Origin of the sequence: Psychroflexus tropicus DSM 15496 (assembly GCF_000378765.1) — a bacterium.
Classification (GTDB): domain Bacteria; phylum Bacteroidota; class Bacteroidia; order Flavobacteriales; family Flavobacteriaceae; genus Psychroflexus; species Psychroflexus tropicus.
In genome coordinates, this window is record NZ_KB905343.1 from 771,904 (window position 1) to 990,053 (window position 218,150).

Consider the following 218,150-nt stretch of genomic DNA (forward strand, 5'->3'; position numbering starts at 1 on the left):
TTTGGAAAAATGAACGCTACCAAGGGACATTAATGAGTCCACAGCAAATCATTCAGGAAATGTATGATCATTCTGATGGTGATACTCATCAGAAAGGACTGGTTGGGTTCTTAAACTCAAAGTTTTCAAACTTGACTCAGGAAGAGCGTAGAGCTAAAGTTTCGGAGTATTTAAAAACACTTTTTGGAAGTCAGGCTTCAGCTTTTTCTTATGCCGATGTAGATTGGAGACAGGAGAATTATACTATAGATCAACAGGCTAAGAGTTTAGTTCCTCATCAAAACAACGGTCATGCAAAATTAAGAGCACCTCTATTCGAAGGCCGTCTGTTCTTTTCAGCTTCAGAGACTGCAGCTCAAACTCCTGGTTATATGGATGGTGCTGTCCACAGAGGTGCAGAAGTGGCAGACCAACTCTTAGATTTTTTATCCTAGTGATTTTTTAGTTATCCTGGATATTTCTTCAAGCAGAAATAAGTAATCTTCTCTATTTTCAACAAAGTCGAGGTCAGAGATGTCAATAATTTTGACATCGATCTTATTTTGAGAGTTGAAAAAATTTAAATAACCGTCGTGTATGCTTTTTAAATAATCCGGCTCGATGTTTTGTTCGTATTCTCTGCCTCTTTTTTTGATATTGCTTAATAAACGATCAATATTTTGATAAAGGTACACGTAAACGTCGGGTTGAGGAACTTCACTATACATGATCTTAAAGATCTTTTTGTACAAGGCATATTCGTCTTCCTGTAAGGTAACTTTCGAAAAAATCAATGACTTGTTAGGATTGTAATCTGAGATTGCAAAATCTGAGAATAAATCCAACTGAGAAATATCATCCATTAACTGCTGGTGTCTATCGGCCAAAAAGGACATCTCCAGTGGAAAGGCGAATCGTGCCTGATCTTCATAAAACTTAGGAAGAAATGGATTGTCTTTAAAACGTTCAAGAATCAATTTCCCATTAAAATCTTCAGCTATCATTTGGGCGAGGCTTGTCTTGCCAGAGCCTATATTTCCCTCTATAGTTAAATAATTAACTTGTCTAAACGATGCCACTTTTGGGCTAAGCTGTTCTAAAACAGACTCGATGGAAGAATCGTTAAAATCAGTTTTTAAATCTTGAATTTTTTTACCCAGGCTTGAGTGTAGTAAATCTGGAGCGATATCTGATAAAGGAAAAAGAACAAAATTTCGTTTTGAAAGTTCAGGATGGGGAATCGTAAGACGTTCTGTTGAAATCGTTTCCTCTCCATAAAATAAAATATCTAGATCAATCGGTCTGGCTTCATAGCCTAATTTTTTCTTTCTGATTCTGCCTAATTCCAACTCGATGTTGAGTAATTTTTTTAAGGTGGTTTCTGCTGAAAATCGTGTCTCTACCTGAATTGCAGCATTCAAAAAATCATCACCTTCAAAACCCCAGGCCGGTGTGCTGTAAATTTTTGATACTTTAGTAACATCGCCAATGGCCTTATAAATTTCATCGATAGCATCCTGTAAATATTTAATTCTGTTGCCTTGATTGCTACCAAGAGCTATATAAGTAGTAGTTTTACTATTCAATTGTTAACAAAGTTTTAATAAATAATGATTTATAATCTGTTGCAAAATCAGAGGAATCCTGACTTTTCAAACTTAAATTTGCGACAAAGGTAAATATCAAATCCAAATATATTTGACAGCATTACAAAAACTTTCATCAGAGCGCATTTATCTTATTCTTGCGGCTTTATTTATTACGTCTTTAGTTGTTTCTAACTTGATTTTTCAAAAATTCTTCTATTGGGATTTTTTTGGTCTTTACACTTTTGAAATCTCTGTAGGTGTATTGCCCTATCCCGTTACTTTTTTAATAACGGATTCAATCAGTGAAATTTATGGGAAGAAGAAAGCCAATCAGGTCGTTACTATTGGTATTTTTGCTTCTATATTTTCTTTACTCATTATTTTAGTGGCAGCTGGTGTTCCTGCTACAAGTTGGTCACCCATAGGCGATGATATTTTCAATGATGTTTTTGGAGCTACTGCCATTGCTGTTGGGGCTTCTATGATAGCTTACCTGCTTGCTCAATATGTAGATATCTACGTCTACCACTTTTGGAAGAAACTAACCAAAGGGAAATACCTATGGCTTAGAAATAACTTTTCAACCTTTTCCTCTCAATTTGTAGACACTTTTGCGGTGGTTTTTCTTTTGAGTGTGTTTGGAGAATTGGAATGGGACCTTTTTGGAGGTCTGTTATTAAGTGGATTTTTGTTTAAGGCCTTAATTGCTTTACTTGATACACCGTTACTTTATCTTATTGTCTACATTTTTAGGAAAAAATTCAATCTAGGCGTTGGTGAAGAACTTCCGAATGATTAGTCTACTCGTTGAACAATTCTAAATTTTAATTCTTTTTTTGGTAATTACGAAAAGTCAATCCGTAATTTTATTCAAAATTTAAATTATGAAAAAGGCTTTTAAAATCATAGGTATAGCAGTGTTAATCTTGATTATTGGATTAATTCTTACACCGATTTTATTTAAAGGAGATATTGAAAAATTAGTAAAGAAAACAGCCAATTCCAACGTGAATGCTAAAGTGGAGTGGTCTTCATTAAGCCTTAGCTTATTTCGAAATTTTCCCAATGCGAGTTTAACTCTGGAAAACCTTAGTGTTGTTAATAATGCCCCTTTCGAAGGTGATACTCTTGTTTACGCGAAAGATTTTAATGTAGCTATGGGAGTGATGCAGTTATTCAAAAACGATGGAATTAGTATAGACCAACTTTATCTAAATGAAGCTTTTGTTAATGTGAAGGTAGATTCACTTGGAAATGCCAATTATGATATTGCAAAGACCGGCGAGGTTGCAACAGATAGTACACCTAAACAGAAATCTAATGAAGCCTTTCAGCTCAATTTAAATCATTACGAAATCAATTCTTCAAGAATCAATTACCTAGACGAAAGCGGTAATATCTTTTTAAAACTTAAGGACTTTAACCATAGCGGAGATGGTGACTTTACTGCATCTGTATTTACCTTAACGACGCACACCGATTCTAAAATATCCTTTGATTTTGATGGTACCAACTACCTTAATAATAACTCAATCCTCTTGGATGCAGATGTAGAAATGGATCTGGAAAATATGAAATTTTCGTTTTTAGAAAATTCAGCCAAGGTCAACCAACTGCCTTTAGAATTTGAAGGCTTTGTTCAGATTTTTGAGGATTATAATGAAATGGATATTCAGTTTTCTACGCCATCCTCCGATTTTAAAAATTTCCTAGCCTTAATACCAGAGGCTTATGCTTCCAGTTTAGATGGAGTTGCCACATCAGGGGATTTTCAGTTAAATGGTAACATATCAGGACGAGTGGATGAGACTTATATTCCTAAGTTAGACATTAGCGCATCGAGTTCTAATGCGTCTTTTCAATATCCAGACTTGCCCAAAAAAGTAGAGGATATTTCACTCGACTTAGCAATTAAAAATGAAACTGGCCTTGTTGAAGATACGTACATCAATTTTGACGATGTTAAATTCAGAATAGATCAGGATCGCTTTGCAGGCAGTGGTTCTGTTAAGAACTTAACCAGCAACATGCTTGTTGATCTTAAGGCAAATGGCAGACTTAATTTATCTAATTTGACCAAAGCCTATCCTTTGGATCTCGACTTGAAACTAAGTGGCATTTTGGATGCTGATGTCTCTACAAAATTTGACATGAATTCTATCGATGCAGGTGCTTATCAAAATGTAGTTGCGAATGGATCATTGCAACTCAGTAAATTTGATTATACTTCACCAGAACTGGCCAAGCCCCTCCATATAGAAGTAGCAACGGTAGATTTTAATACCAATACTGTGAATCTCAATAATTTTGAAATGACTTCTGGTTCTACAGATCTTGAAATGAACGGTGACCTTTCGAATTTACTTGGTTTCGCATTTTCAGACCAAAATTTAAAAGGAAATTTTAAAGCTACTTCCACCAATTTCAATGTGAATGATTTTATGGTAGAAAGTGAGTCTGAACCTGCTTCTGAAACAGAATCAGATATCACTAATGCTGTAGCTGAAGCTTCTTCAGAAGAGATAAAGATCCCCGAGTTTTTAGATATTCAATTAAATTTTAATGCTAATACTGTTCATTATGATAATCTTACACTGAAAAATGCTAAGGGTATTTTGGCACTAAAAAATGAAAGCGCAATTTTAGAAAATGTGAATGCAGATATATTTGGAGGAAATATAAATCTTGATGGTAGAGTATCTACTGCAGGTGCTCCGAGTTTTGATGTCAAATTAGGTCTTAATACCATAAAAATAATTGAAGCTTTTGAACAAATGGAGCTTATAAAAGGTCTTGCCCCAATTGCTCAGGCTTTAAATGGTATAGCAACTACAGAGTTAAGTCTTAGTGGTAATTTAACCAAAGATTTAATGCCTATATATTCCTCTTTAAGCGGTAATGCTCTGGCTAAAGTCTTAAATGCAGAAGTACAGGAAAGCAAAATGCCACTAGTGTCTAATCTAAACAATCAATTTCAATTTTTAAATTTTGATAAATTAAAAGTACAAGACCTGGTTGCCAAATTGAACTTCAGCAACGGAGCCATCAATGCAGAAAACTTTGATTTTAACTTCGACGATGTGAAAGTGGATGTATCTGGAAGCCATTCATTTGATAATACCATGAACTATAACTTGAAATTCAATGTGCCTGCCAAATATTTTGGAGATGAAGTAGGAGGTAAGTTAGCCGAGTTGAGTAATGCGGACCTTAGTAAAATGAGTGTGGATGTCCCTGTTAATCTTTCAGGCAGCTTTACTAGTCCAAAGATACAAGTGAATACTCAAAATGCTATTCAAAGTTTAAGCTCCAAGATTATTGAAGCCCAGAAAAATAAAGTTAAAAACACGATTAAAGACAAGGCAAAAGAACAACTTAATAATCTACTTGGTGGGGGTAATGAAAAAGATAGCGATAGTACAAATAGCAAAGAGGATGATGTGAAAGATAAAGTAAAAGATGTATTAGGTGGAATATTTAAAAAGAAAGGGAGTAATTAATAGGTCAATTATTCTTTGTTTAATTTTTCTAACTCTAATTACAACCATGAAAGCTCAGGAAAATCATATATATCCCGATTCTATAAAAAATGAAATCAACGCTGCTTTGGAATTTTTTCCTCAATTAAATGGGGTAAAAATCACTTTTAAATTTAAATCTGATATTAAGAAGTCGACAATGCAGGCTCAGCCTGATTTCAAGTCCTTACTGAGTCCACGTTCAAAAAGGAAATACTATATCTTTATAAGTGAGAAATTCAAAATTTCAGGTAAAGAATTCAAGACTATAAATGTTCCCAAAGATGTAATGATCGGTTGGATTGGACATGAATTAGGCCATATTTTAGATTATGAAAATCGCGGCACATTTAACCTGATATGGTTTGGAATTCGTTACCTCTATGTAGAAAATCACATCGTAGAAGCTGAAAGGGCTGCAGACACTTTTGCAGTTAACCAAGGGATGGAAGATTACATCTTAAAGACTAAAAACTTTATCCTAAATCACGCTGATATAGATAAAGACTATAAAAAAAGAATACAACGGTATTACCTTTCTCCAGAAGAAATAATGGAAATTGTACAAGACCGTTAACTACTGGTTTTGAACAAATGTTTCCCATTCAGAAAACTTATCCTCATTCATAACTCTTTCCATCTTTACTTGCCCCCCTTTCTTTTTATTTCTAGCATTCCAATCGTAAAATACATCTGGTTTTATAAGATTGACTTTAATGCCATTAAGAGCTTTGGTTCTAGCAACTTTATAATTTTTATTGGCAGCCTTTAGCTTATCGTCTAAGGAAGAAGCAATGGTTGATTCATCCAATTGAGTATCTGGTGTACCTAAATACCAGAAATGATAGAATTCGCCATCATCTCCACGTTTTGCACAGATAGTGTATTCTGAAATATCAATATCGAATTCATCTTCAAGCTCCTGCATTGCCGCATCCATTTTATTAACAGACAATTGAGAACCAACTGTATTTAAGAAGAATTTAGTTCTACCTGTGATTTTAATTTCAGCTCTATCAATATTTGTAAATTGAATGGTATCTCCAATCATATATCTCCAGGCTCCACTCACAGAGCTTAGAATCAAGACATAATCCTGCTCGAGTTCAACGTCAGCTATACTCATTGAAGGGGCATCAGCTACAAGTGACCCATCTGGATTGATATATTCTGGCTGAAAGGGAACAAATTCAAAAAAGATTCCGTTATCAGTAAGCAACTGCATAGCGTCTGTTTCCGGGCGAGTCTGTAAAGCGATAAATCCTTCTGAAGCCAAATAGGTGTCTATAACTTCTACATGTTTTCCAGTAAGCCGCTTAAAACTTTTTTCATAGGGGCCAAATGCAACACCGCCAGATGTATAAACCCTGAGGTTTGGCCAGATATCATGAATAGTATTTACGCCATGGTATTCAATGACTTTTTCCATCATCAATTCCATCCAGGAAGGAATTCCACTTAATGCACCAATATCCCATTCTTTAGCATTTTCAGCTATCTTTTGAACTCGCTGGTCCCAATCATCAATCTTGGAAATTTCCTCACCGGGCTTATAAAAGCCTCTAAACCAAAACGGAATTCTACTAGCGCTTATACCACTGATTTCACCTTCTAAATGATCATTGTTTTCCTGTAGTTCTGTTGAACTCCCTAACATCATAATCTCTTTTTCAAAGAAATCTGCAGGTAAGTCAAAGTTTTCAATGGCTAAGATTTGTTTGATTCCTGCATTTTTGATAGCATCTACCATCTCATTTGTGACGGGGATGCGCTTACTGGTTTTCCCAGTAGTACCAGAGCTCAATGCAAAATAATCTGGCTTTCCAGGCCAGGTGACATCTTTACGGCCTTCATGCAGTTTATGCCACCATTCAGAATGCATTTTATCATAATCAAAATAGGGGATATGGTCTTTAAAATTCTGATATGGATGATTTGAGTTCCTTATTTTATGGAAATCATAAGCTTTTCCAAACTCAGTGTTTTCAGCCTTTTCCAGTAAATTGGCTAAGGTCTCCTTTTGATTTTTGACATGATCGGTTTCAGATGAAATAGAGTTTCCCAGCTGGATTACACCTTTAATAATGTTTCCTATAATAGCCATAGATATTTGATTAAAATGCTAAGCTAAGGCTTCAAAAAATCAATATTCTGAATTTAATATTAAAAAAATTAGAAGCTATCGTTTAAGATTTCCAAAATCTGGATGGCAGCATCGCTTATTTTGCTTCCAGGACCAAATACGGCAACGGCTCCGGCATCAAATAAAAATTGATAATCGGCAGAAGGGATTACCCCACCAACAATCACCATTATATCTTCACGGCCTAGATTTTTCAATTCAGCAATCACTTCAGGAACAAGTGTTTTATGCCCAGCAGCGAGCGATGATACACCTAGGATATGTACATCATTTTCTACCGCTTGTTTAGCAGCCTCCTGAGGCGTTTGAAATAGCGGACCTATATCGACATCAAAACCAACATCAGCGTAGCCTGTAGCTACAACTTTAGCTCCTCGGTCATGACCGTCTTGTCCCATCTTGGCGATCATGATTCGTGGGCGACGACCTTCCTTCTCTGCAAACTCATCGGCTAAAGCCTGAGCTTTGCTAAAAGATTTATCTGTTTTCATCTCTTTACTATATACTCCACTGAAGGATTGAATTTTGGCCTGATGTCTGCCGTAAACTTCTTCTAAGGCATCACTTATTTCTCCTAAGGTACACCGTTCTTTAGCAGCAGTGACCGCAGCTTGAAGAAGATTACCATTATCTTCACGAGCTATTCTTGTTAGTTCAGAAAGACTTTTCTTCACCTTTTCATCATTCCGCTCAGCTTTAATTTTTGAAAGTTTTTCCAGCTGCTGCTTTCTCACGGTCTGGTTATCGACTTCTAAAGTGACAATAGGATCTTCCTGCTTCAGGCGATAAGCATTAATGCCAATGATCTTATCGGTTCCACTATCAATTCGAGCTTGCTTTTTGGCTGCAGCCTGTTCTATTCTTAGTTTAGGAATTCCAGCCTCTATTGCTTTGGTCATCCCTCCAAGTTCTTCAACTTCTTCAATATGCTTCCAAGCTTGGTCAGCGATATCTTGGGTAAGTTTTTCAACATAATAGCTTCCTGCCCAAGGATCTACGGTATTGGTAATGCCTGTTTCTTCCTGTAAATAGATTTGAGTATTTCTGGCAATTCTTGCAGAAAAGTCTGTGGGTAACGCAATGGCTTCATCCAAGGCATTGGTGTGCAAACTTTGTGTCCCACCAAAGGCTGCAGCCGTTGCTTCAATACAGGTTCGCGCTACATTATTAAAGGGGTCTTGTTCGGTTAAGGTCCAGCCACTGGTTTGTGAGTGGGTTCTTAAGGCTAGAGACTTTGGATTTTTGGGATTAAATCGCTTTACTAATTTGGCCCAAAGCATACGAGCTGCTCTCATTTTGGCGATTTCCATAAAGTGATTCATACCAATACCCCAAAAGAAGGATAAACGCGGTGCAAACGTATCAATATCCATACCTGCATCCAGTCCCTTCTTGATGTATTCTAATCCATCAGCTAGTGTGTAGGCGAGTTCGATATCTGCTGTGGCCCCGGCTTCCTGCATATGATATCCCGAAATACTAATGCTATTGAACTTAGGCATATTTTGAGATGTAAACTCAAAAATATCAGAAATGATTTTCATGGATGGAGTAGGTGGATATATATAGGTGTTTCTCACCATAAACTCTTTAAGGATATCATTCTGAATGGTTCCAGAGAGTTGTTCTTGTTTTACACCAGTTTCTTCAGCGGCTGCAATATAAAACGCCATAATCGGTAAAACCGCTCCATTCATGGTCATGGAGACAGACATCTTATCCAGTGGGATTTGATCAAACAACACTTTCATATCTTCAATCGTATCGATAGCTACTCCAGCTTTACCAACATCACCAACCACGCGATCATGGTCACTGTCATAACCTCTGTGAGTCGGTAAATCAAAAGCTACAGAAAGCCCTTTTTGTCCTGCAGCTAAATTTCTTCTATAAAATGCATTGCTTTCTTCTGCAGTAGAAAAACCTGCATATTGACGAATCGTCCAAGGTCTTTTAACATACATCGTAGAGTAGGGGCCACGTAAAAAGGGCGCCATGCCAGCTACAAAATCCCGATGCTCAACCTGATCTAAGTCATTTTTAGAATAGGTAGATTTAATTTTAATCTGTTCTGCAGTTTTGAACTTAGACGCTTCCTTTAGTGGTGTAGAAGTCAAAGACTTCAACTTTATGTGCTGTATATCTTTTCTACTCATCTTTATTTGTTGTTTTTGAAGTAGATTTCTCTTGTTCAAGCCTTTCCTTCTCGATAGGTTCTGCTAGTCGTCTCTCTAAAATAGGTTCTATCAAAGTTTTTCTCTGGTTTTGTTTTAAGAAGGGAAATAATTCAAGGTTTTGCGACATTTGGTCTTCAGGATTTTGATATTTATTTAAGCCAACTAACGTAAATTCTCCTGAGTTGACTTTAGCTTGTTCCTTCTCGGCACTTTCTTTAATTTTCTTCTGAATTTTACCCTCAAAAAGCTGCTGTATAAATCCTTTGCCAGCTTCAATTGTTTTAAAAATTTCCAGAGCTTTCTCTGCTAAATCTTTTGTGAGTTTTTCAATGTAATAACTCCCATCAACTGGATTCAGAACCTTATCAAAATAACTTTCTTGTTTTAAAATCAACAATTGGTTTCTGGAGATCCGCTCTCCAAACTCATTGCGTTTATTGAAGATTTCATCATAAGCCAAATTATTCACCCAGTTAGCTCCACCCAATATCGCGCTCATAGACTCTGTAGTGGTTCTTAACATATTCATATTGTAATCATAAATACTATGATTACGCTTAGTTGGCTCCGCTATGATATTCAATTGTATGGATAATGCATATTCATCAGCCAGGTTTTCTATAAGCAGCCTTAGCGCTTTTAGTTTAGCAATTTCAAAGAAGTAATTCGATCCCTGAGCCACCAGAATATTTACTCCTATGGATTTTAAACTGGCATTAGAATTTGAAATATAATTGAGATATTCATTAAGGTGAGCCACGGAGTAGGCGAGTTGTTGAATAATGAGACCACCTGAATTTTGATATAGCCTGGCATCAATATGAAGCTGATTTTGAAATTCACTCCATCCAATCGTTTCACTTAAAGTTTCAAAATCAGTTTTTTGTTTGTTGAACCAATTCCCTTTAGATGCTAATTGATGAACAGGATCGAATCCAAACCAAACGTCTTTATCCTGAGACTTAAAAAGCTTTCGTAAAGATTCAAAAAATTCCAGGTCTTCAAATAAAACTTCAATAAATAAAGGAGTTTTATCATCTTCTAAAGCTTTAAAAAAAGCTAGTTTTTTGTCATCAGCTTCTGGTATAATGATCCAGAGACTTTCGGCACCTCTTTCAATAACGTCCTCGGAATTTTCTAACGTTATATCTACATTCTCCAGATATAGTTTTTCAGTCACAAGCCATTCCGGAGACTTAGGGAGCTGAAAATCATAGTCGTGTTGGTCTGCATGATAAAAGGGTTTGATATCGATTCCTTCATTCGTTGATTTAATGAGGGATTCATTATAATCTGCTCCTTTAAGGTCGACTTGAATTTTTTGTTTCCATGCTTTAGCAGACACAGATTCAAATTCTTCAAATAATTTTTTACTCATCGCTATCTGTTTTTAAGCTGTCTTCATATTCTATGATATAGATTTCCTCATTGGGCCGCTTCATAAAATAGGTTTCTCTGGCAAAGCGCTCAATTTCAATACTATCTTCCAGCTCTAATAATATTTGCTTATCCTTTTCAATTTCTTGCTGGTAATAAGATTTATTAGCTTCAATTTCTTTGATTTCCTGATTGAGTTCTCGATGAATTAACCAGGAATTACTGTCCAAAAACAGCATCCATATAATGAAAACCGTAAGCACCAAGACGTACTTGTTGCTCATGAATCTAAACCAGGATTTCTGCTTAAGGTCTTTATACTTCATTTTATAAAATTACTAAAATTAAAGCAGTCTTTCTTTTATGATTGTCTGTACAATGTCTATGGCCACCGTATTGAATCTATTGTTGGGTATGATGATATCAGCAAACTCTTTAGTTGGTTCTATGAATTGCTGATGCATAGGCTTTAAAGTGGATTTATAGCGGTCAAGAACTTCATCTAAATCTCTACCGCGTTCTGTGATGTCTCTTTTGAGCCGTCGCATCAGTCGTTCGTCACTATCAGCGTGAACGAAAATTTTGATATCGAACATTTCCCGAATGTCTGGATGGGTAAAGATCAAAATACCCTCCACAATCATTACTTTTCTGGGTTTGGTGGTGATGGTTTCTTTAGTTCTGTTGTGTTCTTTAAAAGAATAAACGGGTTGTTCAATAGATTTTCCAGACTTCAATATTTTAAGGTGTTCTACCAACAAGTCAAAATCAATGGATTTTGGATGATCGAAGTTGATTTGTCTTCGTTCCTCCATATTGAGGTGTGACAAATCTTTGTAATAAGAGTCTTGGTAAATCACATCCACTTCATCGTGTTGTAATTCATTTATAATCTGATTCACAACGGTAGTTTTACCACTACCTGTTCCGCCAGCGATGCCAATAATGAGCATAATTCTGTTTAATTAAAATTAATCGTTATGTTGTTCTAACCAGTTCCTGAAGCTCTGGAAATTCTGTGGATTGATACCATGACCCACAGGATATTCTTCGTAGGTCATATCAATAGATAAGTTTTTAAGAAAAGGCTTATTATTTCTAGCCCACTCCACAGGTATTACCTGGTCTACACTTCCGTGAGAATTATAGACATTCAAGTGTGAGAAATCATTTTTTTCATAGCCAGCTTTAAGCATATTTGGATCTATATAGCCAGATAAGCCCACGACATTTTTTATAAGCTCTGGATAAGATAAGGCCAGAGCAAAACTTAAAATTGTTCCTTGACTAAATCCAAGTAAGGTTAAATTTTCTGGATCTACGGGATAAGATTCTAAAGCTTCTCCTATAAAAGTTTTAACTAACTCTCTTGAGTGGATCGCCTGTTCTACATCACTAAATTTTCCCTTTTGTGCGTCAAAATTGATCGCGTACCAGGCGTTTCCCATAGGTTGCAGCGCATTTGGAGCTTTTAATGAAATAATCACGTATTCACTTGGCAATTCTCCAGCAAACGAAAACAGATCATGTTCATCACTCCCGTAGCCGTGCAGCATGAGTATTAGCGGAGCTTTCCCTGATAAGCTTGAAGGTCTTATTAAGTGAGTAAGCGATAAATCTTTTGTTGTCATTAAGTTAATTTTTTAAATACGTTTTGACAAAGGTCACCAATGAGGGGTACTTTATTTTTTTTGTAGGATACAGCCCCAACGAATCCGTAAATCCACAGTATAAAATACGTCAGGTAGAAGGCAGAACCTACCATCAGATTTAAAACTGAACTTAAACTGTCGTAAAGGCCATTGATGATGACACCAAATAAAATAATTAGTAAATTAATTCCCAGGGCTTGTCTTATATGGAAGCTTGAAAATTCATGTTTATTTTCGTCGGAATTCAGGAAAAGGGCTAAAATGCTTCCAAAAATGGTAAAATAGGCGACTATAGCTGCAGTTTTCCCTGGTTTTTCTTTCTTAATTTTCATAAATAGAGTCGTTGTATATGCTACCAATCACTTTACCTTTAAGTGATTCCTCTAAAAATATACTGTTTTTTGATTTAGAAAAAATATGTTCTTTTGAAAAGGTGTAGACTGAATTTGGTTCAAATAGACTTAAATCTGCTCGCTGATCAACTTCTATTTTTGAAGTATTCATTCCAAGATGAGCTTTGGATTTGGATAATAATTCTGAAGCTTTTTCAACACCAAAAAGGGTATTTAAAGCTGGAAAAGCAGACTCTAAACCAATACTCCCATAACTTGCATTTTCAAATTCTTTGACTTTTAATTCTTCGTTAATAGGTTCGTGATCGCAGGTCACCATATCAATAATTCCAGTCTCTACAGCTTTTTTTAAGGCCTTAGAATCCTCTTCAGTTCTTAAAGGCGGTTGTATTTTATACTTACTGTCGAAAGAATTTAATACCTGACTAGTAAAGTAAAGATGTGGTAAAGCAACACTACAAGTAACTTGAAGTCCTTTAGCTTTTGCTTCTTTTATTAGTTGAACTGAAGCTTTTGTCGATATCGTCGGAATATGAAATCTTCCTCCGGTGTACTCCAAGATATAAAGGTCTCTGGCAATTTGTAACTCTTCTGCAAGTTTGGGCATACCTTTAAGCCCTAGATAGGTTGTGAGTTCATCTTCATTGACCTGAGCTTTACCAGCTACTGCTTTATCCTGAGGAAAAGAAAATATCAGTCCATCAAAGCTCTTGACGTATTGAAGCGCAATCTTCAAAAGGTTTGCATCTGTTATGGAAGATTTAAAATCATAAAATCCAAGAGCACCAGCCATTTGCATATCATACAGTTCGGCAAGGTTTTTTCCATCGAAGTCTTTAGTGAGCGATCCTAGGGGCTTTATTTCTATAAGCTGGGGGTCAATCTGCTGCTGCAGGAACTTCACAGCAGAATTGGTGTCGGTAACGGGTTGTAGATTTGGATTTAATAGAAAACTTGTGAACCCAGATTTTCTTGCCGTATTCACTCCGTTGGCCAGAGTTTCTCGCTCTTCAAAACCTGGTTCTCCAAAGGATACAGAACTATCGAAAAAGCCATTGGCAACATGAAGATCTGAAGTCTGAATAATTCGATCTGCCGTTTCAATGGCATCTCCAATTTTGGCAATGATTCCTTTTTCTATTAAAATATCCTTAGTTTGTAAATGAAAGGAACTTTCTGGATCTAAAATTTTGGCAGATTTTAAAAGTATAGAAGACATAGGCGTTATTTTAAAAATCTCAGAATTAGAAGTTCCACAATAAAGAATCCACTTGCAAAAATAAGCATCCAAGTCCAAAGCTCAAGGATTTTCTGATCTTCTGCAAAAGAATTAAAAGCTTCTGCAATGGTGTTGAAACTTTTAACTTCTAAATCACTTGAATTCAGAGGGCTAAAATTGCTTTCTGATCGATTATAATTAAAGCTCAAATGCAGTAAAGTAGAATCCTGTTGATTTAATTGATATACTCCCGATTCCTTAGGCTGATATTTGGTGTTGATTTGAATAAACTTTCCCACTTTGGTCTGTTGAGGGATCATTTGTTTGTTTTCTGAAACCAATTTTAAGATTTCATCTTTCCCCAAGTTTGCTTTAATGTTTAAGAGTTGATCTTCTCCAATTATGCTATAAAGTTGAGGGTTTGGACTACTTTCTAAGGCAATATTATAGAATACTGGAACTATTAGCGGAGAATTTGTAAAGTTGGTGATCTCTGGGTTAAGTGGTGAAGCAAAGCAATACACCCGACCGTTTTCAGCAAAAAACGGCTTTGCATTACTAAACTCCAAAATAGCATTAAAATCATTATTTACCTCAATAAATTGGGAGGTAGACGGATAGTCAAAATTTGAAATTTGTTCAGAAAAAACATTTTTGAAAAGTGGATGTTGAAAATTTATAGTGGTAATATCGTAAGATCCAAAGACCGGCGAATTATACAATTGTAAGCCTAAAATTTCCAAGTAATCTCCAGGTTCGGTGTTTTTTGAAGGAATAATAATCAATTTTCCACCACCATCAATGAATGATTTAACCTGGCTTAAAAGTATAGGATTAATATTTTCGATTTCATTCAGTATCAGAAGGTTGGTATCATTTAGTAATGAATAATCAAAATTTACTATCGCATAAGAATTATAATCAAACCTAATGTCTTGAAAAATTGAATTTAAAAAGGAGGTTTTACTTTCGCTTTCATGAAGATTGGCAATTTTAATTTTCTTATTCTTATTTAAGCTAAAATAAAGTGTATTATCATAACTAACACCGTCCGGTTCTATTTCAACTCTACCTTTGCTGAATTGATCATTTGAGAGCTCAAACTCTACTTGGGCAGACTTTTTACCTTTAAAATTCGCTTTTGTTTTAGAAATTAATGTTTCACTGTCATAGAGTGAAACAGTGAGGTCTTCTTCTTTAGATTCATAACTACTGAGATTTATCTTAAGCATACTTACAGAGTTATTAGTATTTAACTCTGCTGAAGCGATAGCATAATTGCTAAGTGAAGCTGGCTGTTTTAAAATTAAGTCTAAATCAATACCCTCAAATGTATCCAAACGCAGTTCTTCTTTAAAATTCAATGCGTCTGTAATCATAAATAAACGACGATTGGTATTTTTTTTCTTAAAGCTATTTTGAGACTTAAGCAATATGGTTTTATAGGGTAGAGGAGTAGGAGTAAAATCAATAGAAAAGAATTCCTGTTTGATATCTTTTTTAGTGATGTTTTTCCATGTCTTCGTGTTGGTTATAAGTGAAAATTCCTGATCATCTTGGAGGTTTTCCCACAAGTTTTGTTTGGCTTCTTCTAAAAGAGAAAGTTGATTGCCTGGTAATTCCATAGAAAATGAATTATCCAGGTAAATGACAATTTCGTATTCTTGCATTGCTTCATCTGTAGTAGGAATAAAAGGCTTAGAAAAAGCAAGAATTAAAAAAAATAGACTCAAGAGTCTTGTTATAAGAATAAGCCATTTTTTTAACTGAGAACTTTTTCTTGACCTTAGCTGGATTTGATGTAAAAACGCTACGTTAGTAAAGCTTGTCTTTTTAAATTTTCTAAGCTGAAAAAGATGAACTAAAATGGGTATAATAAGTAATAAGAGAAAGTAAAGAACATCTGGCTTTTCAATGAGCATGAAGTCTATTTATTATTACGTTCAATAGTAAACTCAAATGTAGTTTGTTTTCCTTCAATTGATGTAACAGAGATATTTCCGCCTAAATTATGAATCATTTTTCTAACAGTGGATAATCCTATTCCATTACCCTTATGTCCTTTTCTATCATTTTCTGCCACTGTTGAAAATAAATTAAATATTTCTTTTTGCTTGTCTTTTGGAATACCAATTCCATTGTCTTTTACAAAAAAGCGATAGTATTCTTCCTCTTCTTTGAAATCGATATTGATTTCAATTTTAGGTTTATCATTGTATTTTATACTATTACCAATTAAGTTAAGTAGAATTTGCTCCAAAGCAATTCTATTGGTATAAATATCTATACTTTCCTCTGGAAAACGTATATCACAATCATCCCCAATATCCAGCATTTCTACAATGTCCTCAATAAGTGTATGCACATCAAAGGTCTCCAAAGAATTTTCATCGCTTGTGATGGAATCGGTCTCGTAATGGGTAAGTATATTTGAAATGTAGTCGCTCAATTGAAAAGAAGATTTTTTGAGGTTATTAAGGTATTCTAAACCTATTTCATCCAAACTCTCTTTATACTTAGCCTTCAAGACATCAATAGTGACAATCATGTTGGCAAGCGGCATTTTCATATCATGAGATACAACACCTGCGAAATTTTTAAGCTGATTGTTTTTTTCCTGAAGTTGCGTTTGTGTTTTTTTAAGTCCTCGGTTAATTGAATGCAATTCAAACAATTTAGTCACTTGATTAGCTAAAAAATGAAGACCCTCTTTCTGTTTCTCAGAAAGGGTCCTTGGCTGGTGATCTATAACGCATAAGGTTCCCAGTGCATAACCGTTTTTATCCCTTAAGGGGACCCCTGCATAAAAGACAACATTATCATCTCCAAACACTAAAGGATTACCTTCAAAACGTTCATCCTCCCTTGCATCAAAAACCTCCATGATGTCATCATCAGACTGGATTGCAAAATTACAAAATGAGTGATCTTTATCCGTTTCGCAGTGATCTATTCCTACTTTAGATTTAAACCATTGTCGGTCTTCATCTACAAGAGAAATCAGAGCGATTGGTGTATCACAGATGGAAGCCACTAGCTTTGTGATCTGGTCGTACTCCTGCTCCGGCAGGGTGTCTAAGATATCTAAAGATTTTAGTGCTTTTAGTCTTTGTGATTCGGTCTTCGGATTGGTCTTCATGCAAGCTTTTTCATGTCATACAATTTTGCAATATACAAATTTTAGAACTTGATACCTAGCCCTAAAAATCTTCAAATGCACCTAGTCCAAAGAGAGCAAAATCGTATTTAACTGGGTCTGCTGGATCCAATATTCTTAAAGCTTTATCCAACTCAGCTACTGCTTTTGCATCATTTTGCTTTCTGGCTAAAAGACCTAGATCTCTTGCGATTCTACCAGAATGAACGTCTAGTGGACACGATAGTAAAGCAGGGGAGAGGCTTTTCCAAAGCCCAAAATCTACACCCTTAGAATCAGATCTTACCATCCACCTTAGATACATATTGATACGTTTAGCTGCTGAATTCTTCTGCGGATCGCTAACATGTTTCTCGGTTCTTTTCTCATGTTCCAGTTTAAAAAAAAGAGACTTAAACTCATGTATAGCAGGTTGTAAGGAGTTTTTAGTTTTATACTGTCTAAAAACATTTTCCAGCCCGCCGTGTTCCTCATAAATATATTTTAAGGACTTGATAAAGTAGCGAAGGTCAATAGAGTTGAAGGTTCTATGAACAAATCCATCACAACTCTTAAGATCTTTCTCTCTGTGATTAGTTATAAAATCGTAGGGTTCGAACTGTAAAATCTTACAAAGTTTTTCCCCGTTCTTAAGTATACTTTTTCTGTTACCCCAGGCTATAGTTGCAATGAGAAAGCCAATAATTTCTATATCTTCTTTTTTCTGAAATTGATGAGGAATAGAAATGGGGTCTGTAGCAATAAATTTAAACTGATTGTAAAGCTCAACCTTCTCGTCCAGAAATGGCTTGAGTTTTTTAAATTTAGATAAAGTGACCATCTTTCATTTCTAGTTTTCTATCGGCCATATTTGCGAGTTCTTCGTTATGAGTCACTATAACAAAAGTTTGCTCAAACTGGTCTCTCAATTCCAAGAAGAGACGATGAAGTCTATCAGCAGAACTGGTATCCAGGTTTCCAGAAGGTTCATCTGCGAAAATAACTTTAGGTTGGTTAATAAGTGCTCTGGCTACTGCAACACGTTGTTGTTCGCCACCACTCAATTCGTTTGGTTTATGCGTTGCTCTGTGACTTAAGTCTAAAAAGCCCAATAACTCTTTTGCTCTTTTTTCAGCTTCATTTCTAGGCGTTTTATGAATGAATGCAGGAATACAAATATTCTCAAGGGCTGTAAACTCCGGTAGCAATTGATGGAATTGAAAAATAAATCCAATATTATCATTTCTAAATCTTGCTAAAGCTTTCTTTTTGAGTCCTCTGATTTGTTGACCGTTAATCTCCAAACTAGAGTCTTTAAGTTGATCTGGTTGTTCCAGGGTTCCTAGAATCTGCAAAAGGGTTGTTTTACCAACACCAGAAGGTCCTACAATGGATATAATTTCTTTTCGCTCTATCTCTAAATCTATGTTGTCTAAAACCTTTAGGTCTCCGTAATGTTTACTAATATGTTTAGCCTTGATCATAAAATTCTATTGAAAATCCAAAAGTCAGAATAAAATATGAATTAAAAAAAGCTGGTACCCTACTAATATTTCCTTAAAGAACGATATTGTGTTTAATATATAAGTAGTTTTGTTCAACAAATTATAATTTATGTCAGATCAAAATATTCAGTATGCAACCTTTGCTAATGGTTGTTTTTGGTGTACGGAAGCAGTTTTTCAACGTTTAAAAGGGGTTCATGATATTACTTCTGGATTTACAGGAGGCAAAATTAAAAACCCTCCCTATCGCGAAGTGGTTATGGGGAGAACAGGGCATGCAGAAGCCATACAGTTAACTTATGACCCAGAGACAGTAGATTACAAAACATTACTTTATGTCTTTTTTTCAACCCACGACCCAACTACTTTAAATAGACAGGGCTATGATGTAGGGGAACAATATCGAAGTGAAATTTTCTATCATAATGAAGAGCAGAAAAAACTTGCGGAATCAATCATTGAGGAGTTAGAGGCAGATCAGGTTTTTGAAGATAAGATTGTAACAAAAATATCTAAAGCCTCGGTATTTTATAACGCCGAAGACGAACACCAAAATTTTTATAATAATTACACTGAAAACAGATATTGTCAACTAATTATAGAGCCTAAGCTAGCGACATTAAGAAAGAAATTCAGTCATCAGCTCAAATCTTCATAAACCATGTCATTTAAACATTTGAGGAATATTCTCAACCTTACAACGACGAGATCAATTCAAATTAACAATTCATTTTGAGAACGTAGAAAAGGATGACAAAAGAAATGGTATCATAAAAACTCCAGAACGAGCTGCTAATGCGATGCAGCTTCTAGCAAGAGGTATGATATGGTTCCAAAAGAAATCTTACTAAGATATCTTTATTGAGGATTATGATGATAGGGTGCTAATTAAAGATATTAAATTATATTCTTTATGTGAGCATCACATGCTTCCATTCTTTTGTAAAGTACACGTAGCCTATTTCAAATAGAAAAATAGGAGGTCTAAGTAAAATTCTAAGAGTTATAGATGTATTTACCAGACGCTTAAAGGAGCAGGAACGCCTTACTCATTATATTCTTGAATGCATAAATGTAAACCCTTCAACCTAAGGGTGTTGCTATTGTAATTGAAGCTCAGCATATGTGTATGATGATGAGAGGAGTCCAGAAGCAAAATTCTGCGACAACGACTTCAGCATTTAGATGAGCTTTTAAAAATCAAGAAACCAGAAATGAATTTTTAAAGTTGATAACATAAACCCATTAGTTGAGTATACGCTTCAAACAAGATTTTAAATTTTAAAAGTCTCCTTTTTTTAATACCACTTTCTCGTAAATAATTTAAATAAAGTCGAAAGGTCTAAAGAAACGATAAATCGTATTCGTTGGTCATAATCATCTTGTCCTACTTCCCAGCCCTTGCTAGAGTATACAGGTAAATACAATTCAAAATAGTCTTCTACAAAGCTAAGGCGTATCCCAGAATCATAGACAAATTGAGGGTTTGCAAAACTGTTTTTAAAGAAACCAGCATCACCGTAAGCAAATATCCAATTCCATATGGTTGTACTCACATTGGTCGACACAATCCAATCGTCTGCAAAGCGTTCTTCAAATTGTGATTTAAAACCGCCTTCTGCCATGATAAATTGCTGACTAAATAAACCACTCTCTTCACTTCGTCCGTAATAGTTATAATCAAATAAATAATCTGTAGGACGGTCTAAGGCAAAACTAAAAAAGTTGGAATCCTGCGTATCATTGTATAAAAATAAACCACCATAAAACCTTAAATTGATTTGTCTATTATTGTTGAAAAGCTTTCTAAAACTAAAAGTCGATGAAATCTTACTGAACTTTTTAGCAATTTGATAATCAACGTTGGAGGTAAAAAAACGATCTAAGTTTTTATCTGAGAAACTATAGCGTATATTAAATATATTGTAATTAGGCTCTTCTGTTACCACCAATTCATTTTCTTCCTGATCCACATTTACAGATCTTACACTTAGGTTATGTCTTGCATTGTCCCTGAGATTCTGAGGTCTGTAGGTCATCGAAATATAGCCTGAGTATCTATTATAGAATAGGTCTTGATCGTAAGAAAATCTGGAACCAGTGAGGCCATACCTTACACTAAATAAATCATCGTTCTTGAAAAACTGAGTATAATCTATTGAGGCTCCTCCCACAACTGCATTACTGGTTAAACCATATTTTGGATTTATTTTGAAACTTAATTGCTTGGGCAGAAGAGAGGTGTTATACAACTTTGGGCCTAAAGCAAGGCCGTCATAAAGATTATAAGTAAATTCGGGAGTGATAAAAAGTTGATTGTATTTGGGATCATCAATATCTTCCAGTAACCTAAATTGAAAGGGCTTATTAAGTAACTTACCTCGACTTTTAAAATTGTTTCTAGGATTGATTTCGGGAATGACTTCATTATAATTCACAGCCAATTGATCGCTGCCCAAATCCTTTAAGTAAATAATGGTGTCTTTCTGAAAGGCATTAATCCATTCTTTAGAAATGACATTTTTATTTTTTAATTGATAAATAGCTACAGGCATTGGGTTTCTTGTCTTATTCAAGACCTTTACTTTTAAGGAATCTTTTCTTTCTGAAACACTTGCTATTTTAAAATCAATATCTTTAGAACTGCCTAAGTAATTATCTAAAAACCAATCGATATCTTTGGTAGTATATTTAGATAATATATTAAAATAATCTTCTGGTTTAGAGTAGTTTAGTCTATTTATTTTGAAGTATTCATTCAGGCTTTCGTCCACCGCATTTTTCCCTAAGTAATTTTCCAAATACTTAAACCCCAGACCTGCTTTATAGGGATTTGAGAGTTTTTGATTAAACTTTAGTAAACTATCCTGAGGGAAATCTATGGGCTGTCCTAAGTTTTGCCTCGAGGTTGTTTCATGAATAAATTTGTAACGATCATTAAACATTAGATCTGCCGCATGAAACCATTTTATCCCAAAAAAATTTGAAAAGGACCCCAAGAGTTTTACATCAGGATAATAGGCTTCAACGTAATCGATCATCACTTTGATGAGAATGGCATCCAAGAACCACTGATTTTCACGAGTGTTGATTAATAAAGACCGCCTTAAATACTGATCAGTTATGGTTTTTAAAACCTTCATATCATACTGAAAACCATCGGGAAAAGGCCTGATAAAGCTTGGTAATTGATTAAGCCCATACACAGGAGAGATGTTATAGTCCTCTTCCGTAATGAGCATTTTATCGAAACTAAATTCACCAAATTTTTCTTCTAGATAATATACGATTCTATCCAGGATTAATGCTTCAATTTCTGGTCTTAGTTCGCTGTCTTTTAGATTAGTAAGGATCTTAACATGATCGGTTTGTATAGTTTCGAAATTATCAATTCTTTTGACAAACAAGGAGGTACCAACAAAATTCTTACCAACCAGTTTTATATTTTGGTAGCTGGTCAACTTTGACTTTGAATCAGTTTGCTTAAAATTTGACTTGACTATGTATGAATTTGGAATCAACAAATTCAAATCATAATCCAGCTTTTGTAAAGGATAATCATTGATGTCTTTATGACTATAAATAATCCAATCATTTTGATATATCGCAGGGGCAATAAGCCATTGCTTGAGGACTAATTCTCTTTGATTCCATCCAAATCCAGTAAATCTTTGGTCTGGAATAGTTAAGGTATAATTTAAATTGATCGTGATCGATTTTCCAGATTCAAGTGGAGTACCTAATAAAATTTCAATAAGGTCTGCTTGACCTTGAACCCTCTTCCATTCTGAAGGTTGAGATGAAGTAGATAAAGAATGAATTCTTGTCCCACCTCGCTCTTCATCGGAGGCAAAATGAAACCTTCTCACATATTCTTGGGCATACCGCTTTGCTAAAGGGCTTTCTTTATCAGAAAATGCATTGATCCAATCATAAAGGAATATAGAGTTTAAATCAGTTTTAGCTTCATTCACAAAGGTTATTTGCTGAGTTATGCTGAGTGATTTTAAGTCCTCAGACGATAGGATTTCTGCTTGAATCTTATTTTGAGCAATACTCAAAACAGGAAGACCAAAAATTGAAATTAAGATGTAAAGGAATTGATTTTTCAATGGTGCACGTAAAATTTTTCAACATTCTTAACCTGTTCTATAGATAAAAGATACAATCCAGCGGGATAGGAGGAAACATCTATTTCAGTTTTCAAATCTGTGATTACAAAAGAATTTAATTCCTGTCCTAACAGATTATATATTTTACAATTTTTAGATTTTAAGTCTGGTGAAAATTTAAGCTTCAAGTAATTTTTCACCAGATTTCCCTTTAAAAATATAACATTTTTAGTGGATTCAAAATCAGTAGTGGAAAGAACTTCCTCTTGAATGCTTAGTTTCATCACCACGGGAAGGTGATCGCTCATTTGGTAAAGCCAATCTCTGAGCTCCTGATCATAATATCCATCACAGTCTATACTATTGATTCTATTATTGAAGCAATTGGCATTATTACCAAAAGCCTCGTATGATTCATCTACATAACTTATACTATTAGTTGGTGTTGTTAAGGCATCTGAAATTAGCATAAAGTCAAATCTATCATCCAAACCACCTCCAGCTCCAAAATCGTCAAACTCTTCTGTACTTACTCGTGTACTTTGAGTGTGAGTACCTGCAAAATCTGAATTATTATTCCAGTCTCCTGAAGTTTGTATTGGATCTACCAAAGCAAGATTTTCGGTTCCGTTTAGCAAAGTTTGATAGCCAGGTTCATCTGCTGAATACATATTGAAATCTCCAGCTAATAATATGTTTGAGTCCGAGGGGTAATTTTGAATGTATTGAATGAATTGCTGAGCTTCAAATAATCGTTCTTCTTCATTAATTTCACCTCTTGAAGCTTTAAAGTGAGCTACAAACACCTCTAACTTGGGTTTAGATTGAGTATTGATAAAAAAGCTATAATGATTGATACTTCTTACGTTGGTTTCAATTTGATCTGTATAATCTAATATCAATTTATTTGTATCGTAGTAGACGAGTTGATGTATTAATGATGCTCCAGACGTATTGAACAAGAAAGGTGCCTGAGCAATGGGGGCAGTGGAGTAGGAGAAGGACTCATTTAATATATCTATACCATCCTGTTGTGATTCTACTTCACAAACCATCAATAAATCGGGTTCATAGCTATCTAAAATAGAGTTCAATAATTCCAAACGATTGGAAGGAGGTGCGCTAGAAAAATTTAATAAGTTATAGAACATGGTTTTCAATTCGGTCTGGCCATAACATAATTGAGCCAGAAACAAACAACACACCAAGGCTAACTTAGATAAATATTGCATTTGATCAGAAGTTTGGGCTTAAATCATACTGGTTGTAAAATTTATCCAAGATTTCAACAACTTCATCTTCAGTATCTACAAGTTCAATGAGATCTAAATCTTCGATACTAACGGTGTTTAATTTTTCAGCTAGCGTAGTCTTAATCCAATCGATTAGCCCACTCCAAAATTCTTTACCAACAAGAATAATTGGAAATTTATCTATTTTTCCTGTTTGTATAAGGGTTATTGCTTCAAAAAGTTCATCGAGAGTTCCGAAACCACCAGGCATGACCACGAAGCCTTGAGAATATTTTACAAACATCACTTTTCTAACAAAGAAATAATCGAAATCTAAGCTTTTATTCGAGTCTATATAGGGATTGTCATGCTGCTCAAAAGGCAAATCTATGTTTAAACCTACAGAAGTTCCTCCACCTAAATTAGCGCCTTTATTTCCAGCTTCCATAATACCTGGGCCTCCGCCAGTGATAATCCCATAGCCTTGGTCTACAATCTTATTAGCCACTTTAACAGCTAATTCATAGTATTTATCGCCAGGTTTCAATCTTGCAGAACCAAAAATTGAGACACAGGGCCCAATTTCGCTAAGGCGTTCATACCCGTATACAAATTCACTCATGATTTTGAACAGAGCCCAACTATCATTTGTTTTTATCTCATTCCAGTTCTTTGGATGTTTGCTTACCATTTTGATTAATTAAATAAGTTCTTTCTTTAAAAATTGTGCTGTGTAGCTTTTTTTGTTTTTGGCAACTTGCTCTGGAGTTCCTTTTGCTACTAATTTTCCGCCTTTTTTTCCACCTTCATAGCCGATATCAAAAATATAGTCGGCCAGTTTAATCACGTCCATATTATGTTCTATAATCAGAACTGTGTTTCCTTTTTCAACTAATTTTTCTAGCACCTCCATGAGTACACGAATATCCTCAAAGTGAAGTCCGGTTGTTGGTTCATCGAGGATATAAAATGTATTTCCTGTACTTATTTTAGATAATTCTGTTGCAAGTTTAATTCGCTGAGCTTCACCTCCAGATAGGGTAGTACTTTGCTGCCCGAGTGTGATGTAACCAAGACCAACATCTTGAATAGTTTTTAGTTTTCTATGAATTTTTGGAATGGGCTCAAAAAAAGCAGTTGCTTCTTCTATTGTCATTTGTAAAACATCACTGATCGATTTCCCTTTATATCTAATCTCTAGGGTTTCACGATTAAAACGCTTTCCCATACAGGTTTCACATTCAACATAGACATCGGGAAGAAAATTCATTTCGATTACTTTCACACCTGCACCTCCACAAGTTTCACAGCGTCCACCTTTCACATTAAAACTGAATCTTCCAGGTTTATAACCTCGAATTAAGGCTTCTGGAGTTTTAGAAAACAGATTCCGAATCTCACCAAAAACACCTGTATAGGTTGCGGGATTAGATCGAGGAGTTCTACCAATTGGAGATTGATTTATGTCAATTACTTTATCAAGGTGTTTTAGTCCTCGGACACTTTTATGAGGTAAGGCTTCCATTTTTCCGTTAAAAAAATGGTTATTTAACACGGGGTAGAGGGTATCATTAATAAGAGTAGACTTACCACTACCAGAAACTCCTGTGACTAAAACAAGCTTGCCTAAAGGAATTTTAATGGAAACATCTTTTAAATTATTCCCCGTGGCGTTCATGAGGTGTAGATGCTTACCGTTTCCTTTTCTTCGCTTTTTGGGTACTGCTATTTGTCGTTCGCCAGAAAGATAATCTGCAGTGAGGGTGTTATGCTTAAGAATGGTCTTAGGACCTCCTTCACTTATGATCTCCCCTCCATTTTTTCCTGCATGTGGTCCTATGTCAATAACGTGATCTGCTCGCTCTATCATGTCTTTATCATGTTCTACAACGATAATAGAGTTTCCCACATCTCTCAGAGAGACCAAGGAGTTGATTAGTTTTTCGTTATCCCTTTGATGTAATCCTATGCTAGGTTCATCAAGAATATAAAGCACCCCCACTAGCTGAGAACCAATTTGTGTAGCAAGACGAATTCGCTGGGCTTCACCCCCAGAGAGGGTTTTAGAACCTCTGTTTAAATTTAAATAATTCAATCCAACATCTTCTAAAAAAGAAAGCCTGGTCCTTATTTCTTTGACGATTTCCTCTGCAATTTTTTGTTCACTTTTAGAAAATTTGGCTATCAAATCTTTAAAGAAATTCACCAACTCATCGATGTCCATATTAACGAGCTCACCAATGTTTTTACCATCTATTTTGTAATATAACGATTCCTTTTTGAGCCTGCTTCCAGAACAAGATTCACATGGGTTTTTATCCATGTATTTCTTAGCCCAACGTTTTAAGGCAGCTGAGGATTCTTTTTGATGAAAAGTAGTTTTGATAAACTCGGCAACCCCTTCAAAATTATAACTAAAGGTTTTATTCACTTTAGAGGTTTTACTGTATTTTTCAAATCTAGCTTTACCTCCATGTAGAATTACTGAAATGGCTTCTTGAGGAATCTCTTCAATAGGGTCTGTGAGAGAGAAATTATAGTGTTCTGCAATAGAACGTAACTGCTTAAATACCCAATTGTTTTTCTTTTCCTTCCCATGAGGTTCTATCCCACCTTCTTTTATAGACAAGCTTGGGTCTGGTATTATTCTATCCAAATTGATTTCAAAAACCTCTCCAAGTCCGTTGCATTTTGGACAAGCGCCTTTAGGAGAATTAAAAGAAAAGTTATTTGGTTCTGGATTAGGGTAAGATATACCTGTAGAAGGACACATCAAATTACGGCTGAAGAACTTTGGTTCTTCTTTACCATGCTCTAAAATCATCATAACATCATTTCCTTGCTTCATAGCCGTCATGATGCTTTCGCTTAAACGCTTGTTGGTATTGACGTCGTCTTCAATTTTGAGGCGATCGACGACAACTTCAATATCGTGGATTTTATATCTATCCACCTTCATCCCTTTTTCTATATCCTTTATTTCACCATCGATCCTTACTTTCAGAAATCCTTGCTTAGCGATCTGTTCGAACAATTCTCTATAATGTCCTTTTCTTGAGCGTATGACTGGAGCCAGAATATTCACTTTCTTGCCGTTAAAGTCTTCGATAATTTTACTCTGGATCTGTTCGTCGGTAAAACTTACCATTTTTTCACCGGTCTTGTAACTGTAGGCGGTTCCAACCCTTGCAAAAAGTAGTCGCAAAAAGTCATAGATTTCCGTAATGGTACCCACGGTACTCCGTGGACTTTTAGATGTTGTTTTCTGTTCGATAGCGATGACAGGAGAAAGCCCTTCAATTTTATCTACGTCTGGACGTTCCAGCCCCCCTAAGAACTGACGGGCATATGCTGAAAAAGTTTCTATATAACGTCTTTGACCTTCTGCATAGATAGTGTCAAATGCTAAGGACGATTTTCCAGAACCAGACAAGCCTGTAATAACAACCAATTTATTTCTTGGTATATCAACATCAATATCTTTTAGATTGTGGACCCTAGCCCCAAGGACTTCAATGTACTGTTCTTTTTTCTTCATATCAATTTCAACGCGCGAATTTAAGTAAACAAAATGATATTTTTTGATTTAATACCATTTGCTTATCATTTGTTGATAAAGGTTTAAAAGCTAGAGAATAGGGAAGGAGTTGTTTGTTAAATAGTGATTCCTGCCGGAAGTAAATCTTTGTATTTTAGTCTGTTTTTTCTAAAGAATTTGGTAATGTCAGGAGAGGTAGGCATAACCTTAAAGCGAGTGTCCTTAAAACTATCCAGGATTTTTGAAATAAACCTATCTTGAATTTCAGAATTTAAATAGTGATCTGGAATTGTCAGTTTAGTTAAAAAAATCTTTCTGTCATGTTCAGAAAATTCGACAGTTAGAAGTTCTCCATCGATTCTTGTTTCATATTGCCTTTGAAACTCATTTTTGATTACTTCAAAATCTTTTTCCATAGTGAAGAGCGTTCAATTATAGATTTAAACACGTTAACATAAATTATGAAAATATGAATAAAATCAGTAGAGACAAAGGTAAACAATAAATTTAAAACCTATTTTTGCAGGAAATGTGAATTGTAGTAATAGTGATCAACGTTTATATGATGCCAGGAATGGCTGCAAATCCAAGCATATTCGAAAGAATAGAGCTGAATTCGAAAAAGTATAATGTCATTTGGTTATCATGGAAAATTCCTAAAAAAGACGAATCCTTATCATCCTATGCAAATCGTATGCTTGATGAAATTCCAAAAGATATTCCCGTTGTTTTGATTGGCGTTTCATTTGGCGGAGTATTGGTTCAGGAAATGAGTAAATTCATTAAAATTAAGCGCTTAATCATTATTTCCAGCGTGAAGACTAAGCATGAATTACCAATGCGCATGAAGGTAGCAAGAGACACTGGGGTTTATAAAATATTACCTACAGGCTTGCTCGATTATATAAACCAAATTGAAAAATTGCCCTTAGGTAATCTAATTAGAAAAAGACTTAAACTTTATCAGCAATATTTATCTGTAAATGATAAAGAATATTTAGATTGGTCTATTAAAGAAATGTTATGCTGGCAACAAGATCAGCCTATCGATGGTATTGTTCACATTCACGGAGAAGAAGATGCTGTATTTCCACTTAAAAATATTGGGAACTGTATTAAAATTCCTGATGGAACGCATATCATGATCCTCAATAAATACAAATGGTTCAATGAAAATTTACATGACTTAATTTCAGATGGACGTCTTAAAAAATAACGTATGAAACTAGATACTTTTTTAAAAAAATCCTTATTTACCATGGGTATAATCACCGTAACTCTTGGGACTTATACAGCCTTTACCAGTTTTAACACTTCAGAAAAAGCTTCCACTGAGCCTATCAACCCAGATAAAAGCTTTGAAGATGACTACAATGTATTCGCTCTTGATATTCCTGAAACCATAAGTTTTGCAGGAGAACGCACTCCTTTAGAAATCAATGATATAAAGGAAAGATTGGATCGTGAACTTCTGGTAAACACTTACTGGCAATCCAATGCCTTGTTATTAATTAAAAGATCTAATAAGTATTTTCCTGTTATTGAGCCTATTTTAAAAGAATACGGAATACCAGATGATTTTAAATATCTTGCCCTTGCTGAAAGTGGGCTTGAGCATGTCGTCTCTCCTGCTGGAGCGACAGGCTTTTGGCAAATTATGAAATCCACTGCACAAGATTATGGCTTAGAAGTAAACAATAATGTGGATGAACGCTACCACATAGAAAAAGCCACGAGAGCAGCCTGCGAATATTTAAAAAATTCTAAGGAGCGTTTCGGGAGCTGGACATTAGCTGCAGCCGCCTACAATGCAGGAAATTCTGGTATTTCCAGAGAATTGAAAAGACAGGAAGTTGAAGATTATTATGATCTTTTGCTAAATCCTGAAACCTCTAGATATGTATTTAGGATTTTGGCTTTAAAGCATATCTTGTCTAACGCCAAAGCCTTTGGCTTTCATTACGAAGATGAAGATCTTTATAAAATGGTCCCAACAAAAACAGTGGAAGTCGATACTGCAGTCACAGATTTCGTAAAATTTGCTAAAAAATTTGATATGAATTACAAAACGCTAAAAATTCATAATCCCTGGCTTAGAGATAAGCATTTAGTGAACGTTACCAATAAAAAGTATCAAATAAAGGTGACTAAATTAAATTGATTTTCATCAATTAATGATGATAGTGAATCGGTCCTACAAATTATTATATTTCTGTAACAATTGGACATCCTTAGACATAGCTTCATAACAGGCCTTTTTGGCAACTTCTGCATCTACTGAGGGATGTATTTGTAGGTTCTTTCTTACATTGATTATTGTTTTATCCTCATTCACTGCAATGGATACAGGAACTCCCAATTTATGCTTTAGCATTTTGATGGTTTTGGTTTCTGTATTGTAAAGTTCATTGACATACAAAACTTTCATTCCTGTAGGAAATTGCTTCGAAAAAGACATGGCGTCTTCTTTATTATCCCACAGAATGAGAACAAAATCCATCCAGCTAGAATGTTCGTTTATAAGCTGAGCTAAAGCATCTAGTTCTCCATTACTAGGAACACACCAGGAAGAATAACTCATAAGATAAAAAGGCTTATCTAGCTCATAAATGTTATTCATATCCTTTTTAAAGCTAAAAACTTTGAAGTTATCGATGATAGTGCCAATCAATTTTTTTTCAACAAACGAGCTAAAAAATTGTTCTGAAGATTCATAATTTCCAAGATGATAATGGAGGGAAGATTTTTTTTGAAAATCTGAATGATGTACGGCTAAGGCTTCAGAAAAAAGCACACTGTCTTGAAGCCTCTCATTTTGAGAGAACACTGAATAAGAAATTAAAATAAACAGCGTAATTTTTTTCAATAGACAATGAATATTTGTTAATTAATAAAATTAAGTAATTTAATTACGATATCTGTAATCAATCTTTCTGTCTATTAAGCAATTATTGTAAAAGGTTTGTAATATTGTTTTATATTTGTTTAACCAATCGATTAATCAACTATTTATGTCAAATGATGTTCGTGAAAATCAGGAACAGGTTAAAGAAGTCTTAGATCAAACCCTGCATCGATTCAAGAATAATTTGCAGACACAATTAAGCTTGATGAATATTGAGTCTGCTACCCACCGCAAGTATTTCGATGACCGAAAGGTGGTTATGGATAGAATATTTGCACTTACTCATATTTATGATCTTTATTATAAAAGCGATAAGCATGAGTTTTCTGTTGAAAAACCTCTAGTTTCTTTGCAATCTTTTATGCTGCTTTTTATTCAATATTTAAAGGGTTCTACCACCAAAATAGATTATGAACTTTCTGAAGTAGCTAGTGTTGATGTCAAGCTTGACGATCTTCTATTATTGAGCTATATACTAATAGAATTTGAAGACTTTAGGAAAAGCTTAGAGGATTCTATATTTATTCAATTTTCAAAAAAAGAAAAGCGTTTATCATTGACCTTAAATTATTTTAATATTAACGATCATGAGAAATTTTATGACCTTTTTCATGACCAGTACAAACTACTCGATTTGATGGTTATGCAATTAAAAGGTAAATTTGAATACAAAAAGAAATTTATTAGACTTTCATTTCCAATCCTATGATCCTATGAAAACAAAAGTACTTGTTGTTGAAGACGATAAACTGATATCGTTTGAGATAAAATCCATCCTAGAAAAAAATAATTTCGATGTTAATATATGTGACAGTTATGCCTGTTGCATTAAGAACTTAGATACCTTTCAACCTGAGCTCATTCTTTTGGATATTGACCTCAATAAAAAGTTTGAAGGTATTCAAATTGGTTCATATCTTAATTCCAAATCAGATCTGCCTTTTATTTACATTACCGGCTATACCGATGTTGAAACCTTAAAGCGCATTCAAACCACGAAGCCGGTAGGCTATTTATCAAAACCTTTTAGAGAAATTGATATTATCAATAATATTGAACTTGCACTTTACAATAAAAAAGCTGGTCTCGATGATGTAGAAAGTCAAGAAGTCGATGAAGCTTATAGCCAATACTCTAAACCGATAAAAAGAGCGTTAGAGTACATCGATACCAACATTAATCAAGAAATCAAGACTGACGAACTTATAAGGGTTTCAGGATGGAGTAAGTTTCACTTTATTAGAGAATTTGCTAAAGAGGTAGGTGTAACTCCATACCAATATATCTTTGAGCAAAAAATGAAATTAGCATCTTCAAAACTTAAAAACACATACCAATCAGTTAGAGAGATTGCTTTTGACCTTGGTTATACTTCAAATTCAAGCTTTACCAATGCATTCGTAAAGCACTCAGGCTTATCTCCGTCAAATTTTAGAAAAAAATACTGTAGATAATTAGAAGCGTTTCATTTGCTGCTTCATCATTTGGATTTGCTCGTTTAGCATGCCATGCTTATCTAGGGATTTTGCCTCTTTGAGCAATAGTTGTGCTTCACGTTTTCTTCGTTTGGTCATAGCAATACCTGCTAAATTTAGCTTAGCCATAGCTAGATCTTGTTTCATAGACAAGCCTAATTTAATTGCTCTTTTAAAAAATTTCTCAGCTTTAGTCATATTGGTTTGAGAGAGAAGTAAGCCATGAATATAATTGAAGTAGCCCTGTTGTTTTTGGGTAAGGGCGGATTCAGGGTTTTTAATCTTATCCAGCCATTTTTTCGCCCCTTCAAAATCTTGTTTTCTCAATCTTAAAAAGGCGAGCAAGATCATTTCATTCTTAAAATAAAGAAATATAAATATTCCAGAAAATAAGATGAGAGCAATGCCATTTCCTATATTGCTTTCAATAATTTGATAAACGCCAAAACCAATTAGAATTGCAGCTATAACGAGTTTAAAGTTTTTATGAAACATGCTAAATAATTTGGTTGCAAATCTAGCAAAAACAATTGAAAAAAACTTTATATCAACTCTTGTAAAACTAAAAAGGAATCGTATATTTGCACGCAGTTTTCAAAAAGAGATAATACTTATAAAGTCATAACAATGAAAAGAACTTTTCAACCTTCAAATAAAAAGAGAAAGAACAAACACGGATTTAGAGAAAGAATGTCTTCTGTAAATGGTCGTAAAGTTCTAAAGCGTAGAAGAGCCAAAGGAAGAAAAAAATTGAGTGTTTCTTCTGAAATGAGTTTAAGAAAGAGATAAATGATTTATCATTCACACAATATAAAGGTGTTGCTTTTTAGCAACGCCTTTTTTTATATCTTATAGTTTCATTATCATCGTAAATAAATCAAGCTATGCCAAAAAGCAACTCCATCAAAACAATCCTTATTATAGGCTCAGGACCCATTGTAATTGGTCAGGCCTGTGAATTTGATTACTCAGGTTCTCAATCCTTAAGGTCTTTAAGAGAGGAAGGAATTAAAACCATTCTTATCAACAGTAATCCAGCTACGATTATGACCGATCCTTCCATGGCGGATCATGTGTATTTAAAACCCCTTACTACAAAATCAATTATAGATATATTAAAAACTCATCCCGATATTGATGCAGTACTTCCTACCATGGGAGGTCAAACTGCTCTTAACTTATGTATTGAAGCTGATGATAAAGGGATTTGGGAGGATTTTGGAGTTAAAATTATAGGAGTAGATATCGATGCTATCAATATTACGGAAGACAGAGAAAAGTTTAGAAAATTAATGCAAGATATCGGAGTGGGCGTCGCTCCTTCCAAAACTGTGACCTCTTTTTTACAGGGTAAAGAAGTTGCTCAGGAATTTGGATTCCCATTAGTGATTAGAGCTTCCTTTACACTTGGTGGAAGCGGAGCTTCTATTGTATATGCAGAAGACCAATTTGAAGAACTATTAACTAGGGGGCTTGAAGCTTCGCCTATACATGAAGTCATTATTGATAAAGCTCTTTTGGGTTGGAAAGAATATGAATTGGAATTACTGCGAGATAGAAATGATAATGTCACTATTATTTGTAGTATTGAAAATATGGACCCTATGGGGATTCATACTGGAGATTCTATTACTGTAGCGCCTGCAATGACTCTTAGCGACAGGACGTATCAACGTATGAGGGATATGGCTATAAAGATGATGAGAAGCATTGGTGATTTTGCAGGAGGATGTAATGTTCAGTTTGCTGTGAGTCCAGATGAAAATGAAGACATTATCGCCATTGAAATAAACCCTAGAGTATCTAGATCTTCTGCTTTGGCTTCTAAAGCAACTGGATATCCGATTGCAAAAGTTGCTTCAAAACTGGCAATTGGTTATCATCTAGATGAACTTCAAAATCAGATTACACAAACCACTTCAGCTTTCTTTGAGCCTACTTTAGACTATGTCATTGTAAAAATACCGAGATGGAATTTTGATAAATTTGAGGGATCAGACAGAACCTTAGGGCTTCAAATGAAATCTGTTGGAGAAGTAATGGGCATTGGACGCTCGTTTCAGGAAGCTTTGCATAAAGCAACTCAATCTCTTGAAATCAAACGAAATGGTCTTGGAGCCGATGGTAAAAGCTATACCGATTATAATCAGATTTTAAGCAAACTCGAATATGCAAGCTGGGATAGAGTTTTTGTTATTTATGATGCCATACAACTTGGAATTCCATTAAGCAGAATACATGAGATTACAAAAATAGACATGTGGTTTCTAAAGCAATACGAAGAGTTGTTTAGTTTGGAAAAAGAGATTTCGACTTATTCTATAACTGAAATTACGAAAGACTTAATGCTTGAGGCAAAACAAAAAGGGTTTGCAGATCGACAGATCGCTCACATGCTGGGTTGTTTAGAAAGCGAGGTATATGCTAAGCGAGAAGAGCTGGGTGTGAATAGAATTTATAAGCTGGTCGACACCTGTGCAGCAGAGTTTGAAGCACATACCCCATATTATTATTCTACCTTCGAAGCTGACGTAAATGATTCTAAAGGTGGAAAAGTTGAAGCAAATGAAAGTGTAGTTACAGATAAGAAAAAAGTAATTGTACTGGGTTCTGGTCCAAACCGAATAGGACAGGGGATAGAGTTTGATTACTGCTGTGTTCACGGTGTCATGGCAGCTGCAGAATGTGGTTATGAAACCATTATGATCAATTGTAATCCAGAAACAGTCTCTACAGATTTTGATACTGCAGATAAACTCTATTTCGAACCTGTGTTTTGGGAACATATTTATGATATTATAAAACATGAAAACCCTGTAGGAGTTATTGTTCAGCTAGGTGGACAAACTGCTCTCAAGCTTGCCGAAAAACTGAGTCGTTACGGAATTAAAATATTAGGCACTAGTTATGACTCATTAGATCTAGCAGAAGACAGAGGTAGTTTTTCCAGGTTACTTCAAGATAATAACATACCTTATCCAGAATTTGGTGTTGCTGAAACTGCAGATGAAGCCCTTTCTTTAGCTGAGGAACTCGATTTTCCAATTCTAGTAAGACCTTCTTATGTATTAGGTGGACAGGGTATGAAAATCGTCATCAATAAAAAAGAATTAGAGGCTCATGTTGTAGACTTATTGAGAAAAATACCAAATAATAAATTACTGTTGGATCATTATTTAGATGGTGCCATAGAAGCAGAGGCTGATGCAATTTGCGATGGAGAAAATGTATATATCATTGGTATCATGGAACATATTGAGCCTTGTGGAGTGCATTCTGGAGATTCTAATGCCACTTTACCTCCCTTTAATCTAGGAGATCTAATTATCGAACAAATAAGAGACCATACTAAAAAAATTGCACTAGCTCTCAACACAGTAGGTCTTCTTAATGTTCAATTTGCTATAAAAGATGATAATGTCTACATCATTGAAGCTAACCCGAGAGCCTCAAGAACAGTCCCATTTATTGCTAAGGCTTATAAAGAACCCTATGTCAATTATGCTACAAAAGTGATGCTAGGTGAAAATAAACTAAAAGATTTCAATTTTGATCCGCAACTTGAGGGATATGCTATAAAACAGCCAGTGTTTTCTTTTAATAAATTTCATAATGTTAATAAACAACTTGGTCCAGAAATGAAAAGTACTGGTGAAAGCATTTTATTTATAGACAGTCTAAAAGATGATACTTTTTATGAGTTATATGGTAGACGTAAAATGTACTTAAGTAAATAAAATGGCTTTAATTGAAGCTGTTAAAGGCATACTACCTGAGATCCCTTCTAGTTGTTTTCTGACAAAAAATTCAACGATAATTGGTCAAGTGACACTGGGAGAAAACTGCAGTATATGGTATAACGCAGTTGTTCGTGGAGATGTTAATACTATTGTAGTAGGAAGTGAGTGCAATATTCAGGATGGTGCAGTAGTTCATTGCACTTACCAAAAAGCCTCTACTTCGATAGGGAATCGAGTTTCTATAGGACATAAGGCTATAGTTCATGGGTGTACAATTCATGATGATGTATTAATTGGCATGGGAGCCATAATCATGGATCATGCTGTTGTAGAAACTGGCAGTATAGTGGCTGCGGGAGCTATTGTAACAGCTGGCACAAGAGTGGAATCCAATTCGATTTATGCTGGGATCCCTGCCAAAAAAATTACTGATACATCAGATAAACACAGCGAATTAATAAGGCTTACCGCAAAAAACTATACTGAATATAAAACCTGGATTGATTAAAATACAAACCCGCTTTATAGCGGGTTTGTATTTTGTTATTTATTGATTTCTAAAAACTAGCTTTCCGTCAAATTGATCGAGTAATATGATGCTATCAGTTTTAATTTTTTCAGCTAAGATTTCTTTAGATAACGTATTCAAAACTTCTTTTTGAATAGTTCTTTTTACTGGTCTTGCACCATATTGAGGGTCGAAACCAATATTAGCTATATACTCTATGGCTTCTTCGGTAGCATCTATAGTTATACTCTGTTTCATCAACATTCTTTTTAGATTATTAATTTGTAATTCAACAATTTCTTTAATGTTGTCTTTAGATAAGGGTGTAAACATCACAACATCATCAATTCTATTTAAAAACTCAGGTCTTACACTTTGCTTTAAAAGTCCTAGAACTTCAACTTTAGCACTTTCCATAGCTGTATCGATATCTTTACTAGCATCGAATTTTTCTTGGATAATATGACTACCAATATTTGATGTCATGACAATGATAGAATTTTTGAAATCTGCAAGCCTTCCCTTATTATCGGTTAATCGACCTTCATCCAATACCTGAAGTAAGATATTAAACGTATCGGGGTGAGCCTTTTCAATCTCATCCAGTAAAATCACCGAGTAAGGTTTTCTTCTCACAGCTTCGGTGAGTTGACCTCCCTCTTCATAACCAACGTATCCAGGAGGAGCACCTACCAATCTGCTTACAGAGTGTCTTTCCTGATATTCACTCATATCTATTCTAGTCATTGAGCTTTCATCATCAAACATATATTCAGCTAAAGCTTTAGCTAGTTCTGTTTTACCGACACCAGTAGTACCAAGGAATAAAAAGGATCCAATAGGTCTATTTTGGTCTTGAAGTCCAGCCCGACTTCTTCTTACTGCATCAGATACAGCTTGGATAGCTTCTTCCTGGCCTACAACTCGTTTATGTAATTCACCTTCAAGTTTTAGTAATTTTTCCCGATCGGATTGAAGCATTTTAGTAACAGGTATACCTGTCCATTTTGCAACTACCTCTGCAATATCTTCGTAGTCCACTTCCTCTTTAATAAGGGAGCTTTCAGATTTTTGATCTTCAACCTGAAGCTGAAGTTTTTCAAGTTTTTCCTGAGCCTCTTTTACTTTACCATATCTAATTTCGGCTACTTTTCCATAATCACCTTCTCTTTCTGCACGTTCTGCTTCAAGTTTAAACTCTTCTATATTCGTTTTCTCTTTCTGGATTTGATCTACGATGTCTTTTTCATTTTTCCAACGTGCATTTAATGTATTTCGTTGTTCCTTAAGATCAGCCAGATCTGCCCTCAAAGATTTCAGTTTAGTGTCATCTTTTTCACGTTTTATAGCCTCAATCTCAATTTCTAGCTGCATAACTTTCCGATCTAAGACATCGAGTTCCTCTGGCTTGGAATTGATCTCCATTCTTAATTTAGATGCTGCTTCATCCATCAAATCGATAGCCTTATCTGGAAGAAACCTATTGGTGATATATCTTTGAGATAGTTCTACGGCACCAATGATGGCTTCATCTTTTATCCTGACCTTATGATGAGTTTCATATTTTTCTTTAATACCGCGTAAAATTGAGATTGCACTTTCAGTATCAGGCTCATCTACGGTTACTTTTTGAAATCGCCTCTCTAACGCTTTATCTTTTTCAAAATACTTTTGGTACTCGTCTAGAGTAGTAGCTCCTATCGCTCTAAGCTCACCTCTGGCGAGTGCAGGTTTTAAAATATTTGCGGCGTCCATAGCTCCCTGGCCACCTCCGGCTCCTACTAGGGTGTGGATTTCATCGATAAAGAGAACAATGTCTCCAGCACTTGAAGTGACTTCTTTAATAACGGCTTTTAAACGTTCTTCAAATTCACCTTTGTATTTAGCACCAGCGATTAAAGCTCCCATGTCTAGGCTAAATATTTTCTTAGTTTTTAAATTCTCTGGAACATCTCCACCTATGATTCTATGAGCCAAACCTTCTGCAATAGCGGTTTTACCTGTTCCAGGTTCTCCTACAAGCATGGGGTTATTTTTAGTTCTTCTGGATAGTATCTGTAAAATTCGTCGTATTTCTTCGTCTCTACCTATCACAGGATCAAGCTTACCTTCCTCGGCTAATTGATTTAAGTTTTTTGCATATTTATCTAAAGCATTGTAATTCTCTTCTGCACTCTGAGAAGTAACTCTGTCACCTTGCCTTAACTCTTGAATAGCGGCTTCTAAATTTTTTTCGCTTACGCCTTGGTCTTTGAGAACCTGCGCTATTTTACTTTTACTTTTAAAAATGGCCAGTATCAGATGCTCAATTGACACATAATCATCATTCATTTTTTTAGCAATGATATTAGCTTCATTTAAAGTTTTACCAGCCTCCCGAGATAAAACAATATCACCACCTTCGACCTTGGCAAAACTTTCTAAATTTTTATCTAATAATTGATTAAATAAATTGGTGTTGACATTGAGCTTCTTCAATAAGAAGGGAGTTACATTCCTGTCGATTTCCGTGATGGCCTTAAATATATGTTCATTTTCAATTTGTTGATGACCATATTCCTGCGCCAATTGTTGCGCCTTTTGTATAGCTTCTTGAGCTTTTATTGTGAAGTTTTTAAAATCCATATTTAATTGTTTTGATAATCTTAGACAATTAATGTACCTAAAGCTAATAATGCCATTATGTCATTTAATTACTTCTTTTTAACGCCATAATGGCATTAATTTTAAAGTTAAAATCTTGAACAACAGACTGTTTATTAAAAGTTTTAATATATTTGATATAAATCTAAAATATTTTAACATGATGAATAAATATTCTTTAATTTTATTATTAATGGTTTTTTTCTCTCTATCGTCATATTCTCAAGTCACGAATGAAGGAAAACCCATTAGCTGGAAGCTAGAATTAGAAACTCCAAAAACACTTGTAATGCCTGATTTTGATTTGAAATCATTACAAGCTGAAGACAAAATCAATGATGAGTTGAAAGACAGGCCCTACCGATTTGGTTACGAACACCAAGTAAGTTTGGGCTTCAAAGATGGTGAATGGAATCAATTGAAAAATGGTGACAAAATTTGGTTATTGAATGTTCAATCTGAGGGTGCTAAGACTTTAAACTTTTTGTTTGATGAATTTTATATTCCTGAAGGCGCAAAACTTTACTTTTATAATGATGAAGGTACCGATCTTTTAGGTGCTTATACTTCATCTCAAAACAGAGATGACATGCAATTTGGTACGTGGTTGATCGATGGTGATAACGTTTGGATAGAATATTTTGAACCTGCAGATGCCAAATTTGAAGGCCAATTGCATATATCTAAAGTAGTACACGGTTACAGAAGTGTAAATGATATACCAGAATTGAGAAAAGGTTTAAATGATTCTGGTCCCTGCAATCAGGATGTAGACTGTCCTGTAGGTCCAGATTTTGACGGTTTTAAAGAAGAATTGAAGAAATCTGTGGCGATGACTATTGTTGGATCTTCTGGTTTTTGCTCTGGCTCTTTAATCAATAATACTAGAAGCAATGAAAACCAGTATTTTTTAACAGCTAATCACTGTTTGGGAGGATCTGTAGGTAATTGGGCCTTTAGATTTAATTGGAGAAGTCCAACTCCATCTTGTTCCACAACAGCAAATTCCCCTAATGGAGATTTTGATCAAACAGCCAGTGGAGCTACTTTATTAGCAAGTAATTCTAAATCTGATTTCGCTTTGTTAGAAATCGATGCTCCTTTCCCTTCAGACTGGGATTTAGTCTGGGCTGGTTGGGATAGAACTGGTAATACTCCTGATTATACTGTAGGAATTCATCACCCAAGTGGAGACATCATGAAAGTTGCTAGAGATAACGATTCTCCTGTTCAAAACTCCAGACCTTTTAATGGTATAAACGACATGGATAACTGGTTCTTAGATGAATGGGAACTAGGTGTCACTGAGCCTGGTTCTTCAGGATCACCTTTATTTGATCAAAATGGTAGAATCGTAGGGCAACTTGCAGGAGGAGCTGCTGCTTGTAATGGTACCTCCAATAATGGGGCTTTTGATTATTATGGTAGATTTGATGTGTCTTGGGATTTTGGTAGTACTCCAATTACAAGGTTGCAAAATTGGCTTGATCCTGATCAAACTGGTGTTGAAGTCCTAGACCAATACCCGCCATTGGAAGTATTTAGTAATGATGTTGCTTTAACCGTGCAAAATTTGAACGAACCCATATGTGGAGACAATGCAGTACCAACCTTCACTATCATTAATAGAGGAGAGGAAACAGTAACCAGTGCGACCTTAACTTATCAAATTGGTAGTGGACCAGTAGAGACTATTGAATGGAGTGGTAGTATAGCTACTGGAGAAAGTGATGTCGTTGGATCTCCAGTCTTAGATCTTACATTAGGCGTCAATCTAGAGGCTTCCTTAGCCATCGATAATATTCAGGACCAGTTTTTAGACAATAATACTATTGTACGAGAAATAGACAATTATCAGGATGCTACTTATTCTACAGAAACTGTAAAACTAACTTTATTAACTGATGATTTTGCCAGTGAAACATCGTGGGAATTTTTAGATGAAAATGGTAATGTTTTAGAAGAAAGTCCAGCAACATTAGAAGATGATACACTTTACGAAGTCACCTTTGATGTGAATCCAAATGCATGCTATAGTTTTGTAATCCTCGATTCATTTGGAGATGGAATTTGCTGTCAATATGGTCAGGGTAATTATAGCTTAGAGACCGAAACTGGAGATATTATATTTGAAGGAGGCAATTTTGGAGGTTCCGAAACAACAAACTTTAAGGTTTCAGAAAATTTGAGTTCTACAGACTTTGAAGAAAGTTCTATAGCAATATATCCTAATCCTACAAATTCTAAAATCAATATTGAAGTGATTTCAAGTGAAGAATTGAATATTAGCCTATACGACATAACTGGTAAGCAATTATTTACGAATACCATGATAGGTTCATCTCAAATAAATTTAGATGCTTACTCTTCAGGAATTTATTTTGTTAAGCTTAATGACGGTTCTCGTTCAATCACTAAAAAGATTATTAAGCAATAATTAATTTTTCAAGAATTATGATAAAGCTCAAGATTTTAGAATCTTGAGCTTTTTTTATATAAAAGGTTTCTATAGATCCTCGAACATGATTTTTAATTGTAAAATTAAAATTTTAAATATTTAGAGTTCATCTATATGTTAATAAGTTGAGTACTTTTGTCTTCAATAACATTTGTTTTAACTATGAAATATTATTTGCTTATTTTATTTTCTATCGCATTGTTTTCTTGCAATTCAGTCAAAAAAACTGAACAAGCTTTAAATTCTGGTAACTATGTCACTGCTATAAACACCTCAGTCAATAAACTTCAGAAAAATAAATTCAACAAGAAAAGCCCAATTTATGCGGGTCTTTTGAAGAGAGCTTTTGAGCGCTACAGAACATCAACCTTAGATCGCATTGATTTCCTAGAGAGGGAAACTCTAAAAGATAATTCAAAAGAAGTGTATCAGCTCTATGTTCAACTCCAAAGTGTACAAAACTGAATAAAACCACTAATGCCGCTTAAGGATTAAAACAACTCAACAATTCCTTTTGAGTTTTACGATTTTTCAGAAAATATTTTGGTTGGAAAAGAAAACTATGCAAACTACTTGTACACCAAAGCCACTGATTTTTTGAGAACAGATGATAAGATGGATAGTAGACTAGCTTATAACAGTCTAGTTGAATTAGAAAAACTGACTCCTAATTTTAAAAATACTGCAGCCTTGAAAAGAGAAGCTTATATTAAAGGAGTAGATTTTGTTTTAGTTTCTTTATATAATGATACTCAAAAGGTTATTCCAAACCAGGTGGAAGAAAGATTGCTTAACTTCAGTACGTATAATCTTGACGATTTGTGGACTGAATATCATAACAATGCTAGAGAAGAGATAAAATATGATTACTCTATAGAGATTAGTTTTAATAATTTACAGTTTTCTCCAGAGAGATTATTAGAGCGTCAAATCCCTTTAGAACGCGAAGTAGTTGATGGTTGGAGATATAGAACTGATAGGGCCGGCAATTACATCCTAGATGAGAATGGAAATAAAATAAAAGACGATGTTCTGGTTAATGTCTCCGGAACTCTTTTTGAAACAATTCAATCTAAAGAGGTAAAAGCTTCTGCAGTTATCCATTATTTTGACCTTGTTACAGATCAAAAAATCAATTCATATCCCTTGGAAAGCATATTTGTCTTTGAAAATAACTTTGCCAATTTTCAGGGAGATAACAGAGTCCTAAACAAAGACGAAGAGTTTTTATTGAGGAATGGACCAGTTGACTATCCTAGCAACGAAAGAATGATAATCGATGCTTCAGAAGATATAAAAATCAAATTAAAGCAAATATTAACTCAGCATTCAATCAATTAATTATCGATAAATTGTTTGTAGTGATCGTACCTTTTAAAAATTTCTCTTACGTAATTAAAAGGCTCTTCACCTCTTACATACCCATACTTGATAATAGGTTTATTATAATGTTCCGGATAGCTTAAATCTAAAAGTGCAAGTTCTACATTATTATCCCATAATAAAGGGTCTAAGCCTTGTTTCTCTGCTAGCTTCTGAGCGTCTTTAACATGATAAAGACCACAATTATAAGATCCGAGAGCAAATTTAATGCGCTGAATACTATCTTCAATATTTTGATGGCTTTCCATCATTTGTTTGAGATAAGAAGCCCCAGCCCTCAGGCTTTGCTTCGGATCGTAAGGGTTAGTCACCCCTAATTCTTTGGCAGTGGCTGGCATGATTTGCATTAGTCCGCTGGCACCAGCCCATGAATCTCTTCCTGGCTTAAATTGAGATTCCTGATAAGCCACAGAAGCTAAAAGTTTCCAATCCCAATTGATGAGCTCTGCATTTTCTTTTATTATATCATCATAAGGACTTATTTTGTTTTCATTGAGACTATAAAAATCGCTTTTTACCCTTTTCTTATAAAGCCTTTTGTTTTTGAAGTATTTATTATAAATAACATGATAATCGGTTGTTTTTTTAGCTTTTTCTAGCCAGTTGTTAACCGTAGCTAGTAATTGGGTATCCCGTTTTCTAACAGCCCAGCCTATTCGCTGTGAAAGGCTCAAAGATGTATTAATGTCTAAAATAGGGTGGTAGGAAGAATTAATAAATGCAATATTTTCGTCTGCAATTGTATATTTTATTTCACCATCGGCCACCTTTTTAATGATTTTATCTGTAGATAATGTTCCCTCTAAGGTATCTAGAATGATTTCACCACCTAATTCATTAGATAAATTTTCGACTCTTGCTGCATAAGATGAATTGCGTTTAACGGATATGGTATCTCCTATGAGCTCAATTGGATTAGTAACTAAGTAATTTTTGATTTCATGCAATTTCATTTGTCTCCAGCGCTCAGGTTTACGCTGAATCAGAACCTGATGAGAAAGATAAAGCGGATAGGTGAAGTTGATTTTCTTTTTTCTGGATTCTGTAATTGTATATCCATATGCTAACAAATCTCCTTCGCCATCCTGAAGTAATTTAATGAGGTCATTTTCATCTTTTGCGATAACCATTTCTAATTCAACTTCTAAGTCTTCGGCAAGACGTTCGAGTAATTCGTATTCAAAGCCCATGGGGCGTCCCTTGTAAAGAAAGTAGGTAGTTCCCGAATATATAGTAAGAGCTTTAAGCTTACCACTTTTTTTAATTTCATCTAAATCTCGAGAAAACTTTTCAGAATGATCATCAATATCCTTTTTGGGTTTTGACTGGCAACTGAAGATAAGGGCGACTAAAACAACAAATATATATCTCATACTGTTAAAATAACAGTCCTCAATATAAGCATAACTTTACAGCAGGAAGACAATTTATTAAACTTTATGAAACAAAAAAAGCCAGTATTCACTGGCTTTTTTTTCTATTAATCTGAATTACAATCAATTAATCTTCATCTGGTTCTTCAATTTCATTATCATTTTTCATAGGTAAATCAACATAATTCATTTCCATCTCATCGTCATCATAATCCTCTACATCAAATTTAGTCATAGTATCTTCAAGCCTTGTACTGATCTTGACTAGATAAATGGTGTCTTCTGTCTTCACCTCCACTGCTTCTATAGTTTCATTTTTTGAATTTTTGAAAACCAAAACATCTCTGTCATCATAACCATCGGGATACTTTTGAACAAGCATAGAGAGGATTTCAGGAGTAAGTTTCTTATAATCAATAATGATTCGTTTCATACTAGAAGTTGTTTGTTACTAACAAACATAAAATAAAAGTTGGCATTAAAAAACAAAATTATTTTAAATCTAGGACTCTTTTCAAGATGGCAGTAGAATCGCAATTTTCAAAAATAAGTCCAAGTTTTTGGTTGTCCAAATCACCCTCCACTTGATAAATCTTACAGGGTTTAGCCTCTACATTACTTTCTTTGAAGTTGACATCACCTGTTTTTAATAAGAAGGATATGGCTGAAGTGTCTATTTTTCTTTCATTAAAAAAATGAAGAGCCTCTTCCTTTACGATACGCTCTTTATTTCTGATGTTTTTTAGGACCCGAGCATCAAGGCCCCAATCACAAGATGTTTTTTTTCCTCCCAAAAAAAACATTAGCATAATTATACCTACTACAAATCCAGACAAATAATAGCCAAGTCGTTGTATAAATTTCATAAACAGATTTTAAAAAATAAGCAAGTTCGGGTCACGATGGTTTAAGTCAAACCATTCTGATACAGATTTATTGGTAAGTATACCATGATAGAAATAAAGTCCATTTCTCAATCCGGAATCAATCCTGAGTGCAGGTTCTAAGCCTCCTTCTTCACCAATTTGAAGTAAGTAGGGTGTAAAAATATTACTCAAGGATAGTGAAGCTGTTCTAGAGTATCTAGAGGGAATGTTTGGTACGCAATAATGAATAACTCCGTGCTTCTCAAAAATAGGCTCATCGTGCGTGGTAATCGAAGAGGTTTCTATACAGCCTCCCATGTCTATACTTACATCTATCATGACGGCCCCTTTTTTCATTTTTTTCACCATTTCTTCGGTAATTATGATAGGTGACCTATTTTTTCCTCGTATAGCTCCAATAACAACATCGGCTCTCTTTAAGGCTTTAAGTAAAGTTTTTGGTTGTAAAGTAGACGTGTATAAAGGTCTGGCCATATTGCTTTGTAAACATCTGAGTTTAGTAAGCGAACTATCAAACACTTTTACGCTAGCTCCAAGTCCTAAAGCACTCCTAGTGGCAAATTCTCCAACAGTACCAGCGCCTAATATGACTACCTCTACAGGTGGAACTCCACTAATATTCCCTAGCATTAATCCATTACCACCACTCATATTCGACAAATATTCCGCTGCAATCAAAACAGAGGATGTGCCGGCAATTTCACTCAGAGCTCTCACTGCAGGAAATCCACCAAACTGATCTTTAATAAATTCAAAAGCTAGTGCTGTAATTCTTTTTTTTGCTAAAGTCTCACAATAAGATTTGTTTCTAGTTTTAAGCTGTAAAGCAGAAATAAGAGTGGCCTGTGGCTTTATGAGAGCTAATTCTTTTTCTGAAGGTGGAGCTATCTTCAATATCATGGGGCAAGCAAACACCTTGGCCGTATCACGTGTGATTTCACCCCCGGCTTCACTGTAATCTTTATCACTAAAATTTGCTTCCAATCCAGCACCACTTTCTATTAAAACTCGATGACCATTTTGAGTTAATGCATTTACAGCATCAGGTGTTAAGCAAACCCGTTTTTCCTGATAGGAAGTTTCTTTAGGAAGACCTATAAACAATTCACCCTTTGAACGTTGAATTTCAAGCATTTCCTCCTGAGGAAGAAGTTCTGAAGTTGTAAAGGGCGATTTTGAAGAGTGTGGATTCATTAATACAATTAGTTAACAAAATTAGTTAAAATTAATTGGAAATCCGCTTATAATAGCTTAAAACTCTTTCATAATCATTCGTCGTGAATCTATGGAGCTCACTTCAATTTCAATTAAAGTGTAGTGGTTGGGCCAGAGATTAGGTATCTTCTCAGGCCATTCAATAAATACTAAATGATTACTTGAAAGGTAGTCTTCAAAACCCATGTCGTAGGCTTCAGTTTCGTCCTCAATTCTGTAAAAATCAAAATGATAAATTGAAGTCGATTCGCCTTCATATTCATTTACCAGAGAAAATGTAGGACTTGAAACCTTATCATTACTGCCGAGTAAACTCACCATTTCTTTTATTAATGTAGTCTTCCCAGTTCCCATTTCTCCAGAAAACAAAAGGAATCTAGATTTGGCATTTTTAAGTATATTATCTGCTGTTTCAGATATTTCTTCTAAAGTGTAGGTTAAGTTCATTTGTTTACTTTGGATCTAAAACTACGAAAGGTATTATCATTTCCTCAAGAGAAATCCCTCCATGCTGATAAGAATTTCTGTAATAATTAACGTAGTAGTTGTAATTATTAGGATAAGCAAGAAAATAATTTTCTTTAGCGAAAATAAAGGAGCTAGACATATTTATACTTGGTAGATTAATTTTCTTTGGGTCTTTAGCTACAACTACATCTTTCTCATTATAAGTGAGGCTTTTACCAGTTTTGTATCTTAAATTAAGGCTAGTGTTTTTATCACCAATAACCTTGGACGGGTGCTTTACATTTATAGTTCCGTGATCGGTTGTGATTATCAATTTGAAACCTAAGGTTTGAGCTTGTTGAATAATGTCTAGAAGAGGAGAATTTTTAAACCAGCTTTGAGTTAATGATCTATAGGATTTATCGTTGGATGCCAGCTCTTTAATTACCTCTAATTCAGTTTTGGAGTGGGATAACATATCCACAAAATTATAAACTAGTACTGTGAGATCATTGTCTTTTTGACTTCTAAAATTGTCTGCTAATTTTTTTCCTTTGTTGACATTAGTAATTTTATGAAACTGTGTTTTATAATCCTTACCAAGCCTGTTGAGTTGTGCTTCCAGAAATTCTTCTTCGAATTGGTTTTTACCGCCTTCATCGGTATCATTCAGCCAGTATTCAGGATAAATCTTTTCCATATCAACTGGCATAAGGCCAGAAAATAAAGCATTTCTGGCGTACTGTGTTGCAGTAGGAAGTATGCTATAGTAAGGTTCTTCTTTTGTTTTTTTGTAATGTTTGGCTACAGTAGACTCAAAAGATTTCCACTGGTCGTATCTAAGATTGTCTACCACAACTAAAAGCGTAGGCTGTTCTTTGGATAGTTCTGGTAAAATTTTAGACTTAAAAAGAGTGTGTGATAGAGTAGGAGCCTCTGTATTTTTATCGAACCAGCTAGAATAATTCTCATCTATAAATTTACAAAACTCAATATTAGCCTCGTTTTTTTGGGACTCTAATATTTCAAACATTCCAGAATCTTCAACGGTCTCCAATTCCAATTCCCAATAAATCAACTTCATGTATAAATCTACCCATTCTTCATAGGTATTGACATTGGTTAATTCCATGGAGATTTTTCTAAACTCCTGCTGGTAATTCAATGTAGTTTTTTCTGAAATAAGTCTGGAGTGATCAAGATTTTTTTTCAAACTCAATAAAATCTGATTGGGATTGACAGGTTTTATGAGGTAATCTGCTATTTTTGAACCAATAGCTTCCTCCATAATATACTCTTCCTCGCTTTTGGTAATCATAATCACGGGAAGTTCATTTTGAACTGCTTTGATTTCATTCAAAGTCTCTAGACCCGTTAGCCCAGGCATATTTTCATCTAGGAATACAACGTCAAATCTAGTACGGGTAACTTCATCCAAAGCTTCAGATCCACTTTGGCATGTCGTTACTTCGTAACCTTTTTTTTCTAAAAACAGAATATGAGGCTTTAGTAAATCTATCTCGTCATCTACCCACAGTACTTTTATCTTTGACATATATAACTGTATATTTGTTTTAAATTTTATCGTCTTGAATCAAAGGAACAAACTTAAAATAATAAACGATCCTATTTATGGATTTATTACCATTCCAAGTCCATTAATTTTTGATCTTATTGAGCATCCTTACTTCCAGAGATTGAGACGTATTACTCAAATGGGACTTTCTAATTTGGTGTATCCGGGAGCTAATCACACCAGGTTTCATCATGCCCTGGGTTGTCTTCATTTAATGAAAAAATCTCTGGATATATTAAAATCAAAAGGGATTGAAATCACAGATGAAGAAGAGGAAGCCGTTCTTATCGCCATATTATTACACGATATTGGTCATGGCCCATTTTCACATGCTCTCGAGCACTCAATAGTTAGCAATATATCTCATGAGTATCTGTCTCTTGAATTTATGAATAAACTGAATTCTGAATTCGATGGTCAGCTGGATTTAGCAATAGACATATTTAGGGGGTATCATGATAAGAAATTTTTATGTCAGTTAATCTCAAGTCAGTTGGATATAGATCGACTCGATTATTTGAAACGGGATAGTTTTTATACGGGAGTGGCTGAGGGCAATATCAATAGTGAGCGACTCATCAATATGCTCAACGTAGTGGATAATGAATTGGTTGTGGAACAAAAGGGGATTTATTCCATTGAAAAATTCCTAGTTGCAAGAAGGCTGATGTATTGGCAGGTATATCTCCATAAAACAGGCTTATGTGCTGAGCAAATTCTAATCCGCTTACTTAGAAGAGCAGCATACATATTCGAAACTAGCGATGAAAACATTGAAAACTCTACTTTAAATTACTTTTTAAGTCATAAAATCAGTTCTGAAGATTTTGACGAAGTTACTTTAGACTTATTTTCCAAGTTAGACGATAACGATATTATCTCAGCACTCAAAAACTGGCAATATCATAAGGATTTCGTTTTGAGTAAATTGAGTAAGATGCTTTTAAATAGAGACTTATTGAAAATCAAATTAAAAAATGATCCTGTAAAACGGAGTAAGATAAATGAGCAATTAGAAAAGGCACAGAAGCATTTTTCTATTTCTAAGGAAGATGCTGAATATTTCGTATTTGAAGGTTCAACTTCCAATCTGGCTTATCAACCTGACAAAGAACATATTAATATATGGTACAAGAGTGGGAAAATAAAAGACGTGTCATCAGCTTCAGATCAATTGAACTTGAAGGCACTATCCAAAACCGTTATTAAACATTACATATGTCATCCAAAATACAATAATTAACCGTTTTTTTCTATTTTTGCCAGAATGAAATTTACAGCACAACAAATAGCAGATATACTAGATGGTACCATTGAAGGTAATCCAGACGCTGAAGTACATAAGCTTTCAAAAATAGAAGAAGGAAAAAAGGGGTCACTTACCTTCTTATCCAATCCTAAGTATACTTCTTACATATATCAAACAGAGGCCAGTATCTGTATCGTCAATAATAGTTTTGAAAATACTCAGCCTATTGCTACCACTTTAATTAAAGTAGAAGATTCCTACGAGGCCTTTTCCAAGCTATTAGAAGTTTACAACCAAATTAAACTAGACAAGAAGGGTGTAGAAACTCCAAGTTCAATTTCAGAGTCTGCTGTTATTGGTGAAAATATTTATATTGGAGCTTTTGCATTTATTGGAGAAAATGCAACATTGGGTAAAAATGTAAAAATTTACCCAAATGTTTATATAGGTGATAATGTTACAATAGGTGATTATGTTACTATATTTCCAGGAAGTAAAATTTATTCTGAAACTCAAATAGGCAGCCATTGCACGATTCATAGTGGAGCTATAATAGGAGCAGATGGTTTTGGTTTTTCTCCATCAGATAATGGGGAATATTCAAAAATACCTCAAATAGGAAATGTGATTATCGAAGATCATGTTGATATAGGTGCAGGAACAACTATTGATAGAGCAACGCTAGGTTCTACGATTATAAGAAAGGGAGTGAAGTTGGATAATCAAATTCAAATTGCTCATAATGTTGAAATTGGAGAACACACAGCTATAGCTGCTCAAACAGGTATTGCTGGTTCTACTAAAGTGGGAAAAAACTGTCTTATTGGTGGCCAGGTAGGTGTTGCTGGTCACATAAAGATAGGAGATCGTGTGAAGATTCAAGCTCAAACTGGTGTTGGTAGAAACGTAAAAGATGATGAGGCTATACAGGGTTCTCCAGCGTTTGGATATAGTGATTTCAATAAATCTTATGTTCATTTTAGAAATTTCCCCAAAATAGTCAACCGTTTAGATAACATAGAAAAACAACTTCCAAAGGATGAAAACAATTAACCAAACCACAATATCAAAAGAAGTATCGCTTCATGGTGTTGGGCTTCATACTGGCCAGAATGTAACCTTAACATTCAAACCTGCGCCAGTCAACAACGGTTTTGCTTTTAAGCGAGTAGATTTAGAAGGGGAGCCTATAATACCAGCAGATGCAAATTTAGTTACCAATACAGACCGGGGAACTAGCTTAGAAAAAAATGGTGTAGTTATTCAAACATCAGAACACGTACTTGCTGCATGTGTTGGTCTAGGAATTGATAATATTATATTGGAATTAAATGCCTCGGAACCGCCTATAATGGATGGTTCATCTAAGTTTTTTGTTGAAGCCTTGGAAGATGCAGGGTTAGAAGAACAGGATGCTCCCAGAGATGAGTTTATCGTAGAAGATGTCATTTCATTCAAAGATGAAGAAACAGGTTCAGAAATTATTGTAATGCCTTCCAATGAGTACCAGGTGACAACTATGGTAGATTTTGGCACGAAAGTATTAGGTACTCAAAACGCCTACTTGAACACCATGTCTGATTTTAAATCAGAAATTGCTGATTCAAGAACGTTTAGTTTCTTGCATGAATTGGAAGCTATGTTGCAAAACGGGCTGATTAAAGGCGGTGATCTTAATAATGCCATCGTATATGTAGATAAAGAATTGTCTCCAGAGACCATGGAGAGGTTAAAAGAGGCTTTTGGTAAAAATGAAATTTCTGTAAAACCTAATGGAATTTTAGACAACTTAACGCTTCATTATCCTAATGAAGCAGCAAGACATAAGCTTTTGGATGTTATTGGTGACCTTGCCTTAGTTGGAACACACATTAGAGGTAAAGTAATTGCCAATAAACCCGGACATTCTATCAATACTCAATTTGCAAGAAAACTTGCTAAAATCATCAAAACTGAAAAAAGAAATAAAGTTCCAAAATTTGATCTGAATAAAACCCCACTCTATGATGTGACACAGATCATGAATAGGCTGCCGCATAGACCTCCATTTCTCTTAGTAGACAAGATATTTGAACTTACTGATAAATCGGTAATTGGAACAAAAAACGTCACCATGAACGAGCCTTTCTTTGTAGGGCATTTTCCTGGTAAGCCTGTTATGCCAGGAGTCTTGCAAATTGAAGCTATGGCACAAACAGGAGGTATTTTGGCCTTAAGTAGTGTGGAAGATCCAGAAAATTATTTGACTTACTTTATCAAAATAGATAATGTGAAGTTTAAACAGCAAGTTGTTCCTGGTGACACTCTAATTTTCAAATTAGAACTAATGTCTCCAATTCGACGGGGTATTTGCCATATGCAAGGCTATGCATATGCCAATGACAAATTAGCTTGTGAAGCCGAACTCATGGCTCAACTTGTAAAATCAAAATAACATGAATCAACCATTAGCATACGTTCACCCTGGTGCCAAAATTGCCAAAAACGTAGTGATAGAACCTTTCTCTACAATTCATAATAATGTTGAAATTGGAGAGGGAACTTGGATAGGATCCAACGTTACAATCATGGAAGGGGCAAGAATCGGGAAGAACGTAAGTATATTTCCAGGTGCTGTAATATCTGCAGTTCCACAAGATAAAAAGTTCGAAGACGAAGATACAATCACAGAAATAGGAGATAATACGACGATAAGAGAATGTGTGACTATCAATAGGGGCACCAGTGATAAAATGAAAACAAAAGTAGGGAAGAATTGCTGGATTATGGCGTACTGCCATATTGCTCACGATTGTATTGTAGGTGATCACTGCGTCTTTTCAAATAATAGTACTCTGGCTGGGCATATTGTGGTAGGAGACCACGCCGTACTCGCAGGAATGGCAGCTGTACAGCAGTTTTGTAGTATTGGTAGACATGCGTTTATTACCGGAGGATCCCTGGTAAGAAAGGATGTTCCTCCGTTTGTAAAGGCTGGTAGAGAACCACTTTCCTATGTAGGTATTAATTCAGTGGGCCTTCGAAGAAGAGGATTTGAAACAGATAAGATTAGAGAAATACAGAATATTTATCGTATTCTTTATCAAAAAAATTACAATAACAGTCAGGCCTTATCTATTATAGAGGCAGAGATGGAAGCAACTCCAGAACGTGACGAAATACTTCAATTTATAAAAGATTCTCAAAGAGGAATCATGAAAGGATATTTTTCAAACTAAAACTTATGGCAACAACAAGCGACATTAGAAATGGATTGTGCATCAGATACAATCACGATATATTTAAAATCACAGAATTTCTTCACGTAAAACCTGGAAAAGGTCCAGCCTTCGTAAGAACTAAACTGAAAAGTGTGACCACCGGAAAAGTGATAGATAATACCTTTTCAGCTGGTCATAAAATTGAAGAAGTAAGAGTTGAAACTCACAAATATCAGTTTCTGTATCAGGAAGGAGAGTTCTATCACTTTATGCATGTAGAAGACTTTACACAAATTCGTCTTTTGGAAGCTGCATTAGATATGCCTAATTTATTAAAAGAAGGTGAAGTAGTTACCATTTTAATCAATACAGAGGATAACATGCCATTATCTGTAGATATGCCTCCACACGTCATTTTAGAGGTCACTCAAACAGAACCTGGCGTTAAAGGGAATACAGCAACTAATGCAACAAAACCAGCAACTCTGGAAACTGGTGCAGAAGTAAATGTCCCTTTATTCATCAACGAGGGAGATAAAATCAAAGTTGAAACTGATAAAGGAACTTACAAGGAAAGAATTAAAGAATAAAAGATTAAATGAAATTTCCTAAAGTACAAACCCTGCAACAGATTTCAGAACTCATAGACTCGACATTTGTTGGTGATCCTGACTTTCAAATACATGGTATCAACGAAATTCATGTGGTGCAGGAGGGTGATATTGTTTTTGTCGATCATCCCAAGTATTATGATAAGGCCTTAACCTCTAAAGCTAGTGTAATTCTTATCAATAAAAAAGTAAATTGTCCTGAAGGAAAAGCACTTTTAATTTCAGAAGATCCTTTTTCAGATTTCAATGCTATAACAGCTCATTTTTCTCCTTTCAAAGCATCAAGTCTACCAGTTTCAGAATCATCTCAAATAGGAAAAAATACAATTATCCAGCCCAATGTATTTATTGGTAATAATGTAATAATTGGAGATAATTGTGTAATCCACAGTAATGTTTCTATTTATGACGGAGTAGTAATAGGAAATAATGTTCAAATTCACTCCGGTGTTGTACTTGGAGCCGATGCGTTTTATTACAAAAACAGGCCTTCACACCACGACAAGCTTCTTTCTGGTGGAAGCATTAAAATAGAGGATAATGTTGAAATTGGAGCTCTTAGCACCATAGATAAAGGAGTTACGGGCATTACTTCCATTGGCGAGGGAACTAAAATTGATAATCAAGTGCAGGTAGGTCACGATACGGTTATTGGTAAAAAATGTTTGATAGCTTCTCAAGTGGGGATTGCAGGATGTGTAGTGATTGAAGACGAAGTGACGATTTGGGGTCAGGTAGGTATTGCAAGTGGATTGACCATTGGCCAAAAGGCTATCATTCTGGCTCAGTCTGGAATAAGTAAAAATTTAAAATCAAACACAACTTACTTTGGTTATCCAGCAGATGATATTAGAAAAAAATATAGAGAATTAGCATATATTAATAAAATACCTGACATTCTTCAAAAATTGAAAAATTTATGAGTACACCCAATAAAGATTTAGTCAAAGGCTTTTTTACCTCAAAGTATTATAAGGATGCTTCTGAATTTGAAAAATATGTACATCCAGAAGTGAAAATAGACTGGAACAGTAGTAAGGGCTTTTTCCAATTTGATTACGACAAGTTTAATGCAATGTCTCGTGAAATGGGAAAATCCTTTGAGACTATGTCTCCGGAATTTTCTCATCTCATCGAAGAAAATAACCAAGTATTTGCCAGATTCACTTATAATGTGGAGACCTTAGAATCCAATGATTTGATTGGTCTTGCTGATTTTTTTAGTGTGTGGGAAATAAAAGATAATATGCTTTATAGAGGATTTATCATGTCACAGCCAAGTGATGATGGTTTGGATGGAATCCTATCCTATATCAATGAATATAATTAATTAATAAATCACATAATAATTTTTAAGGCTCAGCTTAAAAAATTACTTTTGTTAAACAAAAATTTAAACAAACTATGAGCGTTTTAGTCAATAAAGATTCAAAAATAATTGTTCAGGGATTTACTGGGAGTGAAGGCTCTTTTCACGCTGAACAAATGATCGACTATGGAACCAATATTGTAGGTGGTGTGACTCCAGGTAAAGGAGGAACTACACATCTTAATAAACCTGTTTACAATACTGTAGCAGATGCTGTTGAACAAGCAGGGGCCGATACTTCAATAATTTTTGTTCCACCTGCTTTTGCTGCAGATGCCATTATGGAAGCTGCAGATGCTGGTATTAAAGTGATCATTGCTATTACTGAGGGTATTCCTGTAGCAGACATGATTAAGGCATCAGATTATATTAAGGATAAAGACTGTCGATTAATCGGACCCAACTGTCCAGGTGTTATCACTCCAGGTGAAGCTAAAGTTGGAATTATGCCAGGTTTTGTTTTCAAGCAAGGTACAGTGGGAGTTGTGTCTAAATCAGGAACCCTAACTTACGAGGCTGCAGACCAGGTCGTTAAAGAGGGCTATGGAATAACCACTGCGATAGGTATAGGTGGAGATCCTATTATTGGAACTACAACAAAGGATGCTGTAGAAATGCTTGTAGGAGATCCGGATACAGAATGTGTGGTAATGATTGGTGAAATAGGTGGCCAACTTGAAGCTGAAGCAGCTAAATGGTATAAAGAAAGCGGAAGTAAAAAACCTGTTATTGGTTTCATAGCTGGTGAAACTGCACCTGCTGGAAGAACGATGGGTCATGCTGGTGCTATTGTAGGAGGAAGCGAAGATACTGCTCAAGCTAAAAAAGCTATTTTAAAAGATTCTGGAATTCACGTAGTGGATTCTCCAGCAGAAATTGGAAAAAAAGTAGCTGAAGTTTTATCGAAATAAACATTTCAATTTTAAAGCCTTTGTTTCCTAACAAAGGTTTTTTATATTAAATTTTGCTTTATGAAATTACTGAATTCAAAAAATGTCATCATTACAGGTGGAAGTCGTGGTATAGGTAAAGGTATTGCCGAAGTATTTGCGAAACATGGTGCTAATGTGGCATTTACTTACAACTCTTCTGCCAGTTCCGCTCAAGAACTTGAGGATCACCTGACCTCTTTCGGAGTAAAAGCGAAGGCATATCAATCTGATGCTTCAGATTTTGACCAGGCTCAACAGCTTGCAGACGATATCATCAAAGATTTTGGTAGTATTGATGTACTTATTAATAATGCCGGAATCACTAAGGATAATTTATTGATGAGAATGAGTGAAGATGATTTTGATAAAGTAATAAAAGTAAATTTAAACTCCGTTTTTAACCTCACTAAGGCTGTATTAAGGCCAATGCTTAAGCAAAAACATGGAAGCATAATCAACATTAGCTCTGTTGTTGGTATTAAAGGGAATGCGGGTCAGGCCAATTATTCAGCTTCTAAGGCTGGAATCATAGGATTTTCAAAATCTGTAGCTTTAGAATTAGGTTCACGAAACATTCGTTCCAACGTAGTTGCACCAGGATTTATTGAAACTGAAATGACCGAAAAATTGGATGAAAAGACTGTAGAAGGCTGGAGACAAGCCATCCCTTTGAAAAGAGGAGGACAACCAGAAGATATTGCCAATGCCTGTGTGTTTTTAGCTAGCGACATGAGTTCTTATATCACAGGACAGACCCTAAGCGTAGACGGTGGTATGTTAACCTAAATATGATATGACCAATATTTCCATGCTCCTGCTCATTTTATTTGGTGCTTGCGCATTTGGTTTATCTTACCTGTTATATCCAAAATTTTATAAAGACAAAACTCAAAGAATCTTAGCGATTTTTAGATTTTTGTCTTTTTTATGTTTAGGGTTTTTATTGATTAACCCTCAAATTGACACCACTTCTTATAAACTTGAAAAGCCTCGATTAGTTTTTGCTTTTGATGACTCAAAATCGATTGAGAAATTAGCTGAGCCCAATGAAATCAATGGATTTTTAAGTCGCTTGGAGGTAAACGATCAACTCAATGAAGCTTATTCTATAGATTACTTAAAATTTGGAAGTGAAGTGACTTTAGTAGAAGACAAACTATCTTTTACCTCTAAGTCAACAGATATTTCTAAACCTATCGATTACCTGAATACTTTGGAAGAAGAACAAGTAACAACAGTGCTCGTTACCGATGGAAATCAAACGCTTGGAGAAGATTACAATTTAAAGTCATTTAGAACTGGTTTGAATGCTAACATCTTAGTCGTTGGTGATACAACCCGTTATAAGGACACTAAAATAGATATTGTAAATGCTAACAATTATGTCTATTTCAATAACAAATTTCCTCTTGAGATTTTTTCAAGTCAAAACACCAAGACTTCTACCAAACAAAAGCTAACAGTTTCAGAAGCCAATAACACATTGGTATCGAAAATAGTTGAAATACCTGCTGAAGGATCACTGAGAACAAACCTTACAATTCCTGCTGAAACTGTTGGGATTAAGACGATAAAGATAGTGTTAGAACCTATAGCTGAGGAAAAAAACACCAGCAATAATTCCAAAACCATTTCAATAGAGGTGATAGATTCAAGATCTAAAATTTTATTGATTTCAGATCTTATTCATCCTGATATTGGGTTTTTTAATCGGATTTTAGAATCTAGCAAAGATTTAGAGCTGACGATTAAAACTACAGAAGATGATTTTGATAGTTATGAGTATAATCTAATTATCTTATATCAACCTCAAACAACTGCTGAAAGACTTCTACAAGACATAAACAAAAAAGGTCTTAATTCATTTATTATTGGTGGATCCCATACAGACTATAGTTTATTAAACCGTTCTGAACTAGGATTTCAGAAAGAACTGGTGGCTTCCAATGAAGATTATTCCTCATTTTTAAATATTGATTTTAGTTTATTTCAAGTGAATGATTTAGACTTTAATAATTTTCCCCCTTTGGTAGATCAATTTGGAGCTTTAAATCTTACTGATAATTATTCAACTCTTTTAGAGAAAAAAATCAACGGGCTAAAGATAGACACACCTCAGTGGATTTTTAAAACGAGTAACAATCAAAAAACATCAATTTTATTTGGAGAGAATATCTGGAGATGGCGGTCTAGCTATTATCTGGAGCATTCCTCATTTAAAAATTTTGATCAGACTTTTCAAAAAATAATTCAATTTTTAGCGCAATCTAAAACTAAAAATACACTCGTAGTTGATGTTGATCCCCTTATCAATTCTGGTGAGGATAAGAATTTATCGCTTAGTTATTACAATTCAAATTTCGAGAGTGATACCAGGTTTAATTTTGATATAGAACTCTTTAATGAAGATTCAAATACTAGAGAAAACTTGAGACTCATCAAACTGAAAGATGCATACACTTTAAATTTATCTCAGCTAGGACCTGGTAACTATAGTTATAAAATAAGCAGCCAAGATGTAGAGCTTTCAAAAGCAGGTAATTTTCAAGTTCTTGAATATTCAAATGAGTTGCAATTCGAAAATTCCAATCTAAATAAGCTTCAAAAATTGGTTGACATAGAAAATTTGTATCTATTTAAAGATAGAGAGGAGTTTATAGACAATTTAATAGCTAATAAACCTAAACCAATTCAAAAATCTATCAAAAAAACGAAGAGTTTGATCGATATCGAATGGCTTATTTTATTATTAGCCTTAACTTTGAGTATTGAATGGTTTTATAGAAAATATAAAGGCCTAATTTAAATTATAAGTCATATGGAAAGATTACCAAAGTCGATTGTACCTATCATCATCCTTGTTGTGATAGGAATTATTTTTATAGCCAACTCTACGGTTAACATCAATTCTGGTGAGGCCGGTGTTTTATTTAAAAGATTTGGAGGTGGTGTTGTGACAGATGAACCTCCACTTAAAGAAGGGTTTCATATTGTAGCCCCTTGGAATACTGTGTTTGTTTACGAAGTAAGACAGCAGACTATAGATGAGTCTATGCAGGTTCTTTCTTCAAATGGTTTGGACATTAAATTAGATGCCACCATTTGGTTTGAACCAGTCTATGATCAACTAGGATTGCTGCACAAAGAAAGAGGAGAGAAATATATTTCAAGATTGATTCAACCAGCGGTAAGATCAGCAACAAGAACAGTTGTAGGTAGATATAAGCCGGAAGAACTCTATGCCCAAAAAAGAGAGTCGATTCAAAACGAAATGTATGATGAAACGCAACAATTGCTAAAAAATCAATATGTTCAGGTCAATAGAATTTTGGTAAGAGATGTATCTCTACCGCCTACCATCAAACAAGCTATTGAAAGAAAACTAAAGCAAGAGCAGGAATCCCTTGAGTATGAGTTCCGATTAGAAAAGGCTACTAAAGAAAAAAGACGTCAGGAGATTGAAGCTGAAGGTAAAGCCAGAGCGAACGAAATACTAAACGCTTCACTTACAGATAAAATCCTAAAAGAAAAAGGAATACAGGCTACAATTGAATTGTCTAAGTCAGAAAATTCTAAAGTGATAGTTATCGGCTCTGGAGATGAGGGCATGCCAATTATATTGGGCAATAATTAATTTTGTCATAAATACGAAGAAGCTTTAATTAGTATCGTTATTTATTCTAAATTTGCAATGCAATGAAAAATTTAAATCTACATCATCATATCTCTAATACGCTCTAAGCGGTTGGAATGTCATATGTAGAATTTTAAACATATACAAAACCCGTTTGAGCACAGCTTTAACGGGTTTTTTAATTTATAAAACTGAAAATCAAAAATGGAGAAATTAAGAATAGCAATTCAGAAATCAGGTAGACTTCACGACGAGTCTTTAAAAATTTTAAAAGATTGCGGGATATCTGTCAATAACGGAAGAGACCAGTTAAAGGTAGAAGCTTCAAATTTCCCAATTGAAATCTATTACCTTAGAAACGGTGATATTCCACAATATTTAAGAGATGGAATTGCAGATCTAGCCATTGTAGGTGAGAATTTGCTTTACGAAAAAGGAGAAGATCTCGTTGTTCAAAAGCGTTTAGGCTTTTCAAAATGCAAAGTCTCATTGGCAGTTCCGAAGCATTCTGAAGTATCGGGAGTGAAAGACTTGGAGGGGAAACAAATCGCTACATCTTATCCTAATACACTACAAAAATATCTCGATAAACATGAGGTTTCAGCAAATATTCATCTGATTACGGGCTCTGTTGAGATTGCGCCCAACATCGGTCTTGCGGATGCGATTTGCGATATTGTCTCCAGTGGAAGTACACTATTTAAAAATAACCTGAAAGAGTCTGATGTAATTTTGAAAAGTGAAGCCATCCTGGCTAGTTCTCCTTCTCTAACGGCTCAAAAACAGGAATTACTTGATAAATTATTGTTTAGAATTGATGCCGTTTTAAAAGCAGAAAACACTAAGTATGTTCTTTTAAATGCTCCTAATGACAAGCTTGATGAAATTATAAAAATTTTACCTGGTATGAAAAGTCCTACTGTTATGCCACTGGCAGAGAGTAACTGGAGCTCAGTACATACAGTGATTCAACAAGAAAAATTCTGGGACATTATAGATGAGTTAAAGTTTGCTGGTGCAGAAAGTATACTTGTAAGTCCAATTGAAAAAATGATACTCTAATGAACACAATAAAATATCCAAAACAAGAAGACTGGAGTGAGTTATTGAAAAGGCCTACTCGTACTTTCAAAGACATTGAAACCACTGTAGACGATATTTTCAAGAATATTCAACAAAGCGGTGATGATGCCGTGTTAAGGTATACTAGTATGTTTGATGGCGTAGACCTTAAAAATTTGGTGGTACGTCCTCAGGAAATTGAGTCTGCTAAAGGTCTGGTGTCAGAAGAGTTGAAGTCTGCTATACAATTAGCAAAAGCTAATATCCAAAAATTTCATGAAGCTCAACAAACTGAGCCAGTTAAGGTTGAAACGCAACCAGGAGTTACGTGCTGGCAGGCCAAAAAGCCAATCCAAAAAGTAGGACTTTATATACCAGGGGGAACTGCACCATTATTTTCTTCTATATTAATGCTTGCAGTGCCTGCAAAAATCGCAGGCTGTAGCGAAATCGTATTATGTACGCCTCCGGATAAAGAGGGTAATTTAAATCCTGTTACCTTATATACCGCTCAACTTTGTGGTATTGATAAAATCATAAAAGCAGGAGGAATACAGGCTATTGGAGCCATGACCTTTGGAACAGCATCGGTGCCTAAAGTTTATAAGATTTTTGGACCTGGTAATCAGTATGTTACGGTAGCTAAGCAAGTAGCTACTACTTTTGATGTAGCCATAGACATGCCAGCTGGTCCTTCAGAACTATTGGTTGTAGCCGATGAAAGTTCTAATCCAGAATTTGTGGCTTCAGATCTACTAAGTCAGGCAGAACACGGATTCGATTCACAAGTGGTTTTGGTTTCAACAGACGAAGCAACCATAGATAAGGTCAAACAGGCTATTCAACGCCAGTTAGGGGATCTCCCTAGAAAAGCAATGGCTTCTCAGGCTATAGATAATTCTAAGTTTGTGTTAGTCAAAGATCAAGCTTCAGCTCTTGAGTTAATTGATTTTTATGGTCCAGAACACTTCATTATTTCGACTACAAACGATGATTATTTTGTTAAGAATATCAATAACGCGGGATCGGTATTTATTGGAAAATATACCCCAGAAAGCGCAGGAGATTATGCCTCTGGAACCAATCATACTTTACCTACCAATGGATATGCGAAACAGTATAGTGGAGTGAATTTAGATAGCTTCAATAAAGCGATCACCTATCAAAAAATTACAGAAGAGGGCATCCAACATATTGGTGAAGCTGTAGAACTTATGGCAGAAGCAGAGGGTCTACAGGCTCATAAATACGCTATGACTCTTAGAAGAAATGAGGTTGATAAGAATAAATGATCTAGTAACATGACCATAGATAATTTAATACGCAAAAATATTAAAAAGATGTCTGCTTACTCCTCTGCCAGAGATGAGTTTAATGCAGATGAGTCTAATTACCTTTTTTTGGATGCTAACGAGAATCCATTCGACTCTGATTATAATCGGTATCCAGATCCTTACCAGCATCAGCTAAAAGATGCCATATCTAAAATAAAACAGATTCCAAAAGAAAATATTCTTTTAGGCAATGGGAGTGATGAAGTTTTAGATTTAATTTTCAGGGCTTTCTGTGAACCACGTGAAGATGAAATCATTAGTATGCCACCTACCTATGGGATGTACGACGTGCTAGCTAATTTGAACGATATTAAATCCGTAAAAGTTCCTTTAAAAAAAGGATTCCAAATAGATACAGAAGCTGTAAAAGCTAGTATAACTTCCAATACCAAATTGATTTTCATTTGTTCACCCAATAATCCTTCTGGAAACCTCTTACAAATCAATAATATTAAGTCTATTTTAGATGAATTTGATGGTCTTATTGTCATTGATGAAGCTTATATTGATTTTGCGACCAACAGCTCTTTCATTTCAGAATTGAATGATTTTCCAAATTTAATTATCACACAGACGTTTTCTAAAGCCTTAGCTCACGCCGGTATTAGAGTAGGAATGTGTTTTGCCAGCGAACGGATTATTTCAGTTCTCAATAAGATCAAACCGCCGTATAACATCAATCAGCTAAGTCAAAAAAAGGCTTTAGAAGTGGTTCAGAATTATGAAACGTATTTGTTTCAGGTAGAAATCATTAAATCTGAACGTGAATTGCTTTCCAAGGAATTGAAAAACATCAAATGGATTCATCATATACATCCTTCAGAGTCGAATTTCCTGCTTTGTGAGGTAGATAATGCCAATTATAGATATGAACAGCTATTGTCCCGTAAAGTAGTGGTTAGAAACAGAACAAATCAGCATCTTTGTGAAAATTGCCTAAGATTTACAGTCGGAACACCAGAACAAAATCAAAAACTTCTACACACCATAAAGCAAATCGATTCATGAAAAAAGTTTTATTTATAGATAGAGATGGCACACTCATTAAAGAGCCTGCTGATGAGCAAATCGATGCGTTTGAAAAGCTGGAATTTTATCCTGGGGCTTTCACTTACATGGCTAAAATCGCTTCAGAACTCGATTATGAGTTAGTTATGATCACCAATCAGGATGGACTAGGGACAAAGGTTTATCCCGAGAATACCTTTTGGCCTGTCCAAAACTTTATCATAAAAGCCTTTCAAAATGAAGGAGTTCACTTTGATGAAGTATTTATTGATAAGACTTTCCCAGAAGATAATGCACCCACTCGCAAGCCTAAAACAGGTCTTTTAACCAAATATTTTGAAGAGAAATATGATTTGGCAAACTCCTTTGTTATCGGTGATAGGATGACCGATGTAGAGTTAGCCAAAAATCTTGGAGGTCGCGGCATATTTATCGATAACAATACCAATTTGGGTGAGGGTGAGACCGAGAATTCTGATACTGAATTAGAATCTTTTATCGGGATTAGAACCACTTCCTGGAAGGAAATTTATGAGTTCTTAAAAACAGAAAGAAGAACCGCAAGCTTAAAGCGAACTACTAAAGAAACCGACATTGATATAAAGATCAATCTTGATGGGACAGGAAAAAGTAAAGTTTCAACTGGAATTCATTTTTTCGATCATATGATAGATCAGATTGCAAGGCATGGACACATTGATATTGAACTTACCGCTAAAGGAGATCTGGAAGTAGATGAACATCATACTATAGAGGATGTTGCTATTGTCTTAGGGGAAGTTTTTGCTAAAGCACTTGGAAATAAATTAGGTATCGAACGTTATGGGTTTTGTTTGCCAATGGACGATAGTATGGCTCAGGTGGCCATCGATTTTGGTGGAAGAAATTGGTTGGTTTGGGATGCTACTTTTAATAGAGAAAAAATTGGTGAAATGCCTACAGAAATGTTCATGCATTTTTTTAAATCTTTTACCGATGGTGCCAAATGTAATTTGAACATTAAGGCTGAAGGTGAAAATGAACACCATAAAATCGAGGCCATATTTAAAGCTTTTGCCAAGGCGATCAAAATGGCCGTGAAGCGCGATCCTGAAAAAATGATTTTACCCAGCACAAAAGGACAGTTATAAATGAAAATAGCCATTATAGATTACGGAGCTGGTAATGTAAAGAGCATTGAATTTGCCTTACAGAGATTAGGTTATGAGTCAGTGCTTACCAGTGATTCAGAACAAATTAAAACAGCAGACCGCGTTATATTCCCTGGAGTAGGTGAAGCTAGTAGCGCGATGAAAATGCTTGAGAGTACAGGACTAGACAAAGTAATTCCAGAATTAAAAACTCCTGTCTTAGGAATATGTCTGGGGATGCAGTTGATGTGTAAATATTGTGTAGAAGGGGATACTCAAGGCCTTAGCATATTTGATGCTGAAGTCATTAAATTCGATACTCAACTTAAAGTTCCTCAGGTAGGATGGAATACCATCTTCGACCTAAAATCCAACTTGTTTAAAGGAATAGAAAACCATTCTTACATGTATTTGGTTCATAGCTATTATGTTCCAGAGCATCAACACAGCATAGCAACCTCAGAATATGATTTAAATTATTGCGTGGCTTTAAACAGAGACAATTTTTATGGAGTTCAATTTCACCCAGAAAAAAGTGGAAAAGTGGGAGAACGTGTACTAAAGAATTTTTTAGTGAATTGTAGACAGTAATGAATTGAAAATATATAGTCAACATTAATTTACAATTAAAGACAGTAAACAGATCATATGAGAATAATACCAGCTATAGACATAATTGACGGACAATGTGTTCGGCTATCCAAAGGAGATTATAAAACCAAGAAAGTATATAACGAAAACCCGTTAGAAGTTGCTAAAGCTTTTGAAGGAAGCGGCATTGAATATTTACATTTAGTAGATTTAGATGGTGCGAAATCAAAACACATTGTCAATCATAAGATTTTGGAATCTATCGCCAGTAAAACAAATCTTAAAATCGACTTTGGAGGTGGTTTAAAATCTGATAAAGATCTACAGATAGCTTTTGAATGTGGCGCTCAGCAAATCACAGGAGGAAGTATTGCGGTTAATGATCGTGATTTGTTTTTAGGTTGGTTGTCTAAATTTGGTTCCAAAAAAATTATTCTTGGTGCAGATGCTAAAGATGGAAAAATAGCGACTTCTGGCTGGGAAAAATCTTCAGACCTCAATATTGAGGATTTTATTGAAGAATATGTAAGCGAGGGGATTGAATATGTGATTTCAACAGATATATCAAAAGACGGTATGCTACAGGGACCGTCTGTGAAATTGTATGAATCTATTCTAGACAACAATAAAAAGCTAAACCTGATCGCTTCAGGTGGTATATCTAACCTTCAAGATTTAGAAGATGTTTACCAGATAGGCTGTGAAGGCGTTATAATTGGTAAAGCGATTTATGAAAATAGAATAAGTCTAAAAGAACTCGAGCACTTTATTTTTGATCATTAAAAACAAACAAAATTGCTAACAAAACGAATTATTCCATGTTTGGATATCAAGAACGGAAGAACCGTAAAAGGGATTAATTTTCTGGAGCTAAGAGATGCGGGAGATCCCGTTGAATTGGCTAAAATCTACGCTGAAAACTATGCCGATGAATTGGTTTTTCTTGATATTTCTGCAACCGAAGAGCGTAGAAAAACTCTTGCTAAATTAGTAGAAAACATTGCAAAACATATCAATATTCCGTTCACCGTTGGAGGCGGAATTTCATCGGTGGAAGATGTTGCTTTGCTTTTGAAATCTGGAGCAGACAAAGTCTCCATCAATTCTGCTGCAGTAAAGCGTCCAGAGCTTATCTCTGAAGTAGCTAAACGATTTGGTTCACAATGTGTGGTTGTGGCTATTGATGCCAAGCAAATAAATGGACAGTGGAAAGTACATTTGGTTGGTGGAAAACAACCTACCGAAATCGATTTGTTTAAATGGGCTAAAGAGGTCCAGGAGCTTGGTGCTGGTGAAATTTTATTTACCTCCATGGATCACGATGGTACAAAAGCAGGCTTCGCTAATGATACACTGTCTAAGTTATCTGATGCGCTACATATTCCTATCATTGCCTCAGGGGGTGCTGGGAATATTCAGCATTTTGAAGATACTTTTAAAATAGGTAAGGCTGATGCTGCTTTAGCAGCCAGTGTATTTCATTTTAAGGAAATTGAAATTCCAGATCTCAAATCAGAATTAAAATCAAAAGGTATTTCAATCAGAATTTAAAAATAAAGCTATGACTATAGATTTCAATAAAAATAAAGATGGCCTGGTTCCCGCCATCATTCAGGATGCAAATACAAAACAAGTGTTGATGCTTGGTTATATGAATGAAGAAGCATATCAAAAAACTTTAGACACTCGACTGGTAACATTTTTTAGTCGAAGTAAGAACAGATTGTGGACTAAAGGAGAAGAAAGCGGAAATACTTTAGATCTAGTAGATATAAAAGTAGATTGTGATCATGATACTTTACTCGTTTATGCTCATCCTAACGGTCCCACCTGCCATAAAGGAACAGATACCTGCTGGAGCGAGAAAAACGAACCAAGCTTTGGGTTTATTTCAAGCTTAGAACACACCATACATCAACGTAAAACTGAAGCAAATTCAGAAAAAAGCTACGTAGCCAGCTTATTTGAAAAAGGAGTTAATAAAATTGCTCAAAAAGTAGGAGAGGAGGCTGTGGAAGTTGTAATCGAAGCCAAGGACAATAATGATGATTTGTTCCTCAATGAAAGTGCAGATTTGTTATTTCATTACCTGATACTTCTTCAGCAAAAGGGATTTCAACTTAAAGATATCGTAAAGGTTCTAGAAAACAGAGATAAGTCGAAATAACCCAAAAAGAATATGCAGTACAGGCGGTTTTATTATCTGATTAAACTTCAGTATTTGGGCTTTCGATACCATGGCTGGCAGAAGCAACCCGATGTCATTACCGTTGAACATATGCTGAATAAAACTCTGAATTATGTACTGGAAGGTAAACGCTTTAAAGTTATCGCTGCTGGTAGAACAGACGCGATGGTTTCTGTGAATCAAACCTATGCTGAGTTATTTATCTATGAAGATGAATTAGAGCTAGATGAGTTTTTTGAACTCTTCAATAAAAATCTACCACAAGATATCCGATGTCTAGGTATTGAAGAAACCACTGCTGACTTCAACATTATCCAGCATCCGAAGTTGAAAGAATACCTCTATTTTTTCTGTATCAAAGAAAAAATGCATCCTTTTTGTGCTCCTTTTATGGTCAATCTTCAAGAAGATTTGGACATTGAACTCATGAAGGAAGGGGCAAAGCTCTTTGAAGGAGAGCACGACTTTTATTCCTTTGCCTTTAGGTCGAATCCAGAAACTAAAACTATCGGGACCATTAACACCTGTGAACTTACCGAAAACGATATGTATACCGCTAACTTTTTCCCTGAAGTTAGTTATGTGCTCAAAGTCACAGGTGAGGGGTTCAAACGGCAGCAAATTCGACTAATGATGGGCGCTTTAATAGATTTAGGCCGACATAAGATAAACTTAAAAGATCTTGAACAAATAATCGATGGTCGAAATAAAATTAAACTGGAACATATTGCTCAAGCTTCAGGTTTAATTTTAAACTCAGTTAATCTCAAATCTTAAAACCATTTCTTTTTTCTGAAATAGTAGATTAACCCTAGGGTAAGAATAAGCATTAGTCCCAAGACATAGAAATAAGCAGATTCAAAACCGAGTTCAGGCATATACTCGAAGTTCATCCCGTAAATTCCAGCTATAAAAGTAAGGGGTATAAAGATCGTGGACATGATGGTAAGTACCTTCATGACTTCATTCATCTTATTGCTGAGACTACTCATATACATGTCCATCAAGCCCCAGACAATTTCTCTATAAATATCCACATTTTCAGTGACTTGTAGAATATGATCATATAAGTCGGCGATATAAGCTTTAGTAGATTTATCATACAATTCATGCTTAGAGATTTGCAACTTTCTAATGAGTTCTTTTGCAGGAAATACAGCCTTTCTAAGACTTAAAATCTCCCGCTTAAGCAATTGAATTTCTGTCGTTGAAGCATTATGGGCATCTGTGAGGATGCGGTCTTCAAGATTCTCGGTTTTTTCTTCAATGGTTTCAGTGACATTATAATAATGATCAACCACAGCATCTATCAACGCGTAAAAGAGATAATCTGTACCTCTCATACGAATTCTACCCACCTTGTTGTGGATGCGCTCCCTTATCGAATTGAAAATGGAGTCCTGTGATTGTTGAAAAGAAATGATATAAGAGTTATTAAATACAATGCCAAAATGATTTTTGATCAATAATCCGTCGTTATTATGAAAAATCATTTTAAGTGCTATAAATACATAGTCGTCAAACTCATCTAGCTTAGGACGCTGTTTCGTATTTGCAATATCTTCAAGAATAAGTGGATGTATATCCAGAGAGGTACCTAATTCAGCAAGTTTTTCAACATTGTGAACACCAACAAAATTAATCCAATGTTTAAATTCTGATTCGTGATTTACCAGCTCCACCACTTTACTTACAGAACAGTTGTTATGATAAATAACTTTTTCCTCATTATAACTTATAACATTGATGACTGTTTCTTCTGTAGTTTCTTCACCAACGTATGTGATTTTCCCGGGAATCTGATTCTGAATGGGCTTTCGCTTTATCTTAAAAGCTTTGGGGTAATGAAGATGTTTTAGGTTTTTACGCACTGTGTTTTTCAAAATATTGTAATTGGCTTTGCAAGCGTTCTTTGGTTAAATTGATGATACGTTTATTTAGTTCTGAAGAATTTTCACTGTAAAATTGATATTCATCTAAAGTGAAATGACCCATAAAGACACCTCTTATAAGGTTTTTAAATTTTGAATCTTTTTTGACCGTATTCTCAATATATCTCAGTTTATCTTCAGTACCAAGTTTGTGGTAAGCGTTTTTATATCGAACGATATAATTTTCAAACATGGATAGAATAAGGTCATTTTGAAATTTAGCAATGCGCCTTAAAGTTGAATTTTGAAAAGATTCAAAACTCAGTGTTAACTCACCTACCTTAGCCTTTGCTACTTCTGGTCTGATTTTGAGTAGCTTTTCATCTCGTTCTGTCATAATCAAAGTTTTTACTAAAGTAATCATTCTTAATTGAAGTCACTTAGTATTAAATTCGATAGTTTTGTATAAAAAAAGCTGTCCCACTTATGTTGAAGACTATTTGAAGGATTATTTCTTGCGCAGAACTTTAAATATCAAGCAAACATTAAGGACAGCCTTTTTTTAATGCTGAAGTTGCTTTTTTGCTAGGCTACAATCATTTGAGTTTATTCTACCGTTACATCAAAAGTATATTGAATATCGGTTTCTCCACCAACACTTTCATCTAGTATACCATCGCTTCCCGCTTCTTTATCACCTTCGTGAATCAATGCAAAAGTGAGGTTTCCTATACTAGTCTCTCCAGTTTCAAGACTGAATTCTACACCTAATGGATTACCATTGGCGTCGGAGTCTAAATATTCAGTTGAGACATCTAGGCCAGATCCTATTATAAAAAACACCTGGTGTTCTTCATCCTCTTCGATGACTTCTTCTGTAATATCTTCTACAGGTTCTTCGTTTTCATTCAAAAACTCCATTCTGCCTGTATAACTTGTATTAGCATCTAGTGTGCTTGTGGTCACCACAGGATCTGTAACACCTCCATCTAAGTTAGTAAGACTAAAGGCTTCGAATTCTTGCCCTCCTTCTGGAGTTAGGTAAACATTCATGGTAGTAATCTCTTCTTCTTCGTTAATCACTTCAACGACGTCATCATCGTCTGAACAGGCACTAAAAAGTAGCGTCGCTACAAGACTTAAGCTTAATAATTTGATTGTTTTCATTGTGTTGAATTTTAAATTGAGTTAATAATTGAGTTTTAATTGTAACATAGCATTGGTGCCAACTTCATCGGCATAAAATCGTAAAGCGTTGAGATAGCTTCGGTATGAGGTATTAAAAATATTGTTCACTAATATGTTTACACTGAGTTTTTTTTCTCCCCACTGGAAAATCATTCCGCTTTTGAGGTTGAGTAAATGGTAGGCTGGTGGGGGCGTGCTAATATCTAGTAATTCATCTTCAAAGTCTCCCGTAGTTCTGTTGATAATTCTTACCTCAAAATTATTATCTGGAAATCGGTTCTGTTCAGTGATAAGTTGACTGTTTAAAGACAAGAAAAAGTTATTCCACTCATTTTTTTTATAAGTGAGTGTATTAGAAATATTAAAAGGTGGCATATTGATGATTGGTAAATCTTGTTCCAGATCCTGTCCGTTCACATAAGCTAAATTGGAAACCAAATCAAAATTTTCATAGGCATAACTTAAGGATGCATCTATACCAAACAACCTGGAATCGCTCTGTCTATATTGCCAGACGGGAAATGCTCCTCTTATGGTTGTATCTGTCCCACTAGGTTCCAAGATGATAAAGTCATTCACATAATTGTAATAGGGTTGAATGTTAAATCCAAAATTATTGATAGACCCACTTAGTTCAGCACCAATTTTAAAAGATTGCTCAGAATCGATTTGCAGCTCTCCCAATTCTATTCTAGCCAGACTATGATGCAAACCATCACTGAATAACTCAGAAGGATTTGGAGCTCTGCTTGCTGTGCTAAAATTCGTAGTTAATTGCCAACTATTATTAAAAGTATGCGTCGCGCCAAGAGTTGCTGATACGTTATGAAAATCAAAACTTGGAGTTGTGAAAATTTGACCATTTTCTATGCGACCTGTTTCAAATTGAGGAAATAGCTCATCATAATTTAATTGTTCCCAACGAGATTCAAAATAGAATTTTTCAGCATCGATACTGCTAAAATCATAACGTATACCAGCATCAAGTATCCATTTTCTATCCAAGGTGTACTCTGTTGTCGCAAAAGCACCCAACGAATACATATCGTAATCTGGAATTAATCTCCGAACACCGGTTTCTGGATTTGGAAAATTGGTTTGTGCGTTGAGTTCTACTCCAAATTCAGAGTCAAAATTATCTAATGCTGTCCATTCTAGTTGAGCAAGTAGAGTATGAGTCTTTAAATTCATATCCATAGCGGCTTGATTTCTAAGTTCACCTCGTCGAACATCGAATTCTTTCCTATCATTATTTTGAAAAGAATACTGAAGTGTTGCCTCTCCAATGTTTTCCAGTTTTTTGAAAGCGTTTAACTTAAAGATTTGATGTGTCACCTCTTGTTTTGGGCTTGTTAAAGAATAAGTAAAGTCATCAATCCTAAAGGGTTCTTGTCTGTTGATCGATAATACTAAGTCGGTTATATTTCCAATGTGAGATGCTCTTAGAATCCCTACTTCAGTATCGGTAAGTTTGTAACTGAAATCAATACCGTAATCGATTTTATTAAGTCCAATACCTAGACTGATATTATTCTCGCGTTGACCAGTGTTGGACAAAATATAATCGGGTGCTTCAAAATCGCCAAGGCGTTTTAGACTTCCCTGTATTCTGTAATTGAAACCATTCAAATTGGCCTTGATTAAACTAGTGGCTATCGTTCCACCGCGTCCATTGGTCGCTCCTGTGAGAATGGTTTTACCCATCAGGGTATCTTTTAAGGGTGCTTTTTGAGGTTCTATAACAATGGTTCCTCCTATAGCATCGCCACCATATTTCAAAGCTGACGCGCCTTTGATAACTGTGATATTGGCAGCAGAGTTAATGTCCACATTGGGAGCATGATCTTCTCCCCATTGTTGATCGTGTAATCTTACATTATCATTGATTATCAATACTCTGGAGCTATGTAAGCCGTTAATGATAGGCTTTACAATAGAATTACCTGTATTTAGAGAAGAAACCCCACCAAGTGTTTTTAAGGCGTCACCAATTGAAGCATTGCTAAAGGTTTCAAGATCTTCAACTTTCAATTGTTGGGTAATACTTGAATTAAGTTCTTCTTGATATAATTTCCCTTTTAGTAGAACCTCATTCAATTCTTCTAAATGGTGCTCTAATTTAAAATCTAATTCTGTATCCTCTTTCAGTATAATGGTCTTGGATTCGGATTCACAAAAAGGATGTGTCACTTTTATGGTAAGTTCTCCGCGACATAATTCAGTGAGTTCATATCTACCATTGTCATCGGTGTAAGCCACCGTATTAGTCCCTTCAATAGAAATAACAGCACCTTGTAAAGAGGTATTATCATGAAGATCTATAACTTGTCCTGAGATAGACAAATCACAGGTTTGAGCAAACGAAAAAAATGAAATAAATAAAAAATAGAAAAGAGTAAACCCCTTAGACATAAATAAATTTTTAAACTAGGTTAAAGTAAATTTTGACTTTAGACTAATTTAAAAGGCGGAGGTTTATTGAAATATTGACCAGAATTTAAATTTAAGACTGGAGCTGATATTAAATTAAAGGTAGTATGTTCTCTAAAAACAGAGGTTAACTGAGATTGTTCTATAAAAGTAGACTCCCCTACAACGAATACATCATGATTTGAAATCGTGAACTCATCGCAGGTATCACAAACTTCGATGGAATTCAAATCGTCATCAAACAAATGGCTTAATGCATGAGCATTTACGACTGTAGTCGTAATGATCATGAATAGAACTAAGCTTATGATCTGTTTAATATTCAACATCAAAATTTTTACGAATGTAGCATTTTTTATAAAATTTCAAACTATTTTTAATGTTCTTGAAAAAGAAATCCTAAACCTAACCTTTTAAGCATCTTTTTTTCAAACGCCCAAAAGAATTTATGTTGTCCAAACACAGTACCAATTAAGACTAGTAGTATTTGATAAATAGGAAAAATCAATAAAATTCTTAGCGTATAATAAAAAAAACCTCCAAAGAAATGTTCAGGAAAAGCTTCTCTAGAAAGCTCAAGGAAAACTAAAACAGGTTTTGCCAGATAAGCAGATAGAGAGCCAGTGATGGCAAATACAATAAAAATGATAACCAATTGAAAGTTGGATTGAATGTCCCAGCGTTCTTTTAATTTCTTCATTTTGCAAAATTACAAAAGCTTATCTCAATCGTTGCCTATATTTCTGCTGAAAATAAAGGAAATAATTATAAAGTAAGTAGTTGACTTCATAACCGTAATCCACATCGAATTCATAATTAATCTGTTGTGGATATAAGTCTGGTCCAAATTGTGAAGGATTATTAGCTCTAATATTATAATTAGTCACAAATATTCTATTTCTCTGCTCCAGGAAGGTTTGACCATAGTATCCTCTAGGTCGCTGCGTGGCTATCCAAGCATTGAATCCAGGCTCTAAAATAATGATCTCGTATTCCAGACTGTCATTTGCAATACGAACTGTATCATTTTCAGTCTCAGAACTCATTGTACTTTCCGAACCTTGTTTTTGTACTGAACAACTCGCGATGGTTATCAAAAAAAGTAAAGGCAATATATATTTCATACTTAAAGTTACTGTTTTACTGTCATATCCACAATAAAAGAATCCGGGTATTTATCCAGATTTCTTGACTTGAAATTTTCTGCAGCTCTCCTGCTATTAAACTGACCTAGAATTACAGTGTAAACCTTGGTTTCATTTATAGTTTTAATTTGAATTAAAACCTCACTCTTATAACTTATCTTTAGGCGATTGGCAAGTCTTAACAAATTATCACTTTCCTGAAAACTCGCAATCTGAACTCCAAAATAATCAGGCTGAATCTCATCTACAGTAAGTTCATAAAACTCTCTTTCTTCTAAAGAACTAGAGTTAGTCTTTTCAAAATTTTCTGAAGTACTTTTTTGAACCCTTGAATTTTTTTCTGCTACTTGAGGCTTTTCCTTTTCAGTCACAGAAGGTGACACATATTCAGCTTCATCAGATTTTATGGTTACGTTGTTATCCAACACTTGTATCTGGACATTGGTCACGCCACTTTCTATCACTCCTAAGGACTGAGCAACAGACCTTGACAAATCTATAATTCGGCCCCTTATAAAAGGTCCACGATCGTTTATGGTTACCAGGGCAGTTCTATTATTACTTAAATTGGTAACTTTTACTTTAGTCCCGAAAGGTAATTTTCGATGTGCGGCGGTAGCTAAATTATGCCTGTAGATTTCACCACTAGCCGTGGGTCTACCCTCAAACTTATCGGCATAAAATGATGCTTTACCAGTCTGTGTTTGAGCTAAAATTAGCTGACTTAAAATGAGACCAATTCCAAGGATAAGAGTTTTCATGTTTTTCATTTAATAAAGGGATAAAATTTGTGAACTTAATTCTTCAGCAATACGATCCTGCGTTTCTTGAGTAGCTCCACTCAAATTGGGTGTGAGAGATAGTTTAGGATACATCATTAATTGAATAGGAGGCTGGGGCTGGTCTTCAAAGACATCTAAAGCTCCAAAAGCCAACTCGTTGTTTTCAAGTTGTTTTACCAAAGCTACTTCATCTAAAGCTTTATGATATGATGTATTGATGATTCCTGCTGTAGGCTTCATCATCTGTAATTCTTCCTGGCCTATGACATAAGAATCAGACTGAGATATATGAAGACTTATTGCATCACAGGTAGATAGAACATCCTCTAAAGAAGATCCTTTCAAATTAAATACGACCTGTTGTTCATCTGGAAAATTTAAGGTTAACTTCAAGGAATCCACTTCTGGATCATAAAATTTGATCTGCATACCTAAAGCCATAGCTTTTTTAGCGACATCTTGACCAATCTTTCCAAATCCAATAATTCCTAGGGTCTTACCTTTTAGTTCGAGTCCTCCTGAGAAAGATTTTTGCAGTTGCTTAAACTTATGATCTCCTTCCAGAGGCATTTCTCTGTTAGCATCTTTAAGATGCCTCATGCAGCTCAAAAGATGAGCTATAACAAGTTCTGCGATACTGTTGGTCCAGGCATCATTGGCGTTCAAAACCTTTATATTTTGCTCTTTGGCAGCATTTTCAGAAATGTGTTCGGCATTTTTATCGCAGTTACCGATAAATTTCAAGGTCTTCAACTCAGAGATTAGACTCCTATCCAGGGGCGTAGTAGCTTTTACTAGCAAGCCTTCAATTTCATTCGCGTTGATATATGTTGAAATCTGATTTTTGGCTATGTTTTTTATGATCACTTCATGTCCTGCATTTTCTAATAGTTGAATACCAACTTCAGAAAATCCGTCTGTTGCTAAAATCTTCATTTATTAATGTTTAAATAGTTTGTTCGAAATGCCTCATTACCTCTATAAGTACCTTAACGCTTTCTTCACCTAATGCATTGTACATGGATGCTCTATATCCACCTACACTGCGATGACCGTTTAAGCCGTTTATATTGGCAGACACCCATAAGTTGTCGAATCTCTTCTTTAATTCAGGGTCTTTAAGCCTAAAAGTGGCGTTCATCATCGAACGATCTTCTTTTGCAGTAAAGCCCTCAAATAACGGGTTCCTGTCAATTTCATTATAGATCAAACTGGCCTTCTTTCTATTTCGCTTTTCCATGGAAGCGACTCCTCCGTTTCTCGAAAGCCATTCCAAGGTCAACATAGACACGTATACAGAGAAAACCGGAGGAGTATTAAACATGCTTTTTCTTTCAATAAACAGTTTATAATTCAGCATCGAAGGTATTGCTCGGGTTACTTTACCTAAGATTTCCTCTTTAATAACCACCAAAGTAGCTCCTGCTGGCCCCATATTTTTTTGAGCTCCGGCATAAATTAAACCAAATTGAGAGTAATCTATTTCTCTAGAAAAAATATCACTACTCATATCACATACCAAAGGGGTATCCTTCGGATTAGGGAAGGTGGTCATTTGGGTTCCAAATATGGTGTTATTACTTGTGTAATGCAGATAATCCAAATCATTTGGAATCTCAAACGACCTGGGAATGTAATTATAATTTTGAGATCTGGAGCTTTCGACAACAATCACCTCTCCAAACTGCTTTGCTTCCTTTATGGCATTAGCAGACCAGGTTCCCGTGTCTAGATATCCAGCTTTATGTTCTAATAAATTATAGGCTGTCATCAAAAACTGCATGCTAGCCCCGCCTTGTAAAAACAAAGCTTTATATCCCTTATTTTTCAATCCTAGATGCTCAAGGGCTAGTTCTCTAGCTTTTTCCATTACCTCTATAAAAGCCTTACTCCTGTGGGAAATTTCTAGAATAGACAATCCAGAGCCATCTAAATCAACTACAGACTGCGAAGCTTTTTCAAAAACTTCTAAAGGGAGTATGCAGGGTCCAGCACTAAAATTATGAGGTCTTTCCATTAATTTTATTGAATTAAAAATTTGAGTGTATCAACGCCATCCGCATAATCGGTCAACGACGGATGTTGCGTTTTTCCAAACTCAACTCCACTTAATTTATGTTGTCCAACTACGCATTGAATATTTTCTTGTTCTTCATGTAATCTATGCTTCAAATGCTCATCACTACTATAGGTCTCAAAAAACAGGGTGCCAATAGGAGAGGAGAAGCCAGAGTCTTTTTTGAGCAGCAAAAAGGCATTATCTAACAATTTGACTGAACTCATCAAGTAAACAGCTTTATTATAGTCATAATTGTTAGCATATTTATGATGATTAATCACTTCTTTATATTTATACATAGCTTCGAAAAAGGAATCGAAATTATAATCTTCTGGAACAAATAACTTGGAAACATTTCTGCATCCAAGTCCGAAATATTGAAAAATATCTTCACCTAAAGCCTCAAGCTGCGATTTAGATTCATTTCCATGAAGTACAGCTACTGAATTTCTGTTTTTTCTTATGATGTGAGGCTTATCCTTAAAGTAATATTCAAAATACCTCGCAGTATTATTACTACCGGTAGCAATTACCATATCAAAATCTGGAAGTCTATCTTTAGTAAAGTTAATTTTAGAAGCAAATTCTGGTTCAATATTTATCAATTCTTCGGCTAGAAAAGGAATAAGTAGACAGTCATTAGACGACAACTTACCAATAAAAAAATGACCCGAGATAAGTACAGATAAAAAATCATGAAATCCTACTAAAGGAATGTTACCTGCCATAACTACCGCTACTTTTTTTGGAGCTTCTAAAGCGCTGGGATAAGAGTTTAACCAGCTAGTAAGATTCCGCTTTGTTAGTGTTTCGGACCATGCCTTCAGTGCGTTGTTGACATAACCAGGAGTGAACCAGGCATTTTGAAGCTCGGCCTTTCTTACGACATTAGTCAATTTTTGTGAAAAATTAGAGTCCGAATCTGGAGAAACTATGTAATTTTGTATTGAATATCCAAGTTTTGAAAAGGCATCTATTCTGGTATCTAAAGTCATATGTTTGGTTACCTGATATAACGTTGCTATTTTTGAACAAACTTACATAAATATTACTCAAATGGCTATTAAAATAACAGACGAATGTATCAATTGCGGTGCCTGTGAGCCCGAATGTCCTAATACTGCCATCTATGAAGGAGCAGACGATTGGAGATATGCAGACGGAACAGATCTTGAAGGTGATATAGTACTTCCAGATGGTAAAGAAGCCAATGCGGAAGAAGCTCAAGAACCTATAAGTGATGAGCTTTATTATATTGTTGCAGATAAGTGTACCGAGTGTATGGGATTTCATGAAGAACCCCAATGTGCAGCGGTTTGTCCAGTAGATTGTTGTGTGCCGGATGAAGAGCATGAAGAAACTGAAGAAGAGCTTTTAGGAAAACAATCTTTCATGCACAAGGAATAAGCCTGAAATAGTCCTATAATTCATAAACCTCTAGTATTCAGAACCTAGAGGTTTTTTAATGCTTGAAATTTATTTTAGAGTCCCGACTTTTTCAATTTCAAATGCATTTAAATATAAATCTGGATTTTGATTTTAAAGAAATCGTAGTATATTTCGGTGTTCAGAAAAATTATGGCAAAAGAAACAAAGTACACAGAAGACAACATTAAATCACTTGACTGGAAGCAGCATATTCGTATGCGACCGGGAATGTATATCGGTAAACTTGGAGACGGTTCTGGCGCAGATGATGGAGTCTATATCCTCCTAAAAGAAGTTTTGGATAATTCAATTGATGAATTTGTAATGGGTTCTGGTAAAACCATCGAAGTTTCAATTCAGAACTCCAAAGTCATTGTAAGAGATTATGGACGTGGGATTCCATTGGGTAAGGTCGTTGATGTAGTTTCTAAAATGAATACTGGAGGTAAATACGATACAAATGCCTTCAAAAAGTCTGTTGGCTTAAACGGAGTAGGAACCAAGGCAGTAAACGCACTATCTAGCTATTTTAGAGTAGAATCTACTCGAGATGGAAAATCGGTCTCTGCTGAATTTGAGCAGGGTAACTTAGTCAATAAAGAAGAACTCGATGAAACCTCAAGGCGAAGAGGAACCAAAGTTACTTTCATACCAGATGAAGTTATTTTTAAAAAATATGGTTTCAGAAATGAGTATATCGAAAAAATGCTCAAGAATTATGTCTACTTAAACCCAGGACTCACCATAATTTTTAACGGTGAAAAATTTTATTCTGAAGACGGGTTAAAAGATCTATTAAGTGACAGAATTCGAGAAGAAGATCGGTTATTTCCTATAATTCACCTCAGAGGAAATGATATCGAGGTTGCCATAACCTTTAGCAAAGCCCAATATTCTGAAGAATACCATTCGTTTGTAAATGGACAAAACACAACTCAGGGAGGAACGCATCAATCAGCTTTTAGGGAGGCCATTGTAAAAACAGTGAGAGAATTCTATAAAAAGAACTTCGAGCCTAGCGACATCAGGAAATCGATTGTCTCTGCTATAAGTATCAAAGTGATGGAACCGGTGTTTGAAAGTCAGACCAAAACCAAACTCGGCTCTACCGATATGGGTGGGGATCTGCCAACCGTAAGAACTTACATTTTGGACTTTCTCAAGCAGAAACTAGACAATTACCTTCATAAAAACAATGAGACGGCAGAGCAGCTTCATAAAAAAATCCTTAGAGCAGAAAAGGAACGAAAAGACTTGTCTGGAATACGTAAGCTGGCAAAAGACAGGGCCAAAAAGGCGAGCCTTCACAATAAGAAGTTAAGAGATTGTCGCATTCATCTAGAGGATACTAAAAAGGAGGGCTACTTAGAAACCACCTTGTTTATTACAGAGGGTGATTCTGCTAGTGGAAGTATTACCAAATCAAGAGATGTCAATACACAAGCCGTATTTAGCCTTAAAGGAAAGCCTTTAAATTCTTATGGATTGAGCAAGAAAATTGTCTATGAGAACGAAGAATTCAACCTGCTTCAGGCTGCTTTAAATATTGAGGACTCTCTAGAAGACCTAAGATATAATAACATCGTCATCGCTACCGATGCAGATGTTGACGGAATGCATATTCGACTTTTAATCATTACCTTTTTCCTTCAATTCTTTCCAGAGCTGATCAAAGAAGGTCATCTATATATTTTACAAACTCCACTTTTTAGAGTTCGTGATAAAAAAGAAACTTTTTATTGTTACTCTGAGACAGAGAAAAGGGAGGCTATAAAAAAGTTGAGAGGTAAGCCAGAGATTACAAGGTTTAAAGGACTAGGTGAAATATCGCCAGATGAATTTAAAAATTTCATAGGTGATGATATACGTCTGGATCCCGTAATGCTTGATAAGTACAAGAGCATTCCTGAAATTTTAGAATTTTATATGGGCAAAAATACTCCCGACCGACAGAACTTTATCATAGATAATTTAAAAGTCGAAGTTGACCTTGTTAAAGAAATCGAAGAAGAAATTCATGAGGTTAAGTAATCACAGACTTGTTAAATTTATACCAGGTGTATATTACTTTTCGGTGATATTTCTTCTCCTTGTAGTGTTTTTAAATCATCAACTTGGCTCTCAGCTATTCCCCTCAGATAAATACTTCTATACTGCAATCGTTTTAATAGGATTGTGGCTTATTTACATTTACTTTGCAGGTAAATATTTTGAATATGATAGTGAGGGTACTTTGGTTTCGTTCTTAAATAGAGGTGCAATTTTATCTGAATTCATCAATTATAGGACTAAGCTATTTGAAATAAAAAAAGAAAAAATAGAAACATATAAAATTTATAACTTACTGTTCTATAGACGTTTAAAAATATATTACTCAAGTAAACATTCAGGCTCCAGTATCAATGTTAACATCAGTATGCTGAGTCCAAAACAAACTCGATTTTTAAAACTATCTCTGAATAAAATTATTGAAAAAAACAATTCCAGCGCATGAGTGACGATTTAGATTTACCTTCAGATTCTCAAGAAGAATTTAATCCAATGTCTAAAGATGAATCCATTAAAGTTACTGGTATGTTTCAAGACTGGTTCCTGGATTATGCATCTTATGTGATTCTAGAAAGGGCAGTTCCCGCTATAGAAGACGGTTTCAAACCTGTTCATCGGCGCATCCTTCACTCGATGAAAGATTTGGACGATGGCCGTTACACCAAAGTGGCTAATATCGTTGGACATACCATGCAATATCACCCCCATGGCGACGCGAGTATTGGAGATGCCATAGTTCAGCTAGGTCAGAAGGATATTTTAATAGACACTCAAGGGAATTGGGGAAATATTCTTACTGGAGACAGTGCTGCAGCTTCAAGATATATAGAGGCTCGTTTATCAAAATTTGCTTTAGATGTAGTATTCAATCCAAAAACTACAGCATGGCAAATATCCTACGATGGCAGAAAGCAAGAACCAGTGAATCTTCCTGTGAAGTTTCCAATGGTACTGGCTCAGGGCGCAGAAGGTATTGCTGTGGGATTGAGCACGAAAATTCTACCACATAATTTTATTGAACTTATTGAGGCTTCTATCAAGCACTTACAAGGAAAGCGATTTAGTATATTTCCTGATTTTGCTACCGGAGGAATTGTAGATGTTTCAAATTATAATGATGGCTTAAGAGGAGGCAAGCTAAGAGTAAGAGCTAATATTGAGATCAAGGACAAGAATCTGCTTGTCATCAATGAAATTCCCTACACCACCAATACATCATCGCTTATTGACTCAATTTTGAAAGCGAATGAAAAAGGTAAAATTAAAATTAAAAAGATCGAGGATAACACCTCTTCAGAAGTTGAAATTTTAATTCATTTACCAAATAATATTTCTCCGGACAAAACCATAGATGCTCTATTTGCTTTCACAAATTGTGAGGTTTCTATTTCACCACTTAGCTGTGTGATTATTAATGATAAACCTCATTTCTTGGGCGTTTCAGAATTACTTAGAAGAAGTACAGATAATACCGTTAGACTCCTTAAAACGGAATTAGAAATAAAACTTGGTGAATTACAGGAACAATGGCATTTTGCGTCCCTGGAAAAGATTTTCATTGAAAAACGGATCTACCGTGACATCGAGGAAGAAGAGACCTGGGATGGTGTTATTCAGGCCATAGATAAAGGATTGAAGCCCCATATAAAGCATCTCAAACGGGAAATAACAAGAGAGGATATTACCCGTCTTACGGAGATCAAAATCAAAAGAATATCAAAGTTTGATTTAGACAAAGCAGAACAAAAAATACAAGCTCTTGAAGAGGATATAGAAAAGGTGAAGTACGACCTTGAACATTTAATTGAGTATTCAATCAATTATTTTAAGGGCCTTAAAAGCAAATATGGAGCTGGAAAGGAGAGGAAGACCAAAATACAATTGTTTGAAGATATTGAAGCTACAAAAGTGGTCATTCGAAACACAAAACTTTATGTGAACAGAAGCGAAGGTTTTGTAGGTACTTCAATGAAAAAAGAAGAATACGTAACTGATTGCAGTGATATCGATAATATAATTTGTTTTACTGAGGATGGGACTATGATGGTGACTAAGGTAGATCACAAGACCTTTATCGGGAAAAACATCATTTACGTCGGCATCTTCAAGAAAAAAGATAAAAGAACTATTTATAATTTGATATACAGAGATGGTAAGTCAGGTTATAATTATATGAAACGCTTTGCAGTGACTTCTATTACAAGAGATAGAGCATATAGTGTTGGTAAAGACAAACCTGGTACGAAGGTGCTTTATTTCTCTTGCAATCCTAATGGAGAGGCAGAGCTTGTTACCGTATTTTTAAGACAAAAAAAAGGTTTAAAACGCTTAAAATTTGATATCGATTTTTCAGATTTAGCCATAAAAGGCAGAGGAGTGAAGGGAAATCTTGTTTCTAAAATGCCAATAAAGAGCGTTGAACTAAAAGAAGAAGGGGTGTCTACCTTAAAACCCCGTAAAATATGGTTTGATGAAACGGTAAGAAGACTAAATGTTGATGAACGCGGTGAGCTACTTGGAGCGTTTAAGGGTGAGGACCGACTTTTGATCGTAAGACAGAATGGTTTGGTCAAAACAATTGTTCCAGAATTGACCACACGATTTGAAAATGATGTTATTGTATTAGAAAAATGGAACCCAAATAAACCACTTTCTGTTATTTATTGGGAAGGTGAAAAAGAAAGGTATTATGTCAAGCGGTTTTTAATCGAACAACCAGATAAGGAGGAACTTATTATTACAGACCATCCAAACTCTCAACTCGAAGTAGTTTCAACAGATTATCTACCAAGAGTGGAAATTGAATTTAAAAAGGCAAGAGGGAAGGAGCGAAAAGAAAACGAAACTATTCATTTAGAAGAATTCATTGCAGTGAAAGGCATAAAAGCTCAGGGAAATCAATTAACCCCTGAAAATGTAAAGCAAATCGATGTGTTAGACTCACTGCCCTACGAAGAGAATAATAATGATGATGTGGAAGAGGAAGAGCAAGAGGATAAATCTACAAACCAGCAGTCTTCATTGTTCGATTAATCTATTTTTACAACTCTGCCTTTCTGCTTTTCTGTTTTACCTACAATATTATACTCAAAAGTGTAGGAATTACCTGAAGTGGAAAGAATTTTCATATGAATAGGCTGTCTTTCAGCTCTATTCTTTGGGTTTAAGGATTTTAAGACGTACTCGCAGTCATTGATCCAACGAATGGAGGCAGAGTCTTTTTTATTATTATAAATTTCAACTTCTACCGAATCATTTCTTATAAAAATAGTCTTAACCAAGTCACCATCTAAGTAGGTTTCAAATTCGAAGCGTCCAGTTTTAAATTTTTTACAATTACGCTCAGGATTATAGCAAGAAACAAAAGCAAGACAAAGTAGAATTAAGAGATAACGCATTATTTTTTTTTACAAAAATAAATCAATTTAAGTGTCTTGCTTAGGTTTTATCAGTATTTTGGTAAGCTTCAAAACTTCCATCTGTATAAAACACAATAACCTTGCTGATGTGCTTAGAAGCTGAATTCTGATCTTTCTGTAGACCTTCAGCAAATAAGCTATCTTGAGGAGCTTTTTTAGCCTCCATAGATTCATTTAAGGGCTTTTCTAATGCATTACTACTTTCACTGAATTGAGTAGGTGAGGGAGGAAAGTTTCCTTTACCATTTAATAACCAATATAGCTCAACATCCTCAAAAGCAGAAACAACCTTCATTACAAAATCCAAACTTGGTTTATTCCTTCCTGAAAGTATATGAGATACAGAAGCTCTTCCTACATCGATTTTATCTGCAAATGAAGAAGCAGACAAGTCGTAGTGATCGAATATTTTTTTCAGTCGAGCGGAGAATTCAGTGCTGTTTATCATTGTAAACTATTAGATTAATCAGATTAAATAAATATTTACAAATGTAACTAATTAAAGTGAAATATCCTATATAAGGTGTAAATCATAGGCAATTTTAATAAAGTATTACTTGAGTTGCATAAATATAATATGCTAAAAAACAATATTTTAAATATAAAAAATCAGATTTTAGGAAAAATTCCATAGCTTTTGTTTAGCGGTCAAGCCTTAGACAAGTCAATTGTATACAAAAGTAAAATATGAGAGAATTTATTTTGTTTACAAATGTATATTTATCTTTTTATACATTTGTATACATGAAATTAAACCACGAAGATTATTCTGAGCTTTTGAGCAGATATTCTGAATTTAGAATCTCAAAGCTTCAGGGCCGATATTTACAAGAGCAACACGTATTAGACGTTTTTAAGTCATTGTCTCATAATTTTAAAATCATCAATGAAGGACATTCCGAAGAGGGCCGAATCATTTCTTCTTTTAAGATTGGATCGGGATCTCGTAAAATTTTGATTTGGTCGCAGATGCATGGCAATGAAAGTACAACTACTAAATCTGTCGTTGATTTCATAAATTACTTGAGTCAAGGCCTAAAATACTCGCAATTTCTATTGGAGCGTTGTAGCTTCATTATAGTTCCTGTTTTAAATCCAGATGGTGCCCATTACTACACAAGAGTTAATGCTAATGGTGTTGATTTAAACAGAGATGCTCTGCAACAAACTCAGGCAGAGAGTAAAGTTCTACAGGCTATTTATAAGAAGTTTCAACCTGATATTTGCTTCAACATGCATGATCAACGCACCATTTTTAGCGCTGGTGATGCAAAAAAACCTGCAACGGTTTCATTTTTGTCTCCTTCATATAATGAATCAAGAGACATAAATGAAGTAAGGAGGATATCCATGAGCTTGATATCCTCGGCAAACTCAGTATTACAGATGTTCATACCAAATCAGGTGGGTCGATATGACGATGGTTTTAACATCAATTGCATAGGAGATTATCTTCAGGCAAAGGGAACACCTACTGTGCTTTTTGAAGCAGGGCATTTTGCTAAAGATTATAAACGTGAGGAAACCAGAAAATACATTTTTATAGCACTGCTTCAAATGATAATGGATATTGCACAAGATGCCTCTATTCGTCCTGCAGAAGCATATTTTGATATACCAGAAAATAAAAAGCTTTTTTACGATGTTATTTTACGTAATGCTATTCTCAATGAGAAACCCACGGATATAGCTTTACAATATAAAGAAGTTTTAAAAGGGGAACGTATAGATTTTGTTCCCGTTATAGAAAAAACAGAACACCTTCCCACTTACTATGGTCACAAGGAAATTGATCTAGAACATCAGCCTGTAAAAACAGAAGATCTTAAAAAATTAACAGTAGGCGATGTTTTGTCATCATTTAAAGTCAACGATAACGTTTTCGTTATATAATTAATAAAGAATTTGTAGATTTGTTCTTTTTTAATTATAAATATTGATTATTTTTGAATTTTATTTAAAATCAGAAGTTCATAACCTATGAAAGTAAAACTTAAACTCGACGAAACAGACCACCAAATTCTCAATATGCTTATCGACAATACGAGAACTCCTTTTACCGATATCGCAAAGAAGTTGGATATTTCTGCTGGTACAGTTCACGTAAGGGTAAAGAAGATGGAAGAGAGCGGAATCATAATTGGCTCTTCTCTTACTCTTAATTACAAGAAACTTGGCTACACCTTTATTGCTTATGTTGGAATATTTTTGGAGAAAACATCTCAAACTCAATTTGTCCTTAATCGTATTGAAGAAATACCTAACATTACAGTGGCTCATGTTACCACGGGTAAATTCAATCTATTTTGTAAAATAAGAGCCAGAAATACTGAGCATGCTAAAAACATCATTTTCTTAATCGATGATATCGATGGCGTGAGCAGAACGGAAACCATGATTTCCATGGAGGAAAGCTTAAATGACAAAACCAGATTGATGAAATCTATCTTTGAAAATATGTAAAAGATCTAAAAAGGATTATTCAAAAGGGCTAGTAGATTTTACTGGCCCTTTTTTTATTCATTCATGGTGTGAAATACGTTCTGAACATCATCATCTTCTTCAATTTTTTCCAAAAGTTTATTTACATCTTCTTTTTGCTCTTCCGTTAGTGTCTTAGTAACCTGTGGTATTCTATCAAATCCTGAAGATTCTATAGAAATGTTGCGTTCTTCCAGAAATTTTTGAATATCTCCAAAACTCTGAAATGGGGCATAAATCATAATCCCATCTTCATCTTCAAAGACTTCCTCGGCACCAAAATCAATCACCTCTAATTCTAATTCTTCTACATCTATGCCTTCAGAAGCAATCCTGAAATTACAAGTATGATCAAACATAAATTCTACCGAGCCAGAAGTTCCCAAATTACCATCACACTTATTAAAATAGGACCTAATGTTCGCGACAGTTCTATTGGTATTATCTGTAGCGGTTTCTACTAAAATAGCAATACCATGCGGTGCATAACCTTCGTATAAAACTGTCTTATAGTCACCTAAACTTTTGTCTGAGGCCCTTTTTATAGCTCTTTCGACATTGTCCTTAGGCATATTGGCAGCCTTGGCATTCTGGATAACAGCCCTTAATTTAGCGTTGGTTTCCGGATCAGGACCACCTTCTTTAACAGCCATTACGATATCTTTACCCAATCGGGTAAAAGTTTTGGCCATTGCAGACCATCGCTTCATTTTTCTGGCCTTTCTGAATTCAAATGCTCTTCCCATACTTAATGTCTAATCAGCAAATGCTTCCATTTTACGGTTATACTCTCTGATTTCAGCCTTGTTCGCTGGATTTTCAGACTTTTTGATCAAGTTGATCAAATACAAGAGGCTTTCTGAACCTGTAATGATTTCAGAGTTTTCAGTTTCCAGTTCTTCTCCAGTTTCTTCGTCAACAAGTGGTTCATCCTGTGGGATTGGAATAGCGAAAACTTCATTTTCTTCAATGTGTTCGTATACCAATCTCAAAGTTTTGGCAACTACTGGAAGTTTTTCTTCCACAGCAAATGGTCTTAATTCTTTAACCATCTCTACAACTTCGTCTGTTATAATTTGATTAGATTCAAGTGATTTTACAATTGAATCTATAAGTTTTATGGCTTTTTTATTTTCCAAGGATCTAAGGTTTTGATGTTATGCAAAAATAATTTTTAGTTTATATATAAAGGTCGATGTTGGTACTATTTTTCGAAATATAATTAAAACCGCTTATTATTAGACGCTTATGAAGCTTAGATTTTGACTTATAATTTCTTAAATAATTTCAATAAACCCTTTTATCTGTGTATTTTTGCGAATCTTAATTTTTCTAATTCATCTCTCAACTCAAGGAAGTTTATGCTTGAAAATACTACAGAAAAAAGCCTTTATGATTATCAAGAAAAAGATTTGCAAAAGATCTTTGATAAAATTGAAAACTCTCCAGATAACTTTAATTTACTTTATCAGCTTCCTACTGGAGGGGGAAAAACAGTTGTTTTTTCTGAAATTGTAAGACGATATATAGAGAAAACAGGAAAAAAAGTCATCGTACTAACCCATAGAATTGAGTTATGTAAGCAAACTTCAGATATGCTGGAGGGCTTTGGTGTTCAAAACAAAATCATCAATTCGAAAGTCAAAGAGCTGTCAGATGATAATGACTATATGTGTTTTGTGGCCATGGTTGAAACTCTCAATAATCGATTGAATGAAGAGAAGTTAAACATGAAAAATATTGGCCTCGCCATCATCGATGAGGCTCATTACAATTCTTTTACCAAACTATTTGGTTACCTTAGAAATGCTTTTATACTTGGTGTGACAGCTACTCCTTTAAGCTCAAACATCAAATTACCGATGCATAGGAACTATGAAGAATTGATCGTTGGTAATTCCATTTCATCTCTTATCGAAAAAGGCTTCTTAGCAGAAGCTAAAATGTACAGCTACGATGTCGGGTTGGGAACACTCCAGGTAGGAATCACGGGAGATTATACCGTTAAATCCTCAGAGGATTTATATACCAATCTGGATATGCAGGAAAAACTAATCCAGGCCTACGAAGAAAAATGTAAGGGTAAGAAAACCTTAATCTTTAATAATGGTATCAATACCTCCTGGTATGTTTATCAAACCTTCAAAGATGCAGGTTACGATATTAAACATTTAGACAATACGCACAACAAAAAAGAAAGAAAAGCTATTCTAAAATGGTTTAAAGAAAAACCTGATGCCATTTTAACCTCTGTAAGTATTCTTACTACCGGCTTTGATGAGCCTACTGTTGAAAATATTATTCTCAACAGAGCAACAAAATCGCTCACTCTTTACTTTCAAATGATTGGTCGTGGATCTCGTAAGCTTCCCAACAAGGATACCTTCAATGTAATAGACCTTGGTAATAACATTGCTAGATTTGGCCCCTGGGATGCACCGGTAGACTGGCAGCTAATTTTTGAGAATCCAGATTACTTCCTTGATAACATGGTGTCTGACGAAGAAATTGAGCTCAATTTCAAATATGAAATGCCCGATGAAGTTAGAGAAATGTTTAAAAACTCAGAAGATATTGAATTTGATATTCGAAGGCGATATAACGAGACCGTAAATAATGGAGAAAAATCTAAGCTCGTTCTTGAAGAATCTATTGCTCAACATGCCCGTATGTGTGCAGAAAATTCTGAAGATGTTTTTGATGCACGTATTCTTGCCCGAGAGCTTAAAGACGATATTAAAGATAGAATTAAGCGGTATTCGAATTGTATTATCAACAATACAAAGAATTACAGAGACTGGCTTTATGAAGATTATGTAAGGAAACTTAGAGTCAAAATCAATGAACACTTTATGGAGTAATCCATTATCGACAAGGGCTATTAGTAGCCCTTGTTTTATTTTAAATCAGAGATAAATGCCTCAAAAAATAAAGCGAAGTGATGAAAAGGAATCCATTTTTGGGTTGAAATTGAACGGTAATGTGTTTTTCACCTCTGCTTTATTTATTTTAATTTCTATAGTTCTCACGTTGATCTTTAAGGATTCTGCTTCAGAATTTTTTAATACCACCCAGGAAAGTGTTTCCAGACATGGAGGATGGTTTTATATTCTTGGAGTCAATTTTTTCTTATTATTTGTCTTGTATCTGGCCTTGAGTAAATACGGTAACCTTAAAATCGGAGGACCTGATGCAGAACCTGAATTTAAAAAGATCTCTTGGTTTTCCATGCTGTTTAGCGCGGGGATGGGAATTGGTCTTTTATATTTTAGCATATCGGAACCACTCACACATTTTTCTAATCCTCCTTTCGGCGAAGGCGGAAACGCTGAAGCCGCCAGGGAGGCTATGAAATACACCTATTTACACTGGGGAGTTCATATTTGGGGTATTTACGCTCTGGTAGGTTTATCGCTTGCCTATTTCACTTATACCCGGGGTCTTCCATTGACCTTAAGATCTGTATTTTATCCCTTCTTAGGCAAACGCATTTACGGAATTTGGGGAGACTTAATCGATATATTTGCCGTTATAGCCACATTATTTGGCCTGGCTACATCACTAGGTTACGGTGTTACTCAAATTTCTGCAGGTCTCAATTATATCTTTGATCTTCCGGATAGCATCACCTCTCAAGTTCTCATCATTGCATTCATTACTCTCGTGGCAACGGTTTCTGTAGTATCAGGAATTCATAAAGGGGTCAAGTTTTTAAGTGAGTGGAATATTCGGGTAGCCGCCATACTTCTTCTTTTGATCCTAATTTTAGGGCCAACGATGTTTATCTTTAAGTCTTATGTTCAAAATGTAGGGGCTTACATCGGTAGTTTTTTTGAAATCTCAACCTGGACTGAAAGTTATTCTCAGGACAATTGGCAGATGCCATGGACGATCACCTATTGGGGATGGTGGATAGCTTGGTCTCCATTTGTAGGAATGTTCATTGCTAGAATCTCTAAAGGCAGACAAGTTAGAGAATTCATTTTAAGCGTTCTCTTTCTACCCACTATCGTGATTTTTTTCTGGATGACCGCTTTCGGAGGTACTGCAATCAATGATGCTTTATTGGGTGAAACCTCAGTGATGGAAGCTGTAAATACAAATGCAGATATTTCTTTGTTCGTCTTTTTTGAAAATTATCCATTCACAATAGTATTGAATCTTGTGGCTATTGCTTTGGTGGCCAGCTTCTTTGTGACTTCTTCAGATTCAGGGTCCTTAGTCATAGACAGTTTGACAAGTGGAGGCAAAATTGATGCTCCAAAAGGACAACGGGTATTTTGGGCTGTTACGGAAGGTACTATCGCTGCAGTTTTATTAATTGGTGGTGGGCTTGAAGCTTTACAGACAGCTTCTATTGTTTCGGCATTGCCATTTACGGTCATTCTATTTATTATGTGTTATTCCTTATACCTAGGACTCAAAGAAGATCATAAAAAGCAACAGCTTCAATCTGATGAAGACAAATACGAACAAACACTCAAAAGAATTATAGAAAAGCGTAAACAAAAAGATACAGAGAAGTAAGTATTATAATGCCCCAAATATCAGGGCTCCATAAATAGCAAATCTCGCTAACCTCAAAATACCATAGAGCAAATAGCTACCAAATGGAAATTTAATGATTCCTGCAGACATGCTCGCTATAGCAAAAGGTAAGGGTAGGAGAGCACCTGCAATGATAAGAATGCCTCCCCATTTTCTCATGTTCTTTATGTGCTTTGCCATCTTTACTTCCAAGAAAACAAATACAGAAGGTATACTCGCAATTCCTCGACCAACAAAGTAAGAGATTACTCCACCTAAATAGGATAGCACTGCTAGTATAGATAGAAACCCCCAAGGTGAAACTGATTTATCACACCAGGCGATAAATATTTCTGGAGGAATAAGACCTAAAATTGATTCTGAAGCAAAAAAGATAGCAAAAACCCCAACGGGTGGAAAATTTTCAGTGACATAGATCAACATCGTGTTGACATCGATAACAAAAAAGTGAATGCCTAAAAGAATGGCAATGAAAATTAAAATAGGGGGAGCTGCTTTGATAAGGCTCCTTCCTAAAAAACTATAAAACCCAGTATAAGTATAATACTGATGTAACAGTCTCAGATGAGACTTTCGATTAGGATTTTTCTTTTTCTTACTCATAATAGACCACAAAAATAAGGCGAAACATGCATTACACCATGTTTTTAAGAGATCAAATCAATTAAGAATTTGTTAAATAGATATCGTGGATAGATTCAGTTGAATTTTCAAGTAAATATTGATTGCTAGTGCAAAAATTCCGATGCTTGTTAGCTTTATATGTTTATGGTTGGAATATTTTTAATTCGCTGAGCGTTTAAAGCACACACTCCAACAAAAACAAATAGGCTTATCATAATGGTTTCAATGCTATAATTCGCATCTATCATAAGACCTATAAGCCATGGACCTAGTGCTGTGCTTATGACCATGAACATTGTAAATAAACTTCGAATAGCGCCCAGTTTTTCGATTCCGTAAACTTCTGCCAAAATGGAAGACTTTACTGTACCAGACATTCCAACGGTAACACCCATGAGTAATAAAAAAATTAAAGCTCCAACTATGCTGTTGATAAAAGCAAAGGCCAAAAGCCCTAAACTTATAGGAATCAGGTATATTCTAAACATTTTTTTTGCAGTGAACTTATCGACCCACAACCCGCCAGCCAGAGAAAATATTAGTCTGGTTATAGCATAACCAGTAAAGAAAGCTGCATAGAGTTGCGGAGACCATCCTTTTTGGGCTACAAAAACATATTGATAAAATATCACAGCTGTAACGCTAAAGCTAATACAAAAGCTAGTAGGCATTAGAATTAAGAACCGCTTGTCATTAATGATACTTCCGAAATCTTTTAATAGGCTTATCGATGATTGCCTCCCTCGATTCAATTGTTTGTTGAAATGATCTAAATCTGTTAAAAAAAGACGTATCAAATAGAGGAGAAGAAACAGTCCGGATAAGATCATTCCCCATCTCCAGTCGAGCCAATCAATGATGAAAGTAAGCAACAGGGGAAGAACGATTTCACCAGAAGAATAACCTAAAGAAGAAAAACTTAAAGCTTTCCCTCTGTTTTTATCATAGAATTTAGACAAGATGGTCATGCTGATATGACTCAACATACCCTGGCCGGTTAATCTAAGCCCTACCAAACTTATAAAAACAAGAGCGATATGATGAGACACTCCCATAAGTATAGAAGAAAAGGCGAGGCAGATTATCGTAAAGGCAGTGACTTTTTTAACAGAAATATGATCGACAGTATGACCAACAGTCAACATTATAAAGGATGCAAGAACAGTACATACTGCATAGATGGCTCCAAATGTCCCTTCAGTAATTGCAAATTCTGAAGATATTTCAGTGACGTATAAGGAAATCAAATACGTCTGTCCAAAACTGGATAAAAACGTAAGGGTCCAACCAAAACTTAATTTTTTAAAATTGCCTTTTATGAAGTTTAAAAAGTCCTTCATTCTGAATCTGAAGATTCAGAGGTTTTTTCAATCAAATGGCCTGATAAGGATTTTACGTCTTGACCTGATGGATATTCAAAGCATTCTAAATCAAAATAAGGTACAGCAGCCAGGAGATGATCAAAAATTCCTGCCAAAATTCTCTCGTAATTAGACCAGACTTTGTCTTTCGAAAATGCATAAATTTCTAAGGGAATGCCTTGAGGTGTTGCAGGTAATTGTCTGGTCATCATCAGCATTTCTTTATTAACATCAGGATGTTGTTCCAGGTAATGATCGATATAAACTCTAAACGCCCCTAAATTGGTTTGATTGCGTCCATTGATCTGCATAGATTTATCAATATTATGTCTTTCATTATGGTCCTGAATTTCCTGTTGCTTATCTTTAATATAACTTGAAATTAGCTTGATTTTCTCAAACTGTTTAATATCAGTTTCAGTTAAAAATTTTATGCTGTTAGCTTTGATAAGAATAGATCGTTTCATACGTCTTCCTCCAGAAACACTCATTCCTCTCCAATTGATGAATGAATCTGAAATCAAATAATAGGTGGGGATGGTCGTAATGGTTTTATCGAAGTTCCTCACTTTCACAGAGGCTAAATTAATTTCAATCACATCTCCATCGGCTCCATATTTCTGCATTGTAATCCAGTCGCCAAGTCTTACTGTATCGTTTACAGTAACTTGTATACTAGCCACAAATCCAAGTATAGTATCCTTAAAAATTAATAGTAAAACCGCCGAAAAAGCTCCCAAAGCAGTCAAAAACTTGAGCAGAGGCTTACCTGTGATTGCAGAAAATAAAAAGATGACACCAACAAGCCAAATTACAATCATAAACACCTGTATATAGCTTTCAAGTGGTTTGTCTTTGAAGGAATCGTAGGTACGCAAGAAGTCTTTTATCGTTAATAAAATACTTCTAATGATCATGATGCCGATGAAAATCATGGCTATTTGAAAGATCTTTTCCAAATAAATTTCAAAATCAGGAAAGTCAATCAAGATAGCTGGAATAGTTTCATAAATGATAAAAAGGACAATCAAATCTGTCAGATATACAAACACTTTATTTTTAACAAGTAAATCGTCAAAACTTGTTCTTGTTCTTTTTGCGAGTTGATGTATTATGGTTAATGCTATATATCTCAAAAGTTTATACAAAACAAAACCGATGATAACGGCAATGATTAAGTTACCAATCGCATTAATAAATTTTGCGGTTTGCTCTGAAGCATAATTATTAGATACCAAATAATGGTAAATCGTTTTTGCAAAAGAATTGACGTCCATGTTGGAAATTTTTACAAATCTAAGTATTATCTTACAGCTTAAGCCTAAGACTAAAATGTTAAAATAACATGAAAGATAAATTCATAGTAGCTGCAATTGTAGTTGGAATTTTGACTTTTGCTGGTGTAATTTATTGGATGACCAAGACCGATGTTGAATATTCTAATCGTCTTAAAATTTCACAGAGTTGGGATTTACCTTTTGAGCTTAGAGAGGTTTCTGGTATCAGTCATGTCGATGATCATCGCTTAGCCTGTGTGCAAGATGAAAAGGGAGTCATTTTCATCTATGATTTGAATAAAGATAGCCTTACTCAACAAGTTAAGTTTGGGCCTCGTGGCGATTATGAAGCGATAAGAGTAAAAGATTCCACAGCCTACATTCTACAAAGCGATGGCCAAATCTATGAAGTTATTGACTTTCAATCTGAGAACAGGAAAGTCAATCGTTTCCAAACAGAATTTTCTTCGTTTAATGATATGGAGAGCTTTGATTTTATCAAACACACAAATGAGGTAATAACCATTCCAAAAGAAAATAACCTACTAGAAAACAGGGATGAATTTATTATCTATAAATTGTCCTCAAACGATTTTTCATTACAAGATGAACGTTTTATTTCATTGAACTATAATGACCCTGTGTTCAAAATCGACACCAATAATTGGCTCAGGAATCAGGGCTTTCTAGCTTCAGAGCTTACTGTACATCCTCATACACAAGAGATCTACATTCTGGATTCAAGAATCCCAAAATTGATGATTTTAAGCCCTGATGGAACTCCAAAACAGCTATTTCTATTAAATCCGGAGCAATTTCAACAGCCTGAAGGTTTGTCCTTTGATTCAAAAGGAAGACTCTACATTTCTAATGAAGAAAAAAGTTTTATAAAACAAAACCTTCATCTGGTAGAACTACGATCAAATTAATTCTCTTTATTCCCAAATAAGCGTTTAAAAAAGCCTTTTTTTTCTTCATCATCCTCTTTATCATCATCGAATTCTTTTTCTCTTTTATCTTTTGAAAATAATCGCTTAAAGAATCCATCTCGTTTTTGATTTTCACAAGTTAGCAATTCTTTCTGCTGAGGCGTAAGTTTGGAAAACTTTGCCTTAGTGATATGCTCAAATTCGTTTAAGTTGGCCATTTTTTGATACATTCTCGCAAATATGGGAAGTGCAGTATTAGCCCCTTGGCCAATCCTGGTCGATTTAAACCCTATGCGCTGGTCGTTGTTACCTACCCATGAAATGTTAACTAAATTTGGCGTTACTGCGGCAAACCAACCGTCTCTATTATTTTGAGTGGTACCAGTTTTTCCTGCGATATCACCTTCAAATCCATAAACTGATCTAAGTCGTTTTGCAGTACCTTCATTCACCACATTTTCAAGCATGGCTAAAAGCAGTCGATTGTGGTCAACACTTAAGTCTGAAGTTTTATTATGTTTTTTATCGTTTTCAAAAATCACTTCTCCGGAGCTATTAGTTATTTTCTGAATCACATGAAGCTCGGGAACCAAGCCAGCATTGACGATACTGGAATAGACTTTGGCTAGCTCTTTCATACTTAATTCTGCTGCACCAAGGGCAAGTGATGGCTCATCTTTTAGGGCCGAACTTATGCCCATACTCTTCGCTAAGTCGATGGTATTAGAAATACCAGACTCTTCCAACACTTTCACACTTACTGTATTGATAGAGTTGGTAAGGGCGTATTTTAAGGAGTAATTGAGGTAAGGATCGTCTTCATCTCCTTTAGAAGCATTCTTAGGATTCCAGTTGTCAGCATTGGTATAAGTAATCTCCTTTGCCGAGATGTAGTCGCAAGGTTCCATGCCGTTTTGCAATCCGCTTGCGTAAACGATGGGTTTAAAGGTAGAACCTACTTGCCGTTTGGCATTTTTAATAATATCATACTGAGATAATCGGTAATCAGCTCCACCAACATAAGCCAAAATTTCACCAGATCCTGGGTTAATACTTAAACTTGCGGCATTAAGTTGTTTTAAAGAATAGCTTAAGCTATCCAGTATCGATAGTTGTAAAACAGTACTTTTTCCCTGCTTAATCACTTCTACAGGCTTTATTACAGTTAGGCTGTCTTCGATTTGACTTGGAGATAATTTTGCAGAGGTCCATCGTTTATAATCACGAGTGTTTTTAGCCATTTCCATTAGCAATTCTTCATTCTCCCAAGGCTTGTTATTATTATACTCATCTTCAAAGAGTGGCTGTAAATATTTAATTTGATCTACAATTGCTTCTTCCAACAGCAATTGTTGTTTCAAGTCTATTGTTGTATGAATTTTCAATCCATCCTCTTCGATGATGTATGCTGATCCATCAGGTTTTTTTAAGTCCTTTAGGATATTGCCTGCTTTTGTTTTTAGCAGGTCGACCAGGTATTGCCTTTGATACGTATTCGATTCAGAAATATCCAACTGAATAGACTCAGACATAGCTTTATCAGCTTCATTTTTAGAAATATAACCGTATTTCTGCATTTGTGATAATACCACATCTCTTCTTAATTGACTCCGTTCTGGAAACAACCTGGGGTTATAAGAATGATTTGCTTTTAATGTACCTACTAAGGTGGCAGCCTCCTGAAGGTTTAAATCTGATGCAGACTTATTAAAAAATAGCTGAGAAGCGCTTTCAATGCCATAAGTATTTCCGCTAAATGGAACTGTGTTCAAGTACAATTCCAAGATTTCCTGTTTGGAGTAAAACGACTCAAAACGTTTAGCAACAATACTTTCTTTAAGTTTATTGACGGGAATGCTCATCAATCCGTAGGATGTTCTGCCATAGATATTTTTAGCTAACTGCTGGGTAATCGTACTACCGCCACCAGAAGACTTATCACCGGAAAGTATAGTCTTGAAAAAAACCCTTAACAAACTGTAGTTATCCACACCGTCGTGCTCATAAAATCGCGCGTCTTCAGTAGCGACTAGGGCATCTTTTAAATGCTCTGGGAAATCATCATAAGTAATGGATTGACGGTTGAGTTGGTATATTTTATCGATTGTTCGACCTTGAAAATCCAATAGTTCAGAAGCTTCAGACTGCTGTATGTCAGCTAAATCGTCTTCAGTTGGAACTTTCCCCCACAATCCAATATATATACTCCCAAAAAATAGAAAGAAGAGCAGAAGAAAAGATAAAAGTCCAAACGATAAGACTTTGATTATTTTATTCCTTTTTTTCTTTTTTTGTTTTGATTTGGGCATATTCAAAAATTTGGTTCAAAAGTAATTTTAAAATTACTAGGGGGGACGTTAAAAGTATTTAAAATATGAAATGACTGAATTTATAGACTGTAACTTTAAATTCAAACAAAAATTATATTTAGAATGAAAAATAAAGTCGCATATATTACAGGAGGAAGTAAAGGTATAGGATTTGGCGTTGCTGAAGCTTTGATGCAGCAAGGAGTGAACGTGGCCATTACCAGTCGGTCACAATCCTCAGCAGATGAAGCTGCTGCAGTACTTAATGCATCTAATACTGAAGCTAAAGCTATTGGTATTGAAGCCGATGTGAGACAAATGAGCCATCAAATTAGTGCTGTACAACATATCTTAAAGGAGTTTGGCCAATTGGATTATGTGATTGCCAACGCTGGTTTGGGTCACTATCATAGTATTGAAGATTTGACAGAGGAACAGTGGAAAGAAACGATTGATACTAACCTTACTGGAGTGTTTTTCAGCATTAAAGCTTCAGTAGATGCACTTAAGAAAAGCAAGGGCTATTTTATTACGATATCCAGCTTGGCAGGAACAAATTTCTTTGCTAAAGGCTCTGCATACAATGCCAGTAAATTTGGTGTCACTGGGTTTACTCAGGCTGTGATGCTCGACCTTAGAGATTATGGAGTTAATGTCTCAACCATTATGCCTGGTTCGGTAGCTACACACTTTAATGGCAATACCCCAGACGATAGTGATGCCTGGAAAATTCAGCCAGAAGACTTAGGCGAGTTGGTTGTAGATCTTTTTAAAATGAATCCAAGATCTTTACCAAGTAAAGTAGAAGTAAGACCATCTCAACCTCCGAAAAAATAAGTCGAGATTCACTCATTAAAAAAGCCATTCAAATTGAATGGCTTTTTTAATATTAATCAAACATTGGAAATTATCCCAAATATTTTTTTAGCATCTTATTTTTAGACTGATGCTTAAGGCGTCTGATGCCTTTTTCTCTAATTTGTCTTACTCGCTCTCTACTTAAATCGAACGTATCACCAATTTCCTGAAGTGTCATCGCTGGTTGATTGCCAATACCATAATTTAATCGAATGACATCAGCTTCTCTTTGAGAAAGAGTTTCTAAAGCTCTGTTGATTTCAATACTTAAAGAATCTCTCATCAATTGATCATCTGGAGTAGGGGACTCGCCAGAACTCAACACGTCATACAAGTTGGAATCGTTTTCACCCTCTTTAAATGGAGCATCCATAGAAAGGTGTCGTCCCGAATTTTTAAGAGCTACTTTCACCTGAGATTCACTCATATCCAATTCTTTAGCAATTTCAATTGCAGAAGGTGGACGTTCATTTACTTGCTCCAGGTGTGAAAATGTCTTATTGATTTTATTGATGACTCCAATTTTATTCAATGGTAATCTTACCACACGAGATTGTTCTGCTAGAGCCTGCAGGATAGATTGTCTGATCCACCATACGGCATAAGAAATAAATTTAAATCCACGTGTTTCATCAAAACGTTTGGCAGCTTTCACAAGCCCAACATTACCTTCATTGATTAAATCTGGTAATTTTAATCCTTGATTTTGATATTGCTTAGCAACAGAGACGACAAATCTTAAATTAGCATTAGTTAATTTTTCCAAAGCCACCTGATCGCCTTCTCGAATACGCTGAGCTAACTCCACCTCTTCCTCAGCCGTAATTAAGTCAACCTTACTAATATCCTGGAGATATTTATCTAAGGACTTCGATTCACGATTAGTGACTTGTTTGGTAATTTTAAGCTGTCTCATATATAATTTTTATATAATAGTTAATAACTGTAATCTCGCCATAATACGACATTAAACCGAGAAAGTCAAGTCTTATTGTGATATAAAGGTTTAAATCTTAGTTTTTTATAAAAATCTTAAGAAGATAGAAAGCTTAATCCAAAAATGAACACTACTGTCCATTGAAAAGCCCTGTATAAATTCCCACGACTAAGCTTTTCTGCGGAAACTTCGATGTGTTTTTGACTTTCAATATTTTGATGTAAGGGCACAAAAAATAGAAATGTACTTATCCAGATAGAAACCACCAATAGGGTGTAAATTAAATGTAGTAGAGAAAACTCTATGATTACAAGATATAAGGCCACTGCTGCCTGAATAAACATAAGCGGAGCCACTATTATTGTTATTCTAGGAGTATAAACTTTATGCCATGTAATGAGGTCCTTTTCTTGATAAAATAAAAACCCAGGGTAAACAATGAGTTGCACCATCCAAATAAGGACGACCAATCCAAAATCAATAACTAATCGAAGCGTTGTGATGTGATCCAGTAAACTTTGCATTATTCAGTTAGTTTCCAGTTGTACTCTTGATGTACCTTTTTCAGAATCAAAAAGAAGGGGATCCACCACACAAAATCATTGGTAATCAAAGTGTAAAAAAATTCGAAAGGCACTTTTCCTTCAACATAATTGAACACGAAACCCAGTGGTCCAAATAGTTTGCCAAGGAAACCTACTGCCACTATGGGCCAATGCCTTAAGGGATCGTAAGAAGCCCACCAATAGCCTAGACCGTAAACTCCAATCACCATCCCCATACCTTGCCAAATCATGGGCTGGGTAGGAAGTTCCATACCTACAAGTTGAAAAAAATGATTGGGGAAAATAACCACCCAGGCTCCCCAAAGTATATTATAAACTGCAGCTAGTTGTAATGTTAATTTCATGAGGCAAAAATAGCTATACGGCTGTGAACAAGTTTAAATATTATTAAAATTAATGCATAAAAAAAGCCACTCGTTAAAGTGACTTTTTTTGATACTATATAACTAAATTAGCTTTTGATTTCGACTAATTCTAATTCGAAAGTCAAATCATGACCAGCAAGCGGATGGTTAGCATCTACTACAATATGGTCATCATTTACTTCTGCAACTCTTAATTGACGCTCAGTTCCGTCAGGATTTTGAGAAACTAATCCCATTCCAACTTCTGGCTTAATTTCTTCAGGAAGTTGATCTTTACCTACTTGCTGGAAAAGCTCTTTTCTTACTTCTCCGTAAGCCTCTTCTTTAGGGATTTCTATGGTTTTCTTTTCTGCTTCTTTCATATTAAGTACACCAGTTTCAAATCCTGGAATAATAGTTCCTTCACCTAATGTAAATTCAATAGGTTCTCTTTCTAAAGAACTATCGAAGACTTGACCTGTAGAGGCTAATTTTCCAGTGTAATGAACTTTTACGGTGTCTTTTTCTTTAACTTGACTCATAATTTTAAATTATTGATTTCTAATTAATTAGATTTCGTTGTTAATTCTGTGCAAAGGTAGAATTTAGAATTCCAATCCCAATTTTATCTACAACAAATTCAGCATTTTAAAGGAATTTTAACCTTAGCGAAGAGGTAAATTGAAAGAATAGAATTTAATTTCGTCTCATATTTAATAATTATGGGAGAAAATTCAAAAAAGCCAGATCAGGTTGTGTATAATGAAGACACTGGAAAATACGATGCCAGTTTATTACCTTATGCAACGAATTCTGCGGCTCCCAAAATCACATCGACAGATTTAACCGGTTGGAAAAACTCAAATGTGAGTAAGGTAAATCATCAGATCAAAACTGAATATGATGAGTTAAGATCTAAATATGAAAAGCTAATTGCTCAATACGAGTATAACAACCTTATATATAGTGCAGAATTTAGTTTTGAACCCATTGTAGGTGAAGTTTATCATCTTTATGAGAAAAAAAGTGGAACTATATTTTTATCTATAATCTCTCCCAATGAATGTAATTTTAAATTCAAAGGGAGTTTCAAACTCAATGAAGATAAAATGTGGATCCGTCTCGATAACCCTAAATCTAAATTAGAAAATAATTAATATGAACGGATTGAAAAGTTTAAGTTTTTTATTCATAGCAATTTCGCTATTAAGTTGTAAATCTGAAGGAGAAAAGGCTTCCACGAAACAAGTGGAGCAAATCCAGACCGAAGAAGTTGAAATCATAGGAAAGGAAATCTCCTATAAATCAGATTCTACTGTTTTGAGAGGTTATATCGCTCACAATGAATTGATTGACCAGAAAAGACCTGGGATTATCGTCGTTCATGAATGGTGGGGTCACGATGAGTTTGCCAGAGAAAAAGCCGATGAGTTGGCAGAAATGGGTTACGTTGCCTTAGCGGTAGACATGTATGGAGAAGGTAAGCAAGCAAATCATCCTGATGAAGCTATGGCATTTTCCAGTAATGTGATGAAAAATTTTGACACGGCAAAGCAACGTTTTATGGCTGCTGTAGAAACTCTTAAAGCTGATAAAAATGTTAATCCAGATCAAATATCTGCCGTAGGTTTTTGCTTTGGCGGAAGTGTAGCCTTGTCTATGGCTAATGCTGGTGTTGATTTAGATGCAGTGGCAGTCTTTCATAGTGGATTAGGTCTTCCTGTTATGCCAAGTGAAAAATTAAAGGCCAAACTTTTAATCCAAAACGGTGCTGAGGATATGATGATTACCGATGAACAGGAAAAAGCATTTAAAAATCAATTAGAAGCCGTGAATGCAGATTATGAATATATAGCTTTCGATGGTGTAAAGCATTCATTCACTAACAAAGATGCTGATAGCTTAGCTAAAAAACACGATTTACCATTAGCTTATGATAAGGAAGCATCCGAAAAATCTTGGGAGAATATGACTGAATTATTTGAAAAAGTTTATAGCAACTAGAGTTAAGTTTGTTGCAAAGAAAAAGCCTGCTTAGATCAACTAGGCAGGCTTTTTTGATTTTGAGAGTTTAAGAGTTTTACTTTTTTAAGATTTCCATATATCTCTCAACTTTAGGAAGCAAAAGAATGGTTGTTCTTCTATTTTTTGCTCGACCTTCTGCCGTAGAATTATCAGCCACTGGCATAAAATGCGAACGACCAGAGGCGATTAAACGATCTCCTCCAACCTGAAATTTATCTTCCAGAGTTCTTACTACAGAAGCAGCCCTTCTAATACTCAAATCCCAGTTGTCTACAATGTAAGAAGATTCCGCAATTTTCATATCATCGGCATGACCTTCAACTCTAACATCCATATTGGGTTCAGAATTGATGACTTCTGCAATCCTAGCCAGTAAATTATAGGCCTTTTTATCTACCCAATAGCTTCCGCTTTTAAACAGTACCTGATCGGTAAGAGTGATTCTAACGACAGGATCTAAAACCTTAACATTGATGGCAGCATCGGCAACTCTATCCTCATCTTTCATTTGCTTAAGCAAATTAGATTTGATATTATATGCTACTGCTAGATTAATAGAATCTTCCAGAGTCATGGCCTGAGAGCGTTGTTCTGCAGGCATCTTAGAAAAGACTCTTCTTAAATTTGCTTTTGCTGATTCTGAAACTAACTGGCCACTGTTAGTCAGTTCGATCCTGTTTTCAGAACTCCCCTGAAGCTCAGCAATTTTTTGCTTGTAGGAGGTGACTTCACTTTCAAGTTGCATGTAGCTTTCGTTACAAGACTCTTTTTCAGATTTCAGCTCAGAAAGTTCTTTCTCAAGAGCTGTTTTTTGATTTTCAACTTGGTTCAGTTGCTTTTTAGAGACACATGAAGTTAATAATACTGCAAATAAAACTGTAATTGTAGCAATTTTAGTCATAAGTAGTTAGTTTTAAGATAAATGTAAAAATATTTTCAAAATAAACTACAATTTTTTTCCAAATGCTAAATCTCCTGCATCTCCCAAACCTGGCATGATATAGCCCTTTTCATTTAGATCATCATCAATATCAGCAATCCATAAGTGAGCATGGTCTGGCAAGTATTGATCAATAAGACCTACTCCTGCTTGAGCGCCAACTACAGAGAGGATGTGAGTAGATTTAGGCTTACCTAATTTTTCTAAAGCCTTTAATACATGCAACATCGATAAGCCAGTGGCCAGCATAGGATCTGCTAATAGGAGAGTTTTACCTTCCAAGCTTGGAGAAGAGAGGTATTCTACAACAATATCGAACTCTTCATCAGCGCCAGACTCAGCCTGCTGTCTATAGGCAGATACATAAGCGCTATCCGCCTCATCAAAATAATTTAGAATCCCGTTATGTAAAGGAATGCCCGCCCTTAAAATAGAACAAATCACAAGGTCTTCATCTACAATTTCAGAAGCAGATGGACTAAGTGGAGTTTCAAACTCATGTGATTTGTAATTGAGAGTTTTACTCATTTCGTAACACAATACTTCGCCAATACGTTCAATATTACGTCTAAATTTCATTCTGTCTTTCTGAATGGTCTCATCACGAATTTGATGTAAAAAATGATTGAGTACTGAATTGGATTGACTTAGGTTGTGAATATGCATGATGTTTTTTTTCAAAAGTAATGGATTTCAGTAAGAGAATCCAAGGCCTTATAAGAGTTTAATCTTTGTTAATTTTATTTTGAATTGTTTTAATATTAGTACTTTAAAAGTTCTAATCTAAAAGCATAATGATGGCTAAAAATGTAACTCAAAAATTGATAGAATCTCATCTCATAGAAGGAAAAATGACGCCAGGTGAGGAGATAGGGTTAAAAATTGATCAAGCTTTGCTTCAGGATGCAACGGGTACTTTGGTCCAGCTAGAACTTGAAGCTATGGGACTAGATCGAGCTAAAACTGAAGTGGCGGTTCAATATGTAGATCATAACTTACTCCAAACGGACTTTAAAAACGCAGATGATCATAAATTTTTAAAATCAGCAGCGCAGCGGTTTGGATTATGGTTTAGTCGACCAGGGAATGGTGTAAGTCACCCTGTCCATATGGAGCGTTTTGGGAAACCTGGTAAAACGATGGTAGGTTCAGATTCGCATACCTGTGCTGCTGGATCACTGGGAATGCTTGCTATTGGAACTGGAGGTCTAGATGTGGCGGCAGCCATTGCAGGACAGCCTTATTTTGTAAAAATGCCAAAGGTAATGGGCGTAAAACTCACCGGAAAATTACCAGATTGGGTCAGTGCCAAAGATGTGGTTCTGGAAATGCTAAGACGACACGATGTAAAGGGCGGGGTTGGAAAAATCATCGAATATTATGGAGATGGTTTAAATGAATTGAGTGCTATGGACCGCCATGTTATCGCCAATATGGGAGCAGAACTTGGAGCAACAACGACTGTGTTTCCAAGTGATCATGAAACCAAACGCTTTTTAAAGTCTCAGGAGCGCGAAGCAGACTGGAGTGAGCTACTAGCCGATGAAGGTTGTGATTATGATTTTCATGAAGAGATTATTTTAGATGATTTGGTCCCTCTTATAGCCTTACCTACAAGCCCTGGTAATGTAGTGTCAGTAAGTGAAGTAGCTGGTAAAGAAATTAGCCAGGTGGTGATAGGTTCTTCTGCCAATCCTGGGTTACGTGATTTTTGGGTGGCCAGTGCCATTGTAAAAGATAAAAGTGTAAGCCCGGAAGTAAGTTTTGATATCAACCCTACCTCAAGGCAAATCATGCAAAATATGATCGAAAATAAAACCTTTGGGAATCTGATTAAGTCTGGGGCCAGGTTTCACCAATCGGGTTGTATGGGCTGTATTGGTATGGGTCAGGCCCCAGCCAGTGGCACTATCAGTTTAAGAACCATGCCCCGTAATTTCCCAGACCGAAGTGGAACCAAAGACGATCAGGTGTATTTATGCAGTCCGGAAACTGCAGCAGCATCAGCTTTAATGGGCAAGATTACTGACCCCAGAGATCTAGAGAAAGAATTCAATATGAGCTATCCAAAGTTTGAATATCCAACTTATGAAATCATCAACACCGATATGCTTATAGCTCCAGTTGAAAACAATCAGGAAGTCAACTTAGAAAAGGGACCAAACATCAAAACCTTACCAGAAATACCTGAGCTTGGGCATACTTACAAGGTTCCAATTCTCCTAAAAATGGGAGATAACATATCTACCGATGAAATTTTAAAAGCAGGAGCAGAGGTGTTGCCGTTTAGAAGTAACCTCCCTGAAATCAGTAAGTATTCGTTTACCGTGATAGATAAAACTTTCTACGATAGAGCCATGGAAAGTAAAGATTCTCATGGTGGACATGTTGTGGTAGCGGCCCATAATTACGCCCAGGGATCCAGTCGGGAACACGCAGCTTTAGCTCCAAAATATCTGGGTCAAGTCGCAGTTCTGGCTAAAAGCTACGCCAGAATAGCCTGGCAGAATCTAGTTAATTTTGGAATATTGCCACTCGAATTTATAGAAGAGGCCGATTATGATAAATTTGATCAAGGCGATGAAGTAGAATTAAAAGACGTAGTTAACTCGGTGAAATCTAAAGAAGATATCAAGGTCGTTATTCATAAGCCAGACGGCAGTACTCATAGCATCAAAGCGAAGCACTCCTTGAGTGATCGCCAGATCAATGTGCTCGTAAAAGGTGGTATCATCAATGATTTTAAAGAAAAGCTTTAAGCTAGAACCTTAGAACATTAAAAAAGCGCTCACCAGAGCGCTTTTTTATTATATAAAATAAATTTTATTATGGAAGCTTAGCATCCTTAGAATCCATTTCCTGTAGCTTCATCAGATCGTTAATGCCCTTGACTTCAATCACCTTTTTACCCCGCATGGCTATGGAATGCTTTAAGACCTGCGGATCTCGTACTAGAATTTTTAAAGCCTGATTTTCATCGAGTTTAGGATGATCACTCAGCTTTTCTTTTATAAATGGGTGATCGTTATTGATCAGATCTGATGGGTTTTTATCAAGTAATCTTGAGATCTCTCCCCACTGGGTTTCTGTCAATTTCACTTCAGCTAGATTGATTAGTACTTTTTCTGCTTTAGTTGCTTCTGCAACCGCTATGCTTTGTTTAGCTATTCTATTATCTGGATGATAATATAGTTTTAATTCATTTCTATTTTTGGCGATAACTCCCATATCTTTGTTGCTCATGATTACTATTAATTTTTTTTCTAAAATAATCATTAATCGAAGGGTTCAGAAACATTTAGGAATATTTTGAGGTTTAAATAGTACAAGATTAGCGACCTTGAAGCAAAAGAAAAATTACAATGCCGGAACATAAAATTGCAATAATTGGAGCGGGGTTAAGTGGACTTGTGGCTGCAATCAACTTAGAAAACGCAGGATTTAAACCAGACATTTTTGAAGCTACAGATCGGGTAGGAGGTCGTGTCAAAACTGACTATCGAGAAGGCTATAGTTTTGATCATGGTTTTCAGGTTCTCCTTACCCAGTATCCTGCAACAAAGAAATATCTAGATTACGATCTGCTCGAGTTACAAAAGTTTTACCCTGGAGCTATTATCTACAAGAATAAAAATCAGGATAAAATCGGAGATCCCTTAAGGCAGTTAAGTTTACTGTGGCCAACCCTAACTTCAAAAATCGGTAGCATTGCCGATAAATTAAAGGTACTGAAGCTGAATACAGAATTGAAAAAGAAAAGCTTTGATGATATTTTTTTGGCTGAAGAAAAAACAACGCATCAGTATTTAAAAGATTATGGCTTCTCGGATGAGATCATTCATAATTTCTTCAAGCCTTTTTTCACTGGTATTTTTTTAGAACACGAATTAAAGACCTCTTCCAGAAAATTTGAGTTTGTCTATAAAATGTTTGGAGAGGGGAGTGCAAGCATACCTAAAAAGGGCATTCAGGCAATTCCTAATCAATTAATGGCTCAACTCAAGCACACGAAGTTTCACTTTAATTCACCGGTTAAATCCATTCAGGACCAGAAGGTTACTTTTAAAGATGAAAGCACCAAACATTACGATTATGTCATAATTGCGACGGAAGCCTCACATCTCATCTCCAATCTTAAAAATCAGCATTCCACCTGGAAAAGTGTCGACAATTTTTATGTTACCGTAAAAAATCGAGCTTTTAGTGAACCTATGATTGGTCTTATTTCTGAGGAAGAGGCATTGGTGAATAACTTCTATTATGTAAGTGAACCTCATGCCAAAGAGCATTTACTCTCAGTAAGTGTTGTCAAACCACATGACTTGTCTCAGGAAGAACTTAAAACCAGAATCACTAAAGATTTAAAAGATCACGTTGATATAGAAACTCTTGAGTTTATTAAGTTTTACCATATTAAAAAAGCCTTACCGATCATGCAATCTGTAAATTATATGTTGCCGAAATCGGAAACACAGTTGAAAGATCAAATCTTTTTAGCTGGAGACCACTTAGCCAACGGTTCTTTAAACGCAGCGATGCTTAATGGTGAATCAGCTGCTCAGGCTGTGATTTCTAAAATTAAGGATGGAATAATTAATGTAGGCTAAATATGATTTGGCATTAAAGTTGGTCTAAAGTATTAAAACATAGAATTATGAATATTAGATCCTTGTTTTCCTTAGTCTTAACACTACTCGTCAGTAGCAGTGTTCTGATCTCCTGTGGTACATCTAAAATAGCTTCAGACGAAGAGATTAAACAGTTAGATCAACTTGTAGAAGAAAGGCAATTTGAATTCGATCTTCAGTTTGCCAGACCATTAGTTACCAATAGTCTTAATCAACTCGACAATGCAGGCTTTTTTATGCCAGGCGATAATGCTTCAAGGATTAATCTAAGTGGTTTTTCTACTCGCTTCGAATTCAAAGGGGATAGTGTGGTGGCTAATCTTCCTTATTTTGGAGAACGCCAAATGGGCGGTGGATTTAATTCTGATACGGGTATCAACTTTGAAGGGATTGCTAAAGACCTCAATCTGGTTAAAAAAGAAAGCCAATATCAGCTCAAATTCAATATTAAGGGAGAAGGGGTTGAAACTTATCGGGTCACTGTCACGCTATTTCCAGGCTTTTCTGGCACGATCAATATCAATAGCGCTCAGCGATTCCCCATTCGTTACGATGGAAATATTAGTATGAACACTGAAGATTGATTTCTTAAGGAGAAGAAACTCACTTCTCATCGTGTTCGATTGATTTTAAATCATTAATTGACCGCCAAAAGACTAAATACTAAAAAAATCAACTTATTTATGAGTTTGATTACTAGAGTATTGCACAAAATGAGTTATCTTTATAATCATCCTAAGTCTATTGATTATGAGATATCTGTGCATTTTTATGCTGGCGATATTGACTTCATGCGTGAGCATACCCCACGAAACTCTGGTCTTATCCAAAACTTTAGGTGAGGATTTGAAAGAATTGAAACGTTCGCATCTCAGTACCATCAACATTTATTACACGAACTTAGAATCTAAAATCGATCGATTTATAGATGAAGTCTACAGCCCGTTTATTATTCAATTTGTATTGGAACGTGAATTTGATAGTTTTGAAGCTAATGAGCCTTCGATAATTAGCACTTTAGAACGCGCTTCCAGACCAGAAGCTACTCAGGACGATACTGAAAAAGCTTTAAAGGCCATGGTCGACTTTCAAACCTATGCCACCCAGCAAATCGCTAAGAAACGTGCTGAATTGCTGCAACCTATTAAAAGCGAACGATTAGAACTCGTCAGCGCTCTTACCAACTCTTACGACAATGCTATAGCTGCCAATGCCACACTCACTGGTTATTTGGCCTCTGTAAAGGATGTGAAACAAGCTCAAACCGAGTCCTTATCGATCATTGGCATTGATAGAGCAGAGGTGGACCAAAACCTGCTAAGAGCCTCAGAGGTTCTGGATCAAATCATCACCAAAGGTAAAGCCATTGATGTTGAAGCTGAAGATGCCAGAAGCCAAATCAATGCTTTAATAGAAGAAATCAAACGTTTGACTAACCGATAAAACCTAATCCTATGAGCAACAGATTAAAACGATTATTTGATGAAGCCGATGCAGCCTTCGATGGATTATACGCCAGGGAGGTAGAGGAGCTTAACGGACTCTCAAGAGCGGAGATCAATGAGATCACACCAGACACCACAGACCTCAAAACCTATAATGTGTTGGTGAAACTGGTGGAAGAAGCTTCCAGAGAAAACATGAAAAAAGCAGAGCTAATCCAGCAAATCAAAGAGATTGGCGATGTCGGCGTAAGCATTGCCAAAAGAGTCAGTGGATTTTACGAAGACCTTAAAGATTTTTAGTAATGAGTAAAATAAGAATCCTTTCGATAGACGGCGGTGGCATTCGGGGTATTTTGCCTGGGGTGATTTTATGCCGACTGGAGGAGAAGCTTCAAAAATTTAGCAACAATAAATCTGCAAAGCTGGCCGATTACTTTGATTTCTTTGCGGGCACCAGTACCGGTGGAATTCTGACGCTTTCGTATTTAATACCAGACCAAAGTGGAAGACCTTTATTAACCGCAAAGCAGTCTGTGGACTTGTATTTACAACGCGGAAAAGACATTTTTGATGTCAATCTCTGGCAGAAACTCAGTAGTGGATTTGGCATCGCTGATGAAAAATACGACGAACAAGAATTAGAAAAGGCTTTACAGGACACCTTTCAGGAATACTGGCTCAGCGACTTGATAAAGCCTTGTATCATCAGTGCTTATAATGTCCAACAAGGAAGGCCACACTTCTTTAAACAGCATAAATCAAACAAAAACATTTATAATTTTCAACTCAAGGACGTCGCAAGGGCGACCTCTGCAGCACCTACATATTTTGAAGCTGCCTGTATTGAAAATCAAACAGGAGCAGCATTTCCATTGGTCGATGGTGGTTTATTTGCCAACAATCCTGCCATGGTAGCCTATTCTGAAGTTCATAATATGGAATTTCAGGGCATGCCCACCAAACCAACGGCTAAGGACATGATGATTGTGTCGATTGGGACTGGCAGTAAAAGTAAGTCTTACGAGTATAAAAAAGTAAAAAACTGGGGACAGCTGGAATGGATCAAACCCGTGATTGACATTATGATGTGCGGAAGTTCTGTGAGTACAGATTATCACTTAACTCAAATCTTTGATGGTTTAGAACCAACCGATAAATCGGCGTATTACAGACTGGAGCCTAAAGTGATCACAGCAGACAGTGCTATGGATAATGCCAGCTTCAAAAATTTACAACGCCTGGAAGCCGATGCCTTAAGTTATATAGCTAATGAAGCAGTGGATCTGAAGCTTACAGAAATCGCCAATCGATTAATAGCTAAAGGAGGATAGGACTATATTTAGAAACGAATATAAAATGATATGTGATGATACAATACAAATTCTAAATATTTCTATTTTACATAATATAAATTATGAGACAGAATAATCTACTTTAGAACGTTACGTGTAGAACTCTTAGAATTTTACCATTACATCGTTACAGATATAACTCCCTTTAAGCAAATTCACTCCTTTCCAAAAACCATACAATGCTGCCAGGGCAAATTATCAATGTTTTCAATTAAGGTAAATCCTGCAGCCTTCATTTCTTTTACCGCTTGAGCTTCGCTCATTTTATGTAAACGTTTAATGGGTACTTGTGGATCTTCGGCTCTGTATTCGATTAAATAAACTTTTCCGTCAGAGTTTAAACCTTTTTTGATGGAAGCCATCATTTCTACCGGATACTCAAATTCGTGGTACACATCCACCATCAGAACCTTATCAACCGTGTTTTCAGGAAGTTGAGCACTTTGTTCTGTCCCCCGAATCAATTCCACATTTTCAACTCCTTGTTTCTTCTTTTTGTCTTTCATGGCCTGAAGCATTTCCGGCTGTATGTCTACAGCGTAGACTTTTCCTTCTTTTACCTGAGGAGCTATTTTAAACACATGATAACCCGAACCGGCGCCGATATCGGCCACTACATCAGTTGATTGAAAATTCATATTGTCTAAAAGTGTACTGGTGTTTTCTTCCTGTTCGCGATCTGAACGTTCGAGCCAGTTCATACCCTGATAGCCCATCACATGGGAAATCTCACGACCCATATACCATTTACCAATGCCTGAGTAATCTCCTGGTTTGTACTCGTATACAGCCTCATCCGACTGGCTTTGACTTTGGCAGGCGGTTAATGGCAATAAAATAAGTAGTGAGAGTATATAAAATGCTTTAGTTAGGTTCATAATCCTCAAATTTTAAGTGAGTTACTAAGTTAGCGACTCAGTCACAAACGTTTACTAAGCTGAGCTTAAATTCAGTTGTAGTTTTTTTGCTCACCGCAGAGACGCAGAGAGCGCAGAGGAAAATACACTGCTGATCTTCCCCATGCATTTCACTTTTGAGTTACAGTTCCTAGTATTCACCACAGAGACACGGAGAACACATAGTTTTCTTTGCGATCTTAGCATCCCTGCCTTCCTGTGTGAAACGCAGGCAGGTTTGCGGTTAATATTATATATTAAGTATTTCAAGAGTTGTTAAATCGAACCAAACATTAAATTCAATGTATGGCAAAGGCGAAGAGTGCGCTGAGTTATAGCATCAGATAACTCTAAATACTATCCACAATGTAAAATAGAAGAATTTTTAGTCGTTTGAAACCCTGCCTTCCTAAGTGAAACGCAGGTAGGTTTGTGGTGAAATGAAATAACCTCAAACAATGCAGTAAATTTGTTAACAAGTTACGACTATAGTCTGGGTTCTTTTATATTCGTGTTTATAATTAAGGCACTTACTATTGGAACAAATCAAAGCGTATTTAGAGCAACTCGTTGACATTTCACCAGAGGATTGGGCCTATTTCACTTCTAAACTCCAGCCTCGCTCCTTCCCTAAAAAATCAAAATTACTGGAGCTTAACCAGGTCGAAAACCATATTTCATTTATCCAACAAGGAACGGTTCGGCTTTATATACCCAAAGAAGATCCCGAGAAAGAAATCACTTTTGGATTTTGTTTTAAGAATGAGTTTGTGAGTGCTTACGATTCGTTTTTAACTCAAAATCCTTCGGCTTATGAGCTTGAAACCCTTACGCCTACAACGATGATGAGTATCACTTATGAAGATTTGCAACTGGTGTACGCCAAAACTAAAATCGGTAATTTAATTGGTCGACTTACCGCTGAACGGCTTTTTTTAATTAAATCCAGGCGTGAGCAGGATCTGCTTCACCTGTCGGCTGAAGAGCGTTATCTCAATTTGTTTAAGCAACGTCCCGAACTATTAAAGGAAGTTCCACTCAAATATATCAGTTCCTATATCGGCGTGACTTCACAGGCCTTAAGTCGTATTCGTAAGCGATTGTAAGCCCTCATTTATTGATTTGGGTTCATTGTTTCGGTATGAATCGCCCGCTACCTTTGCAAAGAAAAAAGCTATGTGGATTATTCTTTTCGTTCTGACCTTGTGGTACGGAGGTTTGTTTTTTCAGTCTTTCTTTTTACACCGCTATGCCGCTCATCAGGTGTTTAGCATGTCAAAACCTATGGAGCGTGTCACTTACGTCCTTACTTGGATATTTCAGGGACCAAGCTATTTAAGTGCATATGGCTACGGGATCATGCACCGCATGCATCACGCTTATACCGATACGGAGAAAGACCCCCACTCCCCTGCTTACGATGCCAACTTATTTGCGATGATGTGGAAAACCAAAAAGATTTATCACCAGATCAATACGCAGGCAGTTGCTGTTGATCCGAAATTTACCAGAAATGTGCCACAATGGAAGTCCTTCGATTTATTTGCAAGTTCTAGAATATCACGTTTGTTATGGGTGATGGCTTACATTACGTTTTTTGCTTTTTTCGCTACCACCTGGTGGGAATGGGTTTTATTGCCAATTACGTTTTTGATGGCGCCTATTCATGGGGTAATCATCAACTGGTTTGGACATATTTTTGGTTATGTGAATCACCAAATGAAAAACACCAGTAAAAACCTGTTTAGATTTGACTTTTTAATGATGGGTGAAGGCTATCATAACAATCACCATAAACACGCAAGTCGAGCCAATTTTGGAGAGAACTGGTATGAAATCGATGTGACTTACTTGATCATAAAAATCCTGGATGCTTTGGGTCTAATCCAACTGAAACCGATAAAAGTTAGAGATTAAATAATTTAAACCTAGTATTAGTCTAATAATTGATGAAGTTTGTACCAGCACGGAGGCACAAAGAACACTGAGAATTAAAATTACAAATACCCATTTAAAATTCTTTTTAGTCCGTTTTTGAGCAGTACCTCGTTGAAATTTATTAGTAATCCTAATTTCAGATCTTTTAATTTTAAATAAGTCAGCAATTGAGCTGTATGAATATCAGTAAGTGCCTCAATACTTTTAATTTCTATAATAACTTTTTGGTCTACCAAAATATCAATTCTATAGCCCGCATTGAGCTTGACATTTTTATAAACAACTGGCAATGCGAGTTGTTGTTCGACTTTTAACCCCAATTCCTTAAGTTCATATGCTAAACAGGTTTCGTAAGTACTCTCCAAAAGTCCTGGACCAAGTTGTCTGTGAACTTCTATAGCCGCACCTATAATTTTCGTAGCAAGATCATTTTCACGTACAATTGAAAATATTGGAAAAGAATACTCAATTTACGAATTTATCAACAATAAAATTTTTAATTAATTAACCATTTCGTTAATACATATAAACTCACCACAGAGGCACAAAGAACACCGAGTTTTTAATCAAAAGCTCGTTTTCTCTCCGTGCACTTTGTGACTTTGTGGTAAATAAATTTATAATTTACACCGATCAAATTCACCAAGAAGGCACAAAGTATACAGAGAATCAATAATTACAATTTGACTCATTACACCTTAGGCTTCCTTCCTAAGCACCTCAAGTGGTGAGCTTCTAAGCACGCTTTGGATGTTGCTCAGACCAATCAAAACCACTAAAAGGCTAATTCCAGGCAGGAACATACCAAAGGGAATCCAGGATGGAACAAAGGCCTGTTCAAACACAAATAAAGCCAGGCATAAACTACTCACCAGAGCCAAAACAATACCTACCAGACTTCCCAGCAGTCCCAAGAAGACATACTCCAAGGCTGATATTTTTAAGATCTGAGTATTTTTAGCGCCGAGTGTTCGTAAAAGCACACTCTCTTTTATACGCTGGTATTTGCTGGTCCTTACCGATCCAATTAAAACGATAATACCCGTTAGAATACTAAAAAAGGCCATGAAATTGATCACCCAGGACACTTTATTCAGAATATCTTCGATTATGCTGTAAACCTGTCTCAAATCGATTACCGTAAGGTTAGGGAATGCAGCGACTAAATCTCTCTGTAGGTTTGCAGAGGCTTCTTCATTAGCCACAGCGGTCGTGATTACATCAAACTGCGGTGCCTTTTCCAGTACACCCGAGGGAAAAAGAATATTGAAATTAGGCTTTAAAGCGCCCCAGTCAATTTTACGTATACTTTTAACCTGAGTCTTTTTTAAAACGCCCTGAACATTAAAAACCAAGGCATCACCTACTCCCACTTTGGCATCTTCAGCAAAGTTTTCTGAGATAGAAATAGGCACTGTTTCTCCCTCTGAAAAGGTCGAAACCCACTCTCCTTTTACAACTTCTTCTGAATCTGTAAGCTGATCCCGGTAAGTGGTTCTAAATTCATGATTCAGGACCCATCCCCTGATGGTACTGGTGGTGTCTTTACGAATTGCATTTGCTGTCTTGTCATTGATTTGCTGCACACGCATGGTCACAATGGGAATATTGTCTAAAATTGGAGCTTCATTCTCAGTTAGAGTTTCAGCCACTGCATCACGCTGATCCGACTGGATATCCAGTAAGATTAAGTTGGCGTTTTGAGTCGATTGCTCCACATTGGTTTTCTCTAGTAAAATATCTTTCGTAAAATATAGAGTACTGATAAGGAAAGTCCCCAGGCCTATGGTCACGACTAAAACCACCGTTTGATTGTTAGGACGAAATAAATTAAGTAAACTTTGACGCGTGGTGTATCCAAAGCCCTTAGGGAAATAGTTCCGAATAAGATTCATCACTCCGATTGCAATTCCTGCCAAAATGGAAAAGGTAACCAAAGTACCACCTATAAAACCTAAAGCATATAAGGCATCGTCCAACAGCCAGAATGAAAAGAAATACAGAAAAACAAGAATGGTACTAAAGACTAATATTCGAGCCTTTTGAGGCTGAGGCAGCTTATTTTCAGTAACTCTTAAAACTTCCAAAGGGGAAACGTACCAGGTGCTTAATAAGGGTAATAAAGCAAATAACACCGACATCAATACCCCTAAAATAACTCCCATCAGGATGGGTGCAAAGGCTATTGAAATTTCTACGTCGAAGGGCAAAAATTCTTGCAAAATAATAGGGAAAAGCTTCTGAAGCCCGACCCCAATTATAGAACCAATAAGCCCCCCGATAAAGCCAATGCCAGCGATTTGCAGGAGAAAAATGATAAAGCTCTGTCGTCGAGAGGCGCCCATGCATTTTAAAACGGCAATGGACTTCAATTTTTCTTTGATGTAAATATGTACGGAGCTAGCAATCCCAATACAACCCAATAATAAAGCAATAAAAGCAGCTAAATTCAGGAAATTACCTACATTTTCATAGCGTCGACCCAAACGCTGGCTGGTGCTGGTGTGCGTGTCCAAGTCGGCTTCTTCCGCATCCAGCTGCGGATCTATTTGGTCTTCAAAGGCTTCTAAATCCAGACTGTCTGAAACTTTAAAGAAATATTGATATTCTTTTCGGCTTCCAAATTGAATTAATTCGGTCTGATCAATAAGATTTCTGGGCATGAGCACTGGTGGAGCTACTGATGTTGAAATCGCTGTACTACCGGGTATAGCTTTTAAAGCACCTGCAATGGGAAGTGTCAACTCCCCTATCTTAATCGAATCTCCTGGCTGAATGTCAAATTGAAGCATCAGTGTGGCATCAACCAGCGCTCCTCCTTGCTTCTGATAGACTTCTGCAGCCGATTTCGGTTCAGTGTCGATACTTCCATAAAATGGAAACTCTCCTTCCAGACCTCTTACCTTAACTAATTTGGTGTTACCGTTTTTAGGGAAGGCTACCATCGACACAAAATTTACTTCTGAAGCTTGAGGTTGAAGAGAATCAATAATTTCCTGTGCGCGTTCGTTGGGCAGATCGTCACTATCAATAATATAATCGGCACCCATCAAGGCTTTGGATTGTTTCTGAATATTATCCTTGAGATTGGTTCCAAAAAGCTGAATAGATACCACCGCAGCGATACCTAAAACGATGGAAGCCATAAATAAAAAAAGTCTTACGCGGCTGGCTCTGGCATCACGCCAGGCCATTTTGAACAACCATTTCGTCGTCTGTTTCATAAAATTCTCTGGCTTAATGAGCGATTGAAGATTCCTCAGTTAAAATTTGTCCGCCTTTAAGACGAAGAATATGCTGAGTTTTTCTGGCGAGTTCCAAATCATGAGAAATAATGACTAGGGTTGTCCCCGCTTCTCTATTCAATTCAAATAAGAGCTCGATGACTTTATTGCCTGTCTCTTCATCTAAATTTCCCGTAGGCTCATCAGCAAATAAAATGGAAGGCGCATTGGAAAATGCACGAGCTAAAGCGACACGCTGTTGCTCTCCACCAGACAATTGTGAAGGATAATGATCCAGGCGGCTTCCTAAGCCTACTTTTTCCAAAAGAGCTTTACTTTTTGCTTCGGCTTGCGGATTGCCTTGAAGCTCCAGAGGCACACTTACGTTTTCTAAGGCGCTCAGAGTTGGTAAAAGTTGAAAGTTCTGAAAGATAAACCCTACTTCTTTATTTCTAAGTTGAGCACGCTGATCTTCATTGAGATCTGATAGATTTTGACCGCATAATTCTACCTGACCAGCACTGGGCTGATCGAGTCCGGCACAAAGTCCGAGTAAAGTCGTTTTTCCGCTACCTGAGGGACCTATGATAGAAAAGGTTTCTCCCTTCTGAATTTCAAAATTGATATTTTTTAAAACTGTTAATTCTTTGCTTCCACTGTTATAGGTCTTTTCCAGACCAGTAATCTTTAATATATTGGGCATTGTTTTCTCAATTTAAACTTAACTTATGCTAAAGTTTCAAAGTAATCAATCCTTCTCAATCTCAAAAGCTTACACCTCGAAGAGCCTCATAAAGTTTTGTTATTTTACATGTTGTTTGCTGCTCTTGTCTTGCGGTGAATCTAAAAATGAAAAACCTAAGTCTTCAGAACCTATAAATAACCAAAAGGAATCCAACACTGAAGAATCTAAAGAAGATACCAAAACCATTTTATGTTTTGGAGACAGCATTACTGCTGGCTATGGACTGGAAGACACTAAAGATGCCTATCCGAATTTACTACAGCAAAAGATAGATTCGCTTGGACTCAATTACACAGTGATCAATTCAGGATTGAGCGGAGAAACAACTGCCGGTGGAAAAAGCAGAATTTCATGGGTCCTCAACCAGGAAGTGGATATTTTTCTTTTAGAATTAGGGGCTAATGATGGACTACGCGGAGTTGCCATAAGCGAAACCCGATCGAATTTACAATCCATAATCGATAAGGTGCAAACTAAAAGCCCTTCGACGCAAATCATATTAGCTGGGATGCAGCTGCCACCCAATATGGGGCAGGATTATACAAGTGACTTTAAGCAGGTCTTTTCTGAATTAGCTTCAAAAAATAACATTGAATTTATCCCATTTATCTTGAAAGACGTTGGTGGTATTGAAGAATTAAATCAAAATGATGGCATACATCCTAACGTTGAAGGACATCAGATTGTCGCTGAAAATGTCTGGGACGTCCTCAAACCAATGATTACGAAGTAATATTATCTATAGCCTTCAGCTTGCAACTCATACAATTCTGCATACAACTGAGGAGAAGCTAATAATTCCTCGTGGGTTCCGATTTCTAGAATTTCACCACCCTGTAAGACCAAAATACGATCGGCCATCCTAACGGTGGAAAAGCGGTGTGAAATAATGATGCTGGTGCGATCCTCGGTAAGAGCGATGAATCGCTGAAAGACTTCAGACTCCGCTCTGGCGTCTAAGGCTGAGGTAGGCTCGTCTAAAATAATGATAGGCGCATCAGACATATAAGCTCTGGCGAGTGCTATTTTTTGCCACTGTCCTCCAGAGAGCTCTGCTCCTTTTCTAAACCGTCGACCTAGACCCTGCTCATAGCCTTCAGGTAAACGCTCTATGACGTCATTAGCAAGACTTTGTACCGCTGCATTTTTAATTTTATCCAGATTTTGTTCTTCTTCAATATTTCCAACGGCAATGTTGATTTTAGCAGTGAGGTAATACTTCACAAAATCCTGAAAAATAGCACCAAGCATTTTTTGATAGTCTTGTTTCCTATACTTATGAACAGGAACACCATCCATTAAAATTTCACCGCTAGTAGGTTCATACAATCTGAGTAAAAGCTTAATCAGTGTAGTTTTACCTGCTCCGTTTTCCCCTACTAAAGCTAACTTTTCTCCTTTAATCAATTCGAAAGAAATGTTATTCAGTACGTTTTTCTCTGACTGTGGATAGCGAAAGCTTACATTTTTAAATACAATACTTTGCTTGAATTCTTGAGGCGCTTCAAGATACTGCTCCGGATGATCACCACTGAAATCCATATCAATAAATTCAAAGTAATCCTGAAGATACATCGCACTTTGCGTGATGTTGGAGAATCTTGAAAAAACGGTTTGCAACTGTCCCCGAAGTCGACTAAAAGATCCAGCAAGAAACGTAAGATCCCCTATAGTTACTAATCCTGCAACGGCTTTAAGAACGATAAAGACGTAAGCACCATAATAAGCCAAATCGCCAAAAATGTGAAAGGTGCCGCCCCACAAACTTTTATTTATCGATAGACGCTTATTGGCCTTGTAATATTTATCAGAAATGCGCTTAAAAGTGTTGCTTATAAAATCAGCCAGACCAAACAACTTAATTTCTTTAGCGGTTATGTCACTTGCGCCAATCATTCGCATATAATCCAATTCCCGACGCTCCGGCGTCCAGCTTTTTTGCAATGAATAGGTCGACTGACTGTATTTCAGCTCATTGATAAAGGAGGGAATGATAGAAATCACCAACAGAACAATCAATATCGGGTAAAAATATATCAATCCTGAGATCAGAGAAATAATAGTGATAATGTCCTGAATCTGAGACAAGACATTAGACATCAAGGAAACTCGACTGGTGGTTTGTTGACGAGCACGTTCCAGTTTATCGTAAAACTCAGAGTCTTCTAAGCTGGCTAATTCCACTTTAGCTGTTTTTTGAATCAATTCTATAGACGATGCATTAGAATATAAATCGCCAAGAAGTCCATCGGTTAGACCGATTAACCTGTTGAATACATCACTGAGTATGGCCAATCCTAATTCAATACCGATAAGCCAGTATAGACGAGTTAGATCTTTAGTCTCCAAATCGACCTGGAAAATCACTTCATCGATGATTTCCTTCCCTACCCATAACAAGGCAATAGGGATCAAAGATTTTAAAAGTCTCAGTAGCACATTGGCAATAAATAGTCCAGGATGCGTATGATAAACTTTAGATAAAAAGCGTGGAACATATTTTAAAGAAGAGAAACTTGCTTTTTTCTCGCGAGGTCGAGCCATATACTAAATGAATTGAATACAAAGATAAGGGAATAGTTTGGAGGTAGTCTTCGGTTAACAGTTATGAATTTTCTGTAGTCGTGTAGTCGTGTAGTCGTGTAGTCGTGTAGTCGAAAAATAAATAATATCGACGCAATAGCTTTAATTAATAATTATGAATTTAAAATTAAGATCATTAAAGAGTCTTTAACCATTTTACTTTTTGACTCTTAATAATAAAAGTTCAGAAATACTTATCATTCTAATACTCTGATACGTACTTTTTTAGTCTTTAATCTGGAGTTGTTTAAATCAGCGACTAAGGCTTCGGCTAAACTTGAAGGTACAGCCACGAAGGCACAGTCTGGTTTCAGTTCAATCCTTCCAAGCTGATCTTTATTGAGTTTTCCCTGTTTAAAAAATAAGCCAGCGATGTCTCCCTTAGAAATTTTATCTCGTCTTCCTCCTGAAATGAACAAGGTTTTCCAATACCTGGGTTTAAGGGATGCTTTTGTGGAGATGTTAGCCTCTTGAGCTCCTTTTATAAAGTCTGGTAGGGATTGACCTTTACTTTGAAGCAGATAGGCTGTTCCCTTAGCATTCACTCGCGCAGTTCTCCCATTTCTATGGATAAATTCTTCTTCGTGAATCGGCAATTCGTAATGAATGATAAATTGCAGCTCTGGGATGTCGATTCCTCTTGCAGCAAGATCGGTAGCTACCAAAAGTTGTGAACTGCCATTTCTGAATTTGATCAAAGCCTGCTCTCTATCTTTTTGCTCCATCGTCCCAAAAAAACAGAAATGACTGATCTCATGATGACTCAAATAATCACTCACCTCTTGTATACTGTTTCTTAGATTACAAAACACAATGCCTTGCTGGTTTCCTAGATGCTGAATGAGCTCCACCAGTGTATCCAATTTATTTGGAGAAGGAGAACTCACCGTTTTGAGGCTTAGCTTGGGGTTTAGCTTTTGATCCAGGTAATTAACAATCGTAGGTTGAGCTAATCCAACAAATCCTGGGATTTTTACACTCTGAGTCGCAGAGGTTAGTATACGTTTCTCGAGATTGGGAAGCTGATCTAAAATTGATTTCATATCCTCTTCAAAACCGACTTCCAGTGACTTATCAAACTCATCCAAAATAAGCGTTTTGATACTTGCTTTTGAGAATCGTTCAAGGTTAAAGTGATCTAAAATTCGACCTGGAGTACCAATCAGAATAGCTGGGTTATGCTTAATTTCAATTTTATCCTTAGATACAGGCCGTCCTCCATACACGGCATTGACTTTATAGCCTGAACCCATCGAACGAATTACCTGCTCAATTTGAATAGCCAGTTCTCTGGAAGGTACTAATATAAGGGCTTGAACCTCTTCAGATTCAGGATTCAACATATCTAGTAAGGGCAACGAAAAAGCCAGCGTTTTTCCTGTTCCCGTGGGAGATAACAATAAAGTATTATCATGTTGTTCAATCAGAGGAATCGCTTCTTCCTGCATTGGATTAAGCAGCTGAATATTCAGCTTTTGCAAAATCTCTTCCTGTGATTTTATTGGATTGGCCATAGGGCGTTACATTATAAATTATGAATTGATAGGTTAACCCTAAGCTAGCTCAAACCGAAAGAGCTGTTATCAGTTATCGGTTTTTATTATCCGACAAGTTCACTATTCACTAAAAACTAATTACCAGTCACTAGTCGCTAATGTCTATTCTAAACATTAAACCTAAAATTCATGATGTCACCATCCTGCACGATATATTCTTTACCTTCTACATTGAGTTTCCCTGCATCACGGACTTTAGCTTCACTGCCGTAGCTTACAAAATCATCGTATTTTATAACTTCTGCACGAATAAATCCGCGCTCAAAATCGGTGTGAATCACACCAGCTGCCTGAGGAGCCGTTGCTCCCACTTTTACAGTCCAGGCCCTTACTTCTTTTTTCCCAGCCGTAAAATAAGTCTGCTGATTCAGCAATCGATAAGCCGAACGAATTAATTTTCCGGCACCTGGTTCTTCTAGACCAATATCCTCTAAAAACATTTGTCGTTCCTCATAATCGTCTAATTCTGCAATATCTGCTTCAATGCCAACTGCCAATACCAATACTTCTGCATTTTCATCCTTTACCGCTTCTCTTACGCGATCTACATGCGTATTTCCCTTTACAGCAGAGCCTTCATCCACGTTACAGACGTACATCACTGGTTTATCGGTGATAAATTGCATAGGCTTAACAAAATCTGCCCGATCTTCGTCAGAAAATGTTAACGCACGAACAGAAGTTCCACTTTCTAAACCAGTTTTCAAAGTTTCCAGTACGCTCATTTCACGCTGTGCCTCTTTATTTCCGGTTTTAGCTGCTCGCTTGGTTTTTTCCATCTTCTTCTCTACCGATTCCAAATCTTTCAATTGCAATTCGATATCTATGGTTTCCTTATCCCGAATCGGGTCGATGTTTCCATCCACGTGCACCACATTATCGTCATCAAAACATCGCAATACGTGTAAAATCGCATCGGTTTCTCTTATGTTTCCAAGGAATTGATTACCCAGTCCTTCTCCTTTACTAGCCCCTTTTACAAGACCGGCAATATCTACAATCTCCACAGTTGCAGGGACTACACGCTCTGGATTCACCAAAGATTCCAGCTTTTCCAATCGTGGATCTGGGACGTTCACCACCCCGATGTTGGGCTCTATCGTACAAAACGGAAAATTGGCGCTCTGCGCTTTTGCATTGGAGAGCGAGTTAAATAAAGTCGATTTTCCTACGTTGGGTAAGCCTACAATTCCTGCTTTCATATTGAGTAATCTTCAAATTTTAAAAGCTGCAAAGTTACAGTTTTTTGAACAGATTACCTCTTCTTTATCAGAGTGTAATTATGTAGAGTTTTTTATTCGGATTTTGATGTCGTAAGGCTTTAAGAGTTTTACCTGTTAGCTTAAACTTTCCCGTTTATCTTTTCACTCGTCTGGGGTGTTCAGTTTCCACTGAAGGACTTGTAGCAAATTAGTCCTTTCTTCTCAGAATTTTTAAACCTTGGTAATTCGATGTATATTTGGTGTAATTTTGCACCAAATAATTAATCATGAGCAGACAAAGTATTTCATTGACAGAACCAAATGACGACTGGTTAAAAGATCAGGTAAAGAGTAATGAGTACTCGAGTAAGAGTGAGCTCATCAATGATTTGATTCGCCAGGCTAGACACCAGCAAGTTCAAATCGACTGGATTCGCGCTAAGCTCGAAAAGGCTGAAAGTAGTGGATTCACCAATAAGTCGAAAGCAGAAATATTAGCAGAATCCAAGTCTTTACTTAATGGCTAATTATAAATTAAGTCGTGTTGCAAAAGATGATTTGATAAGAATACATCATTATGGCGTTCAAAAGTTTGGGCTTTTACAAGCAGATCACTACTTTGAAACCTTCTTTGAATATTTTGATATTATTGCTCAACAACCCTTTTCGTTTGAGTCTGTAGATCATATTAAAAAAGGCTATAGACGATGTGTTTTTGGATCAGATAGTATTTATTACAAAATAAATAATGCTACTGTTGAAATCATGACCATCGTTGGTCAACAAGATCTGAGCAGCATTTAAGTCTATTTTCACAATGCCCTAAGTTTTGGGGAGCCCTTATTTTTCTTGGCCTTACCCACTTTCACTTCAATCACATGATTCAGGCTTGTCGTATAGGCCTGGGAAAGTCGCTCTCTTCTCATTTTCCAAACCCTTCCCAGATCCTGGCTTCCCAAACGCACTGCACCTGTGCCATATACTCCATTTAGCCGGTCAATTTTATGCATCAATTCCTTATGTTTAGGATTTTCTGCGGTAAAAAAGGCCAATTGCCTTTCATTCTCAGGAACCAGTCCCATCACAATGACTCCTGCCTTTTTATAATAATAGTCAGGGTGGTAAATCTTTTTTAGCCCTTCTACAGCAAACTTGACCAGATCTATGCTGGAATTGGTAGGATATCCTGTTTGCACCACAATGCTATTCTGGTACTGAGGCAGGTCCTGACGAAACTTATTGGTTTTTAGGAAGACGTACACCATCTGGCAACAACTCCCCTGGCGTCGTAATTTCTCTGCCGATTTGATTGCAAAACTACTCACCCGTTCTCGTACATAATCAAAGTCTTTATACTGCTTATCGAATGAACGGGTGGTAGCGATGGCTTTTTTATTGGCTGGGGTTTCCAGCTCTAAGGTCCGCCGACCCTGCAGCTCTTTCTTAAGACGCAAGCCCACAACACTCATTTGCTTTCTTACCCATTCGTCTGGCAATTCAGAGAAATCATAAGCGGTATGAATGTTATGTTTTTTGAGACGTAGCGCGTGTTGGCGACCTATGCCCCAAACGTCTTCAATTTTAAGCCACTTCAAAGCTTTTATACGTGCAGTATCATCCTTCATGATGAAAACACCCTTAGTACGATCGGGAAATTTTTTAGCAATACGATTGGCGATTTTACTCAGCGCTTTCGTAGGAGCTAGACCTATACTGATAGGAATGCCCGTCGATTTTTCAACCACATACTTCATTTTCTCGCAATAGCTTTGCATATCATAATTACCGAACCCGCTGAACTCCAAAAAGGACTCATCAATGCTGTAGATTTCAATATCTGGAGTAAAGGTAGAGAGGATATTCATCACTCTGGCACTCATGTCGCCGTACAGGGCATAGTTAGAGGAAAACACCCGGATGTTATGCTTTTTAAATAGAGTCTCAAATTTATGGGTAGGTGCTCCCATGGGTATTCCCAGAGCCTTAGCTTCGTTACTTCTGGCAATCACACAACCATCGTTATTGGAGAGAATCACCACAGGTTGATCTCGCAAGCTAGGATTGAATACTCGCTCGCAGGACGCATAAAAATTATTACAGTCTACCAGGGCAAACATCAGTCTACTTTTTTAATCACGGTAGTGACTACCCCCCAGATAATAAACTCATTGTCGGCAGTCACTCTTATTGGTTCGTATTCTTTATTTTCGGGCATAAGCCAAATGATCTCTTTTTCTTTTTTGATCCGCTTCACCGTGAATTCACCGTCGATAAAACAAACAGCTATTTTTTTGTTCCCGGGTTCAAGGCTTCTATCAATAATAAGCAAGTCTCCGTCGTTGAGCCCCGCTCCTATCATACTCTTTCCCCTTACGCGAGCGTAAAAGGTAGCGTTTGGGTTTTTGATGAACTCTCGGTTTAGATCGATTTTGATATCCAGGAAATCGTCAGCTGGACTTGGAAATCCTGCACTAATCCCTTGATTTACAAATGGTAAATCCAAGCTTCTGGATAGATCTGGAGGATAAATTTCCAAGGCTCGATTGGCCTGATGAACCAAATGTAGCATACTTACTTTTTCTACAAATTTAGGATATATTCCAATTTATTGGAATATATCCTAGTTAATTAACATTCGTCCAATCGACAAAATCATATCTCCTGAAGAGACAATGCATTGCACATCGAAAACAGTAAACTAACTCAACAAAAAAAGCTATTGCTCCTCAGTATTTAAAATATGATGACTCCGGCTGCGCATATCTTCTAGGTCATGGCTGTCTTCGAAGGAGTCTTCTGCTACCTTTAGAATCATCTGAGCGTGCTCTTTAACTGCGTTTTTATGTGTAGAAAAGGTTGTAAAATTGTGGATTTTGATCATGGCCTCCATAAGACGAATGACCACTGCAGGACTACCTTTAGAAAACTGTCTGATTTGTAAAAAAGCAGCATCCAGCATACCCTGATAAGTCAAAGGAATGTAAGCGTATCTCAGCTGGTCTTCTTCATCAAATTTATATTTGGAAGGAAACTTAACGTGGGTGAGGTAACACATGGTGGAGGTAAGATTATCGATACAGGAAATCGCCGTAAAAGGATCATTAACCCCTGGTGATAAGGCTCTACAGGCGATCTCCACCATCTGATGAATAGAATGCTCGGCGTCCTGCTGACGCGTTCTGGCATTTCCAATCACAAAATTATCTCCAAAATCCATGACAGACTCTTCTGTAAATTCAGATTTAGAGTATAACTTTAACATCGACTCTCCTTTTACAAGGTAACTTCCCACCCGATGCAAGGACACGATGATATAATCATTGGCTTTGGCCGCTTCAAAAAGGGATTGGCTATGCAAATATTGCAAATAACCGCTTTGGGGAGCTAGAAGGGTTTTAACATTCGGGAAATCTTCAAGGTAATGATCCAAATCTTTACTGTGCTCTGTAGGTTCTTCATCACCTTCAAGTTCCTCGGAGAAAATGCTTTCTATGTTTTTCATCAAGGCTGTAGAAATATCAGAAATAACCTTTTCGGCCTGTATACTCGTCGAAATAAAGTGAATAAAAATAATCAACAGGACAATATTTCCTATGGCAATGAGAATAGCGACCAGAATGGATAAGGTAGGGATAAAAGTCTCAGTTTCATTTTCTTTTACCACATTTAGCACAATAAGACAGTACACGTATGTAGAGACATATGTACCAAGCACCACCTGATTAAGGCGTTCGTGCATAAAATTCTTGAGCAAGCGAGACCCAAATTGTGAGGAGGCCAGAGTAAGAGCCACCAGGGTAATTGAAAAGACAGTTCCGGCCACTCCTATCATCGCACCAGAAATAGTAGACAAAACGCTTCTGGCCGAATCTGCACTTTCTGTAATGATAAAACTGAAGTACTTCAAAGAGGCGATGTCCACAGAGCGATCTATGACGATAAGTCCTGAAGCCAAAGCGATTGAAAATAAAATAATAAGTACAGGAACAAACCAAAAGCTACCTGCCACCTCTTTCAATAAAAAACGAATTTTACCCATAAATTACCTTTTAGAATCTAAATGTAAACTTTTTAAGGCGTTTATCCGTACATCTTCATAGATTGCGAAAAAAGTGATATGTCTTTCTACAGATTCATTTCTACCCTTAAAGATAAGCGGAGGTCGATTTTCAAAGCGAAATTGTTAGGTGATTTTATCGACCATAGAGAGACTGTTTTGGATATTGGCACCGGTAGCGGGAGTTTTGCCAATTACCTGATAAAAAATGGTTTTGATGTGAGTACTGTAGATGTGGTGGATAAAACAACCCATTCCCAAATTAATCCTATTATTTATAACGGTAGGGATCTTCCTTTTGAAGATCATAGTTTTGAGGCCTCCATGCTGATTACGATTTTACACCATTGTCAAGACCCTGATCAGGTGTTTGCAGAAGCGGTTCGTGTCTCTAAACATAAAATAATCGTTCTGGAAGATGTGTATTCCAACTGGGTCATGAAACGATTAACCTGGTTTATGGATTCGCTTGTGAATATGGAGTTTAGAGTTCATCCCCATACCAATAAATCTGAGGCTGAATGGGAGGCATTGTTCGAAAAGCATCAGTTAGAGGTTAAAAAAAAGACCAAAACTAAGGTTTTGGCCATTTTCACTCAAGTGATGTATCATTTAGAAAAGAAAGATTAAACTAATCGTAGCGATTGATTTTAGCGCCTATGGCTTTCAATCTACCATCAATATTTTCGTATCCTCTATCGATCTGTTCAATATTGTGAATCGTAGACGTTCCTTTAGCAGAAAGTGCAGCTATCAATAATGAAATTCCAGCTCTAATATCGGGACTGGTCATCGTTGTAGCTTTGAGTTGAGACTCAAAGTCGTGCCCAATCACTGTGGCCCGATGCGGATCGCAAAGGATAATTTTTGCACCCATATCGATGAGCTTATCCACAAAGAACAATCTGCTCTCAAACATTTTCTGATGAATCAAAACACTTCCTCTGGCCTGAGTGGCCACAACCAGCATAATACTTAATAAATCTGGAGTAAAGCCAGGCCAAGGCGCATCACTGATGTTCATGATAGAACCATCGATAAACGAAGCGACTTCGTATCCATCTTCATGTGCAGGAATATAGATGTCATCGCCTTTACGCTCAAGTTGAATCCCAAGTTTTTTGAAAGTCACAGGAATTATACCTAAGTCATCCCAGCTTACATTTTTTATGGTAATTTCACTTTTGGTCATGGCTGCCAGTCCAATCCAGGAGCCAATTTCAATCATATCTGGCAAAACCCGATGTTCGCATCCAGTTAAAGCTTCAACACCCTTAATTTTCAGCAGATTGGATCCAATCCCTTCAATTTTAGCTCCCATAGACACTAGCATTTTTGATAGTTGCTGAATATAGGGCTCACAGGCCGCATTATAAATCGTGGTAGTTCCTTCAGCAAGTACTGCTGCCATCAAAATGTTAGCCGTCCCCGTAACAGAGGCTTCTTCCAGAAGCATATCTTTACCTTTAAGACCATCAGGGGCCTCAACACCGTAAAAGCGCTCTTCTTTGTTGTATCTAAATTTGGCTCCGAGTTCAATAAAACCACCAAAGTGAGTATCCAAACGTCGACGGCCAATTTTATCGCCTCCTGGTCTGGGAATATATCCTTTACCAAAACGACCTAAAAGTGGACCTACAATCATGATTGAACCTCTAAGGCTACTTCCCTCCTCTTTAAATTTCTGACTTTCTAAGTACTCCAGATTCAATTCATCTGACTTAAAGGAATAGCTTCCTTTACCCAACTTTTGAATCTTTACACCGAGGTTGCCTAAAATCTCAATCAGTTTATTGACATCTCGAATGTCTGGAATGTTATGAATTTTGATTTCATCGGAGGTTAGTAATACTGCACAAAGAATTTGTAAAGCTTCGTTTTTCGCCCCCTGAGGCTGGATTTCACCTTTTAGCTGATGTCCTCCTTCAATCTGAAAAGTTGCCATTTAATACTTGCGTTTGCGATTGCGATTATTATTCTTAAAGTTTTTCTTTTGAGGCTTCGAGCGTTTATTAGCTTGTTTTACCAAAGTGTTCGCATCGCTCAACTCATCTGTATCTGCTTTTAAATCCAGTTTACCATTACTAAGCTCTCTAAGATGGTCGAATATTATCTTATCTGAAACTGAATCTTTATTCCAGTTCAAATAACATTTTTTCATGTGGTTGGCAATATTATACATCAAGCCCTCTTTCATTTCACCATCTTCAATTTTAATGGCCTCATCAATCATCCGTTTTATATTATTCCCGTAAAACCTATATTTTGGAAAATTTTGTGGATAAGCTAGAGGCTCTGGTCTTGAGTAAAGTTCCTCTCGGGATGGTTTCGGGAAAGGAGAATCTACATCCAGTTCAAAATTACTTATGATAAATAACTGGTCCCAAAGTTTATGCTGAAAATCTGGTACATCTCTAAGGTGAGGATTCATATTCCCCATGACATCGATAATGCTTTTTGCGGTTTTGTTTCGCTTTTCATCATCTTCAATAGTTTTGGCATACTCTACCATTTTCTGAATGTGCCTTCCGTATTCTGGTATTTTAAGATCGTTTCTTTCAGAATTGTATTCTAAGTAAGTTATCAATGGTCTTTGTTTTAAATAAGATTTGCAAAATAAGCATTTAATTTCAGTCTCGTTATAGAGATATCACATTCTCTATCTTTTCACCTACTTCTTTATATTTTTCAATCACAATATCTGGAGAATTTAGCGTGACATTTATTGAAACGCTGGTATATTTGCCCTTTGAAGATTTTTTTGTTGAAATAACAGCTCCTAGATTATCAAAAATAGAGATTAAATGATCTAAATTTTCTTGATCTGAAGAAGGAACAATGAATTTATAAAGGTAAGGTGCAGGCCAGTCACTTGTTTTCTTTAGCCTTTTACGCAATTTTATATAAAATTCCTCTGAAGATTTATCGGACATCATGATCTGTTATTTTATGCAAATATACTGTTATTACCTATTTTTATAAATTCTATCACTATTAATCTATGACCAAATTTAAGCCCGTTAAAAACCTATTAATCGGTGGTCCGAGTACCGGGAAATCTTCAGTTTTAGAAGCCTTAACCGATAAAGGCTATTGGTGTTTTCCAGAAATATCTAGAGAAGTCACTCTTGAAGCAAGACAACTGGGTATTGATCATCTTTTCCTCGACAATCCTCTAAAATTTAGCGAAATGTTACTAAAGGGAAGAATTAAGCAATTTGAGGAGGCTGAAAATTTATCTGCTCAACATGTTTTCATAGATAGAGGCATCCCGGACGTCACTGCATACATGGATCATTTTGGACAAGATTATCCTAAAGCGTTTAGAGAAGCGAATAAAAGTTACGTTTATGACAAGGTCTTCTTGTTCCCCATATGGAATTCGATTTATACTACAGATAGTGAAAGATTTGAAGGTCTGGAGTTAGCAAAGCAACTACAAGATGTTCTTATTTCAACATATAAAGAATTAGGATACAACTTAATTGAGGTTCCTAAAACCAGAGTTGAAGATCGAATCAACTTTATATTGAATGAAACTCAATACGCATGAATATCTCTCCTCGGGACATCTTAAAGCAATACTGGGGTTTTGAAGACTTTAAATCTTCCCAGAAAATTGCAATTCAATCTGTCCTGGAGAGTCAAGACACTTGCGTTTTCCTTCCTACAGGTGGTGGGAAATCTATTTGCTTTCAAGTTCCAGCTTTAGCAATGCCGGGCATCTGCATCGTTATTTCTCCATTGGTAGCATTGATGGAAGACCAGGTAGAAAATTTAAAGACAAAAGGAATTAAGGCTCAACTCTTAAAAAGCGGGATGTCCTTCAAAGAAATAGATCAAAAACTAGATAATTGTGTATATGGTAATTATAAGTTTTTATATCTGTCGCCAGAACGCCTTCAGCAGGAACTAGTTCAACAGCGCATTTTGAAAATGAATGTCAATTTGATAGCAGTTGACGAAGCCCATTGTATTTCTCAATGGGGTCATGATTTTAGGCCAGCTTACAAAGAAATTCATAAATTAAAAGAATTACAACCCAAGGTTCCTATAATAGCACTAACGGCAACTGCAACAAAACAGGTTAAGAAAGACATTCAGGAAGAACTTGAACTTCACCAGCCCAAAATTATTGAGGAGAGTTTTAAACGAGAAAATATAGCTTTTCTAAAGCGGTATTCCTATGATAAAATCAATGAGCTCTACTCCTCTTTAAAATCATCTAATTCCAGCAGTATTGTTTATGTTCGTAATAGGTCAACCTGTCAAGAATTATCTAGCTTCTTAAATAAAAAAGGACTCAAGGCCACTTTTTATCATGGTGGTGTCTCTACAAACGATAAACAAAAGCGTTTGGTCTCATGGCTAACAGAGGAAACTCCTGTAATGGTAGCCACCAATGCCTTCGGAATGGGGATTGATAAATCCAATGTAAGGCTCGTTATTCATTATCATCTGCCAGAAAGCCTTGAAAGTTACTATCAGGAAGCCGGAAGAGCTGGAAGGGATGGTAAGGCCGCTCAAGCTATGATGCTTTATAACGATAGCGATAAACAACGGCTTACCAATCAATTTATAAAGACCATTCCTCAATTTGAAACCGTTCAGGTTGTCTATAAATCGATGATGAAGCATTTCAGAATCGCCTATGGAGAGGGTCAAGAGACTACTCATGATTTTAATTTTCATGAATTTTGCTCAAAATATAAGCTTCATACTATTCTCACCTTCAATACATTAAATTTATTGGATCGTCTAAGTGTGATAAGTTTAGATAAGTCCTTTCAAAAAAAAACCAGGCTAAAATTTTTGGTATCCAGCGAGCGATTAATCGACTTTATAAACCATCATACCCAATTCGCTTTATTAATAAGAACACTACTTAGAACTTATGGAGGGGTCTTCGAGCAGGAATTGAATATCAATACACAATTGCTTCAGAAAAAAACGGGATATAACGAGAAAGAAGTCATTGCTCAACTGGAAGCTTTGGAAAAACATGGGTTGCTTGAAGCTGACTTTATAAAACAAGATCTAAGCATTACTTTGATCAAACCAAGAGAAGATCAATATACCTTAAATCCACTTCGAAAATATATTTTTCAATATCAAGAAAATAAGCTTGGAAAAGCAAGGAGTGTTTTGGAGTATGTAGAGGAACATTATAACTGTCTTCAAAATTTCATACTCAACTACTTTGGTGAACAAAATCATTTGGATTGTGGTCAATGTAGTAATTGTATGAATAAAAAGGAGAAAAAAATAAATAAACCAAATAATGAACAGGGGAAAATCATCCAGAATTTTATAATGACCCAACTTGCTCAATCCGATTTAAATTCAAGAGATATTATTGAAAAGAGTGATTTTCCTAAAGAAGCAATTTTAGAAACCCTTCAACTCCTGATTGAGAAAGGACAAATCAAGTTAACACAAAAAAACACCTATAGTTTATGAATAAATTACGCGTACTTTTCATGGGTACACCAGAATTTGCAGTCGGCATATTAGACCAATTAATTAATGCCGAAGTTAACATTGTGGGAGCTGTAACCGCCCCAGATAAACCAGCAGGGAGAGGTAAACGTTTATCATCTTCTGCCGTAAAACAATATGCTGTAAAACATCAGCTTGAAGTTCTACAGCCCACAAATTTAAAATCTGAAGACTTTCAAAACGATCTTAATCGGCTTAATCCCAATTTAATTATTGTCGTAGCCTTTAGAATGCTTCCTAAAGTAGTATGGAGTTATCCATCCTACGGAACCTTTAATTTACACGCCTCTCTACTGCCACAATATCGTGGAGCAGCACCAATAAACTGGGCAATCATCAATGGTGAAAAGGAAACTGGTGTAACGACCTTTTTCATCGACGAAAAAATCGATACTGGAAATATCATCGGCTCTAAACGGATTTCTATTTCAGACGAAGATAACGTCGAAAGCCTTCATGATAAATTAATGTCACTTGGTGGAGAACTTGTTGTTGAAACCGTAAGGAAAATAGAAAGAAATGAGCTTAAGGAAATCCCTCAGCCTAATGATCAGTTTTTAAAACCTGCTCCAAAGCTAAACAGAGAAAACACTAAAATTAATTGGAATGCTAATGGTAAAGATATCGTAAATTTTGTGAGAGGCCTTACTCCATTTCCCACAGCCTGGACCGAGCTAAATGTAGGTAATGAATCACTAAAAGTTAAAATATTCAAGGTAGAGCATGTCAATAAAATACATTCTTTAAATATTGGGAGTAGTTTTTATGATAAAGAGCATAAGAGTATTGGAGTAGCTGTTAATGATGGGTTCGTTTACCTTAAGGAGTTACAATTGCCAGGAAAAAAACGAATGCAAGCCCTGGCGCTAGTAAACGGCATGGGCTGGAAAAATCATTTTTACTTTGTTTAAGAGGCTTTGGTATGATAAAAAATTGTTTTTTTTTACTAAAGCGCTGTTTTTTGCCCATTCTGCAAGGATTTTATGGGTAATTTCTTGCACAGTAATAATTTACATATAAATTTGTAATGTGTTAATAAAATGTTTAATCAACAAACTTTAAAATTTACATTATGAACAAAACGAATTTAATTGATGCCATGGCAGAAGATGCTGGTGTTACTAAAGCTGAAGCTAAAAAAGCATTAGAGTCTTTTCTAGAAAACGTAGAAGGTGCTCTTAAAAAAGGTGACCGTGTTTCTCTAGTTGGATTTGGATCTTGGTCTGTGTCTAAAAGAGCTGCTCGTGAAGGTAGAAACCCACAAACTGGGAAGACTATCAAAATCGCTGCAAAAAATGTAGTTAAATTCAAAGCTGGTTCTGATCTTCAAAAAGCAGTCAACTAGTCTGAAATTTTACATTTCAAAACATAAAAGACCTTTACAAAAAGGTCTTTTTTTATTATAATTTTTTATACATTTAATTAAATTGTTAAATCTAAACCATTATCAATGGAAAAACTTCAACTAAACCGAGGTGACTTATTGGTTTCTGAGCCCTCCACGATTGGTGATTTGACGTTTAATCGCTCTGTAATTCTTCTTGCCCACTCAGATCATGATGGAGCTGTTGGATTTATCATCAACAAACCACTGGATTTTAACCTGGAAGAATTGATTCCCGAAATTGAAGAAAATTTCAAGATTTTCAATGGTGGCCCCGTTGAGCAAGAGAATTTATATTTTATACATGATGTCCCGCATTTGATTACAGATAGCGTTAAGATTAAAGATGGAATTTACTGGGGAGGCTCTTTCGATCGCATTGTTGATCTAATCAATAGTAAAAAAATTACCTCGGCAAACATTAAATTTTTCCTGGGCTATTCGGGTTGGGATGCAATGCAATTAGAGTCAGAGATCGATTTAAATACCTGGATAATCGATTCTACAACTGCTTCAGATGAAATTTTAAACTCTCTGAAAGATGGTCAATACTGGCAAGAAAAAATGAAAGATTTGGGAGGTGAATATCTTTTATGGTCTACAGCGCCAGAAAATCCAAACCATAATTAAACTTCAACCAGTCTTGCTTTAGCATTTAATTTACCAATAAGATTCTTGGCTACAGCATTGGTATAAGTTTTCTTTCTGTATTTTGTAATAGACTGAATCCCTTGGATTGCGTTGGTATAAAAAATTTCATCTGCTTTTTGCAATTCAAATGGAGAGATAGATTCTTCTTTTAAAATAAAATCTTCAGATTTTTCCATTATTTCTATAAGTTGCTTTCTTATCACACCATTTAGACAGCCATCAGATAATGGAGCCGTTTTTATTTCGTTACCTTTAACAATAAATACATTTCCATTGGTAACTTCTAAAACGGATTTCTTTTCGTTAATTAAAAAGCAGTTATCAAAACCGTTTTCTTTAGCGTAAACTCCAGCAAGGATATTGACTAATTTGTTGTTGGATTTAATGGAAGATAACATTCCAGATAAAATGTAATGATCTTTAAATAACTCTACCTCATAAGGTGAGTCGTTATGTGTAAAAAAAGCAGAATCCAAAGGGGAGGTAGATATGATATAACCAACAGAGTTATCTTCTGGGGTATAATATCCTCCACTTTTTCTGTGAATATTGATTTTTACTCTTACTGCGTCTTTTTCTAACTGATTGACTTGTATGAGTTCAATTATTTTTTCTTCTAAAAATTCTGGAGAAAAATTCATGGGAATATCCATCCTTAAAATTCTCATAGATGACATCAACCTAAAGTAATGGGTTTCCCAAAACATAATTTTAGAGTTGATTACTCTCAGAGTTTCAAATAAACCATCACCATAATTGTAACCACGGTTATCTAATTGCAAGGATGCATTTTCTTCTGCTTGTAATTCTCCGTTAATAAAAACGTTCATAGTCAATTAAATAATTATGAGGATCCTAAAATTTGTTTGAGGTCAGACACCATATTTTCCCAAAGCATTTTTCCTTCTTCTACTTCATCTTCTTCAGCAAAATCTGTAATCATTAAAGAAACGTCTTTAGTTATTTCATCCACTTGGATTTTCATTTCAAAAAAATAACTCAGTCCATCTTCGTCATCAGCGACCCATCTTAGCTTGATACGATCATCTGCCTTTTTCGAAAGCAATTTAGCCTGCTCTTCACTGCCTTCCCAAATGAATGTAAAAAGTTCACCTCTGGAGTTAACATTGTCTGCGAACCATTCGCTTAATCCAGATGGTGTAGATATATATTGATATAATAATGATGGAGAAACTTGAATAGGAAACTCCATTTCGTATTTGACTTTATCACTCATTGTCATGAATTTTAGATTGAAAGCAATATATGGATAAATGAGTGAAGTATAAAAACTTTAGTTGAAATAATTCTATAAACAAATTTGCGTAAGCAAAAGATAATATTATCTTTGCAAACCGAAAAATGGCGTGGTAGCTCAGTTGGTTAGAGCGTCGGATTCATAACCCGGAGGTCACGAGTTCAACTCTCGTCCACGCTACAACATCAACGATTTCCTTTCAACGGATTGTGCCTCACAATCCGTTTTTTTATGTTCACATTTTAATAAGTGGTCTGTCTAAAAAGATTCGTAAGTTCTTAGTTTGTTTTTCAATACCTGATTTTCCTTTTGGAGTTCTTCCACTTTTTTTAATAAATGATAGATTGCATCTATACCTTCAAGATTAATATTGAGATCATAATGCAGGCGAATCATTTTCTCTACAATGTGAAGATGCTGTGTATAAATGTATTCGTCCTCATCTTCAATCACAATTTCGATTAAATCAAAATCTTTAAGTGCACTAATGAATCGCAGTGGGACTTCATTGTGATTACAAAATTGTTTAATTGATATGAGCTGATTAGATTCCATGTGACCTGAGTTTTGATAATTCCTTGACTAATTCCTTTTCTTTTGCTGAGAGGTTTGTAGGTATTTTTACATTGAAATTAACAAAGAGATCTCCAAATTGCCCCTCTTTTTTGTACTTGGGAAAGCCTTTGCCTTTCAATTTAATTTTGGTTCCGTTTTGAGTTTCTGGCTTTACGCTGATCTTAACCTTACCATCAAAAGTGTCTACCATCAATTCACCACCAAGCAAAGCTTTATAAAGATCTATATCTTTGGTGACATAAAGGTTGTGCCCGTCTCGCTTAAACTCCGTACTATTTGTGATCGAAAATTCAATATATAAATCGCCATTAGGCCCTCCATTTGCTCCGCCTCCTCCATGCCCTTTGATTTTAATAATTTGCCCATTTTCCACACCTGCTGGAATGGTAATCCGAATTTTTTTATTATTTACTGTAAGAGTTCGCTTGTGAGTTGAATACACCTCTCTCAGGTCTAATTGTAATTGAGCATTAAAATCTTGACCTCTAAATTTGACCTGGCTGCGAGAACCTCTGGAGGATTTACCACCAAACATCTCACTAAAAAAATCTGAAAACTCGTCATCAGAATAATTTCCATAAGAAGAGCTATATGCCTTTTGTTGAGATTGCTGTTGTTTTGCTTTCTCATAATCTTCTGCATGCTGCCAATGCTCCCCGTATTTATCGTACTTTTTTCTATTTTCAGGGTTGGCCAAGACTTCGTGGGCTTCATTAACTTTTTTAAATTTCTGTTCTGCCTTCTTATCATTAGGATTGAGATCTGGATGGTATTTCCGCGCCAGTTTTCTATAAGCTTTTTTAATGTCACTTTCTGATGCATTTTTAGAAAGCCCAAGGATATTGTAATAATCTATGAATGCCATAATCAATCAAAAGTTATAAAATGAGACAATCAAAAAATAAAATTTATATCTAATCTTCAATTTTTCTTATTAGCCAGCGCTTCGACTTATTCATTTTAGCAAATAAAGATGGAGATAATGGCTTAAAAGTAATTGGAGGAGGATTTCTTAAATAGTCTTTATCCAGCACAATATTTTTGGCCTCTTTGCTGAGGAATGCTATAATTTCACCTTCAGGATTGATAAGCACCTCATTATATTCATAAAAGACAACATTTTTACCAAGCGCGTCATTTTGTCCAGCAATGATTTTATCTAGTTTTAAAACTATTGCTCTACCATTTATAAAATTGGTTGCATTTAAATACTGAGGTTCAATAACTGTCGACCCAGTTTCGTTTATAAATCCAAAATAAGTAATACCGTTTTTTTGACGAGTGATTAAAGAGCGGTGATCTTTAGAAATAGGATAATTTCTATTGTCAGAACTCAATGCCAAGTCACTTCAGAAATTGATGACGAGTTCTCCATTGGTGTTTATAAATCCCCATTGATTGTTTTTTTGTACCGCTGCCAAACCTTCATTAAAAGGAGCTATGTTGTCCAAATTCTCTAAAGTCTGAGCACTTGCAAATACGGAGAGCATTACAAATATTATGCTAAATTTAATAGATCTCATAATTATAGATTTTTAAGGTTTACTCTAAAATTAAGACCAAAACGAGAATAGCAAAATGATATAAATCATACTTACGATAAAAACCTAACTTCTATTAAGAAAGTTATCAGGTTAAAAAATATTTTCTGTAATTGATTTTCTGAATGACGATTAGAATCGTTTTTAATAGTATTTAACGCAAATACTGTAAAGCTTAGGCTTATATTAAAATAGAAACAGAGCTAAATAAGTTAATTTGTACCTAATTAAAAAAAACATATAATGGAAAAAAGAATTGCAATATTAGCGACAAATGGATTTGAAGAAAGTGAATTGAATTCGCCACTAGAAGCATTGAAAAATGAAGGGTTTGAAGTAGATGTCGTAAGTTTAAGTAAGGAAAATATTAGAAGCTGGACTGATGGAAACTGGGGTGAAAGTTTTAAGGTAGACAAAACTTTAGATCAAATTTCAGCCAAAGATTATAATGCATTAGTTTTACCTGGAGGGGTAATTAATCCAGATTTATTACGAGTAGAAGAAAGGGCTTTGATTTTTATTAGAGATTTCTTCAAACAAAGTAAGCCTGTAGCTGCCATTTGTCATGCAGCTTGGTCGCTTATTAGTGCAGAAGTTGTTGATGGTAGAACTATGACATCTTATCCATCAATTAGAAAAGACTTAGAAAATGCAGGAGCCCTTTGGATTGATAAAGAAGTCGTAGTAGATGAGGCTTTGGTCACTAGTAGAAATCCTGGAGACTTAAAGGCTTTCAACGCAAAATTGATTGAAGAAATTAAGGAAGGTAAACACGAGTATCAAACTGCATAATTAATTTTATTCACGTTAAAAATCCGTTTCGAAATAGTTAACCACTATTCTGAAACGGATTTTTTTTGTTTAGGGTTGCCTACTTCTATTTAATTTTTAGTGTCATACAATTTAATGCTCATTTATCATCATTCATTATTACTTCTTGTCTTAACCTGCGAATAAAAAATTATTTGAAAGCTGATTTTTATCATTTGATAAGCCTCTTATATGCTTTAATTTTAGGTGAATGAATTAAAAACTCAATACTATGGAACTAGGTATTCAATTTGTCAACATGGACACCAGCGAGAGTTTTGAAGCTTACGCCACAAAAAAGTTAAATCGATTATATAAAAAATACGAAAGCATAATTCGTGCAGAAGTTTATATCAAAAAAGAAAACGACCCTAAAGGTCTCGGATGCATTTGCGATATAGAGTTGAGTCTATCTGGACCTAGAATATTTGCTTCTTCAAACGAAAAAAATTATGAGTTAGCATTAAAAAATACAATAAGCGACCTGGAGGACCAATTAGAAAAGCGTAAGGGAAAACTTAAGCCTTATCACTAACTATGATATGTTCTGTTTCGTTTTTTCGAATGTTTTTTTTAATACAGGAATCTAAAGTCCATGATACTATAAATAGACGTGAATTTTTCACTTTTAAAACCTCAATACTATGAAACAGATCCTTTTACCAACCGACTTTTCAGATAACTCATGGAATTCTATCGCTTACGCTATTCATCTATTTAAAGATGAGGATTGTACGTTTCATATTTTTAATACTTATACACCCACTATATACAAGATAGATTATAATCTTGAGTATCCTTCAGATTACGGATACTATGATGCTGCAGAAGAGGAATCCAAAAATGAGTTAGAAACTCTTGAAGCAAAGATTTCTGAAAAGAAATTAAAGTTCAGTCCACACACATTTAAGACCTATGCAAGATTTGAATCGGTAACCACTCTCATCAAGGAGTTTATAAAATCTTCTAAAATAGACTTAATCGTAATGGGTACGCAAGGAGCCACTGGAGCTAAAGAGGTTCTTTTTGGGTCGACCACAGTAAGAGTAATCAAATCCGCTTCTTGTCCCGTCATGGCAATTCCAGCTCGGTTTTCTTATGAAAATCCTCATGAAATTTTGTTTCCAACAGATCTTGCTATCCGTTTTAATGCTTCTCAGCTATCCTTATTGAAAGAGATTGTTGAACAACATCATGCCAGGCTTAATGCTATGCACGTCTCTGATGCACATACGCTAAGTGAAAGGCAAAAGTCTAACTTACAAGAGCTTGAAGATATTTTTAAGGGCAACGCCTTTTTATTTCATGAAGTGAAATCGATGAAAATAACTGAAGCTATCGATGAATTTCAAATCAAAAACAAGATCAATCTGCTTGTCATGCTCAATAATAAACATTCCTTTTTTGAAAATGTGTTCTTTAAAAATACTATTCATCAGATTGGCTTTCATATTAAAATTCCTTTCTTGGTGATGCCATCCTAGCAAAGCAACTTCATTTTACAAGTGAAAAATACATCTGGAGCAACAAAATTTAAGTTCGTAATATTTTTAACTGATTTAAGCTGAAGTATGGAGCCACATATAGACATTATCAAATCATCCGGCGAGAAAGTGAAGTTTTCTTTAACTAAGCTGAGAAACTCACTTAAAAGTACCGGCGCAGATGACAAAACCATCAAACAGATACTGGATAAAGTAAGAGATGAACTTTATCAGGGAATTTCAACTAAAGAAATTTACAATCGTGCTTTTGCTATGCTTAAAGAAAAAAAACACGTTTTTGCGTCTAAATACAAGCTCAATAAAGCGATTTACGAGTTAGGCCCCACCGGATTTCCTTTTGAACATTTTATCAGCGAAGTATTAAAGCATTCTGGCTATACAACTAAAGTCGGTTCGGTTTTGCAGGGAAAATGTGTCTCTCATGAAGTGGATGTCATTGCTCATAAAGCTTCTCAAACTTCTTTAATCGAGTGCAAGTTTCATGGTGAACAAGGTTTTAATTGTAATGTAAAAGTCCCGTTATATATCAATTCCAGGTACCAGGACATCAAGGAGAACTGGCATCAATTATCAAAAAATGGTAATTCTCTAGAACCCGGATGGTTGGTTACCAACACAAGATTTACCGAGGATGCATTAAACTATGGAAAATGCTGTGGCCTATACTTGGTCAGTTGGGATTATCCATCAAAAAACGGTTTAAAAGATAGAATAGACCGATTAGGCCTCTACCCCATTACAGTTTCTACCCTGCTTACTCAACGTGAAAAGCAATTTCTCATCAGCAGATCTGTTATCTTGTGTAAAATGCTAATTAATGACAAGTTTTATTTAGATCACCTCGGAATTTCAGACTCCAGAAAGACAAGGATTTTAAACGAAATAGAAAACTTATACCACTAAGCTTTTTAATCCATGGAAAATAAAGCTAACATCAGATTTTTAGGAGCCGCAAGAGAAGTGACGGGATCTAAATTTTTAATAGAAACTCCAGAACGACAGTTGCTCATCGATTGTGGTTTATTCCAGGGATTAAAAGAATTAAGGCTTCTCAATTGGCAAGACTTACCTATTGGAGTGTCAAAGATAGACGTGGTTTTACTCACACATGGACATTTGGATCATGTTGGTTATTTACCGCGTTTGGTCAAACAGGGGTTTAAGGGTAAGATCATAGGGACATCCCCAACGCTAGCTATTGCAGAAATCATATTAAAAGATAGTGCTAAAATTCATGAAGAAGACGCTAAAAAAGCCAATGAGGAAGAGTACACCAAACACAATCCTGCAAAGCCATTCTACAGCTTGTTAGAAGCTGAACTCACGATCAAACAGTTTGAAGCTGCAAATGAAAACCAATGGATTCATCTCTCAGATCACATTTCTTATCGATTTCAGTACAACGGCCATATTCTTGGAGCAACCTTTATAGAATTAGATATTTTTGAGAAGCGATTTGTCTTTTCAGGCGATATTGGGCGTCAGCATGATTATTTACTCGACCCGCCCAAACAACCTGAATGGGCGGATGTTTTAGTACTAGAGAGTACGTATGGCAATAAATTGCATCCTGAAGAATATCTGGAAGAGACCCTTACTCAAACTATTATGGAGACTTTCAATAAAAAAGGAACTCTTGTTATACCGAGTTTTGCTGTGGAGCGGCTACAAACGTTGATGTATATACTTTGGAAATTATATCAAAAAAATAAAATCCCAAACATTCCAATGGTTATAGATAGTCCAATGGGTAATAATGTTCTCAATCTATTTAAGCAGTTTCCTGATTGGCATAAGTTATCCACAAAAGATTTCAAAGCTATGTGTCATCAATTCAGGATTATTCAATCCTACAAAGAAACCTGGGAGGTTATTGATGATAATCGACCTAAAATTATAATTGCAGGAAGTGGAATGGTGACGGGAGGAAGAGTTTTGACTTATTTACAACAGCTTATAGATAACCCAGCAACTACCATTTTACTGGTAGGCTATCAAGCCGAAGGTACACGTGGAAGACAGCTTTTGGAAGGAGTTCATGAAATCCGCTTTTATGGTAAATATTATCCTGTAAAAGCACAGGTCAAAAACATAGAAAGTCTTTCTGCACACGCTGACCAGGCAGAAATTATTGAATGGTTAGGAAAAATAAAAAACATTCCAGAACAGGTGTATTTAGTCCATGGAGAGGCCTCTAGTCTGGATGCTTTAAGGCTAAAAATTAAGCAAACTTTTGGCTGGACTACCTGTATTCCAAAACTCAACGACTCGTTTGAGGTTGTGCCATAATTGACATTTTGAATAAAAATAGGTGTATTTTAAATTTAATGAATTGATCTAGTTTGGAAACACCATTAGAGGAACTCTAAGGTCATTGGTGATTTTATTTGTTGATGAGCCCATAAAAAAACGCTTAAAAAATCCTTCAGATTTGACTAATAAGAGTATTAAATCTATATCGTGCGTCTGTATAAAACAATCCACGACGTATTCTAAAGGAATATTGTGCACAGCATGATACTCAAAAGGGACTGGATCGAGAAATGAAGTTAAAACTTTTTCATCGGTTCTGGCTTCTAATGGAGCCTCCCCCTTTGGGCAAATCCTTAAGGCGTGAACCTTACCGCCTACTTGCTTTATAAACTTCACAATATCCCTAAAAGAGTTATCGCTCATTTTGTCATAATCATGCAAAGGTAAGACTGTATTTTGAATAGGATTGAACTTAAACTCTGAAGGAATGGCCAAGATAGGATGTGTAATATTTCTTATCATTTTTACCGTATTGCTCCCAAACACGACTTCTTTGGCATTGGTGACTCCATTGGTCCCCATGACAGATAATTGGATATCCTTTGACTCTATGACGCTTTTTACCGCATCGGTCAAGCTATCGTAAGCAACAAGAGGGTGAAAGGATACGGATTTTATATTGTAATCTAGCTTTAACTTAGAAATTAGCTCATCGAGTTGTTGTTTAACTTCTTTCAATAAGGAATCATAAAAACTTTCATTTCCAGATGCTATGACTTCAACCGTAGAGTAAGTGGAATCTGGTTCTTTACAATGAAGTATATAAAAGCTTAGAGAATCTCCTTCAAACAGTTGCAAAGCATAATGAATCGCATTTAGGGAGTTTTCAGAAAAATCAGTAAGGGCTAAGATGTTTTTCATAAGTTTTAATTTACCCTCTAAGATAAAAACAATACCAATAAAAAAAACTGACTCTCGTCAGCTTTCTTTAATCTTGGAATTAGAAAAAACCTTTAAGATTAAAGGCTTTTCCTGTTGTTTTTCTTTCTCTGTGCTTTTTGTCTTTTTTCTTCAGCTATCTGTTTATTTCTTTTGGCTTTAGCTAACATTTCACGATTAAAATGAACTCCGTCACCGTGCATATCGGCTAAATGAACTTGCTCTTCCGTTTTAGCTGCATCTTCAAAAGGTCTAAATTTATGGTTTTTACTGCTCATGTTTTTTATTTAAATATAAAACGAATTTCACATCTACACTATCTAATGAAGCGTTAAATACTTAAAATTTTAGGTAGTCTTCAGTTTTTTAGTTAATTCCTCAAGCTGATATGATTCCTGCTCCCCCGTCTTCATGTTTTTTAGATTGTATACTCCGTTCTGCATCTCTGTGCCTCCTGCTAGTATTACAAAAGGAATGTTCCTTCTGTCGGCATAGGTCATTTGCTTTTTCATCTTAGCCGCATCAGGATATAATTCCGTAGGTATAGAATGAGTTCGTAGTTGAGTTATAGCCTTTAAAGCATATAGAGCTTCATCATTTCCGAAGTTAATAAACAAAGCTTTCGTCGTTTCCTTAATTTCCTCAGGAAATAAATCCAGCTCTTCAAGGACCAGGTATATTCTGTCCAATCCGAATGATATACCAACTCCACTCATATTCTTTAATCCAAAAATACCAGTAAGATCATCATATCGTCCACCACCACCTATCGAACCCATTTTCACACCTTCTGGTGCAGAGATTTCAAAAATAGCACCTGTGTAGTAATTTAAACCACGAGCCAGAGTGACATCAAGATCTAAACTTGCAGTACTTAGCGGAATTTCGTTTAAGGCCGTTTGTATAACTTCAAGTTCTTCTATGCCTTTTAATCCAATTTCAGAATGAGCCAGTAAAGATTTTAAAAGACTTTTTTTGGTTCCGAAATCTCCACTAAAATTGAAGATAGGTTTGATATTTTCAATCGCTGTTGCAGATATACCTTTCTCCAACATCTCCTTAACGACCCCTTCCTCACCGATTTTATCCAACTTATCCAGAGCTACCGTAAAATCGATCAATCTATCGCTTTCTCCAATCACTTCAGCCAGACCAGATAAAATTTTACGATTATTCATCTTAATAGTTACACCTTCCAACTTTAAACTGCTAAAAACCGCATCATATAATTGGATAAACTCTACTTCCTGCCATAAACTGTGACTCCCAATCACATCGGCATCGCATTGCGTAAATTCTCTGAATCGCCCTCTTTGCGGCCGGTCTGCCCGATAAACATTTTGAATTTGTGAGCGCTTAAACGGAAAGTCGATTTCATTTTGATGCTGAACTACATACCTGGCAAAAGGAACGGTTAGGTCGTACTTTAAGGCTTTTTCTGATATTGAAGAAGAAAGGCTGACGCTATCTTTATTTTCGTAAGCTTTAGAATCTGCTTTTTTAAGATAGTCGCCAGAATTCAAAATCTTAAAAATCAAACGATCGCCTTCGTCGCCGTACTTACCCATCAAGGTGTCAGAGTTTTCGAATGTTGGTGTTTCTATAGGTTGAAACCCAAAAGTCTTGAAGTGTTCTTGTATGGTGGATATAATATATTGACGCTTACTGACTTCTAAGGGAGAAAAGTCGCGGGTTCCTTTTGGAATTGAAGCTCTACTTGCCATGCTTGGGTTTAAAAATTATATAAACGCTAAAATAAATTTACTTTTCTACCATCTCATTAAAATACTTATAAAGTTTACCTTTAGTGATGTGAGCACCTTGTTTAATCAAGGCAAAAATATCTTTATTTCTATCATCGCTGATGGGTTTTGAGGAGGTATAAATTTGTACATCATCGTTCAATAGATTATCTCTTAACCATTGGAAGCCTTGTTTGGTATTGATATCGACAGCTTCGTTTTCGATCTTTATTCCAATCAGATTAATGAACTGGTCGGTGAATTCAAATAAAAATAATTGCTGCGGAGAAAAATGTTCCAGGTAATTCACTTTATTCAGCACGCCTTCCCAAACCAGATCGCTAAACACATCCAATTCATCTTCGGCCACCTGTGGCTTATTGGTTTTGATGTCTTCCCATTCTTCTTTCGTGATCGATTGACTTGCCAAAAAATTAATGAATTCTTTGTGCATTTCTTTAAGCTGTTCCTGAGTAAGTCTTTCGTATTTCATAAGTGTAAAAATAAAAAACAATATGCTTTATTGGTTTCTAATTTCGATTAGTGTGAATTAACATCATAAAAAAAAGCTGATCAATAAGATCAGCTTTAAAATTTGATATTAATCATAATTTAATTTTCAGCGATGACTTCAAAAGTGAAGTCTAGTATCACTTCTCTGTGGAATCTAAGTTTAGCCTCATACTGTCCTAAACGTTTGATGTTTCCACCTAAAATTGTAATGTATTTTTTGTCAATATCAACATCATGTTTGGCTAGCTCATCTCTCAGGTCTGCTGCAGTAATGCTTCCAAATAGCTTATCACCAGAACCAGTTTTTGAAGTTAATTTGATATCGAGTTCTTTTGCTTTTTCAGCCTGTACTTTGGCTTCATCAACAATTTTCTTCTCTTTATAAGCACGTTGCTTAAGGTTTTCTGCCAATACTTTTTTAGCTGAAGGTGTTGCAAGTACTGCAAGACCTTGCGGAATTAAAAAGTTACGACCATATCCATTTTTAACAGTGACAAGGTCATCGGCAAAACCAAGATTATCAACGTCTTTTTTAAGTATAATTTCCATTTTTTGCCTTTTTATTTTAATAAATCACCAACGTAAGGCATCAAAGCTAAATGGCGAGAACGCTTAATAGCTTGAGATACTTTTCTTTGGTTTTTTAATGATGTTCCTGTTAAACGTCTTGGTAAAATTTTGCCTTGCTCGTTTACGAATTCCATAAGAAAGTCAGCATTTTTGTAATCTATATACTTGATGCCAGCTCTTTTGAAACGGTCAAAACGTACTTTACTTTTAGTTTCAATGTCTAACGGGGTTAGATATCTAATCTCACCGTCGTTCTTACCTTTCGATTGTTCTTCAATTGTTGCCATACCTACGCGCCAGTTTTAATTCGTTTAACTCTTTCTTTGGCCCAGTCGATAGCATGCTTGTCTAGTTTAACGGTCAAATAACGCATCATTCTCTCGTCTCTTCTAAACATAACTTCCAAGGGCTCGATGGTTGCTCCATCTACTGTGTACTCAAATAAGTGGTAAAATCCACTTTTTTTGTGCTGGATTGGGTACGCTAACTTCTTTAGCCCCCAATCTTCTTTGTTCACCATCTTGGCACCTTTAGAAACAAGAAAATCTTCGTATTTCTTTACTGTTTCCTTTATCTGGTCTTCAGATAAAACGGGATTCAAGATGAAAACAGTTTCATAATGATTCATAAATACTTATTTTATTTTAATGCCTGCAAAAGTACAACTTATTCTTAATATATCAAACCCCTTGCTTTGATATCTTTTTAGCGGATTCTGCGATAAGAAAATCAAACCTTTTATCTTTACCAAAAATGAAAAAAGCTACATGAATCAGTATATAGATCATACTTTATTAGACCCTACCGCAACCCTAATACAAATTCATAAGCTTTGTGAAGAAGCTATAGCCTATAAATTTGCTTCGGTTTGTATTAATCCTAGCTACGTCTTAGATGCTTACAAGATTTTAGAATATTCTAACGTAAAAGTGTGTACGGTTATTGGCTTTCCTTTAGGAGCCACTTCAACTCAAGCTAAAGTTGATGAGACCAAACAAGCCCTTAAAGATGGTGCTACTGAATTTGATATGGTGATTCATCAGGGCAAGCTCAAAGCTCATGAGTACAAGTACGTTCAACATGATATTAGTGCGGTTAAAGAAGTCGTAGGGAATCAAATTTTGAAAGTAATTCTCGAAACCTGCAACCTTACTGATGATGAAATTGCAAAAGCCTGTCAACTTGCCGAGGCTGCTGGAGCAGATTTTGTAAAAACGTCTACAGGATTTGGTAGCCATGGAGCAACACCAGAAGCCATCAAAGTGATGAAAGCTAATATTTCCAATCGCATTCAAATAAAAGCCTCTGGGGGCATAAGAGATGCAAAAACTGCTAAACAATACATCGATCTTGGTGTGTCTAGGATAGGAGCTTCAGCCGGTATCGCTATAGTAGAAGGAACTTCGTCCGATTCAACTTATTAAAACAAACAACATGAGTGTACATATTAATGCCAAGAAAGGCGACATCGCCGAAACTATATTATTACCCGGAGACCCCTTAAGGGCTAAGTGGATTGCCGAAACGTTTTTAGAAAATGCTTTTTGTTATAACGAAGTGAGAGGAATGCTGGGATATACTGGAACCTTTCAGGGCAGAAAAATCTCAGTTCAAGGGACAGGTATGGGAATACCCTCCATCAGCATTTATGCTCATGAGCTGATCGCCGACTTCGGTGTCAAAAACTTAGTGAGAGTAGGCAGTGCTGGTGCTATAAGACCCGAAGTAGAAATGAGAGATGTCATCATTGCCATGTCTGCGTCGTCCAACTCTTCATTAAACCGAAATAGATTCAAGGGAGGTGATTTTGCACCTACAGCAAGTTTCGATCTTTTTGAAAAGGCGGTAAGCACCGCAAAACAACTGAAGATTCCATTTAAGGCTGGTAATGTATTGTCCTCGGATTTATTCTATACAGATGATCCTAAAGAACACCAAATTTGGGCGGCTTACAACGTGTTGTGTGTTGAAATGGAGGCCGCTGGATTATATTCTATTGCAGCCAAGCATGATGTTAAGGCTTTGGCTATACTCACCATATCTGATTCTTTGATTACCGGTGAACAAACGTCTGCCAAAGAACGTGAAACCAGTTTCAATCAAATGATTCAAATTGCACTGGAGCTTGGAGACTAAAGACTCAGATCTTCAGATATTAAAACAGTATCAAGGCTTTTTGAATACGGAGCTGATGATTGATCAGCTCCCGGATTCGAAAATCGAAAAATTTGAATTTGATGCCCTGGAAGAACCTAAGACGATTCAGGACTTTCCCTACGATCAGGCTAAAGTATTTAATTTCTTGGGAAAACGCGCTGAAGTATTTTTTAGCTATTATCTCAAACGCTCAAGCCGCTATAAAGAAATAGCCCATAGCCTTCAGGTTATCAACGATAAAACCACCATTGGAGAATTTGATTTTCTTTGTTTGGATGAGCATCACCAGGAACTCAATCATGTAGAATTGATCAACAAAATTTACCTGTATGATGACACTTTACATGACAATCCCGACTATTGCTGGATAGGGCCAAACCGGCGAGATCGATTTATAGACAAAGTGGAAAAATTAAAAGTTAAGCAGTTCCCCCTACTTTATCATCCTAAAGCAGAAGCTGTATTCAATCCACTGGATATTGACCCCTGGAAAGTCACCCAAAAGGTGTGCTTTAAAGCGATTTTGTTTCTTCCCGAAGCCTGTAGTACTCGTTTTTTTACAACCAATTTGGAAGCCGTAGCTGGTTACTTTTACACCTTGGAAGAATTTTTAAACAAAAACTGGAAACATCAGACGTTTTATATTCCAAAGAAGATAGATTGGTTTACAGATGAGACCAATCATACCCAGTGGAAATCTTATACAAAGATTTTAAATCAGCTGGAGCAATATATGGCACAACACCAATCAGTGATGCTTTTCCGAAGAAATAAAGAAGGAGAAGTCGCTAAGTTGTTTGTGGTATGGTGGTGATTTTTAAATCAATTTGATGAGTAAATGACCTTATTAAGACCTCACAGTCCCCAAAGCTTTGGGGACTGTGAGGTCTGTTTATAAATATATAAATTAATTTGTTGGTTTGACTAAGGGATATTTTTTAAAAGTTATATCACCCTTACTTCTTCTGCCTGCATATCTTCAATGGTCTCCTCTCCTATTCTATAACGAACCAGTCTTAGAGTAGGAAGTCCGACTTTGGCTGTCATTTTACGTACTTGTCTGTACTTCCCTTCCGTTATGGTGATGGATAGCCAGGAGGTTTTCCCGTGGTCGTCTTCATTTCTGATATCTTTAGCACGTTTAGGCAGTTGTTCTGGTGGATCTAAGAGACGAACGCTACAAGACTTGGTCTGATAGGGCTTGCCATAAATGCTAATTTCCAAACCTTTCGAAAGTTGGTTAACCTGGTCTTGTTTAGCCACCCCATCCACCTGAACCCAGTATTCTTTCTCAATCCCTGTGGAGGTAATCTTATGGCTGAATTTGCCATCGGTGGTCAGAAACAATAAGCCCTCAGAATCTTGATCTAACCGACCAACAGACATGGTGCCGTCTGGAAAATTACCAAGTTCCCCGAGTAAGCGTTTATTTCTTCGCCGTTTTTGATTGTACACAAATTGGCTTAGCATACCATAAGGTTTAAAAATTTTAAAATTCGGCATCTCAAAAAACTTAATCCATTTATATTTAGGCAAAAATACGACGAAGAATATGCGTGAAGAAATAAAAACAAATTACGGTCAATTATTTGAACAAGAACTTTTGAATGAAATCAATGATATTGGAGTTTTAAAAAACGTGAATGCAGGTGATGAATTGATCAGGACTGGTCAATATTTATCGGCTATGCCATTACTAATTGATGGAGTGATAAAAGTGATGCGTGAAGATGAAGACGGCTTTGAATTAATGCTTTATTTTTTGGAGAAGGGCGAAACTTGTGCAATGACACTTTCCTGCTGTACTGGCTCAGCGATAAGTGAAATTAGAGCTATAGCAGAAACTGATTCTACTTTGTTAATGATACCTATCGAGAAAATGGAAGAATGGTTGGGAAAATACAAGTCCTGGAGGAATTTTATTTTCAATAGCTACCATGAACGCTTGATGGAAGTATTAGCTACTATAGATAATATCGCTTTTAAAAAGATGGATGAACGGCTAATTGAATACTTAAAAAATAAATCTAAACATTATAAGGACTCAGAAATCAAAGTTACCCATCAAGATATTGCCTTTGATCTACATACCAGCAGAGTTGTTATATCGAGACTTCTCAAACAGCTTGAAAAAACCAACAGAATAAAGCTTAATCGAAATTCCATTAAATTGATAGAGATTGCCTAATGCGTAACTTATGTTACTGTGAGCATGACTTAATTTCCGTTATTTTGTACCATTAATAAACCAGTATTGTTTTTATGCTAAAGTAGCTTATAAAATATAATGAATACTGTTTGAAACGAAAAAAATATGGAAACCAAAGTTATAGTTCAGAATCTAAAATGTGGCGGATGTGCTCATACGATCTCTAAGCAAATCAATGCTATGGGTAAAGTTGAAAATGTAGTAGTTGAACCAGAAGACTCATCGGTCTCATTCACATATTATGATGAAGCTGAATTACTCCTTGTCAAAGACAAATTAAAACAACTCGGTTATCCAGTTGCAGGAGAAGCAAATTCTTATTTAAATAAAGCAAAATCTTTTGTAAGCTGTGCCACCGGTAAAATGAATTCTTAATTTAAATTAAAACGATTATGACAATTAAACAATATAACGATAAACCTTTATCTCATCTATCTTACGCCATTGTAAGCGATGGAAAAATGGCTGTAGTGGATCCAGCAAGAGATCCAAGACCCTATTACGAATATGCTGAAGAAAACAAAGCAAAGATAGTCGCTGTTTTTGAAACACACCCTCACGCTGATTTTGTGAGTAGTCACTTGCAAATCCATAAGGAGACTGGAGCTGAAATATACGTTAGTAAGTTGGTAGGTGCTGATTATCCTCACGCTGCTTTTGATGAAGGAGATGAATTGAAGATGGGAGACATAACTTTCAAATGTATACATACTCCAGGACACTCTCCAGACGGGATCACCATTCATGCTCTAGATGCTGCTACGACTAAAGAAGCCATATTTACTGGGGATACTTTATTTATAGGAGATGTAGGTCGTCCAGACTTAAGAGAAAAAGCAGGTAATATGACCGCTAAGCGAAAAAAATTGGCTCAAGCGATGTATAAAACCATGACCACAAAAATGAATCACCTATCCGATCATGTTTGGGTATATCCAGCCCACGGTGCAGGAAGTTTATGTGGTAAGAACATGAGTTCTGATACCACAAGTACACTTGGTAATGAGCGTATTGGTAACTGGGCTTTTCAAGAACAGACAGAAGAAGAGTTCCTCAGTGAAATTCTAGATGGACAACCCTTTATCCCTTCGTATTTTGGACATGATGTGGATATCAATAAAAAAGGGGCTGACAATTTTAAATCTTCTGTAGGTTCAATTCCAGTGCACCTTAATGTAGAATCCTTTGAGGCCGATGCGCCTATAATAGATACCAGACCACAAGCTGATTTTAAAGCCAATCATATTGCGGGAAGTATCAATATAATGGCAAGATCTGAAAATGATAAAATTGAAACTTGGGTAGGTGCCATAATTCAACCTAATGAAAAGTTCTATTTGGTTCTCGACTCCATTTCTGACTATGATGAAGTGGTCTCCAGAATTGCTAAAATTGGATACGAATCTCAAATTAAGGCAGTGCTAACTTTAGGCCAAACCCAATTTGAGTCTTCCGATGATCTTGATTACACAGATTTCAAACAAAACCCAGATCAATACACAATCATCGACATTAGAAATGTGAGCGAATTTGAAGACGCTAAGAAGTTTGATTCTGCACTTAACTATCCGCTCAACGAATTAAGAGAATCTGCAGAGCAGATTCCAATCGATAAGCCTATACTTGTACATTGCGCAGGTGGTTATCGAAGTGCTGCTGGTAGTAGTATCATTGAGCGTATTAAACCTGATGCGAAAGTCTATGATTTGAGTGACAGAATTAATGATTTTAATTAATACTCTTATTAACACAGTAAAAAGTCGATGTTCATGCATCGACTTTTTTTTGGCTTAAATTTGCGAGTATGAAACAACTACTGAGTATATTATTTATCGCAACAATTTTAAGTTCCTGCATGCAACCTCTGGAACAAACTTCATCTTCTCAAGTTTATTTGGTAAAAGGAACAATCAATGGAGAGTTTGATAACGAAATTTTGATAAGTTACAAGTCTAAAATCGACACTGCAGAAGTTACTAAAAATACATTTCAGTTTGAAGGTGAAGTGTCTTCTCCAACAGCGTTTCAGTTTGTCTTCGATTCTTTAAATTCTTCCGAAACCTTTTACCTAGAAAATGACACTTTGATTTTCGACATAATCGTAGATAAAGTTCAAGTTGATCAAGATACGCTTAAAACCTATGATATCAGTCAATTAAACTCTAGCAATACCTCATTGATAAAAGCTGAGTTCAAATCATTTTTAAAAAAGACTCCACGATCCAAACTCAACCGTACTCTGGTGTCCGACAAAATAGACAGCTTGATCAAGGCTCATCCAAACCATGATTATTTAGGTCAATTGCTTTTGGAGGTGACTATGAATCAAGACTTACTCTACAACGATGTGAGAAGTTTACTAAGCAAATTAGATAAAAATGAGCTTCGCTCTCAAGATGTAAAACTGCTAGAAACTTATCAACAGAAAAGAAAGAACTTTCAAATAGGTAGCAAAATTGACAATTATGAACTTTTAAATGTCACCTCAGATCTCGTCGACTTAAAATCAAAACTTAAGAAATACAATCTTCTTGTATTTTGGAATAGTTGGTGTCAAGATTGTAAGAAACAGCAAAAGCAAATTCAGAAGATCTATGAAAATTATAATTTCAGAGGGTTTGAGGTGATTAGTATTTCGTTGGACACCAACCAGAACGACTGGATCTCCTCGGTTGCAGAGCTTTCGATGCCGTGGACTTCGCTTAGAGCCGCCGATGGATTTACAAGTCCTATAGCTTCAGAAATGGGCATTGTTGATCTACCGCAATATTACCTGTTAGATTCAAAGGGTAGAATAATTGAAATCAACCTTAGTCTTAGCGAGTTAAATACAATTTTAGATGTGCTATTAAACTAAATATGAATACCAAGCGTTACAATAAAAAGAAATCATGAAACATCTCTTTAAACTATTCAGTCTTGTTGGTCTTTTTATAATCTCTCAACAATCAATGTCTCAAAGTCTAGACTTAGGAGTTAAAGCTGGTATTAATTATGCCTCCGTATCAGATATAAATTCTGATGGTAAAGTAGGATTTACAGGCGGAGCCTTCGCAGGAGTTAGATTTAATACTTTGGGTTTACAAGTAGAAGCCTTATTCTCTCAACAGGGTGGCGAATTGGATGAAATAGATATAGATACGAATTATCTACTGGTCCCAGTCATAGCTAAAATTCATTTTTTGAGGGTCCTAAACATTCAATTTGGACCACAATTTAGCTATCTGCTGAATGAAGATCACCCTTTTGAATCGGAACAATTAGATATATCTGGTGCAGCTGGACTAGGAGTCAATTTAGGCAGCAGTCTTCGAATAGATGCGCGTTACAACTTCGGTTTTACCGATGCGTTTAAGGGCGCTTCAGGAAAAAACAGGTTTATTTCTTTGGCTTTAGGTCTTTCTTTTCTGTAAGCTCTACTGAAATTTCAGTCTGATCTCCAACTTGAATTCGCATCATTTTGTATTGAGGATGCGTAAATATTAATTCATCTCCCCTTTCCTTAGTGTTGATTCTGTAGTAACCATCACCATCGGTTTTCGAGTTTAAGTCAGTTCCCATCACTTGGACCAAAACATTATCAATGGGTTTTCCTTCAGCATTAGTTACTTTTCCGTCCAAAAGATTGCTGTCTTGACCACAAGAAATAAAAAGGATGGAAACAATTAAAAAAACAATATTTTTCATAGTATTATTGCTATAAATAGTTCTACGTTATGAAACGAATATACAGCTTAGTATTCATCTTTTGTGTGTGTTTTTCTGTTCAATCTCAATTATTAGATGACAGCGATCAAAATTTTACCAGAGCAGATACTTTGAGAGGAAGTTTAAGACCTGAGCGTACCAGTTTTGATGTACTCGCTTATACTCTGGATATTAAGTTAGATCCTGAGAAGCGCTATATTTCTGGATATAATGAAATTGAATTTGAAGTTTTAGATAAAACACGAGTTATACAACTGGATTTATTTCAAAATATGAAGATTGATTCAATTGTTTATAAGGATAAGCTATTGGAATATAAGAGGGAAGAAAATGCAGTATTTATCTCATTTGAAAATGCCTTAACATCTGGAGCTTTAGAAAGCTTCAAGTTTTATTACTCTGGTTACCCAAAGGTAGCCGAAAATGCTCCCTGGGATGGTGGTTTTGTATTCTCTGAAGATGCTAAAGGCAAACCCTTTGTAGCAGTTGCTGTCCAAGGAACAGGCGCTAGCTTATGGTATCCTAACAAAGACCACCAGAGCGATGAACCTGATTCTGCAGATATAAAAGTGAGTGTACCTAACGGCTTAATGAATGTCTCCAATGGAAGGCTCATCGCAGAAACCCCTTTAAATAATGGTTATACACAATGGCATTGGAGAGTGGAACATCCTATCAATAATTATAATATCACTTTGAATGTGGCTGACTATGCTCATTTTGAGGACAAGTACAAAGACTTATCCCTGGATTATTATGTGCTGAAGGAGAATTTAGAAAAAGCTAAAGATCAATTTCAGCAGGTAAAACCCATGATGGATTGTTTTTATGAAAAATTTGGAGAATATCCATTTCAAAAAGACGGCTTTAAGCTTGTAGAGACCCCATATTTAGGAATGGAGCATCAAAGTGCTGTCGCTTATGGAAACGGATATAAAAATGGATATTTGGGCACTGATATGTCGGGAACAGGCATTGGACTAAAGTGGGATTTTATTATCATCCACGAATCAGGTCATGAATGGTTTGGAAACTCTGTTTCTGCAGCAGATATAGCAGATATGTGGATTCACGAAAGCTTTACTGCTTACTCAGAAGCTGTGTTTGTTGAATGTGAGTACGGTAAGAAAGAGGCTGTAAGGTACTTATTTGGTTTGAGAAAAATTATAGCTAATGATTCACCAATACTAGGAGAATATGGGGTTAACCATGAAGGCTCTGGCGATATGTATTACAAAGGAGCTAATATGCTGAATACCCTTAGAAGTGTTATCAACAACGACACAAAGTGGTGGAAATTATTGAAAGAATTTCATGAGACCTTCAAGTATCAGATTATAGATACCGATGATGTAATTACCTTCTACAATAAACGTACTGAGCTGAATTTAAAGCCGATTTTTGATCAGTACCTTAAGTATACTTCGATTCCTGAGTTACAGCTAAAACTTGAGGACGACAATTCTTTATTTATGCGATGGAATACAGATGTAGAAGATTTTGAAATGCCCATTGAGTTTCAAAATTCGACCGAAAAAATTATTCAAAGACATTTAATAAGTAACAATTGGAAGAAAATTGATATTGAACTTTACGACATTGAGGAATTGGCAATTAACACCTTTGGATTTTATGTCGACATTAAAAAAGTTAGTCGATAAAATTAACTCATTAATTTTTTCAAAGTTTGTCTTCGGTTTATTTTACCAGAATTGGTTTCTTCAAACTTGTCGATTAAATAGATGCTTTTTGGTTTTTCATACTTATCGAAAGTAGATAGCTTGTCCATTGCCTCTTTGAGGTCGCTTAGGTACTTATCGCTCTGAGGAGCTTCAATAAAAAGAACAACTTGCTCACCTAGAGAATCATGAGCTATACCCGAGATAAAAAAACGGTAAGTAATTAATTTTTGGAGTTTCTTTTCAACACTTTCTGGATAAATTTTTACTCCTCCAGAATTGATTACATTATCAAGCCTTCCTTTCCAAAAGAATTTTTTATAGGTCAGTACCTCAACAATATCATTAGTTACCAACTCCTGATCTAAAATTTTAGGAGCTTTGATCACAAGGCAGTTTTTTTCATTTTGAGAAACACTCACATTAGGTAGTGCCTTAAATGGCTTTTTCTCTTTAATTTCGGCTTTAGGGTTTAAGCGTCTAGCTGCAATATGAGAGATCGTTTCGGTCATTCCATAAGCCTCATAAATTTTTGTGGGAATCCCCTGAATTAAGCCAATCAAATTCTCAGAAACAGCTCCGCCCCCTACTATAAGTTTTTTGACAAGATGCAATCTTCCTAATGAATTATCCATTTGAAAAGGAGTCATGGCACAAAAGTCATAGGTCTTAAAAAGTTTGTCTAAAGGGTTGAGTTTAGGTTCAACGATATCGAGATCCCAACCCAAAACCATCGCTCTTACTATCATCATTCTTCCCCCAATATAGTCTGCTGGGAGACATAGTAAAGCAGTTGTATTTTCAAAAACTTTAAAAAATTTACCTGTTGCTAAAGCACTGTTGACCATTTTTTGCTTATCGATAAAATAAGTTTTAGGGTCACCAGTAGAACCAGATGTTCTCACCTTTATGGTATCGTAATCATCGTTTAGCCAATCTAAAAGAAAGTTTCCTATCTTTTCTTCAAACTCCTCACCCTCTTTTACGAAACTGTAGGCAACAGAATATAACTCTTTTCTGTTGAAGTGATTCCCGTTAATTTTAAAATTAGGATGAATCTGCTTGTGATCCACTTTCATGGTCTTATAGTTTAGACATATCAATACTAAATATATAAAAAATAATATTTATCACTAATATGTTAAGTTTCCATTACCTGATGAGCTTGGAATCTCAACCTTACCGAATAATTTAGACTTCCAATTTTTCCATTTATACATCTTAGCCAGGATAAGCAAGTAAATAGGGTAAATCACCAATACAGGGATGAATACATCAAAACCAGCTGAGGGTTCCTCGGTGTAAATCAAAACAGACTCGGTTTGGAACGCAGTCCAGTCTGCCGTCACTAAGAGAGCGGTTATCAAATTATTTCCAGCATGGTAGCCGATGGAAAGCTCCAAACCTTCATCCATCAAAGCCATAATTCCTAATAAAAAACCAGTACCAATATAACTTACCATAATGATATACCCCATTTTATCCACTTCAGGATTGCCTAAATGTAATAAACCAAAACCTACAGAAGTTACAATAAGTGGTAACCATCTATTTTTGAAAATGACGCCTAAGCCTTGCATAAAGTACCCTCTAAAGTATAATTCCTCGAAGGAAGTTTGAATAGGGACAAGTAGTATACCAATGACCGCAAGAATCAAGAATTCATCAGACTCAAAATTAAACAGATAATCATCTGGATTGACATAATAATCTATGATAGTCATCGCAGTTATGAAAAAGGCGACAATACTGAACCCCGCAACAACTCGCTTCCAGTCAAAGTTATTTCTAGTCGTTAGTAAATCTTTGAACTTTTGATTATGAAAAAACCTTACAATCAACCAAACTCCAAAAAAACCAACTGCAAAGGAAAGCAGCATAAGAAAGAAAGTAAGATTAGAGTCTAAAGTTGTCATCATGGTTTGGTAGTCGCTTACGCCCATAAAGCCGCTACCCTGCTGAGATAATTTCCAGATTACAGTAGCTATAAATGGAATAGATCCAATTTGCCAGATGACAAATATTAAAAAAGCTCCAACTAAATACCTCCACCATTCGTGATGTGCCTTAGTCGCTAAGGCAATAAAATCTTTCATAAATTAAATTTATTTTCCCAATTCTGTTCTGGATTATACTTAATCTTTTCGCCGTCAATCCAAAGCGGACTTTCTATATTATTTGTGTATAAGCTGCCTGTTCCAAGGCCTTGTGGAAGCTGGTTTTGTTGCATAAATGTAAATTGCGAGATAGCATTCAGCCCTACATTGCTTTCTAAAGCACTTGTCATCCACCAGTTTATACTTTGTTCTTTAGCCAAGTCTATCCATTCTTTAGAACCGCGAAAACCACCAATCAAACTTGGTTTCAAGATGATATATTGTGGTTTTATAGTTAGTAGAGTTTCTCTCTTTTTTGTTACATCAGAAAGCCCAATTAATTCTTCATCAAGGGCAATAGGTAAGGGTGTTTTTTGACATAGATTAGCCATAGACTCCAATTGGCCCTGGGCTATAGGTTGCTCTATGCTGTGTAAATCGTATTGACTTAATTGCTCGAGCTTACTAAGTGCTGTTTCTGGAGTAAATGCTCCGTTAGCATCTACTCGCAACTCAATATCGGAAGCTGAAAATTCACTTCTGATGTAAGCAAGCAAATCCAATTCAGATTCAAAATCTATCGCCCCGATTTTAAGTTTTATGCAGCTGAAACCTTGATTGATCTTATCTTGAATTTGATTTTTCATGAATGACTTCTCCCCCATCCAGATTAGCCCATTAATTTTCATTCCCTTTTTACCTTTTGTAAATTCAGAAGGGTAAAGCAAGTATGGATTTGAAGAAGAATGAGACAGAAACGCCATTTCCAAACCAAATTGAATCGAAGGAAATTCATCTAATTTAGAGTACAAGTAGTCCAGACCTAAATCGATATGATCGCATACCCATTTTAAAGTGCTCTCATAATCTGGTCTATCATCTATACTTAAGCCCTCTAAAAGTCCACACTCTCCTATTCCATAATTGTCTTCGGTTTTTAAAACGATAAACCAGGAGGTTTTTGTTTTTAATATGCCCCTAGACGTTCCACTTGGTCTTTTAAATTCAAGCTTATGTTTAAAGTAAGATGCGTTCATTTTAAAAATTTGGATAAAAATATAAAAGCCGCTCTTTTAAGAACGACTTTTGAAGAATTATTAAGATTAACCTATTACTTGATGATTAATTTTTTGGTCACCACATTAGAGTTATGTCTTATTCTGATTAAATAAACCCCGGAATTTAAATTAAATCCTAATATTTCACTTGCATTGGAAACAATTTCTTCATGTACTTTCTTCCCTGTCATGGAATAAATTTGAACAGTAGCCTTTAATTCAATTCCTTTAAAATGTATTCCATCTGTAGCAGGATTAGGATAAAACTCAATCGTCTTTATAGTTTTATCTGAAAGAGATAAGGATTGATTCCATACTTGTCCTTGCTTATCTCCCCAAATATAATCTACAAGCTCAGGATAGTCAATGAAAGGATTCCTATTATTCTGCCAGGCATAAACTATATTATTCCTATTCATTTCATAATCATCTACAGGATCTTCTTCATGCCACTGTAATAGTGTTTGTAGATCTCCAAGTTGACCTGTGATATCAGGAAACCCATCAGCAACAGATAGACCATTAAACCGTATGGCTAGATAAAATACTGCTCTTGCCACATCACCTTTAAAGCTACCTTGGGTCCCTGTTGGTCCAATATATTCGCCAAAATGTTGATTACCTCTCGAGCTATTTTCATTGGCATCTGTAGCTCTTAGCCCATGAGCATCTGAGTTGGCATGCCTTAAGGAATCTGCATTGGTATTCCACCATTCATTAATTCCAGTGGCTATTTCATCCTCTTCTATACTAAAAAATCCTCCTCTGGAACGTGGAAAAACATGTTCTCTATTCCAAAACCCTGTTCCAGATGAACCCAGCTGATATAAATATTTAGGTCTAGATTCTTCTCTATAGGCCAACCAAACTTCATTACTATTACTCGGACTTTGGTCTGCAGATTCCAAGATAGCAATAATGTCTGCATACGGGTGAATTTTCACCACACCTTCTTCTGCAATAATATCCTGTATAGCTTGTCTGAGTTCCTGGTCTGAGTTACCATTTAAGGAACCAAAATAATTGGAAGGACCTGTAGGGTCTACGAATTCGAAAGTTGGATTGGTTGGAGTTCCCCATGCTGCTGTAGTAAAATCATTATCCACAACGATAATCTGAATTGCATTGGCATTTAAAATATAAGGATCACCAAGGACCTCAACCTGAAGATTGATAAATTCATCACCCTCATCGATCTCATCATCTGTAATACTGATGTCGACTGAACCAGATGTAGAGCCTATCGGTAAACTTAATGAGGTTGGCCCACTAAAGTCTTGAGCATTAAAGCTACCGTTATCTAAACTAAAGTTGATTGTAATGGCTTCATTGAGAGGTTCTGAGATAGAAAATTCTATTGTAAAACTATCACCTTCATCAATCAGCGTCTGACTTGGGGTAATATCGATAAAAACAGGGGTGATTCCAGATCCATCATTAAGTTCTCGAGGAGTAGGATCGCCAACGAACCAACTTCCATCCGTATTTCTTTGAATAGACTCGGTATCTTTATTCCCATTTTCATTTTCGTCTATTTGTTCGGTTTGAGCGAGAAGGTCTAGTAGATTCTGGTCGGTTGAATCGCCTGTACCGTAGACTAAGGCATCAACTAAATTGTCTATAGTGGCTAAGGTTCCTTCAGGAAAATCGAATTCTGTGCCTCGATAAACCGCCACAGCATCGGCTCCGTTTTGAATAGTGTTTTGAGGTAAACTAAAATTAGGACTTGGAACAAGGTCTGGCCCACCTAAAACAAATAAACCATTGAAATCTGTTGTAAATCCATCTAAATTTAGGGCAAAATAGCTAGAATCTCCACCCGAAGAAGACCCATTAAATAGAACTAAAACATATCCATCTAATGAAGTGTTTGGAACCATCGTTCTCAGTTCTATAAATTCTCGAGTATCTACTCCATCCGTATCAGCATCTAATTCATTTATAATTACATCTTGTGAGAAAATAAATTGACTTGAAATAAGAAAAGCCAATAAAATAATTTTGTTCATATTTCTAGAATTTCGACAAATTTAAAACATAAAAATAGGTTCTATTGATATTAAGGTTATTATATGATTAATAAAAAAGCCTTGTATCTAAATACAAGGCTTTTACATGACAACTCTTCTACTGATTTATCTTACCAGTTTTTTATACTTAATTCGTTTAGGCATCGTATCACCACCTAAGCGCTTCTTCTTGTTTTCTTCGTAGTCGCTAAAGCTTCCCTCGAAGAAATAGACTTCGGAGTTACCTTCAAAAGCAAGAATGTGAGTACAAATTCTATCCAGGAACCATCTGTCGTGAGAAATCACCACGGCACAACCTGCAAAGTTCTCTAAACCTTCCTCAAGAGCTCGAAGAGTATTGACATCGAGATCATTGGTAGGCTCATCGAGAAGCAACACATTTCCTTCTTCTTTCAAAGTCATGGCTAAATGCAGTCGGTTACGCTCTCCACCAGATAATTTCTCTACTTTCTTATTTTGTTCGCTTCCGTTGAAGTTAAATCGACTTAAGTAGGCTCTGGAGTTCACTTTTTTTCCTCCCATCATGACTAAATCCTGTCCATCACTAAAGTTTTCCCAGATCGACTTATCAGGATCAATATTGGAGTGAGCTTGATCTACGTAAGCAATCTTAGCCGTTTCTCCTACTACAAATTCACCTTTATCGGGCTCAATTTCGCCCATAATCATTTTGAAAATCGTGGTTTTACCAGCACCATTAGGACCAATTACACCTACAATACCAGCTTGAGGTAGATTGAAATTAAGGTTTTCATATAAAAGTTTTTGATCAAAGGCCTTACTAACTCCTTTTGCGTCAATGACGTTGGTACCTAAGCGAGGTCCGTTAGGAATATAAATTTCAAGTTTTTCATCAAGTTTATCCTGATCCTGACTCATCAATTTATCATAGTTATTCAATCTCGCCTTTTGTTTAGACTGGCGTCCTTTTGGAGCCATCTTCACCCATTCCAGCTCGCGTTCTAAAGTTTTCTGACGTTTACTGGCTTGTTTTTGTTCCTGAGCCATCCGTTTGGATTTTTGATCCAGCCATGACGAATAGTTTCCTTTCCAAGGGATACCTTCTCCTCTATCCAATTCTAAAATCCAACCCGCTACATTATCCAAAAAGTACCTATCGTGAGTGACGGCGATGACGGTTCCTTTGTATTGCTGTAAATGATGCTCCAACCAATGTACAGATTCTGCATCAAGATGGTTAGTAGGCTCATCCAGTAGAAGAACATCTGGCTCTTGTAGCAGTAGTCTACATAAAGCTACCCTTCTTTTTTCACCTCCAGATAGATTTTCTATTTTTTGGTCTGATGGAGGCGTTCTAAGCGCGTCCATCGCCACATCAAGCTTATTGTCGAGTTCCCAGGCATTGGTGGCATCTATTTTGTCCTGAAGCACAGCCTGACGATCCATAAGTTTTTGCATCTTATCGGCATCCTCATAGACTTCAGGTAAACCAAAATCATCATTGATTTTATTGTATTCATCAAGAATGGCTACCACATCAGAAACCCCTTCTTTCACCACATCCAAAACTGTTTTTTCTGGATCTAATTCGGGTTCCTGTTCTAAATACCCCACTGAATAATCCTGAGAAAATACTACATCACCCTGATAGTTTTTTTCCTGTCCGGCAATAATTTTCATCAGGGTAGATTTACCCGATCCATTCAAACCTAGAATACCAATCTTAGCACCGTAAAAGAAACTGAGGTATATATTCTTTAGTACAGGCTTATCTTCGCCTGGATATGTTTTGGATACTCCCGACATGGAAAATATCACTTTCTTATCATCTGCCATTTATTTTTATTTTGTTGATTAAACTCTTCCTTTTAACGCATTGAATACCCAGGCGATTGCAAAAAAACCAACTCCTACAGCCGCAAAGCCCCATCCTGCTATTTCATTATACCTAAAGGCTCCTAAAGCAATCAATCCTAATCCAACAATCACCATGATAAAGGTAGCCCAAGCTAAAACTGTATTTTTGTTCATCAATTCATGTTTTTATGAATTGGCTAAAATACGAAAACCTTTTAACTCCATTCAAATAAACAAGTTGTGAACTTTAGTTGTAATTTTTAGTTCTTATTCAAATCTGAGATAGCTTCATGTAATGCTCGACCAATGCTTTGCTTTTCTTTTTCATCACAAAGCTGTTTCTGATTGATTTCAAGCTCGATACCAAGATAGTTTGAAGGAAAAATTTTCCTTAATGAAGTCGTAAATCCATCTGATTTCCCTAAATAAGGGTAGTTTAATCTTATTCTATAACCTACTAACCTTAACTTAAGTTCAGCCTGAAGCTGTTTTGCGAAGTCACGTTCTTTAGGTCGATGGGGGTCGTATAAAATGCCGATTTCTGCTTGCCTTTCAACTGAACTTAGAACTGGGGTAAAACTATGGATAGACACGTGAAGAACAACATGTTTTCCTTCTATGGTTTTATTTATGTGTTGTTGAATATGATTCCGGTATCTTTGGTAATATTCAAAAATTAACCTCTGCTTCATATCTTCATCGAAAGCCTTAGAAACATTAGAAAACAACTGAGAATGATGAAGAGATCTATTGACTTCAATCAAAAGTCGACTCCAGGGATAATGAGTATTGAAAAAGGAAAGATCTTTGAGAACTTCGTAGACATCAAATGCACCAATATCATATCCCTCATGTGTATTTAGTCTATCTTTTTCTTTTTTAAACCAGCTGATAAATTCAAGAGGCAAAGCATTGCTGGCATGCTCACATGTTAAAAATAGTTTCAAGGGAGGAAAACTTTATTTTGAGCAAGACAATTCCCGAGTTGAAAATATACCTGACGTATATGCTCTTCAGAACAATCTGCCCCCAGAGCTTTTATAATACGAGTAGATAAACTTCCATGCTCTAAAATAGATTGAATAGCTAGCTGATGCCTTGATTCCATTCTATGAGCTACTTTGGAATACAGATGGCTCCATAACTCCTGGCAAGATATAGACTTTGCTTTCAAACCGAATAATTTTAAAAAATTAGAATTATCAATCATGGCCAATTCAGCATCATTAATCACAGGTTTCAAAAGGTCAAAAAGATCGTCTTCATGCCAAGACTTAAGTTCCTCTAGAGTCGAAAAATCTTCAGCTGTCAAAGATTTTAATACCTCAACTATTAAACTAGCGATAGCAAGATCTGCCAGTGGACTCTCCTGAAGGTCTAAAACCCTTATTTCAATGGCATTTCTATCGAATCTTGCTATTGCTCCTCTTGAGTTTAGAAAGTGATGCTCAAGAATATGTTCCTGATCATAAGGAGCTATAGCCGCATTTATAGGATCAAAAATTAGGCTTTGATAGGATGAAAAATTGAATACCTGTTCAGGGATTACTTTACCGGTCATTTCCGGAATTTCTTTTTGGTTGGTTAGGTATAACTTCATCCTGTTGTCTTTAATCCCTGTATATTTTCCTTCCAGAATGGGTGAACTTGCACTTAAAGCAGGTAATATTGGAAGTAGAATTCTAATAGCTGCATGTAGTTTTTCGAATTCTATATCATCATAAAACGGCAGATTAATATGCATACTTTGCACATTGGACCAACCATGACCAGAGCAATCAAAGATGCGATTATATAAGGCATAAACTTCACTGTAAGAATGTTTCCATAATTTCATTTCTAAAGTTGGGTTCATCAAAGGGTGCGCTGCCGTTGGCCAGAGTTCCAGCTTTTTTTCTTTCAATAAGCCGTTAATTTCAAGAATGTTTTCATGAAATTTAAGGTCTAGCTTTGAGAGATCCTTTGCCGGTCCATTGGTTTTTAATTCAATCACATGAGCAGCAAGTTCGTTACTCCATTCAACAGAACCATTGTCTACATCGGAAACGACTTCTCCAGTTTTGAATTCCATAAGCATATCAACAGAGGGCTGAATTTTACCTGTGTCAGAATTTACCAGTATATATTCTAACTCAATCCCAAAGACCTCAAATAGATGATATTTCATGAGTCTTGTTTTGAATTTAAACGTGATTTCAAAGCCGAAAGAATGGCGGTATAGACTTCATCACCATAGTAACCGTCTTCTACTCCCGCATCAATATTAGGATTATCATTTATTTCAATAACTAAAGCTTTACCATTAACCTCCTTCACATCTATTCCATATAAACCTTTGCCCATTATTTTTGCTGATTTTAATGCTGCTTTCATGATGTGTCCAGGAACTTTCTCGATGGGGAAACAATCTGCACTGCCATCCTGATCATCCTTCTTGTCTGCAGACCAATTATAAATTTGCCAATGCCCTTTTGCCATAAAATACCGACATGCATAAAATGGCTTATGATCCAGAATTCCTATCCTCCAATCATATTCAGAAAAGGTGTATTCCTGAGCGATTATTAAATCAGAAGTTTTAAACATCTCAGACGTCAATATTTCAAATTCTTCTTTAGTGTTAGCCTTCTTAACCCCAAAAGAAAAAGTAGAGTCCGGAGATTTCAAAACACAAGGTAAACCCGTAAAGCTTAATACTTCTTTTTTATTATCCTTATGAACAATAAAAGTTTTTGGGGTCGGTATATTATTTTTTTGCAAAGCTTCAGCCATGAATACTTTATTGCAACATTTAAGTATCGCATCCGGATAATCAATAATAGCCAAGCCATCTTGGACAGCTTTTCGCGCAAAAGCGTAAGCTTCATTATTTACCTCAGTACTCTGTCTTATAAACAAAGCATCAAATGAACTTAACCTATACAAATCCTTAGGTGAAATAATTTCAACGTAAAAATTCATTTTTTCGGCCAATTCAACGAATTTCCTTAAGGCTTTAGGGTTACTAGGAGAAGCAGGATCATTATCCTGAACTAAAATGGCCAGGTCGTATTCTGCTTTGCTCAATTTAGGTGTGTCGTAGCGTTTTTTTGAAAAATACTGAGAAGCGAAGCCGTGCATGCTGTCTAGATGTTCCTTAGGTATTTCTGACGCGGATATAGCTTTAATAGTTTTTATATTCCACTTGGTGGTGTACTTAAATACAATTCTTAAAAATGGGATTTGAAAATGTCTAAAGATTAAACTACTCAATTCTTTATATTTCTGAGCTACATTTTGCCCAAAATAAATGCTTAGTGTAAACTCCTGGGACTTAATGTTTTTTAGACTCTTTTGAATCTCATCCTCAAATTCTTCAGAAACAATTTTGACGAGTTTCTTTTCCCCCAGGTCTACCAAATTACTAATGGTTGGAATAGCATTATGTCCCCTGGCCTTTGCAAGTAGAGACACATAATAGCCTTTGGACTGGTAAGAGTATTGATCGCTTAGATTAAAGACCCTGGCAGACTTCAAGTAAGCGTATTCGGGTTTGGTTAAATAATCTTGAGATGAAATTATGGTGGTATGATCCACCATGATTGGCCATTTATCGGGTTGGCTCACCACTATAAGTTTGTGCATGTAAGACTTGAAATAATCAATCAAAAATACATTAAAATTCAGATGCTTGTTGTAATGGAAAAAAATTAATTTGCCTGGTGTTCAAGGTATTCTTTGATCTTTTCATTTACTTTCAACCAAAATGTATAGAGCTCTTGTAGTCGATCTATATTAGCTTTAGATGGATGTTCCCTAAGTAATGATTCTAGTTGTTTTGGATCTAGAGTAGAATGAGCATTAACCTGAGCAAATCGAGACGATAATTTATGGATAATCTCTGCCAATAGATCTGTGTCGTTATTTTTTAAAGCGATGAAATATTGATCTAACTCTTTTTCGTTTTCCTCTACTAGGGTACTTACGAGATCTTTAAGCATTTCCTCATCGTCTCATGCATAGATTTTCAGTTCTTCAAAATCAAAGCCTTGTTTAAGTCTATGCTGCTCAGAAGTAGAAGAAGTTGAGGTATAAAAACCCCTAATTTGAAGTAGTTTTGCTGTTTTTTTCAAAATCACATCTCGTCTGATGGGTTTAAAAACCTGTTCATCAAAAGCCTCTAGTTTTAATTTTTCCTCATCACTCAACATAACGTTAGCTGTGCAAACAAGTGTATTTTTCAAATCAATTTTATCTTCTCTTAGCTTGAGTAAAAGCTCATACCCCGTCATATAAGGCATTTTAAAATCAATCAAATAAAGATCGTAATCATGGTGGTTTAAAAGATGCTCATATCCTCTTTTAGCATCGTTGAATATGACAAGTTCAGGTCCATAAGGTTCAAATAGTTTTTCGTAAAGTCTGAAAATCAGTTTATCATCATCCAGAATGAAAAGACGCTTTCCGTTTAATGCATTTTTATTCAAATTAAACTGACCCCGTTCAGGCTCAATCGCATCTTTTTTTATCACTTCAAAGTTAAAATGCATGGTAAACTTAGTTCCCTCACCAGGCTTACTCTCTACAAAAAGATGCCCGCCCATTTCTTTGACGAGTTTTTTAACAATGCCTAGACCAAGCCCTGTCCCCTTCATTTTGCTTTTATGAGTTCCTGCTTGTTGGTAATCTTTAAATACGGAGTTCAATTCGGCTTCACTCATACCTACTCCAGAATCTTCAACTTCAATAATTAACGCTGATCTTTCATCTTTTTCTTCAACCTCAACATTCAATTTTATATAGCCGTCCTCGGTGTATTTAAGCGCATTATGCATTAGATTGTAAAGGATTTGTTGTAGTCTCTGTGCATCAGCTTTTACGTAGAGTTCTTCTGCAGGAAATCTAAAAATGGGATCAATATTTTGATTTTTAATGAGTTCATTAAATCCCTGTTTAGTGTCTCTAAATACTTGAGAAAGGTTACACGGGTTGTTTTGGATTTCGATTATTCCTGCCTGAATCTTAGCCATATCTAAGATTTCATTGGTCATCTGATACAAATAATTAGAGGCGACTTTAATCGATTTTACATTTTCATCTTTATCATCTAGCAAATCAGAATAACCAATAATAGAGGTTAATGGTGTTCTTAATTCATGGCTCATAGTCGATAAAAACTTTTGCTTTTCTACCGCAGCGCGTTGAGCCTGTTTCTCACTTGCTCTTAGTTTTTGCTGATAGAAAATATTTTTATCGATATCCTTCAAAATGATAAACAAAGTGACTAAGCTGATTAAAATTAGTACAGCTATTAAGATACCCATCTCAATGAAATAGGTGATAGAATCGTCTTTTAGTTCACTTATCGAGTTATTGTAGTATTCATACTCTTCAAATAAAATCTCATTAAGCGTATTTTCTACATAGTTATTGATTTCAATATTTTTTCTAAATATCTCCTGTTCCTTTCTCTTCAACGAACCGATTATTCCAGCTCTTTTAGACTGATACTCACGTATGGCCGGACTAATATCAAAATTGCTTTGTTGAGTTTGACCTTTCGAAACCAGAGTGTCTACAGATTGGTTGACAAGTGTGTCAACTGAACTTACAATTTCACTCTCCGACCCCTCGTCTTTTGAAGAGCCAAATAGTTTCTGAAAAAAACTTCTCTCATCTTCTTCAGGGCTTTTTTCTACCTTTTCGTAAATTTCAGAGTTGATTTGCTTGATAATCGTTACAGAGTCTGATGGCTTTGCTTCTATCTTTGAAAATTCTTCTTCGACCAGTAATTTTAAGTCTTCAACAAATATTTCTTGACTTTGTTCTTTTTTATTCTCAAGCTTAAAATAATCATCCCTGATTTCTTTTAAAAGCACAGGTATCGTGTCGAGGTTTCTGTCTTTAATAATGCGGTCCTGATTAAAATTATTTTTGACTGAATCGATGTTGCGTTCAATGCTTTGTATCAAACTATCAGACCTAGAGGAGTCGAATCGACCAGAATCAACTAGGTATAAATTATTGAGCTTGTTTAGGTCGATCATTATTTTTTTAAGATGATCTGACCTCTTATTTGGAGTGAGCGTATCTTCAACCTTGGTTCCTAAAGCAGTTAAACTTACATAAAAGTAAAATCCAAGAGCCAAAAGACCAACAGAAAACAAGGCAAAGAGCCACATCATTTTTCCTTTTAGCTTGAACATACTCTAGATATTGAGGTTTGTTGAAATAATGTTATCAACTCTTTAGGGTTGAAGGGTTTTTTCAAAAAATGTTGAACACCAAGACTTTGAGCTTCAAAAATAAGATTTTCATCGAGTATTCTGCTCATCAATATTAGCTTTGACTTATTAGTTGAGTTTTTCATTTCGCTAATCAAGTCTAAAGCACTACATCCTGGAAGCCTATAATCTAAGAGCATGTAATCAAAATTATGTGTTTTGAAATTTTCTCTAGCGGAAACACTATCTTGAGTAATAATTACAGTGAAATCATGTCTAGAAAGATAAGTTTTAAGAAGCTTACAAAAGACCAGATCATCTTCTACAATTAAAATGGAAATCTTTTTCATCAATTTTACAATTGCTAATTTAGAATCAATAATCATGCAAGTCTTAACTCAAAAGAGGAATTCATTTTAACAGGGTAGCATTACTGCAGTTCAGGCAATTGTAACTTATCAAAAAAATGATCTTTTTGCTTTTTTGGTGCAGAAGGAGATGAACTTGCTCTACACTTTGAGTTAGAATTCAACACCTTATATCATAATATAATTAACTCTAGTTTATCATCTTAGTTAAACAAAAGAAGTTGCTTTTCTATATTTTAGCAAGAAAATATTGTGAGTAAACTATTAATTGTTGACGATGATCCTTTTTTTAATAAAACCTTATCCAATTATTTAAGACGGTTTAAATACGACATCGAAACCTCAACTTCTGCTGAAGAAGCTTTAGACTTATTAAAAGATATGACTTTTGATCTAGTCATCACCGATTTTAGGCTTCCTAAAATGGATGGTCTGGAACTAATTGAAAGCATCAAAAACAAATGGAATACTCCAGTGATTTTGATTACCAACTACTCCGATATACGCACTGCAGTAAAATCTATAAAATTAGGGGCCTTTGAGTTTGTATCCAAACCCATTATTCCAGAAGAATTTAAAATTGTTATTGAAAAGGCTTTAGATACTCCAAAAGCTGAAACTTCAATACCTACCAAAACTAATCAATCTTCTAAATCTGTGGATTCGTCCACCATAGTAAAAGGAAAAAGCGAAGAATCCAAACAGCTATGGTCTTACGCCAAGCAAGTTGCTCCTACGCAGATGTCTGTTTTAATTACAGGCGAAAGTGGAACCGGAAAGGAATATGTTGCCAAGTTCATACATGAAAACAGTAAACGAAAAGACAAGCCTTTTGTAGCAATAGATTGTGGAGCACTCCCAGAGAGTATAGCTTCCAGTGAGCTATTCGGACATATAAAAGGTGCATTTACAGGTGCAGATCGCGATAAAAAAGGACAATTTGAATATGCCAACGGCGGAACCCTCTTTCTCGATGAAATTGGTAACTTATCTTATGAGTCTCAGGTCAAGCTACTAAGGGTGTTGCAAGAACGAAAAATACGACGAGTTGGAGGTAATCAAGAAATAGATATTGATATCAGAATTATTGCAGCAACTAACGAAAACTTAGACTCTGCAATTGCTGAAAATGAATTTAGAAATGATCTATATCACCGATTAAATGAATTTTCTTTGACCATACCTTCTTTAGAACATAGACCGGAAGATCTCGAAGAGTTTATTGATTATTTCATAGAAGAAGCCTGCCAAGAACTTGACAAGGAAAATGTGAATATCGACCCTCAGGTTGTTGATGACCTTAAAGACTACGATTGGCCTGGCAACCTAAGAGAGTTAAAGAACTTAATGAAAAGGGCTGTTTTGCTTTGTCAGAATAGAATCATAGAGCATAAACATTTACCTCCTTCTGTTTTTAAAACACCGCAAGCGGAGACTACTCCTAAGGTAAATTCTAATGATCTTAAACAGGTAAAAGAACACCACGAAAGAGAAATTATTTTAAAGTGTTTAGAAAAAAATAAATTCAACAAAAGTAAAACTGCTAAAGAGCTAAACATCGACAGAACAACGCTTTACAATAAAATTAAAAACCTAGGTCTGGATGTATAAAAAAGTCTCTCATTATTGAGAGACTTTTTATTTTAAGTATATCATCTAGGATTTGCTGGATGTCGTTCTTAAATATGGCTTTACAGTTACATAGCCAGGAAATAGTTTTTTAGCCTCTTCATCACTTACAGATGGAGAAATAATGGCGTCCTCACCTTGCTTCCAGTCTGCTGGTGTCGCTAATTTTTTATTAGCTGTCAATTGTAAACTATCAATCACACGAATCAATTCATCAAAATTTCTACCAGTAGAAGGTGGGTAGGTTAATGTCAATTTAATTTTCTTATCGGGTCCAATGACAAAAACTGAACGTACTGTCGCTTTTTCTGAAGCATTCGGATGAATCATATCGTAAAGCTCAGCCACCTTTCTATCTTCATCTGCGATAATTGGAAAATTTACGGTAGTGTTTTGCGTTTCGTTAATATCTTTAATCCACTCGTGGTGATCTTTTACAGGATCTACACTTAAGGCGATAACCTTCACTCCTCTTTTATCGAATTCTTCTTTAAGCTGAGCTGTTCTTCCTAATTCTGTGGTACATACCGGTGTAAAATCTGCAGGGTGTGAATAAATGATTCCCCAACTGTCTCCTAACCAATCGTGAAAGGAAATTTCACCTTCGCTTGTTTGTTGAGTAAAGTCTGGAGCTGTATCTCCTAATCTTAAATGTGCCATGATTTATGTTTATAAATTAATATTCAAATTGTATTGAACATATAAAATTAAACATTGAGAATAAAGATTGAAGAGAAGCCAACAAGTTTAGCTTTTTGTTTAGACAAAATGATGAGCTAAACAGAAAGTCTCATTCTGCTACCTCTAGCTCATTTGCAAAGTCTATTCTCACTAAACCATCGTCATCTATATCTTTTAAAATCACCTGATGCTTAGTGTTGACTAATTCAGGGTTCCAGAAAGCTTTTACTTTGACATAGTTCTCTGTAAATCCATGTATGTAACCTGATTTATTTTCACCCTCGAACAAAACTTCACGAGTTGATTCTAACTGACTTTCATAAAAGGCCCTTCTTTTCTTGGCAGAAAGCCCTCTAAGCATTTTACTGCGTTTTTTCCTTACCTTTAATGGGACAACGCCTTCCATCTCTGCCGCAGGCGTATTTTCACGTTCTGAGAAGGTGAACACGTGCAAATAAGAGATGTCAAGTTCATTTAAAAAATTAAACGTCTCCAAAAATAGCTCATCCGTTTCGCCTGGAAAGCCTACAATCACATCTACACCAATGCAGGCATTAGGCATGGTTTGACGAATTCTGGAAACCCGATCGACGTATAATTCTCTCATATACCGACGACGCATTTTTTTTAATAATGTATTGCTACCACTTTGCAAAGGAATATGAAAATGAGGGACAAAGCATTCGCTTTCAGAAACAAAATCTATGGTTTCATCTTTCAGTAAATTGGGTTCTATTGATGAGATCCTTAGCCGGTCAATTCCCTCGACCTGGTCAAGAGCTTTTACAAGGTCTAAAAAAGTATGCTCATGTTTTTTATTACCAAATTCTCCTTTGCCATAATCTCCGATGTTGACTCCGGTTAGCACAATTTCTTTGATTCCCTGCTCAGAAATTTCCCTTGCATTTTGCAATACATTATCAAGTTTATCAGACCTAGAGATTCCCCGTGCTAAAGGGATGGTACAATAAGTGCATTTATAATCACAGCCATCCTGAACTTTTAAAAATGCTCTGGTACGGTCGCCAATTGAATAAGAACCAACATAAAAATCTGCTTCGTCGATTTCGCAGGAATGCACTTCTCCGAAATCATTTTTGGTCAGGTCTGTGATATAGTCGGTCACTTTAAATTTTTCAGTAGCTCCCAAGACTAAATCCACTCCGTTGACATCGGCTAATTCTTCAGGCTTAAGCTGAGCATAACAACCAATACCAATGATATAAGCATCAGGATTTGATTTCTGAGCTTGCTTAACGATGGTTTTAAAACGCTTATCCGCATTTTCAGTCACACTACAGGTGTTGATAACGACCACATCTGGCTCATTGTCAAATTCAACCCTCTTATACCCCTCTTCTTCGAAATTCCTGGCGATGGTAGAGGTTTCAGAAAAATTCAATTTACAACCAAGGGTGTAAAAGGCAACTGTTGGTGTAGACATGATATATTATTTGTAGTGCAAAATTAGAAGAACTATTTTCAGTTTAAACTTCTATATTCGCATTAAAGCGCAAAGATACCAACTATAATTTATTTCCTAAAATTGAAACTCAACTCCTCATTTTTCACTTTTATTCTATTGACTGTATGGAGCATCACCTCATGCACATCTCCAAAGTCAAGTACCAAAGATCACTTGGTTTTTAGATATAACGAACATGCTAACATCACCTCTTTAGACCCAGCTTTTGCTAAAGATCAGAGAAACATTTGGCCGGCTCATCAGCTATATAACACCCTAGTAAAACTTGATGATGAACTGAATATTGAAACAGATTTAGCTAAAAGCTGGAGTATTTCTGAAGATGGATTAGTCTACACATTTACATTACATGACGACATTTACTTTCATCAACATCAGGTGTTTGGAAAAGATTCTACACGTCAGGTTTTGGCCAGCGATGTCGAATACAGCCTAAAACGACTCACCGATCCTGAGGTGGCATCTCCTGGCAGCTGGATCATATCTAATGTAGAGCATATATCTGCACTTAACGATAGGATTGTAGAAATACGGTTAAAACAAAAATTCCCAGCATTCCTGGGCTTACTTTCCAGTAAATTTTGCTCTATAATTCCCAAAGAAATGGAATCTTTGGATTTTCAAACTTCACCTATTGGCACTGGACCTTTTAAGTTTAAGCGTTGGGAAATTGGCGAAAAGCTGGTGCTTAGAAAAAATGATCTCTATTTTAAAATGGATGCTCAGGGCAATAGATTACCTTACCTTGAAGCGGTAGCCATCACTTTTTTACCAGATAAGCAAAGCGAGTTTCTCGCTTTTGTACAGGGAAAATTAGATTTTCTCAGCGGGCTTGATCCTTCTTATAAAGATGAACTCATCACCACTTCGGGTGAGCTTAAATCAAAGTTTAAGAGTCTAATTGAAATGGAAAAAAGTCCTTACCTGAATACTGAATATTTAGGTTTTTACCTAGACTCCAACACAAAAGAAGCTCAATCTAAGGCCTTCAGAAAAGCGATTAATTTTGCATTCGATAGAGTTAAAATGATTAAATATCTAAGGAATAATATTGGAATACCAGGTAATAAAGGATTCATTCCAGAAGGCTTATCTGGACAAACTCGCAGTGATGGCTATTCCTACCAGCCTGAAAAGGCTAAAGAATTAATACAAAAATTTAAAGATGAAACTGGGGTTAGCAGACCAAAGCTCATAATCAGTACCAACCCCTCATATGTAGATTTAGTTGAATTTATCCAAAAAGAAGTACAGAAAATTGGGGTACAAGTAGAGATAAATGTCATGCCTCCGTCCACTATAAGGCAGAAACGTTCTGCAGGACAACTTGATAATTTTAGAGCTAGCTGGATTGCCGATTATCCGGATGCTATTAATTATTTGTCTTTGTTTTACAGTCAAAACCTCTCCCCAAACGGTCCTAATTACACCCATTTTAAAAATAAATCATACGATAAGTTGTTCGAAAAAGCACTGGGAACAACAGTGGATAGTCTGAGGTACCAATTATATGCACAAATGGATTCAATAGTTATTGAAGAAGCTCCAATTATTCCATTATATTACGACGAAGTAGTACGCTTCCGTTCTAAAACAGTTGAAGGACTTGGCATAAATCCCTTAAATTTATTAGATCTTTCTCGGGTAAAAAAGATCAAATAGACTTAGGTTAACTAGACGATATCATCCATTCCTTATATTTGAAAAAAACATTTTATGGAATACCTCAATTTCATCATAGGCAGTATTGCGTTGCTTTTAGGTTTTTTAATTTCTAAACTCTTAGACCGTTCAACGATTTCTAAGTGGAAAACTACCTCCTATCATTTTGAAAAACTTTATGAAGATGCTAGTAAGAGAGAGGAAAAGATGAAGGAAGAATATCAAAAAACTAGAGATAAACTTCACTTAGATTTACAGCAAGCGATTGATGCTCGACATCAAACTCAGAATAAATTCACCCAGTTACAAACTGAAACAGAAGGGCTAAAGAAATACTGGAAAGAGCAAAAAACTGAAATGCAAGCTTTGCAAAAAAAGTTTGGAGAAGAATTCGAAAATTTAGCACAACGTATTTTTGAACAAAAATCAGAGAAATTCACTATTGAAAACAAGAAAAATATATCTCATATTCTAGATCCACTGAAGGAGAAATTGAATTCGTTTGAGACTAAGATTGAAAAAACTAATACTGACTTTTTAAAAGGGCATTCTCAGCTTGGTGAGCAATTAAGGTACTTGAACGAGCAGAACCTTAAAATTTCTGAAGAAGCCAATAATCTGACAAAAGCCCTAAAAGGTGATAACAAAACTCAAGGGAATTGGGGAGAGATGATACTTGAAAAAGTACTTCAAAAATCGGGTCTGCAAAAAGGTAGAGAATACGATATACAACAGCATTTTAAAGATGAAAATGGCACGAGTAAACTCCCAGACATTGTGGTGTACCTGCCTAATAATAAGCAGATGATCATTGACTCGAAAGTAAGTTTAAAAGCTTATGAAAGCTACATCAATGCCGAGGGAGAAAACGAAAAAAAAAGATTTTTAAAAGCTCATGTTAAGTCGCTGGAAAATCATTTAAAAAGTTTGAAAGAAAAACAATATGAGCTTCTGGGTGGCGAAACCTCTCCAGATTTTATTTTGATGTTTATTCCTATAGAACCTGCATTATTTTTGGCTCAAAGTGAAAATTCAAATTTCTTTTACACTGCTTTCCAAGATAACATTTTGATGGTAAGTCCTACAACACTGCTATCCACCTTAAGAACTGTAGATATGGTCTGGGGCAATGAAAAGCAACAACAAAATGCTTTGGAAATAGCCAAACATGCTGGCGATCTTTATGATAAATTCGTCAACCTCATCGAAGGACTTAATGCAGTTGGAAATCGAATAGATTCCACAAAGACTACCTATGAACAAGCGATGAAAAAATTAACCGGACAACAAAACTTAATCAAAGATGTTGAAGCTTTAAAAGAGTTTGGGGTGACTACCAAAAAAACCATCAACTCTAAATGGATATCAAAATAAATTATAACTCTATCTCACATGGAAACCTATAAACATAATTCAGAATCTGCAGTCGTCCTTAGTCAATTAATGCTTCCTTCACACTCCAATTTCGGAGGGAAAATACACGGAGGATTCATTCTTTCACTTTTAGATCAAGTCGCTTTTGCTTGTGCCTCAAAACATTCTGGTCATTACTGTGTCACTGCTAGTGTCGATAGAGTTGATTTTTTAAATCCAGTTGAAGTTGGAGAATTACTCACTTTAAAATCCAGTGTTAATTATGTAGGCAATACCTCAATGGTTGTAGGAGTGAGAGTAGAATCTGAAAACATTCAAAATGGAACCAAAAAACATTGCAATTCCTCCTATTTTACAATGGTTGCAAAGGACGAAAATGGAAAAAGCACCCAAGTACCAGGTTTGGAATTAAGCTCCGAAGATGACTATAGGCGTTTTATTAAAAATATAAAACGGATGGAAAACAGAGCTAAGCATGATGAAACGTTTGCAAATTTTGAGTTTGATAAAGCTGAATATGAAGTAATACTTAGAAATTACAACGTAAAATTGGATTAAGAGATTATATTGAATAAAATTTAATTTGAATATTGACGGTATCCAGTTGCAGATGGAGGTATGATTTTTTTGTTCTGTTGCCACACATCCATCAACTGTAGTAGCTCAATATTTTGTTTTGGAGGTTGCTTTTCTAGATTACCAGATTGAAATTCTCTTTGTAAAATATCTTCAATGTAGAAATCTTCCTTATTATCCGTTGGGTTATATTCCTCTTTTAAAGAAATGTTGAAAAAATTTGCGGTGGTATTATACCAAAAGGCTCTCCAACCCGATCTTAAATCTTTTACTAAATCGAATGTAGTAATACCAGTTTGTCTGTGAATTAACTTCACTAATATTTGACCTTCAGTTTTGGTAAGTTTTTTTAGCTCTTCGGTAAATTCATCTTCAATATAATTTTGGACTACTTTGGTATACTGGCGTTTTCCTCTTTTTGACTTAATAGTCGAAAGGCGATTATTAAGGGTATTGAAACGTTCTGAGGCTAACTTTGCGTATGGCCATACCTTTTTAGTTTTACGTTTTAAAATAAGATAACGTCTAAATTCTTTACGGTCTTCAAATTTTAGTTTAGGATAAATGATAACTTCTTCTAATTCGACCTCACTCACCCATGACGTGTCTTTACTGACGATCATATATTTCTTTTGTTCCTTATCTGGAACCGAAGAGACATTTTTCTGTTTTAATTCTTGGGCATTTACAGACAAACCTATAAACAAACAAAAACTAATTAAATTTCTCACCACATTTATTTTTAAAACTATGAACTAAAATCGTTCCAAAATTATGAATTCGTTTTCAACTTAGTCTCAATACTTTACTAAATTAGCGAATAAAAAAGGAAAGACATGAATGATAATTCTCTAAAATTTTTAGAAAGCTATTTAAATAATGCAGCTCCAACGGGTTATGAATGGGAAGGACAGAAATTATGGATGGACTATTTGAGACCTTATGTTGATGAGTTCATTACAGATACCTACGGTACGGCAGTGGGTGTGATTAATCCAGAAGCAGATTTTAAAGTAGTAATCGAAGGCCATGCTGATGAAATATCCTGGTATGTCAATTATATTACAGATGAAGGCTTGATTTACGTGATTCGTAATGGTGGAAGCGATCACCAAATAGCTACGTCAAAACGTGTTAACATTCATACCAAAAATGGTATTGTAAAGGGAGTTTTTGGATGGCCAGCAATTCATACTCGAGATAAATCTAAGGAAGAGTCTCCAAAGTCTGATAACATTTGTATCGATGTAGGCTGTTCAACAAAAAAAGAGGTAGAAGAACTAGGTGTACACGTAGGTTGTGTTATCACCTACCCAGATGAATTCTTCGTTCTTAATGAAAATAAATTTGTATGTAGAGCGCTCGATAACAGAATAGGAGGTTTTATGATTGCAGAGGTTGCCAGAATGCTTAAAGAAAATAAAGTTGAGCTTCCATTTGGTCTTTACATTACCAATTCCGTTCAGGAAGAAATTGGGCTAAGAGGAGCAGAAATGATCACTCAAACCATTAAACCTAACCTAGCCATCGTTACAGATGTATGTCACGATACCACCACCCCTATGATAGACAAAAAGAAAGAAGGCCTAACTAAAATTGGCGATGGACCTGTGATCAGCTATGCACCAGCTGTTCAAAATAAATTGCGAGAAATGCTAATTGAAACAGCAGAAAAACATGAGATTCCTTTCCAAAGATTAGCCGCCAGTAGAATGACTGGAACCGATACGGATGCCTTTGCTTATAGTAATGGCGGAGTGGCTTCAGCTCTAATTTCTCTTCCCTTACGTTACATGCACACCACAGTAGAAATGGTACATAAAGAAGATGTAGAAAACGTTATCAAATTGATTTACAATTCATTACTTGAAATAAAAAGTGGAGACACCTTTAGTTATTTTGACTAGAGACTTAATCGTATTTAATCAAAAAAAGCAGCCATCAAGGCTGCTTTTTTTGATTAAAATCATTACTCGTTAGTTTTCAAAGTCTTCCTTTGTGTATTTATCGTCCCAATTTTTAACCTGAGGATCTCCTAATTTGTCCTGTGACTTGGCCACAAGCATCGATACTGCTGCATCTCCAGTAACATTTACACTCGTTCTAATCATATCCAGAGGTCTATCTACGGCAAATATAAGAGCTAGACCAGCTTCAGGAATTCCCGCCTGTCCTAAAACTATAACCAACATAACCATTCCAGCACCTGGAACGGCAGCAGAGCCAATTGAGGCAAGAGTAGCAGTAGCAATAATACCCAGTTGAGCTGCAAAGCTCAAGTCCATCCCAAAAGCCTGGGCAATGAATACAGCAGCAACAGCTTGATACAAACTGGTTCCATCCATATTAATAGTAGCCCCTATTGGAAGAACAAAACTAGATACTTGTGGATGAACGCCCAGATGTTCTTCTACTCTTTCCATAGTAACCGGTAAGGTTGCAGCACTAGAGCTGGTTGAAAAGGCAAGTAACTGTGCTGGTGAGATTCCATTGAGGAAAAAACGCGGTGATTTTTTGGTAAATATTCCTACAATTATAGCATAAACCCCAATCATGAGTAATAAGCCTCCAACCACGCATAGTGCATAATAACCTAAGGCTATAAACAGATCTGTGCTTGGCGCTTCCACTACTAAGGCCGCTAATAATGCAAATACACCATAAGGAGCAGAAAGCATGATTAAGTCGATCATTTTTAAAATGACTTCGTTGAGGGAGTCAAAGAACTCTTTGATAGGTTTGGATTTCTTTTCAGGAATTAAAATCATTCCTATTCCAAAAAATATGGCAAAGAAAATAACTTGTAGCATATTGGCATTGCTTGATGCCGCTCCAAAAATATTATCAGGAACCAAATCTTCTAAGGCTTGCAATGGGCCAGATTCCTTCTGCTTTTGAGCATTCTGCCTGGTCAATTCGGCGTCGCCCCCATAGCTTTCCACTAATTCTTCTCTGGTATCTTCATTGATGCTTTTACCTGGCTCAAAAACGTTGACAACCATAAGTCCAATAGATACTGCAATAACTGTAGTTGTAAGGTAGGTTAATATAGTTCTGAGACCCATCTGTGAAAGGCTAGAAATATCCTTCAAATCTGAGACTCCTTTTATTAATGAAGCCAAAATTAATGGTACAGCAATGAGCTTAAGAGCATTGATAAATATGGTACCAAAGGGTTTGATCCAATCTGTAATAAAACCACTTCCCCACTCAAAATTGGATAAAATAAAAGCGAAAGCAATACCTAAGGCCATTCCCAGAAGGATTTGCCAGTGTAATTCTAATTTTTTCATTTAGTTGATAGATTTATTGATTAAATAGGCATCTGCCAATACCAAGGCAGCCATGGCTTCTACTACAGGAATTGCTCTGGGGACCACACAAGGGTCGTGTCTTCCCTTCCCTTGCATTTCCACTTCTTTAGCATCTTTATTGATGGTCTGTTGTTTTTGCATTAAAGTAGCAACAGGCTTGAAGGCCACCCTGAAATTGATATCCATGCCATTGGAAATTCCTCCCTGTATTCCACCACTGTGATTGGTTTTGGTGGTTCCGTCGGTGTTGAATAAATCGTTATGTTCGCTACCCTTCATCGAGATCCCTTCAAAACCGGACCCATAATCAAAACCCTTAACAGCATTGATGGTCATCATTGCTTTACCAAGATTAGCATGAAGTTTCTCAAATATCGGATCCCCTAAATTTTTTGGAACATTTGATATAACGCATTTTACTATTCCTCCAATGGTATCGCCTTGTTTTCTTATTTGTTTGATGTAGTTTTCCATTTTAGCTGCGACTTTCAAATTGGGGCAGCGTACAGGATTCTTTTCAATATCATCAAAATTGATATGATCCTCGTCAGTAAGTTGAAGAGAGCCCACAGCAAATGTATAAGCTGTAAAACTAACTTCTTTTAAAATTTGTTTGGCGATGGCTCCGGCCACTACCCATGAAGCAGTTTCTCTAGCACTAGATCTTCCACCACCTCTATAATCCCGTTTACCATATTTTTGATCGTAAGTATAATCAGCGTGGTTCGGCCGATAAACGTCTTTAATATGGCCATAATCTTTGGATTTATTATCTGTGTTTTGTATTTCAAAACCGATTGGAAGACCGGTGGTAACACCTTCAAAAATACCAGATTTGAAGTGAACAATATCAGATTCTTTTCGTTGAGTTACAATTGAAGATTGACCTGGTTTTCTCCTATCGAGTTCGATTTGAATTTTCTCAAGATTAAGCTGAATGCCTGGCGGAACTCCATCCAAAATCCCACCTATAGAAATTCCGTGAGATTCACCGTAAGTAGTGAGTTTTAGAAATTGACCAAAACTATTTGATGCCATGTGTTGTTTTGAACAAATGTAAACGTTTTAAGCAATAATCAAAAAGCATTCAAAACAGAATAGTCAAGTTAAATTGGAATTCATCAAGATCAAGTAAATTTTAAGTTACGACATATTTACTTTTCATAACATCTGGCTTATACTTTCGTAATCTTAAGTTTACTAATTGCTCTGATCGAAATTATTACTTTGTATAAAACCATTTCTATTGAAAAGAAAAGTCGACTTAGTTGTTTTATCCGATATTCATCTTGGAACCTTTGGCTGTCATTCTCAAGAATTACTAAACTATTTGTATTCCATCCAGCCTAAAAAAATCATTCTAAATGGTGACATTATAGACATTTGGCAATTTAGAAAAAACTATTTTCCAAAAACACACCTCGAGCTTATCAAAATATTTATTGAATTTTCTATGTCTGGAACTGAAATTATATATATAACAGGCAATCACGATGACATGTTAAGAAAGTTAAGTGATTTCGAAATAGGAAATATCCAACTGGTTGACAAGTTGATTTTAAATCTTGATGGTAAGAAAGCCTGGTTTTTTCATGGTGATATATTTGATATCTCCATTCAAAATGCCAAGTGGATTGCAAAACTAGGGGGCTGGAGTTATGATTTTTTAATTTTAGGAAATAGACTTTTGAATTTATTTCTATTAAAACTTGGTCGAGAAAAATATTCTTTATCCAAAAAGATTAAAACTTCTGTAAAAAAGGCGGTGAAGTTCATTGATGATTTTGAAAAAACTGCTGCCGACTTGGCTATTCAAAATGGATATCATTATGTTGTTTGTGGCCATATTCATCAACCACAGATTTCAAGAAAAGTTAATAAAAATGGAACCTGCTTGTATTTAAACTCAGGAGATTGGGTAGAAAATTTAACGGCTTTAGAGTATCATAATAAGCGTTGGGAGCTTTTTCAGTACAGTCAATCCAAGGCAAAAGTCAAACATTCGACAAAAAATAATTCAGAAGGGCTTATAAGCGCATTTACAGTTTTTTCAACGAAGCATATGAAGAGCGGATAAAATTTCGTTATTTGTGTAAAAATACAGAATCATGAGAAAACTAAATTTAACACTTATTTTCTTTTTCATATTAGTTTTTACCATATCATGTTCAGAAGAGGAAGATAATTTTTTAACTTCTGACACAGATTATTTTCGCCTAGAAGTTGGTAATTCCTGGAATTATGATAACCAACTGAATCAAAACTCAGAGACCATCCAAGGTTCAGAAACACTTAATATTACGGAGCAAAATCAAAATCGGTATCGTTTTTCCCAGACAGTAGATAACCTTGCAGGATTTTATACAAGTATACTATCTTCCGGAGAAGTATTTAAGCAAAGTGGAAATCAACAGATCGCCTATGATGGACAATTCTCCATTCAACTTGAAGATAATCTACCAGCTATAGAAATTCCCCTTGAAAATGTAGTGCTATATGATGCCAATCTATCTCAGGGTAATTCCATGTCTGTCAATACAGGAGAATTTCAGCAAAACATCAACGGATTTCCTGTAGATTTTATTTTTGAAATTAATTCCATTCATAAAGGCTTTTTAGCTCAAGAAGTGATTAATAATACAACTTATGAAGATGTGTTTGTTTCTGAAATTCAAGTTTCGCTTTCGGCTAGTGTTTTCTTAGTAATCACTAACGTTCCACTACTTCAGGAACAAAAAGTGACTACAATCACTAACTATTATGCGAAGGATGTTGGTTTAATATCAAGTGAAGTCTCTACAGCAATTATTTTTGAAGATATTCCTCCACAATTAGAAGTGGAGATTCCAGACGTAGATTTTTCTTCAGAACAGTTACTTCAGGATTATACTTTGAATCCAGACTCATAAGACGAAACGATTTAAAATAGATACTGGGTGTAGAGCTTCTTTTTGAGTACCATCTTTAATTTGGTGTCTGCAGCTCGTTCCATTGGCGCAGATGATCGCTTTAGAATTTTTTACTGCAGGAAATAAGACCAGTTCACCAATATCCTGACTCACCTTATAATGTTCCTTTTCGTATCCGAAACTTCCAGCCATGCCACAACATCCTGATGGGATCAAAGTTACCTTGAAATTAGCTGGCAAGTTCATAAGGTTGAATGTGTGTATTTGATTGGATAAGGCTTTTTGGTAGCAATGGTTGTGGATTTTGATGTCCTTATTTTCACCTGAAAATTGATCAGAGGTAATTCGTCCAGCTTGGATTTCTGCATCCAAAAATTCTTCAATTAAAAAAACATGTTTAGAAAGTTGCTTTGCTGAATTTTGATCTGAAGCCAATTTTAAATACTCGTCTCTGAAACTCAATATTGTGGAAGGTTCAATTCCTAGAAGGGGAACATCTTCAGAAATTAGGGGTGCAAAGATATCTATATTTTTATCAATGAATTTTTGAGCTTGATCCAATAGGCCTTTTGAGAAATAAGCTCTTCCACTTTCTTCATGTTTTATAATCTTTACCTCATAACCGAGCTTTGTAAGAAGTTCTACAGCATCAATTCCAATTTCTACATCCAAATAATTACTGAATTCATCTATAAATAAGTAAACTGATTTTTTTGGTTGGGTTTTAGGCATTAAAGAAATAGCTTCATTTTCTAAATGAAACCTAAGTGATTTTGAGTTTAACTTAGGTAGGCTTCTTTCCTGAGCAATACCAGCTATAGCTTTAACAAATTTTGAAATTACCGGATTTGAATTAATCCAGTTATATAGTGGTGCTACTGGAGCGGATAATTCATTAATCAAGTTATTTTTTGCAAATAGCTTAGTTCTCCATTTTATGCCGTTTGCCTTTTGATATTGATAGAGAAATTCAGTTTTAAAGGCTCCAACGTCCACATTACTAGGACATTCGTTTTTACAGGCTTTACAGCTTATACATAAATCAAAAATTTCTTTCAGTTTTTCATCATCAAACGCATTTTTTTCTAAATGTTTTTCTGTAAGAACTTCACGTAGCATATTAGCTCTTGCCCTCGTTGTATCCTTTTCATTTTTGGTAGCCTGATAGCTCGGACACATACCACCTTCAAATTCATGAGACTTCCTGCAATCTCCGCTTCCATTACATTGCTCTGCAGCTCTTAAGATGCCTTGATTTTTCGAAAAATCCATTTTTGTAGCAATTTCTGGCTCTACCCTATCGACTTCGTAGCGTAAATTTTCATCGATCGGTTTGGGATTGACAATTTTTCCAGGGTTAAATATGTTTTCTGGATCAAAAAGAAGTTTAATTTCCTGGAATATAGCATAACACTCCTCACCCACTACCAATTCAGTAAAAGGTGCTCTTACTCTCCCATCCCCATGTTCACCACTCAAAGCTCCTCCATAAGATTTAACCAATTCTGCTACTTCTCTCGATATAGACTTAAATTCTTCAACACCTTTAGAAACTTTTAAATTTAAAATTGGTCTTAGATGTAACTCACCTGCCCCTGCATGCGCATAATACACTGCTCTTTGGTTATAAGACTGCATAATTTTAGTAAAATCTGAAATGTAGCGAGGCAGATCTTCGATTGCTACAGAAGTATCCTCTATACAAGCAACAGCTTTTTCGTCGCCTTTAAGATTTCCCAGAAGACCAAGCCCAGCTTTCCTTAGCTCTATAGCCAGATCTATCTCTCCATCTTTTAATACTGGAGATGCATATGCAGAAGATGAGTTGAGATCATGCAACAAGTCTTTGATTTGAGTCTTAAGATCTCCAACAGAATCAGAACGCAATTCCAGCATAAGTATGGCTTCAGGATCTGCTTCCAAAAAGAAACGATGGTCTTTATATTTTATACTATCCTTAGTACAGTCTAATATGGTTTTATCCATCATTTCGCAAGTAAATAACTCATGAATCATACACAGTTCTACGGTTTCTAAACAGTCCTGGATACTAGAAAAGTGAGCGGCTACCATCGCATTATACTTTGGCTGAACTGAATCTAATTTCAATTCAAGTTCTGTAGCCAGATATAAAGTCCCCTCACTTCCACATAGAAGTTTATTCAGATTAAAATATTCCTGACGGGAATCCTTAAAAAATGAATGATTGTAGAGCTCGTCAATAGCATAACCTGTATTTCGCCTATGGATAGAAGATTTTGGAAAGCCTTGTTCTAAAATTCTTTTAAAATTCTTACTTCTAAAAAGCTGATCAAAATACTTATAAATCTTACCCTCTAAAGTTGCTAATTCTGTTTTTTCTTTGAATTCTACCTCATTTAGCGGTTTTACCTCAATGAAGCTTCCATCGGACAGATAGCCTTTGGATGAGATAACCTTATCTCGTGTTACTCCGTATTTTATGGAAGTCGTACCAGAAGAGTTGTTGCCGAACATTCCGCCAAGGTTACAGCGATTACTTGTTGATGTATTGGGTCCAAAAAAGAGTCCCTCTGCTTTAAGTCTTCTATTTAAACTATCCCTTACAATACCAGGTTGAATTTTGATTCTGTGGCTCAATTTATCAAAGTCTAACTCATCAACGAAATACTTACTTATGTCTACAATAATACCATCTGTAACACACTGTCCTGCTAAAGAAGTTCCTGCTGCTCTAGGCGTGATAGATAAGTGATGCTGATTAGCGAACTTAATGATTTTAAATAAGTCCTCTCCATCTTTAGGGTATGAAACTGCAATAGGGATTTCTCGATAGACCGAGGCATCAGTAGCATATATTGACCGATGTATTTCATCTAAAAATAGCTCCCCTTTGAGGGACTTTGATAAGGATTGAAATATTGACTTCTCCATAATAAATTATCATTTTCAAAAGTAAAACAGTCCATCAAATTTTAAGTGTGAACAAATGATAAGATTGAGAATGACTTTCAAAGTTTGAAATTAAAATTAAAGGTTAAAAAAAGGGTATTAGAGATTAAAATTTTAAAAAAAATAATTTCGGTAATTTATATTTCCTAAATTTATAATCCATCTAATTGTTAGATACAACTTTTGAATTGCCGCAACTGGCTATTATAAATCAAAAACAAAAAATAAAAATTATGGACATCAATTTTAATTATGTACACGTCACAGCAAGCGATAGACTTGAAGCTCTCGTTACTAAAAAGCTTGAAAAATTAGAAAACAGATACGATTGGATTGTTAGAGCGGAAGTGTTTTTTAAAACTGAAAATACTTCTAGTCCTGAAACTGGAATGATATGTGAAATCAAACTAAGTGCTCCAGGTCAAAACGTTTTTGCTTCTTCAAATGAGAAAGGTTTTGAAACTGCAATTTCTAGTACTGTAGATGATATTACGAGACAGCTCCAAAAGAAGAAAGAGAAGATGTCTAGTCATTAAAGTGATCTCAACACCATCAAATAAAAAAAAGGCTATCTTATTACAGATAGCCTTTTTTATGCATGTTATTTAAATTACTCTTGCATAGAGTTAATCTTCTTTTGAAGAGCATCTGCCTTATCAGACATTTCTAGTTGGTAATAAATATTGAGTTTGGTTTGAAGTGCTTGCATATTTTCTGGAGCCAATTCAGTAGCTTTTTCTAAATATGGAAGTGCCTCTTTATAGAATTGCTTCTTTTTCTCATTGAGTTCTTGATATTTTTTATTATCTGCTCTTGAGTTTCCTAAGCTATTCATTTTTTCAACTATAGCTCTTTCCTCACTAAGTGTTAGAGCTGCCAAATTGATGTAAGCATTTACCATTTCAGGATTTAATTCAATGGCTTTGTTATAATATTCTTTAGCAGCTTCTTTATCACCTAGTTGTTCTGATGATACTCCTAAATTATAAAATAAAGTAGGGTTTTCAGGATCTTTTTTTACAACTTCCCTCATCACTTCATTATACTTATCTATTTTATCCATTTTATAGTATAAATCTGCTTCAGCCTGCATTATTCCGATATCATCTGGGTTTTCTTCTTTTGCCTTTTGAATAGCAACCAAAGCTTTTTCTGGTTGATCCTGCTGTATATAAATTAGCGTAATATTTTTCGCAATTTCACCAGTAAGCCTAGGAGTGTTATTAATCTCAGGATTTTCGTAATCACCTGTTTTAATAGCAATATCTCTCATGCTTTCTGACTCGAAATTCTCTTTTTCACCAGATTCTTTATTGGTCGCAAGATATTGAGTTGTTCGACCATCAAATCCTAATTCAATAAGTTTGTTGTAATGGTTTAAAGCTCTATCGTATAATTTACCGTTAACAGCAGCTGATGCTGCATAATAAAGCATCACAGTGTCATTTTTATTCAGTTTGTAAGATTCATAAAGTAACTTAGAAGCTGAATCGAAATTTCCTTTATTTTGATTATCAATAGCTGTTTGAACCATCGTTTGTCTTAGTTGAGATTGATAAGTAAGGGCATCCTCATTATCTTTTTCAATTGCTAAAACATCGCTTAAAGATTCTAGAGCCATGTCAACACTTGTAATCATTGTTTCTCCGCTTTGACTTTTAGCCATATTGCCATAAGCTTTAGCCTTGGCTAAATGATATCTTACCACCCACTTATCTTTTTCATCGACTAATTGTGGTTTTGCTTTTTCTAGTTCTGCAAGTGCTTCTTTATAATTTTCGTCATCGACAGCACTCTCTGCGCTTCGGATTTCTCCACGTTGGGAAAATCCTAAACTTGTTACACCTATTAATGCAATTACTAAAATTGACTTTTTCATGTTTCTATTCTATTTATTAAATTTAATTGTTAATGTTATTCAGTTGCATTTTAATCGTTAAGTTCTGATAATTCACTACTATCTTGAACATCGTCTTCATCTTCATTCAATATTTTAGCCACGGCTGCTATTTCGTCCTCTCCTTTAAGCGAAATTAATCTCACCCCTTGAGTAGACCTTCCCATAGTTCTGATATCGGAAACCGACATTCTGATAGCAACACCAGATTTTTTGATAATCATAAGGTCATCATCATCCTGAACCGTTTTCATAGCTACAAGCTCTCCAGTTTTTTCAGAAATAGAAATGGTTTTTACACCTTTACCGCCTCTATTAGTAATCCTGTATACTGGTTCGCCGTCTACATCATCGATAAATGTTCTTTTTCCATATCCCTTTTCAGAAACGACTAAAACGGTCTCATCTTGAGGATTTTTTACACAAATCATGCCAATGACTTCATCATTCTCAGATGCCAAAGTAACTCCTTTCACACCAGCGGCACCCCTACCCATTGGTCTAATGTGCTTTTCTTCAAATCTTAATGCTTTTCCACTTCTTAGTCCTAGCATTACTTGATTCTCTCCATCTGTCAAGACTGCAGATAGCAACTCGTCATCTTCTTTAATGGAAATCGCATTTATACCATTTACTCTAGGTCTTGAATACTGTTCTAAAACTGTCTTTTTAACCTGACCTTTTTTAGTGACCATCAACACATAATGATTATTGATATAATCCTCGTCAGATAAGTTCTCTACCAGTATGAAGGCATTGATTCTATCATCAGGATCCAGATTCATCAGGTTTTGAATCGCTCTACCCTTACTTGTTTTACTCCCTTCTGGAATTTCAAAAACTCTCATCCAGAAACATTTACCCTTTTGGGTGAAAAACAAAATGTATTGATGATTAGTTCCTGCAAAAATATACTCTAGGAAATCTTCATCTCTGGTGGTAGAGGCTTTCTGACCTACACCTCCTCTATTTTGAATTTTATATTCTTTTAGCGGAGTTCTTTTAATGTAACCAGCGTGTGAGATCGTTAAAACGACGCTTTCATTTGGAATCATATCTTCCATGCTGAAGTCTCCACCAATCATGTTGATTTCAGATCGACGATCGTCTCCATATTTATCTTTGATCTCTATCAATTCGTCCTTTATAATTTCCATTCTTCGTGGTTCATTATTAAGGATATCCTTTAAATCTTCAATGGTTTTCATGAGATCATCGTACTCAGATCTTAATTTATCCTGCTCCAGACCAGTAAGCTGTCTCAAACGCATTTCTACGATAGCTTTCGCTTGAATCTCGGTAAGTTCAAATCGTTCAATTAATTTTTCCCGAGCCTCTTCTGCATTTTGAGATCCTCTAATAAGCGTAATAACCTCGTCTATATGATCTGATGCAATGATCAAACCTTCTAAAATATGTGCTCTCTCTTCAGCTTTTCGCAATAAGTATTTTGTCCTTCTGATAACAACTTCATGCCTATGCTCTACAAAGTTGAAAATGATATCTTTAAGATTAAGCATTTGAGGTCTGCCTTTTACCAAGGCAATATTATTCACACTAAAGGTAGACTGAAGCGCAGTGTGCTTGTATAAGGTGTTTAAAACCACATTAGGTAAAGCATCTTTCTTTAGGATATAAACGATCCGCATCCCATTTCTATCCGATTCATCTCGAATTAAAGAAATACCTTCTATTTTTTTATCATTAACCAGGTCTGCGGTTTTCTTAATCATATCCGCTTTATTGACCTGGTAAGGAATCTCCGTCACGACCATGCATTCTCTTCCTTTAATTTCTTCAATATCTGCTTTAGCACGCATGACAACTCGACCTCTACCTGTCATAAAGGCATCTTTCACACCTTCGTAACCATATATAATACCACCAGTAGGAAAATCTGGAGCTTTGATGTAAGTCATCAATTCTTCGATTCCAATATCTCTGTTATCGATGTAAGCACAAACACCATTCACTACCTCTGTGAGATTATGAGGTGGCATATTAGTTGCCATACCAACGGCAATACCACTGGCTCCATTCACTAGCAGATTGGGGACTCTTGTAGGAAGTACAGTCGGTTCTTCTAAAGTATCATCAAAATTTAATTCAAAATCAACGGTTTCTTTTTCAATATCTGCGAGCATTTCCTCGCTTATTTTTTGCATTCTGGCTTCAGTATACCTCATTGCAGCAGGGCTATCGCCATCTACAGATCCAAAGTTACCTTGCCCATCAACAAGTTGGTAACGCATACTCCATTCCTGAGCCATTCTGACCATAGCATCGTATACTGAGGTGTCTCCGTGAGGATGGTACTTACCCAAAACTTCCCCTACAATTCTAGCAGATTTTTTATGGGCTTTATTTGAAAAGATTCCAAGCTCCTGTAATCCGAAAAGAACTCTTCTATGGACCGGTTTTAAACCATCTCTTACGTCTGGTAGTGCTCTGGAAACGATAACTGACATCGAATAATCGATGTAAGCAGTTCTCATTTCGTCCTCAATATTAATCGGTATTAGCTGTTCACCGTCTGCCATGTATTTCAGTTTAAGTTAATATGTTAGTCTAAAACTCAAAAAGCAACTTTAAATTGTTGCCAAGCAAATATACAAAACCTATCAAATCCTTAAAGTCCCATATAGCTTTTATACCACTTTTTTTAGAAACTATATTTAATAAGATTTTCACTATTGAAATGGCATATATCAACAATAAGGTATTATTTTTGAGTAATGTCTAATAAATTTAAAGACTATGGATGATAATTTCTCACCAAAAGTAAAAGAAGTAATCGCATTTAGTAAAGAGGAGGCTTTAAGGCTAGGTCATGATTTTATAGGAACTGAACATTTAATGTTAGGTTTACTTAGAGATGGAACTGGAAAGGCTATTAATATCCTCGATGCGATGAATATTGATTTGGAACTGCTGAGAAGAAAAGTTGAAATCTTAAATCCTTCTGATCATACTAATGCAGATATTTCTCAAGAAAAAAAGAATCTTCATTTGACTAGACAAGCTGAACGTGCTTTAAAAACGACTTTTTTGGAAGCTAAATTATTTCAAAGTTCTTCTATAAATACTGCACATTTACTCTTATGCATTTTGAGAAACGAAAACGATCCTACCACCAAATTACTTAATAAGTTGAAGGTAGATTATGATAATGTGAAAGAAGAGTTTAAAGCTATGATTACTCAAGATGGAGATTATTTAGATACTCCTACAGACGCCTTTTCTGACGATGCTGCATCTTCTGGAGATTCTGGAAGAGAATCTCTCGGTGGTTCTGGAAGTCAAAAAGGCAAGTCTTCTAAAAAATCTAAAACTCCTGTTTTAGATAATTTTGGGCGAGATCTCACCGAAATGGCACAGGAAGGAAAATTAGATCCTGTTGTAGGTCGTGGAAAAGAAATCGAAAGAGTTTCTCAAATTCTTAGTCGTAGAAAGAAAAATAATCCTTTACTCATCGGTGAGCCTGGTGTTGGTAAAAGTGCAATTGCCGAAGGGCTGGCCCTTAGAATTGTACAGAGAAAGGTTTCCAGAATTCTTTATGATAAAAGATTAGTAACCTTAGATCTAGCGAGTTTAGTGGCTGGAACCAAATATCGAGGACAGTTTGAAGAGCGCATGAAAGCAGTGATGAATGAACTCGAAAAGAATGATGATATTATTCTCTTTATCGATGAAATACATACTATAGTAGGAGCTGGTGGAGCTACTGGCAGTCTTGATGCTAGTAATATGTTTAAACCCGCTCTTGCTAGGGGAGAAATACAATGTATTGGCGCAACAACTTTGGATGAGTACAGACAGCATATCGAGAAGGATGGCGCACTAGAAAGGAGATTTCAAAAAATTATTGTTGAGCCTACTTCGATAGATGAGACTGTAGAAATCCTTAATAATATAAAAGACAAATATGAAGATCATCACAACGTGATGTATACAGAAGAAGCTATTAAATCTTGTGTCTCGCTAACCAACAGATACATGACAGATAGATTTCTTCCGGATAAAGCTATTGATGCCTTAGATGAGGCTGGTAGTAGAGTTCACATTACAAATATTCACGTACCTAAGCGTGTACTAGAGCTTGAAAAAGAATTGGAGGCTATTCGTGAAGAAAAAAATTCTGTGGTTAAAAAACAGAAATATGAGGAAGCTGCCAAGCTGAGAGATGATGAGAAGAGAATTGAAAATGACTTGCAGCAAGCTCAAGATGAATGGGAGAAAGAATCCAAAGAAAATAAAGAAACTGTTACAGAAGATCATATAGCCGACGTAGTGTCTATGATGACAGGAATTCCTGTAAAAAGGATTGCAAAAACTGAAGGTAATAAGCTTGCAGAACTTCCTGATACTATCAAAAATAAAGTCATTGGACAAGGTGATGCTGTTGCCAAAATTGTAAAAGCCATACAGAGAAATAGAGCTGGACTTAAAGACCCTAATAGGCCGATTGGTTCTTTTATTTTTCTTGGACAAACTGGTGTTGGTAAAACACAGTTAGCTAAAGTATTAGCTAGAGAACTCTTTGATAACGACGATGCACTCATTCGTTTAGACATGAGTGAGTATATGGAAAAATTTGCAGTTTCACGACTAATAGGTGCACCTCCAGGATACGTAGGATATGAAGAAGGTGGACAGCTTACTGAAAAAGTGAGACGCAAGCCATATGCGGTAATATTATTAGATGAGGTTGAAAAAGCTCATCCAGACGTGTTTAATATGCTTCTTCAAGTGCTTGATGATGGTCATTTAACTGATAGCTTAGGTCGAAAAGTCGATTTTAGAAATACTATCATTATCATGACCTCCAATATTGGAGCCAGAAAGCTTAAAGACTTTGGTACTGGTGTTGGTTTTGGAACACAATCCCAAAAACAACAGGAAGATGAAAACACCAAGAAAGTTATTGAAGGAGCTTTAAAAAAGGCTTTTGCGCCAGAATTTTTAAATCGTGTAGATGATGTCGTTATTTTTAATGCTTTGGAAAAAGAAGACATCAAGAAAATTATCAATATTGAGCTAGAGAAATTATTTGCTAGAATAAAAGATGTAGGATACAATTTTACCTTAAGTGATTCAGCAAAAGATTTTATAGCAGAAAAAGGATTTGATAAGCAATACGGAGCAAGACCTCTCAACAGAGCTATTCAGAAATATATAGAAGATGCTCTCGCTGAAAAAATAATCAATTCTACTGTGGTCGAAGGGGATACTTTATATATGGACTTCGATAAAGAAAAAGATGAACTTGTAATTGAAGTTCAAAAAACAGTAGATAAAGAATCATAATTGAAAAAAACTCCTTACTAGGAGTTTTTTTTGTTTTAACTTAAGTATTGGACCTATGAAAATTACAAAGCTTACCTGGTTATATGTTATAGCTGCTCTTGTAACTTTGTATGGAATTATAACAAGGCAATTCATATTTTTACTTCTTACTTTCCCGTTAGGCATTTTCTATTATAATAAAAATAACAATAAGGAAAGCTAATAGTTAAAAATAGGCTAAACCAGGATCTAGGTTTGATTTCATTGAAATAAGGTCATACATTTAACAAAAAATATTAAGATTAATGAAACAGAAAGATACTTTATCACAAACCATGAATATGTTAAGAGATCATGGCTATACAGAAGATTTAAATCTGCTTGATGAACATTTAGAAAATAAAGCCAAAAATAAAAAATACCCTGTTGAAGACTTTGAAGTAGACGAATATTTCAGATTTGAAGGGATGGCAAATCCAGCTGATAATTCCATTTTATATGCTATTTCAACATCAGATGGTCATAAGGGTATGCTGGTTGATGGTTATGGTAAATCTGGAGGTCAGGTTTCTGATAAGATGCTCGATAAACTCAAATTGAATTAAAATGAATTATTTAAATCTCGATAAAACCAAATCTAAGGCTACAGTCAAAGAATTAAATATTCTCTTGGCAGACTATCATCTTTATTATCAAAAATTAAGAAATTATCACTGGAATATAGTTGGTCATAATTTTTTTGATTTACACGAACAATTTGAAGTCATGTATGACGATGCCAAATTGAAAGTAGATGAAATTGCTGAGCGAATTTTAACTCTAAGATTTCAGCCAGAAAGTAATTTATCTAACTATTTAAAGCTTTCTAATATTAAAGAATCAACATCAAATAAAAATGATGTAGACATGGTGAGTGATTTATTAAATGACCACGGCATTATAATATCTCAAATGCGTAAGGTTATTGAAGTCGCAGATCAAAATAGTGATGAGGGTACGATTGATTTAATTGGTGCCTACATTAGAGAACTTGAGAAAACAAGTTGGATGCTGGATGCATGGTATATGCAAACTGCAGACAAAAGAAACGCTTAAACTAAAGTCTAATTTAAAAATTTATTATTTTATGAATTATCTAAATTTAGATAAATCCAAAACAACAAATACTGTAAAAGAATTAAATATCTTATTAGCTGATTATCACTTATATTACCAAAAGTTAAGAAATTTTCATTGGAATATAATTGGTCACAATTTCTTCGACCTTCATGAGCAGTTTGAAGAGATGTATGATGATGCCAAAGTAAAAATTGATGAAATTGCTGAACGTATATTAACTTTAAGATTTCAGCCAGAGAGCAATTATACAGATTATTTAAAAATGTCAAACCTATCTGAAGCCTCTTCAGAAATTGAAGATTTTCAAATGGTGGCCGCTCTGTTAGATGATCATGGTACAATTATTTCTCAAATGAGAAAAGTTGTAGATGTAGCCGACAAAGATGGTGATGAAGGTACAATAGATCTTATTGGAGCCTACATCAGAGAGCTTGAAAAAACAAGTTGGATGCTTGATGCCTGGATTATGAAAAAAGAAGAAAAGCAACATTCATAATTAAATTATGCAGGAATCGGAAATTGTTCAAAAGACTGAAAAGTCTTGGAATGAATTAACTAAAAAAGTACTAGATTGGGTAGATTCAATTGTATTGAATCTACCTAATTTTGTTTTAGCAGTAGTCGTTCTTATTTTGTTTATAATCTTTGCCAAATATGCTAGCAAACTTGTAGATAGAATATTTAGAAAAAGTAGTGCTCAGGATTCTATACGTACGGTTTCTGTCAAGGTGTTTAAGGTCTTAATCATAGCACTAGGGTTGTTTTTATCTCTAGGTATACTTAACTTAAATACGGTTTTAACCTCAATATTGGGAGCTGCAGGTGTTGTAGGTTTAGCGGTTGGTTTTGCGCTTCAGGGTACACTTCATAATACGTTCGCTGGGGTAATCATTAGCTTTATTCCAAAATTACAAATCGGTGATTGGATAGAAACCAATGATTATAGCGGTTTTGTTGTTGATATTAATCTTAGAAGCGTCATTATTCAAACAGTGGACTACAATCTTGTGGTTATACCTAATTCTAAAATTGTAGACTCTCCCTTCAAAAATTTTAGTCGAACATCTCGAGGAAGGATTATTTTATCTTGCGGTGTCGGCTATGAAAGCGATTTGCAAAAAGTACAGGAAATTACAGAGAATGCCATTAAGGAAATATTTGAACAGCAACCAGGTGAGAGTATTGAATTTTTCTATACCGAATTCGGAGATAGCTCCATTAATTATCAATTGAGATTCTGGACCAGTGTTGCCAATCAAGGAGACGTTTATAAAGCTCAGCATAAAGCCATACTAGCTATTAAAGCTGCTTATAACGAAAATGATATCAATATTCCATTCCCTATCCGAACTTTGGATTTTGGTAAGAACAAATTTAGGTCTGAAACTCTGGAGGTCAGAAATCTTAAGGATTAGATCATTTTTTGATATAGCTTTTCATATTGACAAACGACGTGATCGACGTCAAATGTTTCTGCTATTTTTCTGGCTCCCTCTTTAAATTTATTAAGTGTGCGATCGTCTGAAAGAATTTTAATTCCATTTTTGGCCATAGATTCCACATCTCCAACATCACTGAGGTAACCAGAAACACCGTCAATGTTTACTTCCGGTAAACCTCCTGCGTTGGAAGAAATCACTGGAACTCGATGAGCCATAGCTTCAAGGGCTGCTAATCCAAAGCTTTCTTTTGCTGAAGGAAGCAAAAATAAATCTGAATAACACAGAATTCGCTCCACTTCATTGCTTTTACCTAAGAAAAGTACTTTATCCTTAATCCCCAGCTTTTTAGCAAAATTACTTGCTTTTTCCCTATCTGGTCCGTCCCCTACAATGATTAATCTAGATTTTATTTCAGTCTGTATTCTGTAAAATACATCAATCACATCTTCTAATCGTTTAACCTCTCTTAGATTACTAACGTGAGTAATGACTCGTTCATCTTCATCTGCAACCATATGTCGCTTGCAGTCTTCGAAAGACTCATTGAGGTTTGAAATGTCTATAAAATTGGGAACTACTTCAATTTGCTTTTTGATATCAAATATTTTAAGAGTGTCCAGTTTTAAGCTTTGTGACACAGAAGTGACAATATCGCTATTATTAATACTGAAATTGACAGCAGGCTTATAAAAAGAATGGCTGCCCACCAAAGTTATGTCGGTACCATGAAGCGTAGTCATCATTGGTAAGTGAATGCCTTCCTCCTTCAGCATCTGCTGAGCCATGTATCCTGCATAAGCGTGGGGAATAGCATAATGTACATGCAGTAGGTCAATTTTATGTTTTTGAACCACTCTAACCAGTTTACTCGAAAGCGCAAGTTCGTAAGGTTGATAATGAAATAAAGGATATTCCGGCACTAAGACTTCATGATAATGAATAGATTGACTAAGATACTCTAGACGAACTGGTTGTTTGTATGTTACAAAATGTATCTCGTGCCCTCTTTTAGATAAAGCTATACCTAATTCTGTGGCTACTACTCCACTCCCTCCAAAAGTTGGATAACATACTATGGCTATTTTCATCGATCTTTTAATTGATTTTCAAAAATAGAGGATATCCAACTATTGATATCTTAAACTAATCTCAATTTAATCCTCACTCAAAGTTTCGTAGATAACACTTTGAATTTTTGTTCGAATATCTTCTTTAATCAATTTGACATTTTCTACATCGGGGTGAATTCTATTAGATAAGAATATATAAATGATTTCTTTATCAGGGTCTGCCCAGGCATAAGTTCCTGTAAATCCCGAGTGTCCAAAACTAGACATAGATAAACATCCACAGGTAGGACCCACCTCTTCAAGCTGTGGTTTATCAAAACCAACACCTCTTCGTACATCCTTATCGCAGTAATAACAAGTATTAAAGGCTGCCATGGTTTGTGGTTTAAAGTAGGTCTTATCTCCATAATTTCCTTCATTAAGATAAAGCTGCATAAAAGAGGCCACGTCTCTGGCATTTCCAAATAAACCAGCGTGACCGCCGACCCCTCCAAGCATGGCAGCACCCTGATCGTGAACAGTACCGTGGATCAATTGCTTTCTCCATTCGTTATCAAATTCTGTAGGAACAATATTTTCTTTATCAAAATGGTTTAAAGGGTAGAATTTTAATCGCTTCAATCCCATTGGCTCATAAAAGTATTCTTGTGCCAAACTATTTAAAGATTCCTCTGTTTCTTCTTCAATATATTTTTTTAAGAAATAATATGGAAGATCAGAATATTTGTATTCCAATTCTTCTCTCAATTCGCTTTTCACAATTTCTGAATAAATAGAATCTTTGTAATCTGACCTTAGGTACATATTATCCACAATCTTGATACTATACTCTTCAGAATATTCAGTAGCATAATACTTTGTCTTATCTTCTAAAGTCTTCTTATAAAAAGGAATCCAAGACTCCAATTTGGCATAATGAGAAAGCATATCCAAGACACTTATATTAGCTTTATTGGAAGTGGCAAGCTCTGGCAATAGTTCGTGTAATTTAGATTTAAGTTCCAGTTTATTAGATTCCTGCATAGTCATCAAAAGTGGAAGTGTTGTAAGTATTTTAGTTAAGGATGCTAAATCGTAAACATCATCACTGTCAACTTTTATATTTTTATCGTATGTGTGATAGCCGAAGTTTTTTTCGTAAATGATTTTTCCTTTTCTGGCAATTAGTATCTGCATACCTGGAGTCATCTCCTCTTCCAAAGCTAAATTGGCAATCGAATCGATTTTAGATTCAAAGTTGGAGTTAAATCCTAAATTTTGATAAAAATCGGTTGCTAATCTCCCAGAAGAATTGAGCTTAAAACCTGTCCCGTAAGGAAAGGCATGAGTAATACTTACGGGAAGTTTCCCCTTAACCTCTAAAGCTCCAAATAGTTGTTGTGCAGCAACTTCCTGAGCTATTTTACTATTTTGATAGACCTGCAAGATGGCGTCAATATGAATGAAGCTCCTCAAATCCAGTAAACTGTAAGGCCTTGAAAAGTTAACTAAACTTACTTTGTTAGATTTTGAGATTTTATCAATAAGATTGATTTCGAAAGGAGTGAATTTATAATCTGCCCAAGGAGACGCATCCGATTTATGAAATCCTATGATAATATGATCGTAATCCAATCGACCATCCACCCTTTGAATAGAGTCCAAATTTTGAATTTCATGAACATTGGTGTAAGCGTTTAGCGTTTTTAGAAAAGTAGCTCCTGAAGCATCTCCCAGTCCCAGATAGGCCAAACGTTGACTTTCAACATCATTAACAGGCAATAGACCTAAATCGTTTTTTAGTAAGGTGGTTGCATTTTCAATAGCATTATGATATATAGCATCATCCTCAGAAGAATTTAAGTCTGCTATTAAGTTATTGGTATCTATAGATTTAAAATCATTTAAACCTACTTTATATTTGGCGTATAAAATCTTTTTAACTGAAGCGGCCACTCGTTTCTCTGAAAGCTCACCTGTTTTTATCGCCTTTTTGATGAGTTGGATTGCTTTAGGGACGTCTTCAGAAATAAGCAGAATGTCGCTTCCTGCTTTAAAAGCTTGAAGATCTACTTGCCCGGGTATATTATTATTACTAACGCCTTTCATGTTTAATGCATCCGTAATCACTAAGCCATTAAAACCTAATTCCTTCTTCAACAAGTTGGAGACGATATTGGGTGACAAGGAGGAAGGTAATTCATTTTGAGTTTCAAGACTAGGAACATTTAAATGGGCAACCATTATACTACTTACTCCTGCTTTGATCAAAGCTTTAAAGGGATACAATTCAACTTCTTTGATGCGCGCTTCAGAGAAATTGATGGTAGGTAATGTTTTATGAGAATCCTGTTCAGTATCACCATGACCTGGAAAGTGCTTTGCGCTGGTTAAAACCCCAGCACTATGTAATCCTTTCATTAGGGCGACAGCGTGAGAAGCCACTAGATCTTTATGTTCACCAAAAGACCGATTACCAATAATCGGATTGTTAGGATTCGTATTGATATCAGCGACAGGAGCAAAATTAATATGGACGCCCATGCGTTTATTGTGTTGTCCAATTTGATATCCTACTTTTCTAACTATTGAGGTATCTTGGATAGCGCCAAGAGTCATATTCCAGGGAAAGGCATAGGTCGAATCCAATCTCATAGCCAATCCCCACTCTGCATCCATGCCTATAAGCAAAGGAATTTTATTTTCAGATTGAATTTCATTAGTCAACTTAGCCTGGCGATGTGGATTACCTTTAGAAAAAATTACTCCACCAATGGAATTGCTTTTAATAAATTTCTTTATGTTTTCTAATTCATCATCAGATTTATTAGTAAACAAATCAATCATAAATAATTGACCTATCTTTTCTTCTAAGCTCAGTGAGGTGTATACGGAATCTACCCACTGACGCTGTGATTGAATATCATCAGAAAACAAACTGCTCTGTGAAAAAGCAAAATTTAATGAAAAAAAAGCCATCAGGAAGATGACTTTAAATGAGATAGTTGTGTACATATAGTTTACAGTAATCGACTATGCCAGCTTTCTGTCATAGGCACTTCCCAATAGTCTTTATATTCTTGTTTAGTATTAACCAGGTTATTGAACACAATAGTTTGTGGCGATACAGCCTTTTGTTTTACCATTTTCTTAAAGTCGATTAATGGCTTGTACGCCACAAATTCTCCATTTTTGAAACTCACATTCATTTTATCCAATAAATCTACATCATACTCTTTTTCTAAATCCTGAATAAAATGAACTGAGGCATCAATAGAACATCCACTAGCACTGGCCTGAGATTCATCAAGCCCTAAGATGATAAACCGATTATATCGAATCTCAAAGCCCGCTTTTAGCGATTTACCATGCACTGTCCATTGCTGCAGAAAATGATTAATCTTAGGCTTTATTTCATTCAATTCGTCTTCACTGAACCCCCTATTGGCTTGAAATATCCAAACTCTGGCAGAATCTGGCAAATCTTTAAACTCTACAACCATAATGTTTATAAATCTTCAGCATTAGCAATCATTTCGACAACGTCTAAGACCTCTATATCGTCTTGCTTTTCTTTATTCTTAACTCCATCTGTCATCATCGTATTACAAAAAGGGCATCCGGCGGCAATAACTTCTGGCTTCACCTCTACGGCCTGTTCTGTTCGATGTATATTTACTTCCTTATCACCTTTCTCAGCATCCTTAAACATTTGAGCTCCTCCAGCTCCACAGCATAGACCTTTAGACTTACAGGATTTCATTTCTACCAATTCTACTTCCAACTTTCTAAGTAAGTCTCTTGGTGCTTCATATTCTCCGTTTGCTCTTCCCAGGTAACATGGATCGTGATAAGTGATACGTTTACCTTTAAATTTTCCACCTTCTACTTTTAAGCGTCCTTCATTGAGGAGCTGCTTTAGAAATTGAGTATGATGAACAACATCATAGTTTCCTCCTAGAGCTGGATATTCATTTTTAATAGTATTGAAGCAATGCGGACAGGCTGTAACGATCTTTTTGACTTCATATCCATTAAGGACTTCAATATTGGTCATTGCCTGCATTTGAAATAAAAATTCGTTTCCAGCTCTTTTTGCTGGATCTCCGGTACATCCTTCCTCTGTTCCTAGTACAGCAAAATCTACGTTGATATTATTTAATATCTTAACGAAAGCCTTGGTGATTTTCTTAGCTCTATCATCAAAACTTCCAGCGCAACCTACCCAAAATAAAACTTCTGGTTGTTTCCCCTCTGCTAAATAAGATGCCATTGTTGGCACATTCATTTTATCGCTCATTATCTATTTTTTAATCTTTAAAAACTTGAATTATTTCTTGTTTATCGACAAGGTCTGTAAATTGACCTTTATACCGAGTAGCTTTTACAATATGGTTGTCTATCCAATGGTAATTTCCACCTCTTGGCTTTCCCATCAATAAACTATGATACTTAAATCCATTTTTCTTTAGCCATTCTTCAGTAACTTCTCTATGTTCTTCTACTCTAGAGGTAAAGAAACAAATTTGATGACCCTCGTCGTACCATTTATTGACCGTCTTTAAAGCATCTGGAAAAGGGTCGCAAGTAGCCATACGTTCTGGCTCTTCATTAGGAACATCATCTGTTACAGTTCCATCTATGTCGATAAGGTAGTTTTTTACCCCATCAGGTAAACTTGGACTGACTGACTGTCCTTTAGCATCTTTTTGAGTGTTACTTTGTGACATATTATGCTTCTTCTTTCGCCCAGTCTAGCCTATCTTGTTGATTATATGGCCAAGGAGCAGCATTATTTTCAATGTTCGACATGGCATTATTGAGTTCTGCTGGTGCAGCACTTTGCTCCATCACCAGATATTGTCTCATATCCATAATAATAGATAAAGGATCAATACCTATAGGGCAGGCATCTACACAGGCATTACAAGTGGTACAAGCCCATAACTCTTCTCTAGAAATATAATCGTCTAGTAATTGCTTATCAGATGATATCTCATTACCCTTATCCAGCTCTTTACCAACTTCCTCGAGTCTGTCCCGAGTATCCATCATTATTTTTCTTGGAGATAATTTTTTTCCGGTTTGGTTGGCAGGACATTCTGATGTACAGCGACCACATTCTGTACAAGTGTAAGCACTTAATAACTGAAACCAGTTTAAATCCTGCACATCACTTGCGCCAAATTTTTCTGGAACCTCTTCTTCATCTCCTTCTGGCTCAGCAAAAGGATCGGCATTAGGATCCATCATTAGTTTAACCTCATTGGTAACAGCGTCTAGATTTTTAAACTTACCTAAACTTTCTAAATTAGAAAAGTAAACATTTGGAAACGCCAGTAAAATATGAAGGTGTTTGGAATAGTAGAGATAATTCAAAAATATTAAAATACCTATAATATGTAGCCACCAGGCTGTTCTCTCAAGTATGATTAAGCTTTCAACACTCATCCCGTCAATGATTGGAAGTAAAAACTGACTGATGGGGAATGAACCCATTATTCCAGCTTCATTGAAGTAGTGTGGAGCTCCAGAAAGTTGTAATTGATAATCTGCGGCGTTCATAGTTAAAAATAAAACCATAAGAACCACTTCGAAGTAAAGGATGTAATTTGCATCGTTTTTAGGCCATCCCTTTAGCTCTCTAGAAAGAAATCGTTTAATGTTCATTACATTTCTTCTTAGCCAAAAAATGATAACACTCACTAAGACTAAGAAAGCTAGGATTTCAAAACTTCCTATAAGAAAATCATAAACAGGACCTAAGAAACCAAATATTCTATGAGTACCGGCAACACCATCAATAATTATTTCTAAAACTTCAATATTGATAATTACAAAACCTACATAAACAATGATGTGAAGAATCCCTGCAATGGGTCTGGTTACCATTTTGGATTGTCCTAAGGCAACCCTCATCATTTTTTTAAAACGTAAGTTCTTATGATCCTTTCGGTCCACATCCCTTCCAAGGTTGATATTACGTCTTATAGAGGATACATTTTTTGCAAAAAATAATATAGCTCCTCCAAGGGCTATGATAAATAAAATTTGAGGTAAATAGTCTAGCATCATTATTAATCTTCTGTGTTTTCGTACTCTTTATTTTTCTTTCCAAAGACTGAAAAGTGAACGTATCGTTTAGGATTTAATTTCAAATCTCGCAGTAGCTCTTCCATCTCCTTAGTAGCATTTTCGAGGTTTTGATACATTTGATCATCATTGATTAACTTACCTAAACTCCCTTCACCTTGATTAAGTTTAGCGGAAATTTCATTAAGGTTTAACATTGTTTTATCGGCATTATCTGCAATTCTACCAAATTCAATTTGAGATAAAGAATCAGATAGGGTTGAAAAATTCTCTGCAGTCTGGCTAAACTTATCGATCGATGAGTTTATTTTTTCTTTATTTGAATCCAACAGGCCACCAATTTTGGAAGATGAGCTTTTCAGGGAAACAAGTATTTGATTAAGGTTTTGAACAGAGCCCTTAAGATTATCTCTGGTTTCAATATCCAAAACATAATTAATAGAACTCACCAAAGTATCTACTTCCACAACAGCGTTAGAAATCTTTTCTTTTAAAGGAGTAAGCTTTTCGTTAACTAATTCAATAAGACCCTCTTCTACGGAAGATTGAAGAGTGTCTCCAGATTGAGCAAGTTCCGTTAAATCATCATCCAGATTGATTTGCATCGACTTTCCGCCAATAAGTCCACCTCCATAGATTTGAGCCACACTTTTATTGGAAAATTGAAAATCATTATTGATGTTTAATTTGACAAGTAGCTTCCCAGAGTCTATAAATTTAATCTCGGTCACTGTACCTACCTGGTATCCATTAATGGTTATAGGTGCTGAAGGACTAAGACCTTCTACATTATCATAGACTGCATAAAACACACGAGAAGAGTTAAATAAATTATTCCCCTTAAGGAAATTGTATCCGAATATGAGTAATCCCACTGCAACAATAGCGAGAATACCAACTTTTAGTTCTTTTTTCAAAGGATTTAGATTTGTTTCAAATGTAGTAAACTTTCATTAAAACTAGTCACTACTTCGTGTCTTCAGTGCTTCTTTAATTGAAATTTTTTTTCCAAAAGAATCGAAGGCAACTATAAAGGCTGAAGTATAACCTTCTGCCTTGGCTTTGTCTTTTAAGGTCTGGGCATTTACGTAATTATTTGTGTCACCAAACAAATATTTAAAGAGGTCGTTTTCTTGATGCCGAGTTATTGGCGAAAGTTCCTTAAAGTTTTGAGGAGAAGGTTCTATTTTTCTTGAGCTAGCAGCAAGTTGGACTTTAAAAGACACCGAAGAAAAATCTTCCATAACGTCCTGTGAGCTCACTCTATATTCGCTAAGCTCAGCTTCTATAGCCTTAATATTAATGATGTTTTTATAATTATTGATTCCATCAACAATAGCATTAGAAAGTTTTTGCTGACCCTTCTTAGAATTGAGAAACGCTCCTTCAGTTTTATTGGTTAAAAAACCTGTTTCTATAAGTACACTGGGCATGTAGGTTTCTCTTAGAACCAAAAAGCCTGCTTGTTTTACTCCTCTGTTTTTTAAATTTAAAGAGCCCTGAAATTGATTTTGGACAAAGTTTGCAAGTAGAACACTTTGATCTAAAAATTCTTCTTGCATGATGGTGAACCCAATATAGGATTCTGGAGAAGTGGGATCAAAACCGTCGTATTTAACTTCGTAATCATCTTCGAATTTAATCACCGAATTTTCTTTCATAGCAATCTCTAAATTGTCTTCATTTCTATGAAGACCTAGCACAAAGGTTTCAGTACCTGAAGGCGCAGAATTAGCTACTCCATTACAATGAATAGAAACAAAAAGGTCTGCTTTTGCATCGTTTGCAATTTTAGCTCGCTTATCTAAGGGAATAAATACGTCCGTTGTTCTGGTGTACATCACTTTAAGATCTTCATATTTTTCCAGCTCCTTCCCTACCTTCAACACAATTTTTAAAGCAATATCTTTTTCATAATAACCGTTTCCGCGGTTCCCCGGATCTTCTCCTCCATGTCCTGCATCTAGAACGACTACAAATTTATCTGAACTCGATTGAGAGTAAGATGAATTTGAAAAGACAGTAAAAGCCAGGCAAAACAATAATAAAAGGAGACTTGAGTTTGATCTAAGCATGAATTTCATATTTGTGTATGATATTGGAAACTTTTTTAGGAAGCATTAAAATAAAATGTAATTTTGGGACTTCAAAATAGTGGCCTCTTTTTACAAAAATAGTACTAAAAGCATTGCGTACAAACTTACTTCACATACTTTTTTGGTTAGCACTTCTTGTCAATTTTGGCCTGTATGGGCAAGAAAAGGAACAACAAAAGCAAGATAAAGTAGATTTTGGATATCTAATCGATAATAAAGTTGATTCTATTACGCAAAGTATCAAGTATATCATCGGAGATACAATTGTGCCGCAGCAAAACGTAAAGAAAAGAGAAACCCTCACCGATGTTGTAGATGCCTTTGCCAAAGATTATAAAAGATTATCGAGACGAGAAGATAAAATGTACCTTTATAATGAAGCCAAAGTAGTTTATGGTGAGATGACTATAGAAGCAGGTCGAATAGTCCTAGATAATGCTACGAAAGAAGTATTTGCAGCAGGAATAATCGACTCTACTGGAGCTTACACTCAATCTCCAAGTTTTAAGCAAGGAGACAATCTTGTAGAGCCAGATAGCTTGATATTTAATTTTGATTCTCAGAAAGCCCTTGTATTCAATTCCAGAACAGAGCAAGGTGGTTTTAAAGTAAAAGGCGAAATCTCAAAACGTCAAAATGATTCTATTTACTATCTGGCTAATGCTAAATTCACCACTGCAGAAGATATTGATGATGCAGATTATTACTTCTTCGCCAGAAAGATAAAGTTTGTTCCCGATTCTAAAATCGTAACAGGATTTGTGAACATGTACATTGCCGATGTTCCCACTCCGCTTGGACTCCCTTTTGGATATTTTCCTCTAACAGACAAACAGTCTTCTGGATTTATAATCCCTGCGTATGGAGAAAACCCAAACAGAGGCTTCTTCTTGATGAATGGCGGTTATTATTTTGCCATTAGCGATTACGTTGACTTAGCGGTTCAGGGAGATTATTACACTAATGGAAGTTATGGTCTTAGAATGGAAAGCAACTATAATGTGCGCTATAAATTTAACGGAAATGCTGCTTTTAGGTACGAAAAACTACTCCAGGAAGAACGCGGGTTCCCTAACTTTAGCGAGACTACAGTCTATAATTTACGCTGGACTCATAACCAGGATCAGAAAGCTAATCCTTCATCCAGATTTTCTGCTTCTGTGAATCTAGGTTCCAGTGATTATTATCAACAATCTGTCAACCAAAACAATACAGGTAACTTTCTTAATAACACTTTAAATTCTTCAGTCTCTTACTCAAAAACTTTTGACATAGAACCTGCTATGAACTTAAATATTTCAGCAACTCATAGTCAAAACACACAAACACAAGAAATCAACTTGACTCTACCTACTTTACAATTCAGTATTGGAAGAATCTTTCCCTTTGAACCTAGAACCGGCACAAAAAAAGGAGCAATTCAAAACATTAACCTTCAATACAATTTAAGAGCTGAAAATAGAATTAGCACGACAGATTCCTTATTTTTTACGCCAGAAATGTTTGACGGAGCAGACATTGGTGCAAGGCATACCATACCCATTTCTACAAATTTTAAAGTTTTTGATCACTTTAGTGTAAGTACAAGTGCCAACTTTAATGAGGTTTGGACCATGAAGACTTTTGACCAAAGGTTTGATGAGCAAACACGCCAAGTGAGAAGAGATACCATAGATGGATTTGATTCTTACCGGACATACGACTTTTCAGCTTCCTTAGGAACGACTGTTTATGGTTTGTTTGATTTTGGAGATGATAAAAAAATTAAAGCCATAAGGCATGTAGTCAGACCATCTATTTCTTATAACATCAATCCAGCATTTGATCAGTTTTATGATGAATATACACGAACCGGTGTAGGAGGTCTTGAAGACGAAGTTGTTGAATTCTCCAGGTTTGAAGGAACACTCAATGGAGCACCGAGTAATAGATTCTCAAGTAGTATGTCTTTCAGTATAACTAATGATATCGAAGCCAAAATCAGAAAAAAAGATTCAACGCTCACAGGAGAGGATCGATTTGAAAAGAGGAGCTTACTCAGTAATTTTGGTATCAGTACAAATTATAATTTTGCGGCGGACTCCTTGAACCTGAGTCCTATATCGCTTAGAGGAACACTACCTGTTGTAAAAGATAAGTTAGCCATCAACTTTCTTGGAGCTTTAGATGTTTATGCTTTAAACAGTAATAATAGAAGAGTAAACACCTTGAACATTAATAATGGAGGTGGCCTATTTAGACTTACAAGAGCCAATGCCAGTTTTAGTTATTCACTATCCAATGAAGATTTTAAGAAAAAGGAGGATGATAAAAAAGAGGATGAAAAGAAGGAGGAGGAATTCGACTCCGAAAGCTTTAGAAATGGTGGCCGGCCAGATGACCTGTTTGGCTCAAGCGAGATGATGAATAGCAGGCCCAATCAAAGTGAAGAATCCGTAGAAGATAAAAATGAAAGGTATAACTATGCCATCCCCTGGAATTTGAATTTATCCTATACCATGACATACTCCAACCAGGCCAGAGAAAATGAAATCAGTTCTCATTCCCTCATGTTTTCTGGAGATGTCGAGTTGTCTCCAACTTGGAAAGTAGGAGTATCGTCGGGTTATGATATTAAGAATAAAGGATTTTCTTTTACTCAATTAAGATTTGCAAAAGACTTGAAAAGCTGGCAAATGAGTTTCAACTGGACACCCTTTGGAGTGCGTAGATCCTGGTTTTTCTTTATCGGGATTAAATCCAATATTCTACAAGATGTAAAATACGATAGGAACAGAGAAAGAGATAGAACTTTACAATAGATAGCATCATGAAAAAAATAATCAAAACCAATAAGGCAGCAGCTCCAATAGGACCTTACAATCAAGCTATAATCGTAAACGGTTTTTTATATACTTCTGGTCAAATTGCTTTAGAGGCAAAATCAGGTGAATTACTTCAAGGATCTATTGAAGATGAAACTTCAATGGTGATGAAGAATATAAAAGCCATACTAGATGAAGCTGGTTATGAATTTTCTGACGTCATCAAGACAAGTATCTTTATATCAGATATGTCCAACTTTTCAATAATAAATTCAGTTTATGGTTCATACTTTGATCATGAAACTGCCCCAGCAAGGGAAACCGTTCAAGTAGCTAGGCTTCCTAAGGATGCTAATGTAGAGATAAGTCTTATAGCTTATAAAGCTTAGCCTATGCTTTTAAGCAACATAGATTGGATTATAATTATTGGTTTTTTTGCTCTGAGTCTTGGGATTGGCTTCTACGCCTCCAGAACAAGCGGAAAGAGTGCCAGCAATTTTTTTCTGTCTGGAAGAAACATGTCATGGTGGCTCCTGGGCTTATCTATGGTTGCGACGACATTTGCAGCAGACACTCCTGGCCTTGTCGCTGGAATTGTTAGAAATGATGGAGTTTATGGTAACTGGGTTTGGTGGAGTTTCCTGCTCACAGGAATGCTCACCGTTTTTTTCTATTCCAAATTATGGCGAAAAAGTGAAATCACTACAGACTTAGAGTTTTATGAATTGCGCTACAGCGGAAAGAGCGCTGCTTTCTTAAGAGGATTTAGAGCGATTTACCTCGGTGTTTTTTTCAACATAGTCATTATGGCTACTGTTTGTTTAGCAGCGATTAAAATTGGACACGTGATGTTTGATTTTTCTGCTTTAGAATCTTTAGTCATATCATGTTCAGTTACGGTAATTTACTCTATGCTTGGAGGATTAAGAGGCGTGATACTCACAGACTTTATTCAGTTTGCAATAGCCATCACCGGGAGCGTTTGGGCAACGCTTTATATAATCGACATGCCTCAAATTGGTGGACTACAAGAATTACTTTCTATACCTGAGGTAAGTGAAAAAAGCTCCATATTTCCAGATTTTTCTAATCCCGAAGTTTATGTACCCATTTTAATTGTCCCTTTGGCAGTGCAATGGTGGAGCGTTTGGTATCCAGGAGCAGAACCAGGTGGAGGTGGCTATATCGTCCAACGCATGCTAGCAGCTAAAAATACAAAACATGCTACTTTAGCCACTTTATTATTCAATGTTATTCATTATGCCGTGAGGCCTTGGCCCTGGATTATTATTGGGCTGGCATCGATAGTCATCTTCCCAGATTTACAAAGTCTTGCTACTGCTTTTCCTAATCTTAGTAAAGATTTTATTAAAAATGACCTTGCTTACGCTGCAATGTTGTCTTATCTACCCGCAGGACTTCTTGGCCTAGTGGTTACCTCATTGATTGCTGCCTTTATGAGTACAATATCTACACACCTCAATTGGGGAAGCAGTTACGTAGTAAACGACTTTTATGTGAGATTTGTTAAGCCCGAGGCCCTAGAATCGCATAAAGTAAGAGTTGGTAGGCTATCCACCTTTATTATGATGGTTTGTTCTGCTTTATTAGCTCTAATACTTGAAGAAGCAAAAGAAGCCTTTGATTTGTTGCTACAAATTGGAGCTGGTACAGGCCTTCTATTTATATTAAGATGGTTCTGGTATAAAATCAACCCCTACAGCGAGATAGCTGCAATGCTTTCTTCTTTCCTTATTGCAGTTGCATTTTTCATTGGAAAAACAAATCAACTTTGGAAGCTCGAGTCGTATGTAGAACTAATTCTTGGTGTTGTTATTACCACAATCATTTGGGTTGGTGTCACCCTACTCACTAAACCGTCTTCTGCAGAAACCATTGATAGTTTTGAACAAACCGTTTTTAATGGTCCACATAAATTTGAAGGGTTTAAGTTCAAAATAATCGGCTTTGTTGCTGGAGTTGCAGGAGTTTATTCTGCTTTATTTGGTACTGGTTATCTAATTTATAACCAATATGACCTCTTAATTTTATCTGCTATTATCTTTTCACTTTCAGTCCTGGTTTTGGTCGTCTACTGGAAAAGGATCATTAGTTAGAAGTTCGGCTTGAAGGGAAATTAATATAGGAAGGAATTTCAATAGATTTATTCTCGGAAGTGCCCTTTTTGTTTTTTTGTTTCCTAATGTATTCTTCATTTAGAATTTTGCTCAATAACTCTTTAAAAGTGTCAAAATCCACTGTATAAGTTAAGCCTATGCCTTGGGTGTATCCCAACTCTTCCCCTATAAACTGGATATCACTCTCTCTGTTAAATACGTTAGCTCTCAGACTACCCGTTTCGTTCAAAAGAAAATTAACTTCAACATCACCAAAGACCACAGATTCTGTCACCCCCCCAACAGGAACCCCAAATCTTCCATTGATCAATACACGATCACTAATTTGAGTTTTAATCGATAAGCCCACCCTGTCCGCAAGATTATTTTGCGTAAGACTTCTGTCATTTTGTTGATAATTCAGACCTAATTTGAATTTATTATCTTGATTAGAAATTATATCGTCCACAATTCCAGAAGCTCGCTCAATTAAATTTCCAGTAATAGCATTCTGACCAAGTCCAGTTCTACTGTAGAAGGTTCCCTGAGTAACCAAAGAAAGAGCTTGCAACTCTGTATTCTCTCGCCCTTGTGTTCTATACTCTAACTCACTTTTGACCACTGAAGATAAGTTGGGGTAATTCAAGCTAAACTCTATGTCGGGCTGTACAATTTGTCCACCCAAAGAAATCAAAACTTCCACAGGTATCTCACGGTTTACTGTTGGGTTTTCTAGTAAAACTGCAGGATTTGCTTCTGTTATGTATTTTGCCTGTACATCAATATTTGCTCTTACAGGATCTCCATTCCAGGTGAGATTAGACCCTGGAATGACCTCGAATCGCTTTTGAACCAAACCAGAATATTTAAAATTATACTCCCCTTCATAGGCTACAAAGTCTCCATACATGTTGAATTTACCATTGGTATTGATTTCTATCAGCAATGTTCCAGCTCCTCTTCCTTTTAAACTACTTCCATTTACAGGATCTACAACGATTTCTACTTCTGCCTCTCTGGTAATATCAAGATCAAAATTTAGGCTCAAACCTTTCACCTCTCGGAGTCGAATCTTTCGACCTGCTTCTTTAGATAGCTTATCCTCCTGGCTTAAGAAATAAATAAACGAGTTATCACCTAGAGATTCAGAATCATCTAGTGGTATTTTGAAAACAGTATTTTTTTCTGTCGCTGCGTTAACGTTGATTTCGATTTCATCTACTGGTCCTTCAATAGATGCATTACCGTTAATAAAAGCCGTTCCATAGTAGAGATCACCTTCTTTAAATTCAGTATCTAGAGCTACAAGATTATCAGAACTGATATTGAGATCTAGGTACCATTCACTCAAGTTTTTATTGCTTATTCTGCCGTTAAGAATACCCTGGGTATTATACTTCACATCTGTAAGCCCTATTTCATCAAAAACAAAAGTCTTATTGTTAAAACCTATTCTGGCATTCTCTTCAAAATCAAAATCAATATTTAGATAAGGAACTTTTAGACCAGCATCAATCAATTTCAATTCTCCATTGAAGAATGGATCTGAGATCTTTCCGCTTACATCAACTTTCCCCACAGCTTTTCCCCTGATTCGTGAAATGACGTCTTCTCCAAAATTGCTAAACGAACTGATGTCAAATTCATTAAAATCAATGCCTACATCAAAATACTGTTCATTCTCAACGGTAAACACAGTACCGCTTGCGTCAAAAATAGAAATATCTTCTTTCTGTAGTTCAGATCTTAAATCGAAAGAACTCAGATCTTTATTGCCATTTGCAATGAGCTTAAATTCTCCGTAGTTAACATCATTAAATTCAAAGTCATCTATGACTAGATCTAAATTGGGCGCGTATAGATTGTCTTTTTGATAGATTTCCAGATCACCATTCATAATTCCTTTGAAAGCTAAACTGTCTTGTCTTGGAATAACATCAGCGACCTTAATATTACTAAGCTCTAATCTTAAATCCTTGTAAGTAGAATCCCTAAGTATGCCATCTAGCATTATTTTTTGCTCACCACTGGAAAGTAAAATGGAATCAATATTGAAATTTTGGAAACCCCTTTCAATGTTGATTTTATTATTTTTATCTGAGGCTCTATTGATAAACCAGAGGTTATCATTGTAAATTATGCTTGATCGCTTAAATCCAAAAGTTGATTTATCATTATCATTTACAGTTTGAAAAAGACTCAGGTTGAAATTATCTTTTTGCAACTTTCCGCCTTTAAATTCTGTTCTTACAAATAAGGTGTCATTCAAATTCACATTAATCATGTTGAAATCTGAAACATCGTAATAAGCAGTAATAATTTTTTCTATTTCAACATAAGAGTTATAGAGTGGGCTCTTAGTATCAATTTGAATATTAATTTTATCGAAGGTATTATTATACACTTTAAGATGCGGTGATCTAAAGTTTAGTGAGAAATTATCTTCACTTGCATCTACACTTCCTCTAATAAAAGTATTAGGAGCTACTTCAATTTCAGGAAAGAAAACTTCCACAATCTTATTGTATACATTGAGGTCAAAATCTACATATTGAAAGTCCTTGGAGGTAGATTCTGTTGTTCCAAAATATAGATTCTCTATAGCTTCTGAAAATAATTGAGGAAGTGAACTCAGTTTAAATTCACCTTGGAGCTGACCGCTAATAACGTCTGGACTTTCTATGCGAATCGTCTGTTTAGTATCTAAAAACTTAGATTCTACAGATAAGTCTTCAAAATCATAAGTTTCTTCTGAATTTTCATATTTAAATGAATTAAAACTTAGTTGACCTTCCAGTTCATCTACTGTGTTTCCGTTCAGGTCTACTTTAAGATTACCTTTAAATTCTGCAAGTGAATCATTATTCACAATATTTAAGGCATATAAGTTGGCATACTGTATATCTGCATTAAAGTCAAAAGCATTTTTCTCTTTAGAGGCGTCTATGAGTCCATCAAAAGAAAATAAAAAGTTGGGGTCCAAACTTTTAAGCCTTCCTTTAAAATAAGGAGCTTTTAAATTACCATTTAATTGGATGTTTTGATAGTTGTAATTATTAATTTCAATTGAGCTAATTTTTCCTACTGCTAAAGTATTTAGGGAAGCCTTAGTAAAGCCTTTCCCATTAACATTCATAAAAAAGGTGGAAGTTCCTAGAGTGTTGATATTGAAAAAACTAGACAAATCGAATTGAGATACATCCACAAATCCACTATATTCAACGTTCTCTATGTTTTGATAGGCATTGAAATTCAAATTGACATTAGCATTTCCTAGTTCGGTTTTGATATCCACAGCAGTAAAAAGAACATCGTTTGAAACTTCTACTCTTCCTTTTAAAGCAGTTTGACCTAGTTCTTTAAAATAGACAGGGAGAGTTGGTTCTAGATCTGTAGGGAATAGCCTAATTAAATCATCATAACTGGTCTCAATATCAATTGGAAAGCCAGTCATTTTAAAAGGTAAATCACCAAAGGAATTTACAAGTTTGATGCTCCCTTGAAGCTGTGTAAAGTCGAGACCAGATAACTTTAAAGATGACAGTTTTAAATTATTGAGCTGACCTTTAGCTTTCCCTGTAAGTAACAATTGATGTCCATAACCAAAACCCTCATAGTATTTACGAAGATCTGTAGTGGAAACACTAGAATTTTCAAACTTTGCCTCTACATCAACTTTATCCAGAAAGTCTTTCAAGTCTTCTCGTTGATAATTGAAGTCTAGCTTTCCCTTGATTAGTGAATATGGAGTTTCAAGAATTAAATTTTGAAACTCCATATATTCAGGAGTGTATGCAAACTCTGTGCTGAAATCGTCTACTATAATTCCTTCTTTGAGGAACCCAGACATTCTTCTCATATTGAAATTTAAGTCGGGGCCTAAAAGTTTAAAATTAGATAAATTGAAATCTAAATTCTTGATGTAGAAAGTAGGCTCAGCTCCAATATTTTCGTTGATAATCACAAACTCACTGTTGTATGCGATGGCACGATTTATCTTTAGTTGAAAAGGATCTTTAGAGTTAGAGGAAGTTGTATCCTCTAGTTTTGTTAGAAATTTAGTAAACTCGTCATAATCCTCCCCTCGGTACTGTTTAAGTTTAAATTTTAATTGATCGAACTCTGTATTTGAAAAATGAAGATTGTTACCAGAAAGATTGATCAGGTTGACCAACGAAGTCTGAAGTGATTTCGCGTATATAATCGTATCCTGATATTCATCGCTCAGTAGAAGTTCATTAAGTTCAATGTTACCTTTATAATTGATCTTTAAGCCATTGACTTTTAAATCGGTTTGATAGGTATCATTGAAGCTTGCGGTTACTTTTTTTCCGAAGTAAGTTTGAACTTGTGGAATAAGGAACACCAAGAAAAACAGCAAGAGTAGCAGAAGGATTCCTGAGAATACTTTTTTAACAAAATTCCAAATTCTATTGAGCACTCTTACAATTTTTTTTCAAAGATATATCAAATACTAATCCTAAATGCTTACAGACAAGCCACAAATTTATTTAGATTTGTTATTACGTTTTAATCCGTTTTCAAGAGATGACAACTAATAAAGACATTTATATTTTAGGTATAGAATCCTCTTGCGATGACACCTCGGCAGCTGTGTTTCATAACGACAAAAAGTTAAGCAATATTGTAGCTACTCAGGATGTCCATCAAGCCTACGGAGGTGTTGTTCCAGAGCTAGCCTCCAGAGCTCATCAACAACACATTGTTCCAGTTATAGATCAGGCACTAAAAAAAGCAAAGGTTTGTAAAAAAGATTTATCTGCAGTTGCCTTCACAAGAGGGCCCGGATTGATGGGCTCTTTACTGGTTGGAAGTTCTTTTGCAAAATCGTTAAGCTTATCTTTAAACATCCCTCTCATAGAGGTGAATCATATGCAAGCTCACTTATTGGTTCATTTTATAGATGAGATAGATTCGGTTAAACCCAATTTTCCTTTCCTCGGTATCACAATAAGCGGCGGTCATACTCAAATAGTAAAAGTAAAGGATTATTTTGATATGGAAGTTATTGGAGAAACTCTAGACGATGCTATTGGAGAAGCTTTTGATAAATGCGGAAAAATGATGAAACTTCCTTACCCTGCAGGTCCAGAAATAGATAAACTTTCTAAATTGGGAGATCCACATAAATTTGAGTTTGCTAAACCACAGGTTAAAGGACTTGATTTTAGCTTTAGTGGTCTTAAAACCTCAGTTCTATACTTTTTACAAAAAAGAACCAAAGAAAATCAAAATTTTATTGAAGAGAATATTGAAGATCTGTGTGCTTCATTTCAGTATAAAGTTGTTGATATTTTGATGTCAAAGCTTAATAAAGCCGTAAAAGAAACTGGCATTAATGAAATAGCTATAGGTGGTGGTGTATCTGCTAACTCTGGAATACGAGAGGCCTTATTAGATAAACAACATAGAAAAGAGTGGATAGTTCATATTCCAAAATTCGAATATTGCACAGATAATGCCGCAATGATAGGTATTGTGGGCTATCATAAATTTTTAAACAACCAATTCTCACCCTTAACTACTGCTTCGAAAGCTAGATATACTATTAAAACATCCTTATGAAACTATTATTATTTACCTTATCCTTATTTTGTTTACAGATCAATGCTCAAAATACCCTCTTCAGAAATAATCAAGATAAATTTGCTGATTTTGGATTCACTAAAGATAAAATTTCAGAATTGAAATCACAGGGGACTTTATCCATCTTCAATAAAGAAAAACACAACTCGAGTTTAGCTGCTAAGCTTTTCGAAACTAAAGAAGGAGGAAGCATTACACTAAATCGCGCCAAAAAGAAAAAATTGACAGTCATCAAAAGAACAGAAGTCGAACACTTTAGGCTTAATTATATATTCTTTGATGGAAATCGTATGGAGTATAAGGTCATAGATAACCTTAGAGACAATATTCTAGTGATGACCAAAACTAGAAAGTTTGAAGATTTAGCCCAACGCTACTCCATGGATATGAATAAAAACACAGGAGGCGACTCTGGGTGGTTTAAAAAAAGAGATGTCCCTGAAACTTTTATGAATGCTGCTTTATCGAGTATGAGAGCAGCTAATGAGACCTTTAAGGTAGATCTAGAACAACAGGATTGGTATTATCTTATATTAAAAAGCTATTCCCCAAAAATGATAGAAGAGATTTTAGTTTTAGAAACAATTAAATAATGCAATTATTTTACGATTCTGATTTTGATGAAAATACAAGGCTTATAAAAGTAAGTCCGGAAGAAAGCAGGCATATTTCTAAAGTACTAAGAAAACAAGTCGGTGATTACGTATATATTACCAATGGGAAAGGGGTCTTGGCCAGTGGAACCCTAAAAAGCAATCATCCTAAAAAATGCGAGATAGAAGTTGAAAAGATACAAGTGACTCTGTCAAACCCATCGCACCTTCACATCGCCATTGCTCCTACGAAAGCTAATGATAGATTCGAATGGTTTTTAGAGAAAGCTACTGAGATTGGAATCCAGGAGATTACTCCCTTATTATGCGAGCATAGTGAAAGAAAAAAAATCAAATGGGAACGCTATCAAAAAGTGCTCTTATCTGCGATGAAACAGTCGCTTAAAACGCATTTACCTAAATTGAATCAACTAACTTCATTTAAAGATTTTACATCTTCTGAAATTAAATCATCGAAGTTGATTGCACATTGTGAAGATACCCCCAAAGAGAAGCTATCTCAACTCGTGAAGCAATCGAACACCATACTTATTGGACCAGAAGGTGATTTTTCAAGAGATGAAATCAAAAGAGCAAATGATAAGGGATTTAAAGCTATTTCTTTATCAGAATCCAGACTAAGAACAGAGACAGCTGGATTAGTTGCATGCCATACTGTCAACTTAATACACACACTATGAGGCTAATAATATTTTGCTTGCTAATTGGAATTTCTACCATGCAAGGGCAGCAAATTGCTTTATTAAAATACGATGGTGGCGGTGATTGGTATAGCAATCCTACCTCCTTACCAAACTTAATTGAATTCGTAAACCAGGCAACTAGCAGTAAAATTGATGACAATATCGGAGAAGTCAAAGCCTCAGATCCTGAATTGTTCAATTATGCTTTTTTACACTTAACTGGCCACGGCAATATCTATTTTTCGGACGAAGAGGCTAAAAACCTAAGAAACTATTTGTTAAGCGGTGGTTTTTTGCATGCAGATGATAATTATGGGCTCAATCCCTATTTTAGAAAAGCTATTAAAAAAGTCTTTCCGGAAAAACAATTGAAAAAAATATCAAGTCAGCATCCATTATTTTCAACTCACTTCAAATTTAGTGATGGTTTACCTAAAATTCATGAACATGATGGTAAGACAGCAGAAGCATTTGGAATTGAAGACAACTCAGGTAGATTAATGGTCGTTTTTACTTATGAAAGTGATTTAGGAAACGGATGGGAAGATGCTTCTATTCATGGAGATCCTGAAAATGTAAGAATAGAGGCTTTAAAAATGGGTACCAATTTGATAGTTTATGCGTTTCAACAATAATTATGAGAGAAAATCAGCTTGAACATAATGAAGTACAATTTAATAAAGAATTTCATTTTGAGGTTGAAGTCCTTTTAGATCAAATGTATAGCCCTGCAAATCTCGGCAGTATAATAAGAAATGCCGAAGCCTTTGGTGTAAAGACAATTTGGATACATCATGATAACAAAAAAGAGCTAGAAAGTAATCGTTTTAAAAGAACATCGAGATCAGCAGATAAGAATGTAAAGGTTTCTTTTTATGAAAATTCTACATCCATTATAGATCATTTTAATGGTCTAAAACTGGGAATAGAAATTACAACCTCAAGTCAATCTCTTAAAAATATTGAAAAAATTAATTCCAAAAAGGTACTTTTAGCATTAGGTAACGAAAAACATGGTCTTAATAATTCTATACTGAATAAATTAGATCATATCTTCCACATTGAGATGTTCGGAATTAATTCTAGTTTGAATGTATCACAGTCTCTAGGTATTGCTTTATATGAGCTCAGAAGATAAATATAAGGAGTTATCTAAGCCTGATGTGATTAAGTACATCAATGAAAACTTGAAGACGCCTATACCTAAGCTTATATTGAAAGGTATACCATTCAAATCCATTGAAAAAGATTTGATTATCAATCAAATAACAGGTAAAAACAAGGCAAGAAAAAAACTTCCGACATGGTATAAAAATGAAAAAATCATTTATCCGCCTATACTCAATCTAGAACAAACATCATCAGAAATAACAGCCCACCACAAATCCAAATTTATTTCAGGCCGCTCTATGATAGATTTGACTGGAGGCTTTGGAGTTGATGATGTTTATTTCTCTAAAAGAGTAGATATACTGCATTATATTGAGAAGAATAATGAGTTAGCTGAAATAGCACGGTTTAACTTTAAAGCACTGGACTGTAATAATATCGAAGTATATAAACAGGATTCAATTAAAAAATTAGAGGCAGATCAACAAACCTATGAGTGGATTTATGTAGACCCCGCTAGAAGAAACAAGAATGAAAAAGTTTTTTTAGTTAAGGATTCCTTACCAAATATCCTTGAACATCAAACTTTACTTAAAGAAAAATCGAAATTTTTAATGATCAAAACATCTCCAATGTATGATATAGAAATGGGGTATAAAGAACTAAGTGGAGTAAAAGAACTTCATGTTATGTCTGTTAAAAATGAGGTCAAAGAGTTATTATGGATCATAGATTGGAGAAAAAAAAATACTAGGGATATAAAACTCTTTAACTATGACTCTAAGAAAATTTTTTCATATTCTGAAGTGAATAAAACTGAAAATAATACACAGGAAATTGAATTATCCCCTATTCTAAAATATATATATGAGTTCAACTCAAGTATAATGAAGTCAGGTTGCTATGATTTGTTAGGTGATTCATACAAATTGAAAAAAATTGAAACCAACACTCATTTATACACTTCAGATTTATACATTAATGATTTTCCTGGAAAAATTTATTTAAATGAAGAAGTAGAAAACATCAACTTTAAGAAGCTTAAAAAAAGGTATTCGGGTGCTTATATTAATTTAATAGCTAAAAATATACAGTTATCAACTAAGATGATACTGCAAAAGCTTAATTGTAATATTGGGGGGCAAACTGACTATCTTATTTTTATTAAAACCATCGATGGAAATAAAATGATTAAAGCTCAACGTATTCTTTAATTCCTATTCATTAAAGATCCCAAACAAAAAACCCCGACTCTAAGAGTCAGGGTTTTCATTATAAGAAGGCGGCGACCTACTCTTCCACGATATGTAGTACCATCGGCGCTAACGGGCTTAACTGCTCTGTTCGGAATGGGAAGAGGTGAGCCCCGTTGCTATAACCACCTTAAATTGTAAAGTAGATATTAGATTGTAGATATTGGATTTAAGATTATAGAGTTTAGACTTTTTGGTCAATTATCT

At 35.6% G+C, this 218,150-nt stretch carries 209 protein-coding genes, 1 tRNA gene, 1 rRNA gene and 1 pseudogene (1 of these 212 running past the window's edge); 101 read left to right on the top strand and 111 right to left on the bottom strand.

Going from position 1 to position 218,150, the window contains the following annotated elements:
* On the top strand, window positions 1–434 hold the end of the coding sequence (locus tag F598_RS0108470; protein WP_019038613.1) for a flavin monoamine oxidase family protein. It extends 616 nt beyond the left edge of the window; 434 of the gene's 1,050 nt are visible here — the last part of the coding sequence; its start codon lies beyond the left edge, outside the window; it ends in the stop codon at window positions 432–434.
* Here the strand turns inward: F598_RS0108470 and folK are convergent.
* Window positions 426–1,565: a 2-amino-4-hydroxy-6-hydroxymethyldihydropteridine diphosphokinase gene (gene folK, locus F598_RS0108475; RefSeq protein WP_019038614.1), complete on the bottom strand. Its 1,140-nt coding sequence runs from the start codon at window positions 1,563–1,565 to the stop codon at window positions 426–428. The genes F598_RS0108470 and folK overlap by 9 nt on opposite strands.
* A gap of 112 nt (window positions 1,566–1,677) precedes the next feature.
* Between folK and F598_RS0108485 the strand changes: the two genes are divergently transcribed.
* The 3 genes from F598_RS0108485 to F598_RS0108495 all read left to right on the top strand — a co-directional run bounded on the left by F598_RS0108485 (window position 1,678) and on the right by F598_RS0108495 (window position 5,663).
* Entirely contained in the window at window positions 1,678–2,367 is a 690-nt protein-coding gene (locus F598_RS0108485) for a queuosine precursor transporter (protein WP_019038616.1), read from the top strand.
* An 85-nt stretch (window positions 2,368–2,452) separates the two neighbouring features.
* Complete coding sequence (locus F598_RS0108490; protein WP_019038617.1) at window positions 2,453–5,068, top strand: AsmA-like C-terminal region-containing protein; 2,616 nt, start codon at window positions 2,453–2,455, stop codon at window positions 5,066–5,068.
* A gap of 46 nt (window positions 5,069–5,114) precedes the next feature.
* Window positions 5,115–5,663 (top strand): hypothetical protein, encoded by a 549-nt coding sequence (locus tag F598_RS0108495; RefSeq protein WP_019038618.1) that lies wholly within the window; start codon window positions 5,115–5,117, stop codon window positions 5,661–5,663.
* Here F598_RS0108495 and F598_RS0108500 read toward each other — a convergent pair whose 3' ends face one another.
* The 12 genes from F598_RS0108500 to F598_RS0108555 all read right to left on the bottom strand — a co-directional run bounded on the left by F598_RS0108500 (window position 5,664) and on the right by F598_RS0108555 (window position 18,627).
* The gene (locus F598_RS0108500) at window positions 5,664–7,190 is read right to left on the bottom strand and encodes a GH3 family acyl-acid amido synthetase (protein ID WP_019038619.1); all 1,527 of its coding nucleotides are present in this window, start codon (window positions 7,188–7,190) and stop codon (window positions 5,664–5,666) included.
* Between the two features lie 68 nt (window positions 7,191–7,258).
* The gene (scpA, locus tag F598_RS0108505; RefSeq protein WP_019038620.1) at window positions 7,259–9,385 is read right to left on the bottom strand and encodes a methylmalonyl-CoA mutase; all 2,127 of its coding nucleotides are present in this window, start codon (window positions 9,383–9,385) and stop codon (window positions 7,259–7,261) included.
* The gene (locus tag F598_RS0108510) at window positions 9,378–10,784 is read right to left on the bottom strand and encodes a methylmalonyl-CoA mutase subunit beta (protein WP_019038621.1); all 1,407 of its coding nucleotides are present in this window, start codon (window positions 10,782–10,784) and stop codon (window positions 9,378–9,380) included. The genes scpA and F598_RS0108510 overlap by 8 nt, the downstream gene beginning before the upstream one ends.
* On the bottom strand, window positions 10,777–11,109 hold the full coding sequence (locus F598_RS0108515; protein ID WP_019038622.1) for an FtsB family cell division protein: 333 nt from the start codon (window positions 11,107–11,109) through the stop codon (window positions 10,777–10,779). Before F598_RS0108515 ends, F598_RS0108510 begins: the two co-directional genes overlap by 8 nt.
* Window positions 11,110–11,127: 18 nt before the next feature.
* Entirely contained in the window at window positions 11,128–11,736 is a 609-nt protein-coding gene (udk, locus tag F598_RS0108520; protein WP_019038623.1) for a uridine kinase, read from the bottom strand.
* 18 nt (window positions 11,737–11,754) lie between these two features.
* The gene (locus F598_RS0108525) at window positions 11,755–12,414 is read right to left on the bottom strand and encodes an alpha/beta hydrolase (protein WP_019038624.1); all 660 of its coding nucleotides are present in this window, start codon (window positions 12,412–12,414) and stop codon (window positions 11,755–11,757) included.
* The gene (locus F598_RS0108530) at window positions 12,414–12,767 is read right to left on the bottom strand and encodes a magnetosome magnetite crystal formation protein family (protein WP_019038625.1); all 354 of its coding nucleotides are present in this window, start codon (window positions 12,765–12,767) and stop codon (window positions 12,414–12,416) included. Before F598_RS0108530 ends, F598_RS0108525 begins: the two co-directional genes overlap by 1 nt.
* Window positions 12,757–14,007: a dihydroorotase gene (locus tag F598_RS0108535; protein ID WP_033408567.1), complete on the bottom strand. Its 1,251-nt coding sequence runs from the start codon at window positions 14,005–14,007 to the stop codon at window positions 12,757–12,759. Before F598_RS0108535 ends, F598_RS0108530 begins: the two co-directional genes overlap by 11 nt.
* A gap of 5 nt (window positions 14,008–14,012) precedes the next feature.
* The gene (locus tag F598_RS0108540; RefSeq protein ID WP_019038627.1) at window positions 14,013–15,929 is read right to left on the bottom strand and encodes a BatA domain-containing protein; all 1,917 of its coding nucleotides are present in this window, start codon (window positions 15,927–15,929) and stop codon (window positions 14,013–14,015) included.
* 5 nt (window positions 15,930–15,934) lie between these two features.
* Entirely contained in the window at window positions 15,935–17,146 is a 1,212-nt protein-coding gene (locus F598_RS0108545) for a sensor histidine kinase (RefSeq protein ID WP_019038628.1), read from the bottom strand.
* A gap of 61 nt (window positions 17,147–17,207) precedes the next feature.
* Window positions 17,208–17,984, bottom strand: coding sequence for a TIGR02757 family protein (locus F598_RS0108550; RefSeq protein ID WP_019038629.1), 777 nt, complete (start codon window positions 17,982–17,984; stop codon window positions 17,208–17,210).
* Window positions 17,968–18,627, bottom strand: a complete 660-nt coding sequence (locus F598_RS0108555) for an ABC transporter ATP-binding protein (protein WP_019038630.1) — start codon at window positions 18,625–18,627, stop codon at window positions 17,968–17,970. Before F598_RS0108555 ends, F598_RS0108550 begins: the two co-directional genes overlap by 17 nt.
* Window positions 18,628–18,757: 130 nt before the next feature.
* Between F598_RS0108555 and msrA the strand changes: the two genes are divergently transcribed.
* Window positions 18,758–19,306, top strand: coding sequence for a peptide-methionine (S)-S-oxide reductase MsrA (gene msrA, locus F598_RS0108560; protein WP_019038631.1), 549 nt, complete (start codon window positions 18,758–18,760; stop codon window positions 19,304–19,306).
* Between the two features lie 50 nt (window positions 19,307–19,356).
* Window positions 19,357–19,837: pseudogene (folE, locus tag F598_RS15095) on the top strand (GTP cyclohydrolase I).
* 109 nt (window positions 19,838–19,946) lie between these two features.
* Here the strand turns inward: folE and F598_RS0108565 are convergent.
* The 5 genes from F598_RS0108565 to F598_RS0108585 form a co-directional block, all read right to left on the bottom strand.
* Entirely contained in the window at window positions 19,947–22,760 is a 2,814-nt protein-coding gene (locus tag F598_RS0108565; protein WP_019038632.1) for a gluzincin family metallopeptidase, read from the bottom strand.
* The gene (locus tag F598_RS0108570) at window positions 22,757–23,992 is read right to left on the bottom strand and encodes a T9SS type A sorting domain-containing protein (RefSeq protein ID WP_019038633.1); all 1,236 of its coding nucleotides are present in this window, start codon (window positions 23,990–23,992) and stop codon (window positions 22,757–22,759) included. Before F598_RS0108570 ends, F598_RS0108565 begins: the two co-directional genes overlap by 4 nt.
* A gap of 4 nt (window positions 23,993–23,996) precedes the next feature.
* Entirely contained in the window at window positions 23,997–24,683 is a 687-nt protein-coding gene (locus F598_RS0108575; RefSeq protein ID WP_019038634.1) for an LOG family protein, read from the bottom strand.
* Between the two features lie 9 nt (window positions 24,684–24,692).
* Window positions 24,693–27,530 (bottom strand): excinuclease ABC subunit UvrA, encoded by a 2,838-nt coding sequence (gene uvrA, locus F598_RS0108580; RefSeq protein ID WP_019038635.1) that lies wholly within the window; start codon window positions 27,528–27,530, stop codon window positions 24,693–24,695.
* Between the two features lie 116 nt (window positions 27,531–27,646).
* A complete protein-coding gene (locus tag F598_RS0108585; protein WP_019038636.1) occupies window positions 27,647–27,946 on the bottom strand; it encodes a GNAT family N-acetyltransferase in 300 nt (99 codons plus the stop codon).
* A gap of 149 nt (window positions 27,947–28,095) precedes the next feature.
* On the opposite strand from F598_RS0108585, the gene F598_RS0108590 reads away from it, so the two are divergent.
* Together F598_RS0108590 and F598_RS0108595 are read left to right on the top strand one after the other, a co-directional pair.
* Window positions 28,096–28,746 (top strand): alpha/beta hydrolase family protein, encoded by a 651-nt coding sequence (locus F598_RS0108590; RefSeq protein ID WP_019038637.1) that lies wholly within the window; start codon window positions 28,096–28,098, stop codon window positions 28,744–28,746.
* Between the two features lie 3 nt (window positions 28,747–28,749).
* Window positions 28,750–29,691 carry a lytic transglycosylase domain-containing protein gene (locus F598_RS0108595; protein ID WP_019038638.1) on the top strand — a complete coding sequence of 314 codons (942 nt, stop codon included), beginning with the start codon at window positions 28,750–28,752 and terminating at the stop codon, window positions 29,689–29,691.
* Window positions 29,692–29,724: 33 nt separating this feature from the next.
* Here the strand turns inward: F598_RS0108595 and F598_RS0108600 are convergent, their stop codons facing one another.
* The gene (locus tag F598_RS0108600; RefSeq protein ID WP_019038639.1) at window positions 29,725–30,396 is read right to left on the bottom strand and encodes a hypothetical protein; all 672 of its coding nucleotides are present in this window, start codon (window positions 30,394–30,396) and stop codon (window positions 29,725–29,727) included.
* A gap of 145 nt (window positions 30,397–30,541) precedes the next feature.
* Here F598_RS0108600 and F598_RS0108605 point away from each other — a divergent pair, with 145 nt between their 5' ends.
* Window positions 30,542–31,144: a histidine kinase dimerization/phosphoacceptor domain -containing protein gene (locus F598_RS0108605; RefSeq protein ID WP_019038640.1), complete on the top strand. Its 603-nt coding sequence runs from the start codon at window positions 30,542–30,544 to the stop codon at window positions 31,142–31,144.
* Window positions 31,145–31,148: 4 nt separating this feature from the next.
* Window positions 31,149–31,889, top strand: a complete 741-nt coding sequence (locus F598_RS0108610; protein ID WP_026302611.1) for a response regulator transcription factor — start codon at window positions 31,149–31,151, stop codon at window positions 31,887–31,889.
* On the opposite strand, the gene F598_RS0108615 is transcribed toward F598_RS0108610, so the two are convergent.
* Entirely contained in the window at window positions 31,890–32,405 is a 516-nt protein-coding gene (locus tag F598_RS0108615) for a tetratricopeptide repeat protein (protein ID WP_019038642.1), read from the bottom strand. It abuts the gene before it with no gap.
* 132 nt (window positions 32,406–32,537) lie between these two features.
* Between F598_RS0108615 and rpmH the strand changes: the two genes are divergently transcribed.
* The 3 genes from rpmH (at window position 32,538) to F598_RS0108635 (ending at window position 36,158) form a co-directional block, all read left to right on the top strand.
* Window positions 32,538–32,699: a 50S ribosomal protein L34 gene (rpmH, locus tag F598_RS0108625; protein WP_003438882.1), complete on the top strand. Its 162-nt coding sequence runs from the start codon at window positions 32,538–32,540 to the stop codon at window positions 32,697–32,699.
* A gap of 95 nt (window positions 32,700–32,794) precedes the next feature.
* Window positions 32,795–35,647, top strand: coding sequence for a carbamoyl-phosphate synthase large subunit (carB, locus tag F598_RS0108630; protein ID WP_019038644.1), 2,853 nt, complete (start codon window positions 32,795–32,797; stop codon window positions 35,645–35,647).
* Window position 35,648: 1 nt separating this feature from the next.
* The gene (locus F598_RS0108635) at window positions 35,649–36,158 is read left to right on the top strand and encodes a gamma carbonic anhydrase family protein (protein WP_019038645.1); all 510 of its coding nucleotides are present in this window, start codon (window positions 35,649–35,651) and stop codon (window positions 36,156–36,158) included.
* Between the two features lie 39 nt (window positions 36,159–36,197).
* Here F598_RS0108635 and clpB read toward each other — a convergent pair whose 3' ends face one another.
* A complete protein-coding gene (clpB, locus tag F598_RS0108640; protein ID WP_019038646.1) occupies window positions 36,198–38,783 on the bottom strand; it encodes an ATP-dependent chaperone ClpB in 2,586 nt (861 codons plus the stop codon).
* A gap of 178 nt (window positions 38,784–38,961) precedes the next feature.
* Here clpB and F598_RS0108645 point away from each other — a divergent pair, with 178 nt between their 5' ends.
* From F598_RS0108645 to F598_RS14780, 3 genes are all read left to right on the top strand, one after another.
* Window positions 38,962–41,238, top strand: a complete 2,277-nt coding sequence (locus F598_RS0108645; RefSeq protein WP_019038647.1) for a T9SS type A sorting domain-containing protein — start codon at window positions 38,962–38,964, stop codon at window positions 41,236–41,238.
* A gap of 183 nt (window positions 41,239–41,421) precedes the next feature.
* On the top strand, window positions 41,422–41,724 hold the full coding sequence (locus F598_RS15625; RefSeq protein WP_019038648.1) for a hypothetical protein: 303 nt from the start codon (window positions 41,422–41,424) through the stop codon (window positions 41,722–41,724).
* Window positions 41,725–41,802: 78 nt separating this feature from the next.
* Window positions 41,803–42,600: a hypothetical protein gene (locus F598_RS14780; RefSeq protein ID WP_019038649.1), complete on the top strand. Its 798-nt coding sequence runs from the start codon at window positions 41,803–41,805 to the stop codon at window positions 42,598–42,600.
* Here the strand turns inward: F598_RS14780 and F598_RS0108655 are convergent.
* From F598_RS0108655 to porX, 6 genes are all read right to left on the bottom strand, one after another.
* Complete coding sequence (locus tag F598_RS0108655; protein ID WP_019038650.1) at window positions 42,597–44,015, bottom strand: MltF family protein; 1,419 nt, start codon at window positions 44,013–44,015, stop codon at window positions 42,597–42,599. The two genes, F598_RS14780 and F598_RS0108655, sit on opposite strands and share 4 nt — an antisense overlap.
* A gap of 127 nt (window positions 44,016–44,142) precedes the next feature.
* A complete protein-coding gene (locus F598_RS0108660) occupies window positions 44,143–44,448 on the bottom strand; it encodes a hypothetical protein (protein WP_019038651.1) in 306 nt (101 codons plus the stop codon).
* Between the two features lie 58 nt (window positions 44,449–44,506).
* On the bottom strand, window positions 44,507–44,881 hold the full coding sequence (locus tag F598_RS0108665; RefSeq protein WP_026302612.1) for a DUF4258 domain-containing protein: 375 nt from the start codon (window positions 44,879–44,881) through the stop codon (window positions 44,507–44,509).
* Between the two features lie 9 nt (window positions 44,882–44,890).
* Window positions 44,891–46,096: an alanine dehydrogenase gene (locus tag F598_RS0108670; protein WP_019038653.1), complete on the bottom strand. Its 1,206-nt coding sequence runs from the start codon at window positions 46,094–46,096 to the stop codon at window positions 44,891–44,893.
* Window positions 46,097–46,153: 57 nt separating this feature from the next.
* On the bottom strand, window positions 46,154–46,564 hold the full coding sequence (gene tsaE, locus F598_RS0108675) for a tRNA (adenosine(37)-N6)-threonylcarbamoyltransferase complex ATPase subunit type 1 TsaE (protein WP_019038654.1): 411 nt from the start codon (window positions 46,562–46,564) through the stop codon (window positions 46,154–46,156).
* A 4-nt stretch (window positions 46,565–46,568) separates the two neighbouring features.
* Window positions 46,569–48,119, bottom strand: a complete 1,551-nt coding sequence (porX, locus tag F598_RS0108680) for a T9SS response regulator signal transducer PorX (protein WP_019038655.1) — start codon at window positions 48,117–48,119, stop codon at window positions 46,569–46,571.
* A gap of 34 nt (window positions 48,120–48,153) precedes the next feature.
* On the opposite strand from porX, the gene F598_RS0108685 reads away from it, so the two are divergent.
* The 20 genes from F598_RS0108685 (at window position 48,154) to F598_RS0108780 (ending at window position 67,225) form a co-directional block, all read left to right on the top strand.
* Window positions 48,154–49,383 (top strand): HD domain-containing protein, encoded by a 1,230-nt coding sequence (locus F598_RS0108685; protein ID WP_019038656.1) that lies wholly within the window; start codon window positions 48,154–48,156, stop codon window positions 49,381–49,383.
* 24 nt (window positions 49,384–49,407) lie between these two features.
* Window positions 49,408–50,442 carry a UDP-3-O-(3-hydroxymyristoyl)glucosamine N-acyltransferase gene (gene lpxD / locus F598_RS0108690; protein ID WP_019038657.1) on the top strand — a complete coding sequence of 345 codons (1,035 nt, stop codon included), beginning with the start codon at window positions 49,408–49,410 and terminating at the stop codon, window positions 50,440–50,442.
* Window positions 50,429–51,823, top strand: a complete 1,395-nt coding sequence (locus tag F598_RS0108695; RefSeq protein ID WP_019038658.1) for a bifunctional UDP-3-O-[3-hydroxymyristoyl] N-acetylglucosamine deacetylase/3-hydroxyacyl-ACP dehydratase — start codon at window positions 50,429–50,431, stop codon at window positions 51,821–51,823. The genes lpxD and F598_RS0108695 overlap by 14 nt, the downstream gene beginning before the upstream one ends.
* A 1-nt stretch (window position 51,824) precedes the next feature.
* On the top strand, window positions 51,825–52,607 hold the full coding sequence (gene lpxA / locus F598_RS0108700) for an acyl-ACP--UDP-N-acetylglucosamine O-acyltransferase (protein WP_019038659.1): 783 nt from the start codon (window positions 51,825–51,827) through the stop codon (window positions 52,605–52,607).
* 5 nt (window positions 52,608–52,612) lie between these two features.
* The gene (gene efp, locus F598_RS0108705) at window positions 52,613–53,179 is read left to right on the top strand and encodes an elongation factor P (RefSeq protein WP_019038660.1); all 567 of its coding nucleotides are present in this window, start codon (window positions 52,613–52,615) and stop codon (window positions 53,177–53,179) included.
* An 8-nt stretch (window positions 53,180–53,187) separates the two neighbouring features.
* Complete coding sequence (locus F598_RS0108710; RefSeq protein WP_019038661.1) at window positions 53,188–54,123, top strand: UDP-3-O-(3-hydroxymyristoyl)glucosamine N-acyltransferase; 936 nt, start codon at window positions 53,188–53,190, stop codon at window positions 54,121–54,123.
* Window positions 54,120–54,530 carry a hypothetical protein gene (locus tag F598_RS0108715; RefSeq protein ID WP_019038662.1) on the top strand — a complete coding sequence of 137 codons (411 nt, stop codon included), beginning with the start codon at window positions 54,120–54,122 and terminating at the stop codon, window positions 54,528–54,530. The genes F598_RS0108710 and F598_RS0108715 overlap by 4 nt, the downstream gene beginning before the upstream one ends.
* Window positions 54,531–54,604: 74 nt before the next feature.
* Window positions 54,605–55,480 carry a succinate--CoA ligase subunit alpha gene (gene sucD / locus F598_RS0108720; protein ID WP_019038663.1) on the top strand — a complete coding sequence of 292 codons (876 nt, stop codon included), beginning with the start codon at window positions 54,605–54,607 and terminating at the stop codon, window positions 55,478–55,480.
* A 60-nt stretch (window positions 55,481–55,540) separates the two neighbouring features.
* Window positions 55,541–56,287 (top strand): 3-oxoacyl-[acyl-carrier-protein] reductase, encoded by a 747-nt coding sequence (gene fabG, locus F598_RS0108725; RefSeq protein ID WP_019038664.1) that lies wholly within the window; start codon window positions 55,541–55,543, stop codon window positions 56,285–56,287.
* A 7-nt stretch (window positions 56,288–56,294) separates the two neighbouring features.
* Entirely contained in the window at window positions 56,295–58,307 is a 2,013-nt protein-coding gene (locus F598_RS0108730; RefSeq protein WP_019038665.1) for a hypothetical protein, read from the top strand.
* A 12-nt stretch (window positions 58,308–58,319) separates the two neighbouring features.
* Window positions 58,320–59,135: a prohibitin family protein gene (locus F598_RS0108735; RefSeq protein ID WP_019038666.1), complete on the top strand. Its 816-nt coding sequence runs from the start codon at window positions 58,320–58,322 to the stop codon at window positions 59,133–59,135.
* A 204-nt stretch (window positions 59,136–59,339) separates the two neighbouring features.
* Window positions 59,340–60,197 (top strand): ATP phosphoribosyltransferase, encoded by an 858-nt coding sequence (hisG, locus tag F598_RS0108740; RefSeq protein WP_019038667.1) that lies wholly within the window; start codon window positions 59,340–59,342, stop codon window positions 60,195–60,197.
* Window positions 60,197–61,489 carry a histidinol dehydrogenase gene (gene hisD / locus F598_RS0108745; RefSeq protein ID WP_019038668.1) on the top strand — a complete coding sequence of 431 codons (1,293 nt, stop codon included), beginning with the start codon at window positions 60,197–60,199 and terminating at the stop codon, window positions 61,487–61,489. The genes hisG and hisD overlap by 1 nt, the downstream gene beginning before the upstream one ends.
* 9 nt (window positions 61,490–61,498) lie before the next feature.
* Window positions 61,499–62,539: a histidinol-phosphate transaminase gene (gene hisC / locus F598_RS0108750; protein WP_019038669.1), complete on the top strand. Its 1,041-nt coding sequence runs from the start codon at window positions 61,499–61,501 to the stop codon at window positions 62,537–62,539.
* On the top strand, window positions 62,536–63,669 hold the full coding sequence (hisB, locus tag F598_RS0108755) for a bifunctional histidinol-phosphatase/imidazoleglycerol-phosphate dehydratase HisB (protein WP_019038670.1): 1,134 nt from the start codon (window positions 62,536–62,538) through the stop codon (window positions 63,667–63,669). Before hisC ends, hisB begins: the two co-directional genes overlap by 4 nt.
* Window positions 63,670–64,260, top strand: a complete 591-nt coding sequence (gene hisH / locus F598_RS0108760; protein WP_019038671.1) for an imidazole glycerol phosphate synthase subunit HisH — start codon at window positions 63,670–63,672, stop codon at window positions 64,258–64,260.
* A 57-nt stretch (window positions 64,261–64,317) separates the two neighbouring features.
* Entirely contained in the window at window positions 64,318–65,043 is a 726-nt protein-coding gene (gene hisA, locus F598_RS0108765; protein ID WP_019038672.1) for a 1-(5-phosphoribosyl)-5-[(5-phosphoribosylamino)methylideneamino]imidazole-4-carboxamide isomerase, read from the top strand.
* A 12-nt stretch (window positions 65,044–65,055) separates the two neighbouring features.
* Window positions 65,056–65,811, top strand: a complete 756-nt coding sequence (gene hisF, locus F598_RS0108770; protein ID WP_019038673.1) for an imidazole glycerol phosphate synthase subunit HisF — start codon at window positions 65,056–65,058, stop codon at window positions 65,809–65,811.
* A gap of 10 nt (window positions 65,812–65,821) precedes the next feature.
* Window positions 65,822–66,427 (top strand): bifunctional phosphoribosyl-AMP cyclohydrolase/phosphoribosyl-ATP diphosphatase HisIE, encoded by a 606-nt coding sequence (hisIE, locus tag F598_RS0108775; protein ID WP_019038674.1) that lies wholly within the window; start codon window positions 65,822–65,824, stop codon window positions 66,425–66,427.
* Window positions 66,428–66,439: 12 nt separating this feature from the next.
* Complete coding sequence (locus F598_RS0108780; RefSeq protein ID WP_026302613.1) at window positions 66,440–67,225, top strand: tRNA pseudouridine synthase A; 786 nt, start codon at window positions 66,440–66,442, stop codon at window positions 67,223–67,225.
* Here the strand turns inward: F598_RS0108780 and corA are convergent.
* The 11 genes from corA to F598_RS0108835 form a co-directional block, all read right to left on the bottom strand.
* The gene (gene corA / locus F598_RS0108785; protein ID WP_019038676.1) at window positions 67,222–68,331 is read right to left on the bottom strand and encodes a magnesium/cobalt transporter CorA; all 1,110 of its coding nucleotides are present in this window, start codon (window positions 68,329–68,331) and stop codon (window positions 67,222–67,224) included. The genes F598_RS0108780 and corA overlap by 4 nt on opposite strands.
* A complete protein-coding gene (locus tag F598_RS0108790; RefSeq protein ID WP_026302614.1) occupies window positions 68,312–68,716 on the bottom strand; it encodes a hypothetical protein in 405 nt (134 codons plus the stop codon). Before F598_RS0108790 ends, corA begins: the two co-directional genes overlap by 20 nt.
* Before the next feature lie 209 nt (window positions 68,717–68,925).
* Window positions 68,926–69,486 carry a hypothetical protein gene (locus F598_RS0108795; protein WP_019038678.1) on the bottom strand — a complete coding sequence of 187 codons (561 nt, stop codon included), beginning with the start codon at window positions 69,484–69,486 and terminating at the stop codon, window positions 68,926–68,928.
* A 21-nt stretch (window positions 69,487–69,507) separates the two neighbouring features.
* The gene (locus F598_RS0108800) at window positions 69,508–71,919 is read right to left on the bottom strand and encodes a TonB-dependent receptor (protein ID WP_019038679.1); all 2,412 of its coding nucleotides are present in this window, start codon (window positions 71,917–71,919) and stop codon (window positions 69,508–69,510) included.
* 38 nt (window positions 71,920–71,957) lie between these two features.
* Window positions 71,958–72,266 (bottom strand): hypothetical protein, encoded by a 309-nt coding sequence (locus tag F598_RS0108805; RefSeq protein WP_019038680.1) that lies wholly within the window; start codon window positions 72,264–72,266, stop codon window positions 71,958–71,960.
* A gap of 47 nt (window positions 72,267–72,313) precedes the next feature.
* On the bottom strand, window positions 72,314–72,637 hold the full coding sequence (locus tag F598_RS0108810) for a DUF6787 family protein (protein WP_019038681.1): 324 nt from the start codon (window positions 72,635–72,637) through the stop codon (window positions 72,314–72,316).
* 19 nt (window positions 72,638–72,656) lie between these two features.
* The gene (locus F598_RS0108815) at window positions 72,657–73,061 is read right to left on the bottom strand and encodes a DUF6146 family protein (protein ID WP_019038682.1); all 405 of its coding nucleotides are present in this window, start codon (window positions 73,059–73,061) and stop codon (window positions 72,657–72,659) included.
* Window positions 73,062–73,069: 8 nt separating this feature from the next.
* Window positions 73,070–73,843, bottom strand: a complete 774-nt coding sequence (locus F598_RS0108820; protein WP_211209323.1) for a septal ring lytic transglycosylase RlpA family protein — start codon at window positions 73,841–73,843, stop codon at window positions 73,070–73,072.
* 9 nt (window positions 73,844–73,852) lie between these two features.
* Entirely contained in the window at window positions 73,853–74,800 is a 948-nt protein-coding gene (locus tag F598_RS0108825; protein WP_019038684.1) for an NAD(P)-dependent oxidoreductase, read from the bottom strand.
* Between the two features lie 10 nt (window positions 74,801–74,810).
* Window positions 74,811–75,881 carry a 3-phosphoserine/phosphohydroxythreonine transaminase gene (serC, locus tag F598_RS0108830; RefSeq protein WP_019038685.1) on the bottom strand — a complete coding sequence of 357 codons (1,071 nt, stop codon included), beginning with the start codon at window positions 75,879–75,881 and terminating at the stop codon, window positions 74,811–74,813.
* 5 nt (window positions 75,882–75,886) lie between these two features.
* Window positions 75,887–76,918: an acyl-CoA reductase gene (locus F598_RS0108835; protein WP_019038686.1), complete on the bottom strand. Its 1,032-nt coding sequence runs from the start codon at window positions 76,916–76,918 to the stop codon at window positions 75,887–75,889.
* Between the two features lie 61 nt (window positions 76,919–76,979).
* On the opposite strand from F598_RS0108835, the gene F598_RS0108840 reads away from it, so the two are divergent.
* The 3 genes from F598_RS0108840 (at window position 76,980) to F598_RS0108855 (ending at window position 82,433) form a co-directional block, all read left to right on the top strand.
* A complete protein-coding gene (locus F598_RS0108840) occupies window positions 76,980–77,330 on the top strand; it encodes a 4Fe-4S dicluster domain-containing protein (protein WP_019038687.1) in 351 nt (116 codons plus the stop codon).
* Between the two features lie 171 nt (window positions 77,331–77,501).
* Window positions 77,502–79,382 carry a DNA topoisomerase IV subunit B gene (locus F598_RS0108845; RefSeq protein ID WP_019038688.1) on the top strand — a complete coding sequence of 627 codons (1,881 nt, stop codon included), beginning with the start codon at window positions 77,502–77,504 and terminating at the stop codon, window positions 79,380–79,382.
* A gap of 459 nt (window positions 79,383–79,841) precedes the next feature.
* Complete coding sequence (locus F598_RS0108855) at window positions 79,842–82,433, top strand: DNA gyrase/topoisomerase IV subunit A (RefSeq protein WP_019038690.1); 2,592 nt, start codon at window positions 79,842–79,844, stop codon at window positions 82,431–82,433.
* On the opposite strand, the gene F598_RS0108860 is transcribed toward F598_RS0108855, so the two are convergent.
* Complete coding sequence (locus tag F598_RS0108860; protein ID WP_019038691.1) at window positions 82,430–82,798, bottom strand: hypothetical protein; 369 nt, start codon at window positions 82,796–82,798, stop codon at window positions 82,430–82,432. The genes F598_RS0108855 and F598_RS0108860 overlap by 4 nt on opposite strands.
* A gap of 40 nt (window positions 82,799–82,838) precedes the next feature.
* Window positions 82,839–83,267: a helix-turn-helix domain-containing protein gene (locus F598_RS0108865; RefSeq protein ID WP_019038692.1), complete on the bottom strand. Its 429-nt coding sequence runs from the start codon at window positions 83,265–83,267 to the stop codon at window positions 82,839–82,841.
* A gap of 296 nt (window positions 83,268–83,563) precedes the next feature.
* On the opposite strand from F598_RS0108865, the gene F598_RS0108870 reads away from it, so the two are divergent.
* On the top strand, window positions 83,564–84,712 hold the full coding sequence (locus F598_RS0108870; RefSeq protein ID WP_019038693.1) for a M14 family zinc carboxypeptidase: 1,149 nt from the start codon (window positions 83,564–83,566) through the stop codon (window positions 84,710–84,712).
* Window positions 84,713–84,799: 87 nt separating this feature from the next.
* A complete protein-coding gene (locus F598_RS0108875; protein WP_019038694.1) occupies window positions 84,800–85,282 on the top strand; it encodes an Lrp/AsnC family transcriptional regulator in 483 nt (160 codons plus the stop codon).
* A 53-nt stretch (window positions 85,283–85,335) separates the two neighbouring features.
* Here the strand turns inward: F598_RS0108875 and F598_RS0108880 are convergent, their stop codons facing one another.
* Both F598_RS0108880 and F598_RS0108885 read right to left on the bottom strand, forming a co-directional pair.
* Window positions 85,336–86,046, bottom strand: a complete 711-nt coding sequence (locus F598_RS0108880) for a YebC/PmpR family DNA-binding transcriptional regulator (RefSeq protein ID WP_019038695.1) — start codon at window positions 86,044–86,046, stop codon at window positions 85,336–85,338.
* Between the two features lie 9 nt (window positions 86,047–86,055).
* Window positions 86,056–86,439 (bottom strand): hypothetical protein, encoded by a 384-nt coding sequence (locus tag F598_RS0108885; protein ID WP_019038696.1) that lies wholly within the window; start codon window positions 86,437–86,439, stop codon window positions 86,056–86,058.
* Between the two features lie 222 nt (window positions 86,440–86,661).
* Between F598_RS0108885 and F598_RS0108890 the strand changes: the two genes are divergently transcribed.
* Window positions 86,662–88,161 carry a DEAD/DEAH box helicase gene (locus F598_RS0108890; RefSeq protein WP_019038697.1) on the top strand — a complete coding sequence of 500 codons (1,500 nt, stop codon included), beginning with the start codon at window positions 86,662–86,664 and terminating at the stop codon, window positions 88,159–88,161.
* Between the two features lie 55 nt (window positions 88,162–88,216).
* Window positions 88,217–89,827: a BCCT family transporter gene (locus F598_RS0108895; RefSeq protein WP_019038698.1), complete on the top strand. Its 1,611-nt coding sequence runs from the start codon at window positions 88,217–88,219 to the stop codon at window positions 89,825–89,827.
* 3 nt (window positions 89,828–89,830) lie between these two features.
* Here F598_RS0108895 and F598_RS0108900 read toward each other — a convergent pair whose 3' ends face one another.
* The 3 genes from F598_RS0108900 to F598_RS0108910 all read right to left on the bottom strand — a co-directional run bounded on the left by F598_RS0108900 (window position 89,831) and on the right by F598_RS0108910 (window position 93,110).
* The gene (locus F598_RS0108900) at window positions 89,831–90,451 is read right to left on the bottom strand and encodes a YqaA family protein (RefSeq protein ID WP_019038699.1); all 621 of its coding nucleotides are present in this window, start codon (window positions 90,449–90,451) and stop codon (window positions 89,831–89,833) included.
* A gap of 155 nt (window positions 90,452–90,606) precedes the next feature.
* Window positions 90,607–91,812 (bottom strand): MFS transporter, encoded by a 1,206-nt coding sequence (locus F598_RS0108905; RefSeq protein ID WP_019038700.1) that lies wholly within the window; start codon window positions 91,810–91,812, stop codon window positions 90,607–90,609.
* The gene (locus F598_RS0108910) at window positions 91,809–93,110 is read right to left on the bottom strand and encodes a mechanosensitive ion channel family protein (protein ID WP_019038701.1); all 1,302 of its coding nucleotides are present in this window, start codon (window positions 93,108–93,110) and stop codon (window positions 91,809–91,811) included. The genes F598_RS0108905 and F598_RS0108910 overlap by 4 nt, the downstream gene beginning before the upstream one ends.
* Window positions 93,111–93,178: 68 nt before the next feature.
* Here F598_RS0108910 and F598_RS0108915 point away from each other — a divergent pair, with 68 nt between their 5' ends.
* On the top strand, window positions 93,179–94,039 hold the full coding sequence (locus F598_RS0108915; protein ID WP_019038702.1) for a hypothetical protein: 861 nt from the start codon (window positions 93,179–93,181) through the stop codon (window positions 94,037–94,039).
* Here the strand turns inward: F598_RS0108915 and F598_RS0108920 are convergent.
* Window positions 94,036–96,348, bottom strand: a complete 2,313-nt coding sequence (locus F598_RS0108920; protein WP_019038703.1) for a transglycosylase domain-containing protein — start codon at window positions 96,346–96,348, stop codon at window positions 94,036–94,038. The genes F598_RS0108915 and F598_RS0108920 overlap by 4 nt on opposite strands.
* Window positions 96,349–96,471: 123 nt before the next feature.
* Here F598_RS0108920 and F598_RS0108925 point away from each other — a divergent pair, with 123 nt between their 5' ends.
* Window positions 96,472–97,185 carry an SDR family oxidoreductase gene (locus F598_RS0108925; RefSeq protein WP_019038704.1) on the top strand — a complete coding sequence of 238 codons (714 nt, stop codon included), beginning with the start codon at window positions 96,472–96,474 and terminating at the stop codon, window positions 97,183–97,185.
* Window positions 97,186–97,255: 70 nt separating this feature from the next.
* Here F598_RS0108925 and F598_RS0108930 read toward each other — a convergent pair whose 3' ends face one another.
* The 4 genes from F598_RS0108930 to F598_RS0108945 all read right to left on the bottom strand — a co-directional run bounded on the left by F598_RS0108930 (window position 97,256) and on the right by F598_RS0108945 (window position 99,595).
* A complete protein-coding gene (locus F598_RS0108930) occupies window positions 97,256–98,122 on the bottom strand; it encodes a sigma-70 family RNA polymerase sigma factor (protein ID WP_019038705.1) in 867 nt (288 codons plus the stop codon).
* 116 nt (window positions 98,123–98,238) lie between these two features.
* Window positions 98,239–98,667: a hypothetical protein gene (locus F598_RS0108935; RefSeq protein ID WP_033408481.1), complete on the bottom strand. Its 429-nt coding sequence runs from the start codon at window positions 98,665–98,667 to the stop codon at window positions 98,239–98,241.
* Complete coding sequence (locus F598_RS0108940) at window positions 98,667–99,053, bottom strand: hypothetical protein (protein ID WP_019038707.1); 387 nt, start codon at window positions 99,051–99,053, stop codon at window positions 98,667–98,669. Before F598_RS0108940 ends, F598_RS0108935 begins: the two co-directional genes overlap by 1 nt.
* 107 nt (window positions 99,054–99,160) lie before the next feature.
* Entirely contained in the window at window positions 99,161–99,595 is a 435-nt protein-coding gene (locus tag F598_RS0108945) for an FKBP-type peptidyl-prolyl cis-trans isomerase (RefSeq protein ID WP_019038708.1), read from the bottom strand.
* A gap of 180 nt (window positions 99,596–99,775) precedes the next feature.
* On the opposite strand from F598_RS0108945, the gene F598_RS0108950 reads away from it, so the two are divergent.
* Window positions 99,776–100,210, top strand: coding sequence for a DUF2452 domain-containing protein (locus F598_RS0108950; protein ID WP_019038709.1), 435 nt, complete (start codon window positions 99,776–99,778; stop codon window positions 100,208–100,210).
* A gap of 1 nt (window position 100,211) precedes the next feature.
* Window positions 100,212–101,057: a dienelactone hydrolase family protein gene (locus F598_RS0108955; RefSeq protein ID WP_019038710.1), complete on the top strand. Its 846-nt coding sequence runs from the start codon at window positions 100,212–100,214 to the stop codon at window positions 101,055–101,057.
* 76 nt (window positions 101,058–101,133) lie between these two features.
* Here the strand turns inward: F598_RS0108955 and F598_RS0108960 are convergent, their stop codons facing one another.
* Together F598_RS0108960 and upp are read right to left on the bottom strand one after the other, a co-directional pair.
* Window positions 101,134–101,979, bottom strand: a complete 846-nt coding sequence (locus tag F598_RS0108960; protein ID WP_019038711.1) for an OmpA/MotB family protein — start codon at window positions 101,977–101,979, stop codon at window positions 101,134–101,136.
* Window positions 101,980–102,024: 45 nt separating this feature from the next.
* The gene (upp, locus tag F598_RS0108965; RefSeq protein WP_019038712.1) at window positions 102,025–102,684 is read right to left on the bottom strand and encodes a uracil phosphoribosyltransferase; all 660 of its coding nucleotides are present in this window, start codon (window positions 102,682–102,684) and stop codon (window positions 102,025–102,027) included.
* Window positions 102,685–102,812: 128 nt separating this feature from the next.
* On the opposite strand from upp, the gene F598_RS0108970 reads away from it, so the two are divergent.
* A complete protein-coding gene (locus tag F598_RS0108970; protein WP_019038713.1) occupies window positions 102,813–104,777 on the top strand; it encodes an aconitate hydratase in 1,965 nt (654 codons plus the stop codon).
* A 67-nt stretch (window positions 104,778–104,844) separates the two neighbouring features.
* Here the strand turns inward: F598_RS0108970 and F598_RS0108975 are convergent, their stop codons facing one another.
* A complete protein-coding gene (locus F598_RS0108975) occupies window positions 104,845–105,261 on the bottom strand; it encodes a thioredoxin domain-containing protein (protein WP_157594981.1) in 417 nt (138 codons plus the stop codon).
* Between the two features lie 119 nt (window positions 105,262–105,380).
* Here F598_RS0108975 and F598_RS0108980 point away from each other — a divergent pair, with 119 nt between their 5' ends.
* The 5 genes from F598_RS0108980 to F598_RS0109000 all read left to right on the top strand — a co-directional run bounded on the left by F598_RS0108980 (window position 105,381) and on the right by F598_RS0109000 (window position 109,422).
* Entirely contained in the window at window positions 105,381–106,625 is a 1,245-nt protein-coding gene (locus F598_RS0108980) for an NAD(P)/FAD-dependent oxidoreductase (RefSeq protein ID WP_019038715.1), read from the top strand.
* A 47-nt stretch (window positions 106,626–106,672) separates the two neighbouring features.
* Window positions 106,673–107,230 carry a DUF4251 domain-containing protein gene (locus F598_RS0108985; RefSeq protein WP_019038716.1) on the top strand — a complete coding sequence of 186 codons (558 nt, stop codon included), beginning with the start codon at window positions 106,673–106,675 and terminating at the stop codon, window positions 107,228–107,230.
* A 166-nt stretch (window positions 107,231–107,396) separates the two neighbouring features.
* Complete coding sequence (locus tag F598_RS0108990; protein ID WP_026302620.1) at window positions 107,397–108,089, top strand: hypothetical protein; 693 nt, start codon at window positions 107,397–107,399, stop codon at window positions 108,087–108,089.
* 11 nt (window positions 108,090–108,100) lie between these two features.
* Entirely contained in the window at window positions 108,101–108,391 is a 291-nt protein-coding gene (locus F598_RS0108995; protein ID WP_019038718.1) for a hypothetical protein, read from the top strand.
* Window positions 108,392–108,393: 2 nt separating this feature from the next.
* Window positions 108,394–109,422, top strand: a complete 1,029-nt coding sequence (locus tag F598_RS0109000) for a patatin-like phospholipase family protein (protein ID WP_019038719.1) — start codon at window positions 108,394–108,396, stop codon at window positions 109,420–109,422.
* Between the two features lie 176 nt (window positions 109,423–109,598).
* Here the strand turns inward: F598_RS0109000 and F598_RS0109005 are convergent, their stop codons facing one another.
* Window positions 109,599–110,321 (bottom strand): class I SAM-dependent methyltransferase, encoded by a 723-nt coding sequence (locus F598_RS0109005; protein ID WP_019038720.1) that lies wholly within the window; start codon window positions 110,319–110,321, stop codon window positions 109,599–109,601.
* Window positions 110,322–110,875: 554 nt separating this feature from the next.
* Between F598_RS0109005 and F598_RS0109010 the strand changes: the two genes are divergently transcribed.
* Complete coding sequence (locus F598_RS0109010; RefSeq protein WP_019038721.1) at window positions 110,876–111,445, top strand: Crp/Fnr family transcriptional regulator; 570 nt, start codon at window positions 110,876–110,878, stop codon at window positions 111,443–111,445.
* 70 nt (window positions 111,446–111,515) lie between these two features.
* Window positions 111,516–112,256, top strand: coding sequence for an acyl-CoA desaturase (locus F598_RS0109015; protein WP_019038722.1), 741 nt, complete (start codon window positions 111,516–111,518; stop codon window positions 112,254–112,256).
* 80 nt (window positions 112,257–112,336) lie between these two features.
* Here the strand turns inward: F598_RS0109015 and F598_RS0109020 are convergent, their stop codons facing one another.
* From F598_RS0109020 to F598_RS0109030, 3 genes are all read right to left on the bottom strand, one after another.
* A complete protein-coding gene (locus F598_RS0109020) occupies window positions 112,337–112,747 on the bottom strand; it encodes a GxxExxY protein (protein WP_342661934.1) in 411 nt (136 codons plus the stop codon).
* A gap of 228 nt (window positions 112,748–112,975) precedes the next feature.
* Entirely contained in the window at window positions 112,976–115,471 is a 2,496-nt protein-coding gene (locus F598_RS0109025; RefSeq protein ID WP_019038724.1) for an ABC transporter permease, read from the bottom strand.
* Between the two features lie 43 nt (window positions 115,472–115,514).
* Window positions 115,515–116,204 (bottom strand): ABC transporter ATP-binding protein, encoded by a 690-nt coding sequence (locus tag F598_RS0109030; RefSeq protein ID WP_019038725.1) that lies wholly within the window; start codon window positions 116,202–116,204, stop codon window positions 115,515–115,517.
* Window positions 116,205–116,229: 25 nt separating this feature from the next.
* Here F598_RS0109030 and F598_RS0109035 point away from each other — a divergent pair, with 25 nt between their 5' ends.
* The gene (locus tag F598_RS0109035) at window positions 116,230–116,979 is read left to right on the top strand and encodes an arylesterase (RefSeq protein ID WP_026302623.1); all 750 of its coding nucleotides are present in this window, start codon (window positions 116,230–116,232) and stop codon (window positions 116,977–116,979) included.
* Window positions 116,980–116,981: 2 nt separating this feature from the next.
* Here the strand turns inward: F598_RS0109035 and F598_RS0109040 are convergent, their stop codons facing one another.
* The 3 genes from F598_RS0109040 to ychF all read right to left on the bottom strand — a co-directional run bounded on the left by F598_RS0109040 (window position 116,982) and on the right by ychF (window position 121,587).
* Window positions 116,982–118,790 carry an ABC transporter ATP-binding protein gene (locus F598_RS0109040; protein WP_019038727.1) on the bottom strand — a complete coding sequence of 603 codons (1,809 nt, stop codon included), beginning with the start codon at window positions 118,788–118,790 and terminating at the stop codon, window positions 116,982–116,984.
* A gap of 236 nt (window positions 118,791–119,026) precedes the next feature.
* On the bottom strand, window positions 119,027–120,343 hold the full coding sequence (locus F598_RS0109045; protein WP_019038728.1) for a DEAD/DEAH box helicase: 1,317 nt from the start codon (window positions 120,341–120,343) through the stop codon (window positions 119,027–119,029).
* A gap of 149 nt (window positions 120,344–120,492) precedes the next feature.
* Window positions 120,493–121,587 (bottom strand): redox-regulated ATPase YchF, encoded by a 1,095-nt coding sequence (ychF, locus tag F598_RS0109050; RefSeq protein WP_019038729.1) that lies wholly within the window; start codon window positions 121,585–121,587, stop codon window positions 120,493–120,495.
* A 287-nt stretch (window positions 121,588–121,874) separates the two neighbouring features.
* Between ychF and F598_RS0109055 the strand changes: the two genes are divergently transcribed.
* Entirely contained in the window at window positions 121,875–122,114 is a 240-nt protein-coding gene (locus F598_RS0109055) for a ribbon-helix-helix domain-containing protein (RefSeq protein WP_019038730.1), read from the top strand.
* A complete protein-coding gene (locus tag F598_RS0109060; protein ID WP_019038731.1) occupies window positions 122,107–122,391 on the top strand; it encodes a type II toxin-antitoxin system RelE/ParE family toxin in 285 nt (94 codons plus the stop codon). The genes F598_RS0109055 and F598_RS0109060 overlap by 8 nt, the downstream gene beginning before the upstream one ends.
* A gap of 8 nt (window positions 122,392–122,399) precedes the next feature.
* Here F598_RS0109060 and F598_RS0109065 read toward each other — a convergent pair whose 3' ends face one another.
* From F598_RS0109065 to F598_RS0109075, 3 genes are all read right to left on the bottom strand, one after another.
* Window positions 122,400–123,704, bottom strand: a complete 1,305-nt coding sequence (locus F598_RS0109065) for a Y-family DNA polymerase (RefSeq protein WP_019038732.1) — start codon at window positions 123,702–123,704, stop codon at window positions 122,400–122,402.
* Window positions 123,704–124,156, bottom strand: a complete 453-nt coding sequence (locus F598_RS0109070; protein WP_019038733.1) for a LexA family protein — start codon at window positions 124,154–124,156, stop codon at window positions 123,704–123,706. Before F598_RS0109070 ends, F598_RS0109065 begins: the two co-directional genes overlap by 1 nt.
* Window positions 124,157–124,303: 147 nt before the next feature.
* Complete coding sequence (locus F598_RS0109075; RefSeq protein ID WP_019038734.1) at window positions 124,304–125,626, bottom strand: DUF2254 domain-containing protein; 1,323 nt, start codon at window positions 125,624–125,626, stop codon at window positions 124,304–124,306.
* A gap of 78 nt (window positions 125,627–125,704) precedes the next feature.
* On the opposite strand from F598_RS0109075, the gene F598_RS14555 reads away from it, so the two are divergent.
* Complete coding sequence (locus F598_RS14555; protein ID WP_019038735.1) at window positions 125,705–126,274, top strand: class I SAM-dependent methyltransferase; 570 nt, start codon at window positions 125,705–125,707, stop codon at window positions 126,272–126,274.
* Between the two features lies 1 nt (window position 126,275).
* Here the strand turns inward: F598_RS14555 and murA are convergent, their stop codons facing one another.
* From murA to F598_RS0109095, 3 genes are read right to left on the bottom strand one after another with little or no spacing between them, the layout of a single operon-like run.
* Window positions 126,276–127,589 (bottom strand): UDP-N-acetylglucosamine 1-carboxyvinyltransferase, encoded by a 1,314-nt coding sequence (gene murA / locus F598_RS0109085; RefSeq protein ID WP_019038736.1) that lies wholly within the window; start codon window positions 127,587–127,589, stop codon window positions 126,276–126,278.
* Window positions 127,590–128,231: a DUF4290 domain-containing protein gene (locus F598_RS0109090; RefSeq protein ID WP_019038737.1), complete on the bottom strand. Its 642-nt coding sequence runs from the start codon at window positions 128,229–128,231 to the stop codon at window positions 127,590–127,592.
* Window positions 128,232–128,283: 52 nt separating this feature from the next.
* Window positions 128,284–128,580, bottom strand: a complete 297-nt coding sequence (locus F598_RS0109095; RefSeq protein ID WP_026302624.1) for a DUF493 family protein — start codon at window positions 128,578–128,580, stop codon at window positions 128,284–128,286.
* 65 nt (window positions 128,581–128,645) lie between these two features.
* Here F598_RS0109095 and F598_RS0109100 point away from each other — a divergent pair, with 65 nt between their 5' ends.
* From F598_RS0109100 to F598_RS0109120, 5 genes are all read left to right on the top strand, one after another.
* Window positions 128,646–129,197 (top strand): AAA family ATPase, encoded by a 552-nt coding sequence (locus F598_RS0109100; protein ID WP_019038739.1) that lies wholly within the window; start codon window positions 128,646–128,648, stop codon window positions 129,195–129,197.
* A complete protein-coding gene (locus tag F598_RS0109105) occupies window positions 129,194–131,104 on the top strand; it encodes a RecQ family ATP-dependent DNA helicase (protein ID WP_019038740.1) in 1,911 nt (636 codons plus the stop codon). The genes F598_RS0109100 and F598_RS0109105 overlap by 4 nt, the downstream gene beginning before the upstream one ends.
* Window positions 131,101–132,054: a methionyl-tRNA formyltransferase gene (fmt, locus tag F598_RS0109110; protein ID WP_026302625.1), complete on the top strand. Its 954-nt coding sequence runs from the start codon at window positions 131,101–131,103 to the stop codon at window positions 132,052–132,054. The genes F598_RS0109105 and fmt overlap by 4 nt, the downstream gene beginning before the upstream one ends.
* 161 nt (window positions 132,055–132,215) lie before the next feature.
* Window positions 132,216–132,488, top strand: a complete 273-nt coding sequence (locus tag F598_RS0109115) for an HU family DNA-binding protein (protein ID WP_003438613.1) — start codon at window positions 132,216–132,218, stop codon at window positions 132,486–132,488.
* Window positions 132,489–132,593: 105 nt separating this feature from the next.
* Complete coding sequence (locus F598_RS0109120) at window positions 132,594–133,157, top strand: YqgE/AlgH family protein (RefSeq protein WP_019038742.1); 564 nt, start codon at window positions 132,594–132,596, stop codon at window positions 133,155–133,157.
* Here F598_RS0109120 and F598_RS0109125 read toward each other — a convergent pair.
* The gene (locus tag F598_RS0109125; protein WP_019038743.1) at window positions 133,154–134,008 is read right to left on the bottom strand and encodes an aminotransferase class IV; all 855 of its coding nucleotides are present in this window, start codon (window positions 134,006–134,008) and stop codon (window positions 133,154–133,156) included. The genes F598_RS0109120 and F598_RS0109125 overlap by 4 nt on opposite strands.
* 14 nt (window positions 134,009–134,022) lie before the next feature.
* Window positions 134,023–134,415 (bottom strand): START-like domain-containing protein, encoded by a 393-nt coding sequence (locus F598_RS0109130; RefSeq protein WP_019038744.1) that lies wholly within the window; start codon window positions 134,413–134,415, stop codon window positions 134,023–134,025.
* A gap of 127 nt (window positions 134,416–134,542) precedes the next feature.
* Here F598_RS0109130 and F598_RS0109135 point away from each other — a divergent pair.
* Window positions 134,543–134,616, top strand: a tRNA-Met gene (locus tag F598_RS0109135).
* Window positions 134,617–134,694: 78 nt separating this feature from the next.
* On the opposite strand, the gene F598_RS0109140 is transcribed toward F598_RS0109135, so the two are convergent.
* Genes F598_RS0109140 through F598_RS15630 form a run of 4 tightly spaced genes read right to left on the bottom strand, consistent with a single transcriptional unit; the run spans window position 134,695 to window position 136,535 of the window.
* Complete coding sequence (locus F598_RS0109140) at window positions 134,695–134,991, bottom strand: chaperone modulator CbpM (RefSeq protein ID WP_019038745.1); 297 nt, start codon at window positions 134,989–134,991, stop codon at window positions 134,695–134,697.
* On the bottom strand, window positions 134,981–135,877 hold the full coding sequence (locus tag F598_RS0109145) for a DnaJ C-terminal domain-containing protein (RefSeq protein ID WP_019038746.1): 897 nt from the start codon (window positions 135,875–135,877) through the stop codon (window positions 134,981–134,983). The genes F598_RS0109140 and F598_RS0109145 overlap by 11 nt, the downstream gene beginning before the upstream one ends.
* Before the next feature lie 49 nt (window positions 135,878–135,926).
* Window positions 135,927–136,355 (bottom strand): WG repeat-containing protein, encoded by a 429-nt coding sequence (locus tag F598_RS14785; RefSeq protein ID WP_083925450.1) that lies wholly within the window; start codon window positions 136,353–136,355, stop codon window positions 135,927–135,929.
* Between the two features lie 6 nt (window positions 136,356–136,361).
* Window positions 136,362–136,535, bottom strand: coding sequence for a WG repeat-containing protein (locus F598_RS15630; protein ID WP_083925451.1), 174 nt, complete (start codon window positions 136,533–136,535; stop codon window positions 136,362–136,364).
* A gap of 261 nt (window positions 136,536–136,796) precedes the next feature.
* Between F598_RS15630 and F598_RS0109155 the strand changes: the two genes are divergently transcribed.
* From F598_RS0109155 to F598_RS0109175, 5 genes are all read left to right on the top strand, one after another.
* On the top strand, window positions 136,797–137,345 hold the full coding sequence (locus F598_RS0109155) for a type 1 glutamine amidotransferase domain-containing protein (protein ID WP_019038749.1): 549 nt from the start codon (window positions 136,797–136,799) through the stop codon (window positions 137,343–137,345).
* 250 nt (window positions 137,346–137,595) lie between these two features.
* On the top strand, window positions 137,596–137,898 hold the full coding sequence (gene hpf / locus F598_RS0109160; protein WP_019038750.1) for a ribosome hibernation-promoting factor, HPF/YfiA family: 303 nt from the start codon (window positions 137,596–137,598) through the stop codon (window positions 137,896–137,898).
* 109 nt (window positions 137,899–138,007) lie between these two features.
* Window positions 138,008–138,847, top strand: a complete 840-nt coding sequence (locus tag F598_RS0109165) for a universal stress protein (RefSeq protein ID WP_019038751.1) — start codon at window positions 138,008–138,010, stop codon at window positions 138,845–138,847.
* An 87-nt stretch (window positions 138,848–138,934) separates the two neighbouring features.
* Complete coding sequence (locus tag F598_RS0109170; protein ID WP_019038752.1) at window positions 138,935–139,771, top strand: ATP cone domain-containing protein; 837 nt, start codon at window positions 138,935–138,937, stop codon at window positions 139,769–139,771.
* Window positions 139,772–139,783: 12 nt separating this feature from the next.
* Window positions 139,784–141,157 carry an MBL fold metallo-hydrolase RNA specificity domain-containing protein gene (locus F598_RS0109175; RefSeq protein ID WP_019038753.1) on the top strand — a complete coding sequence of 458 codons (1,374 nt, stop codon included), beginning with the start codon at window positions 139,784–139,786 and terminating at the stop codon, window positions 141,155–141,157.
* A 48-nt stretch (window positions 141,158–141,205) separates the two neighbouring features.
* Here the strand turns inward: F598_RS0109175 and F598_RS0109180 are convergent, their stop codons facing one another.
* The 7 genes from F598_RS0109180 to rpsF all read right to left on the bottom strand — a co-directional run bounded on the left by F598_RS0109180 (window position 141,206) and on the right by rpsF (window position 145,513).
* Window positions 141,206–142,042, bottom strand: a complete 837-nt coding sequence (locus tag F598_RS0109180) for a universal stress protein (RefSeq protein ID WP_019038754.1) — start codon at window positions 142,040–142,042, stop codon at window positions 141,206–141,208.
* 98 nt (window positions 142,043–142,140) lie between these two features.
* Entirely contained in the window at window positions 142,141–142,338 is a 198-nt protein-coding gene (locus tag F598_RS0109185; protein WP_019038755.1) for a hypothetical protein, read from the bottom strand.
* A gap of 69 nt (window positions 142,339–142,407) precedes the next feature.
* The gene (gene hisS / locus F598_RS0109190; RefSeq protein ID WP_019038756.1) at window positions 142,408–143,784 is read right to left on the bottom strand and encodes a histidine--tRNA ligase; all 1,377 of its coding nucleotides are present in this window, start codon (window positions 143,782–143,784) and stop codon (window positions 142,408–142,410) included.
* A 37-nt stretch (window positions 143,785–143,821) separates the two neighbouring features.
* Window positions 143,822–144,295 carry a DUF6495 family protein gene (locus F598_RS0109195; RefSeq protein ID WP_019038757.1) on the bottom strand — a complete coding sequence of 158 codons (474 nt, stop codon included), beginning with the start codon at window positions 144,293–144,295 and terminating at the stop codon, window positions 143,822–143,824.
* A 119-nt stretch (window positions 144,296–144,414) separates the two neighbouring features.
* On the bottom strand, window positions 144,415–144,864 hold the full coding sequence (gene rplI / locus F598_RS0109200; protein WP_019038758.1) for a 50S ribosomal protein L9: 450 nt from the start codon (window positions 144,862–144,864) through the stop codon (window positions 144,415–144,417).
* 11 nt (window positions 144,865–144,875) lie between these two features.
* The gene (gene rpsR / locus F598_RS0109205) at window positions 144,876–145,172 is read right to left on the bottom strand and encodes a 30S ribosomal protein S18 (RefSeq protein ID WP_019038759.1); all 297 of its coding nucleotides are present in this window, start codon (window positions 145,170–145,172) and stop codon (window positions 144,876–144,878) included.
* A gap of 2 nt (window positions 145,173–145,174) precedes the next feature.
* Window positions 145,175–145,513 carry a 30S ribosomal protein S6 gene (gene rpsF, locus F598_RS0109210; protein ID WP_019038760.1) on the bottom strand — a complete coding sequence of 113 codons (339 nt, stop codon included), beginning with the start codon at window positions 145,511–145,513 and terminating at the stop codon, window positions 145,175–145,177.
* A gap of 139 nt (window positions 145,514–145,652) precedes the next feature.
* Between rpsF and deoC the strand changes: the two genes are divergently transcribed.
* The 3 genes from deoC to F598_RS0109230 are packed head-to-tail and all read left to right on the top strand — an operon-like array spanning window position 145,653 to window position 147,856.
* The gene (gene deoC / locus F598_RS0109220) at window positions 145,653–146,309 is read left to right on the top strand and encodes a deoxyribose-phosphate aldolase (RefSeq protein WP_019038762.1); all 657 of its coding nucleotides are present in this window, start codon (window positions 145,653–145,655) and stop codon (window positions 146,307–146,309) included.
* Window positions 146,310–146,319: 10 nt separating this feature from the next.
* Complete coding sequence (gene deoD, locus F598_RS0109225; protein WP_019038763.1) at window positions 146,320–147,021, top strand: purine-nucleoside phosphorylase; 702 nt, start codon at window positions 146,320–146,322, stop codon at window positions 147,019–147,021.
* The gene (locus F598_RS0109230) at window positions 147,011–147,856 is read left to right on the top strand and encodes a DUF1853 family protein (protein WP_019038764.1); all 846 of its coding nucleotides are present in this window, start codon (window positions 147,011–147,013) and stop codon (window positions 147,854–147,856) included. The genes deoD and F598_RS0109230 overlap by 11 nt, the downstream gene beginning before the upstream one ends.
* Before the next feature lie 131 nt (window positions 147,857–147,987).
* Here F598_RS0109230 and F598_RS0109235 read toward each other — a convergent pair whose 3' ends face one another.
* Complete coding sequence (locus F598_RS0109235) at window positions 147,988–148,545, bottom strand: pseudouridine synthase (protein ID WP_019038765.1); 558 nt, start codon at window positions 148,543–148,545, stop codon at window positions 147,988–147,990.
* Window positions 148,546–148,594: 49 nt separating this feature from the next.
* On the opposite strand from F598_RS0109235, the gene F598_RS0109240 reads away from it, so the two are divergent.
* The 5 genes from F598_RS0109240 to F598_RS0109260 all read left to right on the top strand — a co-directional run bounded on the left by F598_RS0109240 (window position 148,595) and on the right by F598_RS0109260 (window position 152,664).
* Window positions 148,595–149,230: a Crp/Fnr family transcriptional regulator gene (locus F598_RS0109240; protein WP_019038766.1), complete on the top strand. Its 636-nt coding sequence runs from the start codon at window positions 148,595–148,597 to the stop codon at window positions 149,228–149,230.
* A gap of 126 nt (window positions 149,231–149,356) precedes the next feature.
* Entirely contained in the window at window positions 149,357–149,626 is a 270-nt protein-coding gene (locus F598_RS0109245) for a heavy-metal-associated domain-containing protein (RefSeq protein WP_019038767.1), read from the top strand.
* Between the two features lie 17 nt (window positions 149,627–149,643).
* Window positions 149,644–150,987 carry a rhodanese-like domain-containing protein gene (locus F598_RS0109250; protein ID WP_019038768.1) on the top strand — a complete coding sequence of 448 codons (1,344 nt, stop codon included), beginning with the start codon at window positions 149,644–149,646 and terminating at the stop codon, window positions 150,985–150,987.
* 68 nt (window positions 150,988–151,055) lie between these two features.
* A complete protein-coding gene (locus F598_RS0109255; RefSeq protein ID WP_033408489.1) occupies window positions 151,056–152,108 on the top strand; it encodes a thioredoxin-like domain-containing protein in 1,053 nt (350 codons plus the stop codon).
* Between the two features lie 34 nt (window positions 152,109–152,142).
* Entirely contained in the window at window positions 152,143–152,664 is a 522-nt protein-coding gene (locus F598_RS0109260; RefSeq protein ID WP_026302627.1) for a porin family protein, read from the top strand.
* Here F598_RS0109260 and F598_RS0109265 read toward each other — a convergent pair.
* Window positions 152,630–152,938: a carboxypeptidase-like regulatory domain-containing protein gene (locus F598_RS0109265; protein ID WP_019038772.1), complete on the bottom strand. Its 309-nt coding sequence runs from the start codon at window positions 152,936–152,938 to the stop codon at window positions 152,630–152,632. The genes F598_RS0109260 and F598_RS0109265 overlap by 35 nt on opposite strands.
* 29 nt (window positions 152,939–152,967) lie before the next feature.
* Between F598_RS0109265 and F598_RS0109270 the strand changes: the two genes are divergently transcribed.
* Window positions 152,968–154,620 (top strand): M1 family metallopeptidase, encoded by a 1,653-nt coding sequence (locus F598_RS0109270; RefSeq protein WP_019038773.1) that lies wholly within the window; start codon window positions 152,968–152,970, stop codon window positions 154,618–154,620.
* A 2-nt stretch (window positions 154,621–154,622) separates the two neighbouring features.
* On the opposite strand, the gene F598_RS0109275 is transcribed toward F598_RS0109270, so the two are convergent.
* From F598_RS0109275 to F598_RS0109325, 12 genes are all read right to left on the bottom strand, one after another.
* A complete protein-coding gene (locus F598_RS0109275; RefSeq protein WP_019038774.1) occupies window positions 154,623–155,717 on the bottom strand; it encodes an AMP-binding protein in 1,095 nt (364 codons plus the stop codon).
* Window positions 155,718–155,771: 54 nt separating this feature from the next.
* The gene (locus F598_RS0109280; RefSeq protein ID WP_019038775.1) at window positions 155,772–156,734 is read right to left on the bottom strand and encodes a CPBP family intramembrane glutamic endopeptidase; all 963 of its coding nucleotides are present in this window, start codon (window positions 156,732–156,734) and stop codon (window positions 155,772–155,774) included.
* Window positions 156,731–157,771, bottom strand: a complete 1,041-nt coding sequence (locus F598_RS0109285; protein WP_019038776.1) for an o-succinylbenzoate synthase — start codon at window positions 157,769–157,771, stop codon at window positions 156,731–156,733. Before F598_RS0109285 ends, F598_RS0109280 begins: the two co-directional genes overlap by 4 nt.
* Before the next feature lie 74 nt (window positions 157,772–157,845).
* Window positions 157,846–159,801 carry an endonuclease gene (locus F598_RS0109290; protein ID WP_019038777.1) on the bottom strand — a complete coding sequence of 652 codons (1,956 nt, stop codon included), beginning with the start codon at window positions 159,799–159,801 and terminating at the stop codon, window positions 157,846–157,848.
* Window positions 159,802–159,927: 126 nt separating this feature from the next.
* On the bottom strand, window positions 159,928–161,619 hold the full coding sequence (ettA, locus tag F598_RS0109295; protein WP_019038778.1) for an energy-dependent translational throttle protein EttA: 1,692 nt from the start codon (window positions 161,617–161,619) through the stop codon (window positions 159,928–159,930).
* An 18-nt stretch (window positions 161,620–161,637) separates the two neighbouring features.
* Window positions 161,638–161,814, bottom strand: coding sequence for a CAL67264 family membrane protein (locus F598_RS15455; RefSeq protein ID WP_019038779.1), 177 nt, complete (start codon window positions 161,812–161,814; stop codon window positions 161,638–161,640).
* 86 nt (window positions 161,815–161,900) lie between these two features.
* Window positions 161,901–162,587: an N-formylglutamate amidohydrolase gene (locus F598_RS0109305; RefSeq protein ID WP_019038780.1), complete on the bottom strand. Its 687-nt coding sequence runs from the start codon at window positions 162,585–162,587 to the stop codon at window positions 161,901–161,903.
* The gene (locus F598_RS0109310; protein WP_019038781.1) at window positions 162,584–163,807 is read right to left on the bottom strand and encodes a glutamate-cysteine ligase family protein; all 1,224 of its coding nucleotides are present in this window, start codon (window positions 163,805–163,807) and stop codon (window positions 162,584–162,586) included. Before F598_RS0109310 ends, F598_RS0109305 begins: the two co-directional genes overlap by 4 nt.
* Entirely contained in the window at window positions 163,804–165,264 is a 1,461-nt protein-coding gene (locus tag F598_RS0109315) for a RimK family alpha-L-glutamate ligase (protein WP_019038782.1), read from the bottom strand. Before F598_RS0109315 ends, F598_RS0109310 begins: the two co-directional genes overlap by 4 nt.
* Before the next feature lie 65 nt (window positions 165,265–165,329).
* Window positions 165,330–165,620, bottom strand: a complete 291-nt coding sequence (locus tag F598_RS15635) for a hypothetical protein (protein ID WP_019038783.1) — start codon at window positions 165,618–165,620, stop codon at window positions 165,330–165,332.
* A 12-nt stretch (window positions 165,621–165,632) separates the two neighbouring features.
* On the bottom strand, window positions 165,633–167,825 hold the full coding sequence (locus F598_RS14790; RefSeq protein WP_019038784.1) for an ATP-binding response regulator: 2,193 nt from the start codon (window positions 167,823–167,825) through the stop codon (window positions 165,633–165,635).
* Complete coding sequence (locus tag F598_RS0109325; RefSeq protein WP_169334101.1) at window positions 167,813–168,193, bottom strand: response regulator; 381 nt, start codon at window positions 168,191–168,193, stop codon at window positions 167,813–167,815. The genes F598_RS14790 and F598_RS0109325 overlap by 13 nt, the downstream gene beginning before the upstream one ends.
* Before the next feature lie 270 nt (window positions 168,194–168,463).
* Between F598_RS0109325 and F598_RS0109330 the strand changes: the two genes are divergently transcribed.
* Window positions 168,464–169,822, top strand: a complete 1,359-nt coding sequence (locus F598_RS0109330) for a sigma-54-dependent transcriptional regulator (protein WP_019038786.1) — start codon at window positions 168,464–168,466, stop codon at window positions 169,820–169,822.
* A gap of 45 nt (window positions 169,823–169,867) precedes the next feature.
* Here F598_RS0109330 and F598_RS0109335 read toward each other — a convergent pair whose 3' ends face one another.
* On the bottom strand, window positions 169,868–170,500 hold the full coding sequence (locus F598_RS0109335) for a peroxiredoxin (RefSeq protein WP_019038787.1): 633 nt from the start codon (window positions 170,498–170,500) through the stop codon (window positions 169,868–169,870).
* 130 nt (window positions 170,501–170,630) lie between these two features.
* On the bottom strand, window positions 170,631–171,965 hold the full coding sequence (gene mtaB / locus F598_RS0109340; protein ID WP_019038788.1) for a tRNA (N(6)-L-threonylcarbamoyladenosine(37)-C(2))-methylthiotransferase MtaB: 1,335 nt from the start codon (window positions 171,963–171,965) through the stop codon (window positions 170,631–170,633).
* Window positions 171,966–172,067: 102 nt separating this feature from the next.
* Here mtaB and F598_RS0109345 point away from each other — a divergent pair, with 102 nt between their 5' ends.
* The 3 genes from F598_RS0109345 to F598_RS0109355 are packed head-to-tail and all read left to right on the top strand — an operon-like array spanning window position 172,068 to window position 175,601.
* Window positions 172,068–173,669 carry an ABC transporter substrate-binding protein gene (locus F598_RS0109345; protein WP_026302628.1) on the top strand — a complete coding sequence of 534 codons (1,602 nt, stop codon included), beginning with the start codon at window positions 172,068–172,070 and terminating at the stop codon, window positions 173,667–173,669.
* 54 nt (window positions 173,670–173,723) lie between these two features.
* Window positions 173,724–175,043 (top strand): DNA recombination protein RmuC, encoded by a 1,320-nt coding sequence (locus tag F598_RS0109350; protein WP_019038790.1) that lies wholly within the window; start codon window positions 173,724–173,726, stop codon window positions 175,041–175,043.
* 18 nt (window positions 175,044–175,061) lie between these two features.
* Window positions 175,062–175,601, top strand: a complete 540-nt coding sequence (locus F598_RS0109355; RefSeq protein WP_019038791.1) for an acyl-CoA thioesterase — start codon at window positions 175,062–175,064, stop codon at window positions 175,599–175,601.
* 20 nt (window positions 175,602–175,621) lie between these two features.
* Here the strand turns inward: F598_RS0109355 and F598_RS0109360 are convergent, their stop codons facing one another.
* Complete coding sequence (locus tag F598_RS0109360) at window positions 175,622–176,350, bottom strand: DUF4294 domain-containing protein (protein ID WP_245539771.1); 729 nt, start codon at window positions 176,348–176,350, stop codon at window positions 175,622–175,624.
* A gap of 105 nt (window positions 176,351–176,455) precedes the next feature.
* On the opposite strand from F598_RS0109360, the gene F598_RS0109365 reads away from it, so the two are divergent.
* Window positions 176,456–177,526, top strand: coding sequence for a M42 family metallopeptidase (locus tag F598_RS0109365; protein ID WP_019038793.1), 1,071 nt, complete (start codon window positions 176,456–176,458; stop codon window positions 177,524–177,526).
* 69 nt (window positions 177,527–177,595) lie between these two features.
* Here F598_RS0109365 and F598_RS0109370 read toward each other — a convergent pair whose 3' ends face one another.
* Together F598_RS0109370 and aroC are read right to left on the bottom strand one after the other, a co-directional pair.
* The gene (locus tag F598_RS0109370) at window positions 177,596–178,912 is read right to left on the bottom strand and encodes a dicarboxylate/amino acid:cation symporter (RefSeq protein WP_019038794.1); all 1,317 of its coding nucleotides are present in this window, start codon (window positions 178,910–178,912) and stop codon (window positions 177,596–177,598) included.
* Window positions 178,913–179,971, bottom strand: coding sequence for a chorismate synthase (aroC, locus tag F598_RS0109375; RefSeq protein WP_019038795.1), 1,059 nt, complete (start codon window positions 179,969–179,971; stop codon window positions 178,913–178,915). It abuts the gene before it with no gap.
* A gap of 208 nt (window positions 179,972–180,179) precedes the next feature.
* Here aroC and F598_RS0109380 point away from each other — a divergent pair, with 208 nt between their 5' ends.
* Together F598_RS0109380 and F598_RS0109385 are read left to right on the top strand one after the other, a co-directional pair.
* A complete protein-coding gene (locus tag F598_RS0109380; RefSeq protein WP_019038796.1) occupies window positions 180,180–181,010 on the top strand; it encodes a UDP-2,3-diacylglucosamine diphosphatase in 831 nt (276 codons plus the stop codon).
* Window positions 181,011–181,041: 31 nt separating this feature from the next.
* A complete protein-coding gene (locus F598_RS0109385) occupies window positions 181,042–181,842 on the top strand; it encodes a hypothetical protein (protein ID WP_019038797.1) in 801 nt (266 codons plus the stop codon).
* Here the strand turns inward: F598_RS0109385 and F598_RS0109390 are convergent.
* Complete coding sequence (locus tag F598_RS0109390) at window positions 181,837–184,755, bottom strand: FAD-binding and (Fe-S)-binding domain-containing protein (RefSeq protein WP_019038798.1); 2,919 nt, start codon at window positions 184,753–184,755, stop codon at window positions 181,837–181,839. The genes F598_RS0109385 and F598_RS0109390 overlap by 6 nt on opposite strands.
* Before the next feature lie 251 nt (window positions 184,756–185,006).
* Between F598_RS0109390 and hpf (F598_RS0109395) the strand changes: the two genes are divergently transcribed.
* Window positions 185,007–185,309, top strand: a complete 303-nt coding sequence (hpf, locus tag F598_RS0109395) for a ribosome hibernation-promoting factor, HPF/YfiA family (RefSeq protein WP_026302629.1) — start codon at window positions 185,007–185,009, stop codon at window positions 185,307–185,309.
* Window positions 185,310–185,383: 74 nt separating this feature from the next.
* On the opposite strand, the gene F598_RS0109400 is transcribed toward hpf (F598_RS0109395), so the two are convergent.
* Window positions 185,384–186,652 carry a tetratricopeptide repeat protein gene (locus tag F598_RS0109400; RefSeq protein ID WP_019038800.1) on the bottom strand — a complete coding sequence of 423 codons (1,269 nt, stop codon included), beginning with the start codon at window positions 186,650–186,652 and terminating at the stop codon, window positions 185,384–185,386.
* Window positions 186,653–186,702: 50 nt separating this feature from the next.
* Window positions 186,703–189,210, bottom strand: a complete 2,508-nt coding sequence (gene gyrA, locus F598_RS0109405; RefSeq protein ID WP_019038801.1) for a DNA gyrase subunit A — start codon at window positions 189,208–189,210, stop codon at window positions 186,703–186,705.
* Window positions 189,211–189,427: 217 nt separating this feature from the next.
* On the opposite strand from gyrA, the gene F598_RS0109410 reads away from it, so the two are divergent.
* The 5 genes from F598_RS0109410 (at window position 189,428) to F598_RS0109435 (ending at window position 194,490) form a co-directional block, all read left to right on the top strand.
* The gene (locus F598_RS0109410; RefSeq protein WP_019038802.1) at window positions 189,428–191,977 is read left to right on the top strand and encodes an ATP-dependent Clp protease ATP-binding subunit; all 2,550 of its coding nucleotides are present in this window, start codon (window positions 189,428–189,430) and stop codon (window positions 191,975–191,977) included.
* A 284-nt stretch (window positions 191,978–192,261) separates the two neighbouring features.
* On the top strand, window positions 192,262–192,561 hold the full coding sequence (locus tag F598_RS0109420) for a hypothetical protein (protein WP_019038804.1): 300 nt from the start codon (window positions 192,262–192,264) through the stop codon (window positions 192,559–192,561).
* A gap of 1 nt (window position 192,562) precedes the next feature.
* Window positions 192,563–193,051 (top strand): Dps family protein, encoded by a 489-nt coding sequence (locus F598_RS0109425; RefSeq protein WP_019038805.1) that lies wholly within the window; start codon window positions 192,563–192,565, stop codon window positions 193,049–193,051.
* Window positions 193,052–193,082: 31 nt separating this feature from the next.
* A complete protein-coding gene (locus F598_RS0109430; RefSeq protein WP_019038806.1) occupies window positions 193,083–193,571 on the top strand; it encodes a Dps family protein in 489 nt (162 codons plus the stop codon).
* A 7-nt stretch (window positions 193,572–193,578) separates the two neighbouring features.
* On the top strand, window positions 193,579–194,490 hold the full coding sequence (locus F598_RS0109435) for a mechanosensitive ion channel family protein (RefSeq protein ID WP_019038807.1): 912 nt from the start codon (window positions 193,579–193,581) through the stop codon (window positions 194,488–194,490).
* On the opposite strand, the gene bshA is transcribed toward F598_RS0109435, so the two are convergent.
* The 8 genes from bshA to F598_RS0109475 form a co-directional block, all read right to left on the bottom strand.
* Complete coding sequence (gene bshA / locus F598_RS0109440) at window positions 194,487–195,605, bottom strand: N-acetyl-alpha-D-glucosaminyl L-malate synthase BshA (RefSeq protein ID WP_019038808.1); 1,119 nt, start codon at window positions 195,603–195,605, stop codon at window positions 194,487–194,489. The genes F598_RS0109435 and bshA overlap by 4 nt on opposite strands.
* A gap of 66 nt (window positions 195,606–195,671) precedes the next feature.
* Window positions 195,672–198,581 (bottom strand): serine hydrolase domain-containing protein, encoded by a 2,910-nt coding sequence (locus tag F598_RS0109445; protein ID WP_033408497.1) that lies wholly within the window; start codon window positions 198,579–198,581, stop codon window positions 195,672–195,674.
* A 5-nt stretch (window positions 198,582–198,586) separates the two neighbouring features.
* On the bottom strand, window positions 198,587–199,069 hold the full coding sequence (locus F598_RS0109450) for a hypothetical protein (protein WP_019038810.1): 483 nt from the start codon (window positions 199,067–199,069) through the stop codon (window positions 198,587–198,589).
* 5 nt (window positions 199,070–199,074) lie between these two features.
* A complete protein-coding gene (locus F598_RS0109455; protein WP_019038811.1) occupies window positions 199,075–199,866 on the bottom strand; it encodes a (Fe-S)-binding protein in 792 nt (263 codons plus the stop codon).
* Window positions 199,867–199,876: 10 nt separating this feature from the next.
* The gene (locus F598_RS0109460) at window positions 199,877–200,296 is read right to left on the bottom strand and encodes an HAD family acid phosphatase (protein WP_019038812.1); all 420 of its coding nucleotides are present in this window, start codon (window positions 200,294–200,296) and stop codon (window positions 199,877–199,879) included.
* A gap of 1 nt (window position 200,297) precedes the next feature.
* Window positions 200,298–201,638, bottom strand: a complete 1,341-nt coding sequence (locus F598_RS0109465; RefSeq protein WP_019038813.1) for a 4Fe-4S dicluster domain-containing protein — start codon at window positions 201,636–201,638, stop codon at window positions 200,298–200,300.
* A 5-nt stretch (window positions 201,639–201,643) separates the two neighbouring features.
* Window positions 201,644–202,576: an MlaD family protein gene (locus F598_RS0109470; protein WP_019038814.1), complete on the bottom strand. Its 933-nt coding sequence runs from the start codon at window positions 202,574–202,576 to the stop codon at window positions 201,644–201,646.
* A gap of 42 nt (window positions 202,577–202,618) precedes the next feature.
* On the bottom strand, window positions 202,619–203,734 hold the full coding sequence (locus F598_RS0109475) for an N-acetylmuramoyl-L-alanine amidase family protein (RefSeq protein WP_026302630.1): 1,116 nt from the start codon (window positions 203,732–203,734) through the stop codon (window positions 202,619–202,621).
* 113 nt (window positions 203,735–203,847) lie between these two features.
* Here F598_RS0109475 and F598_RS0109480 point away from each other — a divergent pair, with 113 nt between their 5' ends.
* From F598_RS0109480 to F598_RS0109490, 3 genes are read left to right on the top strand one after another with little or no spacing between them, the layout of a single operon-like run.
* Window positions 203,848–206,556, top strand: a complete 2,709-nt coding sequence (locus F598_RS0109480) for a putative LPS assembly protein LptD (protein ID WP_019038816.1) — start codon at window positions 203,848–203,850, stop codon at window positions 206,554–206,556.
* Window positions 206,557–206,564: 8 nt separating this feature from the next.
* Entirely contained in the window at window positions 206,565–206,948 is a 384-nt protein-coding gene (locus F598_RS0109485) for a RidA family protein (protein WP_019038817.1), read from the top strand.
* Between the two features lie 3 nt (window positions 206,949–206,951).
* On the top strand, window positions 206,952–208,676 hold the full coding sequence (locus F598_RS0109490; protein ID WP_019038818.1) for a sodium:solute symporter family protein: 1,725 nt from the start codon (window positions 206,952–206,954) through the stop codon (window positions 208,674–208,676).
* Here the strand turns inward: F598_RS0109490 and F598_RS0109495 are convergent.
* Complete coding sequence (locus F598_RS0109495) at window positions 208,669–213,117, bottom strand: translocation/assembly module TamB domain-containing protein (RefSeq protein WP_019038819.1); 4,449 nt, start codon at window positions 213,115–213,117, stop codon at window positions 208,669–208,671. The genes F598_RS0109490 and F598_RS0109495 overlap by 8 nt on opposite strands.
* A gap of 107 nt (window positions 213,118–213,224) precedes the next feature.
* Between F598_RS0109495 and tsaD the strand changes: the two genes are divergently transcribed.
* Genes tsaD through F598_RS0109525 form a run of 6 tightly spaced genes read left to right on the top strand, consistent with a single transcriptional unit; the run spans window position 213,225 to window position 217,904 of the window.
* Window positions 213,225–214,262, top strand: coding sequence for a tRNA (adenosine(37)-N6)-threonylcarbamoyltransferase complex transferase subunit TsaD (gene tsaD, locus F598_RS0109500; protein WP_019038820.1), 1,038 nt, complete (start codon window positions 213,225–213,227; stop codon window positions 214,260–214,262).
* Entirely contained in the window at window positions 214,259–214,876 is a 618-nt protein-coding gene (locus F598_RS0109505; RefSeq protein WP_019038821.1) for a peptidylprolyl isomerase, read from the top strand. The genes tsaD and F598_RS0109505 overlap by 4 nt, the downstream gene beginning before the upstream one ends.
* A complete protein-coding gene (locus F598_RS0109510; RefSeq protein ID WP_019038822.1) occupies window positions 214,876–215,577 on the top strand; it encodes a 16S rRNA (uracil(1498)-N(3))-methyltransferase in 702 nt (233 codons plus the stop codon). The genes F598_RS0109505 and F598_RS0109510 overlap by 1 nt, the downstream gene beginning before the upstream one ends.
* A complete protein-coding gene (locus F598_RS0109515; RefSeq protein WP_033408501.1) occupies window positions 215,574–216,215 on the top strand; it encodes a DUF4159 domain-containing protein in 642 nt (213 codons plus the stop codon). Before F598_RS0109510 ends, F598_RS0109515 begins: the two co-directional genes overlap by 4 nt.
* Before the next feature lie 2 nt (window positions 216,216–216,217).
* Window positions 216,218–216,718, top strand: a complete 501-nt coding sequence (locus F598_RS0109520) for a TrmH family RNA methyltransferase (protein WP_019038824.1) — start codon at window positions 216,218–216,220, stop codon at window positions 216,716–216,718.
* A complete protein-coding gene (locus F598_RS0109525) occupies window positions 216,702–217,904 on the top strand; it encodes an RsmD family RNA methyltransferase (protein WP_019038825.1) in 1,203 nt (400 codons plus the stop codon). Before F598_RS0109520 ends, F598_RS0109525 begins: the two co-directional genes overlap by 17 nt.
* 63 nt (window positions 217,905–217,967) lie before the next feature.
* Here F598_RS0109525 and rrf read toward each other — a convergent pair.
* A 5S ribosomal RNA gene (gene rrf, locus F598_RS0109530) occupies window positions 217,968–218,076 on the bottom strand.
* Window positions 218,077–218,150: the final 74 nt, after the last annotated feature.

Coding starts and splice junctions, on each gene's coding strand:
- F598_RS0108490 (WP_019038617.1), top strand. CDS start 2,453: ATGAAAAAGGCTTTTAAAATCATAGGTATAGCAGTGTTAATCTTGATT.
- F598_RS0108495 (WP_019038618.1), top strand. CDS start 5,115: ATGAAAGCTCAGGAAAATCATATATATCCCGATTCTATAAAAAATGAA.
- F598_RS0108500 (WP_019038619.1), bottom strand. CDS start 7,190: ATGGCTATTATAGGAAACATTATTAAAGGTGTAATCCAGCTGGGAAAC.
- scpA (WP_019038620.1), bottom strand. CDS start 9,385: ATGAGTAGAAAAGATATACAGCACATAAAGTTGAAGTCTTTGACTTCT.
- F598_RS0108510 (WP_019038621.1), bottom strand. CDS start 10,784: ATGAGTAAAAAATTATTTGAAGAATTTGAATCTGTGTCTGCTAAAGCA.
- F598_RS0108515 (WP_019038622.1), bottom strand. CDS start 11,109: ATGAAGTATAAAGACCTTAAGCAGAAATCCTGGTTTAGATTCATGAGC.
- udk (WP_019038623.1), bottom strand. CDS start 11,736: ATGCTCATTATTGGCATCGCTGGCGGAACAGGTAGTGGTAAAACTACC.
- F598_RS0108525 (WP_019038624.1), bottom strand. CDS start 12,414: ATGACAACAAAAGATTTATCGCTTACTCACTTAATAAGACCTTCAAGC.
- F598_RS0108530 (WP_019038625.1), bottom strand. CDS start 12,767: ATGAAAATTAAGAAAGAAAAACCAGGGAAAACTGCAGCTATAGTCGCC.
- F598_RS0108535 (WP_033408567.1), bottom strand. CDS start 14,007: ATGTCTTCTATACTTTTAAAATCTGCCAAAATTTTAGATCCAGAAAGT.
- F598_RS0108540 (WP_019038627.1), bottom strand. CDS start 15,929: ATGCTCATTGAAAAGCCAGATGTTCTTTACTTTCTCTTATTACTTATT.
- F598_RS0108545 (WP_019038628.1), bottom strand. CDS start 17,146: ATGAAGACCAATCCGAAGACCGAATCACAAAGACTAAAAGCACTAAAA.
- F598_RS0108550 (WP_019038629.1), bottom strand. CDS start 17,984: ATGGTCACTTTATCTAAATTTAAAAAACTCAAGCCATTTCTGGACGAG.
- F598_RS0108555 (WP_019038630.1), bottom strand. CDS start 18,627: ATGATCAAGGCTAAACATATTAGTAAACATTACGGAGACCTAAAGGTT.
- msrA (WP_019038631.1), top strand. CDS start 18,758: ATGTCAGATCAAAATATTCAGTATGCAACCTTTGCTAATGGTTGTTTT.
- F598_RS0108570 (WP_019038633.1), bottom strand. CDS start 23,992: ATGCAATATTTATCTAAGTTAGCCTTGGTGTGTTGTTTGTTTCTGGCT.
- F598_RS0108575 (WP_019038634.1), bottom strand. CDS start 24,683: ATGGTAAGCAAACATCCAAAGAACTGGAATGAGATAAAAACAAATGAT.
- uvrA (WP_019038635.1), bottom strand. CDS start 27,530: ATGAAGAAAAAAGAACAGTACATTGAAGTCCTTGGGGCTAGGGTCCAC.
- F598_RS0108585 (WP_019038636.1), bottom strand. CDS start 27,946: ATGGAAAAAGATTTTGAAGTAATCAAAAATGAGTTTCAAAGGCAATAT.
- F598_RS0108590 (WP_019038637.1), top strand. CDS start 28,096: ATGCCAGGAATGGCTGCAAATCCAAGCATATTCGAAAGAATAGAGCTG.
- F598_RS0108595 (WP_019038638.1), top strand. CDS start 28,750: ATGAAACTAGATACTTTTTTAAAAAAATCCTTATTTACCATGGGTATA.
- F598_RS0108605 (WP_019038640.1), top strand. CDS start 30,542: ATGTCAAATGATGTTCGTGAAAATCAGGAACAGGTTAAAGAAGTCTTA.
- F598_RS0108610 (WP_026302611.1), top strand. CDS start 31,149: ATGAAAACAAAAGTACTTGTTGTTGAAGACGATAAACTGATATCGTTT.
- F598_RS0108615 (WP_019038642.1), bottom strand. CDS start 32,405: ATGTTTCATAAAAACTTTAAACTCGTTATAGCTGCAATTCTAATTGGT.
- rpmH (WP_003438882.1), top strand. CDS start 32,538: ATGAAAAGAACTTTTCAACCTTCAAATAAAAAGAGAAAGAACAAACAC.
- carB (WP_019038644.1), top strand. CDS start 32,795: ATGCCAAAAAGCAACTCCATCAAAACAATCCTTATTATAGGCTCAGGA.
- F598_RS0108635 (WP_019038645.1), top strand. CDS start 35,649: ATGGCTTTAATTGAAGCTGTTAAAGGCATACTACCTGAGATCCCTTCT.
- clpB (WP_019038646.1), bottom strand. CDS start 38,783: ATGGATTTTAAAAACTTCACAATAAAAGCTCAAGAAGCTATACAAAAG.
- F598_RS0108645 (WP_019038647.1), top strand. CDS start 38,962: ATGATGAATAAATATTCTTTAATTTTATTATTAATGGTTTTTTTCTCT.
- F598_RS15625 (WP_019038648.1), top strand. CDS start 41,422: ATGAAATATTATTTGCTTATTTTATTTTCTATCGCATTGTTTTCTTGC.
- F598_RS0108655 (WP_019038650.1), bottom strand. CDS start 44,015: ATGAGATATATATTTGTTGTTTTAGTCGCCCTTATCTTCAGTTGCCAG.
- F598_RS0108660 (WP_019038651.1), bottom strand. CDS start 44,448: ATGAAACGAATCATTATTGATTATAAGAAACTTACTCCTGAAATCCTC.
- F598_RS0108665 (WP_026302612.1), bottom strand. CDS start 44,881: ATGAAATTTATACAACGACTTGGCTATTATTTGTCTGGATTTGTAGTA.
- F598_RS0108670 (WP_019038653.1), bottom strand. CDS start 46,096: ATGAATCCACACTCTTCAAAATCGCCCTTTACAACTTCAGAACTTCTT.
- tsaE (WP_019038654.1), bottom strand. CDS start 46,564: ATGAACTTAACCTACACTTTAGAAGAAATATCTGAAACAGCAGATAAT.
- porX (WP_019038655.1), bottom strand. CDS start 48,119: ATGTCAAAGATAAAAGTACTGTGGGTAGATGACGAGATAGATTTACTA.
- lpxD (WP_019038657.1), top strand. CDS start 49,408: ATGAAATTTACAGCACAACAAATAGCAGATATACTAGATGGTACCATT.
- F598_RS0108695 (WP_019038658.1), top strand. CDS start 50,429: ATGAAAACAATTAACCAAACCACAATATCAAAAGAAGTATCGCTTCAT.
- lpxA (WP_019038659.1), top strand. CDS start 51,825: ATGAATCAACCATTAGCATACGTTCACCCTGGTGCCAAAATTGCCAAA.
- efp (WP_019038660.1), top strand. CDS start 52,613: ATGGCAACAACAAGCGACATTAGAAATGGATTGTGCATCAGATACAAT.
- F598_RS0108710 (WP_019038661.1), top strand. CDS start 53,188: ATGAAATTTCCTAAAGTACAAACCCTGCAACAGATTTCAGAACTCATA.
- F598_RS0108715 (WP_019038662.1), top strand. CDS start 54,120: ATGAGTACACCCAATAAAGATTTAGTCAAAGGCTTTTTTACCTCAAAG.
- sucD (WP_019038663.1), top strand. CDS start 54,605: ATGAGCGTTTTAGTCAATAAAGATTCAAAAATAATTGTTCAGGGATTT.
- fabG (WP_019038664.1), top strand. CDS start 55,541: ATGAAATTACTGAATTCAAAAAATGTCATCATTACAGGTGGAAGTCGT.
- F598_RS0108730 (WP_019038665.1), top strand. CDS start 56,295: ATGACCAATATTTCCATGCTCCTGCTCATTTTATTTGGTGCTTGCGCA.
- F598_RS0108735 (WP_019038666.1), top strand. CDS start 58,320: ATGGAAAGATTACCAAAGTCGATTGTACCTATCATCATCCTTGTTGTG.
- hisG (WP_019038667.1), top strand. CDS start 59,340: ATGGAGAAATTAAGAATAGCAATTCAGAAATCAGGTAGACTTCACGAC.
- hisD (WP_019038668.1), top strand. CDS start 60,197: ATGAACACAATAAAATATCCAAAACAAGAAGACTGGAGTGAGTTATTG.
- hisC (WP_019038669.1), top strand. CDS start 61,499: ATGACCATAGATAATTTAATACGCAAAAATATTAAAAAGATGTCTGCT.
- hisB (WP_019038670.1), top strand. CDS start 62,536: ATGAAAAAAGTTTTATTTATAGATAGAGATGGCACACTCATTAAAGAG.
- hisH (WP_019038671.1), top strand. CDS start 63,670: ATGAAAATAGCCATTATAGATTACGGAGCTGGTAATGTAAAGAGCATT.
- hisA (WP_019038672.1), top strand. CDS start 64,318: ATGAGAATAATACCAGCTATAGACATAATTGACGGACAATGTGTTCGG.
- hisIE (WP_019038674.1), top strand. CDS start 65,822: ATGACTATAGATTTCAATAAAAATAAAGATGGCCTGGTTCCCGCCATC.
- F598_RS0108780 (WP_026302613.1), top strand. CDS start 66,440: ATGCAGTACAGGCGGTTTTATTATCTGATTAAACTTCAGTATTTGGGC.
- F598_RS0108790 (WP_026302614.1), bottom strand. CDS start 68,716: ATGACAGAACGAGATGAAAAGCTACTCAAAATCAGACCAGAAGTAGCA.
- F598_RS0108795 (WP_019038678.1), bottom strand. CDS start 69,486: ATGAAAACAATCAAATTATTAAGCTTAAGTCTTGTAGCGACGCTACTT.
- F598_RS0108800 (WP_019038679.1), bottom strand. CDS start 71,919: ATGTCTAAGGGGTTTACTCTTTTCTATTTTTTATTTATTTCATTTTTT.
- F598_RS0108805 (WP_019038680.1), bottom strand. CDS start 72,266: ATGTTGAATATTAAACAGATCATAAGCTTAGTTCTATTCATGATCATT.
- F598_RS0108810 (WP_019038681.1), bottom strand. CDS start 72,637: ATGAAGAAATTAAAAGAACGCTGGGACATTCAATCCAACTTTCAATTG.
- F598_RS0108815 (WP_019038682.1), bottom strand. CDS start 73,061: ATGAAATATATATTGCCTTTACTTTTTTTGATAACCATCGCGAGTTGT.
- F598_RS0108820 (WP_211209323.1), bottom strand. CDS start 73,843: ATGAAAACTCTTATCCTTGGAATTGGTCTCATTTTAAGTCAGCTAATT.
- F598_RS0108825 (WP_019038684.1), bottom strand. CDS start 74,800: ATGAAGATTTTAGCAACAGACGGATTTTCTGAAGTTGGTATTCAACTA.
- serC (WP_019038685.1), bottom strand. CDS start 75,881: ATGGAAAGACCTCATAATTTTAGTGCTGGACCCTGCATACTCCCTTTA.
- F598_RS0108835 (WP_019038686.1), bottom strand. CDS start 76,918: ATGACTTTAGATACCAGAATAGATGCCTTTTCAAAACTTGGATATTCA.
- F598_RS0108840 (WP_019038687.1), top strand. CDS start 76,980: ATGGCTATTAAAATAACAGACGAATGTATCAATTGCGGTGCCTGTGAG.
- F598_RS0108845 (WP_019038688.1), top strand. CDS start 77,502: ATGGCAAAAGAAACAAAGTACACAGAAGACAACATTAAATCACTTGAC.
- F598_RS0108855 (WP_019038690.1), top strand. CDS start 79,842: ATGAGTGACGATTTAGATTTACCTTCAGATTCTCAAGAAGAATTTAAT.
- F598_RS0108860 (WP_019038691.1), bottom strand. CDS start 82,798: ATGCGTTATCTCTTAATTCTACTTTGTCTTGCTTTTGTTTCTTGCTAT.
- F598_RS0108865 (WP_019038692.1), bottom strand. CDS start 83,267: ATGATAAACAGCACTGAATTCTCCGCTCGACTGAAAAAAATATTCGAT.
- F598_RS0108870 (WP_019038693.1), top strand. CDS start 83,564: ATGAAATTAAACCACGAAGATTATTCTGAGCTTTTGAGCAGATATTCT.
- F598_RS0108875 (WP_019038694.1), top strand. CDS start 84,800: ATGAAAGTAAAACTTAAACTCGACGAAACAGACCACCAAATTCTCAAT.
- F598_RS0108880 (WP_019038695.1), bottom strand. CDS start 86,046: ATGGGAAGAGCATTTGAATTCAGAAAGGCCAGAAAAATGAAGCGATGG.
- F598_RS0108890 (WP_019038697.1), top strand. CDS start 86,662: ATGCTTGAAAATACTACAGAAAAAAGCCTTTATGATTATCAAGAAAAA.
- F598_RS0108895 (WP_019038698.1), top strand. CDS start 88,217: ATGCCTCAAAAAATAAAGCGAAGTGATGAAAAGGAATCCATTTTTGGG.
- F598_RS0108900 (WP_019038699.1), bottom strand. CDS start 90,451: ATGAGTAAGAAAAAGAAAAATCCTAATCGAAAGTCTCATCTGAGACTG.
- F598_RS0108905 (WP_019038700.1), bottom strand. CDS start 91,812: ATGAAGGACTTTTTAAACTTCATAAAAGGCAATTTTAAAAAATTAAGT.
- F598_RS0108910 (WP_019038701.1), bottom strand. CDS start 93,110: ATGGACGTCAATTCTTTTGCAAAAACGATTTACCATTATTTGGTATCT.
- F598_RS0108915 (WP_019038702.1), top strand. CDS start 93,179: ATGAAAGATAAATTCATAGTAGCTGCAATTGTAGTTGGAATTTTGACT.
- F598_RS0108920 (WP_019038703.1), bottom strand. CDS start 96,348: ATGCCCAAATCAAAACAAAAAAAGAAAAAAAGGAATAAAATAATCAAA.
- F598_RS0108925 (WP_019038704.1), top strand. CDS start 96,472: ATGAAAAATAAAGTCGCATATATTACAGGAGGAAGTAAAGGTATAGGA.
- F598_RS0108930 (WP_019038705.1), bottom strand. CDS start 98,122: ATGAGACAGCTTAAAATTACCAAACAAGTCACTAATCGTGAATCGAAG.
- F598_RS0108935 (WP_033408481.1), bottom strand. CDS start 98,667: ATGCAAAGTTTACTGGATCACATCACAACGCTTCGATTAGTTATTGAT.
- F598_RS0108940 (WP_019038707.1), bottom strand. CDS start 99,053: ATGAAATTAACATTACAACTAGCTGCAGTTTATAATATACTTTGGGGA.
- F598_RS0108945 (WP_019038708.1), bottom strand. CDS start 99,595: ATGAGTCAAGTTAAAGAAAAAGACACCGTAAAAGTTCATTACACTGGA.
- F598_RS0108950 (WP_019038709.1), top strand. CDS start 99,776: ATGGGAGAAAATTCAAAAAAGCCAGATCAGGTTGTGTATAATGAAGAC.
- F598_RS0108955 (WP_019038710.1), top strand. CDS start 100,212: ATGAACGGATTGAAAAGTTTAAGTTTTTTATTCATAGCAATTTCGCTA.
- F598_RS0108960 (WP_019038711.1), bottom strand. CDS start 101,979: ATGACTAAAATTGCTACAATTACAGTTTTATTTGCAGTATTATTAACT.
- upp (WP_019038712.1), bottom strand. CDS start 102,684: ATGCATATTCACAACCTAAGTCAATCCAATTCAGTACTCAATCATTTT.
- F598_RS0108970 (WP_019038713.1), top strand. CDS start 102,813: ATGATGGCTAAAAATGTAACTCAAAAATTGATAGAATCTCATCTCATA.
- F598_RS0108975 (WP_157594981.1), bottom strand. CDS start 105,261: ATGAGCAACAAAGATATGGGAGTTATCGCCAAAAATAGAAATGAATTA.
- F598_RS0108980 (WP_019038715.1), top strand. CDS start 105,381: ATGCCGGAACATAAAATTGCAATAATTGGAGCGGGGTTAAGTGGACTT.
- F598_RS0108985 (WP_019038716.1), top strand. CDS start 106,673: ATGAATATTAGATCCTTGTTTTCCTTAGTCTTAACACTACTCGTCAGT.
- F598_RS0108990 (WP_026302620.1), top strand. CDS start 107,397: ATGAGATATCTGTGCATTTTTATGCTGGCGATATTGACTTCATGCGTG.
- F598_RS0108995 (WP_019038718.1), top strand. CDS start 108,101: ATGAGCAACAGATTAAAACGATTATTTGATGAAGCCGATGCAGCCTTC.
- F598_RS0109000 (WP_019038719.1), top strand. CDS start 108,394: ATGAGTAAAATAAGAATCCTTTCGATAGACGGCGGTGGCATTCGGGGT.
- F598_RS0109005 (WP_019038720.1), bottom strand. CDS start 110,321: ATGAACCTAACTAAAGCATTTTATATACTCTCACTACTTATTTTATTG.
- F598_RS0109015 (WP_019038722.1), top strand. CDS start 111,516: ATGTGGATTATTCTTTTCGTTCTGACCTTGTGGTACGGAGGTTTGTTT.
- F598_RS0109025 (WP_019038724.1), bottom strand. CDS start 115,471: ATGGCCTGGCGTGATGCCAGAGCCAGCCGCGTAAGACTTTTTTTATTT.
- F598_RS0109030 (WP_019038725.1), bottom strand. CDS start 116,204: ATGCCCAATATATTAAAGATTACTGGTCTGGAAAAGACCTATAACAGT.
- F598_RS0109035 (WP_026302623.1), top strand. CDS start 116,230: ATGCTAAAGTTTCAAAGTAATCAATCCTTCTCAATCTCAAAAGCTTAC.
- F598_RS0109040 (WP_019038727.1), bottom strand. CDS start 118,790: ATGGCTCGACCTCGCGAGAAAAAAGCAAGTTTCTCTTCTTTAAAATAT.
- F598_RS0109045 (WP_019038728.1), bottom strand. CDS start 120,343: ATGGCCAATCCAATAAAATCACAGGAAGAGATTTTGCAAAAGCTGAAT.
- ychF (WP_019038729.1), bottom strand. CDS start 121,587: ATGAAAGCAGGAATTGTAGGCTTACCCAACGTAGGAAAATCGACTTTA.
- F598_RS0109055 (WP_019038730.1), top strand. CDS start 121,875: ATGAGCAGACAAAGTATTTCATTGACAGAACCAAATGACGACTGGTTA.
- F598_RS0109060 (WP_019038731.1), top strand. CDS start 122,107: ATGGCTAATTATAAATTAAGTCGTGTTGCAAAAGATGATTTGATAAGA.
- F598_RS0109065 (WP_019038732.1), bottom strand. CDS start 123,704: ATGTTTGCCCTGGTAGACTGTAATAATTTTTATGCGTCCTGCGAGCGA.
- F598_RS0109070 (WP_019038733.1), bottom strand. CDS start 124,156: ATGCTACATTTGGTTCATCAGGCCAATCGAGCCTTGGAAATTTATCCT.
- F598_RS0109075 (WP_019038734.1), bottom strand. CDS start 125,626: ATGGGTAAAATTCGTTTTTTATTGAAAGAGGTGGCAGGTAGCTTTTGG.
- F598_RS14555 (WP_019038735.1), top strand. CDS start 125,705: ATGTCTTTCTACAGATTCATTTCTACCCTTAAAGATAAGCGGAGGTCG.
- murA (WP_019038736.1), bottom strand. CDS start 127,589: ATGGCAACTTTTCAGATTGAAGGAGGACATCAGCTAAAAGGTGAAATC.
- F598_RS0109095 (WP_026302624.1), bottom strand. CDS start 128,580: ATGATGTCCGATAAATCTTCAGAGGAATTTTATATAAAATTGCGTAAA.
- F598_RS0109100 (WP_019038739.1), top strand. CDS start 128,646: ATGACCAAATTTAAGCCCGTTAAAAACCTATTAATCGGTGGTCCGAGT.
- F598_RS0109105 (WP_019038740.1), top strand. CDS start 129,194: ATGAATATCTCTCCTCGGGACATCTTAAAGCAATACTGGGGTTTTGAA.
- fmt (WP_026302625.1), top strand. CDS start 131,101: ATGAATAAATTACGCGTACTTTTCATGGGTACACCAGAATTTGCAGTC.
- F598_RS0109115 (WP_003438613.1), top strand. CDS start 132,216: ATGAACAAAACGAATTTAATTGATGCCATGGCAGAAGATGCTGGTGTT.
- F598_RS0109120 (WP_019038742.1), top strand. CDS start 132,594: ATGGAAAAACTTCAACTAAACCGAGGTGACTTATTGGTTTCTGAGCCC.
- F598_RS0109125 (WP_019038743.1), bottom strand. CDS start 134,008: ATGAACGTTTTTATTAACGGAGAATTACAAGCAGAAGAAAATGCATCC.
- F598_RS0109130 (WP_019038744.1), bottom strand. CDS start 134,415: ATGAGTGATAAAGTCAAATACGAAATGGAGTTTCCTATTCAAGTTTCT.
- F598_RS0109140 (WP_019038745.1), bottom strand. CDS start 134,991: ATGGAATCTAATCAGCTCATATCAATTAAACAATTTTGTAATCACAAT.
- F598_RS0109145 (WP_019038746.1), bottom strand. CDS start 135,877: ATGGCATTCATAGATTATTACAATATCCTTGGGCTTTCTAAAAATGCA.
- F598_RS15630 (WP_083925451.1), bottom strand. CDS start 136,535: ATGAGATCTATTAAATTTAGCATAATATTTGTAATGCTCTCCGTATTT.
- F598_RS0109155 (WP_019038749.1), top strand. CDS start 136,797: ATGGAAAAAAGAATTGCAATATTAGCGACAAATGGATTTGAAGAAAGT.
- hpf (WP_019038750.1), top strand. CDS start 137,596: ATGGAACTAGGTATTCAATTTGTCAACATGGACACCAGCGAGAGTTTT.
- F598_RS0109165 (WP_019038751.1), top strand. CDS start 138,008: ATGAAACAGATCCTTTTACCAACCGACTTTTCAGATAACTCATGGAAT.
- F598_RS0109170 (WP_019038752.1), top strand. CDS start 138,935: ATGGAGCCACATATAGACATTATCAAATCATCCGGCGAGAAAGTGAAG.
- F598_RS0109175 (WP_019038753.1), top strand. CDS start 139,784: ATGGAAAATAAAGCTAACATCAGATTTTTAGGAGCCGCAAGAGAAGTG.
- F598_RS0109180 (WP_019038754.1), bottom strand. CDS start 142,042: ATGAAAAACATCTTAGCCCTTACTGATTTTTCTGAAAACTCCCTAAAT.
- F598_RS0109185 (WP_019038755.1), bottom strand. CDS start 142,338: ATGAGCAGTAAAAACCATAAATTTAGACCTTTTGAAGATGCAGCTAAA.
- hisS (WP_019038756.1), bottom strand. CDS start 143,784: ATGGCAAGTAGAGCTTCAATTCCAAAAGGAACCCGCGACTTTTCTCCC.
- F598_RS0109195 (WP_019038757.1), bottom strand. CDS start 144,295: ATGAAATACGAAAGACTTACTCAGGAACAGCTTAAAGAAATGCACAAA.
- rplI (WP_019038758.1), bottom strand. CDS start 144,864: ATGGAAATTATACTTAAAAAAGACGTTGATAATCTTGGTTTTGCCGAT.
- rpsR (WP_019038759.1), bottom strand. CDS start 145,172: ATGGCAACAATTGAAGAACAATCGAAAGGTAAGAACGACGGTGAGATT.
- rpsF (WP_019038760.1), bottom strand. CDS start 145,513: ATGAATCATTATGAAACTGTTTTCATCTTGAATCCCGTTTTATCTGAA.
- deoC (WP_019038762.1), top strand. CDS start 145,653: ATGAATCAGTATATAGATCATACTTTATTAGACCCTACCGCAACCCTA.
- deoD (WP_019038763.1), top strand. CDS start 146,320: ATGAGTGTACATATTAATGCCAAGAAAGGCGACATCGCCGAAACTATA.
- F598_RS0109235 (WP_019038765.1), bottom strand. CDS start 148,545: ATGCCGAATTTTAAAATTTTTAAACCTTATGGTATGCTAAGCCAATTT.
- F598_RS0109240 (WP_019038766.1), top strand. CDS start 148,595: ATGCGTGAAGAAATAAAAACAAATTACGGTCAATTATTTGAACAAGAA.
- F598_RS0109245 (WP_019038767.1), top strand. CDS start 149,357: ATGGAAACCAAAGTTATAGTTCAGAATCTAAAATGTGGCGGATGTGCT.
- F598_RS0109250 (WP_019038768.1), top strand. CDS start 149,644: ATGACAATTAAACAATATAACGATAAACCTTTATCTCATCTATCTTAC.
- F598_RS0109255 (WP_033408489.1), top strand. CDS start 151,056: ATGAAACAACTACTGAGTATATTATTTATCGCAACAATTTTAAGTTCC.
- F598_RS0109260 (WP_026302627.1), top strand. CDS start 152,143: ATGAAACATCTCTTTAAACTATTCAGTCTTGTTGGTCTTTTTATAATC.
- F598_RS0109265 (WP_019038772.1), bottom strand. CDS start 152,938: ATGAAAAATATTGTTTTTTTAATTGTTTCCATCCTTTTTATTTCTTGT.
- F598_RS0109270 (WP_019038773.1), top strand. CDS start 152,968: ATGAAACGAATATACAGCTTAGTATTCATCTTTTGTGTGTGTTTTTCT.
- F598_RS0109275 (WP_019038774.1), bottom strand. CDS start 155,717: ATGAAAGTGGATCACAAGCAGATTCATCCTAATTTTAAAATTAACGGG.
- F598_RS0109280 (WP_019038775.1), bottom strand. CDS start 156,734: ATGAAAGATTTTATTGCCTTAGCGACTAAGGCACATCACGAATGGTGG.
- F598_RS0109285 (WP_019038776.1), bottom strand. CDS start 157,771: ATGAACGCATCTTACTTTAAACATAAGCTTGAATTTAAAAGACCAAGT.
- F598_RS0109290 (WP_019038777.1), bottom strand. CDS start 159,801: ATGAACAAAATTATTTTATTGGCTTTTCTTATTTCAAGTCAATTTATT.
- ettA (WP_019038778.1), bottom strand. CDS start 161,619: ATGGCAGATGATAAGAAAGTGATATTTTCCATGTCGGGAGTATCCAAA.
- F598_RS15455 (WP_019038779.1), bottom strand. CDS start 161,814: ATGAACAAAAATACAGTTTTAGCTTGGGCTACCTTTATCATGGTGATT.
- F598_RS0109310 (WP_019038781.1), bottom strand. CDS start 163,807: ATGAAATATCATCTATTTGAGGTCTTTGGGATTGAGTTAGAATATATA.
- F598_RS0109315 (WP_019038782.1), bottom strand. CDS start 165,264: ATGCACAAACTTATAGTGGTGAGCCAACCCGATAAATGGCCAATCATG.
- F598_RS15635 (WP_019038783.1), bottom strand. CDS start 165,620: ATGCTTAAAGATCTCGTAAGTACCCTAGTAGAGGAAAACGAAAAAGAG.
- F598_RS14790 (WP_019038784.1), bottom strand. CDS start 167,825: ATGTTCAAGCTAAAAGGAAAAATGATGTGGCTCTTTGCCTTGTTTTCT.
- F598_RS0109325 (WP_169334101.1), bottom strand. CDS start 168,193: ATGAAAAAGATTTCCATTTTAATTGTAGAAGATGATCTGGTCTTTTGT.
- F598_RS0109335 (WP_019038787.1), bottom strand. CDS start 170,500: ATGGCACATTTAAGATTAGGAGATACAGCTCCAGACTTTACTCAACAA.
- mtaB (WP_019038788.1), bottom strand. CDS start 171,965: ATGTCTACACCAACAGTTGCCTTTTACACCCTTGGTTGTAAATTGAAT.
- F598_RS0109350 (WP_019038790.1), top strand. CDS start 173,724: ATGGAATACCTCAATTTCATCATAGGCAGTATTGCGTTGCTTTTAGGT.
- F598_RS0109355 (WP_019038791.1), top strand. CDS start 175,062: ATGGAAACCTATAAACATAATTCAGAATCTGCAGTCGTCCTTAGTCAA.
- F598_RS0109365 (WP_019038793.1), top strand. CDS start 176,456: ATGAATGATAATTCTCTAAAATTTTTAGAAAGCTATTTAAATAATGCA.
- F598_RS0109370 (WP_019038794.1), bottom strand. CDS start 178,912: ATGAAAAAATTAGAATTACACTGGCAAATCCTTCTGGGAATGGCCTTA.
- aroC (WP_019038795.1), bottom strand. CDS start 179,971: ATGGCATCAAATAGTTTTGGTCAATTTCTAAAACTCACTACTTACGGT.
- F598_RS0109385 (WP_019038797.1), top strand. CDS start 181,042: ATGAGAAAACTAAATTTAACACTTATTTTCTTTTTCATATTAGTTTTT.
- F598_RS0109390 (WP_019038798.1), bottom strand. CDS start 184,755: ATGGAGAAGTCAATATTTCAATCCTTATCAAAGTCCCTCAAAGGGGAG.
- hpf (WP_026302629.1), top strand. CDS start 185,007: ATGGACATCAATTTTAATTATGTACACGTCACAGCAAGCGATAGACTT.
- F598_RS0109400 (WP_019038800.1), bottom strand. CDS start 186,652: ATGAAAAAGTCAATTTTAGTAATTGCATTAATAGGTGTAACAAGTTTA.
- gyrA (WP_019038801.1), bottom strand. CDS start 189,210: ATGGCAGACGGTGAACAGCTAATACCGATTAATATTGAGGACGAAATG.
- F598_RS0109410 (WP_019038802.1), top strand. CDS start 189,428: ATGGATGATAATTTCTCACCAAAAGTAAAAGAAGTAATCGCATTTAGT.
- F598_RS0109420 (WP_019038804.1), top strand. CDS start 192,262: ATGAAACAGAAAGATACTTTATCACAAACCATGAATATGTTAAGAGAT.
- F598_RS0109425 (WP_019038805.1), top strand. CDS start 192,563: ATGAATTATTTAAATCTCGATAAAACCAAATCTAAGGCTACAGTCAAA.
- F598_RS0109430 (WP_019038806.1), top strand. CDS start 193,083: ATGAATTATCTAAATTTAGATAAATCCAAAACAACAAATACTGTAAAA.
- F598_RS0109435 (WP_019038807.1), top strand. CDS start 193,579: ATGCAGGAATCGGAAATTGTTCAAAAGACTGAAAAGTCTTGGAATGAA.
- bshA (WP_019038808.1), bottom strand. CDS start 195,605: ATGAAAATAGCCATAGTATGTTATCCAACTTTTGGAGGGAGTGGAGTA.
- F598_RS0109445 (WP_033408497.1), bottom strand. CDS start 198,581: ATGTACACAACTATCTCATTTAAAGTCATCTTCCTGATGGCTTTTTTT.
- F598_RS0109450 (WP_019038810.1), bottom strand. CDS start 199,069: ATGGTTGTAGAGTTTAAAGATTTGCCAGATTCTGCCAGAGTTTGGATA.
- F598_RS0109455 (WP_019038811.1), bottom strand. CDS start 199,866: ATGAGCGATAAAATGAATGTGCCAACAATGGCATCTTATTTAGCAGAG.
- F598_RS0109460 (WP_019038812.1), bottom strand. CDS start 200,296: ATGTCACAAAGTAACACTCAAAAAGATGCTAAAGGACAGTCAGTCAGT.
- F598_RS0109465 (WP_019038813.1), bottom strand. CDS start 201,638: ATGCTAGACTATTTACCTCAAATTTTATTTATCATAGCCCTTGGAGGA.
- F598_RS0109475 (WP_026302630.1), bottom strand. CDS start 203,734: ATGCTTAGATCAAACTCAAGTCTCCTTTTATTATTGTTTTGCCTGGCT.
- F598_RS0109485 (WP_019038817.1), top strand. CDS start 206,565: ATGAAAAAAATAATCAAAACCAATAAGGCAGCAGCTCCAATAGGACCT.
- F598_RS0109490 (WP_019038818.1), top strand. CDS start 206,952: ATGCTTTTAAGCAACATAGATTGGATTATAATTATTGGTTTTTTTGCT.
- tsaD (WP_019038820.1), top strand. CDS start 213,225: ATGACAACTAATAAAGACATTTATATTTTAGGTATAGAATCCTCTTGC.
- F598_RS0109505 (WP_019038821.1), top strand. CDS start 214,259: ATGAAACTATTATTATTTACCTTATCCTTATTTTGTTTACAGATCAAT.
- F598_RS0109510 (WP_019038822.1), top strand. CDS start 214,876: ATGCAATTATTTTACGATTCTGATTTTGATGAAAATACAAGGCTTATA.
- F598_RS0109515 (WP_033408501.1), top strand. CDS start 215,574: ATGAGGCTAATAATATTTTGCTTGCTAATTGGAATTTCTACCATGCAA.
- F598_RS0109520 (WP_019038824.1), top strand. CDS start 216,218: ATGAGAGAAAATCAGCTTGAACATAATGAAGTACAATTTAATAAAGAA.
- F598_RS0109525 (WP_019038825.1), top strand. CDS start 216,702: ATGAGCTCAGAAGATAAATATAAGGAGTTATCTAAGCCTGATGTGATT.